211 protein-coding genes, 1 tRNA gene, 2 pseudogenes and 2 riboswitches (1 of these 216 only partly in view) are annotated in these 230686 nt (G+C 67.9%); of the genes and pseudogenes, 110 read left to right on the top strand and 104 right to left on the bottom strand.

Going from position 1 to position 230686, the window contains the following annotated elements:
• The 5 genes from DMB37_RS19350 to DMB37_RS19325 all read left to right on the top strand — a co-directional run.
• Positions 1-1027 carry the final stretch of a polymorphic toxin type 15 domain-containing protein gene (locus DMB37_RS19350; protein ID WP_135233925.1) on the top strand. It extends 1991 nt beyond the left edge of the window, so the window shows 1027 of its 3018 coding nt (coding positions 1992-3018); its start codon lies beyond the left edge, outside the window; its stop codon occupies positions 1025-1027.
• A 3-nt stretch (positions 1028-1030) separates the two neighbouring features.
• Positions 1031-1672, top strand: a complete 642-nt coding sequence (locus DMB37_RS19345) for a GAD-like domain-containing protein (RefSeq protein ID WP_135233924.1) — start codon at positions 1031-1033, stop codon at positions 1670-1672.
• A 796-nt stretch (positions 1673-2468) separates the two neighbouring features.
• Positions 2469-3215, top strand: a complete 747-nt coding sequence (locus tag DMB37_RS19335; RefSeq protein WP_135233923.1) for a hypothetical protein — start codon at positions 2469-2471, stop codon at positions 3213-3215.
• 466 nt (positions 3216-3681) lie between these two features.
• Positions 3682-3915, top strand: a complete 234-nt coding sequence (locus tag DMB37_RS19330) for a hypothetical protein (protein ID WP_135233922.1) — start codon at positions 3682-3684, stop codon at positions 3913-3915.
• Positions 3916-4217: 302 nt separating this feature from the next.
• Positions 4218-5360, top strand: a complete 1143-nt coding sequence (locus tag DMB37_RS19325; RefSeq protein WP_135233921.1) for a diguanylate cyclase — start codon at positions 4218-4220, stop codon at positions 5358-5360.
• Between the two features lie 50 nt (positions 5361-5410).
• Here the strand turns inward: DMB37_RS19325 and DMB37_RS19320 are convergent, their stop codons facing one another.
• Positions 5411-7246, bottom strand: coding sequence for an acyl-CoA dehydrogenase (locus DMB37_RS19320; RefSeq protein WP_135237673.1), 1836 nt, complete (start codon positions 7244-7246; stop codon positions 5411-5413).
• A 225-nt stretch (positions 7247-7471) separates the two neighbouring features.
• On the opposite strand from DMB37_RS19320, the gene DMB37_RS19315 reads away from it, so the two are divergent.
• Complete coding sequence (locus DMB37_RS19315; protein WP_135233920.1) at positions 7472-8068, top strand: alpha/beta family hydrolase; 597 nt, start codon at positions 7472-7474, stop codon at positions 8066-8068.
• A 14-nt stretch (positions 8069-8082) separates the two neighbouring features.
• On the opposite strand, the gene DMB37_RS19310 is transcribed toward DMB37_RS19315, so the two are convergent.
• The 5 genes from DMB37_RS19310 to DMB37_RS19290 all read right to left on the bottom strand — a co-directional run bounded on the left by DMB37_RS19310 (position 8083) and on the right by DMB37_RS19290 (position 12491).
• A complete protein-coding gene (locus DMB37_RS19310) occupies positions 8083-8322 on the bottom strand; it encodes a hypothetical protein (protein ID WP_135233919.1) in 240 nt (79 codons plus the stop codon).
• A 118-nt stretch (positions 8323-8440) separates the two neighbouring features.
• Positions 8441-9139: a bifunctional 2-polyprenyl-6-hydroxyphenol methylase/3-demethylubiquinol 3-O-methyltransferase UbiG gene (locus DMB37_RS19305; protein WP_135233918.1), complete on the bottom strand. Its 699-nt coding sequence runs from the start codon at positions 9137-9139 to the stop codon at positions 8441-8443.
• 10 nt (positions 9140-9149) lie between these two features.
• On the bottom strand, positions 9150-10352 hold the full coding sequence (locus DMB37_RS19300) for an erythromycin esterase family protein (protein WP_135233917.1): 1203 nt from the start codon (positions 10350-10352) through the stop codon (positions 9150-9152).
• Positions 10353-10457: 105 nt separating this feature from the next.
• Positions 10458-11564: a DUF4185 domain-containing protein gene (locus tag DMB37_RS19295; protein WP_135233916.1), complete on the bottom strand. Its 1107-nt coding sequence runs from the start codon at positions 11562-11564 to the stop codon at positions 10458-10460.
• Positions 11565-11741: 177 nt separating this feature from the next.
• Complete coding sequence (locus DMB37_RS19290) at positions 11742-12491, bottom strand: crotonase/enoyl-CoA hydratase family protein (protein WP_370465415.1); 750 nt, start codon at positions 12489-12491, stop codon at positions 11742-11744.
• 174 nt (positions 12492-12665) lie between these two features.
• Between DMB37_RS19290 and DMB37_RS19285 the strand changes: the two genes are divergently transcribed.
• Genes DMB37_RS19285 through DMB37_RS19275 form a run of 3 tightly spaced genes read left to right on the top strand, consistent with a single transcriptional unit; the run spans position 12666 to position 15648 of the window.
• A complete protein-coding gene (locus tag DMB37_RS19285) occupies positions 12666-14195 on the top strand; it encodes an acetyl-CoA acetyltransferase (protein ID WP_135233914.1) in 1530 nt (509 codons plus the stop codon).
• Complete coding sequence (locus tag DMB37_RS19280) at positions 14192-14998, top strand: crotonase/enoyl-CoA hydratase family protein (RefSeq protein ID WP_206055279.1); 807 nt, start codon at positions 14192-14194, stop codon at positions 14996-14998. Before DMB37_RS19285 ends, DMB37_RS19280 begins: the two co-directional genes overlap by 4 nt.
• On the top strand, positions 14983-15648 hold the full coding sequence (locus DMB37_RS19275) for a TetR/AcrR family transcriptional regulator (RefSeq protein ID WP_135233913.1): 666 nt from the start codon (positions 14983-14985) through the stop codon (positions 15646-15648). The genes DMB37_RS19280 and DMB37_RS19275 overlap by 16 nt, the downstream gene beginning before the upstream one ends.
• 7 nt (positions 15649-15655) lie before the next feature.
• On the opposite strand, the gene DMB37_RS19270 is transcribed toward DMB37_RS19275, so the two are convergent.
• On the bottom strand, positions 15656-16441 hold the full coding sequence (locus tag DMB37_RS19270; RefSeq protein ID WP_135233912.1) for an alpha/beta fold hydrolase: 786 nt from the start codon (positions 16439-16441) through the stop codon (positions 15656-15658).
• A 128-nt stretch (positions 16442-16569) separates the two neighbouring features.
• Between DMB37_RS19270 and DMB37_RS19265 the strand changes: the two genes are divergently transcribed.
• The 3 genes from DMB37_RS19265 (at position 16570) to DMB37_RS19255 (ending at position 17538) form a co-directional block, all read left to right on the top strand.
• On the top strand, positions 16570-16794 hold the full coding sequence (locus tag DMB37_RS19265; protein WP_135233911.1) for a hypothetical protein: 225 nt from the start codon (positions 16570-16572) through the stop codon (positions 16792-16794).
• Positions 16781-17077: a hypothetical protein gene (locus DMB37_RS19260; protein ID WP_135233910.1), complete on the top strand. Its 297-nt coding sequence runs from the start codon at positions 16781-16783 to the stop codon at positions 17075-17077. The genes DMB37_RS19265 and DMB37_RS19260 overlap by 14 nt, the downstream gene beginning before the upstream one ends.
• A 125-nt stretch (positions 17078-17202) precedes the next feature.
• Positions 17203-17538 carry a hypothetical protein gene (locus DMB37_RS19255; RefSeq protein WP_135233909.1) on the top strand — a complete coding sequence of 112 codons (336 nt, stop codon included), beginning with the start codon at positions 17203-17205 and terminating at the stop codon, positions 17536-17538.
• A 6-nt stretch (positions 17539-17544) separates the two neighbouring features.
• On the opposite strand, the gene DMB37_RS19250 is transcribed toward DMB37_RS19255, so the two are convergent.
• Entirely contained in the window at positions 17545-17847 is a 303-nt protein-coding gene (locus DMB37_RS19250; protein ID WP_240772456.1) for a DUF1905 domain-containing protein, read from the bottom strand.
• 105 nt (positions 17848-17952) lie between these two features.
• Here DMB37_RS19250 and DMB37_RS19245 point away from each other — a divergent pair, with 105 nt between their 5' ends.
• Both DMB37_RS19245 and DMB37_RS19240 read left to right on the top strand, forming a co-directional pair.
• Positions 17953-19173 carry an acyl-CoA dehydrogenase family protein gene (locus tag DMB37_RS19245; protein ID WP_135233908.1) on the top strand — a complete coding sequence of 407 codons (1221 nt, stop codon included), beginning with the start codon at positions 17953-17955 and terminating at the stop codon, positions 19171-19173.
• Positions 19170-20606 (top strand): LLM class flavin-dependent oxidoreductase, encoded by a 1437-nt coding sequence (locus DMB37_RS19240; protein ID WP_135233907.1) that lies wholly within the window; start codon positions 19170-19172, stop codon positions 20604-20606. Before DMB37_RS19245 ends, DMB37_RS19240 begins: the two co-directional genes overlap by 4 nt.
• A 44-nt stretch (positions 20607-20650) precedes the next feature.
• Here DMB37_RS19240 and DMB37_RS19235 read toward each other — a convergent pair whose 3' ends face one another.
• Positions 20651-21139 (bottom strand): GAF domain-containing protein, encoded by a 489-nt coding sequence (locus tag DMB37_RS19235; protein WP_135233906.1) that lies wholly within the window; start codon positions 21137-21139, stop codon positions 20651-20653.
• Positions 21140-21236: 97 nt separating this feature from the next.
• Between DMB37_RS19235 and DMB37_RS19230 the strand changes: the two genes are divergently transcribed.
• From DMB37_RS19230 to DMB37_RS19205, 6 genes are all read left to right on the top strand, one after another.
• A complete protein-coding gene (locus tag DMB37_RS19230) occupies positions 21237-22622 on the top strand; it encodes a styrene monooxygenase/indole monooxygenase family protein (protein ID WP_135233905.1) in 1386 nt (461 codons plus the stop codon).
• A 118-nt stretch (positions 22623-22740) separates the two neighbouring features.
• The gene (gene sfnG, locus DMB37_RS19225; RefSeq protein ID WP_135233904.1) at positions 22741-23856 is read left to right on the top strand and encodes a dimethylsulfone monooxygenase SfnG; all 1116 of its coding nucleotides are present in this window, start codon (positions 22741-22743) and stop codon (positions 23854-23856) included.
• Positions 23856-25202, top strand: coding sequence for an acyl-CoA dehydrogenase family protein (locus tag DMB37_RS19220; RefSeq protein WP_135233903.1), 1347 nt, complete (start codon positions 23856-23858; stop codon positions 25200-25202). The genes sfnG and DMB37_RS19220 overlap by 1 nt, the downstream gene beginning before the upstream one ends.
• 46 nt (positions 25203-25248) lie before the next feature.
• Entirely contained in the window at positions 25249-25764 is a 516-nt protein-coding gene (locus DMB37_RS19215; RefSeq protein WP_167768886.1) for an NADPH-dependent FMN reductase, read from the top strand.
• Positions 25757-26260 (top strand): flavin reductase family protein, encoded by a 504-nt coding sequence (locus tag DMB37_RS19210; protein ID WP_135233902.1) that lies wholly within the window; start codon positions 25757-25759, stop codon positions 26258-26260. Before DMB37_RS19215 ends, DMB37_RS19210 begins: the two co-directional genes overlap by 8 nt.
• A gap of 216 nt (positions 26261-26476) precedes the next feature.
• On the top strand, positions 26477-27595 hold the full coding sequence (locus DMB37_RS19205; protein ID WP_135233901.1) for a class I SAM-dependent methyltransferase: 1119 nt from the start codon (positions 26477-26479) through the stop codon (positions 27593-27595).
• 17 nt (positions 27596-27612) lie between these two features.
• On the opposite strand, the gene DMB37_RS19200 is transcribed toward DMB37_RS19205, so the two are convergent.
• From DMB37_RS19200 to DMB37_RS19175, 6 genes are all read right to left on the bottom strand, one after another.
• Positions 27613-28803 carry an alpha/beta hydrolase gene (locus DMB37_RS19200; RefSeq protein WP_167768885.1) on the bottom strand — a complete coding sequence of 397 codons (1191 nt, stop codon included), beginning with the start codon at positions 28801-28803 and terminating at the stop codon, positions 27613-27615.
• A 391-nt stretch (positions 28804-29194) separates the two neighbouring features.
• Positions 29195-29265, bottom strand: a tRNA-Gly gene (locus tag DMB37_RS19195).
• Between the two features lie 87 nt (positions 29266-29352).
• On the bottom strand, positions 29353-30000 hold the full coding sequence (locus tag DMB37_RS19190; protein ID WP_167768884.1) for a class I SAM-dependent methyltransferase: 648 nt from the start codon (positions 29998-30000) through the stop codon (positions 29353-29355).
• Between the two features lie 79 nt (positions 30001-30079).
• Positions 30080-31264: a serine hydrolase gene (locus DMB37_RS19185; protein ID WP_206055278.1), complete on the bottom strand. Its 1185-nt coding sequence runs from the start codon at positions 31262-31264 to the stop codon at positions 30080-30082.
• Positions 31265-31381: 117 nt separating this feature from the next.
• Positions 31382-32245: a deoxyribonuclease IV gene (locus DMB37_RS19180; protein ID WP_167768883.1), complete on the bottom strand. Its 864-nt coding sequence runs from the start codon at positions 32243-32245 to the stop codon at positions 31382-31384.
• 102 nt (positions 32246-32347) lie between these two features.
• On the bottom strand, positions 32348-33049 hold the full coding sequence (locus tag DMB37_RS19175; protein ID WP_135233897.1) for a phosphatase PAP2 family protein: 702 nt from the start codon (positions 33047-33049) through the stop codon (positions 32348-32350).
• Positions 33050-33169: 120 nt separating this feature from the next.
• On the opposite strand from DMB37_RS19175, the gene dcd reads away from it, so the two are divergent.
• Positions 33170-33775, top strand: coding sequence for a dCTP deaminase (gene dcd / locus DMB37_RS19170; RefSeq protein WP_107653218.1), 606 nt, complete (start codon positions 33170-33172; stop codon positions 33773-33775).
• Between the two features lie 11 nt (positions 33776-33786).
• On the opposite strand, the gene DMB37_RS19165 is transcribed toward dcd, so the two are convergent.
• The 3 genes from DMB37_RS19165 to DMB37_RS19155 all read right to left on the bottom strand — a co-directional run bounded on the left by DMB37_RS19165 (position 33787) and on the right by DMB37_RS19155 (position 35676).
• The gene (locus tag DMB37_RS19165; protein WP_135233896.1) at positions 33787-34182 is read right to left on the bottom strand and encodes a hypothetical protein; all 396 of its coding nucleotides are present in this window, start codon (positions 34180-34182) and stop codon (positions 33787-33789) included.
• A gap of 79 nt (positions 34183-34261) precedes the next feature.
• Complete coding sequence (locus DMB37_RS19160) at positions 34262-35071, bottom strand: AraC family transcriptional regulator (RefSeq protein WP_135233895.1); 810 nt, start codon at positions 35069-35071, stop codon at positions 34262-34264.
• 155 nt (positions 35072-35226) lie between these two features.
• A complete protein-coding gene (locus DMB37_RS19155; protein WP_135233894.1) occupies positions 35227-35676 on the bottom strand; it encodes a hypothetical protein in 450 nt (149 codons plus the stop codon).
• A 231-nt stretch (positions 35677-35907) separates the two neighbouring features.
• On the opposite strand from DMB37_RS19155, the gene DMB37_RS19150 reads away from it, so the two are divergent.
• The 3 genes from DMB37_RS19150 to DMB37_RS19140 all read left to right on the top strand — a co-directional run bounded on the left by DMB37_RS19150 (position 35908) and on the right by DMB37_RS19140 (position 40353).
• Positions 35908-37248 carry a DNA-binding transcriptional regulator gene (locus DMB37_RS19150; RefSeq protein ID WP_107653215.1) on the top strand — a complete coding sequence of 447 codons (1341 nt, stop codon included), beginning with the start codon at positions 35908-35910 and terminating at the stop codon, positions 37246-37248.
• A gap of 98 nt (positions 37249-37346) precedes the next feature.
• On the top strand, positions 37347-38603 hold the full coding sequence (locus DMB37_RS19145) for a pyridoxal phosphate-dependent aminotransferase (RefSeq protein ID WP_135233893.1): 1257 nt from the start codon (positions 37347-37349) through the stop codon (positions 38601-38603).
• 475 nt (positions 38604-39078) lie between these two features.
• A complete protein-coding gene (locus DMB37_RS19140) occupies positions 39079-40353 on the top strand; it encodes a YibE/F family protein (protein WP_135233892.1) in 1275 nt (424 codons plus the stop codon).
• Between the two features lie 56 nt (positions 40354-40409).
• Here DMB37_RS19140 and DMB37_RS19135 read toward each other — a convergent pair whose 3' ends face one another.
• Together DMB37_RS19135 and DMB37_RS19130 are read right to left on the bottom strand one after the other, a co-directional pair.
• Entirely contained in the window at positions 40410-41714 is a 1305-nt protein-coding gene (locus DMB37_RS19135; protein ID WP_234390614.1) for an Hsp70 family protein, read from the bottom strand.
• A gap of 138 nt (positions 41715-41852) precedes the next feature.
• Positions 41853-43175 carry a UDP-glucose/GDP-mannose dehydrogenase family protein gene (locus tag DMB37_RS19130; protein WP_135233891.1) on the bottom strand — a complete coding sequence of 441 codons (1323 nt, stop codon included), beginning with the start codon at positions 43173-43175 and terminating at the stop codon, positions 41853-41855.
• Between the two features lie 134 nt (positions 43176-43309).
• Between DMB37_RS19130 and DMB37_RS19125 the strand changes: the two genes are divergently transcribed.
• The 5 genes from DMB37_RS19125 (at position 43310) to DMB37_RS19105 (ending at position 47261) form a co-directional block, all read left to right on the top strand.
• Positions 43310-43846, top strand: coding sequence for a YdcF family protein (locus tag DMB37_RS19125; RefSeq protein WP_135233890.1), 537 nt, complete (start codon positions 43310-43312; stop codon positions 43844-43846).
• 145 nt (positions 43847-43991) lie between these two features.
• Positions 43992-45221 carry an acyl-CoA dehydrogenase family protein gene (locus tag DMB37_RS19120; protein WP_135233889.1) on the top strand — a complete coding sequence of 410 codons (1230 nt, stop codon included), beginning with the start codon at positions 43992-43994 and terminating at the stop codon, positions 45219-45221.
• On the top strand, positions 45221-46369 hold the full coding sequence (locus DMB37_RS19115; RefSeq protein ID WP_135233888.1) for an acyl-CoA dehydrogenase family protein: 1149 nt from the start codon (positions 45221-45223) through the stop codon (positions 46367-46369). Before DMB37_RS19120 ends, DMB37_RS19115 begins: the two co-directional genes overlap by 1 nt.
• Positions 46370-46437: 68 nt before the next feature.
• A complete protein-coding gene (locus tag DMB37_RS19110; protein WP_135233887.1) occupies positions 46438-46905 on the top strand; it encodes a hypothetical protein in 468 nt (155 codons plus the stop codon).
• Complete coding sequence (locus DMB37_RS19105) at positions 46902-47261, top strand: hypothetical protein (RefSeq protein ID WP_206055277.1); 360 nt, start codon at positions 46902-46904, stop codon at positions 47259-47261. Before DMB37_RS19110 ends, DMB37_RS19105 begins: the two co-directional genes overlap by 4 nt.
• A gap of 111 nt (positions 47262-47372) precedes the next feature.
• On the opposite strand, the gene DMB37_RS19100 is transcribed toward DMB37_RS19105, so the two are convergent.
• The 3 genes from DMB37_RS19100 to DMB37_RS19090 all read right to left on the bottom strand — a co-directional run bounded on the left by DMB37_RS19100 (position 47373) and on the right by DMB37_RS19090 (position 52693).
• The gene (locus DMB37_RS19100) at positions 47373-48128 is read right to left on the bottom strand and encodes a lytic polysaccharide monooxygenase (RefSeq protein WP_135233886.1); all 756 of its coding nucleotides are present in this window, start codon (positions 48126-48128) and stop codon (positions 47373-47375) included.
• A gap of 256 nt (positions 48129-48384) precedes the next feature.
• The gene (locus DMB37_RS19095) at positions 48385-49293 is read right to left on the bottom strand and encodes a glycosyltransferase family 2 protein (RefSeq protein WP_240772455.1); all 909 of its coding nucleotides are present in this window, start codon (positions 49291-49293) and stop codon (positions 48385-48387) included.
• Positions 49294-49483: 190 nt separating this feature from the next.
• On the bottom strand, positions 49484-52693 hold the full coding sequence (locus tag DMB37_RS19090; RefSeq protein ID WP_135233885.1) for a (Fe-S)-binding protein: 3210 nt from the start codon (positions 52691-52693) through the stop codon (positions 49484-49486).
• Between the two features lie 453 nt (positions 52694-53146).
• Between DMB37_RS19090 and DMB37_RS19085 the strand changes: the two genes are divergently transcribed.
• Positions 53147-53863, top strand: a complete 717-nt coding sequence (locus DMB37_RS19085; RefSeq protein ID WP_107653202.1) for a hypothetical protein — start codon at positions 53147-53149, stop codon at positions 53861-53863.
• Between the two features lie 61 nt (positions 53864-53924).
• Here DMB37_RS19085 and DMB37_RS19080 read toward each other — a convergent pair whose 3' ends face one another.
• The 6 genes from DMB37_RS19080 to DMB37_RS19055 form a co-directional block, all read right to left on the bottom strand.
• On the bottom strand, positions 53925-54812 hold the full coding sequence (locus tag DMB37_RS19080) for an NRDE family protein (protein ID WP_135233884.1): 888 nt from the start codon (positions 54810-54812) through the stop codon (positions 53925-53927).
• 138 nt (positions 54813-54950) lie between these two features.
• Complete coding sequence (locus DMB37_RS19075; RefSeq protein WP_135233883.1) at positions 54951-56276, bottom strand: S1 family peptidase; 1326 nt, start codon at positions 56274-56276, stop codon at positions 54951-54953.
• 110 nt (positions 56277-56386) lie between these two features.
• Positions 56387-57745, bottom strand: a complete 1359-nt coding sequence (locus tag DMB37_RS19070) for a S1 family peptidase (RefSeq protein WP_107653199.1) — start codon at positions 57743-57745, stop codon at positions 56387-56389.
• A 166-nt stretch (positions 57746-57911) separates the two neighbouring features.
• On the bottom strand, positions 57912-59012 hold the full coding sequence (locus DMB37_RS19065) for a hypothetical protein (RefSeq protein WP_167768882.1): 1101 nt from the start codon (positions 59010-59012) through the stop codon (positions 57912-57914).
• A 48-nt stretch (positions 59013-59060) separates the two neighbouring features.
• The gene (locus DMB37_RS19060; protein WP_135233882.1) at positions 59061-61658 is read right to left on the bottom strand and encodes a LuxR C-terminal-related transcriptional regulator; all 2598 of its coding nucleotides are present in this window, start codon (positions 61656-61658) and stop codon (positions 59061-59063) included.
• Positions 61651-63357, bottom strand: coding sequence for an Hsp70 family protein (locus tag DMB37_RS19055; protein WP_135233881.1), 1707 nt, complete (start codon positions 63355-63357; stop codon positions 61651-61653). Before DMB37_RS19055 ends, DMB37_RS19060 begins: the two co-directional genes overlap by 8 nt.
• Positions 63358-63622: 265 nt before the next feature.
• Between DMB37_RS19055 and DMB37_RS41815 the strand changes: the two genes are divergently transcribed.
• From DMB37_RS41815 to DMB37_RS19035, 4 genes are all read left to right on the top strand, one after another.
• A complete protein-coding gene (locus DMB37_RS41815) occupies positions 63623-65653 on the top strand; it encodes an IniB N-terminal domain-containing protein (protein WP_135233880.1) in 2031 nt (676 codons plus the stop codon).
• Positions 65654-65748: 95 nt separating this feature from the next.
• Complete coding sequence (locus tag DMB37_RS19045) at positions 65749-67614, top strand: dynamin family protein (protein WP_135237665.1); 1866 nt, start codon at positions 65749-65751, stop codon at positions 67612-67614.
• A gap of 76 nt (positions 67615-67690) precedes the next feature.
• Entirely contained in the window at positions 67691-69229 is a 1539-nt protein-coding gene (locus DMB37_RS19040) for a dynamin family protein (protein WP_135233879.1), read from the top strand.
• Between the two features lie 340 nt (positions 69230-69569).
• Positions 69570-70214 carry an endonuclease gene (locus tag DMB37_RS19035; protein ID WP_135233878.1) on the top strand — a complete coding sequence of 215 codons (645 nt, stop codon included), beginning with the start codon at positions 69570-69572 and terminating at the stop codon, positions 70212-70214.
• Between the two features lie 9 nt (positions 70215-70223).
• Here the strand turns inward: DMB37_RS19035 and DMB37_RS19030 are convergent, their stop codons facing one another.
• The 4 genes from DMB37_RS19030 to DMB37_RS19015 form a co-directional block, all read right to left on the bottom strand.
• Complete coding sequence (locus DMB37_RS19030; protein ID WP_135233877.1) at positions 70224-70505, bottom strand: helix-turn-helix domain-containing protein; 282 nt, start codon at positions 70503-70505, stop codon at positions 70224-70226.
• On the bottom strand, positions 70505-70843 hold the full coding sequence (locus DMB37_RS19025; protein WP_135233876.1) for a type II toxin-antitoxin system RelE/ParE family toxin: 339 nt from the start codon (positions 70841-70843) through the stop codon (positions 70505-70507). The genes DMB37_RS19030 and DMB37_RS19025 overlap by 1 nt, the downstream gene beginning before the upstream one ends.
• A 79-nt stretch (positions 70844-70922) precedes the next feature.
• A complete protein-coding gene (locus DMB37_RS19020) occupies positions 70923-72083 on the bottom strand; it encodes a zinc-binding dehydrogenase (protein ID WP_135233875.1) in 1161 nt (386 codons plus the stop codon).
• A 90-nt stretch (positions 72084-72173) separates the two neighbouring features.
• Positions 72174-72614: a helix-turn-helix domain-containing protein gene (locus DMB37_RS19015; RefSeq protein WP_135233874.1), complete on the bottom strand. Its 441-nt coding sequence runs from the start codon at positions 72612-72614 to the stop codon at positions 72174-72176.
• Between the two features lie 87 nt (positions 72615-72701).
• Between DMB37_RS19015 and DMB37_RS19010 the strand changes: the two genes are divergently transcribed.
• Entirely contained in the window at positions 72702-74141 is a 1440-nt protein-coding gene (locus DMB37_RS19010; RefSeq protein ID WP_240772454.1) for an MFS transporter, read from the top strand.
• Positions 74142-74190: 49 nt separating this feature from the next.
• Here DMB37_RS19010 and DMB37_RS19005 read toward each other — a convergent pair whose 3' ends face one another.
• On the bottom strand, positions 74191-74490 hold the full coding sequence (locus tag DMB37_RS19005) for a hypothetical protein (RefSeq protein ID WP_135233873.1): 300 nt from the start codon (positions 74488-74490) through the stop codon (positions 74191-74193).
• 108 nt (positions 74491-74598) lie between these two features.
• On the opposite strand from DMB37_RS19005, the gene DMB37_RS19000 reads away from it, so the two are divergent.
• Entirely contained in the window at positions 74599-75084 is a 486-nt protein-coding gene (locus tag DMB37_RS19000) for a MarR family winged helix-turn-helix transcriptional regulator (protein ID WP_135233872.1), read from the top strand.
• A gap of 15 nt (positions 75085-75099) precedes the next feature.
• Here the strand turns inward: DMB37_RS19000 and DMB37_RS18995 are convergent, their stop codons facing one another.
• A complete protein-coding gene (locus DMB37_RS18995; protein ID WP_135233871.1) occupies positions 75100-76701 on the bottom strand; it encodes an FAD-binding oxidoreductase in 1602 nt (533 codons plus the stop codon).
• Positions 76702-77057: 356 nt separating this feature from the next.
• Here DMB37_RS18995 and dnaK point away from each other — a divergent pair, with 356 nt between their 5' ends.
• The 5 genes from dnaK to DMB37_RS18970 all read left to right on the top strand — a co-directional run bounded on the left by dnaK (position 77058) and on the right by DMB37_RS18970 (position 82935).
• The gene (gene dnaK, locus DMB37_RS18990; protein ID WP_135233870.1) at positions 77058-78908 is read left to right on the top strand and encodes a molecular chaperone DnaK; all 1851 of its coding nucleotides are present in this window, start codon (positions 77058-77060) and stop codon (positions 78906-78908) included.
• Complete coding sequence (gene grpE / locus DMB37_RS18985) at positions 78905-79609, top strand: nucleotide exchange factor GrpE (protein ID WP_135233869.1); 705 nt, start codon at positions 78905-78907, stop codon at positions 79607-79609. The genes dnaK and grpE overlap by 4 nt, the downstream gene beginning before the upstream one ends.
• Before the next feature lie 24 nt (positions 79610-79633).
• Positions 79634-80794 carry a molecular chaperone DnaJ gene (gene dnaJ / locus DMB37_RS18980; RefSeq protein WP_135233868.1) on the top strand — a complete coding sequence of 387 codons (1161 nt, stop codon included), beginning with the start codon at positions 79634-79636 and terminating at the stop codon, positions 80792-80794.
• Positions 80794-81198, top strand: coding sequence for a heat shock protein transcriptional repressor HspR (locus DMB37_RS18975; RefSeq protein ID WP_135233867.1), 405 nt, complete (start codon positions 80794-80796; stop codon positions 81196-81198). The genes dnaJ and DMB37_RS18975 overlap by 1 nt, the downstream gene beginning before the upstream one ends.
• Before the next feature lie 567 nt (positions 81199-81765).
• Entirely contained in the window at positions 81766-82935 is a 1170-nt protein-coding gene (locus DMB37_RS18970) for a globin domain-containing protein (RefSeq protein WP_135233866.1), read from the top strand.
• Between the two features lie 107 nt (positions 82936-83042).
• Here the strand turns inward: DMB37_RS18970 and DMB37_RS18965 are convergent, their stop codons facing one another.
• From DMB37_RS18965 to DMB37_RS18955, 3 genes are all read right to left on the bottom strand, one after another.
• Positions 83043-83822, bottom strand: a complete 780-nt coding sequence (locus DMB37_RS18965; protein WP_135233865.1) for an FAD-binding oxidoreductase — start codon at positions 83820-83822, stop codon at positions 83043-83045.
• 14 nt (positions 83823-83836) lie between these two features.
• Positions 83837-84994, bottom strand: coding sequence for an FAD-binding oxidoreductase (locus tag DMB37_RS18960; RefSeq protein WP_135233864.1), 1158 nt, complete (start codon positions 84992-84994; stop codon positions 83837-83839).
• 248 nt (positions 84995-85242) lie between these two features.
• Entirely contained in the window at positions 85243-86178 is a 936-nt protein-coding gene (locus DMB37_RS18955) for an NADP-dependent oxidoreductase (protein WP_135233863.1), read from the bottom strand.
• 301 nt (positions 86179-86479) lie between these two features.
• On the opposite strand from DMB37_RS18955, the gene clpB reads away from it, so the two are divergent.
• The 7 genes and pseudogenes from clpB (at position 86480) to DMB37_RS18920 (ending at position 94212) form a co-directional block, all read left to right on the top strand.
• Positions 86480-89035, top strand: coding sequence for an ATP-dependent chaperone ClpB (gene clpB / locus DMB37_RS18950; protein ID WP_135233862.1), 2556 nt, complete (start codon positions 86480-86482; stop codon positions 89033-89035).
• 187 nt (positions 89036-89222) lie between these two features.
• Positions 89223-90035: a DUF5666 domain-containing protein gene (locus DMB37_RS18945; protein WP_135233861.1), complete on the top strand. Its 813-nt coding sequence runs from the start codon at positions 89223-89225 to the stop codon at positions 90033-90035.
• Between the two features lie 68 nt (positions 90036-90103).
• On the top strand, positions 90104-91291 hold the full coding sequence (locus DMB37_RS18940) for a hypothetical protein (protein ID WP_240772453.1): 1188 nt from the start codon (positions 90104-90106) through the stop codon (positions 91289-91291).
• 144 nt (positions 91292-91435) lie between these two features.
• Positions 91436-91753: pseudogene (locus tag DMB37_RS18935) on the top strand (short-chain dehydrogenase); the annotation flags it as partial.
• Between the two features lie 2 nt (positions 91754-91755).
• Positions 91756-92337 (top strand): orotate phosphoribosyltransferase, encoded by a 582-nt coding sequence (gene pyrE / locus DMB37_RS18930; protein WP_135233860.1) that lies wholly within the window; start codon positions 91756-91758, stop codon positions 92335-92337.
• A gap of 44 nt (positions 92338-92381) precedes the next feature.
• The gene (locus tag DMB37_RS18925; RefSeq protein ID WP_135233859.1) at positions 92382-93446 is read left to right on the top strand and encodes a beta-ketoacyl-ACP synthase 3; all 1065 of its coding nucleotides are present in this window, start codon (positions 92382-92384) and stop codon (positions 93444-93446) included.
• Positions 93447-93519: 73 nt separating this feature from the next.
• Positions 93520-94212 carry a lysoplasmalogenase gene (locus DMB37_RS18920; protein WP_135233858.1) on the top strand — a complete coding sequence of 231 codons (693 nt, stop codon included), beginning with the start codon at positions 93520-93522 and terminating at the stop codon, positions 94210-94212.
• A gap of 48 nt (positions 94213-94260) precedes the next feature.
• Here DMB37_RS18920 and DMB37_RS18915 read toward each other — a convergent pair whose 3' ends face one another.
• The 3 genes from DMB37_RS18915 to DMB37_RS18905 form a co-directional block, all read right to left on the bottom strand.
• A complete protein-coding gene (locus DMB37_RS18915) occupies positions 94261-94707 on the bottom strand; it encodes a hypothetical protein (RefSeq protein ID WP_135233857.1) in 447 nt (148 codons plus the stop codon).
• A gap of 96 nt (positions 94708-94803) precedes the next feature.
• Positions 94804-95457, bottom strand: coding sequence for a response regulator transcription factor (locus DMB37_RS18910; protein ID WP_135233856.1), 654 nt, complete (start codon positions 95455-95457; stop codon positions 94804-94806).
• A complete protein-coding gene (locus DMB37_RS18905) occupies positions 95454-96827 on the bottom strand; it encodes a sensor domain-containing protein (protein WP_135233855.1) in 1374 nt (457 codons plus the stop codon). The genes DMB37_RS18910 and DMB37_RS18905 overlap by 4 nt, the downstream gene beginning before the upstream one ends.
• Before the next feature lie 92 nt (positions 96828-96919).
• On the opposite strand from DMB37_RS18905, the gene DMB37_RS18900 reads away from it, so the two are divergent.
• From DMB37_RS18900 to DMB37_RS18890, 3 genes are all read left to right on the top strand, one after another.
• Positions 96920-97255: a DUF4190 domain-containing protein gene (locus DMB37_RS18900; RefSeq protein WP_135233854.1), complete on the top strand. Its 336-nt coding sequence runs from the start codon at positions 96920-96922 to the stop codon at positions 97253-97255.
• Between the two features lie 56 nt (positions 97256-97311).
• A complete protein-coding gene (locus DMB37_RS18895; protein ID WP_135233853.1) occupies positions 97312-97998 on the top strand; it encodes a TrmH family RNA methyltransferase in 687 nt (228 codons plus the stop codon).
• A gap of 68 nt (positions 97999-98066) precedes the next feature.
• Positions 98067-98642 (top strand): Uma2 family endonuclease, encoded by a 576-nt coding sequence (locus tag DMB37_RS18890; protein WP_206055276.1) that lies wholly within the window; start codon positions 98067-98069, stop codon positions 98640-98642.
• A 78-nt stretch (positions 98643-98720) separates the two neighbouring features.
• Here the strand turns inward: DMB37_RS18890 and DMB37_RS18885 are convergent, their stop codons facing one another.
• A complete protein-coding gene (locus tag DMB37_RS18885; protein WP_135233852.1) occupies positions 98721-99119 on the bottom strand; it encodes a hypothetical protein in 399 nt (132 codons plus the stop codon).
• Between the two features lie 481 nt (positions 99120-99600).
• On the opposite strand from DMB37_RS18885, the gene DMB37_RS18880 reads away from it, so the two are divergent.
• The gene (locus DMB37_RS18880; protein WP_240772550.1) at positions 99601-100689 is read left to right on the top strand and encodes a glycoside hydrolase family 76 protein; all 1089 of its coding nucleotides are present in this window, start codon (positions 99601-99603) and stop codon (positions 100687-100689) included.
• Positions 100690-100692: 3 nt separating this feature from the next.
• Here the strand turns inward: DMB37_RS18880 and DMB37_RS18875 are convergent, their stop codons facing one another.
• The 3 genes from DMB37_RS18875 to DMB37_RS18865 all read right to left on the bottom strand — a co-directional run bounded on the left by DMB37_RS18875 (position 100693) and on the right by DMB37_RS18865 (position 103566).
• The gene (locus tag DMB37_RS18875) at positions 100693-102132 is read right to left on the bottom strand and encodes a lipase maturation factor family protein (protein ID WP_135233850.1); all 1440 of its coding nucleotides are present in this window, start codon (positions 102130-102132) and stop codon (positions 100693-100695) included.
• 74 nt (positions 102133-102206) lie between these two features.
• Complete coding sequence (locus DMB37_RS18870) at positions 102207-102857, bottom strand: DedA family protein (protein WP_206055275.1); 651 nt, start codon at positions 102855-102857, stop codon at positions 102207-102209.
• A 52-nt stretch (positions 102858-102909) separates the two neighbouring features.
• Positions 102910-103566: a DedA family protein gene (locus tag DMB37_RS18865; RefSeq protein ID WP_240772549.1), complete on the bottom strand. Its 657-nt coding sequence runs from the start codon at positions 103564-103566 to the stop codon at positions 102910-102912.
• A gap of 344 nt (positions 103567-103910) precedes the next feature.
• Between DMB37_RS18865 and fbaA the strand changes: the two genes are divergently transcribed.
• On the top strand, positions 103911-104945 hold the full coding sequence (gene fbaA, locus DMB37_RS18860) for a class II fructose-bisphosphate aldolase (protein WP_135233847.1): 1035 nt from the start codon (positions 103911-103913) through the stop codon (positions 104943-104945).
• Between the two features lie 30 nt (positions 104946-104975).
• Complete coding sequence (locus DMB37_RS18855; protein ID WP_135233846.1) at positions 104976-106094, top strand: BTAD domain-containing putative transcriptional regulator; 1119 nt, start codon at positions 104976-104978, stop codon at positions 106092-106094.
• Here the strand turns inward: DMB37_RS18855 and DMB37_RS18850 are convergent, their stop codons facing one another.
• The 3 genes from DMB37_RS18850 to DMB37_RS41375 form a co-directional block, all read right to left on the bottom strand.
• Positions 106095-106391 (bottom strand): excalibur calcium-binding domain-containing protein, encoded by a 297-nt coding sequence (locus DMB37_RS18850; RefSeq protein WP_240772452.1) that lies wholly within the window; start codon positions 106389-106391, stop codon positions 106095-106097.
• Between the two features lie 110 nt (positions 106392-106501).
• Positions 106502-107575: a fused (3R)-hydroxyacyl-ACP dehydratase subunits HadA/HadB gene (locus tag DMB37_RS18845; RefSeq protein WP_135233844.1), complete on the bottom strand. Its 1074-nt coding sequence runs from the start codon at positions 107573-107575 to the stop codon at positions 106502-106504.
• Between the two features lie 222 nt (positions 107576-107797).
• Entirely contained in the window at positions 107798-110188 is a 2391-nt protein-coding gene (locus DMB37_RS41375; RefSeq protein WP_240772451.1) for a hypothetical protein, read from the bottom strand.
• A 196-nt stretch (positions 110189-110384) separates the two neighbouring features.
• Between DMB37_RS41375 and DMB37_RS18835 the strand changes: the two genes are divergently transcribed.
• A complete protein-coding gene (locus DMB37_RS18835) occupies positions 110385-110828 on the top strand; it encodes a DUF3151 domain-containing protein (RefSeq protein WP_135233843.1) in 444 nt (147 codons plus the stop codon).
• 64 nt (positions 110829-110892) lie between these two features.
• Positions 110893-111996: an aromatic acid exporter family protein gene (locus DMB37_RS18830; protein ID WP_186818915.1), complete on the top strand. Its 1104-nt coding sequence runs from the start codon at positions 110893-110895 to the stop codon at positions 111994-111996.
• Between the two features lie 296 nt (positions 111997-112292).
• On the opposite strand, the gene DMB37_RS18825 is transcribed toward DMB37_RS18830, so the two are convergent.
• From DMB37_RS18825 to DMB37_RS18810, 4 genes are all read right to left on the bottom strand, one after another.
• Positions 112293-113159, bottom strand: coding sequence for a glycosyltransferase family 2 protein (locus tag DMB37_RS18825; RefSeq protein ID WP_135233842.1), 867 nt, complete (start codon positions 113157-113159; stop codon positions 112293-112295).
• Between the two features lie 270 nt (positions 113160-113429).
• Positions 113430-114296, bottom strand: coding sequence for a glycosyltransferase family 2 protein (locus DMB37_RS18820; protein WP_135233841.1), 867 nt, complete (start codon positions 114294-114296; stop codon positions 113430-113432).
• Between the two features lie 302 nt (positions 114297-114598).
• Positions 114599-115381, bottom strand: coding sequence for a site-2 protease family protein (locus tag DMB37_RS18815; protein WP_135233840.1), 783 nt, complete (start codon positions 115379-115381; stop codon positions 114599-114601).
• A complete protein-coding gene (locus tag DMB37_RS18810) occupies positions 115378-116037 on the bottom strand; it encodes a hypothetical protein (protein WP_240772450.1) in 660 nt (219 codons plus the stop codon). The genes DMB37_RS18815 and DMB37_RS18810 overlap by 4 nt, the downstream gene beginning before the upstream one ends.
• 327 nt (positions 116038-116364) lie before the next feature.
• Here DMB37_RS18810 and DMB37_RS18805 point away from each other — a divergent pair, with 327 nt between their 5' ends.
• The 3 genes from DMB37_RS18805 (at position 116365) to DMB37_RS18795 (ending at position 121546) form a co-directional block, all read left to right on the top strand.
• On the top strand, positions 116365-117654 hold the full coding sequence (locus DMB37_RS18805; protein ID WP_135233838.1) for an adenylosuccinate synthase: 1290 nt from the start codon (positions 116365-116367) through the stop codon (positions 117652-117654).
• A 90-nt stretch (positions 117655-117744) separates the two neighbouring features.
• Positions 117745-120348: a LuxR family transcriptional regulator gene (locus tag DMB37_RS18800; protein WP_135233837.1), complete on the top strand. Its 2604-nt coding sequence runs from the start codon at positions 117745-117747 to the stop codon at positions 120346-120348.
• A gap of 310 nt (positions 120349-120658) precedes the next feature.
• On the top strand, positions 120659-121546 hold the full coding sequence (locus DMB37_RS18795) for a hypothetical protein (protein WP_240772449.1): 888 nt from the start codon (positions 120659-120661) through the stop codon (positions 121544-121546).
• Positions 121547-121564: 18 nt separating this feature from the next.
• On the opposite strand, the gene DMB37_RS18790 is transcribed toward DMB37_RS18795, so the two are convergent.
• From DMB37_RS18790 to DMB37_RS18780, 3 genes are all read right to left on the bottom strand, one after another.
• Complete coding sequence (locus tag DMB37_RS18790) at positions 121565-122398, bottom strand: alpha/beta fold hydrolase (protein WP_135233835.1); 834 nt, start codon at positions 122396-122398, stop codon at positions 121565-121567.
• 251 nt (positions 122399-122649) lie between these two features.
• Positions 122650-123219: a methylated-DNA--[protein]-cysteine S-methyltransferase gene (locus DMB37_RS18785; RefSeq protein ID WP_135233834.1), complete on the bottom strand. Its 570-nt coding sequence runs from the start codon at positions 123217-123219 to the stop codon at positions 122650-122652.
• Positions 123220-123274: 55 nt separating this feature from the next.
• Positions 123275-123727 (bottom strand): hypothetical protein, encoded by a 453-nt coding sequence (locus DMB37_RS18780; protein WP_135233833.1) that lies wholly within the window; start codon positions 123725-123727, stop codon positions 123275-123277.
• 61 nt (positions 123728-123788) lie between these two features.
• On the opposite strand from DMB37_RS18780, the gene DMB37_RS18775 reads away from it, so the two are divergent.
• Positions 123789-125294: a PLP-dependent aminotransferase family protein gene (locus DMB37_RS18775; RefSeq protein ID WP_135233832.1), complete on the top strand. Its 1506-nt coding sequence runs from the start codon at positions 123789-123791 to the stop codon at positions 125292-125294.
• Between the two features lie 125 nt (positions 125295-125419).
• Here DMB37_RS18775 and DMB37_RS18770 read toward each other — a convergent pair whose 3' ends face one another.
• On the bottom strand, positions 125420-126010 hold the full coding sequence (locus DMB37_RS18770; protein WP_135233831.1) for a TetR/AcrR family transcriptional regulator: 591 nt from the start codon (positions 126008-126010) through the stop codon (positions 125420-125422).
• A gap of 132 nt (positions 126011-126142) precedes the next feature.
• Here DMB37_RS18770 and DMB37_RS18765 point away from each other — a divergent pair, with 132 nt between their 5' ends.
• On the top strand, positions 126143-126967 hold the full coding sequence (locus DMB37_RS18765) for an SDR family oxidoreductase (RefSeq protein WP_135233830.1): 825 nt from the start codon (positions 126143-126145) through the stop codon (positions 126965-126967).
• Positions 126968-127021: 54 nt separating this feature from the next.
• Here DMB37_RS18765 and DMB37_RS18760 read toward each other — a convergent pair whose 3' ends face one another.
• Complete coding sequence (locus tag DMB37_RS18760) at positions 127022-128119, bottom strand: CaiB/BaiF CoA-transferase family protein (RefSeq protein WP_135233829.1); 1098 nt, start codon at positions 128117-128119, stop codon at positions 127022-127024.
• 301 nt (positions 128120-128420) lie between these two features.
• Here DMB37_RS18760 and DMB37_RS18755 point away from each other — a divergent pair, with 301 nt between their 5' ends.
• Complete coding sequence (locus tag DMB37_RS18755) at positions 128421-128903, top strand: DUF456 domain-containing protein (RefSeq protein ID WP_135233828.1); 483 nt, start codon at positions 128421-128423, stop codon at positions 128901-128903.
• A gap of 48 nt (positions 128904-128951) precedes the next feature.
• Here the strand turns inward: DMB37_RS18755 and DMB37_RS18750 are convergent, their stop codons facing one another.
• Positions 128952-129824: an amidohydrolase gene (locus DMB37_RS18750; protein ID WP_135233827.1), complete on the bottom strand. Its 873-nt coding sequence runs from the start codon at positions 129822-129824 to the stop codon at positions 128952-128954.
• 60 nt (positions 129825-129884) lie between these two features.
• The gene (locus DMB37_RS18745) at positions 129885-131276 is read right to left on the bottom strand and encodes an FAD-dependent oxidoreductase (protein WP_135233826.1); all 1392 of its coding nucleotides are present in this window, start codon (positions 131274-131276) and stop codon (positions 129885-129887) included.
• A 348-nt stretch (positions 131277-131624) separates the two neighbouring features.
• Between DMB37_RS18745 and DMB37_RS18740 the strand changes: the two genes are divergently transcribed.
• The 3 genes from DMB37_RS18740 (at position 131625) to DMB37_RS18730 (ending at position 133970) form a co-directional block, all read left to right on the top strand.
• Positions 131625-132071: a hypothetical protein gene (locus DMB37_RS18740; RefSeq protein WP_135233825.1), complete on the top strand. Its 447-nt coding sequence runs from the start codon at positions 131625-131627 to the stop codon at positions 132069-132071.
• Positions 132072-132134: 63 nt separating this feature from the next.
• Positions 132135-132251, top strand: a riboswitch (SAM riboswitch).
• 14 nt (positions 132252-132265) lie between these two features.
• Positions 132266-132682, top strand: coding sequence for a rhodanese-like domain-containing protein (locus DMB37_RS18735; protein WP_135233824.1), 417 nt, complete (start codon positions 132266-132268; stop codon positions 132680-132682).
• 73 nt (positions 132683-132755) lie between these two features.
• Positions 132756-133970: an O-succinylhomoserine sulfhydrylase gene (locus DMB37_RS18730; protein ID WP_135233823.1), complete on the top strand. Its 1215-nt coding sequence runs from the start codon at positions 132756-132758 to the stop codon at positions 133968-133970.
• A gap of 56 nt (positions 133971-134026) precedes the next feature.
• Here the strand turns inward: DMB37_RS18730 and fgd are convergent, their stop codons facing one another.
• On the bottom strand, positions 134027-135037 hold the full coding sequence (fgd, locus tag DMB37_RS18725; RefSeq protein WP_135233822.1) for a glucose-6-phosphate dehydrogenase (coenzyme-F420): 1011 nt from the start codon (positions 135035-135037) through the stop codon (positions 134027-134029).
• Positions 135038-135332: 295 nt separating this feature from the next.
• On the opposite strand from fgd, the gene DMB37_RS18720 reads away from it, so the two are divergent.
• Positions 135333-136091 (top strand): HAD-IIA family hydrolase, encoded by a 759-nt coding sequence (locus DMB37_RS18720; RefSeq protein WP_107661029.1) that lies wholly within the window; start codon positions 135333-135335, stop codon positions 136089-136091.
• A 50-nt stretch (positions 136092-136141) separates the two neighbouring features.
• On the opposite strand, the gene DMB37_RS18715 is transcribed toward DMB37_RS18720, so the two are convergent.
• Both DMB37_RS18715 and DMB37_RS18710 read right to left on the bottom strand, forming a co-directional pair.
• Positions 136142-136594 carry a MarR family winged helix-turn-helix transcriptional regulator gene (locus tag DMB37_RS18715; protein WP_135233821.1) on the bottom strand — a complete coding sequence of 151 codons (453 nt, stop codon included), beginning with the start codon at positions 136592-136594 and terminating at the stop codon, positions 136142-136144.
• A 55-nt stretch (positions 136595-136649) separates the two neighbouring features.
• The gene (locus DMB37_RS18710) at positions 136650-137291 is read right to left on the bottom strand and encodes a type 1 glutamine amidotransferase family protein (RefSeq protein WP_135233820.1); all 642 of its coding nucleotides are present in this window, start codon (positions 137289-137291) and stop codon (positions 136650-136652) included.
• Positions 137292-137359: 68 nt separating this feature from the next.
• Between DMB37_RS18710 and DMB37_RS18705 the strand changes: the two genes are divergently transcribed.
• On the top strand, positions 137360-137812 hold the full coding sequence (locus DMB37_RS18705; protein ID WP_135233819.1) for an RpiB/LacA/LacB family sugar-phosphate isomerase: 453 nt from the start codon (positions 137360-137362) through the stop codon (positions 137810-137812).
• A gap of 50 nt (positions 137813-137862) precedes the next feature.
• Here the strand turns inward: DMB37_RS18705 and DMB37_RS18700 are convergent, their stop codons facing one another.
• On the bottom strand, positions 137863-138369 hold the full coding sequence (locus DMB37_RS18700) for a nitroreductase family deazaflavin-dependent oxidoreductase (protein WP_135233818.1): 507 nt from the start codon (positions 138367-138369) through the stop codon (positions 137863-137865).
• A gap of 184 nt (positions 138370-138553) precedes the next feature.
• Here DMB37_RS18700 and pta point away from each other — a divergent pair, with 184 nt between their 5' ends.
• Positions 138554-140626 carry a phosphate acetyltransferase gene (gene pta, locus DMB37_RS18695; protein ID WP_135233817.1) on the top strand — a complete coding sequence of 691 codons (2073 nt, stop codon included), beginning with the start codon at positions 138554-138556 and terminating at the stop codon, positions 140624-140626.
• A gap of 122 nt (positions 140627-140748) precedes the next feature.
• On the top strand, positions 140749-141957 hold the full coding sequence (locus tag DMB37_RS18690; protein ID WP_135233816.1) for an acetate kinase: 1209 nt from the start codon (positions 140749-140751) through the stop codon (positions 141955-141957).
• Positions 141958-142335: 378 nt separating this feature from the next.
• Here DMB37_RS18690 and DMB37_RS18685 read toward each other — a convergent pair whose 3' ends face one another.
• The 3 genes from DMB37_RS18685 to DMB37_RS18675 are packed head-to-tail and all read right to left on the bottom strand — an operon-like array spanning position 142336 to position 147305.
• A complete protein-coding gene (locus DMB37_RS18685) occupies positions 142336-144933 on the bottom strand; it encodes a serine/threonine-protein kinase PknG (RefSeq protein ID WP_240772448.1) in 2598 nt (865 codons plus the stop codon).
• A 6-nt stretch (positions 144934-144939) separates the two neighbouring features.
• Complete coding sequence (locus tag DMB37_RS18680; protein ID WP_135233815.1) at positions 144940-145920, bottom strand: glutamate ABC transporter substrate-binding protein; 981 nt, start codon at positions 145918-145920, stop codon at positions 144940-144942.
• Entirely contained in the window at positions 145917-147305 is a 1389-nt protein-coding gene (locus DMB37_RS18675) for a hypothetical protein (protein ID WP_135233814.1), read from the bottom strand. Before DMB37_RS18675 ends, DMB37_RS18680 begins: the two co-directional genes overlap by 4 nt.
• A 181-nt stretch (positions 147306-147486) precedes the next feature.
• On the opposite strand from DMB37_RS18675, the gene DMB37_RS18670 reads away from it, so the two are divergent.
• Positions 147487-148185 carry an NUDIX hydrolase gene (locus DMB37_RS18670; RefSeq protein ID WP_135233813.1) on the top strand — a complete coding sequence of 233 codons (699 nt, stop codon included), beginning with the start codon at positions 147487-147489 and terminating at the stop codon, positions 148183-148185.
• Between the two features lie 29 nt (positions 148186-148214).
• Here DMB37_RS18670 and thiE read toward each other — a convergent pair whose 3' ends face one another.
• Positions 148215-148916 (bottom strand): thiamine phosphate synthase, encoded by a 702-nt coding sequence (thiE, locus tag DMB37_RS18665; RefSeq protein ID WP_135233812.1) that lies wholly within the window; start codon positions 148914-148916, stop codon positions 148215-148217.
• Between the two features lie 196 nt (positions 148917-149112).
• On the opposite strand from thiE, the gene thiO reads away from it, so the two are divergent.
• The 6 genes from thiO (at position 149113) to DMB37_RS18635 (ending at position 154383) form a co-directional block, all read left to right on the top strand.
• A complete protein-coding gene (gene thiO, locus DMB37_RS18660) occupies positions 149113-150210 on the top strand; it encodes a glycine oxidase ThiO (RefSeq protein ID WP_135233811.1) in 1098 nt (365 codons plus the stop codon).
• Positions 150207-150425: a sulfur carrier protein ThiS gene (thiS, locus tag DMB37_RS18655; RefSeq protein ID WP_135233810.1), complete on the top strand. Its 219-nt coding sequence runs from the start codon at positions 150207-150209 to the stop codon at positions 150423-150425. The genes thiO and thiS overlap by 4 nt, the downstream gene beginning before the upstream one ends.
• The gene (locus DMB37_RS18650; protein WP_135233809.1) at positions 150418-151191 is read left to right on the top strand and encodes a thiazole synthase; all 774 of its coding nucleotides are present in this window, start codon (positions 150418-150420) and stop codon (positions 151189-151191) included. Before thiS ends, DMB37_RS18650 begins: the two co-directional genes overlap by 8 nt.
• Positions 151192-151338: 147 nt before the next feature.
• On the top strand, positions 151339-152283 hold the full coding sequence (locus DMB37_RS18645) for an ABC transporter ATP-binding protein (RefSeq protein ID WP_135233808.1): 945 nt from the start codon (positions 151339-151341) through the stop codon (positions 152281-152283).
• Positions 152283-153044 carry an ABC transporter permease gene (locus DMB37_RS18640; protein ID WP_135233807.1) on the top strand — a complete coding sequence of 254 codons (762 nt, stop codon included), beginning with the start codon at positions 152283-152285 and terminating at the stop codon, positions 153042-153044. Before DMB37_RS18645 ends, DMB37_RS18640 begins: the two co-directional genes overlap by 1 nt.
• A 415-nt stretch (positions 153045-153459) precedes the next feature.
• Complete coding sequence (locus DMB37_RS18635) at positions 153460-154383, top strand: adenylate/guanylate cyclase domain-containing protein (protein WP_135233806.1); 924 nt, start codon at positions 153460-153462, stop codon at positions 154381-154383.
• A gap of 1 nt (position 154384) precedes the next feature.
• On the opposite strand, the gene DMB37_RS40590 is transcribed toward DMB37_RS18635, so the two are convergent.
• Positions 154385-154546 (bottom strand): hypothetical protein, encoded by a 162-nt coding sequence (locus tag DMB37_RS40590; RefSeq protein WP_167768881.1) that lies wholly within the window; start codon positions 154544-154546, stop codon positions 154385-154387.
• A 267-nt stretch (positions 154547-154813) separates the two neighbouring features.
• Here DMB37_RS40590 and DMB37_RS18630 point away from each other — a divergent pair, with 267 nt between their 5' ends.
• The 9 genes from DMB37_RS18630 to DMB37_RS18590 all read left to right on the top strand — a co-directional run bounded on the left by DMB37_RS18630 (position 154814) and on the right by DMB37_RS18590 (position 165838).
• Entirely contained in the window at positions 154814-156526 is a 1713-nt protein-coding gene (locus DMB37_RS18630) for an acyclic terpene utilization AtuA family protein (protein WP_135233805.1), read from the top strand.
• Complete coding sequence (locus DMB37_RS18625; protein ID WP_135233804.1) at positions 156523-157731, top strand: acyl-CoA dehydrogenase family protein; 1209 nt, start codon at positions 156523-156525, stop codon at positions 157729-157731. The genes DMB37_RS18630 and DMB37_RS18625 overlap by 4 nt, the downstream gene beginning before the upstream one ends.
• Complete coding sequence (locus DMB37_RS18620) at positions 157728-159326, top strand: acyl-CoA carboxylase subunit beta (RefSeq protein ID WP_135233803.1); 1599 nt, start codon at positions 157728-157730, stop codon at positions 159324-159326. Before DMB37_RS18625 ends, DMB37_RS18620 begins: the two co-directional genes overlap by 4 nt.
• A gap of 8 nt (positions 159327-159334) precedes the next feature.
• Positions 159335-161380, top strand: coding sequence for a biotin carboxylase N-terminal domain-containing protein (locus DMB37_RS18615; RefSeq protein ID WP_240772447.1), 2046 nt, complete (start codon positions 159335-159337; stop codon positions 161378-161380).
• 73 nt (positions 161381-161453) lie between these two features.
• Positions 161454-162614: an acyl-CoA dehydrogenase family protein gene (locus DMB37_RS18610; protein ID WP_135233802.1), complete on the top strand. Its 1161-nt coding sequence runs from the start codon at positions 161454-161456 to the stop codon at positions 162612-162614.
• Positions 162615-162628: 14 nt separating this feature from the next.
• Entirely contained in the window at positions 162629-163411 is a 783-nt protein-coding gene (locus tag DMB37_RS18605; protein ID WP_135233801.1) for an enoyl-CoA hydratase family protein, read from the top strand.
• A gap of 4 nt (positions 163412-163415) precedes the next feature.
• Complete coding sequence (locus DMB37_RS18600) at positions 163416-164030, top strand: TetR/AcrR family transcriptional regulator (protein WP_135233800.1); 615 nt, start codon at positions 163416-163418, stop codon at positions 164028-164030.
• A 54-nt stretch (positions 164031-164084) separates the two neighbouring features.
• Positions 164085-164963: a phosphotransferase family protein gene (locus DMB37_RS18595; protein ID WP_135233799.1), complete on the top strand. Its 879-nt coding sequence runs from the start codon at positions 164085-164087 to the stop codon at positions 164961-164963.
• 101 nt (positions 164964-165064) lie between these two features.
• Positions 165065-165838 carry an SDR family oxidoreductase gene (locus DMB37_RS18590; RefSeq protein ID WP_135233798.1) on the top strand — a complete coding sequence of 258 codons (774 nt, stop codon included), beginning with the start codon at positions 165065-165067 and terminating at the stop codon, positions 165836-165838.
• A gap of 97 nt (positions 165839-165935) precedes the next feature.
• Here DMB37_RS18590 and DMB37_RS18585 read toward each other — a convergent pair whose 3' ends face one another.
• Together DMB37_RS18585 and DMB37_RS18580 are read right to left on the bottom strand one after the other, a co-directional pair.
• Positions 165936-167945 (bottom strand): glycosyltransferase family 39 protein, encoded by a 2010-nt coding sequence (locus DMB37_RS18585; protein WP_135233797.1) that lies wholly within the window; start codon positions 167943-167945, stop codon positions 165936-165938.
• On the bottom strand, positions 167942-169231 hold the full coding sequence (locus DMB37_RS18580; RefSeq protein ID WP_240772446.1) for a bifunctional glycosyltransferase family 2/GtrA family protein: 1290 nt from the start codon (positions 169229-169231) through the stop codon (positions 167942-167944). Before DMB37_RS18580 ends, DMB37_RS18585 begins: the two co-directional genes overlap by 4 nt.
• 158 nt (positions 169232-169389) lie before the next feature.
• Between DMB37_RS18580 and DMB37_RS41715 the strand changes: the two genes are divergently transcribed.
• On the top strand, positions 169390-169515 hold the full coding sequence (locus DMB37_RS41715) for a hypothetical protein (protein ID WP_255508388.1): 126 nt from the start codon (positions 169390-169392) through the stop codon (positions 169513-169515).
• Between the two features lie 86 nt (positions 169516-169601).
• Here DMB37_RS41715 and DMB37_RS18575 read toward each other — a convergent pair whose 3' ends face one another.
• Positions 169602-171122, bottom strand: coding sequence for an MFS transporter (locus DMB37_RS18575; RefSeq protein WP_135233796.1), 1521 nt, complete (start codon positions 171120-171122; stop codon positions 169602-169604).
• Positions 171123-171230: 108 nt separating this feature from the next.
• On the opposite strand from DMB37_RS18575, the gene DMB37_RS18570 reads away from it, so the two are divergent.
• Positions 171231-172274, top strand: a complete 1044-nt coding sequence (locus DMB37_RS18570; RefSeq protein ID WP_135233795.1) for an Lrp/AsnC family transcriptional regulator — start codon at positions 171231-171233, stop codon at positions 172272-172274.
• 8 nt (positions 172275-172282) lie between these two features.
• On the opposite strand, the gene DMB37_RS18565 is transcribed toward DMB37_RS18570, so the two are convergent.
• Positions 172283-173131 (bottom strand): SDR family oxidoreductase, encoded by an 849-nt coding sequence (locus DMB37_RS18565; protein WP_135233794.1) that lies wholly within the window; start codon positions 173129-173131, stop codon positions 172283-172285.
• A complete protein-coding gene (locus tag DMB37_RS18560; RefSeq protein ID WP_135233793.1) occupies positions 173128-174720 on the bottom strand; it encodes an NAD(P)/FAD-dependent oxidoreductase in 1593 nt (530 codons plus the stop codon). The genes DMB37_RS18565 and DMB37_RS18560 overlap by 4 nt, the downstream gene beginning before the upstream one ends.
• Before the next feature lie 168 nt (positions 174721-174888).
• Between DMB37_RS18560 and DMB37_RS18555 the strand changes: the two genes are divergently transcribed.
• Entirely contained in the window at positions 174889-175584 is a 696-nt protein-coding gene (locus DMB37_RS18555) for a TetR/AcrR family transcriptional regulator (protein ID WP_240772445.1), read from the top strand.
• Positions 175585-175795: 211 nt separating this feature from the next.
• Here DMB37_RS18555 and thiD read toward each other — a convergent pair whose 3' ends face one another.
• Positions 175796-176641, bottom strand: a complete 846-nt coding sequence (gene thiD, locus DMB37_RS18550) for a bifunctional hydroxymethylpyrimidine kinase/phosphomethylpyrimidine kinase (protein ID WP_135233792.1) — start codon at positions 176639-176641, stop codon at positions 175796-175798.
• Positions 176642-176732: 91 nt separating this feature from the next.
• Here thiD and DMB37_RS18545 point away from each other — a divergent pair, with 91 nt between their 5' ends.
• Positions 176733-177881 carry a GTP-binding protein gene (locus tag DMB37_RS18545; protein ID WP_135233791.1) on the top strand — a complete coding sequence of 383 codons (1149 nt, stop codon included), beginning with the start codon at positions 176733-176735 and terminating at the stop codon, positions 177879-177881.
• 96 nt (positions 177882-177977) lie between these two features.
• Here the strand turns inward: DMB37_RS18545 and DMB37_RS18540 are convergent, their stop codons facing one another.
• From DMB37_RS18540 to DMB37_RS18530, 3 genes are all read right to left on the bottom strand, one after another.
• Complete coding sequence (locus DMB37_RS18540) at positions 177978-178601, bottom strand: NAD(P)-dependent oxidoreductase (RefSeq protein ID WP_135233790.1); 624 nt, start codon at positions 178599-178601, stop codon at positions 177978-177980.
• 187 nt (positions 178602-178788) lie between these two features.
• Positions 178789-179925 (bottom strand): epoxide hydrolase family protein, encoded by a 1137-nt coding sequence (locus tag DMB37_RS18535; protein WP_135233789.1) that lies wholly within the window; start codon positions 179923-179925, stop codon positions 178789-178791.
• Positions 179926-180092: 167 nt separating this feature from the next.
• Positions 180093-181184 carry an epoxide hydrolase family protein gene (locus DMB37_RS18530; RefSeq protein WP_135233788.1) on the bottom strand — a complete coding sequence of 364 codons (1092 nt, stop codon included), beginning with the start codon at positions 181182-181184 and terminating at the stop codon, positions 180093-180095.
• An 84-nt stretch (positions 181185-181268) separates the two neighbouring features.
• On the opposite strand from DMB37_RS18530, the gene DMB37_RS18525 reads away from it, so the two are divergent.
• On the top strand, positions 181269-181916 hold the full coding sequence (locus DMB37_RS18525; protein ID WP_135233787.1) for a TetR/AcrR family transcriptional regulator: 648 nt from the start codon (positions 181269-181271) through the stop codon (positions 181914-181916).
• 46 nt (positions 181917-181962) lie between these two features.
• Here the strand turns inward: DMB37_RS18525 and DMB37_RS18520 are convergent, their stop codons facing one another.
• Positions 181963-183207, bottom strand: coding sequence for a KasA/KasB family beta-ketoacyl-ACP synthase (locus DMB37_RS18520; RefSeq protein WP_135233786.1), 1245 nt, complete (start codon positions 183205-183207; stop codon positions 181963-181965).
• A gap of 39 nt (positions 183208-183246) precedes the next feature.
• Here DMB37_RS18520 and DMB37_RS18515 point away from each other — a divergent pair, with 39 nt between their 5' ends.
• Together DMB37_RS18515 and DMB37_RS18510 are read left to right on the top strand one after the other, a co-directional pair.
• Positions 183247-183804, top strand: a complete 558-nt coding sequence (locus DMB37_RS18515; RefSeq protein WP_135233785.1) for a TetR/AcrR family transcriptional regulator — start codon at positions 183247-183249, stop codon at positions 183802-183804.
• A 73-nt stretch (positions 183805-183877) separates the two neighbouring features.
• A complete protein-coding gene (locus DMB37_RS18510; protein ID WP_206055274.1) occupies positions 183878-185416 on the top strand; it encodes an MFS transporter in 1539 nt (512 codons plus the stop codon).
• A 39-nt stretch (positions 185417-185455) separates the two neighbouring features.
• Here the strand turns inward: DMB37_RS18510 and DMB37_RS18505 are convergent, their stop codons facing one another.
• Together DMB37_RS18505 and DMB37_RS18500 are read right to left on the bottom strand one after the other, a co-directional pair.
• Entirely contained in the window at positions 185456-186274 is an 819-nt protein-coding gene (locus DMB37_RS18505; protein ID WP_240772444.1) for a MerR family transcriptional regulator, read from the bottom strand.
• Between the two features lie 29 nt (positions 186275-186303).
• On the bottom strand, positions 186304-186810 hold the full coding sequence (locus DMB37_RS18500) for a VOC family protein (protein ID WP_135233783.1): 507 nt from the start codon (positions 186808-186810) through the stop codon (positions 186304-186306).
• 199 nt (positions 186811-187009) lie between these two features.
• Between DMB37_RS18500 and DMB37_RS18495 the strand changes: the two genes are divergently transcribed.
• Complete coding sequence (locus tag DMB37_RS18495) at positions 187010-187795, top strand: hypothetical protein (protein ID WP_135233782.1); 786 nt, start codon at positions 187010-187012, stop codon at positions 187793-187795.
• 144 nt (positions 187796-187939) lie between these two features.
• Here DMB37_RS18495 and DMB37_RS18490 read toward each other — a convergent pair whose 3' ends face one another.
• Complete coding sequence (locus DMB37_RS18490; RefSeq protein WP_135233781.1) at positions 187940-189079, bottom strand: lipase family protein; 1140 nt, start codon at positions 189077-189079, stop codon at positions 187940-187942.
• A 439-nt stretch (positions 189080-189518) separates the two neighbouring features.
• Here DMB37_RS18490 and DMB37_RS18485 point away from each other — a divergent pair, with 439 nt between their 5' ends.
• Positions 189519-190409: a hypothetical protein gene (locus DMB37_RS18485; RefSeq protein WP_135233780.1), complete on the top strand. Its 891-nt coding sequence runs from the start codon at positions 189519-189521 to the stop codon at positions 190407-190409.
• Positions 190410-190462: 53 nt separating this feature from the next.
• Here DMB37_RS18485 and thiC read toward each other — a convergent pair whose 3' ends face one another.
• The 3 genes from thiC to DMB37_RS18470 form a co-directional block, all read right to left on the bottom strand.
• Positions 190463-192112 (bottom strand): phosphomethylpyrimidine synthase ThiC, encoded by a 1650-nt coding sequence (gene thiC / locus DMB37_RS18480; protein WP_135233779.1) that lies wholly within the window; start codon positions 192110-192112, stop codon positions 190463-190465.
• A riboswitch (TPP riboswitch) is annotated at positions 192108-192212 on the bottom strand. Its footprint overlaps the gene before it by 5 nt.
• 143 nt (positions 192213-192355) lie before the next feature.
• The gene (locus DMB37_RS18475) at positions 192356-192838 is read right to left on the bottom strand and encodes a VOC family protein (RefSeq protein WP_135233778.1); all 483 of its coding nucleotides are present in this window, start codon (positions 192836-192838) and stop codon (positions 192356-192358) included.
• Between the two features lie 183 nt (positions 192839-193021).
• A complete protein-coding gene (locus tag DMB37_RS18470) occupies positions 193022-194467 on the bottom strand; it encodes a lipase family protein (RefSeq protein ID WP_167768880.1) in 1446 nt (481 codons plus the stop codon).
• Positions 194468-194563: 96 nt separating this feature from the next.
• Here DMB37_RS18470 and DMB37_RS18465 point away from each other — a divergent pair, with 96 nt between their 5' ends.
• Entirely contained in the window at positions 194564-195253 is a 690-nt protein-coding gene (locus DMB37_RS18465; protein WP_135233776.1) for a TetR/AcrR family transcriptional regulator, read from the top strand.
• A 72-nt stretch (positions 195254-195325) separates the two neighbouring features.
• On the opposite strand, the gene fahA is transcribed toward DMB37_RS18465, so the two are convergent.
• The 3 genes from fahA to DMB37_RS18450 form a co-directional block, all read right to left on the bottom strand.
• Entirely contained in the window at positions 195326-196507 is a 1182-nt protein-coding gene (fahA, locus tag DMB37_RS18460; protein ID WP_167768879.1) for a fumarylacetoacetase, read from the bottom strand.
• Positions 196504-197700 (bottom strand): homogentisate 1,2-dioxygenase, encoded by a 1197-nt coding sequence (locus DMB37_RS18455; RefSeq protein WP_135233774.1) that lies wholly within the window; start codon positions 197698-197700, stop codon positions 196504-196506. Before DMB37_RS18455 ends, fahA begins: the two co-directional genes overlap by 4 nt.
• 167 nt (positions 197701-197867) lie before the next feature.
• A complete protein-coding gene (locus DMB37_RS18450) occupies positions 197868-198494 on the bottom strand; it encodes a TetR/AcrR family transcriptional regulator (protein WP_135233773.1) in 627 nt (208 codons plus the stop codon).
• Between the two features lie 182 nt (positions 198495-198676).
• Between DMB37_RS18450 and DMB37_RS18445 the strand changes: the two genes are divergently transcribed.
• Both DMB37_RS18445 and DMB37_RS18440 read left to right on the top strand, forming a co-directional pair.
• Entirely contained in the window at positions 198677-200599 is a 1923-nt protein-coding gene (locus DMB37_RS18445) for an acyl-CoA dehydrogenase family protein (protein WP_135233772.1), read from the top strand.
• A gap of 98 nt (positions 200600-200697) precedes the next feature.
• Complete coding sequence (locus tag DMB37_RS18440; RefSeq protein WP_135233771.1) at positions 200698-201297, top strand: Uma2 family endonuclease; 600 nt, start codon at positions 200698-200700, stop codon at positions 201295-201297.
• 9 nt (positions 201298-201306) lie between these two features.
• Here the strand turns inward: DMB37_RS18440 and DMB37_RS18435 are convergent.
• The 3 genes and pseudogenes from DMB37_RS18435 to DMB37_RS18425 all read right to left on the bottom strand — a co-directional run bounded on the left by DMB37_RS18435 (position 201307) and on the right by DMB37_RS18425 (position 203742).
• Positions 201307-202121: pseudogene (locus DMB37_RS18435) on the bottom strand (exodeoxyribonuclease III).
• A 33-nt stretch (positions 202122-202154) separates the two neighbouring features.
• Positions 202155-203162: a GNAT family N-acetyltransferase gene (locus DMB37_RS18430; protein WP_135233770.1), complete on the bottom strand. Its 1008-nt coding sequence runs from the start codon at positions 203160-203162 to the stop codon at positions 202155-202157.
• The gene (locus tag DMB37_RS18425; protein WP_135233769.1) at positions 203152-203742 is read right to left on the bottom strand and encodes a peptide deformylase; all 591 of its coding nucleotides are present in this window, start codon (positions 203740-203742) and stop codon (positions 203152-203154) included. Before DMB37_RS18425 ends, DMB37_RS18430 begins: the two co-directional genes overlap by 11 nt.
• A gap of 188 nt (positions 203743-203930) precedes the next feature.
• On the opposite strand from DMB37_RS18425, the gene DMB37_RS18420 reads away from it, so the two are divergent.
• The 5 genes from DMB37_RS18420 to DMB37_RS18400 all read left to right on the top strand — a co-directional run bounded on the left by DMB37_RS18420 (position 203931) and on the right by DMB37_RS18400 (position 208313).
• A complete protein-coding gene (locus tag DMB37_RS18420; protein WP_135233768.1) occupies positions 203931-204275 on the top strand; it encodes a DUF3263 domain-containing protein in 345 nt (114 codons plus the stop codon).
• A gap of 19 nt (positions 204276-204294) precedes the next feature.
• Positions 204295-204882 (top strand): LytR C-terminal domain-containing protein, encoded by a 588-nt coding sequence (locus DMB37_RS18415; protein WP_135233767.1) that lies wholly within the window; start codon positions 204295-204297, stop codon positions 204880-204882.
• Positions 204883-205032: 150 nt separating this feature from the next.
• Positions 205033-205719, top strand: coding sequence for a superoxide dismutase family protein (locus DMB37_RS18410; RefSeq protein WP_107659717.1), 687 nt, complete (start codon positions 205033-205035; stop codon positions 205717-205719).
• A gap of 13 nt (positions 205720-205732) precedes the next feature.
• Positions 205733-206878, top strand: coding sequence for a glutamate--cysteine ligase (locus DMB37_RS18405; protein ID WP_107659716.1), 1146 nt, complete (start codon positions 205733-205735; stop codon positions 206876-206878).
• Between the two features lie 145 nt (positions 206879-207023).
• On the top strand, positions 207024-208313 hold the full coding sequence (locus DMB37_RS18400; protein WP_370465414.1) for a DUF5933 domain-containing protein: 1290 nt from the start codon (positions 207024-207026) through the stop codon (positions 208311-208313).
• 27 nt (positions 208314-208340) lie between these two features.
• Here DMB37_RS18400 and mnhG read toward each other — a convergent pair whose 3' ends face one another.
• The 13 genes from mnhG to DMB37_RS40585 form a co-directional block, all read right to left on the bottom strand.
• Positions 208341-208682 carry a monovalent cation/H(+) antiporter subunit G gene (gene mnhG / locus DMB37_RS18395; RefSeq protein WP_135233765.1) on the bottom strand — a complete coding sequence of 114 codons (342 nt, stop codon included), beginning with the start codon at positions 208680-208682 and terminating at the stop codon, positions 208341-208343.
• Between the two features lie 58 nt (positions 208683-208740).
• Positions 208741-209001: a monovalent cation/H+ antiporter complex subunit F gene (locus tag DMB37_RS18390; protein ID WP_135233764.1), complete on the bottom strand. Its 261-nt coding sequence runs from the start codon at positions 208999-209001 to the stop codon at positions 208741-208743.
• Positions 208998-209537 carry a Na+/H+ antiporter subunit E gene (locus DMB37_RS18385; RefSeq protein ID WP_135237655.1) on the bottom strand — a complete coding sequence of 180 codons (540 nt, stop codon included), beginning with the start codon at positions 209535-209537 and terminating at the stop codon, positions 208998-209000. The genes DMB37_RS18390 and DMB37_RS18385 overlap by 4 nt, the downstream gene beginning before the upstream one ends.
• Before the next feature lie 5 nt (positions 209538-209542).
• Complete coding sequence (locus tag DMB37_RS18380) at positions 209543-211123, bottom strand: Na+/H+ antiporter subunit D (protein WP_370465413.1); 1581 nt, start codon at positions 211121-211123, stop codon at positions 209543-209545.
• 29 nt (positions 211124-211152) lie between these two features.
• Positions 211153-211536, bottom strand: coding sequence for a Na(+)/H(+) antiporter subunit C (locus DMB37_RS18375; RefSeq protein WP_135233762.1), 384 nt, complete (start codon positions 211534-211536; stop codon positions 211153-211155).
• Positions 211533-214466, bottom strand: coding sequence for a Na+/H+ antiporter subunit A (locus tag DMB37_RS18370; RefSeq protein WP_135233761.1), 2934 nt, complete (start codon positions 214464-214466; stop codon positions 211533-211535). Before DMB37_RS18370 ends, DMB37_RS18375 begins: the two co-directional genes overlap by 4 nt.
• Before the next feature lie 112 nt (positions 214467-214578).
• Complete coding sequence (locus DMB37_RS18365) at positions 214579-215883, bottom strand: hypothetical protein (RefSeq protein WP_135233760.1); 1305 nt, start codon at positions 215881-215883, stop codon at positions 214579-214581.
• Between the two features lie 112 nt (positions 215884-215995).
• Entirely contained in the window at positions 215996-218296 is a 2301-nt protein-coding gene (locus tag DMB37_RS18360) for an AAA family ATPase (protein WP_135233759.1), read from the bottom strand.
• A gap of 45 nt (positions 218297-218341) precedes the next feature.
• Positions 218342-218770 carry a hypothetical protein gene (locus DMB37_RS18355; RefSeq protein ID WP_135233758.1) on the bottom strand — a complete coding sequence of 143 codons (429 nt, stop codon included), beginning with the start codon at positions 218768-218770 and terminating at the stop codon, positions 218342-218344.
• Positions 218771-218843: 73 nt separating this feature from the next.
• Positions 218844-219197, bottom strand: coding sequence for a UBP-type zinc finger domain-containing protein (locus DMB37_RS18350; RefSeq protein WP_135233757.1), 354 nt, complete (start codon positions 219195-219197; stop codon positions 218844-218846).
• Positions 219194-220702, bottom strand: coding sequence for an ATP-binding protein (locus DMB37_RS18345; RefSeq protein ID WP_135233756.1), 1509 nt, complete (start codon positions 220700-220702; stop codon positions 219194-219196). Before DMB37_RS18345 ends, DMB37_RS18350 begins: the two co-directional genes overlap by 4 nt.
• A 16-nt stretch (positions 220703-220718) precedes the next feature.
• Positions 220719-222386, bottom strand: coding sequence for an FAD-dependent oxidoreductase (locus DMB37_RS18340; RefSeq protein WP_135233755.1), 1668 nt, complete (start codon positions 222384-222386; stop codon positions 220719-220721).
• A gap of 73 nt (positions 222387-222459) precedes the next feature.
• A complete protein-coding gene (locus DMB37_RS40585; RefSeq protein ID WP_167768878.1) occupies positions 222460-222624 on the bottom strand; it encodes a hypothetical protein in 165 nt (54 codons plus the stop codon).
• Positions 222625-222829: 205 nt separating this feature from the next.
• Here DMB37_RS40585 and DMB37_RS18335 point away from each other — a divergent pair, with 205 nt between their 5' ends.
• Both DMB37_RS18335 and DMB37_RS18330 read left to right on the top strand, forming a co-directional pair.
• Positions 222830-223285 (top strand): SRPBCC family protein, encoded by a 456-nt coding sequence (locus DMB37_RS18335; protein ID WP_135233754.1) that lies wholly within the window; start codon positions 222830-222832, stop codon positions 223283-223285.
• A 51-nt stretch (positions 223286-223336) separates the two neighbouring features.
• Positions 223337-224053, top strand: coding sequence for an SIMPL domain-containing protein (locus tag DMB37_RS18330; protein ID WP_370465387.1), 717 nt, complete (start codon positions 223337-223339; stop codon positions 224051-224053).
• 109 nt (positions 224054-224162) lie between these two features.
• Here DMB37_RS18330 and DMB37_RS18325 read toward each other — a convergent pair whose 3' ends face one another.
• Entirely contained in the window at positions 224163-225200 is a 1038-nt protein-coding gene (locus DMB37_RS18325) for a beta-ketoacyl-ACP synthase III (RefSeq protein ID WP_135233752.1), read from the bottom strand.
• Between the two features lie 263 nt (positions 225201-225463).
• Between DMB37_RS18325 and DMB37_RS18320 the strand changes: the two genes are divergently transcribed.
• The 6 genes from DMB37_RS18320 (at position 225464) to DMB37_RS18295 (ending at position 230624) form a co-directional block, all read left to right on the top strand.
• Positions 225464-225736, top strand: coding sequence for a GlsB/YeaQ/YmgE family stress response membrane protein (locus DMB37_RS18320; RefSeq protein WP_135233751.1), 273 nt, complete (start codon positions 225464-225466; stop codon positions 225734-225736).
• Positions 225737-225839: 103 nt separating this feature from the next.
• Positions 225840-226571 carry a phosphatidylserine decarboxylase gene (locus tag DMB37_RS18315; RefSeq protein WP_107659699.1) on the top strand — a complete coding sequence of 244 codons (732 nt, stop codon included), beginning with the start codon at positions 225840-225842 and terminating at the stop codon, positions 226569-226571.
• A complete protein-coding gene (locus DMB37_RS18310) occupies positions 226571-227473 on the top strand; it encodes a phosphatidylcholine/phosphatidylserine synthase (RefSeq protein WP_135237654.1) in 903 nt (300 codons plus the stop codon). The genes DMB37_RS18315 and DMB37_RS18310 overlap by 1 nt, the downstream gene beginning before the upstream one ends.
• A 241-nt stretch (positions 227474-227714) precedes the next feature.
• A complete protein-coding gene (locus tag DMB37_RS18305; RefSeq protein ID WP_240772546.1) occupies positions 227715-228605 on the top strand; it encodes an RNA polymerase sigma-70 factor in 891 nt (296 codons plus the stop codon).
• Positions 228606-228703: 98 nt separating this feature from the next.
• On the top strand, positions 228704-229792 hold the full coding sequence (locus DMB37_RS18300; RefSeq protein WP_135233749.1) for an NAD(P)/FAD-dependent oxidoreductase: 1089 nt from the start codon (positions 228704-228706) through the stop codon (positions 229790-229792).
• Between the two features lie 103 nt (positions 229793-229895).
• Positions 229896-230624, top strand: coding sequence for a Clp protease N-terminal domain-containing protein (locus DMB37_RS18295; RefSeq protein ID WP_135233748.1), 729 nt, complete (start codon positions 229896-229898; stop codon positions 230622-230624).
• The last annotated feature ends 62 nt before the right edge of the window (positions 230625-230686 follow it).

The raw sequence follows: 230686 nt of genomic DNA, 5'->3' as shown, positions 1-230686 counted from the left end.
CCCTTTGCGAAACCTTCCCGATTTCGCGAAGAACAGTTTCGATTCCCTACGCAATCTACCTAGTTTCGCCACCAACGGATTGCGAAGCATGCCGGGGGTGACCGGCGCTGGCGAAGCGCTGCGGAACATCCCGGCCAACTTGGTGACGAGCATCGAGCGATTCCGCACTGTTCCTGAAAGGTTCCAGGTCTGGCGCGATGTGAAGATCGAGGGGCTCATCGAATCGATGGCACGTCTCGAAACGACGGCTCGCGCCAGCGTTCACAATACGCGTTCCGGATTGCATGATTTACTGAACTTTCTTGGTCCCCGCGTCGAACCCCAGTTGGTCGCCGGAGCCCGCGGCTTATCTGAGCTAGATAATCTTCTCGCTGACGCGCTGCGAGCCCGGTTTGCCGCGACCCACGGTCCGGGCGGTGGTTTCCTTCCACGTTTCAGCGGCCCGGTGTCCATGCCGAACAACGCCTTCGGGCCCGTACGGCCGCGGGCAACACAAAAGCATACGGTGGATTTCAACCGAGGTAAGACCGTAAATACTCGGCATAAGGTGGGTGAGACTGTTCGCCAAATTGAAGGGCAGATCGCTGGCGTCAACAAGATGACCGCCAATGAGCTGCTGCACAATATGAAGACGGTTTCGCGAAAAGGAAAGGCCCAAAAGGCGGCAAACAAGGAATATAAGGCAGCAATTCTTGCTGAAGAGGAGTCGAATGCTCTTCGGCTGCTGTACGAAGATCCAGAAGCTCTAGACGGTATGAAGCCGGCACTCTATGCCAAGGAGCGGGCGAAGGAACGTACGAAGAACTTGGCAGCGCTGCATGAACAGGACATCGTTGCCGGCGGGCTCGACGTCATCGGGCTCGATGCCAGCGGGCTGCCCAAGATGGGAGACACTTTTGTGAACTCCTCGCTCGGCAGCCAGTGGGCCCATCGTGGGTTGGCGGATGACCTGAGACGGTACGCTGAGGACTTGGTTCGGTCGGGCCAAGGTGACCATCTGTTGAATGTCGAGTGGATTTTGAGGTAGCGGATGCCTTTTCCTGTCAAGGATATAACTCAGAAGTGGGGTCGTCCGAGTTTTTCGGTTCCCGCTCCCGAGGAACGGTTCGAGAAGTATGCGGGACAGGTTCCGAATTTTCTGCTCGACTTGTGGCGTGAGCTCGGATTCGCTGGTTTCCGGAAGGGATTGATGTGGCTTTGCGATCCTGAGGAGTGGCAGACGACGGTGGACGAGTGGACGGCGGGTATCGATCTGCCGTTCGGTAACGACAAATGGGTGGCAGTAACCAGATCGGCGTTCGGCAGGATGACACTCTGGGGGCAACGGACCGGATTGAGCCTGACCGTCATTCCTTACAGCGGCTGGTTATTGCCTATGGACAAGTCCAGCGACATGTCGGATGACTTCGGGCGCGATGTACAGATTTTCACCTCGTTGAGGGCGGCGAGCGGTGATCTCTTGGATCCGGATGGTGACGACGACAGGCCGCTGTTCAAGCGGGTATTGAAGCGGTTGGGGCCGGTTGGTCCGGACACCATGTATGGATTTGTTCCGGCCCAAGCGCTAGGTGGGCCAATGCTGCCCGACCACGTGCAGATTGTGGACGCGACGGTGCACATGCAACTCCTCAGCCAGATCACACCGCGAACAATCATGGTCAATCCGTACTAGGCCATGTCTCCCAATACGGTTCTGTGGATTGTGTTCGGGAGGTCGTGGGGTCGGGCATCATGTTTGCCATGTCGACGGTCGTTGGTGATCGGTATCGAGTTCTGACGGACAAGCAGTGGCAGTTGCCGGGGTTGTTGTTACCGAAATCCGATAGTCAGGTTGGCCGCAACTTCGCCAACAATCGGTTGGTGATGGGGAGATGGTGTTTCGGTTGCGGTTTAGAGTGCTGTAACGGGATCTTCCGGAGGCATTCGGTCCGTGGCAGACAGTAGTGAAGCGGCATCGCCGATAGCCGGTGACGGAACCTGAATCGGGTGCTGGTCGCGTTGACCGCGCTCGCGGATGCGACCGGGAATCTGGATTGGGTTGTGTCGGTGGATTCGACCATTCGAGTCCATCGACACAACGCCAAGGCATCCCGCGGTGGCCGGGCCCCGGCGGCCCGGACAGTAATTTTATGAGCCAGCCGATCACGCCATCGGCCGGTCGCGGGGCGGACTTGACCACCAAAGCGCATCTGGCTACCGACGGCAACGGTGATCCTCTTCAGCCTGCCGTCGTGGGGGACTATCGCAGTCGGTAGGTGATGAGATCCGCGTCCGCGGCATCCTTGTGGGGTGTCTCGGAATAACGGTCTACCCGCTGATTGGCTCGACCGTTCGAACCGCTGCCGACGTGAGTTGTAGGCGCAGCGCGATGCTGGAGTCGCCGTTTGGTTGTGAATATCGGGCGGTCCGATGGATTCGGGCCGCTTTTTTGTGCCCGCTGTAAGTACATCAATGAAGGAGCGGAATAAATGGCTGTCTATGGTCCTACCGGCGTCGCGGTCGACGCCGCCGGCAACACTTACGTTGCCGGGAATTCATCCGGTCAGGTATACAAGGTGGATCCGGAGGGAAACTCGGTCACGCTGCCCTTTCGGTGGCTGAAGCGCCCGTTCGGCGTGACGGTGGATGCGGCAGGAAATGTATACACTTGCGACTATCAGTATGACCTCAAATACAAGCGGGGCTTCGTGCATCGCCTCAGTGCTCGTGGTGTTCAGACGGTTATCGAGGTTCCTGAGCTCCGAAACCCTACCGACGTTCATGTCGATTCTGTGGGCAACTTGTACGTCGTGGACTTCTACCACGGCAGAATTGTCCGTGTTGCACCGAACGGAACCCAGGAAACTATCCCACCCGCCCCGCTCGGCTATCCGTTCGGCATCGTCGTCGATGATGCGGGCACGATCACTGTCTCGAACGGTGACGAAACGATCGGTATTGTTCGGCGGGACGCCGCTGGCAACCAGACCACGCTGCCGTTTACCAGCCTTGATCGGCCTTCTGGCTTGGACATCGATGCTGCCGGAAACGTCTATGTAGCGCAGGTCGGAGTCCAAAGCGACGTGAGCCCAAGAGTTCTGAAGATGACTCCGGAAGGGGTGCAGTCGGTTCTACCATTCGCGCCGGGGGTGCTGCGTCGTCCGATGGGCATAGCGGTTACCAGTAGCGAGATCCTGGTGGCTGACGAATACGGCATCGAGCGGCTGGCGCTCTGACTCGTCGATCGGTGTGCCCGCCGGTATCCGGCGAATCGGCCCCGATGTTACAGATAAGCTGGTATGTGATGAATCACAACGTAGCCGCCTGTTTGCTGGATGCACAAAATTTCGCCAGTCGATGAATCATCAATTAGTTACGTGAATGCCATCAATTTGCTGATCTGGATACGTGCGCTCTGTGTCACATGATGTCGAGTGGCTAGTGCGCCATGAATGCCCTGCTTCTCGGCGGCTTTCAGCCGTGCCCCGAATCTGAATGCCGGTAATAATATGGGCCGGAACTGGCAATAAGCTAGCTTGCACTTTGCAAGTTGCACACGCTTCCACTTGCAATCCATGGGCTATCACTGACCGAAACCCGCGATGGCCGAAAGGTCGCTGACCTCCGAATTCCCGTGATAGAACTGGCTGCGGTCGATACCAAAGGGCATCGACCTGGATATTCGGTAAAGGAAGCAACTGAATGAAGAAAACGCGTGTATTCGGGATCGTGCTGGCCGCGGCCGCCGGCGTCCTCATCGCTGGGTCGGGCATGGCAACCGCCGACGCGGCGCCGGGTCTGAAGCTGGAGCCGGGCACCGTGGAGCCGGTGGTCGCCCCCGGTGAGCCGGACCCGACGGGTACCGGCTCGAGCAAGGCCATCGGCGAGATCGTCAAGGCGCTGTCCAGCGGCTCGGGCAACAAGCCCGCCCCGTAGTTCATCGAAGAGACATCGCCCCGCACAGTGCTGGGCAGGGACGGCGGGGCGTCCCGAATGTCACGAAGCGGCCCGGAGCGATCCGGGCCGCTTTGCCGTATCCGCGACCGGCTGATCCGCTGAGGTAGCTGAAAGTTGACTAAGGCGGGCCTGCGGTCTGGGCGTGCTGCTCGTCAAGCATGATTCCCCAGGTCAAAGCGCTGTGCGCACTAACACACGTCTCCCCACGGCACGCCAGCAATACACTTGATCAGTTAGCTGGTGAGATTCAACGAGGAAATCTCGCGCTCGACGTATATGCGATGGAACCGATCCCTCTGCGCTTGGTGGTGGCTATGGCCAATGGTCGCGTGTTGCTCGAGGCTTGGTGGCAGGACCCGGCCGATTACAACTGGCTGGCGCGCGCCCTCGACTCCCACGCGGCGGTGCGCTGGACGAAGGTTGTCGTCGGTACGGGTGGGGCGGTGCTGGCGGGCATCGCTGTTCTGGTGCTGTCGTCGGAGACGGGCCCGCCGAGCAGGTTCGGGCAGGCGCTGGACTGGTTCATCGTCGGGTTCGCGCTGTTCTGGGCGTTGCGTTGGTGGCTGCTGCCGTGGCCGACCCGGACCGAATCCCTCACTCTCTTCGCCGCTGCGGATCTGGCGATCACGCTGGCCTGCCTGCAGGAAGCGGATCGCGTGTACGGCGCGCTCGGCGCCGTCCTGCTGGTGGTCACCGGCGGCTATCTGGCGGTGATGCACAACGCCAAGGTGCTGGCGGTGCACGCGGCCTGGACGATCTTGTCGGTGGTGGCGTTGACCGTCCGGATGGTCGCGGTGGGCGGCGATCCGATGGTCGGCTTGGCGATCGTGCTGATCTCGGTGGCGGCGGGCGTCGTGCTGCTGCCCTCGATGCAGTTCTGTTACTGGGTGCTGCGCCAGGACGCGGTGACCGATCCGTTGACGGCGCTGTTGAACCGTCGCGGGCTCGAATTGCGTCTGTCCACGTTGACGGAGTCCGCTCGGCAGGCTCCGGCCTGCGCTATCGCGGTCGATCTCGATCGGTTCAAGGACATCAACGACCGCTTCGGGCACGCCGTGGGCGACGAGGTGCTGCGCCGGACGGCCAAACGGCTGCGCCGCGCGGTGGGGCCGCTGCTTCTGGCACGGACGGGTGGCGAGGAGTTCGTCATCTTCGGGCACCTGGACGCCCTGTCGGCGCGCTCGGTCGCGGAACTGGTGCGGCGAGCAGTTGCCGAGCCGGACGAGATCGACGCGGTGGCAGGCCAGGACCCGGAACCAGTGGAGGTGACCGCGAGCGTCGGGGTCGCGGTTTTCGACGGGGGCGGTGACTCGCCGACGCCCGCCTATCTACTCGCGCGCGCCGACTCCGCGATGTATCAAGCCAAACAGCTGGGCGGCAACCTGGTCGTCGTCGACGATCTGGTCGGTTCGAGCGCAGCCTGACAACGAGAAACGGCCCGGAGCGATCCGGGCCGTTTTCGTCGTTATCGAGATCAGAACGCTGCTTCGTCCAGCTCCATGATGTCGTTGTCCAGGTTCGACAGGATGGTGCGGACCGCGGTCAGCTCCGGCAGCATGTTGCGCGCGAAGAACTGCGCGACCGCGACCTTGCCCTGGTAGAACGACTCGTCGGCGCCGGTGGCACCGTTGTCGAGCGCCTTGATGGCGATCTCGGCCTGACGCAGCAGCTGCCAGCCGATGAGCAGGTCGCCGACGGCGAGCAGGAAGCGCACCGACCCGAGGCCGACCTTGTACAGCTCGGACGGGTTCTCCTGGGCGCCCATCAGGTGCCCGGTGAGCGTGGCGGCCATGGCCTGCACGTCCTCGAGCGCGGTGGCGAGTAGCTTGCGCTCACCCTTCAGGCGGCCGTTGCCCGCCTCCGACTCGATGAACTTCTGCACCTGGCCGGCTACGTGCGCGAGCGCGACGCCACGGTCCCGCGCGATCTTGCGGAAGAAGAAGTCCTGCGCCTGGATCGCGGTGGTGCCCTCGTAGAGCGAGTCGATCTTCGCGTCGCGGATGTACTGCTCGATCGGGTAGTCCTGCAGGAAGCCGGAGCCACCCAAGGTCTGCAGCGATTCGGTCAGGTACTGGTAGGCCCGCTCGGAACCGACACCCTTGACGATCGGCAGCAGCAGGTCGTTGACCCGGTCCGCGAGATCGGCGTCGGCACCGGAAACCTGCTGGGCGACATCGGGATCCTGGTGCGCGGCGGTGTAGAGGTAGATCGCGCGCAGGCCCTCGGCGTAGGCCTTCTGGCTGGCCAGCGAGCGCCGCACGTCGGGGTGATGGGTGATGGTCACGCGGGGCGCGGCCTTGTCGGTCATCTTGGTCAGGTCGGCACCCTGGACGCGCTCCTTGGCGTAGTCGAGAGCGTTGAGGTAACCGGTCGACAGGGTGGCGATGGCCTTGGTGCCCACCATCATCCGGGCGTTCTCGATGACGTCGAACATCTGCGCGATGCCGTTGTGCACCTCGCCGACGAGCCAGCCCTTGGCCGGAATGCCGTTGCCGCCGAAGGTGACCTCACAGGTGGCCGAGACCTTCAGGCCCATCTTGTGCTCGACGCCGGTGACGAAGACGCCGTTGCGGTCGCCGAGTTCACCGGTCTCGTGGTCGAAGTGGAACTTCGGCACGAAGAACAGCGACAGGCCCTTGGTGCCGGGGCCCGCGCCCTCGGGGCGGGCCAGCACCAGGTGGACGGTGTTCTCGAACATGTCGTCGGCGTCGGCGGAGGTGATGAAGCGCTTCACACCTTCGATGTGCCAGCTGCCGTCTTCCTGCTTGATCGCCTTGGTGCGACCCGCGCCGACATCGGAGCCCGCGTCGGGCTCCGTGAGGACCATGGTGGCGCCCCAGTCGCGGTCGATCGCGATCTTGGCCCACTTCTTCTGCTCATCGGTGCCGTTGTTGTGGAAGATGGTGTTGAAGCCGGGACCTGCGGCGTACATGTACGCGGCGGGCTGTGCACCGAGGATCAGCTCGCTGATGGCCCAGTGCACGGTGCGCGGGACGCCGAGTCCGCCGAGCTCCTCGGGGATGCCGAGCTTCTCCCAGCCGCCTTCCTGCAGCGCGCGGAAGGACTTCTTGAACGATTCGGGGATCGCGACGGTGTGCGTCTGCGGGTCGAAGACCGGCGGGTTGCGGTCGGCGTCGGCGAACGACTCCGCGAGCGGGCCCTCGGCCAGGCGACGCACCTCGTTGAGCATCTCCTTGACGGTGTCCGTGTCGAGGTCGCCGTAGGCGCCGCTGTCGAGGATCGAACCGAGTCCAAGGACCTCGAAGAGGTTGAACTCCAGGTCGCGGACGTTGCTCTTGTAGTGACCCATGTCAGTACTCACTCTCCGTTGAGTTGGTGCGGTCGGTTGGTTGACCGTTCCCGCCCGTGTTTCGCTCTACCGGTAGCCGGTGTTCCGCATGCTACTCGCGGGTAACTTACGGTCCATATTACCGACCGGTAATGGGCTGGCAAAGGCTCGAGCGGGAATGTGACGCGAAAAACAGCACCGCGCGGGGCGTCGCGAGTTGACGCGCCGACGCGGTTACCGTGAGGTGTGCGCATCGAGACGAGTGCCGGACCGGCCGAAATCGAGCTCGACCAGCCACGCAAGCCCGCGTTTCTCCTGGTGCTCACGCACGGTTCGGGCGGTGGGGTCGACGCGAAGGACATCCTGACCGTGCGCGACGCGGCAGTGGCGCTGGGTGGCGCGGTAGCCAGGGTTGTGCAGCCTTATCGGCTGGCGGGCCGTCGAGCGCCGGGGTCGGCGGTGAAGCAGGACGAGGCCTGGCTGGAGATCGTAGCGGCGCTGCGGGGTCGGGTGAAGAAGGTTCCGCTGATCCAAGGTGGGCGGAGCAACGGGGCGCGGGTCGCTTGTCGTACGGCGATCGCGGTCGAGGCGCGCGGGGTGATCGCGCTGTCGTTTCCGCTGCATCCGCCGGGGAAGCCGGAGAAGTCGCGGCGCGCGGAGCTGCTCGAAGCGGGTGATATCGAGGTGGTCGTGATCAACGGGGGTAGCGATCCGTTCGGCATTCCGGATGCCGCCGATGTGGCGGAGTTGTGCGTGATTCCCGGTCAGCCGCACTCGTTCCGCACGGGATTCGACGTCATCGCCGACACGGTCACGCCCTGGTTGCAGCGCTGGAGCACCTAGTCGGCCGGGACGGTCTACAGGCAGTACCTGGCTCCATAGGAGATCGACTGCACGAGACAGGCCAGGGACGCGGCGTCGCTCGACCCGGGCGAGACGCCGATCGGAGTCGCTTCCGTGCCGACGGGATCCGCTTGGCTGTTCGTCGCGGGCTCCAGCGGAATTCCGCCCGGGTTCCCGGCCGCGTTCGCCACCCCCGCACCAGCGGTCAGGGTGATCGCCACGGTGGCAACGATTTTCAGCACGGCACGGTTCATCAGGCAACTCCTCGATGGGGGTGAATCATCAAGCACGGTAGCCAAGACCGATGCCGCGGGCACGCCCCAAATGTCGTTGACCGCAGCTTCGGCGGCGTTGCGGGTCGGCACCGCATCGCTACACCGATTGGATCTCGTTCGATCCCACCGCCGGGCGGTTGGCGATGACCAGCGCGTCGATGGCATCGCGCCCCTCGGTGGGGCGCAAGACGCGTTCGGCCAGCCGGACCCGAATACTGTCGTCCGCGATGGCATCGCCCAGGTCGGCGACGATGTCGTCCGGGGTGAACAGGACGGACGGGTCCTGCGGACCGCCGTAACCCTCGGTGATATTGGTGGAGTCATGGCCGAGGACGAGCAGGGTGCCCTCAGGAACAAGCAGGTCAGCAGCCTGACGGACCACCTTGCGCCGCTGCTCGGCGGGTAGGTGCAGAAAGACCATCAGGACCAGCTCGAACGGACCGGTGAGCTCGGCGGCGGCGAAATCGATGACGTCGGCGCACTGCCAGGTGATGCGGCTGCGCACCGAGCGGGACAGTCGGGTGGCGATGGTCCGGCCCTTGTCCACGCCGACCTGCGAATAGTCGACGGCGTGCACCTGCCAGCCGTGCGTGGCCAGCCACAGTGCGTTGCGACCTTCGCCGCAGGCCAGGTCGAGGGCGCGGGGGAGTTCGGGCGGGTCACCGTCGGGATGGTCGGGCTGCAGCGGTGTGCGCCGCTCCAGCCCGAAGACGTGCTCCACCACGGTGTTGTTCGGCGGTGCGCCCCAGACCAATTCAGTGTGCGCGTAGCGCTCGTCCCAATCGGTCGCATCCATGCCCGTGAGTCTATTGATCCCCGATGGGCAGCCAGTGCACCGGCGAGGTTTCCCGGATGTGCACCAGCACGTCGAAGGCGTCGGACAGCGAGTCGAGGCTGAGGTCGGCGGTGGCGTCCTCGGCCGGGTCGTAGATGCCGCTGATGACGCGGGCCTTCGCCGGGCTGCGGAACCAGTCGCGCACCGCGTCCGGTGCGTCGTCGCGGAGGTCGACGTAGTAGGCGGGCAGATCGACCGAGCCGAGCGTCGCGTCCAGCAACTCGGCGCGGGGATCGGGCGCGATAGCCACGCCGAGGTCGCCGTGGTGGAAGCCGAGTGCCACCGACACGTACTCGGGGCCGAACTCGTTGTGCAGATAAGTGCCGACACCCCGGAATTCCGCTGTCCCCATTCGTATCCCGAGATTCGTTGTGTGCGCGATGCCGTCCCAGTAGACGATCTTCGCTCCGCTGCGGCGCTGCCAAGCGATGACCCGCTCGCCCGCGAGCCGCTCATCGCCGGCGAATCCACCCTGCCCGGCGACGCTGTTTTCATGGAAGTCGCGTATCAACCGGGCATGCGTGCGAACGTATTCCGTTGTGCCCGGCAAAGTTTCGAGCAACGCGACCGCCTCCCGTGCGTGCTCGGCGAACGGGCGGCCCGGGTGAATGCCCTGATGGTGCTGGACATGTTCGTCCACCTGATGCGCGGTACGAATCGGCGTGAGGTGAACCTCGATGTCGGCCAGTCGATCCGGCGCCACGCGGCGCACATGATCGAGCACGACGTCGTAGTCGGCAGGCTCCGCATGCGGCGGCTGGACGCCGGATATCCGCACCGGATCATCGGGGTGGTCCTGGTTGAACGCGCGGATCCACTCCAGTGCCGCAATGGTTTCCGTCGTCCGCCACGGCCGCCACGAGCCGGCCAGCACCGATTCGGGATCGCCTGCACCGGTGCGTGCATACCGATCCCACCGCTCGCCGGAGCGCGCGCTGTCCTGAATGGCCAAGCCGCGGAAGCCGTGTCGCTCGACCAGTGCACGGAACACGCGCTCCTGCACCCCGTAGATCTGCCGGGAGAACCGCGTCGACTCACCCAGTCCGACCACCGTCGCCACACCGAGCCGATCGATCAGCGGATCGAGGTCCGGCCCGGTATAGGCGGAATCGGTATCTATTACCGGATGTGCGTTGGCTCTGAGCCATTCACGCACTGGTGCGACGGTTCCCATGGTTCCTCCTGCAGACGACGATCCGACACCGCCGAGCCTCATACGTGAAGTCGTGTTGAGGTCAAGGTGGTGCCGGATCGCGCGGAACCAGGTGCGGGAAACCCGCTACAGCGTTGTGCGCATGAGCAGCACGTTGTACTGACTGTGCACGGTAGTGAGGTAGTACAGATCGCGTCCGGTCTGGTACGGGAAGATCGACGGCGCGTACGCGCTCGGCAACTCCCTGGTGTCGATCAACACCTCGGGCTCACTCCACGGGCCGGCCGGTGCGGGCGCGCGCCGCATCACCACCGAGTTGAACGGGTCGGTGGTGAGCGAGATGTATTGGCCCAGATATGCGTTGTACATCACCGACATTTCGCCGACGCCCCACATGATCGGCGCCGCGGCATTGACGTCGCCGCGTCGCCATCCTTCGCCGTCCCAGTATTCGTACGCACCGAGGTCGGTGATCTCGGCCTCCGGCACCCGGGCCACGAACGCGGCCTGATTGCGGCCGGACGGGGTGCCGTACTCGTAGACGAAGCCACCGTCCTTGAGGAAGGCGTTCATCTGGAAGTTGCTGTTGCCGCCCTCGTCCGGGCGCCGGGTGGCGGGCAGCTCACCCCAGGTTTCGCCGTTGTCGGCGGACGCGGCGAGTCCGGAGAAATTGGTGCTCCATTGCCCGACATCGTCCCAGCTCCGTACGGACATGAGGCTCATGAATTGCACCCCGCCGACCGAGATGCCCGCGGTTGGGATGCGGCTGATCTCCAGGAACGGAATTTTCGGACTGGGGACAAGATCACGCGCCTGTCCGAAGACATCCCGGACGACACTGTCGAAATAGATCCCGCCCGCCGGATTCTGGGTGTGGCTGCGCATCAGAATATTGGACCGCCACGACCACATACTGCCCGCCAGCAGATTCGGAAATCCGAGGCCCGCGGTGTCGCCGAATGCCGTCAGCAACTCACCGTTGCCGTTATCCCACATGATGCCGAGGTCGGTGCCGAGCACGTTGTAAGCCTGGGTGTTGTTCGGGCTGGCCATGCCGGTCATCTGGAACACGGCTTTGGTGCGCCCATGCAGGTGCGGCAGGCCGGTGCTGCCATTGAGTACCGGAATCGGATTGATGGTGTTCGGGTTGGCGGTGGCCGGGGTGGCAGCACTGATAAGCAAGGCTGAAGCACCCGCCAGCGCCGATAGCAAGATGGATGCCGTTCTGGTCAAGGTCTGTGAGCCCTCCGTATCACGCCGAGCGCGATGCGACACACAGACTTCCCGCGATACACAGACCCCTCGCGGTGTGTAACGCACCACAATTCGACTGGCTGGCAAATCCTTGGGAAATGCTAGCAGCGCAGTCGTCGGCATTGTGGCGCGTAGCTCAAAAAGGAGTCCTGAGCACTAGCTTTTCTTGGATTTACTCCCCGCCGTGGCCAGCCGAATGATCAGTGGCAACTGTGTCGCGCGTTCCAGCGCGAACGTGCGGCGTGTCGAAGCCTCCCAGGCTTTGTCGAACAGCCGCTTGGCACCGGCAACGGCGTGCGGCGAGCGGGTCGCGATGCGGTCGGCGAGTTTCTCCGCGGCGGCGACCGGATCCGCGGTGACCTCGGTGACCAGGCCGACGCGCTCGGCGTACGCGGCATCGACCGTGTCCGCGGTCGTGGCGAGCAGCAGCGCCTTGTCGACGCCGATCAGCCGGGACAGGGTGGCCGCACCGGTCATGTCGGGCACCAGACCGTGCTTGACCTCCATCACGGAGAACTCCGAATCGGGGGTGGCGAAGCGGAAGTCGGCGGCCAGCGCGAGCTGCAGTCCACCGCCGTAGCAGCGGCCGTGCACCGCGGCGATCACCGGAACCCGCAACCGCCGCCAAGCCCAGCAGGCCTCTTGAAAGGTGTTGGTGCCGCGCCATGGCAGTGGGACGAAGCTGCGCACGATCGACAGCGGGTCACCGGTGGCCTTGGCGATGTCCAGGCCGCTGCTGAAACTCGGGCCGTTGCCGGACAGGATGACCGCGCGCACGTCGGCACGCCCCGCGATGGTGTGCGCGGTGTCGATCAGGTCCCGGAGCATCTCGATGGTGAGGCCGTTGTGCTTGTCCGGCCGGTCGAGGGTGACGTAGGCGCGGTCGCCGTCGAAGCGCAGCGCGATGTTGGTGCCCATTCCCGGATCTTACCCGTGAGTCAGTTCAACGGTAGGGGGCCATTGCCCGGCCGTCCGGACTCTGCTCTAATCGAACGCAAGTTACCGTCAATGCTGACGGTATCCGCGCCGACCGCCCCTACCGTGGCACGCTCGACGCCCCGCAAGATCATCGGAGGAACAATGCTGCCAGCGGGAATGGATCCCCGGACGCCGGTGCTGGTCGGTGCCGGACAGGTCGTGCACCGGAGCGGCGAACCGGGACTGCCGGGTCCGGTCGAGCTCGCCGCCGAATCGCTGCGCCGCGCGGGCGCCGACAGCGGCACCGGCGATCGGCTGCTCCGATCCGCCGATCTGATCGCGGCGGCGGCCCCGGTCAGCAGGCCGTACGCGGATCTCGGCGCACTGGTCGCCACGGAACTCGGCGCGTCGCCGAAGCGGACGGTGCAGTCCGTGCGGTTCGGCGGCGACGCACCGCAGCGGCTGCTCAACACGGTCGCGCAGGCGATCGCCGACGGGCAGTCCGACATCGCGCTGATCACCGGGGCCGAGGCGGTGGCCGCCTGGAATACCGCCACACGCACGGGTGCCACCCTGGATTGGCCGGAACAGTCCGACGACGTGCAACCGACCGAACTCATCGGCTCGGATCGTGCGCCGAACTCCGATATGGAGACCGCGGCCGGGTTGTGGGGACCGGTGTACTTCTACGCACTGATGGAAACCGCGCTGCGTGGTCGGCTCGGCCTGAGCGAGGACGAGCATCGCGCGCGGATCGGCGGCCTGTGGTCGCGCCTGTCCGAGGTCGCGGCGGGCAATCCCTATGCCTGGCAGCCCACACCGCAGGCGGCCACCGATCTGGTGACGCCGACGCCCGCGAACCGTATGGTGTCTACGCCGTATCCGAAGCTGCTCATCGCGAACCTTTCGGTGAATCAAGGTGCGGGGCTGATCGTGTGCAGTGCGGCCGCCGCGACAGCGGCCGGGGTGCCGCGAGATCGGTGGGTGTTCCCGCACGGCGGCGCCACCGCCACCGACGAATGGTTCGTCTCCGAACGCGCGGACCTGGCTGCCTCACCTGCCATCGCGGCCGCCGGACAGGCTGCCCTGGGTGCCGCGGGCATCGGCATCGATGACGTGGCGCATATCGACCTGTACTCGTGCTTCCCGGTCGCGGTGCAGGTCGCGGCCGAGGCGCTCGGGCTGCCGATCGACGATCCGGCGCGGCCGCTCTCGGTCACCGGCGGCCTCACCTTCGGGGGCGGGCCCGGCAACAATTACGCGACCCATTCGATCGCGACTCTGGTCGGCCTGTTGCGCGAGGACCCGAGTGCGTACGGTCTGGCGACCGCGCTCGGCTGGTACATCACCAAGCACGGTGTCGGCGTGTACTCGGCCGAACCGCCTGCGCGGCTGTTCCGTTCGATCGAGGCGCAGGTGCCTGCCGCCCGGCGCGAGGCCGCACCCGGCTACACCGGGCCCGCCACGGTCGAGTCGTACACCGTCGCCTACCGCAAAGGCCCCGCGCCGGACCACGCCGACGAGCCCGAGGCGGTCGTGGTCAGCGCCCTGACGCCAGCCGGCGCCCGCATACTGATCCGGGCATCCGACGCCGAGACCGTCGCGGCGTTCGACGAAGGCGACCCGCTCGGCGTTGCCGCCGACATCACCGCAGCAGACAAGCTGACGCTCATCGAGAGGACCGTCAAATGACCGCAGCATCGCAGGGCGACTCGACACGGGACGCGGGCGGATCCGACCTGATCCTGGTCGACAGGCGCGACGCCATCACCGTGCTGACCGTCAACCGCCCCGCGGCCCGCAACGCGATCAACCTGGCGACCGCGCAGGCCATCGAGAACGCCGTCGACGAGTTCGAGGCCGACGACGCGGCTCGGGTGCTCGTGCTCACCGGCGCGGGCGGCACCTTCAGCGCGGGGATGGATCTCGTCGCCGCGTCGAAGGGTGAGATGCCGATGACGCAGCGGCGTGGCCCGCTTGGCATCGCCGCGAAACCTCCGGTGAAGCCGATGATCTCGGCCGTCGAGGGCTTCGCGCTGGCAGGCGGTTTCGAGTTGGCGCTCTCCGGTGACCTGATCGTCGCCGCCAGTAACGCGCAGTTCGGCATCCCGGAAGTCAAGCGCGGCTTGGTCGCCGCGGGTGGTGGCGTGCTGCGCCTGACCCAGCGGTTGCCGCGCAGCATGGCGGCCGAACTCGCGCTGACCGGCGGGCGGATCGGCGCCGAACGGCTGTACCAGCTGGGTCTGGTCAATCGGATCGCCGAGCCCGGTGCCGCATTGGCCGTCGCGCTGGAGCTGGCCGCCGAAATCGCTACCGCCGCACCGCTCGCCGTCGCCGCGAGCAAGCGGATCATCGACGAGTCGCCGGACTGGCCGGTGGCCGAGGCGTTCGCCAAGCAGGGTGAGATCGCCCTGCCAGCACTGTTTTCCAAGGACGCTGCCGAGGGCGCGCTCGCCTTCGCGCAGAAGCGCGAACCGCAATGGCAGGGACGCTGACCGCCTCGGGAGAACGCGCCCGGGAGACGCAGGGGCAGCGCCGCGCGCGCATGCGCACGCGGCTCCTGGACGCGGCGGTGGAGAGCCTGATCGAGGTCGGTTACGCGGGTACCACCACGCTGGAGGTGCAGAAGCGGGCCGGCGTGCCGCGCGGCACACTGCAGCATCATTTTCCGACCAAGGCCGATCTGCTCGCCGGTGCCGTCGAGCATCTCGCCGCCCGTCGATTCGACCAGCTGACAAAGGAATTCGAGGACATTCCGGCGACGGCCGATCGATTGGAGACGGCCGTCGAGCTGACCATGCGGATGCTCAGCGGGCCATCGTTCTGGGCCGCGCTGGAAATGTGGGTGGGTGCGCGCACCGATCCCGAGCTGCTCGCCGCCTTCCTGCCCCTGGAGCATCGGCTGTTCGAGTTGATGCACACCAGCATTCGCGATGTCTTCCGCGCGGAGTTCCCCAACGACCCCCGGGTGCCGACGATCACCGAGTTCACCATCGAGATCATGACCGGTCTCGCACTACGTGTGCTGCTGACCGGCGAGGTCGATCGGAACAGAATCATCCAGCACCGCTGGCGGAATGCGGTACGCATCCTGCTCGGGACGGCGCATCCGGACACGCTGACCGAGCCGCGCCGGGAGCGATGAGTAGCGGTTACTTCCTGGCGATGGTGTCGAGCACCGCTCGCGCGCACGCGGCGGGATCGTCGTAGAACGGTGTGTGCCCGCTGCCGTGCAACGTGACGTGCGCGGCCTCCGGCAGCAGCGCGCGGGCGCGGCGGCTCTGGGTGCGGTAGGTCAGCAGAATATCGCGATTGCCCCAGGCGACGGTAACGGGAATCTCTGCCAGACAGCCGGTTTCGAGCAGCTTCGCGTCGGTGAACGAAGCGAGCGCCGGTTCGAAACCCGGCGCGTCGGCGGCTCCGTTCGCGGTATCGACGGCCACTTGCGCGTCGACGGCCCATGGCTTGCCGAAGACCAAACTCAGGAAGGTGGTGCGCCCTGCGGCAGTGCCGAGGATCGCCGGCAGTGCGGGCTTCAGCCGTCCCGCGAGCATGCGTGACTTGCCGAGCGACTGCTGGCACCAGACGCGACCGGCTTTGTCCCAGAACGCGATCGGGGAAAAAGCGGTGACGGAGCTGGCGAGCCCGCGGGCGCCGAGGTTCAGCGTGATCAACCCGCCCATCGAATTGCCGGCAAGGTGCGGCCGCTCGATGCCCTGGGCGGCAAGGAATTCGGCGAGTGCGTCGGTGAGGGTGTCCACGGTGGTGGTGGCGAGCGGTGCCGACCCGCCGAATCCGGGCAGATCGACGGCGATCACGTCGAACGACTCGGCGAGCGTATCGATGATCGGCTCCCACACCTGCCAGCGGCTGCCGATGCCGTGCACCAGAACCAGGGGCTCGCCCAGGCCAGTCCGATGATGGTTCAACATCGTCATGTGTCCGCCTCTCCGGGTATTCAGGCGCCCACAGTAACAGCAGTCACTAGCCATCAGTTGCCGGTCCGCCGCCTGGAACCGGACAATTTCCGCTGGCAGCGGCGGGAAAAGTCGGTACGATAATTGGTATGGCAACGCGTAAGGTCACCCTTTCGCTGGATGAGGCCGCCTGGTCCTTCGCCGAGCAGGCCGCGGCCCGCGCGGGCATGTCACCCTCGGCGTGGATTTCCAAGGCCGCGCGGCGTGAGGCCGTGCGCACCGGGTGCGGTCCGGCACCGGATGTGACGGCTCAGGCCGCCGCGGACGCGGCCGAGATGGCCGCCGCCGAGGAGGCGATGCGTGCGGCGGGGTGAACTGTGGATCTACAACCCGCATGGTTCGCCGCGTCGTCGCACTGTCGTGCTCATCAGCAGTGACGGCATCAACGAGTCGCCGAGGCCGTGGCTGATCGCCGCCGAGGTGGTCCAGGACGATCCCCGGGACATCCTCGCGGTGCCGGTGCAGCAGTACGGCTGGGTGCACGCCGGCAACATCGGCCGCATCTTCCGCGGCTGGCTCGCCGAGCGCGTCGACGAGATGGAAGCGGAGACGCTGGAACGCCTGGATACCGCGCTGCGGGCCGCGATGGATCTCTGAGGGCTTGGACATGGTCCCGCAACGCGTTGTGCACGTAGGGTTCTGACCCGATCGGTAGCATCGTGGCCGACGTCCCCACGGCGTCCATTCCACGACGGTGGCCATTTCGACAGATTGGGATTCAGGTGCGGATCTCCCTGATCGCCGCGGCGCTCATCGCGCTGCCGGTGCTCGCGGCATGCGGCAACGACAAGGCGGCGGCAGCGCCGACGGTGACGCAGGCGGACCTCGCCAAGTCCCTGCAGGCCAAGGGCCTCAAGAGTCAGCAGCTCGCCGACTGCGCCGCGAAACTCTTTGTCGAACAGGGCATCTCGCAGGACGGGCTGCGCGTACTGATCAGCGACGAGTACGACACGAAGGCCGCCGACCAGGAAACCCTGGGCATGAACAAGGAGGACGCCGAGAAGGCCCGCACCGCGCGGACCCGGATCGCCTCCGAGTGCATGTCCGCCCCGCGCTGAATCACCTCAGATCGCGACGACCAATTCGATCCGCGCCCGCGAGCCGGCGCCGAGATCCTCGGCGCTCCGGACCGCCTTCTTCACCGGCAGTATGTAGGTGGCGCGTGACTTGTCCGGGAACAGCGAGGTCGACCAGCGGCTGGCGCCGATGGTGACGTGCACGCGGACCGAGCCGAACCCGCCTGCCCGATGGGCGTAGCGCTCCTCGATCTCGTCGGCGACCTCCGCGGGCAGCGAAATGAAATGCCAGGACCCCTGGCCTGCGTGTTCCCACACCTCTGCCATGAACGAGTATTGCGATCCAGCCACGTCGCGACTGTAGCGAGCCGCACCGACAACTACGGCGGTCCGCCATTTCGGATCGTGGTGCGCGCAACCCGTGAGCCTGCCCCCTTGCTGCGCCATCGTGGGCTGATGACATCCATCGAGGCCGAAGCCGCCACAGATTCCGAACTGGATGCGGTCTTCGGACCGATCTTCGAGCGCATAGCGCAGGGCGCGGTGGCGCGGGAGATCGATCGTCGGCTGCCGTACGAGGAGGTCGGGTGGCTGCGCGAGGCGAAGTTCGGGGCGTTGCGGGTGCCGGTCGAGTTCGGCGGGTACGGCGCCAGCGTGCGGCAGCTGTTCCGGCTGCTGATCGAGCTGGCCGCGGCCGAATCGAACCTGCCGCAGGCGTTGCGCGTGCACTTCTCCTTCGTCGAGGATCATCTGCTCGCCGAGCCGGGACCCGCCCGCGAGCAGTGGCTGCGGACGGCGACGAGCACGCTGGTCGGCAATGCCATCACCGAGCCGGGGGTCGGCGCGGTCGACCGCTACCGCACCAGGCTGACCAGGGACGGCGACCGCTGGCTCCTCGACGGCGTGAAGTACTACAGCACCGGCTCCCTGTACGCGGACTACATCCTGGTCGCGGCGGATCGCGACGGTGAGCGGGTGGGGGTGCTCGTCGACGCGAACGCCGACGGCGTGCGGCAGCACGACGACTGGGATGGCTTCGGGCAGCGGCTCACCGCCAGCGGCACCACGGAGTTCACCGATGTCGTGGTGGCCGACGACCGCATCCTCGGCCCCGGCTACGGCGCTCCCGGCCCGACCTACGCGACCTCCTATCTACAGCTGGTCCAGCTCGCGGTGCTCGCCGGTATCGCGCAGCGCGCCGAGCTGGATGCCAGGGAGTGGGTAGCGGGCCGCACCCGCAGCTACTCGCATTCCGCGGCGGGCATTCCGCGCCAGGATCCCCTGGTGCAGCAGGTGATCGGGCGTCTATCGGCCGCCGCGTTCGCCGCCAAGGCAAGTGTGCTCGCCGTAGCCGACGTCCTCGATGAGGTGCTCGCGAGTGGTGCGCAGGACGAGAAGTCTTTGGTGGCAGCCGAACTCGCCGCCGCGCAGGCCCAGCTCGCGGTGATCGATCTGGTACTGCCCGCCACCACGTTGCTCTTCGAAGTCGGCGGTGCCTCGGTGGTCTCGGAACGGCAGCGGCTGGACCGGCACTGGCGCAACGCGCGCACCATCTCGGTGCACAATCCGGCGATCCAAAAGGCAAGGGCAATAGGCGATTACCTGCTGAACGGCTCCGACCTGCCGTTCGCCTGGAGCGCGGGCGAACACAAGCCCGCGACGGGAGCGGCGCAGTGACCCGCCGAATTCGCTTCAACGCCTTCGACATGAACTGCGTCGCCCACCAATCACCCGGCCTGTGGCGGCATCCGGACGATCAGTCGCACCGATACAAGGAACTGAGTTACTGGACCGACCTGGCGAAGCTGCTGGAGCAGGGCAGGTTCGACGGCATCTTCATCGCCGATGTGCTCGGCACCTACGACGTGTACGGCGGCAACGACATCGCGGCGTTGCGGCAGGGCGCGCAGATCCCGGTCGCCGACCCACTGCTGCTGGTCTCCGCCATGGCCGCGGTCACCGAGCACCTCGGGTTCGGCATCACCACCGGCACCGGTTTCGAGCATCCGTTCCCCTTCGCCCGCCGACTGTCGACCCTCGACCACCTGACCAACGGACGCATCGGCTGGAACGTGGTCACCGGCTACTTGCCCTCGGCGGCGCGGAATTTCGGTGCTGCCGACCAGCTCGACCACGACGAGCGCTACAACCAGGCCGACGAATACCTGGAGGTGCTCTACAAGCTGTGGGAAGGATCGTGGGAGGACGACGCGGTGGTCCGCGACGCCGCGCAGGGCGTCTACGTCGATCCGGCGAAGGTGCACCACATCGGCCATCAGGGCAAGCACTTCACCGTGCCGGGCATCCACCTCTCGGAGCCGTCACCGCAGCGCACGCCGGTGATCTACCAGGCGGGTGCCTCGACACGCGGTGTGCGGTTCGCCGCGGAGAACGCCGAGGCCATCTTCATTGCCGCTCCGTCGAAACGACTGCTCGCACAGACTGTTTCCCGAATCCGCGCGGCGCTGCGGGAGGCGGGCCGCGATCCGTACTCGGCCCGAATCTACGCGCTGGCGACGATCATCACCGACGCCACCGACGAGGCGGCACAGCGCAAGCACGAGGAATACCTGTCCTACGCCAGCATCGAGGGTGGCCTCGTCTTCATGTCCGGCTGGATGGGCATCGACCTGTCCGGTTATGACCTGGACGATCCCATCGGCCAGGTGCAGAGCAACGCCATTCAGTCCGCCGTCGCCGCCTTCCAGGAGTTCGACGACGACGGTCGCGAGTGGACGGTGCGCGATATCGGACGGTGGGCGGGCATCGGCGGCATGGGGCCGGTGTTCGTCGGTTCCGGTGCCACGGTCGCCGACCGCCTCCAGGAATGGGTCGAGGATACCGATCTCGACGGCTTCAATCTGGCCTACGCCATCACACCGGGGTCCTTCGAAGACGTTGTCCGCCATGTTGTTCCGGTGCTGACCGAACGCGGTGCGTACACCACCGAGTACGTCCCGGGCACCCTGCGCAACGCATTGTTCGAAGCGGGCGACCGGCTCCCGGACGAGCACCGCGGGGCCCGCTATCGGGTCGGCGCACCGGGCTCCACCGTGCTATCCGACGAGGTGGCGCGCCCAGGGGCGACGGTCGCGACACCGAGTCAGTAGATGTTCGTCCCGGCGAACACAGCGGTGTTCGCCGGGGTGGACAGCTACGACGCGAGGGAATCGAGAAACGCCTGCGCAATGGATTCCAGTCCGTGCTGGTCGATTTCATCGAACCGCTGCGGCTTCGGGCTGTCGAGGTCGAACACCCCGATGAGTTCGCCGTTGTGCACCAATGGAATAACCACTTCCGACCGCGTCTCGGCATCGCAGGCGATATGCCCCGGGAACGCGTGCACATCCGGCACGAGTTGCGTTTCCCTGGACTGTGCCGCGGTACCGCAGACACCTTTCCCGATAGGGATGCGCACGCACGCGGGCTTGCCCTGGAACGGTCCGACGACGAGTTCATTTCCGTCGTAGAAATAGAACCCGACCCAATTCAGCTGCGGCAGTGCGTGGAATACCAGCGACGCGAGATTGGCGGCGTTGGCGACACGGTCGTGCTCGCCCGCCACCAGCGCTTCGGCCTGCGCGGCGAGCTGGCGGTACTGCTCGGTGCGGTCTCCGGTCAGGTCGGCAACGGTGAACGACATGGCCCGAATGGTACGCCAGGCAAAACTCCTGTCTGCTCATTGATTCTCGCTGATCGCAACACTCACGAGGGGCGCGGCACACCCGGATGATCCGAACATGACAACGCAGAATTCCGTTCCCCGTTCCACCCGTTCGGCCGCGGTAATCGGCGCCGGCCAAACCGGCGCCACTGCGGCACTGGGCTTGCTCGACGCCGGATTCGACGTCACCCTTTACAGCGACCGCGATCAGCGCAGTTTGCGCGACGACGTCCCTGCCACGGGCACCGCGCTCGAATTCGGGGTGACCCAGCAGGCCGAAGCCGCGCTCGGGCTGGACACCTACACCGGCCGGGCGCCGCGGCACACCGGGCTCAGCGTCCGCCTCGCCGGGCCTGGCGGCGCCGAACTGATCCAATTCGACGGCAATTTCGGCGGTTACGTCGGTATTGCGGTCGACACCCGATTGAAGGCCGACGAGCGACTGACCGCATTCCAGGAACGCGGTGGCCGTTTCGTCGTGGAGCAGGTGACCCCGGAAACTCTCGACACGATCGCCGCGGCCAATGCCCTCACCCTGGTCGCCACCGGCCGCGGCGGTCTGTCCGACCTCTTCCCGATCGATCAGACCCGAACCCCCTACGATTCCCCGCAGCGCTCGCTGTTGACCGTCACCGTGACCGGAATCGGCTACGGCAAGGACGTTTTCGCCCACCGCAGCCCGGCGGGCGGCGCGCACAGCGGCTTCTCCATCCTGGCCGAGCAGGGCGAAGCCTGGTGGGGCCCTTACCTGCACAAGGACGCGGGCCCGAGCTGGGCGTTCCTCGGCTGGGCCAGGCCGGGCAGCGAATGGGAAACCCGTTTCGCCGCAGCGGATTCCGCGGAAACCGCGCACCGGATCGTGCAGGATATCTACCGGGACTTCATCGATTGGGATCTGCCCGAGGTGCTGGCCACCCAGGTGATCGCCGAGGACCCGCATTCCTGGCTGAAAGGCGCGGTGCGGCCGGTGGTCCGGGCCGGCGTCGGGCACACCGCGGGTGGCCACGTGGTGGCCTCGCTCGGTGACACCTCGGCCGCGTACGACCCGGTCGCGGGCCAGGGTGCGCAGAGCGGGCTCATTCAGGCGCAGCGGCTGGTCGCGGCCGCCGCGGTGCACGACGGCCCGTTCGACGAAGCCTGGATCGCCGAGCAGTACGCGACGTTCCTCGCCGTGCGCGGCGACGCCGCCAACAAGGTCACCCGGCTGTTCCTGAGTGATCCGGAGCTCGCCGAGATCGGCAGCCAGCTGTTCGCGGCGGCCGCCGTCCACCCGAAGTTCGCCACCGCGCTAGTCGGTCTGCTGCACCACCCGCAGCCGTTCCTCGAGGTCGACTCGCTCGACGCGGCCAACGCCTTCATCACCCGCGTCACCGGCGAAGACGCGACGGCCCTGCTCGGGCGCTTCGCACCGGCAGGCAAGTTCGCCAGGTCCACCTTCGCCGACGCCCTCACCAACGCCTGAGACCCCACGCACCCAGCACCGCGATCCGATCGCACAGATTCAAACCCTCGTGCCGGTCGGGTCGCGATGCTGGAGTGGGTGGAGCTCGACGGCAACCCCCCGACCCCATGGAGCAGCTATGACCACGGAGCAGATCGCCGAACAGATCAAATTCGCCTACTGGGTGCCCAATGTCAGCGGGGGACTGGTCACCAGCGACATCGAACAGCGCACCGGCTGGGACTTCGAATACAACAAGAAGCTGGCCCAGACCGCCGAGAACAACGGTTTCGACTATGCGCTGTCGCAGGTGCGCTACACCGCCTCTTACGGCGCGGAGTTCCAGCACGAGTCGACCTCGTTCAGCCTGGCGCTGCTCGGCGCGACCGAGCGGCTGAAGGTCATCGCGGCCATCCACCCCGGCCTCTGGCATCCGGCGGTGCTCGCGAAGTTCGGCGCCACCGCCGACCACCTCTCCAACGGCCGCTTCGCCATCAACGTCGTATCCGGTTGGTTCGCCGGTGAGTTCACCGCGCTCGGCGAGCCATGGCTCGAGCACGACGAACGGTACCGGCGCAGCGCCGAATTCCTCGAGGTGATCCGCAAGATCTGGACCGAGGACAACGTGAACTACGGCGGCGACTTCTACCGGATCCGCGACTTCACACTGAAGCCGAAACCGCTCAACACCCCCGAGCGGCCGAATCCCGAACTGTTCCAGGGCGGTAACTCGACCGCGGCTCGCCGCAACGGTGGCCGCTACGCCGACTGGTACTTCTCCAACGGCAAGGACTTCGACGGCGTCACCGAGCAGCTCGACGACCTGCGTGGCATCGCGCGGGCCAACAACCGGGAAGTGAAGTTCGGCCTCAACGGCTTCATCATCGCCCGCGACACCGAGAAGGAAGCGCAGGACACGCTGCGCGAGATCATCGAGAAGGCGAACAAGCCTGCGGTGCAAGGCTTCCGGGACGCGGTGCAGCAGGCGGGCGCGTCCACCAAGGACGGCAAGGGCATGTGGGCCGACTCTTCCTTCGAGGACCTCGTGCAGTACAACGACGGCTTCCGTACGAAGCTGATCGGCACGCCGGAGCAGGTGGCCGAGCGGATCGTCGCCTACCGCGAGCTCGGTGTCGACCTGATCCTGGGTGGCTTCCTGCACTTCCAGGAGGAGGTCGAGTACTTCGGCGCGAAAGTCCTTCCGCTGGTTCGCGAACTGGAGGCCGCGCGGCGTCCGGTCGCGGCGGTGGGCTGATGACGGTCTCCGATGGGCGGCGCTCCCGGACTGCTTCATGGCCGCCCGCGGCCGCGGACACCGGGGGCGTCGCTCTCGCGGCCGATCGCATAACGTCGGCCGCGCAGGCCTTTTCGGTCGCCGAACACCTCGCGGCGGACTTCGCGTCCGGGGCCGCCGCGCGCGACCGGGGCCGGATACTGCCGCATCCGGAGGTGCAGCGGCTCGCGGGCAGCGGGCTGCTCGCCGTCACCGTGCCCGCCGAGTACGGCGGCGCGGACCTGCCGCCGAGCGCCGTCGCGGAGGTGGTGCGGATTCTCGCGACCGCCGATCCGAACATCGCGCAGATCCCGCACAGTCACTTCGTCTACGTGAATCTGGTGCGGCTGGCCGGTTCCGCGGCACAGCGGCAGCGCTACTTCGCGCAGGTGCTCGACGGTGCACGGATCGCCAACGCGCAGTCCGAGCGCAGCGGCGCCACCATTGCCGACATCAGCACCACGCTGCGGCCTGCGGGCAGCGGATTCCGGGTCGACGGTCGTAAGTTCTATTGCACGGGTTCACTTTTCGCGAATGTGCTCGCCGTGCTCACCAAACTCGACGATCCCGAGGGGCGCAGCGGCCTGGCGCCGGGGGAGTACATCGCCTACCTGCCTGCCGATACGCCGGGCGTGCGAATCATCGACGACTGGAACGGTATCGGCCAGCGCACCACCGGCAGCGGAACGGTCTCGTTCGAGGAGGTGCTGGTCGAGCGGGACCAGCTCATCCGCCGCTCCGCCGCCGTGCAGGCGCCGACCGGATACGGTGCGTTCGCGCAACTACTGCACGCCGCCATCGATGCGGGAATCGCTCGTGGAGCGCTGACGGCCGCAACGGAATTCGTGCGCACCACGAGTCGCCCATGGTTCGAGGCCGGTGTCGCCCACGCCGTCGACGATCCGCTGCTGATCCAGCGTTTCGGTGAGCTTTCGGTCGTGGTGACCGCCGCCGAGGCGACCCTGGCCGCCGCGGGCAAGGCTGTTGACGCGGCCACCGGGCAGAGCCGTGCATTACCACCCGATGGGGGGATTGACGGCGGCGGATCGAGTGGCACAGTGGTAGGTATCGAGCAACAGGAGGGCGCCGCTCGCGCCTCGCTGGCGGTTGCCGCAGCGAAGGTGCTGGCCGATCGGGCGGCCAACGAGGTGTCGAGCGCGCTGTTCGAAGTGGGGGGAACCCGAAGTGCCGCTACCGATCTCAATCTGCACCACTTCTGGCGCAACGCGCGCACGCACACCCTGCACGATCCGATCCGCTGGAAGTACCAGCACCTCGGTCGTGCACTGCTGCACGGTACCGCGCCACCGTTGCACGGCGTGATCTGACCGGCCCGCCGGTCGAACCAGCACGTGATCGAAAAGGATACGAAAAGTGACAGTGACGGTCGTAGTCGGCAATCCGAAGCCAGCCTCGCGCACTCTGACGGCGGCCACACTGGTCGCGAAGGGGCTGCGTCCCGACTCGGAGCCCGCGGTGGTCGACCTGGTCGATTTCGGCGCCGCCCTGCTCGGCTGGGGTGATCCGGGCGTCGCGGCGGCGGTGCGTACGGTCGCCGATTCGGAGCTGGTCGTCTTCGCGAGCCCGACGTTCAAAGCCACCTACACCGGCCTGTTGAAACTGTTCCTGGAGCAGTTCGACGGCGGCACCGGGCTGGCGGGTGTCCTGGCCGTTCCGGTGATGCTCGGAGCCGGTCCCGCCCACGCGCTGGCGCCGGATCTGCTGCTCAAGCCCGTTCTCGTCGAACTCGGCGCCACCGCCGCGCTGCCCGGGCTGTACCTGTCGGATCGGACCTTCCTCGAGGACGGCGTGATCGATGCTTACAGCGAGCGCTGGCGGCCGGTCGCCCGGGCGCTGGCCGTCACCGCGGAGGTGCCCGATCATGCATGAGCTCTTCGAATTCCCCGCCGACGGTGGCGGACTGCGCCGCGCCTTCGCCAACTTCCCCAGCGGTGTGGTCGCGGTGTGCGCCGAAATCGACGGCACCCCACACGGTCTCGCGGTGAGCACGTTCGTTCCGGTCTCGCTCGACCCGCCGCTGGTGTCGTTCTGTGTGCAGAATTCCTCGTCGACCTGGCCGAAACTGGCGGCTGCCGGTCATCTCGGGTTGAGCCTGCTCGGCACCGATCAGCAGGACGCGGCCCGTTCGCTCGGCGCCCGCAACGGCGACCGATTCCGCGGTACCGAACTGCATCGCGGCACCGGGGAGGCGATCTTCATCGACGGCGCGTCCGCGTGGATCGAGGGCGTGCCGGAGGCTCAGGTGCCCGCGGGTGACCACGCCGTCGTCATCCTGCGGATCCACCGCATCGCCACCCGCACCGACGTCGACCCGCTCGTCTTCCACGGCAGCAGATTCCGTCGGTTGCGCGCCGAGGCCAGCTAGTGCACCGCCGGTGCGTCGATCAGCCCTGGTCACGCCGGTGCCGGGTGCGTATGGGAAAATGAGATGCATCTATTCGGAAGGGTCGATCATGGCCGTGGGCATGGTTCTCGGTGACGTTTCCTCGCGCACTTCGACGCGGTAGGAACGACCGAGCTCGACAACTCCTCGTCGCGGTGCACTCCGTGCCCGTGCATGTTCGACAACGAGGAGCCGCCGATGTCCACGATGACCTGGACCGAAGCCGATACCGAGCGATCCGCCCCCTGGCATTCCGAAAGCGCGACACCGGCCCCGGCCCGGATCGTGGTGGCCGACGATCGGATGACCGCCGAGACCGCGTACCGCCTGGCCTGTGAAGGCACGGCGCTGCTGTGGCGCGGCGACTACCACAATGCCCGGCAGCTGCTCCAGGCGATGGGCCGCCGGGTCGACCGAAAAGCGCCTGGGCCAGGCGATAATCCGGCCGAGTCGTTCCGGTTGCAGCGCAGGGCGCGCAACCATCGCGCGCGGGTGCTCGGCAAGCTGATCGTCCAACTCGAACAAGACCACACGCTCGCGCTGCGCCGCGCGCCCGACGTGCGCAAGGCCTGTGCCGATGTGTACGGGCGGTCGGCGGGGCCGATGCTCATCGCGCTCACCGAGCTGCTCGGCGTGCTCGGTGCGGCCCAATGGCGGGAGAAGGGTGTGCGGATCCCCGCGCTGGACGCCACCATCTACCCGCATTACGGCGTTTTCTCGCCCATCCGCGGCGAATACCTCGAGCTGGTCGCGCAGGCCCCGTTCGCAGGCGACGTGCGTACCGCGTTCGATCTCGGTACCGGGACCGGAGTGCTGGCCGCCCTGTTGGCCCACCGCGGTGTCAGCCATGTCGTGGCGACCGATGACAGCCCGCGGGCGCTGGCCTGTGCCCGCGACAACATCGACCGGCTGGGCCTTGCCCGCTCGGTCTCTATAGTCGGTCCCACGCTTTTTCCGGACGGTCGCGCCGACCTCATCGTCTGCAATCCGCCTTGGCTACCGGCCCGGCCGACCTCCGCCATCGAGCACGGGGTGTACGACCAGGACAGTGCGATGCTTCGCGGTTTCCTGACCGGTCTGGCCGCGCATCTCGAGCCGGGCGGTGAAGGGTGGCTCATTCTGTCCGATCTGGCCGAGCATCTCGGGTTGCGCACCCGGGACGACCTGCTGACCCTGATCGAGGGTGCCGGTCTGCACGTCATCGATAAGACCGACACCACTCCGCAGCACCCGCGCGCCAAGGACACCACCGACCCGTTGTATGCCGCCCGCGCCGCGGAAGTCACTTCGCTCTGGCGTTTGGCCGTCACGCCGTAGTGGTGCCCGGCGCTCGATCAGGCTGCGGGACAGCGGGTTTGCGGGATGGTCAACTCGATGAGGTATCGGTCGGCGGCGCTGGTGGTGCAGGGGGACCGGTCGTAAACGCTGTGGCCCCAGCCTTCGTAGGTCAGCAGGGTGGAGTTCGGCGTGTTCTTCGCGACGCCCAGTGCCCATTCGTGCGGCGTCGACGGGTCGTGCAGTGAGTTCATGATGAGAATCGGTGGGCCGTCGATGATCTGCGGGAGGTGCGCCGGGTTCGCCGGTGCGATGGGCCAGCCGGAGCACAAAGCGCCTGCGCCCCAGGCGAAGTGGGCGCGCAGCGGAGCGGCGTTCGCCGTCTGCTCCCGCCACAGCTGGTTCCACTGGTCCTGGTCGGCGGTCTCGAAACGCCAGTCGGAGCAGAGGATCACCTGCGCCATCGGAACAGCCTGGCCTTGCGGCTGTGGGGTAGTAGGTGGCAGCGGACTCGCCGCGGGCTGGTCGGCCAACGCTCGCAGATCTGTTGCCAGCTTGGACCATTCGGGCCGATAGAGCCGTTGAATGACCTGTGCGTTCAGGTCGAACGGGCCTAGCTGCTTGTTCGCGTCGGCCAGGTCGCGCAGCTCGCCGCGGGCCGACTTGGCGTATACCTCGCCGAAGAGCTGATCGACGTCCGCACCATGCAGGACACATTGCACCTCCCTGGCGCACCACGCCGCGAACTCGCCGTAGGCATCCTTGGCTGCTCGTGCCTCACTGTTCATGAACGCACGCCCAGTCAAACTGTGGTCGTCCACGCTGTCCATCAGTAAGGCGCGCAAGCGTTTCGGAAACAACTCCGCGTACGACTGCGCAGGCATCGTCCCGTAAGACCTGCTGTAGATACTGATCTGGTCCGCACCGACCGCCACCCGCAGCGCCTCCACATCCCGCGCGACACTCGCCGCATCGAGATGATCCATCAACGCCCCGGTGTACTGCCGGCAACTCGCCGCGAGATCCCTTGCGTACGAATGCACGTCATCGATCCGCCCACCCAGATCGGGCACAAAATTCGGCCGATAACCCGCCAGCCCCGCGTCACACCGCACCGGATGACTCCGCTTCACCCCGCGCGGATCAAGGCTCACAATATCGAACCGTTCCCGCAACTCCGCCGAAAACTTTCCCCCCTTCAGGATTTCATCCACCCCCGACGTCCCCGGCCCGCCGGGCAACGAAACCAACGTCCCCACCTTCTGTGCAGGTTCGTCGGCCCGATCCCGCACCACCGCAACCTCGATTTTCTCCCCCTCCGGCTTCCCCCAATCGACCGGCACAGTGACTGTGCCACAGTCGAACTCGCCGTTCTCCGAACACGGCTCCCAACTCAACGCAGACGCAGGCTCGGCATCCGACGTACAAGCAGTCACCGCCCCCGAACAAACCCCCACGGCCAGCCCCAAAGCCAATACAGTGCGACGAATCAACATGCCCAGATCGTCGACCCCCCGATCCCCACCCCACATCCCCCCAACGAGCCACCCCCAACTACCCCTCCGGTACTGAGCCCGAACCCCCACAGACAAAGAAAATGCCCCGCACCAGAACATCTGGCCAGGGCATTCACCGTTGCAGAGCCGATGACGGGAATCGAACCCGCGCTGTCTGCTTGGGAAGCAGAAGTTCTACCATTGAACTACATCGGCGAACCTGAAAAGGTACTCCCGAGACTTTAGCAGAACCCTCGACAACCCGGGAAAAGTCCTGGCAGGAGCCTCTGACCTGGGGCTATGCTACGGATTGGGTCGCCGGGCCACGTAGACGTGAAAGGCGCGGTCGGACTCGCCTACTCGCCGATGGTCACTCGTCGTGAAGCCTGCCCCCTCGATGATCGCCTCCACCTCGGCGCGTGATCGCTTGATCAGGCCGTCCCGCCACGGCATGCCTTCGATATAGGACGAGTCGGCGGCGCCGACGACCAGCCTGCCGCCAGGCCGTAGTACCCGGGCGACCTCGGCGAACGATTCCGCTAGCTCCTGGTCCTTGATGTAGTAGATGGTATTGACGGTGACGACGCCATCGAAGGTCGCGGCCTCGATCGGCAGGTCGCGCATCGGGGCTTCGATCAGACGGAGTCGGTCGTTCGCGAGGTAGTCCTCGAATCGCTTGTGTGCCTTGGCGATCATGGTGGTCGAGATGTCGATGCCGTAGACCCGTCCGTGCGGCCCGACCTGGCCGAGCAGGGCTTGCAGTCCGTAGCCACCGCCGAAACCGATATCGGCGACCTGGTCGCCGGGTTGTGCCTCGAGCGCGGCGATCGAACCTGCCATAACCGCTTTGTTGAAGACGTTGAGCCCGTTGGTGATCAAGCGTCCGAGCGGGCCTGAGGGGTGTCCGAGCTGGCGAGCGAAGGGGCCCATGAGCGGAAGCGAGAGGCGCACGCTCGCCAGCATTCCATACGACAGGTCGGCGGATGGAGCCCAGATGGCATGCAGGGCCGGATGACTCAGCGTTGCCGCCCTACGCGATCGCCTCCTGCAGCGCGGCGATCCAGGGGAGCCAGCGAGGGTCGGGGCCTGCGACATCGTCCCAGATCATGTGGGTGCAGGTGTAGGCGAGGGCGATGCCGGATTCGGAGTGGGCGAAGGCGATTCGGCCGCCGGTGCCGTTGTGGCCGAAGGAGCCGGGACCGAGCATGGCGTGGGCGGGCCCGGGGATTTCGTAGCCGTTGGCGAATCGGTGGGTTACCGGCAGGACATCCAAGGGCGCCGGGCCACGCAGGCCGTCGGTTTGCGGTTGCCGTGCTCGGTCGACGGTCGCGGAGGTCAGCAGGCGGACGCCATCGATCTCGCCGATGGTCGCCGCGTACATCCGCGCCAGTGAGCGGGCGTTGCCGATCGCGTTGCCTGCGGGTACCTCGGCCGCGTGCCCCGCGCGGGTGTTGAGCAGCGCGACTCCGTCCTCCCTGGTCGCGACGGCGGCGAGCAGTGTCCGGATCAATCGTGCGTCGACGTCGATCCCCATCCCGCTCAATACCGCGGCGACCTGCGCGGCGTTCGGCTGTTCCTTGCGGGAGAACTGGGGAACGACCCGGTGCTCCTCGCTCTCGGGCAGCCCGATCCACAGGCTCAAGCCGAGCGGTCCGGCGATCTCCGCGGCGAGGAAATCGCCGACGCTCTTGCCGGTGACCCGCCGGATCAGCTCACCGGCCAGGTAACCCCAGGTGATGGAGTGGTAGTAGAACGCGGTCCCAGGCTGCCAGAGCGGCGTCATCGCCGCCAAGGCCGAGGTGCACAGCGACCAATCCGTCAACTCCTCGGCCCCGATTCCGGACTCCGGGTCGAACCCGGCCAGGCCTGCGCGGTGCGCCAGCAGTTCGGCGACGGTGATGCCGGCCTTCCCGCCGGTCGCGAACTCCGGCCAGTACTCGCCGACGGGCGCCGACAACTCGAGCTGTCCCCGTTCGACGAGCATGTGCACGCAGGTTGCGGTCACCCCCTTCGACACCGACATGAGTACCGACAGCGAATCCTGGTCCCACACCATTCCGGAGATCGGGTCCTGCCCGGCCCAGAGATCGACGACAACGCGGCCGTTCCGATAGACGCAGAGCTGCGCCGCACCCTCGTCCTCGGCCTGTGCGTGCGCGAACGCGTCGCGAACCACCTCGAACCCGCGCTCGACCGATCCGTCCACCAGCACCACGACGCCTCCTCGACCCGCTCCGGCGGGGGCGCCACACATCGGCGAAACCCCCTCGCCGCCAAGACCTTATTCGACCGGCCGAGGCGGTGCACCCGACTGCATGGGTCGCACGTCCGGCTAACCGTCGTCGGGAATGGGCGAATCAGCTTGCCGGACTTCGTCTCGCAGCCGTTTCAGCAGCGCGACGTCTGCTCCGTTGGTCGCGGTCTCGACCAGTATGGGGATGTCACGGAGTTGGGGGATGGTGAACAGGGCGCGAAAGACATCTTCGCCGAGTGTGCCTTTGCCGAGGGTTTCGTGGCGGTCGCGGTGTGAGCCTGCCGGGTCGCGGCTGTCGTTGGCGTGGACCAAGTCCAGTCGGTGCGGGCCGATCGCGTCCGTCAGCTTGGCGACTACGGCGTGCAGTCCGGTGGCGGTGGTGACGTCTTCGCCTGCCGCGTGCAGGTGGCAGGTGTCGATGCACAGACCGATCCGCTCGTCGTCGAGGGCGGCGAAGTACTCTACCGTGCTGTCGACGGTCGAGGCCAGCGCCGCGCCGCCGCCGCAGGTGGGTTCGATGAGTAGTCGCACGCCGGGTGGTGCGGTGTCGAGCAGCGGGGCGAAGAGTGGGGTCAGTCGACCCAGTGCGTGCTCGCGCAGGTCCTGGCGCACCGACGAGCCCGCGTGGACGATGACCGCCGCCGCCCCGACCAGGCCGGCGCGCCGCATGATGGTGCTCAGCGCCTGCGCGGAGTTCTCCAGCACGACCGGGTCCGGCGAGCCGAAATTCAGCAGATACGGCGCGTGCACGAACACCGGCATGTCCGCGCAGGCGACGCGGAACGCCGCCGCGTCGTGCGGGTCGGTGGTCGGCTGCTTCCAACCCCGCGGATTGCCCGCGAAGAATTGGATCGCCTCGGCCCCGATCTCTCGCGCCTCGCGCAGCCCTTTCTTGATCAGCCCGCCGCCCACGAGAACATGCGCACCAATGGGTGAAGACAAGCCCTCGATCAACTCCCTCTCTGGACGGCGCTACGCAACCACGATAGCCAGCGATCCGATGATCATCAGGTGCCCGACGGCTGGGCGCGCACCGGTACCTCGTCAGCCGGTGCGGCTTTCGGAGAGTGGCGGTGCGGCTGCGAGGTTCTGGCGCCGTTCGAGATGCTGGTACCCGGCGTAGCAGAGCGTGACCAAGAGCGCACCGAGCACCCAGCCGCCGAGCACATCGGTCGGCCAGTGCACGCCGAGGTAGATGCGGGAAAGCCCGACCGCCGCAACGAAGACGACGGCGGCGACACCCGCGACCCACCGCATCGCGGGTCGGCGTACCTGCGGGATCAGCAGGATCGAGAGGATCCCGATCACCGCCATCGATCCGAGACTGTGCCCGGAGGGATACGCCAGGTTCGTCTTGACGATGACGTGGTTGACCGTTGGTGGGCGTTCCCGGCCGATGAGGTGCTTACCACCATCGACCAGCACCCATGACCCGAGACCGGTGCAGACGACCAGCCCGGCCTGCCGCCACTGTCCGCGCCGGCCGTAGCCGAGGACGGCGAGCACCACCAGGATGGTCATCGCGACGGTGCCGCCGAGATAGCTGACGGTGATCGCGAGCGGTGTGAGCGTGCCGTTGCGGTGGGCGACGGCCCAGTCCGAGATCGGCGAGTCGATCGCGGTGAGGCCGTTTTTCGCGAGGACGTTGCTGGTCAGTCCGACGGCGAAGACGGCGAGAACCGCGGCGAGCACGGCGAGCGTCGGGACCATGTTCCAGCTCCGGCCCGGTGTGGAATTGGTGGTCACTGCTCCACGATCTCATCTCGAAGCTGTGCGGCGGCTGAGGAACCGCGTCGGCACGGACTGACACCGCACTGCCACTGTGCGCCTGAAGCGCGTGGACCAGCAGGCGCTACGCTGCTCGGCGTGCTGCTTTCCGATCGCGACATCCGTGCGGAGATCGCCGCTGGGCGTCTCGGCGTCGAGCCGCTCCTGGCGAGCCTGATCCAGCCGTCGAGTATCGACGTGCGGTTGGACGGCATGTTCCGGGTGTTCGACAACTCCCGCTACACCCATATCGACCCCGCGCAACGCCAGGACGAGCTGACCAGCCTGGTCGAGCCCGCTCCGGGCGAGCCGTTCGTGCTGCACCCGGGCGAGTTCGTGCTTGGCTCCACGCTCGAGGTATGCACGCTGCCGGACGATCTGGCGGGCCGGCTGGAGGGCAAGTCGAGTCTCGGCAGGCTCGGTCTGCTGACCCATTCGACCGCGGGTTTCATCGACCCCGGTTTCAGCGGCCACATCACCCTCGAACTGTCGAACGTGGCGAACCTGCCGATCACCCTGTGGCCCGGCATGAAGATCGGCCAGCTGTGCCTGCTGCGGCTGACCAGTCCGGCCGAGCATCCCTACGGCAGTGCCACCGCGGGCTCGAAGTATCAAGGCCAGCGCGGGCCGACACCGTCGAAGTCCTACCTGAACTTCCCGCTGCCCGCCGCCGTGGTGGACGCCGCGGAATCGCGGCAGAGCTAGCCCGCCGACACTCAGTCGGCCACCTCCGCGACCGACCGATCCTGCGCGCGGCTCCGCCGAAAGTACCGTCGCGTCGAACCGGGCACCCACAGCAGCGTGAGCACCACCACCGACAGCGCCCACCCGCCGATCAACGCCAGGTGCGCGCCGGTGCTCGGAAACATCACCCACACCACGAACCGCCCGAGGAACTGGCCGGCGAGCAGCACCGTGATGGTGATCCGCGCCCAGTTCTTGCCGCGCAGAATCGGCACAAGTAGCGCGGCGTAGATCGGTCCGTGGGTGAGATGGAAAACGGTGCCGACGTTCCAGCTGAACGGCGAGAACAAGAGGACGAGGACATGGTTGATCGCATGAATGCCGATGCCGAAGACGGCCATCCGCACGGTGATCGGTGAAGCGGACATCGCTGTAGGTCCTTCGCGGTCGAGGTCCGTGCACGCTATGTCGCGCCGGCTCCCGCAGTATTGGACGAATGGGTCACGCTCAGCTGAGCAGGCGTCCCGGCGGTGCGCCGGCGAAGCGCTGGAAATCCCGGATCAGATGCGATTGGTCGTAGTAGCCGAAATCGCCCGCGAGCACGCTCATATCGCGCGATGGTTCGTTCGTCAGCGCGGTGAGCGCGGCCGAGAAGCGCAGCAGTGAGCCGTAGTCTTTCGGTGGCAGCCCGACTTGCTCGGCGAAGCGGCGCCGGAAATGCCTTGCGCTCCAGCCGGTTTCGGCGGCCAGCTCGGCTACCGGCAGCCTGCCCGCAGAACGCCGCAATTGCCGGACCGCATGTGTGATCGCCTGATCCGCACTGTCGTCGGCCTCGCGCGACCGCGCGCGAAGGTAGTCGGCCACCAACGCGAAGCGATCCGGCCAGGTAGCTGTTTCGGCAAGTCGCTCGGCCAGGCGCTGCACCGACCGCCCCTGCAACTCGGCGAGTTCGACCGCGCCATTGCGTAATTCGTCCATCGGCACGCCGAGTAACCGGTGCGCCGTCAGCGGATCGAGTTGCACCTGCACGCTGCGCATCCGTCCGGCGTGCCCGGCCGTCCCCGCCCGATCGTGCAAACCGATGACCAATGCGGTCGGGTCGAGACTGCGCCCCTCGAAGGTCCCCTCCAGCGCGAACACGATCTTGACCGTGCCGCCCGGAATCTTCCTGCGCCGCACCGGGTTCGGCTCCAGCACATCGAAACCGAAGCAGCGGAGCACATCCAGGCCGGCGAAGGCTGCGGCCGACGCGGGAACGATCTGGTGCGCACGCACCTGATACGTCCCGCGCAGGTCGCTCAGCCGATCACCACCCATCCCTCAACACTAAAGCGACTTCCTCGCCATGGCTCGCTTCAGCGCAGGGGATGACGATGGCACCGGCCCGAGTCCGCCCCGTCGACTGCCGGGAATGGGGCGGATTCGGTCCGGTAAAGCGCCGGGCGGCAACGGGAACCGATCGCGGCGCGTGATCAGTCCCCGCCGCCCGCCCCCACCGCCAGCGCCGTCGTGATAATGACGGATAGCGGTGGCAGCGTGTCGCCACGCCTCGGCGGGGATACCCAGAAGCACCCTTCCCGGGTCCACCGTCCGAGGCCGGTCGGCAACATCACGGCGCTGCCGATGGCGGGAATGCCGATGTCGAGGCGGTTGAGCACCTCTAACACCTGCGTTCCCGGCCGGCTGTCCGGTTCGGCCAGAAAGCTCCACCGGATCTGCCTGGCCAGCATGGGCCCCCTGGCCCCTTGCTGATCCAGTGCGGCCCGTACCTTTTCGGCACGGGCGGTAGGCAAGTGGACAACGCAAACGCGGCCGGTGATCGGCAGCATGACGAAGCCGCCACGCTCGGTCACCGGTAGCCCGAACTCGTGCCGATAGAACGCAACCCAATCGTCAACAGTCCTGAGTTTCTCCACATTCACGGCGAACTCCTTGCCTCCCTGCTCAAGGGTCCCGGTCGCGCCCCGGTTTCGGTATTGCCCGCACGCCCGCCTTCTGCTGCCTTTCCGCTGCCTCTGATACCAGCTCTGTTTCGTATGTAGCCGTGCTCACAAACCCCTCGTACCCTGGGAAAGAGTTCTTTCGGAAGGGATGACATCGTGGTCCGGCAATGGTCAGGTAAAGAGGCCCGTGCCCTTCGCGATGCCAAGCGCATGAGCATCAGGCAGTTCGCGGCACACCTCGGGGTGCACGAACGCCTGGTGTCGAAGTGGGAGGCCGGCGGCGTCCGCGTCCATCCACGTCCGATCAATCAAGCCGCTCTCGATACCTCCCTGGCCAGGTCGGACGACGTTGTGCGGGCACGGTTTGCGGCCATGATCGATCCATCGATGGCCGACCGCCCGACCCCGCCTGGAATCGATGCGTCCGCCGATACCTCGGCGCGCGTCCACTATTCGAGCGACGCGGAACTTTTGGCTCTCATAGACGCCGGTGCGATGAGAGGTGATGCGTTAGCAGCGATTTCGGAGAGGGATCTGATCATGGCGGCTGCCCATGAGGCCAGCGAGCACGCTGGCCACGCGGAGAGCACAAACTTGGGCGTTACCACCTTGGAGCAACTCGATGCCGACGTGACGCGCATCGCGAACGACTATGTGCACGTGCCCCCGGTGCCGATGATGGTCGAGATGCTGCGGGTCCGGCGGCGGGTGTACCGGCTGCTGGAGGGGCATCAACGGCCCGTCGACACCAGTCATCTGTACATGCTGGCGGGCACCCTGTCCGGGTTGCTCGCCAACGCCAGTACCGATCTCGGCTACTACGACTCGGCGGGTGAACAGATCAGAGCGGCCTGGGCCTACTCCGAACTGTGTGGCCACAACGGGTTGCGGGCCTGGACCCGTGGCATGCACGCGCTGATCGAGTACTGGTCGGAGCGGCCGCGACGGGGCGTGCTGCTGGCGCAGAGCGGGCAGGAGTTCGCCGAGTCGGCGACGGCGAAGGTGCGGCTGCTCAATATCGAGGCCCGGATCTGGTCTCGGCTCGGCAGTCCGGCGGAGGCTGATCGGTGCATCCGCGCCGCCGACGATGCCCGCGAGGTGTCCGAAACCGACACGCTGCACGACGAGGTGGGTGGGGTATTCGGGTTCAACGACGCCAAGGCGCAGTACTACGCGGGCGCCACCTACATCCATCTCGGGGAGGCCGAACTCGCCTTGGCCGCCACCCAGCGGGCCATCGATCTGTACGCCAGCGGCCCGTCGGAGCAACGGTCCTACGGTGCCGAATCGCTGGCCCGGGTCGACTGCGCCGCCGCGCATCTGATCAACGGCAGCCTCGACGGCGCCACCGAGGCGCTGCGTCCGGTGCTCGGTCTGGCCGAGGACAAGCGCCTCGCGCAGTTGGAGGAGCGGCTGACCGGCGTGCGCAGGCGGATCGCGGGCCCGGATTTCCGGGACGCGGTCGAGGCGCGGTTCCTGGACGAGCGAATCGAAGAATTCTGCGGCACGACGGCCGCGAAGGGGATACCTCCTGGCAACTCCCCTTCCTGAGGTACTGATCACATCCCCGCTCGCCGCTCATCACTGCCCAGTGAAATACGGGCAATTGACGGCGAGCGGCGGTTTATCCATTTGCCGCGGATGGCACCATGGGACGGGTGAGCCCAAGTCATCTACCGCATCGCCCGCCGCGCGTGCTGGAGCAGTCCACGAAGCTACAGAACGTCGTCTACGAGATTCGTGGACCGGTACACGCGCAGGCAGCACGGCTGGAGGCCGAGGGTCATCGCATCCTCAAGCTCAATATCGGCAACCCCGCGCCGTTCGGCTTCGAAGCCCCCGATGTGATCATGCGCGACATCATCGCGGCGCTGCCGTATGCCCAGGGCTACTCCGAATCCAAGGGCATCCTGTCGGCCAGGCGCGCGATCGTCACCCGGTACGAGCTGGTGCCCGGATTCCCGGAGCTGGACGTGGACAGCGTCTACCTGGGCAACGGGGTCTCCGAGCTGATCACCATCACCATGCAGGCGCTGCTGGACAACGGTGACGAGGTGCTGATCCCGGCGCCGGACTATCCGCTGTGGACCGCGATGACCAGCCTGGCCGGTGGCACGCCGGTGCATTACCTGTGCGACGAGTCCAGCGGCTGGCAGCCCGACATCGCCGATATCGAATCGAAGATCACCGACAAGACCAAGGCTCTGCTGGTGATCAATCCGAATAATCCGACCGGCGCCGTATATTCTGCGGAAATTCTTCAGCAACTCGTCGATATTGCGCGTAAGCATCAGTTGCTGCTGCTCGCCGACGAGATCTACGACAAGATCCTCTACGACGACGCCAAGCATATTTCGCTGGCCTCGGTGGCGCCCGATCTGCTGTGCCTGACCTTCAACGGCCTGTCCAAGGCGTACCGGGTCGCGGGCTACCGCGCCGGGTGGCTGGCCATCACCGGTCCGAAGGACCACGCGTCGGGTCTGCTGGAGGGCATCGACCTGCTCGCCTCGTCCAGGCTGTGCCCGAATGTGCCTGCGCAGCATGCGATTCAGGTCGCGCTCGGCGGACATCAGAGCATCGAGGATCTGATCCTGCCCGGCGGACGACTGCTGGAGCAGCGTGACGTCGCGTGGGAGCGGCTGAACATGATTCCCGGTGTGTCGTGCGTGAAGCCGAAGGGCGCGCTGTACGCGTTCCCCCGGCTGGACCCGAATGTGCATGAGATCCATGACGATTCGAAGCTGATCCTGGATCTGCTGCTGCAGGAGAAGATCCTGATGGTGCAGGGGACCGGCTTCAACTGGCCCAACCATGATCACCTGCGGATCGTGACGCTGCCGTGGGCCAGGGATCTCGCGGTAGCCATCGAGCGCTTCGGCAACTTCTTGTCGAGCTATCGCCAATAGAGTTGCGACCCGGCGGGGCCACCGCGCCGCCCCGCTTCTAGCGGATAAACCGACCGAATGTATGGATATACGCGAAGTTTGGAGACTAGCTAGCGCATTAGAAGTACTTTTGTGTACAGTAGGACTTGGCACTTTCGAGTGCCCGACCGGGTTGCCTACCCCCTGGGTTAACCCGGTCTCGGGTTCGGCCGCCTACCCCCCTGGGCCGCCGGCCTGTGGGCGGCGGAGACATCCCCCTGCTCTCCGCCGCCCCCTCCGAACCCCTTTCCCCGGCCGCCGCGCCACGGTGTCGCCGCGCCACAGCGCCACAAATGTCGCAGCGCCGACTCCCGCCGTTTCCGTTCGCCGCGGCGCTTTTGAAAATGAAATCCTTTAAGCTCGGCTGCGGGCAGCCGACTCGGGGCGCACAGCCGTTCCTGCCCGCTGGGGAACGCCCCCAGTGCAACGACGGACAGGGTAGGAGCCCCGCGCGGTCATGAGCGACCATCATCATCACCACGACCACTCCGGTCCGATCGCGATCGGTGACACTGCCGCGCGCGTCGTCGTCGGCCTGCTCACCGTCATCGGTGCCCTCGTGCTGCTCGGCACGGTCCTGCTGTGGCCGGACAAACAGCACATCGATATCCCGCTGCCCATGCAGAACGCGGGCGGCGGTGCGGTGCAGACCGAGGCGGGCACGGTGGTCATGCAGGACGTCGGTCCGTGCGGCAGCACGTCGATCGGCAAGGTGTTCGTGGACAAGCCGGAGCCGCCGCGCAACAACGCCTACACCTGCCAGCGCAGCCTGATCACCATCGAGTCCGGGCCGCACCAGGGCAACAAGACGCTGTTCGAAATCCCGCCCGGCCCAGGACAACCCGATCTGCGCGCCGGGGACGAGATCCGGCTGGTGCGGCAGACCGATCCCAGCGGCACCCCGATGTATTCGTTCGAGGACTACGCGCGCGGTTTTCCGTTGACGCTGATCTTCGTGGTCTTCGTCGTGGTGATCGTGGTGGTGGCGCGCTGGCGTGGCCTACGCGCCCTGCTCGGGCTGGTGTTCGCCTTCGCCGTGCTGGTGATGTTCATGTTGCCCGCGCTGCTGGACGGCAAGCCCGCGATTCCGGTCGCGCTGGTGGCGGGCTCCCTGATCCTCTATGCCGTGTTGTATCTCGCGCACGGGGTGAATCTGCGCACCAGTTCGGCGTTGCTCGGCACGCTGACCTCGATGGTCGTCGCGGCGGTGCTGTCCTGGGTCGCCATCAAGATCACGCATTTGACGGGCCTGTCCGAGGAGCAGAACACCAACGTCGCCACTTACCTCGAGCACGTGAGCATCACCGGGCTGCTGCTGGCCGGGTTCATCATCGGCTCGCTCGGCGTGCTCAACGACGTCACCATCACGCAGGCTTCGGCCGCGTTCGAGCTGGCCGCGATCGACGAGTCCGCCTCTCGGCGTGAGGTTTTCACGGCGGCCATGCGGGTCGGGCGGGACCACATCGCCAGTACCGTCTACACCCTGGTGCTCGCCTACGCCGGTGGCGCGCTGCCGCTGCTGCTGTTGTTCAGTGTCGCGGGCCGGTCCATTCGCGACGTGCTGACCGGTGACGCGGTCGCCATCGAGATCGCTCGGTCATCCGTCGGCGGTATCGCGCTGGCCTTGTCCGTCCCGCTGACCACCGGGATCGCCGTCATGCTCGCCCGCCCGTTCGGTACGCGGGGAAAGCCGGCGGCACCGCCGCGTCGAGCTCGGCACGCGCGCAACTGATTCCGCACGCGTCGGCCGGTGTCGCACCGCCGCGCGTTCGAACCGTCCCGGACTGACTAGCGCGGGGGCGGTGGCGGGAAGGGGAAGACCTCGGGTGGGATCGTGGGGACCACGATCGGCGGAAGGCCGGGCACCACAATGGTGTTCGGGCCCGGCGCGGGCGGCGGCGGGGCCTCTGTGGTCGGGCGGCGCGGCGGTGGTGCGGCGATCGACTCCGCGGCGGTCTCCGTCGGTGTGGCCGGTGCGACCGCGATCTGCGGGTCGTGCGTGGTGGTGCGCGGCGCGCTGGTCGTCGGCGTCGACGGCGAGCCCTCGCTGTGTGAATCGCGTTGCAGTACTTGCGGACCGTAGCCGAGCCCGAGCCCGATCGCGGCGACCACCGCGAGCGCGCTGACGGTGAGCACGGCGCCGCTGATCTCGCGCTTGCGGCGTTTCGGCGGCGCCGATAACCAGGCGGGGGACAACTCCGCATCCATGGCTGCGGCACTGACCACCGGCTCCGGCACGACCGGTCGGGCCAGCAGTGCCGCGCCGCGGGCGATCACCGTCTCCGGGCTCTCCGGCACGATCACCGGAACGCCCATCCATCGTTCGAGGACCCTGGCTACCAGCGGAATCCGCGCGCAACCGCCGATCGCGAGCACGCCGTGTACCGGCCGATCGGAGCGGGTGATCACGTCGCGGGCCATCCGGGCCGACGACTCGATCGCCAGCATGATCAGCGATTCGAAGTTCTCCTGCGCCAGCAGCACCAGGCCCTGTTCGCTGGGCAGCGCGACGGCCGTGTTGGAGGACAGTTGCTCCTTGGCTTCGCGACACAGCCCGTCCAGGACGGCCAGGCCCGCCGCGTCCGGCGGGTGCGCGATCCGGCCGGAGGCGATCTGCTGTTCGCGGATCAGCGAGTCGAGGTAGTCGCCGCTGATATCGCTGGTGCGTTCGCTGTAGCGGACCTCACGCGACTGGGTGTCGACCACGCTCACGGTGAGTCCGGAGCTGCCGAGGTCGTAGACGACCAGCGAGGAGATACCGCGAATATCACCGGTGGACTGCGCGAATTCGAGCGCGGCGACGACCTCGGGGACGAGTTCGTAGTTGGTCAGCTGCTGGCGTGCCATGGCGGCGCGGAGCGCGCGGGCGTGCTGCTCGCTGCGGTAGGCGATGGCGGTGGCGATGATGTCCGGGGTGGTCTCCAGCGTGACGCCGACGGCCTCGGCGGCCAGCTCCTCCACGGTCTGCCCGGCAACCGGAATGGTCTGCAGATCGAACGAGTGCGCCTCGACGTGGCCGTGGGGGTTCCCGGTGTGTGGCCGCGCCATACGGACAGCGCCGGCCCCCACCGAAACTCCCAGTACCGAACTCATCAGCTGCCCATCTCGTTCACACTTCACGACATGCGAGCCCGCGCGAAGGCCCGCTCCCCGGACCATACCGTCGAAGAGCGACCGTGCCTACGGCAGGACTAATCGTCCGGCAGTAGTCCCCGCCTTCGCGACGCAACTCTACGGCGTACCGAGTCCCGCGTACACCCATCCGGCCGCCCGCCAGTTGGCACGATTGAGACAATTCCTCCCGTCGATGATGGATTTTGTCCGAACTACCCTATTCAAATCCTCCGGGCGCAGCGCCGTGAACTCGTCCCATTCGGTGAGCACCAACACAACGTCGGCTCGCTCACAGGCCTCCGCCACCGAGGTCGCGTAGTTCAGGGTCGGGAACACCCGGCGCGAATTCTCCAGCGCCTTAGGGTCATACACCGTCACCACCGCGCCGTGCAGCTGGATCATGCCGGCCACATTCAGCGCGGGCGAATCGCGAACATCGTCGGATTCCGGTTTGAACGCCGCGCCGAGCACCGCGACATTCGCGCCGAGCAGCGAACCGCCGCAGGCGCGGGCGGCCATGTCCACCACCTTGGTGCGGCGGCGCATGTTGATGTTGTCCACCTCACGCAGGAATGCCACCGCGTGGTCGGCGCCGAGTTCACCGGAGCGAGCCATGAAGGCCCGAATATCCTTCGGCAGACAACCGCCGCCGAAACCCAGTCCGGCATTGAGGAATCGGCGTCCGATGCGGGCGTCGTAACCGAGCGCGTCGGCCAGCATCGTCACGTCGGCGCCGGTCGCCTCGCACACTTCCGAAACCGCGTTGATAAACGAAATCTTGGTTGCCAGAAAGGCATTCGCCGAGACTTTCACCAATTCGGCGGTGGCCAAATCGGTCAGCAGAAACGGCACCTCGTCGGCGATCAGTTCCGCGTAGATCTCGCGCACCATGTCCTCGACCCAGCCCGCGCCCGGCCGCTCCCGATCCACCCCGAGCACAAGACGATCCGGGCGCAGCGTGTCCTTCACCGCGAAGCCCTCGCGCAGGAACTCCGGGTTCCAGGCCACCTCGACGTCGGTCGAGGTCAGCCCGCGCGCCCTGGCGCCGAGCGCCGCGGCCGTGCCGACCGGCACGGTCGACTTGCCGATGATCACCGACGGGCGCTCGAGCATCGGCGCCAAGGTATCGACCACGGCGTGCACGTACTTGAGGTCGGCGGCGTACTCACCCTTCTTCTGCGGCGTCCCCACCCCGAGGAAATGCACGTCGGCGTGCGCGGCCGCCTCGGCGTAGGAGGTGGTGAAGCGCAGCCTGCCGGTGTCGAGGTTGCGCCGCAGCACGTCCTCGAGACCGGGTTCGTAGAACGGCACCACGCCATCGGACAGCTTCGCGACCTTGCCCGGGTCGACATCCACCCCGATGACGTCATGCCCGAGCTCGGCCATGCACGCTGCGTGCGTGGCCCCGAGGTACCCGGTTCCGAAGACTGTGCATCGCATGATCGATTGATAAGCCCCGCCGGTGGCCGCGCCACGTCACCGAGGCAAGGGTCACGGCAACGGGAGGTGTACATGTGGCGACAGATCCCGTACCGGCGGCCCTGACCTGCGAATATATGGCTAGCATTGATCGGATGCGACGCCGCCGATGGGTCAGGGCCTGCCTGGTCCTCGTCGTCGTGCTCGCCGTAGCCGGGGTTGCCCTCTGGCCCGTGTACGTCCGTCCCCGTACCGATTTACCGGCCCCGGCCGACGCCGTTCTGGTCCTCGGGGGAGCGCACGACGGACGCGAACAACTGGGCCTTCGACTGGCCGCCGAGGGATTCGCCCCGCGAGTCCTGATCTCCGACCCCTACGAGAACAGCGTCATGATCAACCGGATCTGCCGCGGTAACTACGGCTTCGAGGTGATCTGTTTCGATCCCTCCCCGAGGACCACCAGGGGCGAAGGACGCGAGCTGGCGCGCCTGGCCCGGGCGGGCGGTTGGCAGCGCGTCATCGTCGTCACCTTCACCCCGCACATTTCCCGCGCCCGCTACATCCTCGGAAAGTGCTGGGCCGGTGAACTTCTCTTCGTCGACCCCGAACCCCGGCTGTCGGTGCTGCGCTGGGCCTACGACTACCTCTATCAGTCCGTCGGCTACGTCAAGGCCGCGGTCGAGGATTGCTGACGGCAACGCCTGACGTCAATGCCACTCGGCAAGTGCTGGCACCTGACATCAGTTTTGCTACAGTGCGGGAGACACGACTTTGTTCTGTCTCGCTTCGCACCGCCTGCCGGACGCGACGCAAGGCGCACACCCTCCGGGAGGGCAGATGGATTACGACTGGTCAGCGGCGGATTTGGCATTTCGGGACGAGGTGCGCGAGTTTCTGGCGGCGAAGCTGACGCCGGAGTTGCGGCGGGCGGGGCGGCTGGCGACCAGCGTGTATCCGGACCACGAGGCGAGCATGGCGTGGCAGCGGATTCTGCATGAGCGAGGGTGGGCGGCGCCCGCGTGGCCGGTGCAGTACGGCGGGTGCGATTGGAGTTTGACGCAGCACTACATCTTCACCCGGGAGTCGACGCTGGCGGGAGCGCCCGCGTTGTCGCCGATGGGGATCAAGATGGTGGCGCACGCGATCATCGCGTATGGGACGCCGGAGCAGAAGGCGTTCTATCTGCCGCGGATCCTGACCGGCGAAGTCTTTTTCTGCCAGGGCTATTCGGAGCCGGAGGCAGGGTCCGATCTGGCGTCGCTGACGATGGCGGCCGTCGAGGACGGCGACGACCTCGTGTGCACCGGTAGCAAGATCTGGACCACCCATGCGACCGAGGCGAATTGGATCTTCTGCCTCGTGCGAACCTCGCGCACGGGCAAGAAGCAGCAGGGCATCACCTTCCTGCTGATCGATATGCGCACGCCGGGCATCGAGATCCGGCCACTGGTGATGACCTCCGGCGAACAGGTACAGAACCAGGTCTTCTTCGACAATGTCCGGGTGCCGAAGAGCAACGTGCTCGGCCAGATCGACGAGGGGTGGACGGTCGCGAAATACCTGCTCGTGCACGAGCGTGGTGGGGCGATGGCGCCGTACCTGCAGGCGATGGCGCAGGAGATCGCCGTCGACGCGGCGGAACAAACCGGCCCGGACGGTAACTCGCTGATCGATGATCCGGCGTTCGCGGCGAAACTCGCCGAGGCGCGGATTCGCACCGAGGTGCTCGAAATCCTGGAGTACCGCACGATTTCGGCGATGTCGCGTGGCGAGAATCCGGGACCGGCCTCCTCGATGCTGAAGATTCTGGCCACCGAGCTGAGCCAGAAATTGACCGAGCTGGCCTTGACCGCCGCCGGTCCGCGCGGCCGGGTATACCAGCCGCACGCCACCGCACCCGGCGGGCCGATCGCCGAGTTCACCCCGCCCGCCGACGATTACCGCAGTGGCGAGGAGTGGCAGGCCGTCGCGCCGCTGCGCTACTTCAACGACCGGGCAGGCTCGATCTACGCGGGCAGCAACGAAATTCAGCGAAACATCCTCGCCAAAGCAGCATTGGGGCTCTGATGGACTTCACCCTTACCCACGAGCAGGAACTGCTCCGCACCGCGATCGCCGGATTCCTCGGCGCCCGCTACGACCTGGCGAAGAGCCGCCACGCAGCCAAGATGGGCGCGGGCTGGCAGCCCGCCGTATGGCGCGGTTTCGCCGACGAGCTCGGCATTCTGGGCGCGACCCTGCCCGAGCGGGTCGACGGGATGGGCGGCGGCCCGGTCGAATTGATGGTGATCGCCGAGGAACTCGGCCGGGCACTGGTCGTCGAGCCGTTCGTGGACACGGTCGTGATCGGGGCCGGGCTGTTGAACCGGTCCGGCGGCGAGCGGGCCGACGCGTTGTTGCGGCAGATCGTGTCCGGCGATGTGCGCACCGCTTTCGCTGCGCTGGAACCGACTTCGGGCCACACCCTGCACGATGTCTCGACGACCGCACGGCGCGACGGTGATTCGTGGGTGCTCGACGGCACCAAGACGGTGGTGACCAGCGCGCCGTTGGCGACCCACTTGCTGATCACCGCACGCACCGCGGGCAATCGCCGCGACCAACACGGTATCTCGTTGTTCCACACCGCATTCGACGCGGACAACCCACCGGTAGGCATCGAGGTGCACTCGTATCGGACCATCGACGACCGCGTCGCGGCCGACCTGATCTTCACCGACTTCCGCCTGCCCGCCGACGCATTGCTCGGCGTCGAGGGGACAGCCTGGGTCGCCATCGAACCGACCGTGGACGAGGCCATCGCCGCCACCGCCGCCGAGGCCGTCGGTTGCCTGCGCAAAGTACTCGCCGACACCCTCGAATACGTCAAGCAGCGCAAGCAATTCGGCCAGCCCATCGGCGGCTTCCAAGTGCTGCAACACCGCATGGTCGACATGTACATGGAACTCGAACAAGCCATCGCCGCCGTCTACCTGGCGATCTACTCCCTCGACGCCGACACCCCCACCCGCGCCCGCGCCGTCTCCGCCGCCAAGGTCACCATCGCCCGCGCCGCCCGCTTCATCGGCCAGAACGCCGTCCAATTACACGGCGCCATGGGCATGACCGAAGAACTCGCCATCGGCCACTACTTCAAACGCCTCACCGCCATCGAACACGAATTCGGCCCCAGCGACCACCACCTGGCCAAATACGCAGCCCTCACCCGCCCGTAGTTGATGCGCTGACCTGCGGCAAAAGTATTGGTCCTCGACATCAGAACTAGTTCTGACATACTAGGGAGATGAGTGCGACAGCTACCTGGTCGGAGTTCCTGCGCGACCCGAACCGGGTCATCGAGACGATGGAGGAGAACGGGGATGTAATCCTCGTTCGTCGCTCCGCGCCGCCTGTCCGGCTGTCCGATGCGGCGGAGTCGGCGGCGACGGAGGAGACGCTCGGTGCCCTGACCCAGCTGCTGGCGCTCGCACTCGATGACGAAATCCTCGAACGGTTGGTCGGGCGGTTGACGATCACCTTCCCCTGGATCGAGCTACTGCCCGAGTCGGAACGCCCCGAGTTCGTAGCCGACTTCCTCAACCACGCGCGGGGTGGGCTCGCTGTCGGGCAGCTCGCCGGGCTGACCGCCACCTTGGCCGCGTGGCGGGATACCGCTGCGGCACACGCCGATCCGAGGGTCCGGGTGGACGGCACGGACCTCAGCTATCTCGAAACCCCGGTGGTGGTGCGTGACCCGAGGGGTGATGAGTGAGCAAGCGGCAAGAGGTGCCGCGACCGCTCAAACGAACCGAATACCAGATCGCCTTCATCACCAGCGAGGCGCAGAAAGGCTGGATCGACTGTCTCGCCGCGGCGCGTAACGCGATGGCCGATGCCTGGGACACGCTCACGCGTGCTCCGGACGTGCAGTCGCCGAGGCTCTATTCGCTCAAGGGTCAATTGCGCTATGGCAGCTACCAAGGTCAGGCCTATGAGCGGTACCAGTACAAGATCACCGACAGCGGTCGGCTCTGGTACTTCATAGAGCATGCGCCCAAGGGCAGTAAATATGCCGGCCGGGTACTGCTGGAGCGATGCCTCGCAGGGCATCCGAAGGAAACCGAGTAGCCGCCGACGCGCGACTACCGCCTGCCCGGTGCGCGGCACCGCACGGGTCAACCGCAATTACACGCAGCTGTCCCGGGCCTCGGCGTCGAGGTCCGGGACAGCTGCGTCAGCTCAGAGCTTTTGCCATAGGGCGGGGGTGTTCGGGGGTTCCCAGCCGGGGCTCGCGGTGTGTGCTTGGCGGCACAGGTAGCGGGCGCCGTCGTAGGCGACTTCATTGCCGGCTGCGTAGCTGGTGCCCACGGCCCACTGGCGGCCGGTGGGCGGGGTGGTGGTCGGCGGCACCGTCGTGGTCGGCGGTGTCGTCGTGGTGGTGGTCGGCGGCACCGTGGTGGTGGTCGGGTTCGAGCCACCGCCGATGTTCAGATCGACGCAGGCGTAGAAGGCGTTCGCGGTATCGGCGATGTTCCAGATGGCCAGCATCTTCTGGCGTCCGGAGATGCCGCCGAAATTCACGTTGTGCGTGACGGTTTGGCCCGGCTGCTGATTGTTGCCGGGGAAGACACCGACCCGGGTGCCGCCGATGTAGTACTCCCAGTTGGACGTGCTGTGCCGCGCGGTGTTCGTCCAGGTGAACGACGCCGACGAACCGACGGAATGCACCTTCCACGGCTTGCTGTCGTCGTTGAGTTCGGCGAACTGGGCGTTGTTGCCGTGGCAGTTGCGCAGGCCTTTCGGTCCTTCGACGCTCTGCGGTTCGTACTTGATCGGACCGCAGGACACGCTGCCTGCCGCGCACTGGGCCTGCCTGCTGGCCGGCGATGAAATGTAGCCGTGCGCGCTGGCTGTTCCGGCCGGGAACAGAACCGCCAACAGGGGTGCGATTGCTACCGCGGCCCCGAACATGGTGAGTCTTCTTTGATTCTTCATGGCGCTCCTCATAGCCTGAGCAGTAGGGGCCGGCGTACTGTTCAGTGATCAAATGTGACGTAAACGGGGACATTTCGAGCTCTAATGTGCAAGAAACGATAAGTCGCCCGTGCGCCCGGAGCAAGGAACAAGGCGCGCTGTAGCAGCGAGTATGTTGACGTATCGTGGGTTTGAGCGCCGGGATCGATAGCGCCATAAGGGAACTGGTGAACCTGCACAATTCGGCCAGGTTGTCCCCAGTGCTTCCCCAGTCGCGCTACACGTAGAAAGTGCGATGCCGCACGCTGGCGCGGATCCGCCCCACCAGCACACCGGCGTGCAATACCCATAGCCCGGTGGGAATCCGCGTGCGGGTCAACGGAATCAGCGGATTGTGCCGCAGCACGATCAGCAGTGCCAACCAGGTCATCGAGAGTGGCAATCGCCGGCAGCCGAGCGGGCGATGTTTGACGTAGACCTCGGTCGAGGTGCGCCCATAGCCGACCGCCTGGCGCCAGGTGGCGCGCAGCGTCGTGCGCAGCCGGTAGGCGACCATCGCCTCGGGCGCGTGCCCGAGGGTGAGTCCGGCCTGCTGGATGCGCCAGGAGATATCGACGTCGTCGCCACCGCCGAGCATGGTCTCGTCGTAGCCGCCGAGCTTGTCGAAAGTCTTGCGCCACATGCCGATATTGTTTCCATGGGCGAACGGCAGATACTGCGTGGTGAACCGCTGCTCCGGTTCGGGCGTCGGCCGCCAGGCCGCCACTTCGGAGCTGTTGAGCGTCTCGGTCTCGATCGGGCCGCCGACCGCGTCGTAGTCCGCGGCGGCGCGGACCAGCGCACTGAGCCAGCCGGCATGCACGCGATCGTCTTGATCGGTGTAGGCGATGAAATCACCCGCCGCCGCGGCGGTCCCCGCGTTGCGGGCGTACGGACCGCCCGGTCGCGCGGAACTGTCTATGTGGCGCAAGCGAAGCCGGTCGGTCAGCGGATGCCGGTCGAGGTATGCGCGCAGGCCGTCGGTCGAGCCGTTGTCACTGATGATCACCTCGAACGGGCCCGAATAGTCTTGCTCGGCAAGCCCTTCGAGCTGTTCGCCCAGATCGGGTAGCCCGTTGAACACCGGGATCACCACCGATACCAGCATCGGTCTGTCGGATTCGGCACCGTTCTCAGACGTCGACACACGCCCCCCTTATTTATCTGTCCATGGGAGAACTCCCGATCCCCCAAGATCACCTTCGAGAGGAGCGTAATAGTAGGACGTATTTTTGCAAAGTGGTCGCTTGGTCAAGTTATTACGGCGTCGGACACAGACCGACCCGGGTCCGACGTGCGGACCCGGGTCGATCGGAAGGACTATTCAGTTAGGGCGGTCAGTTCTTACGGCCGGGAGCCTTCGCGCCGGACTTGAAACCGAGGCCACCCGGCTTGGCCGCCGGAGGAGCGGCCGCAGGGGAACCGTTGCCGTTGGCAGGCTGCTCCGTCTCCGAAGCCGTTTCCGCCGAAGCCGTTTCCGCCGCAGTGGATTCCGCGGCGGGCTCGGTGGCGGGCGCCGGGGCCGACTCCGCCGGAGCCGCAGGTGCGGCCGCCGGAGCACCCGGTGCCTTGGCGCCGGGCCGCTTGAAGCCGGACTTCATGGCCAGACCCTTGGCGGGCACCGTCGGCTTGGTTTCGGTGGGCTGCGAAACCGGTTCGGCAGCAGCACTTTCCGGAGCGGCACTGGTCTCAGCGGTCGCGGGTTCCGCCGAAGCGGGTGCTGCCGGAGCAGGTGCCTTCGCTCCGGGTGCCTTCGCCCCCGGTGCTTTGGCCCCCGGTGCCTTGGCGGCACCCTTCATCCCCAGTCCCTTGACGGGCTTGGGAGCGGGCGCCTCGGCCGTGGACTCCGCTGCGGAAGACTCTGCCGCAGGCGCGGATTCGGCGGCCGGAGTCGGTGTGGCCTTGGCCCCGGGCGCCTTGGCAGCGCCCTTCATGCCGAGCCCGCCCGGCTTCTTGCCCGGACCCTTCATGGCCAGGCCCTTGACCGGTGCGGCCGGTGCCTCCGGCGTCGACTCCGCTTCGGCAGCCGGGGATTCCGCCTTGGCTCCAGGTGCCTTGGCGGCCCCCTTCATACCGAGTCCACCGCCCGGTGCTTTGGCCGGACCCTTCATGGCGAGTCCGCCTCCACCGGGCGCCTTGGCCGGACCCTTCATTCCGAGCCCACCGCCGGGTGCTTTGGCCGGACCCTTCATCGCAAGTCCGCCACCGGCCGGTGCCGCCTTCGCGGCCGCCGGTGTCTCGACCTCGGGCTCCGGCTCGGGCTCGGCGACCTCTTCGACCACAGGAGCTTTCGGCTGCTGCACGACGGTGAGGTTCTCGGTGAGCTTTGCCGCGTCGACCCGGTCGATGGCGTCCAGCATCAGCTGCGCGACATCGACGACCTCGACTCCTTCACCCGCGCCTTTCTCCTGCGCGGCGGTGACGCCGTCGTTGAGCATGACGCGGCAGAACGGGCAGCCGGTCGCGATCTTGCCGGGCGTGCTGCCCGGGTTCGCAGCGAGAGTGTTCAAGCCCTCGTCGACCCGGTCCACGTTGATCCGCTTACCGAGCTGCTCTTCCATCCACATGCGCGCACCACCGGCGCCACAGCACATGGAACGTTCGCCGTGGCGCGGCATCTCGACCAGCGTGGAGCCCGAGGCTTCCATCAGTTCGCGCGGTGCGTTGTAGACCTTGTTGTGCCTGCCCAGGTAGCAGGGGTCGTGGTAGGTGACGTTCTGCGACACCGAGGCGACCGGGATCAGCTGCTTCTGGCGCACCAGGCGGTTCAGCAGCTGCGTGTGGTGCACCACCTCGTAGGAGCCACCCACCTGCGGGTACTCGTTGTTGAGCGCGTTGAAGCAGTGCGCACAGGTGACGACGATCTTCTTTTTCTTGTCCTCGACACCCTCGAACACCGAGTTCAGCGTCTCGATGTTCTGCGCGGCGAGCTGCTGGAACAGGAACTCGTTGCCCGCGCGCCTGGCCGAGTCACCGGTGCAGGTCTCCTCGGCGCCGAGCACCATGAACTTCACGCCCGCGGTGGCGAGCAGCTCGGCGACCGCCTTGGTGGTCTTCTTCGCGCGGTCCTCGTAGGCACCGGCGCAACCCACCCAGAACAGGTAGTCGTAGCCGTCGAAGCTGTCGGCGTCCTGCCCGAAAACCGGGATCTGGAAGTCGACCTCGTTGATCCAGTTGAGCCGATCCTTGGCGTTCTGACCCCACGGGTTGCCCTTGTTCTCCAGGTTCTTGAACAGACCGGCGAGCTCGGACGGGAACTCCGACTCGATGAGCACCTGGTAGCGGCGCATGTCGATGATGTGGTCGACGTGCTCGATGTCGACCGGGCACTGCTCGACGCAGGCGCCACAGGTGGTGCACGACCACAGCACCTCGGGGTCGATGATGCCGTTGGCCTCGAGGTCGCCGACCAGCGGACGCTCGGCCTCGGCCTTCGCGGCGTCGGAGATCTTCGCCAGCGCAGCCTCGTTCGGCTTGCCGTCGGCGTCGACCAGGCCGACCTCGTCACCGCCCATGTCCTTGCGGCCGCCGGCCAGCAGGTAGGGCGCCTTCGCGTTGCCGTGGTCGCGCAGCGACATGATCAGCAGCTTGGGCGAGAGCGGCTTGCCGGTGTTCCAGGCGGGGCACTGCGACTGGCACCGACCGCACTCGGTGCAGGTGGTGAAGTCGAGCCAGCCCTTCCAGGAGAAGTCCTCGATCCGGCCGGCGCCGAAGGTGTCGTTGTCCGGGTCGGCGGTCTCCATGTCGACCGGCTGACCCTTCGACATCATCGGCTTGGCCGCGCCGAGCGCGACGCTGCCGTCGTCTTCACGCTTGAAGTAGATGTTGAAGAAGGCCGAGAACCGGTGCCACGCCACACCCCAGGTGATGTTGCGGCCGACGAGGTAGAGGAAGGCCATGCCGGACATCAGCTTCACGAAGGCGAACAGCGCCACCATGGTGGTGTTCGCGGGCAGCAGCTTGGCCACCTGCATGGTGAAGAAGTCGGTCGCGGGATTCGCGTGACCGTAGGCGGCGATCTTGCCCGCCTTCACGAAGATCATGCCGAGGCCCTCGATCAGCACGATCAGCTCGATCACGTACGCGGGACCGAACTTCGAGCCGCTGAAGCGGGACAGCCGCTCGGGCAGTCGCGGGTGGTTCAGCTGGCGGATGACGATCAGCGTGCCGATGCCGAGCACCGTGCCGATGCCGAGGATCTCGTCCCATAGGTGATAGATCGCCCAGTTGCCGATGATCGGCCAGTGGAAGGCGGGGTCGAAGGTCTGACCGTAGGCCTCGAACCACAGGATGGCCCCACCCATGAAGCCGATCATCACCAGCCAGTGCGCCCAGCCGACGGTGCGGAACTTGGCCATCCTGGTGTGCGCGAGGAACTCGATGACCATCTGCTTGAAGCGCGGGAAGAACGGTCGCCAGCGATCCGGTGCGGGCTGTCCGATCATGATGGCGCGGACGATGTCCCGGACGCCGCCGATGAACGACGCCCAACACAAGAGGCTGAGCGTCGCCCCAATCGTGCCCAGCGTCACTGTCAGGGCATTCATGTCGCGACCTTTCTCTAGAGGCAACACGAGCGCGGGCGGTTCGGCACCGCCCGATTGGCTCGTATCCTAACCGGCAGTAAGTTACCCACCGGTAACATATGCTACTTGTCGTACGATCTGCACCTGAGCTATGCCCCCTCTTGCTGGGGCTTGACTCACTATTTACCTGTGATGAACGTCACACAAGGTTTGCCGATCCAAGGGCGAGTTCAGGTGATCAACACCGTAAACGTCGAGGCCCCCGGCCTACTCGGTAAGGACAGGCTTAGTCCTCAAGTCGCGTAATGCATCTCGCTTCTCGGTCGTGCTTGGATTACGCTCACGACGTTCTGTCTGCTGTGCCTGTCTTCACACTGCTCGGGGAGGATCCGGGGCGACCGCCCGGATTTGATGAAGAGCTCTCGCGTGATTGGGATCGGCTGGTAGGCGACCTGATGATGGATTGGAAACTGAATGAACCTCCGCAGAACCACCGCGGGTGCCGCGTTGGTCATCGGCGCGATGACCATCGGACTCGGAACCGCGCATGCCGAGCCTGTCGCCGCTCCGGCTGACCCCGGCATCAACTACTCCGTCAAGTTGGTGGACAAGACGGTTGTCGCGTCGCTCAAGGGGGGAACCTTCTCGTTGACCGAGGAGGACGGCGCGACCCCGGAAAGTCCGAAGACCCAGATCGCCAACATCAAGAACGAGACGGGCGCCACCGTGATCTCGTTCCCGCTCGAGTTCAACGTCGGCGGCGAGAACGTGCCGGTCAAGGCGGTCGCCAAGAAGGACGACACCGTCCTCGAGATCACCCCGGAAAAGCCTGCTGATCTGGTCGTCGGCGACAAGCCGCTCGGCGTGCAGACGGTCGCCAAGGACATCGCGTCCCCGATCGAGAACCAGCGGGCGCAGAACGAATTCGCCAGCAAGTTCGGCATCGCCACCGCCATCGGCGGCTTCGTCGGTACCGCCATCGGCGCGGTCGTCGGCTTCTTCGTCGGCCTGCCGCTCTTCGGTGTCGGCGGCCTGCTCGGCATCCCGGTCGGCGCGGGCATCGGTGGCATCCTCGGCACCATCGCCGTCGGTGGCCCGGCGCTGCTCGCCGCGGGCATCGAGCTGCTCAACACCATCCAGGCGCCGGAAGGCACCACCCAGTGGGCGGACAAGCCGCTTCCGCCGAAGTAGCATCCACTGCTCCACAAACGGGCTCGTTTCTCCTCGGAGAAGCGGGCCCGTTTGGGCGTTTTCAGGCGGGCAGATCCAGCGTGCCGTCGAACGACACCGCGCCCCGGCGCCTGCCGAACCGCCCGAAAGATCGCTCCGCCATGACGAACGAGCCGTCCTCACGCACCAGCAGCACGGTGCTCGCCCGGGTGCCGTGCACGCCGTCGGCGATGAACCTGGATGACAGCCGCCGCTCCAGCAGATGCGGCACCCCCGTGTTCGGCAACTCCTCGTCCGCGGCCTTGGCACGATCGGCCAGCACCGCGAAATAGCGGTCCACGGCACCGGGGTCGGACTCCACCACCGCCCGCAGCTCGGTCACGCCGCACCGTACTTTGGGCCAGATGGGCTGTGGGGCGGTTAAATCGGGGTTACCGGGACTCAGACCTGCCGAGCTCACGAACGTACCGTTGGAGAGGCCGTGGAAGCCGGGGAGCAGCTCGCGCGGCGGTGCAGCGCTGCGATTGGAATGCCACCACAGCGATTCCATGTCGGACACCACCAGGTTGTAACCGTTGTAGTCGTCCGGCGCGCCTGCGACGTCGAGCACGTACTTCTCCGGGCCCGGGAAGTCGCCACTGGGATGGCGTTCCGAGACTCCTCGCAGAAAATCCATCAGCAGCGCGCCGCGGGACCGGGCATCGCCACGCTCGCCCTTCGGGTCACGCACATTCGTCACCGTGGCGAATCGGTTGCGGCCCTTGCCCTCTCGGGTCAACCCGAGCCAGGTGCCCGGCGGGTCGTCCGCGGCCTTGTTCTTCGCGCCCTGATCGCGCCCGGCGAGCAGGCCGGGTACCTCCGGCCACCACCGCATGGACTCGGTCGGCCGGGAGTAGAACTCGTCGCGGTTGGCCGCGACGATCAATCGATACTCCGGATGAGCCCGCCACCCGATCAACACCAGACACATGCTGTCCAGAATGCCGCACCGGTGCCGGGCGCAGCACCGCATCGGCGGCGGAAAGGGCCGCGTAAGGCCAGTGGAAATGTGCCCAGGACAGCGAAAAGGCCGACAGCGCAACGCTGTCGGCCTTGACGATGGTGCGGACTAGTTGGTGCGAAGCCGCAGCCCCGGGTTGTCCGAGAGCACCACGCTGACCGGCTGCGCGAACAGCTGCGGCGTGTTGCCGGTGAGCGCACCGATCAGGTTGGGGATCTCGCAGATCGGGTAGTCGGCCACCGACGAGGCACTGGAGATGCCGAGGGCCAGCCTGCCGGTGACGATCGGGCCACCGCTGTCGCCGGGCAGCGCGCAGATGTTGGCCGAGAAGGCCTGGGTGAGCTCGCGCTCGCCGACCTGCACGGTCTGGTCGACCGCGTTCACCACGCCGCAGCTGAAGCCGGTCCGCGAACCGGACTTGCAGACCGGGGCGCCGACGACGGGGGTGGCCACGCCGTCGATGCGGATCGACGCGGCGCCGGGCACCCGGACCTCGTTGTTGCCGAAGCGATCTCGCGACTGGTCGGCGATCCGGACGATCGAGTAGTCCTGCGAGCCGAGCACCGACTTCTCGAAGCGGCCGAGCTCGTTGCCGAGCCGGTTGCCGTTCAGCTCGTGCACCCGGGCGGCGTTGTCGTTGCCCGCCGACGGGATGTCCGGATTGCAGTGGCCCGCCGTGACATTCACGATGTTGCCGCTGCGGTCGGTGCCGTTGAAGCCGAGCGAGCAGCGCAGCGAGAGCCGTCCGGCGACCGAGGCGTAGCCGTCGCCGCCTGCCAGCGCGCCGTTCGCCGCGCCGGCGATCTCGCTGGCCTCCAGCGTCGCCTGCTCACCGGCCACCGGCGGGGCCATCACGATGACCCTGGCCGGGTCGATGAAGTTCGGCATCGGCAGGCCCGGCTTGTCGACGCGCACCGCGATGCTGTTGTTGACCGTATCGATCACCACGCCACGCACGAGGGCCGACACCGCCTCGGGCTGTCCGTCGAGCCAGCGCTGGAACGCGGTCTTCTCACCGCGCAGCGCGGACTCGCTCTTGGCCACGTTGCGGACCTCGAAACCCGCTGACTGCGCGGCCGTTCGGGCCTCGTCGGCACCGGGACCCTGGGCCAGCGCGACGACCGCCTTGCCGTTGTCGTCGAGCCACGAACCGGCGAAGACCGCCGGGTACTGCCGCTGGGCGGTGGTGGCGAACGCGGCGACCTGCTGGGCCACGTCGGCGCGGTGCAGGTACTCCTCCGGGGAGATCTTCAGATCGCGGGCGACCGCGGCAACCAGTTCGGCGGGCAGACCAGGGGCCGGATCGGGTTGCGCTGTCGCTACTGCCGCCGTCGGCCCGAACAGCAGTATCGCCGCCGAAGCGGCGATAACTGATTTTCGGACCCGGGTCTGTCGCGCAGCTGATCGGAGATGACCTATACGTGGCAGGAGCATGCCCAGACTATATGGGCTCCAGCTCGGTATGCCTACTTATAACGACGCTCTGGTTCGTTTGGTAGTCACTTTTTTTCGGCATACCGATCGTCACCGCGTCCGGGCGTGCGTCACCCGGCGCTCGGCCGGGTCCGCACCGTGATGCCGCTGCCGAGTCCGCCGCCCGAGGAAGCGTCGATATCGGCCAGGATCGGCCGGATCGGGATGCCGAGGCTCGCCGTGCCGCCGTACTGCGCCAGCGCGATATTGGCCTCGTTGCAGTCCGGCGCCTCGGCCGCGTTGGATCCACTGGTGATACCGAGTGCGAGGGTGCCGGAGACGATCGCACCGCCGCTGTCGCCGCCGAGCGTGCAGGCGGAGCTGGCGAAGCCGCGCACGATCTTGCTCTCGCCCTCGGAGGTGTACAGCTGGGTCTCCACCCGATCGGCCACCACGAAGCCACACGTGAAGGTGGACGACTGCCCGGACTTGCACACCGGCGCGCCGGTGATCGGGTCGGCGGTACCGGTGATGGCGATGGTGGTGCCGTTGGCGCCGCGCACCGTCGGCTGATCCATGCCCGCCCGGATCGCGCGGTCGTTCAGCTTGATCACCGAGTAGTCCAGCGCGCTCTGCCCGCCCAGTTTGGCCTGGACGAAGCTGCCCAGCTCCGGGCTGTTCGGGATGTCCTTGACGTTGGGGTAGTAGACGGTGGCCTCTTGGGAGTCCTTGCCGATGTTCGGATCGCAATGGCCCGCACTGATATTCAGTGCGTTGCCGGCCGCGTCGGTGCTGTTGAAGCCGAACGAGCAGACGTCGACGCCCTTGAGCGAGGCGTCGTGCAGCGAGATCGGCGCGCTGATGTAGGTGTCGCCACCCATCGGCCGCCGCTCGACCGCGCCACCGCTGCCGGGGGAGAGGATGACCTTGATGTTGGCGATCAGGGTCGGCAGGTTCAGCAGGTGGCCCGCCGGGGTGTTGGCGACGTTGAGCACCAGCTGGCTGTTGAGGAAGTCGATGGCCACGGAGTTGATCGCGGTGGAGATCTCGCGGGGCAGGCTGGTGATCCACTGATTCAGTTGCACCAGTGAGCCTTCCAGGCCGTCCGCGGACACCGGGGCGAGCCGGGTCTGGTATCCGTCGGCCGCGGCGATCTTGGCGGCGTCGAGCGAGGTCACCGCGACGACGGGCTTGCCGTCGGTGCCGATCCAGGCGCCCGCGTAGGAGTCGGGGCGTTCCGAGCGGAAATCGCGGGCGTAGTCGCGCAACTGCTGGGCGCGGGCCGCACGGTCCAGGTATTCCGTCGGTGTCATCTTCAGATCGCGCGCGATCGCCTGCACGAGTTCCTGCGGCAGCGCGTCGGCAGTCAGCTGCGCGGGTGTCTCCGGGGCCGCCGCGGCGGTGGTCGTGCAGAGCAAGGGTGCGAGGAAAACGGTCGAAGCGAGGGCGACAGCCTTGACCGTGGCGCGGCGCGCCACCAACTTGCGCATGAAATCCCTTCGTCGGCACGCACGTGCCAGCTCAATCCGCGGCAACGGCCCTGGAATCCGTTGGCTCACAGTCGTCCTCCAGCAACAGACCGGGCGCCTGTAATTCATCCGACAACACCGGTCAGCGCATCACTTTAGGGCACAAACCGGGGAAGGGCTCTCTTAATCACCGACTGCCCGGTATCTCCAGGCCGGGGATCGACGGAATCTGCGGTAAGGGCTGGAAAGGCGGCGTGGTGGTGGTCGGTCGCGGGCGGACCGTCGAGCTCGGTGTCGTGGTCGGCGGCTCGGTGGTCGGCGGCGGCGGAGTGGTCGTTTCCGGCGGGGGCGGCGGGGTGGTGATGATGACCGGCGGCTCGGTGGTCGTCGGCGTCACCGGCACGGTCGGGAAGTTGATCGGCGGTGCGGGCGGCGGCGTCGGGCTCACCGACACCTGATCGGACTTGGCGTCGCGCATCGGCGGCACCGGCGTCTCGCTGTCCTCCCGGAACAGCACCGCCATCGCGAAGCCGCCGAGCACGAGGCCGATCAGCGCCGCGGCACCGATCAGCAGCGGGAGTTGCTTGCGGTCCGTCGCAGGCTCGGCCTGCGGAGCGGGCGCGCTCGGCGCCGCGGCTTGCTCGGTGGCCACGGGTTCGGCCATCGGGATGGCCGCCGAGTACGCCTGGGGTGTCGGCTCGGAGGCGGGCACGGCCGGGATGACGACGGTGTCCACCGTCGAATTCTCGGCGTGCGTCGGGTCCGGCGGGGTGCTGCCCGCCGGGGTGGAGAGCACCGCGGCCAGCGCGGCGCGGGCGGCGTCGTAGGCGAACGTGCTGCCCGTGCTGTCGGTCTCGGCGCCGGGCAGATCTGCTTCGCTGACCAGCAGCACCGACCGTAGGCCCAGGTAGTCCAGGGCATCGCGCAGCGCCTGCACGTATTCGCGCGGCCAGTCACCGGGGTGGGTCGCGTAGAACTCGGCCGGACCGTTGAGGTGGTCGGCGGTCAAGTTGATCAGGCAGAACAGCGCGGTGGCGACCAGGTCCTCGGCGCGATAAGCCTCGCCGTCGTCGACGGAGATCCCCGCCGGGTCGCCCACGGCCAGCGCGAAGCCGGTGATCGCGTGCGCGTTCTCGTCCGGTGGCGGTCCGCCGAGCGTGGCGTCGCCGTCGTCGGACATGTACAGCAACGACTCGCGGACGATGAACAACGGTTCTTCGTCGCCGTCGGTGACGATCGCCGCCGTGCAGTTGTCCTCGGCGACGCGCAGGCCCACCCCTGTGGCCATCTCAATACCTCGCTTCGGCGTCCCGGCTGACGAATCCGTACTCGCTGGTCACACCAGCAGGGAGCCATGTCCCATGGCACGGAGCATCGACAATAGCTCCGATCGGGACCGGGCACCGATCCGGCGCCGAATACGGGCGACATGATGTTCCACCGTCTTGGCGGAAATGTACAGGCGGGCGCCGATCTCGCGGTAGGTCAGCCCGAGCAGAACCAGCTCGGCGACTTCCCGTTCGCGTTCACTGAGGATCGCCGTCGGCTCGCCGACGGCCGGGTCGGGGGCGGGCTTGCTGCCCTGCGGCGGCGTCGGGCTCGCCGGTCGGATCGGGTCCTGCGGCCTGGCGTCGGCGCGGACCGTGCGGGCCAGCTTGAGCAGCGCGGTCGCGGTCGGCGCGTCGGCGGCGGCGAGGGCGGCCTCGCTGGCCAGCCGGGCGGCGTCCCAGGTCATGCCGATCTCGCTCAGGCCGGCGACGGCCGCCTCGACCGGCTTGGCCGAGACCTGACCGCGCAGCACCAGCACCCAGGTGCGGCCCGCGTCGGCGAGGATCGCGGCGTGCCGATCGCCCGCTTCGGCCGCGGCCTTGAGCGGCCGGGCATGCGGGAGCAGCTCCTGCGGGCTCTCGTGCAGGATCGCGGCCTGCACGCCGTACCAGTGGAAGGCGTTGGCCCAGGCGGGCGGTTCGTGCAACCGGCGGAGCAGGGCCAGCGCGGAGTCGACCAGGGGCGCGATGCGACCTTCGTCACGCAATCGGATACCGGCCAGCCACAGCTCGCCGATCGGGAGCAGCGCGAGCAGGTCGGCCTCCACGTCGTCGAACATCAGGTAGGCCGCCTGCCATGCCTTGGCCAGCGCGGCATGATCGCCGGTACGCCGGGCCAGGCCGACCGTGACACCGTGCGCGAGCAGCCGGTCACGCACGTCGAGCGAGTCGTGATCGAGCGCGGCGACCGTGGCGGCCGCGGCGCGTTCGTCACCGCTCAGCATTGCTACCCAGGCCGCGAGCACCTCGAGCTGGTGGCAGCGCAGTCCGCTGGCCGTCGCGCGGCGCAGCGCGTCGCCTGCCCGGCGTGGCTCGCCGGTGCCGAGGCAGAGCAGGGTTGCGATGGAAACCGCTGTGCAGGGCAGGAATCGGTCGACGCCAGAGTCCGCGTGTGCGGCCTGAACCAGCGCGGAGACCGCCGCGCCCGTGCCGTTGGCGGACAGCCTCGGCACAGCGGGGCTTTCGTCGGTGCCGCCGTGGCCGTTCAGCGAGCCGGCCAGTGCGGTGGCGATCAGCCTGGCGTGCGCGTTGGCCTCGGTCGGCGGCCACTGCGTGGCGGAGCCGGACATCTCCACGGCACCGGATCGGTCGCCCGCGAGCGAGAGGACGGTCGCCCCGATGGCCCAATCCGCGCCGACGCGCTGCGCGCCCAGCCACGAATACAGTTGTGCCGCACGGGCGACCAGGCCACGCCGGGTCAACGCCGCGGCACAGATCCGCACCGCGTCGGCGAGGTCCGCGCCGGAGACCCCGGAGCGGGCCAGCACCGGCTCGGCCAGGCGCATGGCCGTCTCGCCGTCGCCGTTGCGCCCTGCCGCCTCGGCCCAGCGCAGCGCGATGAGATCGGGGTCGGCGCCGGTCGCGGCCGCCGCCGCGTAGTAGCGCACCGCCTCGCGGCCCGCCTTCTCCGCTGCGGCGGAAAGGAATTCGGCCAGCCGCGGGTCGCGGACGCCGGACTCGGCGAGCAGCAGCGCGGTGTGGTCACGCAGCAGGCCCGCGTCGAGTCGCGCGCCGAGCAGCTTGCGCTGGACCGCGACGAACCGGCGGTCGCCGAGCAGCGTGCGCAGCGGGGCGACGGCGGGGGTGAGCAGCAGGTCGGCGTCGGTGACCAGGGCGCTGGCCCTGGCTCGGTCGATGAGCTGCTGTGCGGCAACGGGTTCCACGCCGAGCACCTCGGTGAGTTCGCTGGCGTCCAGGCCTGCGCCGGTGGTCGCGACGACGAGGGTCTCCAGCAGGTCCGGTGCGAGGTTGTCCAGCAGCGACCGCGCCCACGCGGCGACGGCGGCGTCGACCGCGCCGATGCCCGCGTCGAGCCGGGCCGAGCAGGCGGCGGTCAGCGCGGCGACCACGCCGCCGCGGATGCCGTCGGTCTGCCGGTGGATGTGCTGGGACACCTGGCGCGGCACCATCATGCCGAGTTCCCTGGCGAACGGGGCGATGTCGGCCACGCCGAGGGCGCGCAGATCCACCACCCGGCCGCGGCGGGCGACGGTGTCGGCCAGCGCGCGCAGGCGCAGGTCGTGCGGGCGGGGCTGGGTCGCGATCACGACCGTGCGCTGCCCGGATTCCACAGTGCCGCGCAGGTATTCGAGATCCGCCTGGCTCAACGTGTGGGCATTGTCGACGATCAGCGCTGGCCGAAGTCCCGTCGACGGAGCAGATCCGTTGGGGGAGGTGACGATCGGCTCGGCGCCGTGCGCTGCCAGCACGTCCTGGAGGGGAATACCGCGGGCCCGGAGTCGATTGCGGACCTCGTTGAGCAGCGTGGATTTTCCGGTTTGCGAGCGGCCGCGGATGAGGTAGACGACCGGTTCGTGGTCGGCGGACTCCAGTTCCCGGAGGATCTCGCGCGCGGACGGCAAGGTGTCGAACGCGATGTCAGCCACCGTTTCCTCCGAGGATCTCGCCGGGTGCGCGCAACACGGTGCCGACGGTGTTACCGACGGAGTCGATGGGGTCCTTCAGCACGCCGGTCGGCAGGCTCGGGGCCTGCGGCGGGGGCAGCGGTGCGGGCTGGTTACCGGGCGCGGGTTGCGGCTGCGGGGCTGGTTGCGGGGCCGGTTGCGGCGCACCGGGTGTCGCGGGCGGCGCGGCGGGCTGATCGGCGGCGGGCTGACTGTGCACCACGGCCACCGTTGTCGCGGTCGGGGAACCGGGTTGTCCCGCCTCGGTTTTCGGGCGGCCCGCGGTGGACGCGGCCGAGTCCGTCGCGGCGACCGGTGCGTTGGGGTCGGCCGGGTCGGTGGCTTGCCCGCCGGTGGTCGCGGCGATCTCCGCCCCGCGCGCCGGGGAGGAGTGCTCGGTCGAGGCCGGGTTCGGGCCGGACTGGATGCCCGTGCCGATCGCGGCGGTGCCGGTGGCCAGCAGGCCGATGACGACTGCGGCACCGGCGACGATCGTGGCGCGCTGCTTGCCGCGCAACCGTGGCCTGCGCGGTTTCTCGGCCGTCGGCAGGGGTGAAATCGCTACCGCGGGCAGCTCTTTGGTGGTCGGCGCGGGTACCGGGGTCGGTGCGCGGTCGACGGTGACCGACGCCAGCTCGGCGGCCAGCGCGGCGGCACCGCGGGCGCTGGTGTGTGCGGGGTGGGCAGCGGCGACCACCGGAAGGCCGAATTCGGTCGAGATCAGTTCGGCGACCAAGGGAATCGCGCCGCCGCCTCCGGTGAGCAGGACGCGGCTGATGTCGCCGACGTCGAGCCCTGCGCGGTGCACCGCGTCGCGGATCAGGTCGATCGAGCTCAGCAGTGGCCCGCGGAGCAGATCCTCCAGTTCGCCGCGCACCAAACGCACGTTGCTGGTGTGTGCGTCCGCCGGATTCAACCGGGCCCGTACCACGGTCGCGGTATTAATCGAGAGGTCTTCTTTCGCCGTTCTGCAGCGCTCACGCAATGCCACCAATTCCCGTTCCACAACCGGGTCGAACGGGTCGAAATCATTTGCCGCCACAGCGTTTGCCAGAACGTAGCGCATGGTGAGTAGATCGAATTCGGCGCCGGCGATGTCGGTGGTCCGCAGTGGTGTGCCGAGCAGGCTCGCGTGATCGCCGGTGCGCACCACCGACACGGTCAGGCCGGTGGCGCCGAGGTCGTAGACGACGACCGCGCCGTCGCCGAGCGGGCCCTGCGTCGCCTCGAGCCAGCGGACCGCGGCGGTGGGTTCGGGCACCAGGGTCACCTCGCGCAGCCCCGCCCGATCCAGGGCCGCGCGCTGGATGTCGACCGTGTGCCGCGACCACCACGCCGGGTAGCAGGCCACGGTGACGCCGGATTCGCTTGCGTCGGTACTGATCTCGTCGATCAGGCAGGTGATGGCGGCCGCGACGAGGTCGGCGGCGCAATGCTCGGTGCCGTCCTCGGCGAGCATGTCCACCGGGTCGCCGACCCTGGCCAGGAAGCCCTCGAGCAGCACGTCGCTGGAGTGCCGTCCGGTGGCTCGCGCGGCGGCGCCGAAGGTGGGCGGCGCGTCGGCCACCAGCCGCAGCACGCTGGGGTGCGTGCGTACGCCGTCGCCGTCCTCGCCCGCTGCCGCCGCGGCGACCGAATTCGACGCCCCGACAGTGATGCCGAGCGCCAGACGCTGTGTCATGCGTGAACCCCGTTCGAAAACTCTGTGGTCCGGTGTCGTGCGAGCACCCCGATGCACCTGTTGTTTCGGTTGCTGGTTGTCCGCCGTTACCGGTTTCGGGGAAGTTCCGGGGAAATTCCCCTAATGCCGTGGCAGCCCCTAAGGGCGGGCTCGGGTGAGTTGTGGGGGTCGGCCCCGTTATGCGTAACGCGTGGCGCCCCTAGCGTGAAATGCATTCCAACGATGCGGATCGCGGAGGTCCGCCGGCTCTCAGGAGATGTTTCTGATGACACCCAACGCGATTCTCGAGTTCATCCTCAACCTGCTGCGTGACCACGAGGCGGCGGTCGGTTACTGCGCCAATCCGACGCAGGCGCTGGTGGCGGCGGGTTTGCCTGCGGTCACCCCGGAGGACATCGCCGCCGTCGCCCCGATGGTCGCGGAGTCGGCGCTGGTCGCGGGCGGCTCCCAGCTGTCGGCAATCGTGGCCGCGGGTGCGCAGACCGGTGCTGCCGCCGTGCTCGGCGCGGCGGGCACCGTCGGTGCCGCCGCGGCGGCCGATGCCGGGCTGAACATCGGCGCCGACCTCGGTCTCGACCTGGGTGGCCAGGTCGGTGCGGGTATCGATCTCAACGCGGGACTGAACACCGCGATCGACACCGGGCTGCAGGTCGGCGCTGATCTCGGCGCCGGTCTTTCGGCAGGGCTGGGGACCGTTGCCGACATCGGCGCTGATCTGTCCGCCGCGGTCGGCGGTGCGCTCGGTGTGGCCGGGCAGGCGGTGACCGGCATCGGTGCCGATGTACAGGGTGCGGTCGATGCCGGACTGCAGGTGGGGACGGGGCTCGAAACGAGTTTGTCCGCCGGGCTCGGCGGTGCGCTCGGTGCGGTGGGGCAAGCCACGGCCGGACTTGCTACCGGGCTCGACGCCGCGCTCGGCGCGGGCGGCCAGGTGGGGGCCGACCTGTCCAGCGGGTTGCAGGGTGCGGTGCAGACAGGTGTGACGACCGGTCTCGACGCGACTGCTGGTCTCGGTGCCGGAGTGAATGCCGGTGTGCAGGGCGCGGTGGACGCCGGAACCCAGTTGGCCGGCGGCTTGTCGACATCACTTGGTGGAGCGGTGAATTCGGCCGTTGGTGTGGAGAGCGAACTGGCCACCGGGCTCGGTGCGGCGGTAGGCGTGGGCACCGAAATCGGTGGCGACCTGTCCACCGCGGTGGGTGGAGCGGTGGACGCGGGGGCGCAGATCGGTTCGGGCCTTGAGACGGGGCTGTCCGGCAATGTCGGTGCGGTGCTCAGTGCTGGCGCGCAGGTGGGTGCCGATCTCGGTGCCGGGCTGGGGACGAGTGTGGATAGTTCGATCAACGCCGGTGCGCAGCTGGGTTCGGGGCTGGAGACCGGGTTGTCCACAGGTCTCGATGGTGTACTCGATACCAGTGCCCAGATCGGTGGTGCGGTTGATGCGGGTTCGCAGTTGGTGACCGGTTTGGAGACCGGGTTGAACGCCGGGCTCGGCGCTGCGGCAGATGCCGGTGTCGGACTGGGAGCCGGACTTTCGGCCGGGCTCGACGGTGCGGCCGGTGCCGGTGCACAGCTGGGGACAGGTTTGGAAACGGGGCTCGGCGGCGTCATCGACGCAGGTGGGCAGCTGGAGACCGGACTCGGTGCGGATTTGTCCACAGGTATCGGCGGCGCGGTGGATGCCGGTGCCGGTCTCGGTGGTTCGTTGGGCGGTAATGCCCAAGGGGCGGTGGATGCCGGTGCGGGGCTGGGTGGTTCGCTGGCCGGTACCGCGCAGGGCGCTGTTGACGCTGGCGCTAACCTCGGTGGTTCGCTGGGCGGGACTACTCAGGGAGCTGTGGATACCGCTGTGGGGCTGGGTGGTTCGCTCGGCGGTACTGCACAAGGCGCTGTCGATGCCGGTGCGGGCTTGGGCGGTTCGCTGGGCGGCACCACGCAGGGAGCTGTGGATACCGCTGCGGGTCTCGAAGGTTCGCTCGGCGGTACTGCGCAGGGAGCTGTGGATACCGGTGCGACGCTCGGCGGAACGGCACACGGCGCCGTGGATACGACTGCGGGCCTTGGTGGCTCGGTCGGTAGCACCACGCAGGGCGCGGTCGATACCGGTGCCGGACTGAGTGGCGGCGTCGGGGCGAGCGCGAACCCCTGGTCGGCACTTGATGTTTCGAGTGCGTTCGGGTCGGGGCTGGACGGTTCCGCTGGCCTGCACGGCGACACCGGACTGTTCGGCGAGACGGATGCGGATCTGACCGGCAGTGCCGGTGCGGATCTCACCGGCGACGCGATGCTGCACTGACGCCGCCGCACCGATCACGCCTGCGGCGGCGCACGGACAAGCCCTGCGCCGCCGCACCGACAATGCTCGAGCCACTGGAAGAGGTCGATACCGCGATGGGGACGCCCGCACCGAACGCCACACCACCGGCGGTACCGCTGCTGTCGGTACTCGGCGAAACCATCGCGGCGGCCCGCGCCGCAGGGCGCACCGACCTGGTCGGCCGGCTCGAGGTCGCCGCCGATCGGGTCCGCGACCCGCGGCGGCGCATTGTCATTGCGGGACAACTGGATCAGGGTAAGAGCCGCTTCGTCAACGCGCTGCTCAATCTGGAGATCTGCCCCGTGGGCGACGACGTGACCACCACGGTCACCACGCTGCTCGCGCACGGCCCAGAGCCGAAGGCCGAGCTGGTGCTCACCGGGCCCGGCGGCGACTCCGGCGGCCCGGAGACCCGAGTGCTCGTGCCGTTCACCGAGATCGGCACGATCTCCGCCCGCTCACCGCTGGCTCAGGGGCGGCGGATCCTCCGGTTGGAAATCCAGGTGCCCAACCCACTGCTGGCCGATGGCATCGTGCTGGTCGATACGCCAGGGGTCGGCGGACACGGAAGTTCTTATGCCGCAACCGTGCTCGGTATGGTGCCTGCCGCGGACGCGGTGCTGGTGCTCTCCGACGCTTCCACCGAACTCACCGAGCCGGAACTCGCGTTCCTGCGTCAGGTCCGCGAGCTGTGCCCCACCGTCGCGCTGCTGCTGACCAAGACCGACCTGTACCCGCACTGGCGCCAGGTGCACGAGGCCGACCAGCGCCACCTCGCGACGGCCGGTCTCGACGTGCCGATGATCGCGGTGTCCTCGCTGCTGCGCAGCCACGCGCTGCGCCTGCAGGATCAACAGCTGGGCCTCGAGTCGGGCTTCGGCGTGCTCTACCAATTCCTGCGCGACCAGGTGGTTGCCCGCGACCAGCTCGCCACCCGCGCCGCGGTGGCCCGCGATATCCGTTCCGCCGCCGAACATCTGGCGCTCGCACTGGGCAGTGAGCTGGTCGCGGTCCGCGATCCGGCGCGCGGCGCGGCGGCGGTCCGCGAACTGCAGGCCGCGCGGACCTCGGCCGAGCACCTGCACCGCCGCACCGCCGCCTGGCAGCAGACGCTGGCCGACGGCATCACCGACCTCGCCGGCGATGTCGACCACGATCTGCGAGATCGGTTGCGCGGCATCGCCAGAACCACCGAGGAATGGATCGACGACCACGACCCCGGCCGGCATTGGGAGCGGATCGCCGAATACCTCACCGGCACCATCGATACGGCGATCGGCGACAATCTGCTCTGGACCCATTCACGCGCCTTACAACTCGCCCAGCGGGTCGCCGAGCATTTCAGCGATGCGGGCACCACCGATCTCCCGGATGTCCGGTCCGACACCGCCGTCGCAGGCAGTCATGTCGGCGCGGGCACCCTCGCCGACCTGGAGCCGGACATCGGTTTCGGCAGCAAACTGCTCGTCGGCATGCGCGGCTCCTACGGCGGCGTGCTGATGGTCGGTCTGGCCAGTACTTTCGCCGGACTCGCGCTGCTCAATCCGATCTCCCTCGGCGCCGGACTCGTGGTGGGCGGCAAGGCCTTCCGTGACGACAAGCAGGCCAGGCTGGCCCGGCGGCGCACCGAGGCGAAGGCGGCCGTCCGCCGGTTCGTCGACGACGTGGCCTTTCAGACGGGCAAGGAATCCAAGGACCGGTTGCACCGCATCCATCGCGCGCTGCGCGACCACTATGCCGGTGTGGCCGAGCGGAGCCTGCGGTCGATCGACGATTCGCTGCGGGCCGCGCAGGAGGCCGCGACGATGGCCAACGCGCGCAGGGCCGAGCGCGCGGCGGTGCTCGAACGGCAACTGCACGTGGTAGCTGAGCTGGGCAGATACGCCGAAGCCATGCAGGCCGCGCTGCCGAGCGCATCCGTCGGTACGGTTGCCCCGTGAACGAGCGTCACCGAGTGAACCGACGACCCAGCGCACCTTCGCGAACGGCGCAGCCGAGCGCAGGCGAGGCGGCGTCGTGAGACGTGCGGGCGGCGCCGCGCCAGGGATTGTTGCCGAGGCTCATCGACTGATCGGCGCGGCGCGTGCCGCGCTCGCGAGCGAACCGCGCCCGCGGGCCATGCTCGCCGAGTGCGCCGGTCGTTTGGATCAACCGTTGCGCGTCGCACTCGCCGGCTCGTTGAAGGCAGGCAAGTCCACGCTGCTGAATTCCCTTGTCGGGCAAGACATCGCGCCGACCGACGCGACCGAGTGCACCAGGGTGGTCACCTGGTACCGCTACGGTTCCACCCCGAGCGTGACCGCGCACGCCGGCGACGGCGCCCGCGCGAACGTGGTGGTGCGCCGCGGCGGCGGTACGCACGGGCTGACCTTCGACCTGGACCGGTTGACCTGGAACGCGCCCGCGCCGCGCGAGGTCGATCACCTCGAGGTCGAATGGCCCGCGGCGGCGCTGGCCGACACGACCATCATCGATACGCCGGGCACCTCCTCGCTGTCCCGGGAGGTGTCGCAGCGCACGGCCCGGCTGCTCACGCCGGAGGGCGAGCAGAGTATCGCGGTTCCGGGGGCCGACGCGGTGGTGTACCTGCTGCGCAGGTTAGACGCGGCCGACGTCCGGTTCCTCGAGCGGGTGGGCGCGGGAACTACTGCGGGGCCGGGTCTTTCCGGATTGCCCGGCCCGCTCGGTGTCGTCGGTGTCGTGTCCAGGGCCGACGAGATCGGCGCAGGCCGGATCGACGCGCTGCACTCGGCGCGCGACGTCGCGACCCGCTTCGCCGGGGAACTGGAGCGAACCGGCCTGTGCCAGGCCGTGATTCCGGTCGCCGGCTTGCTCGCGTTCGCCGCGGCCACGCTGCGGCAACAGGAGTATGCGGCGTTCGAGGCGCTGGCCGGTGTTCCGGTCGACGAGCTGAGTGCGGCACTGCTGTCCGCGGATCGCTTCGCACGCCCCGATGTCGTGTTGCCGGTGGCACCGGAACTCAGAGCCCAGCTCGCGGAGCGGTTCGGCCTGTTCGGCATTCGGATGGCGGTCACCCTGATTCGGCTCGGCGTGCGCGACTCCGCCACGCTGGCAGCGGAATTGACCATGCGCAGCGGCGTGGACGAGCTGCGCTCGGTGCTCGATGTGCAATTCGGCCAGCGCGCCGATCAACTCAAGGCGCACTCCGCCCTCACCGCGCTCGCGCGCGTGCTGACCGCATACCCGGGCAGCGCGGCCGACCCGCTACTGCCGCGCGTGCGCACCCTGCTCGCCGATGTGCACGGCTTCGCCGAGCTCCGCCTGCTCGGTCGCCTCCGAACCGACGAATTGACCTTGCCGCCAGCTGATCTCGCCGAACTGCACCGCCTCATCGGTGGTTCCGGCGTCGCGCCGCACCTGCGCCTCGGGCTACCGATCGACGCCGCGCCCTCGGTGCAGCGGGACCAAGCCGTTGCCGCCGTGCGCAAATGGCGAGCCCGAGCCCGGCACCCGCTCGCCGACCAGTTCACCAGCACCGCTTGCCTTACTGCCGCCCGCAGTGCGGAAGGCACGCTCAGTCTGTTGCCTGGTTAGACCGGGTCACCGGTAATCCTGGGCAACGCCTTCACCAGGTCCGCACCGGTCGGCGCATGCTGAGGGTCGATCGGATACTGGGCCGTGAATCATTCGGCGCCGACTGCGATCTGTGAGCGGCATCTTCGACACCGTCGCGCAGGCGGTCACCACCTGACCAGGGAGCGGCCCTCGGCAAGGCGAGCAGCGGTCTCGCCCTGCCGGCCGGGCTGGCCCCCGAGGCGTCGGCACTCCGAACCCCGGATAACGCACTTTCCTCGTAACCCGGACGACCGACATCGAATCGGTGTGAAGCCGGTGCCGTCGGGTAGGCGACCGATATCCGAACAAGGAGGTCGCGATGAGCCAACAGAAGGTAGTGCACGCGCTGCTCGACCGAGCCGGAACCGGATACGCCGCAGAAGCGGGCATCCACCTCGCCGACAAACCCGCGCCGCTGTTCCAGCTACTCATGCTCGCAGAGCTGTTGAGCACCAGGATCTCCGCCGACATCGCCGTGGCCGCCACCCGCGAACTGGTCGCCACCGGCTATCGCACCCCGCAGCGCGTCGCCGACGCGGAATGGCAGGAACTCGTCGACGCCTTAGGCCGGGCCCACTACCGCCGCTACGACGAGAGCACCGCCACCCGCCTCGGCGCCAACGCCGCCCAGGTCCTCGACCGCTACGACGGCGACCTGCGCAATCTCGCCGACGAAGCCGACCACGACCCCAAGCGCGCCGCCCAACTCCTGCAAGAGTTCCAAGGCATCGGCCCCACCGGCAGCGACATCTTCCTCCGTGAGATCCAAGACATCTGGCCCTGGGCCGCCCCCCATTTCGACGAACGCGCCCTACGCGGCGCCGACCGCGTCAACCTCCCATCCACCCCCGCCAAACTGGCCGCCCTGGCCCCCAAAGACCACACCGCCGCCCTCGCCGCCGCCCTCGTCCGAATAACCCTGGACGACAAACTCGCCGAAGAAGTCCTCGACGCCGCCCACTGATCCGACGGATCAAGCAGCCGGGCTGACCGACATTTCGACGTGCATCCCTGCCGCGGCGATCATGTTGACGAGGGCGTCGAGACTGAACAGATGCACTTTGCCGCGCATTAGGTCGGAGACCCGGGGCTGTGTCACCCCCAGTCGTTCTGCCGCCGACACCTGCGTCCAACCCTGAGCCGTGATCCGTTCCGTCAGTTCGATCATCAGCCGTGACCGCAGTCGCATGTTCTCTGCCTCTTGTGGGGTGTCCTCGATCGCATCCCACACGCTGTCGAACGTTTCGTCCGCCATCAGCGCTCTCCTTCCTTGATCTCAGCCACGACCTGCGCTAACCGCTTCGCTGCGAGGTTCAGATCCGCCGCCGAAGTCTTCTGTGACTTCTTTTGGAAGCAATGTAGGACGTAGACGTAGTCAGCGAGCTTCGCGGCGTAGATGACCCGGAACGCGCCCGTGTGGTCACGTACCCGTATTTCACGGACGCCGAGACCCACGCCGGGCATGGCCTTCCAATCCGCAGGCTCGAGACCGTGTTGAGCCCGATCTAGTTGATAGCCGCACTCGCGGCGCACGACGAGCGGGAACTCACGTAGGTCGTCCAGTGCGGTCGCGACGAACTTGATCGGTTTCACGAGCCAGAACTATATAAAATTATGTATAAAAGAGTACCTCAATTAGTGGATCCGCGTACCTATTAGGGCCGCGCGGGGATCAGGGGGTGGTGGCCGGGCTGGTGGGGTCGATGAGGATCTTGGCGTGGTGGTCGGGGGTGGCGAGGGTGGTGAAGGCGGTATCGATGCCGTTGAGGCCTACTGTGCCGGTGATCAAGGGGGCGGGGTCGACCTTGCCTTCGGCGAGGAGGTGGAGGGTGTCGCGGAATTCGCCGGGGTCGTAGCCGAAGGCGAAGCGGAGGTCGATCTCCTTGTTGATGGCCATGGCGGGGCGGATGCGGTCGGGTTCCATGCAGACGCCGACAACGACCACGCGCGACAGTGGGGGTGCGGCGGTGAGGATCTGGTCGAGAATGCCTGGGATGCCGACGCATTCGAAGATGACGGGACCGGACGGGCCCGCGTTCAACGTGTGTGCGAGTCGGAAGGCATACCACCAGGGCAGGTTCGGGACGCGGCGTAGAAGGTCCATGGTGTCGAAACCGAGGTTGAGAATGTCGGTGACGCCGTTGATTCGGCCGCGGGTGGGTGCGGCGGTCCATGGGGAGTCGGTGGCCGGGTCGACGACGATGTCCGCGCCGCAGGCGGTCGCGAGTTCGCGGCGGCGCGGGGAGAAGTCGCTGGCCACGACCGTGCGCACGCCCGCAGCCTTCAGCATGCTGATCACCGCGAGCCCGATCGGCCCGCAGCCGATGACAAAGGCGTGCTGTCCCTTGCCTACTCGACCGCGACGCACGGCGTGCCAGGCCACCGCCATGGGCTCGGTGAGCGCGGCGTGTTCGGCGGACAGCCCGTTGGGCACCGGCAGGGTCATCGACTCTTGGACGATCACCTGCTCGGCGTACGCGCCGGGTGCCGCGGCGGACAGGCCGGTCAGCTGCGGCTTCTCGCCGTGCCGCACGATCGGCAACGCCACCACGGGAGTGCCTGTCCGCCAACGCTTCCGGCACCCCGGACCGTAATCCACCACCGCGCCGCTGAATTCGTGCCCGAGCACCACGCTCTGACCCGACCGCATGAACGAGTCGTACCCGGTGACCGCGCTCAACTCGGCCACCTCGTCTGCGTGGTTGCGGACGTGTAGATCGGAACCGCAGATGCCGCAGCGCGATACGTTGATCAGCAACTGCCCGCGCCCGGGTACCGGCGTCGGTAAGTCGGTGACCTCGAATTTCGAGTGGGTGAGGACGGCAGCCCGCATGGTGAACTCCTCGAATCGGCGTCGCTGACCACGCTACTGCGCCATCGACGACCCCCGCCGCTTTCCAGTGATCGAGTAGCCCGTCGTGAATCAGATGGGCGTCAGTGTGTCCTGGGCGGCGCGGCGATCGTAGGCGTTGCGCGCGGCGGCGATCTCGTTCTGATGCCCTTCGGTCCAGGTGACCAAGGCCTTGATGGTGGTGTGCAGGCTGGCGCCGAGCGGGGTCAGCGCGTAGTCGACCCGCGGCGGCACGGTCGGATACACGGTGCGTTCGACCAGTCCGTCGCGTTCGAGATGGCGCAGCGTACGGGTGAGCATCCGCTGACTGACGCCGTCGATCTTGCGCTTCAGTTCGGTGAACCGCAGGCTGCGCTGATCCAGCAGCGCGATCACCAACAGCGACCACTTGTCGGCGACGCGATCGAGGATCTGCCGCACCTCGCAGTCGACTCGGGTGTCCCACTGCAGAACGTCGAAGTCGGCGGCGGTATCCCCGCAGTGCCCCGGTGACTTCAAAGTGCCGTCTTCCATAGGCGTCGATTCTGCCCGAGACTTCTCCTCGGTATCAAGAGGTAACTGACCCCATTTCGGGGAACCTAGTCTAAGTGGGGAGTCGTGATGGTGAAATCCAGAGCCACCGAGGTCTTTACGGAGATGTCCGGCCGCGCCTGGGGCGTGCTCGCGGTGTTGTGCGGCGCGATATTCATGGAGGGCATCGATGTCGCGATGCTGAACGTGGCGCTGCCCTCGATCCGGGCCGAACTCGGCCTGTCCACCGGCATGCTCAGCGGTGTGGTGTCAGCGTACGTGCTCGGCTACGGCGGGTTCGTGCTGCTCGGTGGCCGCGCCGCCGACCTGCTCGGCCGCAGGCGGATGTTCCTGTTCTGGCTGACGGTGTTCCTGCTGTTCTCCGGACTCGGCGGATTCGCCACCACCGGGTGGATGCTGTTGACCGCCCGCTTCGTCACCGGGGTGGCCGCGGCGTTCCTCGCCCCGGCCGGTCTGTCGCTGATCACCACCAACTTTGCCGAGGGCTCGGTGCGGAACAAGGCGCTGATGTTCTACGCGGGTGTCGGCGCTGGCGGGTTCTCGCTCGGCATGGTGGTCGGTGGATTGTTGACCGCGTTCGGTTGGCGCTGGGTGTTCTTCGTGCCGGTGCTCGTTTCGGCCGTGATCTTGGTGGCTGCGATCGGACTGGTCCGGGATTCCGGTGTGCCGCAGCGGGTTCGGGGCGGCTTCGATCTCCTGGGTGCGTTGAGTGTGACCGGTGCGATGCTGCTGCTCGTCTACGGTGTCGTCCGGCTGGAGCATCCCGGCGACAACCCGGGGCTGACGGTGGCGACCTTCGCGGCCGGTCTGGCGGCACTCGGACTGTTCGTCCTGAACGAACGCCGCACCGCCACACCGCTGGTCCGGCTCGGTATCCTGCGGTCGGCCGCCCTGGTGCGCACCAATCTGGTCGCGGTGCTGTTCATCGGCTCGTTCATCGGATTCCAATTCCTGGCGACGCTGTACTTCCAGGAAGTGCGCGGCTGGAGCACGGTGCAGACCGGCCTGGCGATGGCGGTACTCGGCCTGGACGCGATCCTCGCTCCGCTGCTCACGCCCTGGTTCGTGCGCAGGTTCGGCAATGTTCGGGTGATCTTCGGTGGCACGGTTGTCGCGGTGCTCGCCTACGTTCTGTTCCTGCCGACGGACCTGGACCGCGCCTATATCGCCATGCTTCCGACGATGCTGCTGCTCGCCGTGGCCTTCGCCCTGGTCTACGGACCGCTGACCATCGCGGGCACCGATGACATCGCGGCGGAGGAGCACGGCCTGGCGGGTGGATTGCTCTACACGGCAATCCAATTCGGTGCGGCGCTGGGCATCTCGGTGGTGACCGCGGTGAACGTCGCGGCGGTCGCCTCGGGCAAGGTCGGCATGGATGGACTGCGCACCGCGCTGATCGTTCCGGTCGTCGCCGCGGTCCTGGCCGGCGTGATCGCCGCGACCGGCTTGCGCCGCAGCGCGATCGCCGACCCGGGCGAGATGCCCGAGCAACTCGTGCACGCCTGACGACGGTCCGCTGGGCTGGAGTGCGAAACACTCCAGCCCACAGGCAGTCTCACTGCCGGTCGCGCAGCACGGGGAACACGTCCTCCCGGAGGTAGGTTTCCAGATCGCGACCGTTGCGCACGGCTTCGATCACCGCGACGCCGTGCTTTTCCGCTTTTTCTTTCAGCACTGCACTCGAGTCGCGTTCCAGGCCGCCGCCGATCAGCAGCAGGCCGACCGGGCCTGCCTCGAGTGCCGCCAGTGCGTCCTCGTCGGTGGTCACACCGTGTGCGGTGAACCCTTGTGCGCGAATGAGTTCGAGGCCGGACGCCACCACGCTCGGGCCCCGGCCGATAACCAGAATATCCATTGCTCTCATCCTCCTAGTGTGTGTCGGGCTGGTATTCAAACTATGCACCTCTAGTGATTATCAATCAATAGAACAATCCGGTTATGTGCGTATAGGTATGCTGACAGGGTGACCGATACGAGGTTTCCGCCGCTGTCCGATCAACCGGCCTTCCTGCTCGGCCAGCTCGGCGCCTACACCGGCGCCCGATTCAGCGAGCTGCTCACCCCGATCGGCATCGGCCCGCGGCACTTCGGCATGCTGCGACTACTGCGCGAACACGACGGGCAAACCCAGCAGCGGCTCGGCGAGACACTGGGGATCCACCGCAATGTGATGGTCGGCCTCGTCGACGAGCTGGAGCAGCGCAAGCTCGTCGAACGACGCAGGCACCCGACCGACCGCCGCGCCCACGCCGTCTATCTGCTGCCCGCCGCGCACGACGTGCTGGCCCGCGCACAGCAGGTGGTGGCCCGCCTCGACGCCGAACTGTTCGCCGAACTCGCCGCCGAGGAGCGAACGACGCTGCTGCGGCTGTTGCAACGAACGGCCGCGAGCAACGGGCTACGCCCGGGGATTCACCCCGGCCTCACCGGCGAACGAATGCCGCGTTGACCGTGGCGCGGTAATTCACAGGAGCACACCGGGATTCAGGATGCCCGCCGGGTCGAGCGCGGACTTGGCCGCGCGCAGCGCCAGCGCGAACGGCTCCGGTCGCTGCCGGTCGTACCAGGGCCGGTGATCCCGGCCCACCGCGTGGTGATGGGTGATCGTCCCGCCTGCGGCCGAGAGCGCCTCGGAGACTGCGGCTTTGATGTCGTCCCACTGCGCGACCGTGCTGCCCCAGCGCCCTGCGGCGTAAATACCGAAATACGGCGCGGGACCGTCCGGGTAGACGTGGGTGAATCGGCAGGTGACCACGCCGGTGGCGCCGACCGCCCGGATCGCGTCGTTCGCGGCGGTGGTCACGGCGGCCTTCAACTCCGCGAATCTGTCCCAGGTGCAGGCGGTTTCGAACGTCTCGGTGATCATCGACTGGGCCGCGAGCGCATCGCGCTGGTAGGGCATGCGCAGGAAAGAGGAGCGCCAGGTGTCGGCGGTGCCGCCGGTGTGGGCGCCCGTATCCGAATCCACATAGCGCACGGGCTCCGGCATCGTGCCACCGTGGTCGACGGCGATCTCGACGACCCGCTCCATCCACGGCCGCGTCGGGTGATCCGCCGATTCGAAGCCCAGTACCAGCACGCCGCCTGCGGTCGCCGCACCGGCGTTGAGGAAGGCCTCGGCGGGATCGAGCAGCCGGCAGTTGGTCGGATACAGCCCGGACTGCGCGATGGCGCGCGTGGCGGCCACCGCGCGGTCGTAATCGTCGAAATGCACCGAAGCCGTTGCCCGCCACCGTGGCCGGTCCTGTAGCCGCAGCCAGGCCTCGGTGATCACGCCGAGGGTGCCCTCGGAGCCGAGGAACATCCGGTCCGGCGCGGGCCCGGCGCCGGAGCCGGGCAACCGGCGCGACTCGCTGATCCCCGCGGGCGTCACCACCCGCATCGACTCGACCAGGTCATCGATGTGGGTGTACAGCGTCGCGAAGTGCCCGCCGGCCCGGGTGGCCAGCCAGCCGCCGAGGGTGGAGAACTCGAACGACTGCGGAAAATGCCGCAGGGTCAGCTTCGCCTCGCGCAGTTGGTCTTCCAGCGCGGGCCCGAACACGCCCGCCTGAATCCGCGCCGCGCGACTGATCGGATCGATCTCCAGGACGCGGTCGAGCGCGCCCAGGTCGAGGCTCACCGCACCGGCGAAGGTGCCGTCGAGGCGCGGCTCCACCCCGCCGACCACAGAAGTGCCACCGCCGAAGGGGATTACGGCGATATTCGCCCGGCTCGCCCAGTCGAGCACGTCGACGATGTCGGTTTCGGTGCGCGGCCTTATGACGAGGTCGGGCGGAGTTCGTACCTCGCCCAGGAGATTTCGGACCACATCGCGGAACGCCTGCCCGTGTGCGTGCGCCGCGCGATCGGCGGGGTCGACGGACACGAGCTCGGCCAGCGCCTCCGGTGCCGCGATCCGCGGTGCGGGCAGCGCCAGCGCCTCGACCGGCGGCGGCTCGTGCGCCGTCAGATCGGCGCCGGGCAGGATGGCCGCGACGCGCTCGGTCAGCGCCGCCCGCTCCGCGCCGACCACCGCGTCCTCGACGTTGCCCCAACCCCACCATGACCGCGTCTTCGTCGACACCGTGACTCCTTCCGCGGGGCTCGCAGCCGCCGCGCGTGTTATTGCACCACGGGGTGGTCGCGGCCGGGTCGGGCGAGGACAATCGCGAGCGGACGAAATCGATGTCGTCGTTCGGGAATGATCCGCGTCTGCTGTCCGTTGAGCTATTCGACAACATTGAGTGTGTCGGACTCAAGTTTGAGTTGACTCCCGATCATCATTGGGGGCAGGATTGAGCCGACCACGCTCAGCGTTGCTGGGACCGTGCTCCGCCAGGTGCTTGGGGCGAGGTCTCGCGGTCTAGGCAAGTCCAGGCCGCAGGGCGCAACCCGCCCAGGCACCGACACATGTAAGTACGTCAAATAGGAGGAACCACAATGGCTCGTGCGGTCGGAATCGACCTCGGGACCACGAACTCGGTCGTCGCCGTACTCGAAGGCGGAGAACCGGTCGTCGTGGCCAACTCGGAAGGATCGCGCACCACCCCGTCGATCGTCGCGTTCGCGAAGAACGGCGAGGTTCTGGTCGGCCAGCCGGCCAAGAACCAGGCCGTCACCAACGTCGACCGCACCATTCGCTCGGTCAAGCGCCACATCGGCACCGACTGGACCGTCGAGATCGATGGCAAGAAGTACACCCCGCAGGAAATCAGCGCGCGCACCCTGATGAAGCTGAAGCGCGACGCGGAGGCCTACCTGGGTGAGGAGATCACCGACGCGGTCATCACCGTGCCCGCGTACTTCGAGGACGCCCAGCGGCAGGCCACCAAGGAAGCGGGCCAGATCGCCGGCCTGAACGTGCTGCGCATCGTCAACGAGCCCACCGCGGCGGCGCTGGCGTACGGCCTGGACAAGGGCGACAAGGAACAGACCATCCTGGTCTTCGACCTCGGTGGCGGCACCTTCGACGTCTCGCTGCTGGAGATCGGCGAGGGCGTCGTCGAGGTCCGCGCCACCTCCGGTGACAACCACCTCGGTGGTGACGACTGGGACGAGCGCGTGGTGACCTGGCTGGTCGACAAGTTCAAGGCCAGCGCGGGCATCGACCTCACGAAGGACAAGATGGCGCTGCAGCGGCTGCGTGAGGCCGCCGAGAAGGCGAAGATCGAGCTGAGCTCCTCGCAGAGCACCTCGATCAACCTGCCCTACATCACCGTGGACGCGGACAAGAACCCGCTGTTCCTCGACGAGCAGCTGACCCGCGCCGAGTTCCAGAAGATCACCTCGGACCTGCTCGACCGCACCCGCGCGCCGTTCCAGTCCGTGATCAAGGACGCGGGCATCAACGTCGCCGATATCGACCACGTTGTGCTCGTCGGTGGCTCCACCCGCATGCCCGCGGTGTCCGAACTGGTCAAGGAACTGACCGGCGGCCGTGAGCCGAACAAGGGCGTGAACCCGGACGAGGTCGTCGCCGTCGGCGCCGCGCTGCAGGCCGGTGTGCTCAAGGGCGAGGTCAAGGACGTCCTGCTGCTCGATGTGACCCCGCTGTCGCTGGGCATCGAGACCAAGGGTGGCGTGATGACCAAGCTCATCGAGCGCAACACCACCATCCCGACCAAGCGCTCGGAGACCTTCACCACGGCCGACGACAACCAGCCGTCGGTGCAGATCCAGGTGTTCCAGGGTGAGCGTGAGATCGCCTCGCACAACAAGCTGCTCGGCTCCTTCGAGCTGACCGGCATCCCGCCGGCCCCGCGCGGCGTGCCGCAGATCGAGGTCACCTTCGACATCGACGCCAACGGCATCGTGCACGTGACCGCGAAGGACAAGGGCACCGGCAAGGAGAACACGATCAAGATCCAGGACGGCTCCGGCCTGTCCAAGGAAGAGATCGACCGGATGGTCAAGGACGCCGAGGCGCACGCCGCCGAGGACAAGGCCCGCCGCGAGGAGGCCGAGACCCGCAACCAGGCCGAGTCGCTGGTGCACCAGACCGAGAAGTTCATCAAGGACAACGAGGACAAGGTCCCGGCCGACATCAAGACCAAGGTCGAGGCGGCCATCGCCGAGGCGAACGACGCGCTCAAGGGCACCGACATCGCCGCGGTCAAGGCGGCGGTCGAGAAGCTGGCGACCGAGTCGCAGGCGCTGGGCCAGGCGATCTACGAATCGTCGGCCAACGACGCTGCGGCTTCCAGCAACGGGTCGTCGGCGTCGAACAACGCCGAGGACGAGGTCGTGGACGCCGAGGTTGTGGACGAGCCGGTTGACACGGAGAAGAAGTGACCGACGGCAACAATTCGGAGCGACGCGACTCCGAGCAAGAGCCGATCACCTTCGTGGACAATCGCAAGATCGACCCGGAGGAGCGGAACCTGAGCGGCGACCAGTCGCAGCCGGGTGAGGTTCGGGAACCGTCGGCGGCCGAGGCTGCCGACGGCCCGGGCACCGGCAACGGCGCGGAGTCCGTCATCGATACGGAAAAGGGTGCCGAGCTGTTGGCCGATGCCATCACCAAGGAGCTCGCCGAGCGCACCGCCGATCTGCAGCGGCTGACCGCGGAGTACGCCAACTACCGGCGCCGCGTCGAACGCGACCGCAAGACCGCGATCGACACCGCCAAGGCCGCCGTGGTCACCGAATTGCTCGGTGTGCTCGACGATCTCGATCGGGCGCGGGCACACGGCGACCTGGACGCCGGACCGCTCAAGTCGGTGGCCGACAAGCTGGCCACCGCGCTGCACAAGCAGGGCCTCGAGGAATTCGGTTCGGAGGGTGAGCCTTTCGACCCGACCCTGCACGAGGCCGTGCAGCACGAGGGCTCCGGGCACGACCCGGTGATCGGCATCGTCATGCGCAAGGGCTATCGGTTCGGCGAGCGGGTGCTTCGGCACGCGCTGGTCGGGGTAACCGATGGCGAGGCCGACAACGGCGCGGCCGAAACGACAGAGGCATCGGATGCTGATGCCGGCGCGAACAAACAATAAAGACGCGAGAGGAGGAGATATCCGGTGAGTCAACGGGAGTGGATCGAAAAGGACTTCTATAAAGAGCTGGGTGTCTCCTCCACGGCCTCGCAGGACGAGATCAAGAAGGCGTACCGCAAGCTCGCGCGTGACCTGCATCCGGACGCCAATCCCGGTGATACCAAAGCCGAGGAGCGGTTCAAGACCGTCAGCGAAGCGCATGCGGTGCTGTCGGATCCGACCAAGCGCAAGGAGTACGACGAGACCCGCAAGCTGTTCGCGGGTGGCGGCTATCCACGCGGCGGCGGGTTCACTCCCGGTGCGGGCGGCGGCTTTTCGCAGGACTTCAACATCGGCGACATCTTCGGCGGCGCGAACGCCGGCGACGGTGGCCTCGGTGACCTGCTCGGCGGCCTGTTCAACCGGGGCGGCACGCGCACGACCAGTCGCCCGCGTCGCGGGGCCGATGTGGAGACCGAGACGACCCTCGGCTTCCGCGAGGCCGCGCAGGGCGTCACCGTTCCGCTGCGGATGACCAGTCCGTCGCCGTGCACCACGTGTCACGGCAGCGGCGCCAAGCCGGGTACCAGCCCGCGGGTCTGCCCGCACTGCAATGGAACCGGCATCGTCAGCCGCAACCAAGGTGCATTCGGCTTCAGCGAGCCGTGCGATGACTGCCGGGGCACCGGCTCGATCATCGACGACCCGTGCGTCGACTGCCACGGCAGCGGCATCCAGAACCGCACGCGCACCATCACGGTGCGGATTCCCCCGGGAGTCAGTGACGGACAACGGATTCGGCTGGCCGGACAGGGCGAGGCGGGCCTGCGTGGCGCGCCCTCGGGCGACCTGTTCGTCAGCGTGCACGTCAGCCAGGACAAGGTCTTCGGCCGCAACGGCGACGACCTGACCCTGGTGCTGCCGGTCAGCTACAGCGAATTGGTGTTGGGCACCACGGTTTCGGTGCCCACGCTGGAGGGGCGCGTCGGCGTCAAGGTGCCACCGGGCACCGCGGACGGCCGCATCCTCCGGGTGCGCGGTCGTGGCGTGCCCAAGCGCGGCGGCGGCGCCGGTGACCTGCTGGTCACCGTCAAGGTCGCGGTGCCGCAAAAGCTGGACGACAACGCCGCGGAGGCGCTGCGGCGCTACGCCGAGGCGGAGAAGGCCAGCGGTTTCGACCCACGGGCAGGATGGGCAGGTGCTTGATGTCCCATGATCCGAAGCAGGCGTCCGGCGGGTCGCGTGCCGAGTTCTTCATGATCTCGGTGGCGGCCCAGCTGGCGGGCATGCACGCGCAGACCTTGCGTACCTATGACCGTCTGGGACTGGTAACGCCACAACGCACTTCGGGCGGCGGGCGACGCTACTCGGCCAGGGACGTCGAGCTGCTGCGCGAGGTGCAGCGGCTGTCTCAGGACGAGGGCGTCAACCTGGCGGGCATCAAACGCATCATCGAACTCACCAACCAGGTCGAGGAATTGCAGCAGCGCGTCGCCGAGCTGTCGGCCGAGCTGGATCGGTTGCGAGCGGGCTATCGGCCCGATCTTTCGCCGCCGCAACGCAGTACCGCACTGGTGGTGTGGCAACCGCGTAACCGCCGTAATGTTTGAGCGATCGAACGCAGCGCAACAATACTGAATACGGCTGGCTAACAATCGGGCCGCTGATCTCGGAGCATCCATCGTGCTTCGAGGTCAGCGGCCCGAAGCGGTTCCGCGCGCGGTTTCTGAAGGATAGCCAAAGATAAGCCGAGATGCGGCGCGTAGCCGTGTGCTGAGCGCCCCCGCGAAAGTCCGCTTTACTTGTCATCTTTCACCGCGCGCCCCGAGGGCGTGCCGCGTGCCGCGCGTCCGGTCGAGTCGGTCGGGCACCCAGCGAAGTTGCCGTGCAGTCGCTCTGGGATGGCCGCCTGGGTGAAACTTGCAGATCGAGTCGTGCATATTCAGTGTATCCATGACCGAATTCATCCGTTTTTACGGTCTTTCAGTCCGTTTCGTGAGTGTTTTGCCCGGCGTGTCCTCGTTTCAGCGGAATTACACGCTTGTTGTTTAAACGGAGGATTCCACTCCTGGCAAACCTCGCCTACACTCCTTGGCAACGGCTGCTGACGAGTGTCCCGCAGCACCTCACTCGCCGGCACAGTTTGTGTTCGAGTGCGAAATGGGGTTGTGACACAAATGGATTCGCGGACTGTCGCTTTGATCAGAACTACGTTCAAGGCGGTTGCTGCGGAGGAAGGGGGGCCGGAGAAATTAGCGAGATCGTTCTACGCGATCCTATTCACCGACTACCCCCAAGTCCGCGATTTCTTTCCAGCAGCCATGGACGCCCAGCGAGATCGCCTTGTCAAGGCCATCGGCTATGCGTTGGACCGGCTCGAAGAGCCGAACAAGCTCCTGCCCTTCCTCGCCCAGCTCGGGCGTGACCATCGCAAATACGGTGTGCAGGCAGCGCATTACACGGCCGTCGCGGTCTCGCTGAAGACCGCGATGAAGGTGTACGCGGGCACCGAGATGTGGACCGACGAGGTCGACCGGGCCTGGGACGAAGGCCTGAAGATCATCGCCGACACCATGATCGGCGCGGCGGACAAGGAAACCACGCCACCGGTCTGGACCGGCACCGTGGTGGAGCGCCGCGAGGTGCTGCGCAACCTGACCGTGCTGCGATTACAGCTGGACCAGCCGATGTCCTACGCCGCGGGGCAATACCTGAGCGTGCAGGTCCCGTCGCGGCCGCGGATGTGGCGCTACATGTCGCCCGCGGTGCCCGCGAATGCCAACGGGGAGATCGAGTTCCACATCCGTGCCGTGCTCGGCGGCTGGGTCAGCCCCTCGATCGTCGGCCAGGCCGCCGTCGGTGACCAGTGGCTGCTCGGCTCGCCACTCGGCGGCCTCGGCATCCCACGCAACACCAAGCGCAAGATGCTGATGGTGGGCTGCGGTACCGGCATCGCGCCGCTGCGGGCCCAGCTGATGGCGATGGCGCAGCGGCGGACCAACCCGAAGGTTCACCTGTTCGTCGGCGGCCACCATCCGTGCGACCTCTACGATCTGGACACGCTGAACAGCCTGGCCGTCGCCAACCGCTGGCTCACCGTGACGCCGGTCACCGAGCACGACGAAAACCCTTGGTGGTACACCGATTCCGGCGAACTCGCGCCGGCGCACGCGGGCCTGGAGCCGCGACTGACCGGCCAGATCGGCAAGGTGGTCGCGAGCTTCGGCGCCTGGGCCGACCGGGACGTGCAGATCGTCGGCTCGCCATCGATGGTGCAGACCACCAAGTTCCGCATGATGGCCGCGGGGACGCTCGCCAAGAACATCCGCCACGACCCGCTGTTCTGACCGGCCGTCCGGGATTTCGACCCCTCCCGTTGTCCCGGACACAGTCGGAATCCGGTCGCGCCCAGTACCGCGGCCGGATTCCGGCTACGCCGCCGGCCGAAAAAGGTTCAGAGCCCTTCGAATTGGATTCGCTCCGGCGGAGTTCCGGTGGCGAGCAGCCGATCGACCGTGGCATTGACCATGGCGGGGGAGCCGCACACCAGCACCTGATGGTGGTCGAACGCGCCGTGTGAACCGACCACCTCGGCGAGGGTGCCGAAGAGCATCTCGTCCGGCGGGAAGCCGATGTCGACGCGGCTGCGCTCGTACCATTCGTCTTCCCAGCTGGGATCGTCCGGGCTCTCCACCACGGGAATGACCGTGAGCCAAGGCAATTCACCGGCCAGCAGGTACAGCATGTCCGACGCGTACAGGTCGCGCGGGGTGTGGCCGCCGAAGAAGAGGTAGGTGCGCGGCGGTTCCGGCTCGCGGGCCAGGTCCAGGATCAGCGCCCGCAGCGGCGCGAGTCCGGTGCCGCCCGCGATCATCACCACCTCCTCGCCCGCCGGGTCGGCGGCGAAGCTGCCGAGCGGAGCGCGGATCTGCCATTCGTCGCCGGGCCTCGTGTCGGCCACGATGGAGCCGCTGCACCAGCCGCCGGGCACCGTGCGCACATGGAACTCGAGCTTGCCGTCCAGCGACGGCGGCAGCGCGGGCGAGAGCCTGCGCCGCATGCTCGGCTGCTGCGGCACCGTGACCTCGACGGACTGGCCCGCGAGGAACGGGACGAACTCGCCGATCAGGCGAATCACCGCGAGATCGTGCCGGATTCGATGGTGTCCGACGACCGTCGCGGTCCACTCGGCCGGCAGGGGTGCGCCATTACCGAGCGCACTGGGGTCCCCCATGGGGGCCTCCTTCATCACACAGGGTCGGAGCTGATGATGTGCTCCGGAGTACCGACCGCGATCAACGCACGCCGGGTGTCCGCGATCATCTTCGCCGACCCGGCGATCTGGATCTGCCGGTCCGCCCACGCGCCGAAGCTCGCGACCACCGCGCCCAGGTTACCGATCAGCCGCCGGTGCATGCCGTACGGCTCTTCCTGTGGCGGATGGGGATACCACCACGGATTGGTCTTCTGTTCGCAGACCGGGACGATGGTGAGCCACGGATTGCTCTGCGAGAGCTGCCACATGTTCTCCACGTCGTAGAGATCGCAGGGGTAGCGGCCGCCGATGAAAAAGTGCACCCGCGGATTGATGCCGCGCTGACCCATCTCGATCAGCTGGGCGCGCAGCGGCGCGATCCCGGTGCCCGCGCCGATCAGCAGCACGTCGCGGCCGCTGTCGCGGTCGACGTGCAACCCGCCGAGCGGTCCGGCGATCTGCCAGCGGTCGCCCACCCTGGTCTCGTTCACGATGGCCGGGCTCACCCAGCCGCCGCGGATCTTGCGGACGTGGAACTCGATCTCGCCGTACGGATTCGCCGGGATCGCCGGGGAGAAGTAGCGCCACATCTTCGGCCGCTGCGGCACCGTGAGCGGCACGTACTGTCCGGCCTGGTAGGGGATCGGGCTCTCCGACTGCAACCGCACGATGGCCAGATCCTCCAGCACCCTGCGGTGCCCGACCACGGTGGCCTCCCAGTACGGCTGGGACTTGTCGGAGTTGGCGCCGATGGCCATGGACGCGGAGATCAGGATGGTGATGTCGCGCCAGCCCTCTTCCAAGCCGCGGTGCCAGGCCGCGCCGTTGTAGGCGCGGAACGCGGACAGCAAGGCGCGGCCCGCGGCGTCGTAGTGCGCCGCGTCGACCCCGTACTTGCGATGGTCGCGCGCCAGTTGTTCGAGGAACTTCTGCGCCCGCTCCCAATCCTCGAGATGGTCGAGCACGTACTGGATCGCCGTGGCGATCCGCTTGGCCTGCATATCCATCGCAGGGGGGAAGAGTTCCCGCAGTTGGGGGTTCTCGGCGAACAAGTGACCGTAGAACGCACTGACCAACCGTTCGGGTCCATTCGGTGCCTCGACTACCGAACGGAAGTTGGCGCGGACCAGCGCAGCCGAACGCGCATCCACGACGCGGAGCTTCCTTTCCCTCAGTTCTGCCCTGGGGACATATCCGTAACCGGCGGTCCTCCGCTGATCAGTATCCCCGAAAATGCCGTGGTCGTGTTGGTTAGTACCTGAAGACCGGGCCAAACGGTAATCGGTGGGCAAACGTGCGGTGTTGCGGGCCTGCGCTCGAGGTCACACCCGCGCCTCGCCGGCGCTCGGCTCGGGTGGGACCGCGCCCTCGATTCGCAGTGGGCAACTGTTGGGGCTGTTCAGATGGCGAGCACGGTTTTACCGCGTGCGCCGACGGCCCCGATAACGCTCGCGCCGTCGGCCAGTGGAACGGTCGCGTCGATCGGGACCACCACGTCACCCTCGGCTACCCGCTCCAGCAGCCGCGCCAATTCCCTTGCGCCGCCCTTGGATTCGATATTGCCGCCGCGGATGCCCCGGCTGCGCAAGGCGTCCTCGTCGGCGGCGGAGATGGTGGAGTAGACGGTGCCGCCGTCGCGGACCAGCCCGGCCAGCTCGGCCAGCGCCTCCGGCGGGCTCACCAGGTCGTAGAGGACGTCGATGCCATCGGGGTGGGCGGCGGCGACCTGCTCGCGCACCGAGCCCGCGGAGTAGTCGACGGTCTCGGCCGCGCCGAGCCGGGTCATCTGGTCGGCGACGTCGCCGCGGGCGGTGGCGATGACATTCGCGCCCGCCATGTTCGCCAGCTGGACGAGGAACGAGCCGACGCCGCCGGTGGCGCCGACGATCAGGACGGTCTGGCCCGGCTCGATCTCGGTGCCGTCCACCATGTCCTGCGCGGTGAGGCCTGCGGTGGGTAGCGCCGCGGCCGCGACGGTCGGCACGGCCTCCGGGACGCGCACCAGAATGCCGCCCTCCGGGATGACCGCGAACTCGGCGAACGAGCCGTGGCCTGCGGGCGGGTTGAGGAACTTGCCGACCACCCGGTCGCCGACGGCGAACCCGGTGACGCCGGGGCCGACCGCCGCGACGGTGCCCGCGCCGTCCACCCCGAGGATCATCGGAAAGTCGTGCGGCAGCTTGCCGTCCAGTATTCCGTCGGCCATCTTCGCGTCGAACGGGTTGACGCCCGCCGCCTCGAGCTGCACGCGGACCGCGCCTGCTCCGGCCTCGGGGACCGGCATGTCGGTCAACTCGGGTGTGGCTCCGAACTTCCGTACGACAATCGCGCGCATCCATTCGCTCCTTGATCGGGCTGACGAGTGCGGCCTCGCACCTTCGTGCTTGCTAGCGCTCCCTGATGCATCAACTAACGGCAGGGGTCATCGTATGCATCCATACCCCATGGACGCTGTGATTCATCGCATTGGCAGGGTGTCGCGGCGTACCGTTCACAAGCGGTGAAAATAACTAAACTTGAGCGGAACAGACTCAACCTTTCCCACGTTGGATGTAAAGGACGGCACGCAGCCGCGCGTGGAGTTCGTGCGGATCAGGCTCCGGCGCCGTGACAATCGACCAGTAGGAAGGTGACTTGTGGACTCGTTCAATCCCACCACCAAGACCCAGGCGGCCCTGACCGCCGCACTGCAGGCGGCCTCGGCCGCGGGCAACCCGGAGATCCGTCCGGCCCACTTGCTGGTGGCGTTGCTGGACCAGACCGACGGTATCGCCGCCCCGCTGCTCAAGGCCGTCGGCGTCGACCCGGCGACGGTACGGCGCGAGGCGCAGGACATCGTGGACCGGTTGCCGAGTGCGACCGGCGCGACGACCACCCCGCAGCTCGGCCGCGAGGCCCTGGCCGCGATCACCGCGGCCCAGCGCCTGGCCACCGAGCTCGGCGACGAATACGTCTCCACCGAGCACGTCATGGTCGGCTTGGCCGCGGGCGACTCGGATGTGACGATGCTGCTGAAGAAGTACGGCGCGAGCGCCGACGCACTGCGCGAGGCGTTCACCGCCGTGCGCGGCAGCGCCAGGGTGACCAGCCCGGACCCCGAGGGCAGCTACCAGGCCCTGGAGAAGTACTCCACCAACCTGACCGAGGCCGCCCGCTCGGGCAAGCTCGATCCGGTGATCGGGCGCGACACCGAAATCCGGCGGGTGGTCCAGGTGCTGAGCCGCCGCACCAAGAACAACCCGGTGCTGATCGGCGAGCCCGGCGTCGGCAAGACCGCCATCGTCGAGGGGCTCGCCCAGCGCATCGTGGCCGGTGACGTGCCGGAGTCGTTGCGCGGCAAGTCCGTGGTCTCGCTGGACCTCGGCGCGATGGTCGCGGGCGCGAAGTACCGCGGCGAGTTCGAGGAGCGGCTCAAGGCCGTGCTCGAAGACATCAAGAACAGTGCGGGACAGATCATCACGTTCATCGATGAGCTGCACACCATCGTCGGCGCGGGCGCCACCGGCGAATCCGCGATGGACGCGGGCAACATGATCAAGCCGATGCTGGCCCGCGGTGAGCTGCGCCTGGTCGGCGCGACCACGCTGGAGGAGTACCGCAAGCACATCGAGAAGGACGCCGCCCTGGAGCGGCGCTTCCAGCAGGTGCTCGTCGGCGAGCCGTCGGTGGCCGACACCATCGGCATCCTGCGCGGCATCAAGGAGCGCTACGAGGTGCACCACGGTGTGCGCATCACCGACTCCGCGCTGGTGGCCGCCGCCACGCTCAGCGACCGCTACATCACCTCCCGGTTCCTGCCGGACAAGGCGATCGACCTGGTCGACGAGTCGGCGTCGCGGCTGCGGATGGAGATCGACTCGCGCCCGGTGGAGATCGACGAGGTCGAGCGCGCGGTGCGGCGACTCGAGATCGAAGAGGTCGCGCTGAGCAAGGAGACCGACGAGGCCTCCAAGCAACGGCTGGAGAAGCTGCGCCAGGAACTCGCGGACGATCGCGAGAAGCTGAACCAGCTGATGACCCGCTGGCAGAACGAGAAGAGCGCCATCGATCAGGTCCGCGTCCTCAAGGAGGAGTTGGAGTCGCTGCGCGGGGAGTCCGAACGGGCCGAGCGCGACGGCGATCTCGGCAAGGCCGCCGAGTTGCGCTACGGCAAGATCCCGGCGCTGGAGAAGCAGCTCGTCGAGGCCGAAAAGGTCTCCGGCGCGGCGGCCGACGGCGAGGTGATGCTCAAGGAGGAGGTCGGCCCGGACGACATCGCCGAGGTGGTGTCGGCGTGGACCGGTATCCAGGTGGGCAGGCTGCTCGAGGGCGAGAGCCAGAAGCTGCTGCGGATGGAGCAGGAACTCGGCAAGCGGGTGGTCGGCCAGACCGAGGCGGTGCAGGCGGTGTCCGACGCGGTGCGCCGGGCGCGCGCCGGTGTCGCCGATCCGAACCGGCCGACCGGCTCGTTCCTGTTCGTCGGCCCGACCGGTGTCGGTAAGACGGAGCTGGCAAAGGCGTTGGCGGACTTCCTGTTCGACGACGAACGCGCCATGGTCCGGATCGACATGAGCGAGTACAGCGAGAAGCATTCGGTCGCGCGGCTGGTCGGTGCCCCGCCCGGCTACGTCGGCTACGACCAGGGTGGTCAGCTGACCGAGGCGGTGCGGCGCAGGCCGTACACGGTGGTGCTGTTCGACGAGATCGAGAAGGCGCACCCGGATGTGTTCGACATCCTGCTCGCGGTGCTCGACGAGGGACGGCTCACCGACGGTCAGGGCCGCACGGTGGACTTCCGCAACACCATCCTGATCCTGACCTCCAACCTCGGTGCGGGCGGCGAGCGCGACTTCGTGATGAACGCGGTGCGTTCGGCGTTCAAGCCGGAGTTCCTCAACCGCCTCGACGACGTGGTGATGTTCCACGCGTTGGACGAGGAGCAGCTCGAGCACATCGTCGACATCCAGCTCGACCAGCTGCAGAAGCGGCTCGCGCAGCGCAGGCTGACGCTGGACGTGAGCGACTCGGCCCGGTTCTGGCTGGCCGTGCGGGGTTACGACCCGGTCTACGGCGCACGCCCGCTGCGCAGGCTGGTCCAGCAGTCGATCGGTGACACGCTGGCCAAGGGCCTGCTGGCGGGTGAGATCACCGACGGTGATGCGGTGAAGGTGACCGTCACGCCGGACGGCGACGGGCTGATCGTCGGCAAGTAAGAGCCGATTCCGCCGCGGTGTGCCGGCGCTCGATGCCTCGGTATCGGCGCGCCGGCTCGCCGCGCGGAATCGCTGACCGGGTTCACGGGCGCGGCGTCGGCCGTCACCAGCGGGGCCGGCGGACGAAGTCCGAATTCAGTCCGCGCAAGCCCCCGGCGCCGGCCGGGTAACGCCTAACCTGGAGTCCATGACCAACCCGAACGATCCGTGGGGACAGCGGCCGGAGGATGCGCCGACCGAGCACCTGGCGGGCAAGTCCGGGTTCGAGCAGCCGCAGCACACCACGGATTATTCCGAGGCGTACGGGTCCGGCGCGCCCTCGGCGTATCCGGCGACCGAGCAGTTCGAGCCGTGGTCAGCGCCCCCGCCGAACGCCACCCGTGCGTTCCCGCCGCACGACAACCAGTGGGGCGCGTACGAAAACACCTATGGCGACCAGTGGTCGGGGGCGGCGCCCCCGCCGGGCGGTCCCGTCCCGCCCGGATACGGCATGCAGCCCTCGGATCAGCTGCCGCCCGAGCCGCCGCGGCGCAACACCGGGCTGTGGATAGCGCTCGGCCTCGGGGTGATCGCGCTGGTCGCCGTGGTGGGTGTGGTCGCGGGAGTAGTGCTGGCCGGCAAGGATTCCGGGTCCGACACTGCCGCGAGTACCTCGGCCTTCCCGACCGCGAACCGGCCGACGCCGGGGACGCCGCGCTCCGGTCAGCCCGCGCCGAGCGGGATTCCGAGCGTGCCCGGCCTGGGCAACATCGACGATCTCGGCGCGACCATGGGCACCATCACCGCCAACGACGGCGGCACACTCACGGTGAGCACCTTGCTCGGCAGCACGGTCAGCGTGCGCACCGACGCCAACACCCAGGTCATCTCGATGTCGGGCACCAAGGTCTCCGATCTGCCCACCGGTGACATCGTGCTGATTCAGGGTGAGAAGGCCGCGGATGGTTCGATTCACGCCAAGGTGATCATCAGTACCGCGCTGCCCGGCGGCGTCAGATGAACGACCCGACGAACCAACGCCGGGTGGCGACGGGCATTCGCCCGCTGAGCTCGTTAGGCTAGACGGTGATGACGGCAATGTGGTTCGGCTTGGCGGCGATCGCACTCGTGGGTGCGATCGTGCTGCTGTATTTCGATCGGATCCAGCGACAGCGGACCGGTCACGCGCGGCAGGTCTGGGCGAAATCCCAGGGCTACACGTATGTGTCGGTGGAGCCCGCGCTGCCGTCGACCTGGCGTCGCGGCGCGCTGGCCAAGCTCGGCTACCTCTCCGCGGTCGATGTGGTCTCCGGTATCCGCAAGGGCGAGAAGTTCGTGCTCTTCGATCTGGAGGACTCCGCGACGCTGATCGCGGTGCGCCGCCAGATCGGCTCGGACATCGACGTCGACATGCGGCTCAAGACCGCGTCGCCGCCCAAGGACGCCGATCTCGAACTGCTCGGCGCCATCGGCGACCGGGTGGTGTTCGCGACCAACCCCGAAATCGCCAGGCACGCCGTCGATCAGCGGATGGTGGCGTTCATCGAGACGCTGCCCGACACCGTGCAGATGCTCTGGAGCGAGGGCAACTGGACGCTGGGCATGCTGTCCGTCGGCACCTCCGCGCGCGAGTGGGAGACCTCGATCGACGCGGTGCTCCGGCTGTCCGGGCTGTTGCATGTACTGCCGCCGGTGAGCGAGCCGCGCTTCGACAGCGGCGGGCACGATCCGGGCCGGCCCCGCCCGCGCGGCCGCCAGCGTCCCGAGGAAACAGACGACGACGAGCGCGACGCACCCGTCGGCGGCGCCAGGGTGCAGCCGACGCGGCTGAACAAGGACGAGGACGCGGAGCCCTTCGCCGAGCAGGCATACGACGAGGACTTCGACGACCGCGCGCCGCTCGCGGCACCGGACGAACCGGAACCGCCGCGCCGTCCGTCGCTGGCCGTGGTGCCGGACGCGCGGGCCAGGGTGCGCGAGGACCGCAGGACCGCCGACGAGTGGGCCCCCGAACGCCGCGACGAATGGTCGCCGGAGCCGCGGGACAAGTGGTCGCCGGAACCGCGCGAGGAATGGTCGCCGGACGAGCGCGACAAGCGGGTGCCCGAGCAGCGCGACAAGCGGTCGCAGGCACCGCGGGACGAACTGCCCGCCGACGACTGGGCCGAGGAGCCCGTTCGCCGCCCGGCGGTGCGCGACGACGACGCCGCGGCCGAGCCGCCCGGCGGTCCGTTCCACCCCGGCTTCCGTCCGTACCAGGGACCTGTGCCGCAGTGATCGGTGCCGCTCGCACCTGCGCGGTGCGTCGATCGCACGTGCGCAGGTGACCGAAAACCCTGTGGTCGCGCGCCTGCCCGGCGCGACCCGCCCCGTGGCATTGATCACCGGACCCACCTCCGGCATCGGTCACGGCTGCGCGATGCCTACGTCGTATCCTTCACGGAAGGGTTGGCAGCTGGCCTGGCCGGAACAGGTGTCCGGGTCCAGGCCCTGTGCCCGGGATTCGTGCGCACCGAATTCCATGAGCGAGCCGGTAACGATGCGTCGTCGCTGCCGAAAGCCTTGTGGCTGAGTGTCGACCAGGTGGTTGCCGGTTCCCTGCGTGATCTGGAGAAAGGCCGGGTGCTCAGTGTGCCCGGCGTGCAGTACAAAACGCTTACCACCGTCGCCGGGATGATCCCGCGAACCCTGGCGGCCCGACTGAATCGCGGCCTGTTCACCACACGCGGAAGGACTTAGGAATGATCGACGAGGCAACCACGAACGAGTCGGCGCTGGGCACCGCGGCCGGTTCCGATCGAGATAGATTGGCCCAGCTCGTGCGCGAGCTCGCCGTCGTGCACGGCAGGGTCACCCTCTCCTCGGGCAAGGAGGCCGACTACTACGTCGACCTGCGCCGCGCGACCCTGCACCACAGCGCGGGACCGCTGATCGGCAAGCTGCTGCGCGAGCTGGTCGCGGACTGGGATTTCGACGCCGTCGGCGGGCTGACCATGGGCGCCGATCCGGTCGCGATGGCCGTCATGCACGCGCCCGGCCGCCCGATCGACGCCTTCGTGGTGCGCAAGGCCGCCAAGACGCACGGCATGCAGCGCCAGATCGAGGGGCCCGACATCGTCGGCAAGCGGGTGCTGGTCGTAGAGGACACCACGACCACCGGAAACTCGCCGCTCACCGCCGTGCGCGCGCTGCGTGACGCGGGTGCGAACGTGGTGGGCGTGGCCACCGTGGTGGACCGGGAGACCGGCGCCGATCAGGTGATCGCCGCCGAGGGGCTGGAGTACCGCTCCATCCTCGGACTCAAGGATTTGGCCCTGGGTTAACCTGGGCAGCGGTCTAGTTCTTCGAAGGCGAAGGGTCGTCTCCAGTGGTGAGCATTGCAACAAACAAGAATCGCGACAACGTTGCGATGCTCGGTATCGGCGCCTATCGGCCCCAGCGCATCGTCAGCAACGACGAGGTGTGCAAGGTACTCGACTCCACGCCCGAGTGGATCTACGAGCGCACCGGCATCCGCAACCGGCGCTGGATCAGCGGCGACGAGACGCTGCAGTCGATCGCGGCCGCGGCCGGTGAGCGGGCGATCGTCAACAGCGGCATCGACCGGTCCAAGATCGGCACGCTGATCCTGGCCACCTCGAGCTGGCTCATGCTCACCCCGCACGGCGCCCCTTCCGTCGCGCACGACCTCGGCATCAACGGCATCCCGGCGTTCGATCTCACGTCGGGGTGCGGCGGTTTCGGCTACGGCCTCGGCGTGGCCGCCGACCTGATCCGGGCGGGTTCGGCGGAGTACGTGCTGCTGATCGGCGCCGAGACGATGACCGTCGGACTCGATCCGACCGACCGGGGCACCGCGATGATCTTCGGTGACGGCGCGGGTGCGGTCGTGATTGGGCCGAGCGAGGAGAACGGCATCTCGCCGACGGTGTGGGGCAGCGACGGCGAGAACGCGGGTGCGATCGCCCAGGACGTCAACTTCCTCGACTACATGGAGAAGGCGCAGGCGATGCAGGGCACCGACCCGGCGGTCGAGCCCATCGGCCGGATGTCGCTGCGAATGGAGGGCCCGCGCGTCTTCCGCTGGGCTGCGGTCACGCTGCCGCGCGCGCTGTCCACCGCGCTGGAACGGTCCGGGGTGGCGAAGGAAGACATCGAGGTTTTCGTCCCGCACCAGGCCAACTCCCGGATCAACGAGCTGATGAAGAAGAACCTCGGCCTGGCCGACGACATCCCGATGGCCAACGACATCGAGCAGACCGGCAACACCTCCGCCGCGTCCATTCCGCTGGCGATGGAAGAGATGCTGGTAAGCGGCAAGGCCAAGGGTGGTCAGCTGGCGCTGCTGCTCGGTTTCGGCGCCGGGCTGAGCTATGCCGGTCAGGTCGTCACGCTGCCACCGAAGCCGACCGAGCCGAGCTTCAGTGTCTGATCGGCGGCGTTCGCGGGTCCCTCCGTGGTCACGCAAGCTACCGCCTCCGGGCCCGTCGCTCGCGCCGCGCACCATGCGGGTGTTCCGGGCGGGGTTTCTCGCCGCGGCCGCGGTCACCGTCTATGCCGCCGTCACCGGCCGCGAGCAGGTGCAGTGGATCGCGAAACCGCTGATGATGCCGCTACTGGCGGCCGACGTGGTCACCGAGGGAGCCGATATGGAGCGCACCGATCGCGCGGTGCTGCTCGGGTCGCTCGGCGCCGCCACGCTCGGTGACATCCTGCTCATCGACCCGGACAACGATCGCCGTCTGATCGCGGGGGCGTCGTCGTTCGCGGTGATGCAGACCGGGTATTCGGCGCTGTGGTTGCGCAAGGGTGCGCGCCCGCATGCCGAGGTGGCGCTGCCGCGACTGGGTGCTTGGCTGGGGGCGGTGGCGCTGCTGCGCGCGAAGGCGCCGGGGGTGGCCGCACCGCTGACCGCTTACGGTGCGACGCTGGGCGCCGCGGGCGTGCTCGCCTCGGATCCTGCGCTCGCGCCGACCGCGAGAACCGTTGCGGGGGTGAACATCCCGAATTCCGACCCGCGTAGTCGGCTGGGGTTCGGTGCGCTGTTGTTCACTGTTTCCGACGGTTTGATCGTGCTGCGCCGGCTGTTCGCGCGCACCGAGCGCAGCCGCGGTCTCGCCGAGGCCGTCATCTTGACGACCTATGCCGCCGCCCAATTCCTGCTCGCGGATCCCAGGGCACACGTGCGTCGGCCGTAGCCAACCTGCCCGTCGCATGCTGTGCGGCGGCTTGATTCGAAGCTGTTGTCACAGAACAACAATGATCCGATCGCGGTTCGCGGGGTCGACGCGGATCGAGAAGGTCTCGCCCACCGCGAGGCGTGGCTTGTCCGCTGGTGTAACGTCGAAAACTATTGTCCCGCGATAGCTTTCGGACCCAGGAACGGTCAACTCCAAGTCCAGCTCGGTCAGCTCGCTCTGATGATCGGTCCGCTGCAACGGATGCACTCCGTGCACCGTCGCCCACCCCTCGAGCCCATCGCGCCACAATCGCCGATCGGCCTTGGACGGCCGCGACGCCAGCATCATCCCGATCCCCACGCATGATCCGAACAACCCGACCAGCGCCATGATCTGGTACGGAATCGTCCCCGGCGGCGTGCGCTGCACCACCCACCCCAGCCACACGCCGAGCACAACCAGGTACCCGGCGGTCACCGCGAGCACCGTGCGCAGAATTCGCCCGTGATCCATCCCAGCCTCCACCCCGACTGTCAGACCTTCAGGATAGGCCCGTAACGCCACTGACGTGCGCAGATCAGGGGGCAGCCGCTCGGCTGAAACGCCGAGTCAGCCCTTGAGACGCAGGACCGCGAGGACGCGGCGGTGGTGGGTGTCCGACGGCGGCAGGTCCAGTTTGGTGAAGATGTTGCCGATGTGTTTTTCCACCGCGCGTTCGGTGACGGTGAGCGAGGTGGCGATGGCGTTGTTGGACAGGCCCTGCGCCATCAGCTCGAGCACTTCGCGTTCGCGCGGGGTGAGGCGGGCCAGGGAATCCTGCTGGCGGGATGCGCCCATCAATTGACTCACCACCTCCGGGTCCAGGGCGGTGCCGCCGGTGGCGACACGATGGAGTGCGTCGACGAAGTCGCGGACGTCGGCTACCCGGTCTTTGAGCAGGTAGCCGACACCGCTCGCGCCACCGGCGAGAAGTTCGGTGGCGTAACGGGTTTCGACCCACTGGGAGAAGACGAGGACGCCGGTCATCGGATATTTGCGGCGCAGTTCGATGGCGGCGAGCAGGCCCTCGTCGGTGAAGCTCGGCGGCATGCGCACGTCCACCACGGCGACATCGGGATTGTGCGTACCGACCACATCGCTCAACGTCGTCGCATCACCCACCATGGCGACCACCTCGTGGCCGCGCTCGGTGAGCAGGCCGGCGAGCCCGTCGCGCAGGATCGCGCTGTCCTCGGCAATCACGACGCGCAGCGACTCGGTCATCGTGATCCGTCCTTCGGTAGCAAGATGGTTACCACGGTGGGGCCGCCGGTCGGGCTCTGCACGGTGAGCGTGCCGTCCACGGTGCGCGCCCGCGCCGCCAGGCCCGAAAGTCCGCTGCCCACGGCGAGTGCGCCCTCGGTCGGTTGCAGGACACCTCCGATTCCGTTGTCCCGCACCGTGACCGCGATGGTCCGGGCGTCCGTGGGCACCACCGAGATCCAGGCCCGGGTGGCGTCGGCGTGTTTGACCACATTGGTGAGCAGCTCGGCGACCGAGAAGTAGGCGATCGCCTCGATCGCCGGACTCGGGCGTTCGGGCAGGTGCACCCGCAGCTCCACCGGGACCGAGCTGCGCGCCGCCAGCGTTTCCAGCGCCGGGCCGAGGCCGAGTTCCAGTGCGGGCGGGTGGATTCCGCGCACCAGCTCGCGCAGTTCGGTCAGCGCTTCTTTGGAGCTGGCGTGCGCGTCCGCGATCAGGTCGCGCGGATCTCCGCCCGAGGACAGCCGATCCTCCGCGCGACCCAGCGCCATCGCGATGGTCACCAGTCGCGCCTGGGTGCCGTCGTGCAGGTCCCGTTCCAGCCTGCGCAGCGTGGCGGTGGAGTCGTCGACCGCCGCCTGCCTGCCCTGCTGGAGTTCGGCGATGCGCCGATCGGCCGCGGTCGCGCTCAGCAACGCGATGGTCAGCAACCCGTGCAGCCAGCACACCGCGCGCACCAGCCACGGCGCCAGGAAGCAGCCGAGCAGGCCGACCGCGGCGAAGCCGAGCACCCGCGGCCAGGTTTCGATGTAGTAGTCGCCGAACTGGAACATCGAATGATGTTCCACGCCTTGGGCATCGAGGTTGATCGGATCGAGCAGTGCCCACGGGATCGGCGAGAGCGCGATGACCACCAACATAGCGACCGTGGTGAGCACGAAGAAGCCGACCACAACACCGAGCACCGCCTGCGCCAGCAGGAACAGCGCGACTCGCCAGCTGGTCCGATCGGTGAACGCGCCCTTGACGAAGCCGATCAATCCCGGCTCGGGCCGAAACGGCGGGGGTGGCGTCACCCGCACCCCGAGTAGATCCTTGGCCAGCGCCCGATAGATCCGCCCCCAAATCCGGCCGCCGAGCAGGAGCACCGCCAAGATCGGCACGCCGATGATGGTGAGCGAGATCATCAGCCCGCCACCCCAGCCGAGGTACATGTAGGTGACGGCCAGGCAGCCGAGCACGAACACCGTGAAGACGTAGACGAGTTCTTTCCAGGTGCGGGCCTGGAACGGGGCGCGGAGCATGGCACGGGCCACCGGCTCGGCAGACCGGCCGGTTTTGCCGGGCGTCGGGTCGAGCACGAGCGTGGGTTCGGCGTGGATCTCGGTCATGGCTTCCATGGTTGTCGGGGCGAGGGCGGTCTTCGATGGAGCTGGCCGCCGAATGTGTGGTGTAGCCAGCTACACCAACTACCATCCTGCTGATGAGCTACCCGCCGCAGCCGCCACCGTACGGTTACCAAGCCTACGGGGGCTACGGCCCGCCGCAGGAACACCCGCAGGCCACCATGATTCTCATCCTCGGCATTCTCAGCCTGGTGTTCTGCCAGATCCTCGGCCCGGTCGCCTGGGTGATGGGCAAGAAGGCGCTCAACGAGATCGACGCCTCGGGCGGTACGCTCGGCGGTCGCTCGAACGTCATGGTCGGCTACGTCTGCGGGATCATCGCCTCGGTGCTGATCATTCTCGGCATCCTTTTCGTCGCGCTGTTCGTCGTCCTCGGGCTGGTCGGGGTCTGGAGCACCGGCAGCACCTACTGACACCGCTGCTCCGGCCGCGTGCCGGTCGAGCGGCGGCCGGAATTAGCATCGTCGGAGTGAATCACCCAGTGCCCGACGCGGCCGAGCAGGACTCACCCGGTCCGACCGAGTGGGGCGAGCACCCGCACGGCGTCGGGCCGTGGGCCGCCGAGCACGCCGAGCCGCCGCCGCAGGATCCGCACTTCGACCCCGAGCTGCTCGCGGCAGGCGACCGCCGCAACGTGGTCGACGCCTACCGCTATTGGACGCGCGAAGCGATCGTCGCCGACATCGACCGGCGCAGGCACCCCTTCCACGTGGCCATCGAGAACTTCGGCCACGACGCCAATATCGGCACCGTGGTCCGCACCGCCAATGCCTTCGCCGCCGCGGCCGTGCACATCGTCGGCCGCAAGCGCTGGAACCGCCGCGGCGCCATGGTGACCGACCGCTACCAGCACATCGAGCACCACGCGACCGTCGCCGAGCTGCTCGACTTCGCCGCGCGCGAACAACTGACCGTGGTCGCGGTGGACAACGTGCCCGGCTCGGTCCCCCTCGAGACAGCCGAACTACCCCGCAACTGCCTCCTGCTGTTCGGCCAGGAGGGCCCCGGCGTCACCGAACATGCGAAAACCGCAGCGGCCCTCACCGTTTCGATCGCCCAATTCGGCTCCACCCGCAGCATCAACGCCGGCGTGGCCGCGGGCATCGCCATGCACGCCTGGGTCCGCCAACACGCCGACCTCGCCGACGCCTGGTAGTCCGGCGCCCCATCCGCTCGCGCGTGCCACACTGTCAGCGGGCGATACCTGCGTGGGAGGAGGAAGCGATGACTGTCGAAATGCACTGGCCTGATCATCTGCTGACCCTGGAGGACTGGATCGCGCTGCCGGAGGACAACAGCCGTAGCTATGAGCTTGTCGAGGGGGTTCTGGTCGTGTCACCGAGGCCGGTGTCGATGCATCAGCGTGCGATCTGGCGCCTCGCTGCTCAATTGGAGCCGCAACTCCCGCCCACCCACGGCGTACTGACCGAGGCCGAAGTCCTGATCGATGCCGGGCCGCCGCCCACCATCCGCGTTCCCGATGTGCTGGCCGTGCCCGCGGCGGGGATCGATGCGAACATTCCGCGCTGGGATGCCGCGGATGTGCTGCTGGCCGTCGAAATCCTCTCCATCGGTTCCAAGCGGACCGACCGGGTCACCAAGTTCGCCGAGTACGCCGAGGCCGGTATCCAGTACTACTGGCTCATCGACCTCGACGAGCCGACCAGCCTGACCGCCCACCACCTGATCGACGGCGACTACGAGCTGGTCGCCGAGCGTTCCGGCCGGGCGACGCTCGACGTCGCCGAAACGTCGGTCGAACTCGACCTGACCACATTGACCAGCCCCCGGGTCGGCTGAGCCGTCACGATGGCCGCAGACACGTCGGCCTCGAGAACAACTGCACATCAGCCGATCTCGCCGACGCCTGGTGGGAGGTCACTCTGCGAGCTGTCCGATTCGCTGGCGGGCCACGCCGAGCAGGGTAGCTACATCGACATCGGGAACGTTCTCACGCCGTAGCTCTTTCACCAGTGCGACCTGTTCGGCTTTGAGCTCGTTCGACAAGCGGTCGACCTCGGCACGGAGTACGGCAATGCGCTCGGTCCGTGGCTGCACGTCGTGGGCGTCGCCGAAGTCGTCAACGATCAATGTCGTTTCGACCTGCGAGAGCGGAACGTCGAGTTTGGCGGCGATAATGGTCCGCGCCTCGTAGCCGACGTCGGTGAGATGGCGAGCCTGCCCGCACGGATCATCTCCATAAACGTCGGGAATGGTGATTTCCCACCAGCGGCCGACGCGGTTCGCGTGGACTTCGTAGGCAATGGGCTTGCTCACTGTTCTTCCTCCTCCGGGCAATCGCAGGACGCAACAGCCTTGTTGATGGTGCGCACAACTCCCGGCGAGATGGATTTGTGTCCGTCCGGGACGCTCACATCGTGTTTGCCCGTGCGGCACCCGTAGATGGTGTGGCTACCTGCACCATCGCGCAACCGGGACCAGCCCTCGGCCTTGAGGCCCTTGAGGACTTTCTTGGTTGGCTACTCTGCGATCATTACAAAAGCTAGCATGCTAGCCGGAAATCTGGCAAGCATGCTAGCAACTGAAATGTGCGCTGCGAGGAAGGTCCTGAGAACAACTGCACATCACTTGAGTAACAAATCGGGCGCGGAAATCCGGGCGGTGCTGGCACCATTGACGCATGACCACGCGGAGGGCACAGGATCCGGGGCGCGCGACGCCGCGGTCACTGGGTGAGCTCTCACCGGGAGGTGGCGAGGCTGTGGTGACACCGGCGTTGTGGTCCGAGCGGGCGGACATGGCGGAATCGGCGATCGTGTCCCGGCATCTGCGCGCGTTGTGGGCGCTGCCGGGGACACAGCTGGGGGTGGTCGGGTGGCCGGCGACCAAGCGGGAGCGCGCGTTCGGGTCGTGGCATTACTGGTGGCAGGCGCATCTGATCGACTGTGCGGTGGACGCGGCCAACCGGGTACCGACGCCGGTGCGCCGCAAGCGGATTGCCGCCATCGCGCGCTCGCACCGTATTCGCAATATCACCGGCTGGACCAACAGGTACTACGACGACATGGCCTGGCTGGCCATCGCGCTGGAACGCGCGGAGCGGACCGCGGGGGTCACCGAGGCGCGCAGCGGGCTGATCGCGTTGGAGAAGCCGCTGTACGACGGGTGGAATCCAGCGGTAGGCGGCGGCCTGCCGTGGCGCATCGGCGCCGACTACTACAACACCCCGGCCAACGGCCCGGCCGCCATCGCGCTGCTGCGGCTCGGCAGGCACGGGCGCGCGCAGGAGATGGCCGACTGGCTGGACGCGACGCTGCGCGACCCGGAGACCGGCCTGATGCTCGACGGCATTCATCTGCCGTCCGGCGAGATCGAGCGCCCGGTGTTCACCTACTGCCAGGGCGTGGTGCTCGGGCTGGAAACCGAGTTGGCGGTGCAGACCGGGGCTCCGCGCCATGGTGAGCGGGTGCACCGACTGCTCGCCGCCGTCGAAGAGCATCTGACCACCCGCGGCGTCATCAGTGGTGGTGGTGGCGGCGACGGCGGCCTGTTCAACGGCATCCTGGCCCGCTACCTGGCTGTGGTCGCGCTGATGCTGCCCGGCGACGACCAGGCACAGCAGGCGGATCGACGGTGTGCGGCCGCGATCGTGCGCGCCTCCGCCGAGGCCGCCTGGGCCAACCGGCTGGAGGTCGAGGGCGAGCCGCTGTTCGGGCACGACTGGGGCAAGCCGGCGACGCTGCCCGGCGGCATCGCCGGGGCGGGCAGATTCACGCCCGGTGGCTCGGTGACCTCGTCCCGAGTACCCGAACGCGACCTATCGGTGCAGCTGTCCGGCTGGATGCTGATGGAGGCCGCCCACCAGGTCAGCGCCGCCGGGCTGTAATTCCTACGCCGACTTCGTTTTCGCCGAGGTCACCGGCGGCAGGTACTCGCCGATCAGCGTCCGGTGCCACCACGCCCGATCGCGCAGCAACTCCTGCCGAGTCGTGAACCGGTATTCGTAGAGCCGCGCCCGCACGTACTTCGGCGGCGCGTCCGGAAACGGATTGTGGCGCAACAGACGTAGCGTCGCCCGGTCGTTCGTCAGCAGTCGCTCGGCGAACGGCAACAACCATGGCCGCGCATAGAACGGCGAAAGCGCCGCGAACCACATCAGCCAGTCCAACCGCAGATGGTAGGGCGCAAACTGGCGGGGCCGCCGCCGCACATCACCCGGCTTGGCTTTGAATTCGTACTCCTGCCACCGGGTCTGCTCGGTGACGTCCGAGTCGGAGGTTCCCTCGAACACCACCTCCGGCCGCGTCCGGCCGATGGTGCCGAAGGCGCCGTAGGCGCCCACGAGGTGATAGGCGTTGAAGGACATATTCATTCGCTGGTCGCTGGAGAGCATGTTGCGCACCGGCCAGTAACTCAGCACCGCGGTCAGCACCGTGCACGCGATCACCAACCCGGCGAACCACATCGGTGCCGACGGCAACGTCGGTGCTTCGGGCACGGGAAGTATTCGCGCCACCCAGGACCCGTCGATCACGGTGAGCGCCAACAGAATTGTCACCCAGTTCAACCACGCGAAGTTGCCGGAGATCACCAACCACAGCTGAGTGACCACCACGATCCCCGCGGCCACACTCGCCACCGGTTGCGGCGCGAAAAGCCCGAAGGGCACGACCAATTGGGCGAAGTGGTTGGCCGCCACCTCGACTCGGTGCAGCGGCTTGGGCAGATGATGGAAGAACCAGCTCAGCGGCCCGGGCATCGGTTGGGTCTCGTGGTGGTAATACAGGCAGGTCAGATCGCGCCAGCAGGTGTCACCGCGCAGTTTGATCAAACCAGCGCCGAACTCCACCCGGAACAGCAGCCAGCGCGCCAGCCACAACACCAGCACCGGCGGCGCCGTCTCGTCGTTGCCGAGGAAGATCGCGAGAAACCCGGCCTCGAGCAGCAGCGATTCCCACCCGAACCCGTACCATCGCTGCCCGACATTGACGATCGACAGATACCCGGCCCACAGCGCCGCCCACATCCCCATCGCCGCCCACAGCGGCACCAGATCGGCCACACCGACCACCAGGGCGGCCGACAGCCCGACCCCGGCCCATGCGACCGCGGCGAAGAACCGATCGGAATAGTGCAGTTGAAAAAGACTCGGCGCCAACCGGAACGGCGTCCGCGCCACGAAGCGCGGCACCGGCAGCATCCCCCGCTCGCCGATCAGCGCCCGGAACTGCAAGGCCGCGCCGAGGAAGGCGATCAGGTAGATGACCGCCAGCCCGCGCTGGAAGATCAGCCTGCTCAGCCAGTACTCCGGTGCCGTGAACCAGTCCATGCCCGCAGCTCCTCGGACGGCGGGATTTTGCCCGTGTCAGGCGTACCCGGTCCGGCCGCGCGGAAACCCGGCGGTCAGTTCTCGGCGTCGACAGCCATGCTCGGCGTGGTCTCCAGGTCGAACTCCTCCGGCGGCTTGGCCATCTCCTGCCGGTAGTGCCGGATCCCCAGTCCGGTGCCCAGGACCAGGCCGAGCACCAGCGTGCCGATCACGATGGGCATCAGCCACGGCACCCGATCGAGGAAGCTGCCCGCGTAGTACCCGATCAACAGCAGCACCGGGGCCCAGATGATCGCGCCGATCGTGCTCGCGATGGTGAACTTGCGATGGTCCATCCCCGCCGCGCCCGCGACCGTCGGGCACAGCGTGCGCACCCACGGAATCCAGCGGGCGATCAGCACCGCGACGAACCCGTGTCGCTGCAACAACTCGGTGACCCGTTGCAGGTTGCGGGTATTGATGTAGCGGCCGTTCTTGCGGGCCACCAGGCGATGCCCGGTGCGCGCGCCGATGACGTAACCGACCTGGTTGCCCGCGATGGCCGCGACCATGGTCCCCAACGACAGTGCCCACACCTGTGCTTCGCCGGAGGCGTGTGAGGCCATCACCACACCCGCGGTGATCAGCATGGAGTCGCCGGGCAGGAACAGCCCGAGGATGACCGCGCATTCGAGGAAGACAAAGGTGAGTACCACTGTCCAGACGAGCGCGGGCCCCGCTGACATCAGCGGATCGAATGTGCCCACTGCTAGGGGCGAGGACGCCGCGAACACGCGCTCAGCGGGTCGGCTCGTTCGTCGAGACGGTCAGCTCGGCCTCAGGCCGAACCGCCGGCTCCGCGCGACGATTGAGCAGCTTCTTCGCCACCGCGATGATGCCGGGCAGGATCGAGACGAACACGATGAGCAGGAAGATCGCCTCGACGTGATCCCGGATGAAGGCGACATTGCCCAGGAAGTAGCCCAGCACGGTGATGCCGCCGCCCCACAGGATCGCGCCGACGATGTCGAAGGCGACGAATTTGCGGTAATCCATTTTGGACACACCGGCGAGCACCGGCATGAACGTGCGCACGATCGGCACGAACCTGGCCAGGATGATGGTCTTGGGCCCGTGCTTCTCGAAGAACTCGTGCGTCTCGGTGACGTAGTGCTTCTTGAAGAAGCGGGTGTCCTCCTTGTGGAACAACGCGGGCCCGATGGCCCGGCCGATCCAATACCCGCTCTGGTCGCCTGCGAACGCGATGAACGTGACGGCGGGGACGAGCACCCAGATCGACACCGGCGGATTCGGCTGCGCCGCGAGCAAGCCGCCGGTGAACAGCAGTGAATCACCGGGCAGGATCGGGAAGAGCAGACCGGTCTCGATGAAGACGATCGCCAGAATGGCCGGGAGCACCGCGTTCTTGAGCCACGTCTCCGTGAGCAGGTGCATCGGGTCGAGCAACTCCGTGAGTGCGAGGTTGCTTGTCACCGATTCTGTCGCTGCCAGCAGAATCACGCGGTGGTCTCCTGTTCTGGATACGGCTGGCCTGATCACTTGCCATCGCATCGGAGGCGGCCAGCGCAATTACCGGGCCCACAGTACCGGGTTCGGCTGAGAAACCCCGCCCTGTGCGCGAAACTACCTGCTGGTCACCTGAAGGTTCCGTGCTGACTACCGCCTGGTCACTCGTGCAGGCACTACACGCCCTCCCTGGATACCAGGCGAAACACTGCTGTCCTAGGGTGGTGGCTGACAAAATAGGTCTTTGCCGCAACAATCACGGAGGTCTTACTGTGCCCATCGCGACTCCGGAGGTCTACGCCGAGATGCTCGGTCGGGCCAAAGCGAACTCCTTTGCCTTTCCCGCCATCAACTGCACGTCGTCGGAGACGATCAACGCGGCCATCAAGGGCTTTGCCGAGGCAGGCAGCGACGGCATCATCCAGTTCTCCACCGGCGGTGCCGAATTCGGCTCCGGCCAGGGCGTGAAGGACATGGTGACCGGTGCGGTCGCGCTGGCCGAATTCGCGCACGTGGTCGCCGCGAAGTACGACATCACCATCGCGCTGCACACCGACCACTGCCCCAAGGACAAGCTGGACGGCTTCGTCCGGCCGCTGATCGCCATTTCCCAGGAGCGGGTGAACAACGGTCAGTACCCGCTGTTCCAGTCGCACATGTGGGACGGCTCCGCGATCCCGATCGACGAGAACCTCGAGATCGCCAAGGAACTGCTGAAGTCCTGCGCGCAGGCCAACATCATCCTCGAGGTCGAGATCGGTGTCGTCGGCGGTGAAGAGGACGGCGTCGAGGCCGAGATCAACGACAAGCTCTACACCTCGCCCGAGGACTTCCAGAAGACCATCGACGCGCTGGGCGCGGGCGAGAACGGCAAGTACCTGCTCGCCGCGACCTTCGGCAACGTGCACGGTGTGTACAAGCCGGGCAACGTGAAGCTCAAGCCCGAGGTGCTGGCCGAGGGCCAGCGGGTGGCCGCGGCCAAGCTTGGCCTCGGTCAGGACGCGCAGCCGTTCGACTTCGTCTTCCACGGTGGTTCGGGCTCGCTGAAGTCCGAGATCGAGGATTCGCTGCGCTTCGGTGTGGTGAAGATGAACGTCGACACCGACACCCAGTACGCGTTCACCCGCCCGATCGTCACGCACATGTTCACCAACTACGACGGTGTGCTCAAGATCGACGGTGAGGTCGGCAACAAGAAGGTCTACGACCCGCGCAGCTACCTCAAGAAGGCGGAAACCTCGATGGCGGCACGTGTCACCGAGGCATGCAATGATCTGAAGTCCGCGGGAAGGTCGATCAGCGCCTGACCCATCAACCCACCGGGGGCTCGACAGCTCATGTGTCTGGATGTGCGCGTGCTCGGGCCCGTCCGGTTGCTAGTCGGCGGTGAGCCGGTGGCGGTCGGCGGGCCCAAGCCGCGGGCTTTGCTGGCCGCACTCACCGTGAATCGGCGGCGCGCCGTGTCGTCGGCCGCGCTGGCCGACATGGTGTGGAACGAGGATCCGCCCGACTCCTACGCCGCCAGCCTGCAGGTGTTCGTCTCGAATATCCGCAAGGCGCTGCGTAATTCGGGTGTGGATCCGGCGCTGGTGTTGCGCACCGAATCCTCCGGCTACCGCCTCGAAGTCGCCGAGACCGCCTGCGATCTCGGACGTTTCGAGGCGAGCCGGGAGGCGGGTAGCCGCGCGGTCGCGCTCGGCGATCATGCCGGCGCCGCCCAGCTCTACGGTGCCGCACTGCGGGAGTGGAGCGGCCGGGCGCTGGCCGATCTGGCCGGCCTACAGTTCGCCGACGGTTTCGCCACCGCGATGGACGAGGAGCGGCTCGCCGTCGCCTCCGCCCGGATCGATGCCGAAATCGCCTGCGGGCGTGCGTCATCGGTGATCGGTGAGCTGGTCGCGATGACCGGCGAGCACCCGCTGCGCGAGCCGCTGTGGGGTCAGTTGATCACCGCGCTCTACCTGTCCGGGCGGCAGGCCGACGCGCTCGACGCGTGTCGGCGGGTGCGGACCGTGCTCGCCGACGAGCTCGGCATCGATCCCGGCCCGGCCCTGATCGAGCTGGAACACCGGGTGCTGCGCCAGGAACCGCTCGGCACCGTCGAGCTGCGGCAGGTCGAGCGGATGGCCGCGGCGATGACCGAGACCGTCACCGAGGCGCCGAGCACGGTGCGCAGCGGGCAGCTGCGACTACCCGACGGCCGGGTGGTCTCGATCGCCCAGGGCGGCCTGCGGATCGGCCGGATGACCGACAACGACCTGGTGCTCGACGACCCGAAGGCCAGCAGGTATCACGCGCACATCATGCCGAGCCGGGCCGGACTGCTGATCAAGGATCTGCACTCGGCCAACGGCGTTTTCGTCAACGACGACCCGATCGAGAACGGTGCCCTGCTCGCCGACGGCGACCAGATCCGCATCGGCGCAACGATGTTGACCTTCCAGGCCGTGCAGTAGTCACTCGTTGCAGGCGAAGCCGTCGCCGTCCCGGTCGAGCATGGGGTTGTACTGCGGCAGTCCTCGATAGATCGGCCCCGCGTGGTCGGCGCGCGCCTGTTCACAGGTGGTGTACACCCGTCGCTTCTTCTCGGATTCGCCGTCGCGCTGCGGGATCTCGTGTGAATCGGGGCGTGCGACAAAGGCGGCGGTGGGGGTCTCGGCGATGGCGGTCGGCGGTGCCAGGGTGAGGGCGCCGACCACGAGGCACGCGGCACCGATCGCGGGGGTAACGCGGCGGAGTGCTGTAGTTTTCACGACCTCCATCCTGCGCCGAAATCGCGAAGCCGTGGGGTGTGGATTTCAGGCGCCGAAAATTATCCGGACCGCCCAGTCCGACCTGCGGCTGAGCCGCTGCCGAAGCCGCGCTACGTCAGCCGGACCTCAGCGATGGCCCGCCCGAACAGCTTTCGCCCCGCCGAGGTGCCGCCGAGCACGATGGTCGCCGTGCGGGTGTGCGGATCGAGCGCCTTGATCCGGCCGGCGAAGTCCACCGTGCTCGCCGAGTTCGGCGCCACCGGAACGAAACCGGAGAACCGCACGCTGAACTTCGCGATGGCGGTCGGGTCGCCGAGCCAGGAGGTCAGGTAGCCACCGGCCAGGCCCATGGTCAACATGCCGTGCGCGACCACCGTGGGCAGGCCGACCAGCTGGGCGGCGTGATCGCTGAAGTGGATCGGGTTGGCGTCGCCCGAGACTCCGGCGTAGTTGGCCAGGTCACCGCGGGCCAGCCGGAAGGAACCGGCGGGCAGTTGATCGCCGACGGACAGCTGGTCGAAGTCGGGCAGCGTGTGCACCGGCGCGAGCTCGCCCTCGGCGGGCGGCGCAGGTAGTTCGCCGAGACCCAGCGGGATCAGCGCCGAACTGTCGTCCGAACCGCTGTCCGCCGTAGGGAATTCGACCACCTGGCCGTGCATCATGATGTTGTCGACCACGTCGGTGAGGCCGGGATCCACCTCGGCGCCGCGGCGCGCCACGATCGTGGTTGAGCCGATGAGGGCCAGCTCGCCGTGCTGGTTGACCAGCGCGGAGCGGACGACGACGAAATCGTTGTCGCCGAACTGGCGGATCGACTCGATCAGGATCTCGCTGGTCAGTTGGTCGCCGGCCAGGATGGGCCGATACGCCTGGAAGACCTGATCGGTCTGCAGGATCTGCGAGAGGTCGTATTCGGTGAGCACCGATTCGAGCAGCGAGCGGGTGCCGGACGACCCGATGACCGAGGCGAAGGTCGGCGGTGCGATCACACCGTCGTGGCCGAGCTTGCGCGCGTCGGCCTCCTGCTGATGCGCGCCGTGGTGATTCTGCACCGCTCGCGCGAATTCGCGGATCTTTTCTCGGCCGACCTCATAGTGGTCCCGAACGCGGAACCGCTGGCCGGCCAGCGTCGCCGTTTGCTGTACGTCATCGGTTTCGAGCGCCGTCGTCTGTTCCCTGCCCATGATGCGGCCACGCTACTAATGAACAGGACCGTTGACCAGCTGAGTGTGAGCAGCGCTACCGTCGATCGATACGGAATTGCTATCGAATTTGCCTGTTCTTCATTTACCGGCTCGCGAAGGGTTTGTGGGACAGCTCAATGGTGATGTTCATCGGCTATTAAACGTGTTCGGCTGCCCACTGAGTGGGCAGCCGAACAACATTTATGTCGATTTCGTCGCGGGCTATTGCGGGGCGCCGGACGGCGGGTCGCAGACCTTCCAGCCTGCGTCGGTGCGCTGCAGGTCGAACGTGCGCGCAGAGCGCTTGGACGGATCGGCCTCGGTATAAACCGTCGCCTGCGCGATCGCCGTGTCGTCGGTGATCCGGATGGCATCCACGCTGTCCACCACCGGAATAGTGCGGCGTTCCATCGACAGCTGATGCACGCCGGCGAATTGATCCGCCGGAATGCCCTGATAGAAATCGTGTAGCGGACCACAGGTGGTCTCGCGCAACGTGGTCAGGTCACCGGTCTTCAGCGCGTCGGTGTAATCGGAAATCGCGGCCCGCACCTGGGTATCCGGCGAATTGTCCGTCGAGTTCACGACCACCGCCACGATCACCCCGACCAGCACGACCACCAGTGCGGCGGCACCCGCCACCGCGAGTAGCCACCGCTTGGGACGGCCCGAGGTGGTCTGATCGGCCGCGGCCGGGGCCTGTGCCGGAGGTGCGATCCGCTGCGGCTGGGCGATCTGCCGCGGTTGCGGTGGCCGCAGCGTGCCGATCTGTTGCGCGGGCAGCGTCGGCTGGACATCCGCAGGCGACGGCGCCGACGCGTGCTGACGTGGCAGGCCGGGATGCGCCGGTGCGGGCCGCGTCTGCTCGACCGGACCGGACCCGCTCGGCGGCGGTGCCGAGGGTGCTTGCGGGACAGGCTGCTTCGGTCCCGGAGCGGAGCGCGGGGTGGTCGGTGGCTTGGTGATCGGCACCCGGCCCGTGCCCGGTGTGATCCGGTCGGTCCCGGCCGGCTTCGGTGCGTCGGCGGGCCGCTGGATCGGCAACGCAACGGTCTGCGCGTCGTCCGGTTTGATCACCGGCATCGCCATCGTCACGTCTTCGGACCCCGGCGGCGGTTGTTGGCCGGCCTCCGGTGCCGCCGTATTCATCTTGACGGTGTCCGCTTCGGGAGCGGCATCTGCTGCCGGAGGTGCCGGCCGCTGCACCCGCATCACCGTGGTCGGCGCATCCCCGTCGGGGATCTCGGGTTCCGATGCTTGCGCGGCCTCGGGCTGCTCGGCCGCGGCGGGCTTGTCGGGTGCGCTGTCCTGGGCCGCACCGGCTTTCTCCCCGCCGAACCAGGGGCGAGACTTCGACGGAGCGGAGCTGTCCGGCGTGACCGCCGCTGTATCTGCGGAAGTCGCTGTCCCCGTGGCGGTTTCGCTTTGGGTTGCATCGGTTGCCGCCGTTGCGCCGGTTTGTGTGGCGGGCGTGCCGGGTTGCGTTGCCGGGCTGCCGGTTTGTGTGGCGGGCGTGCCGGGTTGTGCGGGCGTGCCGGGTTGCGCTGCCGGGCCGCCGGGTTGCGCGGCAAGTGTGCCGGATTTTGCCGCGGTTGCGCCGGGTTGCGTCGCGGTCGCGCCGGGTTTTGCGGTGGGCGCATCAGGTTGTGTCGCCTTGTCACCGGGCTGTGCGGCGGTCGCGCCAGGTTGTGCTGCGGGGGTGCCGGATTGGGCGGTCGCGCCGGGTTGTGTCGCCGGCGTGCCGGATCGGTCGGCATCGGGTGTGGCACGTGTGCCGTCGGACGCGGAGCTGGTCTGTTGCGCGGCTTCGGGTTTCGCGCTCGATCGCGCCGTCGATGCTGATTGCGGGGGCGTGCCGGTCGGGGAGCCGGCCGCGGTCTGACCGCCCCGTTTGATTACTTCGGTTTCGGCGGCGGGCGCTGCCTTCGGCGCGGCACCACTCTGGGCGATATCGGCGACCACGTCGCCGGAAGCGGGTTTTTCCTCTTGCACCGCTGCGGTTTTCGAGCCCTGCTCGGCAGGTGGTTCGGCCGGAGGTGTCGCGGAGCCGGGCTTGTCGTTGCGCGCGATCGCTTCGGTCTTCGCCTCGGCGTTGGCGGTGCTACCCGCGGCCGATGCTGCTTTACCCGGAGCGGGACTGTTCGACGGGGCCGCGCCGGCCGACTTCGCGGGCTGAGCCGGGGTGTTGATCTTCGGGATGGCCCCGGGCTCGGTCGCGGCGGACTTCTGCCTCGCCGCTGCGGCATTGCCGGACTTCGCACCGGAGTTCGAGCTGCCTGACGTGCCGGAACCCGCATTCTGGGCGGCATCCGCGGGTGTCGACGTGCCGCTGGGTGTCACGGCGGGTTTGCCGGAGTTCTCGGCATCGGGCGAGCCCGGTGCGGCCGACGCTGCGGCGGGGGAGTCGGCCGAAGTCTCCGCGGCGTCCTTACTATCGGCACCACTCTTCGCACCCGCGGCGGGAATGGGACGCGTGGGTGCGGCGGGCGAGGGTTCCGCCGGGCGGCCGGCGATCGGGTGGCGGACCGTGGTGTCTGCCGGGCGTGCGTCGGCTGCGGCCGGGGTTGCCGGGTCGGCGCTCGCCGGGTTCTTGTCGTCGTTCGGGTCGGACACGCACTACCCCTCGGTCAGGCGGAACAGTTGAACTCGACGGCCAGCTTAACGGGCAGGGCCCGAGGTAGTCCGTCTTAAGACCGCGCATGGCCGCGGCGAATGCCGAGGTACGCCGAAGGGGTGCGGTTCGATCGAGTTCGGGTTGCCGACGGAGCGCATGCGCAGGGAATCGGGGCATCGGTGCACAATGAAGCCCATGACCTCGTTCGGTGATCTGCTCGGCCCCCAGCCGGTACTCCTGCCCGAAATCTCCGACGCGGAAGAAGCGTTGCTCGACAAGGCCGATCCGTTCCGCGTCGCCGCCGATCATCCGGCGGCCTCGATCGCCTGGGCCTACCTGGCCGAGGCCGCGCTGACCAGCGGCGAAGCCCAGGACGAGCCGATCAACCATGACATCCTCGCGGCGTACGCGTTCGCCCGTACCGGCTACCACCGCGGTCTCGATCTGCTGCGCCGCAACGGCTGGAAGGGCTTCGGTCCGGTGCCGTGGAGCCACGAGCCCAACCGAGGGTTCCTGCGCAGCGTTGGTGCGCTGGCTCGGGCGGCGAAGGTGATCGGGGAGACAGAAGAGTACGCGCGCTGCCTGGATCTGTTGGAAGACTGTGACCCGCGTGCCGCGTCCGAGCTCGGCCTCGACTGAGTCGTAGTTGATCGACCTCAGTATCAATCCCAGCTCTCGCGTCGGCGTCGCCAAGGCGAGCAGCATGGATCGGCTGCGCGCGTCGTGGGCGCGTCTGCGCCTGTCCGCGTTGCCGATTCTCCAGTGTGCCCTCGGCGCGGCACTGGCCTGGTTCATCGCGCGTGACCTCGTCGGGCACGCGCAGCCGTTCTTCGCGCCCACCGCGGCCGTGGTGTCGATCGGCATCTCCTTCGGCGCCCGGCTGCGGCGTTCGGTGGAACTGGTGGTCGGCGTCGCGGTCGGCATCGGCATCGGCGACCTGTTCATCACCAACGCGGGGACCGGCGTGTGGCAGATCGCGCTGGTGGTCGCCGTCGCCATGGCCGCGGCGGTGTTCCTCGACGGCGGCTCGATCATCACCATGCAGGCGGCCGGTTCGGCCGTGCTGGTCGCTACGCTGCTGCCGCCCTCGGCGGGTGGCGGCTTCTCCCGGATGATCGACGCGCTGGTCGGCGGTCTGGTGGGTGTCGTTGTGGTGGCGTCGATTCCACTGCACCCGGTGCGGCGCGCCCGCGAGCAGGCGGCGGAAATCCTTGCGGTGATGAGCAAGTCGCTCACCGAGGGCGCCGACGGTCTGCTCGAACAGGATCCGGACAAGGTGCGTTCCGCGCTCGCGGCGGTCCGTGCGACGCAACCGCAGCTGGACACCTTGCGGGCCACGTTGGAGGGCGGCAAGGAGATCAGCCGAATCTCGCCGCTGTACTGGAACTCTCGTGCTCGCCTCGAACGCATCAAGGCCACCGCCGACCCGCTGGACAACGCGGTGCGCAACACCAGGGTGCTGCTGCGCCGTTCGCTCACCCTGGTCCAGGACGACGAGATCCTCGACCCCCGCCTGATCGACGAGGTCGAACGGCTCGGCCAGGCAATTGATGTGGTGCGCCGGATGATGCTGGCCGATCCCGGCGAGCAGCCCGACCAGGCCGAGGCGGCCAGAGTGCTGCGCACCGTCGCCAAGGAGGCGCGGCCGGAACTCGTTGAGGGTGCCGGGCTTTCGGCCCACGTGGTGTTCGCCCAGGTGCGCTCGATCGTGGTGGACCTGATGCAGGTGTGCGGCATGAAGCGCATCTCCGCGATCGCGCTGCTGCCGCCGACGGTGCCCAAGCCGTTCGTGACCCCCGAGGAGTGACCCGACTACTCAGCGGGTTCTGGACTCTCGTGCCAGATGCGGGTGCTCACCCGTCGCTGTGCGTGGCGCCCTCGCTGATCTTTGGGTAGTCCGCTACTCGTGTTCCGGCGGCCCCGGCCCCATAACTTGAACAAGTGACCGCGATCGAACGAGGGGTGTCGCGGTCGACCACTTCGCACACGAGCGAACTGCCCCACCGGCCACATGGTGTGGTGGCCGTGCGGGTTGGGGCAGCACGCCCGTTGCGAGGAGCAGAGTCGCCTGGCCCGACGTCCGGCCGGGCGGCTCTGTGTTCGTCAGTTGCCGCTGTCTTCCTTGCTGAGCGGGAACATCCTGGCCTGGCCAGGCCGCAGCGAGAAGCGTCGCCGGTCGAAATCCCACAGCCGGTAGATCGGCCACTGCACGGTGTGCGCCAGCCAGGCGCCGACGATGACGGCGCGGTGGAACGGCAGCACCTGGTAGCCCTGGTTGGTGATGGTGCGCAGGCCGCTCAGCTGGAACTGCCACCAGCGGCGGGGACTGGTGCGCCTGCGCCGGGCCGACGTCTCGACCCGCATGTGCTTCAGCTGATCGATCGGCAGGCCGCGCTTGCTCAGGCACAGCGCCAGGTCGAGGTCGTCGATCACGTCCGGCCGCACGACGGTGTCCTCGCGCACGTCCAGCCAGGCGGTGCGGCGGATCGCCATGTTCGGGCCGTGCATGTTGCCGACCCGGCCGCCCAGCTTGCCGCGCCGATCCTGCAGGTAATAGCCGAATTTCAGCAAGAAGCCGACCGGCGAGTCGTAGTAGGTGGTGATGCCGGTGAGCGCGGCGACGTCGGGGTGGTCGGTCAGGTGTTGCCGGATGACCGCGCCCCAATCGGGCGCGACCAGGCAGTCGGCGTCGGTCCGGCCGATGAAATCCCCACGCGCCTTGTCGAATCCGGTGTTGCGGGCCCGCGCCACCCCGCGCTGGGGTTCCTCGACGAGCTCGACTTTCGGGTGCTCGAGCGCGTAGGCGCTGACGAGTTCGCGGGTGCCGTCGTCGCTGCCGTTGTCGACCACGACGACCTCGTCGATCGCGTCCTGCGTGACGAGGCGGTCGAGGGTTTGCGTGATGCACGCCGCCTCGTTGAGGACCGGGATGACGATCGATAAGGTCGTCGCCGAATCGGGGCTGCTCATTGGTGGTACTGCTCCAGTTCTTGGTCGGGTGAAGCTTCCTACAGAACGGTCTGTTATCTGCCCGGGACAGCCGTTCTCGTCAAGGTGGTAATTGCTGAAAACACAGGGGGACTCGATCGGCAACGGTGCCGCGAGTTCGCCGAACGGTCGGTGCGACCAGGACCGGGAAGCCTGCTGATTACCGGCTGGGCCGACCGGCGATGATCACCGGTTTACCCTAGTTGCGTTGGCGCACAGACAGAATCCCCAAGCCTTGGGGGCACCAACTCCTCAGGTGGCGCCTGCCATTTCGCCGACCGCGGAGACCCGGGCCGGCGCCGGACGCAGCGTGAAGCGGCGCCGGTCGAAGTCCCAGAATCGGTAGATCGGCCACTGCACGGTGTGTGTCAACCAGGCGCCGACGATGACGGCCCGATGAAACGGCCGCACCTGATAGCCCTGCTCGGTGATGGTGCGCAACCCCGTCAATTGGAAGCGCCACCAGTCGCGCGGCCCGGTCCTGCGGCGGCGTGCCGAGGTTTCGGCCCGCATATTCGTCAGCTGGTCGATGCGCAGCCCGCGTTTGGTCAGGCACAACGCCAGATCCAAGTCCTCGGCGACGTCCGGCCTCGTCGTGGTCTCGGCCCGCACCGTGCGCCACGCGGACCGGCGGATGGCCATGTTCGGGCCGTGCATGTTGCCCACCGGTCCGCCCAGCTTGCCGCGCCGATCCTGCAGGTACAGGCCGAATTTCAAGAAGAAGCCGATGGGCGAGTCGTGATAGGTGGTGATGCCGGTGACCGCGGCGGTGCCCGGGTGCTCGGTCAGGTTGTGCCGGATGACCTCGCCCCAGTCCGGCGCGACCAGGGTGTCCGCGTCGGTGCGGGCGAGGAAATCGCCTCGGGCCCGGTCGAATCCGGCGTTGCGGGCGGCGGGGATGCCGCGGGTCGGTTCCTCGATGAGGGCGACCTCCGGATGGTCGACCGCATAGTCGCGCACGATCTGGCGGGTGTCGTCCTGGCTACCGTTGTCGACGACGATGATCTCGTCGATCGCGTCCTGGGCGACCAGTCGGTCCAGCGTGCGCTCGATGCATTTCGCTTCGTTCAGTGCGGGTATGACGACGGACAAAACCGTCGCTGTCGATGTGTTCGTCATAGTGGTCCTGCTCCCACATTTCGCTCATGGGCAGCCGAAAACCCCGACGCTGCGGCCGGTTTTCACTGCTGCGGGCGCGCGTCAGCGCGCGGTGGCGGCTCGGCCGGACCCGGTCATCGACGGTGACGCCGGTCCGAAGACGGCAGTCCGGCCACTATCGCGTGGTGTGCCAAGTGATTGCACGACGATCGTGGTTACTACCGATCTCGTACGTGTGAATACCCCATTCCCCCCATAGTGATCATCGAGTTCGGACCCTACTCGCTCGAATCGATCCCCGCAGCCCGTTCCGCCCCCGGCGGCTAGGTCCAGAAGCGCGTCAGATAACTGCCGAAGCGCGACCAATTCGACGGCACCCCAGACACTTCGAACAACGCGTACACCGCGTCGAAGAAGACCTGATTGATGGCGGGCGTGAACAGCAACGCGAACAAGATCAGCATGCCGAACGGTTTGAACTGATCGAGCGAGCGCCTCGTCTGGTAGCTGAGCGAGGGCTCGAGTATTCCGTAGCCGTCGAGTCCCGGCAGCGGGATCAGGTTCAGCAGGGCCGCGGTGATCTGCAAGAACGCCAGGAAGCTCAGGCCGAACCAGAAGGCGGGATGCGCTGCGGCACTGCCGAACAGCTGCACGATCACCAACAGCAGCACCGCGCAGAGTGCGTTCACCGCGGGGCCCGCGCCACTGATGATCCGCTGCGTGCGCGGCGAGAAGTTGTGCGTGTGTACGTACACCGCGCCGCCAGGTAAACCGATGCCGCCCAATGCGATGAATACGATCGGCAGCACGATCGACAGCAGCGGATGGCTGTACTTCAACGGATTCAGCGTGAGATACCCACGCAATTCGACCTCGTGGTCACCCGCGCGCCAAGCCATGTACGCGTGCGCGAATTCGTGCAGGCACAGCGTGATGATCCAGCCGAACACCACGAGCACGAACACGCCGACTTTGGCCCGGGTGGAGTCCACCTCGGCATCCCAGGCCAGTGCGCCGCCGACGATGGTGATGACGACGACGAGCAGAAAGATCGGGCTCGGCCGCACCGCGCGCGAACGCCGGTCGGCGGCGAAGGGTGCGCTCATCGGACCAGCAACCAGGGCTCGTGATGCCGATAGAAACTCGACCGGGGCACCGTGCGGTCGCTGCGGACACCGTCGCGCGTCACCACCGCGCCCGGCGTGCCGAGCTGGGCGGCGCGCCCCTCGATCCAGCGGCGCTTGCGCATGCCCCGCTGCGTGGTGGCCCGCACACCGGGCTGGTGCAGCATCGGTGACACCAGCATCGCGGTGACCTTGCCGGAGAACAGTTGCGTGTCGTCCACGTAGGCCTCACCCTCGAGTTTCGCCGCGTCGACGCCGGTGATCTTGGCCCGCCCGACGAGCACCTGCCCGGTGTCGTCCCGGATCAGCGGCACCTCGGTGGCCCGGCCGTCGATGGCCCGCTTGGCGGCGGCATTGCCGGTCCCGGTCTGATAGGCGCGGGAGCCGTAGGTCTTGTCGACCGGCACATAGCCGATCTCCACGTGCAGCCGTTCGGTGCGCATCAGGTGGGTCAGCACCGTGGCGAGCGCGGCGTCGTCACCGAGCACGATGAGGCGCGGCAGACTGTCGGCCGCGAGCACGGGCAGCAGCTCGTCGATCTCGGTGGTGTCGGGGATGGCGGCCGTCGAACTGCTCGGCAGCGCCGCGAGGGCGATAGGTACCGGTGCGCCGTCGCAACGGAGAACGTGGGTACTCAAACTGCCGTACACCCTCCTCGGTTCGAGCCGACACGCCGTCGGACCCTTCGCCACTTCCGCCGACCCCAGCCCGGTTCCGACGGCTGCAACCATAGCCCCGCCGGGCTCCGGCCACATGGTTGTCGCGCCCGCGGCGTGAGCTCGACGCCGCCAATCACACTACGACGAGATCCGGTCCGACGCCGCTGACGACGCGTCTACTAGACTGTGCTCCCGGCCACCGCCTCGATACGGCAGGTAGCTGCAACACTGGTGTTTACCCGCCCCGCCGGCTCGACCGGCTGCCAGCTCCCGGGTGTTGCACGTCGAACCGTAGGAGACAAGACAATGCCGGCAATCGTCCTGATCGGCGCCCAGTGGGGCGACGAGGGTAAGGGCAAAGCGACCGATCTACTCGGTGGCCGGGTGCAATGGGTGGTCCGATACCAGGGTGGCAACAACGCGGGCCACACCGTGGTGCTGCCCAGCGGTGACAATTTCGCGCTGCACCTCATCCCGTCCGGCATTCTCACCCCGGGCGTGACGAACGTCATCGGCAACGGTGTCGTGGTCGATCCCGGTGTGCTGCTCGACGAACTGGCCGGACTGGAGGAGCGCGGTGTCGACACCTCGGGCCTGCTGCTCTCCGCGGACGCGCACCTGATCATGCCGTACCACGTGGCCATCGATAAGGTCACCGAACGCTTCCTCGGCAACAACAAGATCGGCACCACCGGTCGCGGCATCGGCCCCTGCTACCAGGACAAGGTCGCCAGGGTCGGCGTGCGAGTGGCCGACGTGCTCGACGAGAAGATCCTCACCCAGAAGGTCGAGGCGGCGCTGGAGTTCAAGAACCAGGTGCTGGTCAAGATCTACAACCGTCGCGCGCTGGATCCGCAGCAGGTGGTGGACGAGGTGCTGGCGCAGGCCGAGGGCTTCAAGCACCGCATCGCCGACACCAGGCTGAAGCTGAACGTGGCCCTGGAGAACGGCGAGACCGTGCTGCTCGAGGGTTCGCAGGGCACGCTGCTCGACGTGGACCACGGCACCTACCCGTACGTGACGTCGTCCAACCCGACCTCGGGTGGCGCGGCGGTCGGCGCGGGCGTCGGGCCCAACAAGATCACCGCGGTGCTCGGCATCCTCAAGTGCTACACCACCCGCGTCGGCTCCGGCCCCTTCCCGACCGAGCTGTTCGACGAGTTCGGCGCGTACCTGGCCAAGACCGGCGGCGAGGTCGGCGTCACCACCGGCCGGGCCCGGCGCTGCGGCTGGTTCGACGCGGTGATCGCGCGCTACGCCACCCGGGTCAACGGCATCACCGACTACTTCCTCACCAAGCTGGACGTGCTGTCCAGCCTGGAGACCGTGCCGATCTGCGTTGCCTACGACGTAGACGGCGAGCGGGTCGAGCAGATGCCGACCACGCAGACCGGGTTCCATCACGCGAAGCCGATCTACGAGGAGATGCCCGGCTGGTGGGAGGACATCTCCCAGGCCCGCACCTTCGAGGAGCTGCCCGCCAACGCCCAGGCGTACGTGCTGCGGCTGGAGGAACTGTCCGGCGCCCGCATCTCCTGCATCGGCGTCGGACCGGGTCGCGATCAGACCATCGTCCGGCACGACGTGCTCGGCTGAGACCGGAAAGTTATAGTCCGGCTGAATGATTGCCGCTGTTCATCGTTCGATCTCTACGATCATGGTCTGTCGCGAACTACAGTAAGAGTCATGGCTCGGAACTGGCCGATGATCGAGCGTGTGACCGAGTTCGAGGCGATCCGCGCGGCCCTCACCGGCACGGAACATGTCGGCGCGGTCCTCACCGGCGATGCCGGTGTCGGCAAGACAACACTGGCCAGACAGGCAACGGCCGCCGTCGGCGGCAATATCCGCTGGGTCGCGGGCACCGAGTCGGCGCGCAGCATCCCGCTCGGGGTCTTCGCGCATATGGTCGGCGTTTATACGGCGCACGACCCGGTGACGTTCATGTCCGCGGCGCGTGAGGCGCTGCTCGCGGACGGGCACACCATCATCGGTGTCGACGACGCGCATCTGCTCGATCAGTTGTCGGCGACGCTGCTCTTGCAACTGGCCATCGACAAGGCGGCGCACATCGTGGCCACCGTGCGCAGCGGGGTGCAGGTGCCCGACGCGGTGACCTCGCTGTGGAAAGACGGTCACCTGCTGCGCATCGACCTGAACCCGTTCACCCAGCGGCAAAGCGTCGACCTGGTCGAGTCGATGCTCGGCGGGCAGCTCGAGGGCTTCACCGCCAACCTGATGTGGGAGTCCTCCGGCGGAAACGCGCTGTTCCTAAGGCATTTGGTGGAGGGCGCGCTGGAGGCGGGCTCGCTGCGCCAGGTGAACGGTGTGTGGCAGCTGCGCGGGCGCGCCGCGGTCACCTCGGAACTGGCCGCGCTGCTGGAGGACCGGGTCGAGCAGCTGCCCGAGGACGTGCTGCACGTGCTGGAACTGCTCACCTTCTGCGAGCCGATCGACCTCGACGTGCTGTCCGAACTGGCCGGCGAGGAGGCGGTGGAGTCCGCCGAAACCCGTGGCGTGATCCGGGTTGTCGAGAATTCGCACCAGCTGACCGTGCGCTACAACCATCCGCTGTTCGGCGAGGTGATCCGGCGCAGGCTCGGCATCGCCTCGGCCCGCAGGCTGCGCGGCAGGCTGTACTCCTCGCTCAAGGAACGGCCGATCAACTCCGCCGCCGACCGCATCCGGCTCGCCGAATTGGCTTTGGACAGTGACAAATCCGCCGATCTGGAGCTGTTCGAAGCGGCCGCCGCCGATGCCATCGGGCTGGCGAATCTACCGCTGGGTGAGCGCTTCGCCAGGGCGGCGGTGGAACGGCGCGGCGGTGTCGAGGCCGCCGACCTGCTCGCGCGCGCCCTGCTGTGGCAGGGCCATCGCATCGAGGCCGAGCGCATGCTGGCCACCTTCGATCCGGACCAGCTCACCGAGGTGCAGCTGGCAAGCTGGGGTAGCACGCGGGTGGCGAATCTGTTGTGGGCCATGGGGGACGCCGACCGCGCCGACGAGGTGCTGAGGCTGGTTCGGAGCAAAGTTACGCACCCGAAGATCGCGGCCATGATCGACGGGCTCGCGTCCGCATGCGCGGTCAACGAGAATCGGATCGACGCCTCGATCACCGAGGCGGAGAAGGCGATGTCGGTGAAAGGCGCATCGCCGTGGGCGATCTGGTGGGCGTCCTTCGGCGGCGGGCTCGCGCTGACCCTGATGGGCCGGGGCGAGGCCGCCCTGCAATACGCGGCCCGTGGCCACGAGGTGGAGCGGGACATCGACGGGCTGAACCGTTTCATGTCGACGCACGCCGAGGTGCTCGCGCTGATTCTGACCGGCAATCTCGAACGTGCCAGGCTTTGTGCGGCAGCGTATTTCGGCTACTCGGCGCCCGGGCAGTATTTGGCTTGGGGCATGTCGAAGATCCTGCAGGGCACCGTCGACGTGGCGCAGGGGCACTTCCCGGACGGCATCGAGAATCTGGAGCAGGCACTGGCCGCCCTCGCCACCGAGGGCGCGGCGGCCTGGATGTTCCCCGCGAGAATCCGTCTCGCCGAGGCTTATTCGGCATTGGGTCGGTCCGCCGAGGCGATCGAGGTGATCGGCGAGGCGACCGCGCGCGGCGGCAGGCACAGCGCCGTCTACGAACCGCAGCTCGAAATCGCCCGCGCCTGGCACGCCGCCGCGGAAGGCACCGTCACGCCGGCCATCCGCCTCGCGATGAGCGCGGCCGACGCGGCCGCCCGCTCGAACCAACACGCGATCGAGGCGATGGCGCTGCACGCCGCGGCCCGCTTCGGCGACCACTCCGCGGCCGGGCGGCTCGCCGACCTCGCCGCGAAGGTGGACGGCAGGCTGGTGCAGGTGCAGGCCAAGCACGCGGTCGCCCTCGCCGCCCACGACGGACCCGGATTGGACGCCGCCGCAGCCGAATTCGAGCGGATCGGCGTGCTGCTCTCCGCCGCCGACGCGGCCGCCCAGGCGGCTTCGGCGCACGAGCGTGCGGGCGATCGCCGCCGCCTGCTGGAGTCCGCCGCCGCGGCAAACCGGCTGGCCGCGGCCTGCGGTGGTGCCAGCACACCTGCGCTGCGGCAGGCCGCCCAGCCGCTGCCGCTCACCGCCCGCGAACGCGAGATCGCCAATCTTGTTGCGGCAGGGCTGTCCAACCGGCAGATCGCCGACCGTCTCACCGTGTCGGTCCGCACCGTGGAGGGTCATCTCTACCGCGCCTGCATCAAGATGGATGTCACCGATCGCGAGTCGCTCGGCGCGCTGATGCGTGGCGAATCCTCCGCCAGCTGAACCGAGTACGCGGTGCGTGAGTGGCACACCATGGACTGCTTGTGCGTTGCCTCGGGCCGGTGTCACAGTCGAAAGCGGCATGAGTGAAAGCGGTTCAAGGCTATCTACCGCAAATCGGACATTTCGCGGAGTGTTGCCTGGTCACCCACGATAATCCGGGCCGGTGCCCGACTTGACAGCATCCGCTCAGCTACGGATAGGGTGCGAGCGCGCAGTACGCGGGGACGTGCTGGCTGACCCAACCTGATGGTGGTGCTTCGACGTGGCTCGTCGGTATCGAGAATTGAACACTCCGGCGACCAGGCGTAGCTTGCGTCCGATCGTCGGCGCCCTGCCGCTGGCCATCGCGGTCGCCTGCGCGGGTGCGGCGGTCGCCGATCCCGGCCCGTCCACGCAGCCGGGGGTGACCACCCCGAGCACCCCGGTCGTACCCGAGCGTTCGCCCAGCCAGCCCGGCGTCACCACCCCGAATCAGCAGGGTGCCGTCGGCCCGAAGCCCGACCCCGCCGAGGGGCAGAGCCTCAAAAACGCCCGTCCGGTCCCCGCGCCGGAACCGGCACCGCCGATCCAGCCGCAGCAGCTGCACGCCCCGGAGCCAGTGGAGCCCGTCGCACCCATCGCGCCGCCGCCGCGCACCCTGCGTATCGGTGATCTCACCAGCCCGGTCCCGGACGAGGTCCCCAACGATCTCCTCGACGGCGTCAACGGCACCGCCGCAGGCGTCGAGGCCGCCATCGCCACCGGCGGCCGCTCCATCGGCATCAACCCGTCCCGCTCCGACAAGATCGCCGCCGCGACCGCGGCCGGTGCGGTCGGCGGCGCACTGGGCGGTGCCGCGCTCGCGGGCATCCCGGCCGCCGTCGTCGGCGGTGTCGGTGGCGCGGCCATCGGCGCGGGTGTCGGTGCGGGCATCGGCTTCGCGGTCGGCGTCGCGGGCACGGCCGCCGGTGGTGCGATCGCGGCCGCCGCCGCGGGTATCCCGACCGGCGGCGTCGGCGCACTGCCCGCAATCGGCGCAGCCTTCGTCGCGGCGTGGCCGATCGCCGCGGCAAGTACCGGGGCCGGTGCCGCGATCGGCGCGGGTGTCGGCGCGGTTGCCGGTGCCGCAGCCCTGGGCATCCCGGCCGCGGTGGCCGGTGGTGTGGCCGGCGGGATCTTGGGCGGCAGCGCGGGCGCTGGTTTCGGCGCTACTGCCTGACGATCGCGTCGACCCTCGTCAGTTGGCGTTCTCCGCTGCGCCGGTGAGGAATTCGCCTGCCGGCGGGGCGAGCAGGCTGATCTTCGGGATGTGCCGGAGCTTGGCGACTTCCTGAAACTCGGCGTCGGGGAGGACGGCGGCGATCGCCCTGGCGGCCCTGCGGAGCAGGAGATCGCTCTTGCCGCCCGCGATCACCAGGGTTTGCGCCTTGACGGCGGCCCAGTCCGCGGCGCGCAGTGGTTCGCCGCGCATGAACTCGCCCATCACGGCCCAGTCGTGCGGGGTCGAGTGCGCGGTGGCGAGCAGGTGCTTCCAGAACGGCGCGAAACGCAGGACGGTGACGAGCGTGCGCGGAATGCCCATCGCCTTGGTCATGTAGAAGCGGACCGTTTCGGCGCGACGTCCGGCGGCGACCAGCTGATGCAGTGTCGTCTCCAGGTCGGCGGCGGGCACGAACCCCGTGTCGTCCACGATGAACGGCGGCTCGAAGGCGACCACCTTGGTGATCCCGAGAATGCGCCCGGAACCGGCGGCCCGCAGCGCGAGCCCGGCGCCGGAGGACCAGCCGAACAGCATTGCGGACCCGCCCGCCACCTCGACCAGGGCCGCGAGGTCGTCGATCTCGCGCTCGACGTCGTAGCCGCCGGACGTGGCGGTGCTGTCACCCCGCCCGCGCCGGTCGTAATTGAGCACGGTGAGGCCGTATTGCTCGTTGAGTGCCGCCGCCAGCTCGACCATGGTGGGCAGCTTGCGGTAACCGAAGGCCCCGCCGATGAGGATCACCGTTCCGGCATGGCCGTCATGGCGGTCGTACGCGATCACGGTCCCGTCGGCGGAGGTCACGGTCTCCACAACAGTCTCACTTTCGAGAGGAGGTCGGCCAACGGTGTGTTGGGGGCGTACCTGTTCAGACGGTGCCGAGGGTGTGGATTCATCGACGGCAGCGGCGACCGACCCAACCCGCGAAGTCTGTGATGCTGCTCACTATGCCGTCAAGGTGTCTGGCAGGCCCGTGAACGTTATTTACGGAAAGCGCTGCGGAGTAGCTGGTACCGGGCATCGGGCACCGAGCATCGCCACCGATGCGCACGAGAGCCACCCGCTCAGAACAGGGTTGGTTCCCCGAAGCCCGGCGTGCGCTCGATTTCCAGCAGGTGCTGCTTGGTGGTGACGCCACCGGGTGCGGAGAAACCGGTGAGCGCGTTGTCCGCGGCGAGCACCCGGTGGCACGGGATGATGAGGGGAATCGGATTGCGGCCCAAGGCTTGTCCGACGGCTTGCGCGGCACCGGGTGCACCGATGCGATCGGCCACCTGGCCGTAGGTGAGGGTGTGCCCGGGATCGATGGCGCGGGTCACCTCGTACACCGAGCGATGGAATTCCGGAATTCCGCTGGTGTCCAAGGGGATCCAGCGCAGGTCGTCGAGTTCGCCGGCCAGGTGAGCACGGATGCCCGCGATGGCCTCGGCGATCACACCGGTGGGCGTCTCTTCGCGGACCTCGTTGTCCGGCAGGTCGGCGCGGCGGCGCGTGATGCGCGCACGAGTCGCGGCGGGGCTGGCCTCGGGGAGCTGGAACCGGATCACGGTCGTGGCGCTCCATGCGATCGCGCAGATGCCGATCGCGGTGTCGAAGAGTGTTGCCTCGGCGGACAGGCAACGGGGGTCGGTCATGCTGTCAGTGTGCACGGTGGGGCTGACAAAGTTCGAGATATCAGTCCAGTTTTGCTCAACTGGCCTTGCTGTCGAGGGTGTCCTGCTCCGACACGAGCCTGCGCACGCCGCGCTCTGGTTTCCGTGTCTCGCCGGAACTGGGCGCGACGGTCCGCCGAGACCGCCAGGCGTACTGGTCGATAGGGGTTTTCTTCGACAGCCCGGCCGCAGGCTCGCGGACAACCGGCGCCGACGACGCCGAACGTTGCGCCGGAACGGCTTTCACCGTGGTATCGGCGGTTTCCCGGACGGCAGGCGGCACCTCGTCCGGCATGTCACTGCGCCCGTAGATGGCGGCCAGATCCGCGTAACGCCGGTGGGCGTCGTAATACGAAGGGGTCCAGTCGGACATCGGGGTGGCCGGGTGGAATCGTTCCAGCCGGAACGCCCGCTCGGCACCCTTCGGTAAATAGCGATAGACCGCGTAGCCGAAGGCGGCGACGACGAGAAAAGCGGCGAATGTGGTCATGATGCCAGCCTGCGCCCGACTGGCCTTGCTTTAAATATCCACTCCCTCGATACTGGACCTTATGGCGACGAGAGTGATCGGCGCGGGCACCTTGGCTCGCGACCTTGGCCGGTGGCGGAATGTGGACGAGGACGGCGAGACCGAGTCGTCGCGCCGGTCCGCGCGTCCGGCGTATCTCGCACTCGCCGAAGGCATTCGGCTGCTGATCCACGACGGGCGCGCCCCGCTCGGCGTCGCGCTGCCGAGCGAACGCGATCTCGCGGCCACCCTCGGGGTCAGCCGCACCACGATCACCTCCACCTACTCGCTGCTGCGCGAGAACGGCTACCTGATCAGCCGCCAGGGTTCGCGCAGCACCGTCGCCCTGCCGCGGGACGTGCAGCACGACGGCAGCAAGCCCGCGCGCAGCATCCTGGCGATGATGGCGGCCTCCGAGCTGCCGACCATCGACATGACCTACGCAGCCATGGCCGCGCCCCTGGAGATGCAGGAGGCGTATTCGGTTGCGCTGGAGGGTCTTCCGGCCTATCTCGGCACGCACGGTATGGATCCGGTCGGCGTGCTCGCGCTGCGCGAGGCGATCGCCCGCCGCTTCACGCAGCGTGGCTTGCCCACCGAGCCGGACCAGATCCTGGTCACCCTCGGCGCTCAGCACGGTTTGCGGCTGCTGCTGAATGTGCTCACCGCGCCCGCGGCTCGGGTGCTCATCGACCACCCCACCTACCCGAACGCGATCGAGGCGATCCGCGACGTCGGCGCCAGGCCGGTGCCGGTGCCGCTGCGCCCCGAGCATCCGGACAAGGGCTGGGACCTCGACGGAATTCGCAGTGCCGCAAGGCAAACCGCCGCCACCCTGGCCTACCTGGTGCCCGACTTCAACAACCCGACCGGCCTGCTGCTCGACGCGGAGGGCCGCGCCGAACTGGCCGCCATCGCCAGGGAAACCCGGATGACCGTGGTGATCGACGAGTCGATGGGCGATCTGCACCTCGCCGACGGGGTCCAGCAGCCGCCGGTCGCGGCCTTCGCCAAGGGCAACGAGATCGTCACCATCGGCTCGGCGTCCAAGTCGTTCTGGGGCGGCCTGCGGGTCGGCTGGATCCGTACGAACCAGCCGCTGATCACCAAGCTGCTCGGTATCCGCTCCACCGTCGACCTCGGCACTCCGGTGATGGACCAGCTGGCCACCGTCCATCTGCTGGCCAACGCGGACACCATCCTGGACCGCCGCCGCGATCAACTGCGTGCGCAACGTGCGGCACTGCTGGACGCGGTGGCCGAAGAGCTGCCGGACTGGCGCCTCCTGCACGGTGCCGGCGGCATGTCGGTGTGGGCTCAGCTACCGGCGCCGGTGTCCACCGCACTGGCCGCCACCGCGCCCAACCACGGCGTATTGCTTGCTGCCGGACCGCGATTCGGTGTGCAGGGCGCGTTCGAGCGCTTCATTCGCCTGCCCTTCACCCATCAGGAGCCCGAACTTCGCTTGGGAGTCAAGGCGATTGCCGCCGCCTACGACGCGCTGACTCCGCGCGCTGCCGATCCGCTCCAGCCGTTGACTTGCTACTGACGAGGCTGACTCCGTACGCCGCCTTCTCGCGATCCTCGCGGCTGCCGATTTCGTTGCGCTGCAACAGTTGACGGGGTGTCGCCGTCCGGTCGTCGGCGTGGGTCGAGCGTGCTCGTCGTCCAGGCTTACTGGCGTCGCCCGGTACCCACGCCGCTGAGCAGCGTGTCGATGACACGACCAGCGAGGGCATCCGGGTCGGCGTTGCCGTCCAGTTCGGCGTTGCCGTGCACGGTCTCGTTGATCAGCGTGAGGTAGACCCGCCGCACCCAGGTCGGGTCGGCGTCGGCGGCGATGAAGCCGTCCGCGCGGGCTCTGGCAAGCACCGCATCGCATTTGGCGAAGACATCGGCCTGCAGTTCGGCGACCTCGGGGTCGGTGCTGTCCACCCGGTCGAGTGCGTAGGACGCCCCGTACTTGATCTCGATGACATTGGCGGTGGCCTGATGCAGCGCGACCAGTGGCGGCGCGGTCAGTGGCCGTGCGGCATCGACCGCGGCTGCGATGCGCCGCCATGCGGCCACCGCCATGCTGCGCACCAGGTCCTCGCGGTTGGCGAAGCGCCGGTGCACGGTGGTGCGGGCGACACCCGCGGCCTCCGCGATCTGCTCGAGCGTCGCGTTGGGGTGCTCGCTCAGCACGCGCTCCGCGGCGTCCAGGATGGCGCGGACGGTGCGTTCGGCATCGGCGCGCAGTGGGCGCGCGGAAGTGGGCGACATGGGTGCTCCGTTCGCTGGGATCTCCCGAGATACTACACGTGAGCTGCGTCTTGTCTTTAAGTGGCGACATTGATGTTGCATTTAATAGATATAAGGCTACTCTGGTGTTGCATCACATCGAAGGAGCTCGAAATGACCAGCACTGGAAAAACCGCCCTCATCACCGGCGCCTCGTCCGGCATCGGGGCCGAGTTCGCTGCGGCCTTGGCCGCCCGCGGCGACGACCTAGTCCTGCTCGCCCGCACGCTGCCGCGCCTGGAAGCCTTTGCCGCACAACTACGTCAGCGCCACGGTGGCCGAGTCGAGGTCATCGCACAGGACCTCGCCGAGCCCGACGCCGCCGCGCGGGTGGTGGATGAACTTGCCGCACGGGGACTCTCGGTCGACCTCTTGATCAACAACGCGGGCTACGGCAGCGCGGGCCGCTTCGAGGACCTCGGCGTCGACAGCGAGCACGATCAGCTGATGGTCAATGTCGTTGCGCTGGCCGGGCTTACCCGCCGCCTCATCCCCGGCATGCTCGACCGCGGCAGCGGTGAAATCGTCAATGTCGCTTCGACCGCGGCTTTTCAGCCGTCGCCCTACTTCGCGACCTACTCCTCCGGCAAGGCCTTCGTGCTGAACTTCAGCCTGTCGTTGTGGAGTGAATATCGTGGTCGCGGCATCAAGGTCCTCGCCGTGTGCCCCGGTCCGACGGAGACGCCGTTCTTCGACACCGTCGGTACCCGCGATGCGGCCCTCGGTCGAATGGGCAGCGCCGCGGCGGTGGTCGAGTCCACGCTGCGTGCGCTCGAACGCAACAAGGGCTACGTCGTGCCAGGCGCATCGAACTTCGCCGCCGCGCACCTGATGCCCCGTCGCCCGCGCACCCTGGTGGCGCGCATCGCCAAGCTCGTCACCCGCGGGCTGGCCGACGGCGGCCGCCCGATCAACCCCGCGCCTGCTTCGGCCGCCTGAGCGCGTGAAAAAGGCCCCGGGGTTGTGCCCCGGGGCCTCGATCGACGCGAGAAGTCAGTTCGCCCAAACGGATTCGATCGGCGTCGCCTCGCTGGGCGGCGGGGTGGGAATGCCGTTGGGGGTGCGGGAGAACCGCGGCGCGGGGGCGTGCTGGGTGATGTTGTCGACCTCGATCAGCGAACCCCTGGCCGCGATGTGCTCGTTGCGGGTGGCTTCCTCGAAGGTGAGGACGGGGGAGACGCAGGCGTCGGTGCCGACGAAGATCTCCGCCCACTCGTCGCGGGTCTTGGTCAGGAAGCGTTCCGTGAACAGCTTTTTCAGCGTTTCCTGGCCCGCCGGATCGAGCTGGTACGGCAGGCCCTCGGGGTTGATGTCGAGGCCGGCCAGCAGCTGGGCGTAGAACTGTGGCTCGATCGAGCCGACCGCCATGTACTTGCCGTCGGCGGTTTCGTAGGTGTCGTAGAACGACATTCCGGTATCGAGCAGGTTCACCCCGCGCTCGTCGGACCACGCGCCGTACCCGCGCATACCCCAGATCATGTGCGAAAGAGCAAGTGCGCCATCGACCATCGCGGCGTCGACGACCTGCCCCTTGCCGGAGCTCTGCCGTTCGACGAGCGCGGCGAGCAGGCCGAACACCAGGAACATCGAGCCGCCGCCGAAGTCGCCGACCATGTTCAGCGGCGGCACCGGGCGCTCACCCTTGCGGCCGATGGCGTGCAGCACACCGGTGATGGAGATGTAGTTGATGTCGTGCCCGGCGCGATCGGCCAGCGGGCCTTCTTGGCCCCAGCCGGTCATCCGCCCGTAGACCAGTCGCGGATTGCGCGCGAGCGCCTCATCCGGGCCGAGGCCCATCCGCTCGGTCACCCCGGGCCGGAAGCCCTCGATGAGCACGTCCGCCTTCTCGATCAGCCCGAGCACCTTCTCGACGTCGGCCGGATCCTTCAGATTGGCCTCGACGATGGTGCGCCCGCGCTGCTGCGGCCGGTCGAATCCGCCGGGTATCTGGCCGGCCCGCTGGATCCGCACCACGTCGGCGCCCAGATCGGCCAGCAGCAACGCGGCATGCGGCCCCGGCCCGATCCCGGCCAGCTCGATGACCCTGATGCCCGCGAGCGGGCCCTTGACGGCGGTGGATGGAGTGCTCACGCCCTACCTCGGTTCGTCGTTGATCCAGCGCACGGCGTCCCGGCGCTCCTCCGGAAGGGGCCCGGAGGGTGTATTGACAGTATGACAATAACGCTGCGCCTGCGCCGGACGCCCTCCCGTCCGGCCCCGCACGGTCGAGGCGCGGTCCGGGAATGCCGGTCCACTTACGATGTCCACGCGGCGTCCGCCGTGCACCGGCTCACCCGGTACGACACAATCCCAGCAGCGCACTATTCGCGGGAGCGTCCGGCGAGCCTGCGCGGTGAGGTGGAGTCATGCGGGAGCCCAGCGAGGCACGATCATGAGTGCTGCGGGTGAGGTCATCGTCGGCCTGGTCGTTCTCGTCGGTCTGTTGGGCATCATCATCCCGATCCTGCCCGGCGTCATTCTGATCTTCGGCGCGATCGCGGTGTGGGCCTTCGTGACCGGCGGCGCGACGGCCTGGACTGTCTTCGCCGTCAGCGCGGCTCTGCTCGTCCTGTCCGGCGTCATCAAGTACACCTGGCCGGGCCGGAAGATGAAGGACGCGGGCGTGGCCAACCGCTCCCTGGTGCTCGGCGCGGTCCTCGGCATCATCGGCTTCTTCGTGATCCCGGTGGTCGGCTTGTTCGTCGGCTTCGTGCTCGGCGTCTACCTCTCCGAGCTGCACCGCCTGCGCGTCGGGCAGCAAGCCTGGCAGGCAACGGTGCACGCGCTCAAGGGCGTCGGCCTGTCCATGCTCATCGAACTCCTGGGTGCCCTGCTCGCCACCGGCATCTGGGTGGTCGGCGCGATCGCCACCTAGTTCACCCCGAGCAGGTCTTCCTGCATCGAGTCGTGTTGTCTACCAGCGCTACTCGATGATGGGCAACGGAATGGTGTCCACCGCTTCGGGTTTGGGGAGACTGTCGCGGCGGATCGGCAACGTGGGTTGTTCGGCGGTGTACAGCGGCAGCGTGGGCGCCGGGTCGGCGGGCAGAGCGCGGACCCGGGCGGGCAGCCGATAGAAGGCGCGGGCGTTGTCCTCCAGGACGGCGAACATGTCGGTGCCGACCACATCGCAGATGAGGTCGACGTCGGAGTCGCGGAAGGGGCGTCCCGCGCGGGTACCCGGCAGGTCGGTGCCGAACATCAGCGCCTCGGGATTGACCGCGTGGATGCGGCGCAGCGTGTCGGCGACGTTCATCGAGACACGGCCGAAACCGGTCGCCTTGACCCTGGCGCCGCGATCGACCAGATCGAGCAGGAACGGCAGGCCCTCCTCGGACATGCCGAGATGGTCGATGGCGAAGACCGGCAGCTTGGAGATGACCGGCTGCAACGAGGCGAGCATCTGACCGTCGATGTAGACCTCGACGTGCCAGCCGACCAGCTCGTGCGCGCGTAGCGCCTGCAAGGTCATGCCGGTGATGTCGGCGGCGGCGCGTTTGAGGTTGAACCGCAGCCCGCGCACGCCGATGCGGTCCAGCTCGAGGATCTCGTCGTCGGTGGCGTCCAGATCGAGGCGGGTGACGCCGACCCAGCCCTCGCCCAGCTCGGCGAGGGCTGCCTTCAGATACGTCTGATCGGTGCCCTGGAACGACCCGCTGACCACGGCACCGCCGCCGACGTCGAAGCGCGACATGCGCTTTCGATAGTCGGCGATGGTGAAGTGGCCGGGCAGGTAGCCCTCGTTCTCGAACCGCGGGAACCGCGGATCGAAGATGTGGAAATGGGCATCGAACACCTGTACAGAATGCCTCAGGACGCGTCGTTCCGCTGTTACGGACCCAACAAGCGCGTCGGGTCAGACCTTGTGCGGCTCGCTGGCGCGCAGCATGTCTTCCCGCTCGACCACCTTGACGCGCTCGCGACCCTCGGGCTCGCCGAGCGAGCGCTCGTGCGCGTCCAGGCGGTACCAGCCCTGCCAGGTGGTGAACGGAATGCCCTTGCCCTCCAGGAACTCGGTGACCGCGTCCAGCTCCGGCCGCTCGGCCGGGGTGAAGTTCGCGCTGTCGTCGAGCAGGCAGGCCACGGTCTCGTTGGCGTCGCCCTTGGTGTGGCCGATGAGGCCGACCGGGCCGCGCTTGATCCAGCCGGTGACGTAGGTGGCCGGGACGTAGCGGTCGGCGCCGTCGGCGTTCTCGTCGGCGATCACCCGGCCCGCCTCGTTGGGCACGGTGCCCGCCTGGTCGTCGAACGGCAGGTTGGTCAGGTTCTGCGACAGGTAACCGACGGCCCGGTAGACCGCCTGCACGTCCCATTCCTTGAACACGCCGGTGCCCTTGACGTTGCCGGTGCCGTCGAGCTGGGTGCGCTCGGTGCGCAGGCCGACGACCTTGCCCTCCTCGTCGCCGAGGATCTCGGCCGGCGACTCGAAGAAGTGCAGGAACAGCTTGTGCGGCCGGTTGCCGACGTCGCGAATGGCCCACTGCTCGAGCGTGTTCGCGATCATGTCGACCTGCTTGGAGTGCCTGCGCGCGGCCTCGGAGCCCTCGTCGTAGTCGATGTCCTCGGGGTCGACGATGACCTCGATGGTCGGCGAATGATCCAGTTCGCGCAGTTCCAGCGGGGTGAACTTGGCCTGCGCCGGGCCACGGCGGCCGAACACGTGCACCTCGAGCGCCTTGTTGGCCTTGAGGCCCGCGTAGACGTTCGGCGGGATCTCGGTCGGCAGCAGCTCGTCGCCGGTCTTGGCCAGCACCCGGGCCACGTCGAGCGCGACATTGCCGACGCCGAGCACGGCGACCTTCTCCGCGTCCAGCGGCCAGGTGCGCGGCACGTCCGGGTGCCCGTCGTACCAGGACACGAAGTCCGCCGCACCGTAGGAGCCGTCCAGCCCGATGCCGGGGATGCCGAGCGCGCGGTCGGCGTTGGCGCCGGTGGAGAAGATGACCGCGTCGTAGAACGTGCGCAGGTCGTCGAGGGTGATGTCGGTGCCGTAGTCGATGTTGCCGAGCAGGCGCACCTGCGGCTTGTCGAGGACCTTGTGCAGGGCGGTGATGATGCCCTTGATGCGCGGGTGGTCCGGCGCGACGCCGTAGCGGATGAGCCCGAACGGCGCGGGCATGCGCTCGAACAGGTCGATGCTGACCTCGGCATCGGACTTCATCAGGGCGTCGGCGGCGTAGATCCCCGCGGGTCCGGCGCCAACGATGGCGATGCGGAGCGGGCGAGTCGCTGCACTCTGTTCGGTCATCTTTTACGCGCACCCTTTTGGTTGAGAAACAAATACGGCGTCTTCCTTAGCCTAGGCTAAGTTACGCGCTGGCTGGTTGCACCTGACGATGCGGACACCGGAGTTGTCGGCTCGTGGCCATTCCGGTCGCGGCTATGACAGCAGGCCGCAGTCTCGCGATTCTATCGGTGGTGGCGAAGGCGGCCGCCGCCGGTGCGTGAACTGAACGGATGCCGCGCGATCCGTTCTGTCCGGCTTACCCGATCTCGCGGCGCTGATTCCCCTGCAATGCGGCGGGCTTCGCAAGGCCTGGCTGCGCGCGGTGGGGGTGAGCGCCGGATAGGCCCGCCGACCAGGGATCATGCTCGTATGAGCAAAGAGCAGCAGCCTGCGGAGGACGAAGTCATCAAGGTCGATCAGACCGACAAGCGTTCCGTCGCACCGTTCATCGCGGCCGCCGTCATCGCGGTGCTCGTGCTCGCCGGGATCGTGATCGGCGGGGTGCTGTCGCCCGCTGAGAAAAATGTCACAGAATCCGACCGGATCGCCGCCGCGGTGCGCGGCTTCGTCGAGGGCTCCAACAGCACCGATCTGGTGCCCCCACCAGGCACGGGCTGCCCGGGCTTCGACCCGAAACGCTCCCCGCTGGCCGGGCGCTCCGGCGGCGGAAAGACCGTGGAAATCACGAAACTCGTCGATCCGAAGGTGGACGGCGATCGCGCGATGGCGACGGTCACCACCAAGGTCGACGGCGACGAGGCCACCTCGACCTGGAATCTGACCCGATCCGGCGACAAATGGCTGGTCTGTAATTGAGCATTCTCATACCGTGAGCAGCCGTTTGACAGGGTGACCCCTGTCGAGGCAATCTCAGCAGAAGGTCATGAGAACCAGTGTCAAGCCCCGGCAATACTGGTCGGCAACCCTCCTCCGCGGTGGGGTGCTCCGGGTGACGACCTGGCCGCGCGTCAAACCCGAGCGCGGCAAGTGCGGATTCTAGGAGGGTCCAGATGAGTTATGCCGGTGACATCACTCCCCAGCAGGCCTGGGAACTGTTGCGAGACAACCCCGAAGCCGTCCTGGTCGACGTGCGCACCGAGGCCGAATGGAAGTTCGTCGGCGTGCCCGACACCAGTTCGATCGAGCGCCCGACGGTACTGATCGAGTGGGTCGACTCGACCGGGACGCGCAACGGCGAGTTCACCGAGCAGCTGGTCAAGGCGCTGGACGGGCACGACCGGGCGGCGCCGGTGATCTTCCTCTGTCGCTCCGGGCAGCGCTCCATCGGCGCGGCCATCGCCGCGACGCAGGCCGGTTTCGGCACCTCCTACAACGTGCTCGAGGGTTTCGAAGGCCCGGTCGACGCGAACGGACATCGGGGCGGCAGCGGCTGGCGCGCCCTCGGCTTGCCGTGGCGGCAGTCATGAGTAGCTGCTGTTCGCTCGACGCGTGGTCGCGCAGCGGTGTCGTCAGGGGGCAGTGGGTCGTAGGGAGGCAGTCGTGATCACAGGTGGTGCTTTCCACAAGCCGCTTCCCGAAGGGGTCGGTCCCGCGACGCTCGGTGTGCGCGGGGGTTTGCGGCGCTCCGGTTTCGAGGAAACCTCCGAGGCGCTGTACCTGACCTCCGGTTTCGTCTACGAGAGCGCGGAGGCCGCCGAGGCCGCGTTCACCGGTGACGTCGAGCATTTCGTCTACTCCCGCTACGGCAATCCGACGGTCGCCATGTTCGAGGAGCGGATGCGGCTGCTCGACGGCGCCGAAGCGTGTTTCGCGACCGCGAGCGGAATGTCGGCGGTATTCACCGCTTTGGGCGCGCTGCTCGGCGCCGGTGATCGGCTGGTGGCCGCACGCAGCCTGTTCGGGTCCTGCTTCGTGGTGTGCAACGAGATCCTGCCGCGCTGGGGCGTGGAGACCGTCTTCGTCGACGGCGAGGATCTGGACCAGTGGGAGCAGGCGCTGTCGGTGCCCACCCAGGCGGTGTTCTTCGAGACACCGGCCAACCCGATGCAGACCCTGGTAGACGTGCGCCGGGTCACCGAGCTCGCGCACGCCGCGGGCGCGAAGGTGGTGCTGGACAACGTCTTCGCCACCCCGCTGCTGCAGCGCGGTTTCGAACTGGGTGCCGATGTCGTCGTCTACTCGGGCACCAAGCACATCGACGGTCAAGGCCGGGTGCTCGGCGGCGCCATCCTCGGCGCCAAGGACTACATCGAGGGTCCGGTGAAAACGCTGATGCGCCATACCGGTCCGGCGCTGAGCCCGTTCAACGCGTGGACGCTGCTCAAGGGTTTGGAGACGATGCCGCTGCGCGTGCGCCACTCGACCGAGTCGGCCCTGCGCATCGCCCGCTTCCTGGAGACCAACAAGGCCGTCAGCTGGGTGAAATACCCCTTCCTGGAGTCACATCCGCAGCACGACCTGGCCACCGGCCAGATGAGTGCGGGCGGCACCGTGGTCACCTTCGAGCTGAACGCGCCCGCCCACGAGGCCAAGAAGCGCGCCTTCGAAGTGCTCAACCGCCTGCGCATTGTGGACATCTCCAACAACCTCGGCGATGCCAAATCCCTGATCACCCACCCCGCCACCACAACCCACCGCGCCATGGGCCCCGAAGGCCGGGCCACCATCGGCCTCTCCGACGGCGTGGTCCGCATCTCCGTCGGCCTGGAGGACGTCGAAGACCTCCTCGCCGACCTCGACCACGCCCTCGGCTAGCAACGAACGACGAAGGCTCCACCCGCCGCTGCGACGGGTGGAGCCTTCGCTGTCGATCAGGCCAGGGCGCGCAGGCGAGGGGCCAGGTCGCGCTGGAAGAGGTCGAGGAAGCGGCGCTGGTCGTGGCCGGGGGCGTGGAACACCAGGTGGTTCAGGCCGGCGTCGAGGTAGGGCTTGATGAGGTCGACGGCCTGGTCGGGGTCGCTGGCGACGATCCAGCGCTTGGCGATCTGCTCGATCGGGAGGGCGTCGGCGGCGGCCTCCATCTCGATCGGGTCGGTGATGCTGTGCTTCTGCTCCGGCGTCAGGCTCAGCGGGGCCCAGAAGCGGGTGTTCTCCAGTGCCAGTTCGGGATCGGTGTCGTAGGAGATCTTGATCTCGATCATCCGGTCGATGTCCTCGACGGTGCGGCCCGCCTTGGCGGCGCCCTCGGCGACCGCGGGCATCAGCTTCTCGGTGTAGAGCTCCATGCCCTTGCCGGAGGTGCAGATGAAACCGTCACCCGCGCGGCCCGCATAACGCGCGACCAGCGGTCCGCCCGCCGCCACGTAGATCGGGATGCCGCCCTTGGGCACGTCGTAGATCGACGCGCCGACGGTGTTGTAGTACTCGCCCGCGAAGTCCACGCGGTCGCCCGTCCACAGCGCGCGCATGAGCTCGACCGCCTCGCGCAGCCGTGCGAAACGCTCCTTGAACTCCGGCCAGTCACCCTTGTACCCGGTGGCGATCTCGTTGAGCGCCTCGCCGGTGCCGACACCGAGCATGATCCGGTCGGGATACAGACAACCCATGGTGGCGAAGGCCTGTGCGATCACGGCCGGGTTGTACCGGAAGGTGGGGGTGAGCACCGAGGTGCCGAGCTGGATCCGCTCGGTGCGCTCGCCGACCGCGGCCATCCAGGCCAGCGAGAACGGCGCGTGCCCGCCCTTGTGCCGCCACGGCTGGAAATGGTCGCTCACCGTGGCACTGTCGAGGCCGTGTTCCTCGGCCAGCACCGCGATCTCCACTAGTTCCCGCGGCCCGAACTGTTCGGCCGAGGCCTTGTATCCGAGCTTGAGCTCACCCATGTGCGCCACTCCTGTCGCTTCGCTGCACACCTGCGGTGCGGGCATTCCCGCACCCTTGTCGACCGCCGACACGCTGCGGTCATGTCTCGCTGCAACCGCAACGAGGTTACGGACCTTCCCGCCTTCGGCGATCGTATGCGCCCGGTCCGACGCGCGCACATAGCCGTTTCCGGCCCGTGGTCGGCGCCCGCCAGTGTGCGAAGGGTCGCATCGACACGGACCTCCCCCCGGAACCTCTCTGATAGCGGACAATTGTCTGGTGACTGACGAACCGATCCTGTCCTATCTGACCGACATGGACGGTGTGCTGGTGCACGAGGACCAACTGGTGCCCGGCGCCGACGAGTTCCTCGCCGAGCTGCGCGCCAACGAGACCCCGTTCCTGGTGCTGACCAACAACTCGATCCGCACCCCGCGCGACCTGCAGGCCAGGCTGCGCCACACCGGCCTCGACATCCCCGAGACGGCGATCTGGACCTCCGCGCTGGCCACCGCCACCTTCCTGGACGAGCAGCGACCCAACGGCACCGCCTACGTGGTCGGCGAGTCCGGTCTCACCACCGCGTTGCACGAAATCGGCTACGTGCTCACCGACAGCAACCCCGACTACGTGGTGCTCGGCGAGACCCGCAACTACTCCTTCGAGGCGATCACCACCGCGATCCGGCTGATCGAGCGCGGCGCGAGTTTCATCGCCACCAACCCCGACCCGACCGGCCCGTCGCGCGACGGCTCGCTGCCCGCGACCGGTTCGGTGGCCGCGCTGATCACCCGCGCCACCGGCCGCGACCCGTACTACATCGGCAAGCCCAACCCGCTGATGATGCGCTCGGCGCTGCGCCGGATCGGCGCGCACTCGCAGTCCACGGTGATGATCGGCGACCGGATGGACACCGACGTCATCTCCGGGTTGGAGGCGGGCATGCGCACCATCCTGGTCACCACCGGTATCTCCACGCGGGCCTCGGTCGAGGCGTATCCGTATCGGCCGACCATGGTGCTCGACTCCGTGGCCGATCTGGTCGGGCGGACGAAGGAGCCGTTCGCGGACTGATCGTGGGCGCGGGCGCCGGCGGGCTGTGCTCTGTCATGCGGCAGGGCATGTCAAACCTGCTCTTCGACGATCGCGTCCAAGGCGGTGGACAGCATGGTGAGCATCTCCACGGTCGCCGCGAGCTGTTCGAGGCCGAGCTCGTCCACCAACCGCTTGGCCACCACCGCATGCTGTGGATTGATCCGGCGCACTGCTTCGAGGCCCGCGTCGGTGACCGCGACCAGCTTCGCGCGGCGGTGCGCCGGGTTCGGCCGGTATTCGGCAAGACCCTTGTCCACCAACAGGTCCGCGATGCGCTGCACGCTCTGCCGGGTGATACCCATCTCCCGGGCGATGCCCGCCACCGGCAGCGGTTCGGCCAGCACCGCCCCGAGCACCTGCCACCAGGCCGCGGTGAGACCCGCCGGGCGCGCCAGTTCCTCGGCGATCGCGAGGAACTGACCATTCAGTCGAAATGACGTGATGGCGGCCGTGGCGAACAGTTCCTGTTCATTCCTGGTCACTTCCACCTCCTGGCGATCCGGCCGTCCGGCCGGATCGCCGCGTGATTCTGCCCCATCAGACGTGCGCGCCCGACCGCTGCTCCTCGTATTCGGCGAGCACCGCCCAGCCCGCCGGATCGGAGTGCCCGTACAAGCGGTACCACCCGTCGAGCACGTGCGGCTCGTACACGCCGAGCTTGCCGAGCGCCGCCTGGGCGAACTCGAACGGTGCGGTGCCGCCCGCGGTGATCAGCTCGCCATCGGTCACTGCGGCCTCGTCCGAGTAATTGTCGGCCCCCGCGTAGCCGCTGTAGAGCAGGAATTCCCGAACATTGCTCGTGTGCTTGCGCGTATCGAGCAGACCTTCCCTGGCCAGCCCGAGCGTCGCACCGCAGATCGCCGCGACCGGAACGCCCGCGTCGAGGAACTCGCGGGCCTTGCGAGCGAACGGCATGAGTTCCTCGCCGTCCCAGGTGTCGGCGCCGGCCAGGATCAGCATCGAACTCTCGGCGGGCGTGAGATCGGCCAGTGCCATGTCCGGCACGATGCGCAGCCCGCCGAGCGTGGTGATCGGATCGGTGGTCAGCCCAACCGTTTTGGTCTGCCAGGTGCCCGGTTCCCGCTGCCAGGTGGTCCGGTTGATGTGCGCAGTGGTCGCGCCGATCTCCCAGTCGGAGAAGGTGTCGTAAACGGCTACGTGAACTGTCTTCGTGGTCATGACAGTATCCTGTCATATTTGACAGCATGCTGTCAATAGGTCGAATAGTCCGACATTAAGCTGGAGACATGCGGATCTCGGTTGCTGCGGACGAACGCGTCGGAGTGGCGCGGGAACTGGTCGAGGAGCTCATCCGGCGCGGACACGAAACGCTGCCGCACGGCGCACTCGCGGAGACCGAACGAGACGACTGGGCCTGGGCCAGCGAGGCCGCGGCCCGCGATGTCGCCCAGGGCCGGGCCGACCAGGCGATCGTCTGCTGCTGGACCGGCACGGGCGCCTCGATCGCCGCCAACAAGGTCACCGGCGTCCGCGCCGCCCTCTGCGCCGACGCCGAGACAGCAAAAGGCGCCCGCCAATGGAACGACGCGAATGTCCTTGCCCTGAGCCTGCGTTCGACCTCCACCGCGGAACTCCAGGAAATCCTCGACGCCTGGTTCACCGCCACCCCCAGCCCCGACCCCGCCGACCAAGCCAACATCACCCACCTGTCCGCGATCGAACAGGGCAACCCGCACTGACCTGGTCGCGGCCCGCCACGGCGGCGTCGCGACTTGGCTGTGAGCTGGGGTTATGCGCGGCGGAGGGCGAAGATGCGGAGGTCGCGGGTGGTGCGGTCGCGGTAGGCGGCGTAGGCGCCGGTGAGGTCGACGAAGCGGGCGAAGATCGCATCCTTGGCTTCGGGTTCGACGAGGGTGGCTACGACGGGGATGCGCTGGCCTGCGATGGCCACGGTGGCGGTGGGGGTGGCCAGTAGGTTTGCGGTCCAGGCGGGGTGGTGTTCCTGGCCGAAGTTGCTGCCGATGACGTACAGCACGTCGCCGTCGTGCACGTAGAGCAGGGGCTGGGTGCGCGGCTGGCCGGACTTGCGGCCGATGGTGGTCAGCAGGATCACCGGGGCGCCGATCGGGCCGAGCACGGTGTACTTGGCGTCGGTGCGCTCGAGCAGGGCACGGTCCAGCGGAGTGATCTTGCGAACGACCCAGGAACCGGGCTTGGTCGCGGCGAACTTGTTTGCTAGTCGGGACAGTACGTTGGTGCGCGAACCCCACTGCCGGTCCGGAAATTGCTCAGCCATGCGCGGACTATATCGGCCGATCCGGGGTGTCCGGGACCGAGCGAGCGCCGTCAGCAGGCCGCGGACCGCCCGCCGCCGGTAGCGCCGCGCAGGTGGCATCCCCGCCGCGCCCGATTCCGAACGGCTCGTGACGACTGTCTCGCAGGCGAGCCCGATTAGCGGTTGGTTCACTAAGCTTTCGGACATGGCCGATCATGCTCCTTCCACCGTGTATATCGCCTCGCCCGAGGGGGACACCGGGAAGTCGACGGTGGCGCTCGGCGTGCTCCAGATGCTGTGCGCGACCACCGCGCGGGTCGGCGTCTTCCGGCCGATCACCCGGTCGACCACCGAGCCCGACTACATCCTCGAGCTGCTGCTCGAGCACAGCACCGCCGACATCGACTACGCCCAGGCCACCGGCGTCACCTACGAGCAGGTGCACGCCGACCCGGACGCCGCGATCAGCGAGATCGTGATGCGGTTCCACGAGGTCGCGAAGGTGTGCGACGCGGTGGTGGTGGTCGGCAGCGATTACACCGATGTCGCCAGCCCCAGCGAGCTGCGCTTCAACGCCAGGATCGCGGTGAATCTCGGTGCCGCGGTGCTGCTGGTGGTGCGCGGCGCCGATCGCACGCCCGTCGAGGTGAAGCAGCTGGCCGAGCTGTGCCAGAGCGAGCTGGCTCTGGAACACGCGCAGTTGGTCGCGATCATCGCCAACCGCTGCGACCCCGCCCAGATCGATGATGTCGCCGCCGCGTTGCGCTCCTCCGCCGTGCCGACCTGGACGCTGCCCGAGGTGCCGCTGCTCATCTCGCCGACCATGGCCGAGCTGTGTAGCGCCATCGACGGCGAAATGTACAGCGGCGACCAGGAATTGCTGCAGCGCGAGGCGCTGAAGATCATGGTCGGTGGCATGACCGCCGAACACATTCTGGAGCGACTGGTGGACGGCGTGGTGGTGATCGCGCCCGGCGACCGCTCCGACGTGCTGCTCAGCGTGGTGAACGCGCATGAGGCAGAAGGCTTTCCGTCGCTGTCGGGCATCATCATGAACGGCGGCATGCTGCCCCATCCCGCGGTGGCCCGGCTGATGACCGGCCTGAAACCCAAGCTGCCGATCCTCACCACCGAGCTCGGCACCTACGACACCGCCAGCGCCGCGTACCGCACCCGGGGCCGCATGTCGGCGGGCAGCCCGCGCAAGGTAGACACCGCGCTCGCGTTGATGGAGGAACATGTCGACGCCGTGGAGTTGTTGCGGCGCATCGAAGTTCCGCGCACCAGCGTCGTGACGCCGCAGATGTTCGAGTACCAGCTCATCGAACGCGCCAGGGCCGACCGTAAACGGATCGTGCTGCCGGAGGGTGACGACGACCGCATCCTGCGCGCGGCCGGGCGGGTGCTGCAACGCAAGATCGCCGATCTGGTGATCCTCGGCGACGAGCAGCTGGTCCGGGCCCGCGCCGCCGAACTCGGCGTCGACATCTCCGCCGCGGAGGTGCTCGATCCCCGAACCTCCGGCTACCTCGATGATTTCGCGAAGGAGTACACCGAGCTGCGCAAGCACAAGGGCATGACCGTCGAGCGGGCTCGCGAAACCATGGCCGACATCTCGTATTTCGGCACCATGATGGTCTACAAGGGCATCGCCGACGGCATGGTCTCCGGCGCCGCGCACACTACGGCGCACACCATCCGGCCATCGTTCGAGATCATCAAGACGGTGCCCGGGGTGTCCACCGTGTCCAGCGTGTTCCTCATGTGTCTCGCCGACCGGGTGCTCGCCTACGGTGACTGCGCGGTGGTGCCCGACCCGACCTCGGAGCAGCTGGCCGACATCGCGATCTCCTCGGCGGGTACGGCGGCCCGGTTCGGTATCGAACCGCGCATCGCCATGCTGTCCTACTCGACCGGCGAATCCGGCAGCGGCGCCGACGTGGACAAGGTGCGGGTGGCCACCAAGCTGGTCCGCGACCGGACGCCCGAGCTGCCGGTGGAGGGCCCGATCCAGTACGACGCGGCGATCGAGCCGACCGTGGCCACCACCAAGCTGCCCGACTCCGAGGTGGCGGGCCGGGCGACGGTGTTCGTGTTTCCCGATCTCAATACCGGCAACAACACCTACAAGGCGGTGCAGCGCAGCGCAGGGGCGATCGCCATCGGGCCGGTGCTGCAAGGTCTGCGCAAGCCGGTCAACGACCTGTCCCGCGGTGCGCTGGTCGCCGACATCGTCAATACCGTGGCGATCACGGCGATCCAAGCGCAGGGGGACTGAGTGTCTTTCAAGACACAGGTGGTTCGCGATACGGAACAGGCGATCCGCACGGAAGGTTGCTGGGGAGTGTGGGACCACGGCCGAATCCAGGACAGGGTGTCCCGCCGAACACAGGAGGTGTGATGAGCGAAAGTGCCGACGACCTGGTGCTGGTGATCAATTCCGGCTCGTCGTCCATCAAATACCAACTCCTGGATCCGGAATCGGGCGCGGTGACGGCCGCAGGCATGGTCGACCGAATCGGCGAGGACAACGCCGGGATCGAGCATCACGCCGACGGCGAAACCACCGAGCGGCGCAGCGCCGTCGCCGATCACACGGCTGGGCTGCGGTTGATCTTCGACACGTTTGCCGCGACCGGACACGACCTGACCCGCTCCGGGATCCGCGCGGTAGGGCACCGGGTGGTGCACGGCGGCGAGGTGTTCTACCAGCCGACGCTGATCGACGACGACGTGGTCGCGGCGATCTCCGATCTGTCTTCGCTTGCCCCGCTGCACAATCCGGCAAATGTCGCGGGCATCGAGAGTGCCAGGGAACTGCTGCCCGATGTGCCGCAGGTGGCGGTGTTCGATACCGCGTTCTTCCACGGCCTGCCCGACGCCGCGAAGACCTACGCCATCGACGCCAAAGTCGCTGCCGCGCACGGTATCCGGAAGTACGGCTTCCACGGCACCTCGCACGAGTACGTGTCCGGGCAGGTCGCCGAACTGCTCGGCCGCGACCCGGCGCAGCTGAACCAGATCGTTTTCCACCTGGGTAACGGCGCATCGGCCTCGGCGATCCGCGGCGGGCACCCGACCGATACCACCATGGGCCTGACCCCGCTGGAGGGCTTGGTGATGGGTACCAGGTCCGGTGACCTCGACCCGGGCATCATCGCGCACCTGGTCCGCTCGGCCCACTTCGACATCGACCAGGTCGACAAGCTGTTGAACCGGGATTCCGGCATCAAGGGCCTGTCCGGCGTCAACGACTTCCGCGAACTGCAGCGCCTCATCGACAACGGTGACACCGCGGCGAAACTCGCCTACGACGTCTACATCCACCGCCTGCGCCGCTACCTCGGCGCCTACCTGATCGACCTGGGCGGCGTCGACGCGATCACCTTCACCGCGGGCGTCGGCGAGAACAGCCCACAGGTCCGCGCCGACGCCCTGGCCGGCCTGTCCCGCTTCGGCATCGAGGTGGACCCCACGGCGAACACCGCGAAAGACCGCACCGCCCGGCGCATTTCACCGCCGGACGCGCAGGTCGCCGTGCTGGTCGTACCCACGAACGAAGAACTGGCCATCGCCCGCGCCGCGCACCGGGTCGCCGAAAGCGCCTGACACCCACCCCGCCACCGAAACGATCTGTTCCCATCCGCAGCCAACAGATTTCGCAAGCACATGGATAACTCGCCGGGCACGGGCCAACCCGACCGCCTGATTACCGCCGCTCGCCGACGTCACTCCCGCGGCACCTGACTCTGGCCTGAATACACGGAGGCGGGTGAGCGCCCGGTCGGGAGGGAAGGCCGACCGGGCCGGATCTCCCGCCCGATGTCAGCGCCGGTCCGAAGGGCAGTCCGCAGCGGCGTGGCCGGGAGCGGCGAGGGCATCGCTGTCCCGGTGACATGCGGTGGTGTGGCGCGGGCGTCGATGTGCCGCGCGCACCTGATCCGGGACAGATCCTGCCGAACCCATCATGAGGATTTCGTGAGCTTCTCAGACCCAGGTCTTGGCCCGGATCGAGTTGGCGAGATCGACCAGCGCGTAGCGGTGGTTACGCCCCGGGGCGCTGCGCGCGAGCGCACGCAACCCCGCCTCGGTGCCTTCCCGCAGGCACCGTTCGGTGAACGGCGCGCCGAACAGCGTGGCATCGGGCCGTTTCGGGGTGTTGCCCGCTTGCAACCAGGCCAGGGCGGCACCGAGGACGAGCACCCGCATCTGGACCGCGCGCCCCTCGCCGGCGGGCAGGCTCTGCACCCGGGAGGCGGAGATGTGCAAGGTCGATTCGTCGAGTTCGGCCACCGGGGCGGCGGTGAGCAACAGCAGCACCGCGGTCATCCGGGCGGTGGTGAAATGCCGTGAGGCGGCCGGTACTTCGTCGAGCGCGTGCACCGCGTCCACCACGCGATCGACCGCCGCGAGCTGCCTGGCCAGTCCGAAGGCGGCACTCACCACCGCGCGGTCGGTGCGCCAGACGGTGTCGTAGAACTTCTCCGCGTACGCCCGCCACTGGTCCGGATCCGGTGAATCCCAATGTTGCAGAATCAGTTCCGCGGTCGCGGCCAGCGCCAACTTGGGCCCGATCTCGCCGGGCAGCACGCACAGCACCCGGTCGAAGCTGGCGAAGGCCTGCTCGTACTCCACGTCGAGCAGCTGGGCCAGCCCGCGATACCAGCTGACGCGCCAATCGTTTTCGGGGAGCCGGGACAGCAGATGCAACACCGAGGCCGACTCGCCGAGATCCAGCCGCACCCGCGCCTCGGCCAGCCGGAGCTCCAGATCCAAGGTCTCCGGGGCATTGTCCGGGTCGGTCTCGGCCCGTTCCTTGGCGGCCCGGATGGCCTCCAGCGACTGCGCGGGCTCGGCATGCACGGTGGAGGCCAGCAGCGGCGCCGACGGGTCTCCCGAGTCGAGCAGCGGAACCGGCAGTGCCGCAACCACATCGCGGGCTTCGAGCAGCTTGCTGCGCGCACGGCCGTCGGCGTACGCGTCGGTCTGCCTGATCAGTTCCTCGGTGCCGAAGCTGGTCCGCGGCGGGCTGAACACCGTCGACAACTGCGGGTGCTCGGTGCCGGTCTCCATCGCGAGGATTTCCCGCAGCACGCCCGACATCTGCGCAGACATGGCCCGGGCGGACGGGAATCGGCGCTCCGGGTCCGGGTCGGTCGCGCACAGCAACAGGCGGTGGAAGAACTCGTAGCGTGCCAGCACCGGATGGTCCGCGGGATCGGGGATGCCGTCGAGATAGCGGCCCTGCTCCATCGGCATCTCGAGGGTGAGCACGGCCAGGGTGCGCCCGACGGTGTAGATGTCCGACGCGACCGTCGGCCCGGTCTTCGCGATCTCGGGTGCCTGAAATCCCCTGGTGCCGTAGAGGTTTCCATACGACTCGATGGTGGCGACGGCGCCCAGATCGATCAGCTTCACCTGGTCCTCGGTGACCATGATGTTGTCAGGCTTGAGATCGTTGTAGGTCAGCCCGATCGAATGCAGGTACTCCAGCGCGGGCAGGATTTCCAGCAGGTAGGCGATGGCCTCGGCGACCGGCATCCGGTGCGGGCGGTCGTAGGAGTTGAGGATCTCGCGCAGCGACCGGCCGCCGACGTACTCCATGACGATGTAGCCGATCGGCGCACCGTCCTGGTCGGTGTGCTCGACGAAGTTGTGGATCTTGACGATGCTGGCGTGCGCCACCTCGGCCAGGAATTGGCGCTCGGCGACGGCCACGGCCTGGGCTTCGGCGTCACCGGTGTGCAGCAGGCCCTTGAGCACCACCCAGCGATCGCTGACGTTGCGGTCGATCGCCAGATAGATCCAGCCGAGCCCGCCGTGCGCGATGCAGCCCTGCACCTCGTACTGCCCGGACACGATGTCGCCTTCGTGCAGCGACGGCCGGAAATCGTAAGGGGCGCCGCAGGTATCGCAGGTGCCGGTGGTCAGCGCGGGCCGGATGGCGGTGGCCCGGCCGACCGGGTTGCCGCACCGCCAGCAGAACCGTTTGCCTTCCGACACAACGGGATCGGTCAAGACGGCGGCACGCGGGTCGGCCGGCTCGACCGTCGGGATCGGCACCAGCCCGCCGCCGAGCTTGCGCACCGTCGGCCGGGACCGCGCGGTGCGCACGCTGCGTCCCGAGGTCCGCATCGTCGCCGCGGAATCCGGCTCGGAGTCGGTACGCCATGCGCCGATGACGGTTTCGGCGGACGCCGCCGCGCTGGGTGTCGGGCGTGAGCCCCGCGCGAGTTCGGTGTGCACCGGCTCGTCCACGTCCCGCGCACCTCGGGCCATCTCGGTACGTGCGGGCTCTTGCGCCTCCCGCGAACCCGCCGTCAGCTCGGTGTGGGCCGGCTCGTCCGCCCTGCGCGATAGTTCGGTGTGCGCGGGTTCGTCCGCTTCCCGTAAACCTCGCGACAGCTCGGTGTGCGCAGGCTCGTCCGCTTGCCGTGCACTTCGCGACAATTCGGTGTGCGCAGGCACCTCCCGCGATCCCCGCGATAGTTCGGTGTGCGCAGGCTCTTCCGCACCCTCGCTGGAAACCATGGGGGTGGAGACGGATTCGTCCGACTCGGAGGTGGCGTCGTCAGCTGTGTTCATCGGCCGTCAGTCCACATAATTCGGTGCGGGCGGCCCCGGCGACGGGCCGAGCACGGTCAACCATTGCGCGTAGCTGCGGTCCCAGGTGCCGTCGTTGCGGATGCGGTCGAGCGTGCCGTTCACGAAGCGCACCAGATCGTCGTCGCCCTTGGGGATCCCGATGCCGTAGGGCTCGACACTGATGGTGTCGCCGACCACGGCCGTGTAGGGATCCTGCGCGGCCAGGCCGGCCAGGATGGAGTCGTCGGTACTCACCGCGTCGACCTGCCGCTGCTGCAGCACGACGAGGCAGTCGGCCCAGGTGGGCACCGAGAGCACGGTGGCGGCGGGCTGATAGTGGCGGATGCGGTCCAGCGAGGTGGTGCCGCGCACGATGCACACCCGCTTGCCCGCGAGATCGGCGATGCCGTTGATCCCGGAGCTCTTCATCGCGAGCACCCGCTGTTTGGACCGCAGGTACACGGTGGAGAAGGTGACCTTCTGCCGCCGCTCACAGGTGATCGTCATGGTCTTCGCGACGAGGTCCACATCGTGTTTCTGCAGCGCCTGTTCCCGGTCGGCCGAGCCGAGGGTGCGATATTCGATCAGGTCCGGGCTGCCGAGCAGGTCACGCGCGATCTCCCTGGCGATATCGGCGTCGAAGCCGACGATGGCGCCGGAGGTCGGATCGCGGAAGCTGAACAGGTTGCTGCCCGCGTCCAGCCCGACTATCAGCCTGCCGCGGGCCCGGATCGCATCGATCGTCGGCCCGCGCGCCGCGGTGCCCTCGCCGGTCGGGCGCAGGCTCGCCGTCGGGTCGCCGCACTGCTGGTCCTTCGGCGTCGCGATCGGCGAATCGGTCAGCACTGGAACGGCTTTGGCGGGCAACGGTGGTTCGGTGTACTTGGCGGTGCTGGTCGGCAGCGGCGGCGGCGCGTCGCTGGTACAGCCGCCGACCAGCGCGACGGCGGCGAGTGCGACGGCGAGGAGGCCGTGCCCGCGCCTCATCGGTACTCCCGCAGCCGCGGCCAGAGTCCGAGGCCGACGCAGCCCGCCGCGATGATGCCGAGCACCAGCGCGCCGGGGCCGAGGAAGTCGAGTACTCGGGCGGCCTGGGAGATGTTGTCGCGCAATGTATCCCGCGTCTCGTCGATGCCTTGCTCCAGTGCCTTGTCCAGTGCGTCCACCTGGGCCGCGACATCGGCGGCGCCCGGTCCGGTCGCCACCGTGGCCGCGCCGTTGTAGTCGCCGCGGGCCAGGGTGTCGTTCATCCGCTGATGCGCCACCCGCCAACGACCCAGTGCCGGAATGGCATTGCGCACTTCGTCGGCGGCGGGCGCGGAACTCGGGTAGCCGCCGAGTAGATCGGCGAGGCGGGCGATGTTCGCGTCATAGGTCCGGTCGTAGTCGCCGGTCGCGTCCCGGTTCACCAGCTTCAGCGTCTCCGCCGAACGCGCCTGCTGGGCGAGGATGCGGCTCTCGGTGAGCCGCGAGGCGGGCACCGCGCCGTCGTCGCGCCCGTTGATCATCGAGGTGGCCGACACCGCACCCGCGACCACGGTCCACGCCAGCAGCACCAGCACCGCCGCCGAGGCGAGCAGCAGCCCGGGGTTGAGCACCCGGCGCCAGCGTTTGGCCAGGTCGAACTGTGCCCACACCAGCGCGGCCAGCGCGAGCAGCACCAGCACGATGGCGGTCCACGGCGGCCGGACGTGGTTGCGTTGCGCCTCGGTGACCGCCGCCGAGCGCCGGTTGTGCAGTTCCTCGGCCATCGGCAGCACCGCCGTCTGCATCTGGTTGGAGGCCTCGCTCAGGTACGCGGCGCCCACCGGGTAGCCGCTGCGGTTGTTCGCGCGCGCGGTCTCCACGATGCCGGTGTACACCGGCAGGCTGGTGGCGATGCCGGTGCGCAGCTGGGCATCGGTGTTGTCGGGCACGCCCGGCGCGGTGCCCGCGGCGCGGCCTGCCTCCGCGACCAATTCCGCGGCGGACTCGCCGACCGCCTGGCTGTAGCGGTCCCGCACCGCCTGCGGCTCCAGCCCGCCCGCGATGAACGCGGTGCTGGCCGCGGCGTCCGCGATGGACAGCGAGGTGTAGAGCCGATGCGCGGAGTACGCATCCGGCTCGGTGTCGTCGAGCAGCACGTCCAGCGTCTGCTGCCGATCGCTCACCGTCGCGCCGGTCACCCAGCCCGCGGCCAGGCACACGCCGATGAGCACCAGCCCGATCGCGATCAGCCGCCCCGGCGAGGAACTGGCGAACAGGCGCATCCGGGCCGGGTCGAACTGCTCGCGCATGAACGCGGCGCGCAGTGCCCCCGGACTATCCCGCGCGGCGAGCTCGGCGGTGGGCGACGGCCGGAGTACCGCCGTCGCCTGCTCGATCCGAGCCATGTCCACCTCCCCAGTCTGGGCCGCATTCGCGGATTTCTCGACGGACCGACCGGATATCCGGTCACCCCGTGTCTGTCGTTGCGGAGTTTATTGTGGTCGTAGCGGTGCCGTGGCGTGTGAAATACCCCTGCTTGGCTGTGGGACGCCGGTGCCGCGACGGCGGAACGAGGATGGGTACCAGATGCGTGGTGACGGTGACGGGTGGTCGCGCGACCCCATTGGCATGCGGCGTTGGGGCCGATTCGGGGCTGCCGGACTGCTGCTGCGCGCCCCGCTCGCCGGCGGCGGATCGGCGGTGCTGATGCAGCACCGCGCGGCGTGGAGCCATCAGGGCGGCACCTGGGCGCTGCCCGGCGGCGCGAGGGACAGTCACGAGACCCCGGTGCACGCGGCGGTGCGCGAGGCGTGGGAGGAGGCGGGCATCGACCCCGCCGACGTCCGGGTGCGCGGCGAGCGGGTGACCGCGTCCGCGCCGAGCGGCTGGACCTACACCACGGTGATTGCCGACGCCGTCACAACGCTGCCGACCAGCCGGAACAAGGAGAGCTCCGAACTGGCCTGGATTCCCGAGGCCGAGGTCGACGCCCGGCTGTTGCATCCCGGCTTCGCCGTCTCGTGGCCGGCGTTGCGCGCCGCGCCCGCCCGGGTCTGCCTCGACGAGCTCGCGCAAGACGAAGCCGTCGCCGCGGCACTGCCACGCACGGTCGATCTGGCCGATCGCGGCTTCTTCTGGCTGCATTCCGACCCCCACGGTCCCGGCGGTTACGCGAGGATCGTCGACCCGGTGGACACCGCACCACCACCCGTCGATCCGGTACCGAACGGCACCCCCGTTGCCGAGGCCGTGCTCTCGCTCACCCTCGGTCAAGTCCTCTCCTGAGACCAGTACCCGCGCGGTCCGAACGCGAATCAGGAGGCGTTGGCGAGCAGCGCCGTCTTGAGTTGCCGGGCAGCGGCTTCCGGGTCCCGCGCCTCGGTGATCGCGCGCACCACGACGATGCGGTCCGCACCCGCCGCGAGCACGTCGGGCAGGTTGTTCGCGTCGATCCCGCCGATCGCGAACCACGGCCTGGTCGGGTGTGCGTCGGAGGTGGAGCGCACCAGCTCGATGCCCGCCGCCTGCCTGCCCGGCTTGGTCGGGGTCGCGTAGACCGGCCCGGTGCAGAAGTAATCGATGTGTTCGTCGATCGCGGCCAGCCCGGCCTGCGCGCGGTTGTGCGTGGAGCGCCCGATCACCACGTCCTGGCCGAGGATGCGGCGCGCGTACCAGGGCGGCAGGTCGCCTTGTCCGAGGTGCAGCACGTCGGCGCCCGCGGCGAGCGCGATATCGGCGCGGTCGTTCACCGCGACCAGCGCGCCGTGCCTGCGCGCGGCGGCCTTCAGCTCGGCGAGGGCGCCGAGTTCGGCACGCGCCTCCAGCGGGCCGAACTTCGCTTCGCCGGGCGAGCCCTTGTCCCTGAGCTGGATGATGTCGACCCCGCCTGCGAAGGCCGCTTCGGCGAACTTGGCCAGATCGCCCTTGTCCCGTCTGGCGTCGGTACAGAGATAGAGGCGAGCGGTTGCCAAGCGCTCCCGGGGCGATGCGGGTCGAGCGGGGTGGGAGGGTTGCACGCCCTCGACCGTAGCCGCGCTACCGTGGGGATGCGAACGGCGGCACGAGCGCCGGGCCGACGAGGCGGTCGCGGCGGTCCCTGCGAAGGGACCCGCGCCCGCCACACATCGACCACAGCGGCGGGCCCGTAGCAGGGTCGACCAGGACGGGACCCGAGCACGCCGCCCCTCGGAGACCAAAGGCAGGTGGAAACGGATGCGGACGCTGGCCGTCGTGGGTGGCGGCGTCATCGGGCTCGGTGTGGCCTGGCGGGCCGCCGAGGCGGGCTGGTCGGTCACCCTGTTCGATCCCGCCGTCGGATCCGGCGCGTCGTGGGTGGCGGGCGGCATGCTCGCCCCGCTGTCCGAGGGCTGGCCGGGGGAGGACCGGGTGCTCGCGTTCGGCGCCGCCTCGCTGGCCCGCTGGCCGGAGTTCGCGGCCCGCGTCGAAGCCGCCACCGGCGTGGCGGTGCTGGTGGCCGACGCGACACTGACCGTCGCGCTGGACGCGGCCGACGCGGCGGACCTGCGCACGGTCGCCGAGTGGGTCGGTGGCCGCGGGCACGAACTCCAGGTGCTGGACCGCGCGGGCGTGCGTGCGCTGGAACCGAATCTCGCACGCACGGTGCGGGCCGGGCTGCACGCGTCCGCCGAGCCCGCCGTCGACAACCGCCGCCTGCTCGCCGCGCTCCGCCAGGCCGCTGAGACCGCCGGCGTGCAGGTCCGCGCCGAATCCGTCACGGCGCTCGACGAACTCACCCACGATCAGATCGTGCTCGCCGCGGGCGCGAGCTCCGCGCGGCTGTGGCCCGAACTGCCGGTCCGTCCGATCAAGGGCGAGATCCTGCGCCTGCGCCATCGCCCCGGCGTCGCCCCCGCACCGCTTCGCGTCGTCCGGGCGAGGGTGCACGGCCGGTCGGTGTATCTCGTTCCCCGCCCCGACGGAATCGTGGTCGGCGCAACGCAATACGAGGCAGGTTTCGACACCGCGGTGACCGTCGCCGGTGTCCGTGACCTGATCGCCGACGCCGAGGCCGTCTTCCCGGGCATCGGCGAATACGAGCTGGCCGAGGCGAGCGCGGGTTCGCGCCCGGGCACCCCGGACAACCTGCCCTTGCTCGGTAGACTGACCGACCGGGTGATCGCGGCCACCGGCCACGGCCGCAACGGCATGCTGACCATGCCGCTCACCGTGGACGCGGTACTCGCCCAGCTCGCCGATACCCCGTTGCCCGAGGCGGAACCCGCCGACCCGCAACGTTTTTCGACGGCTCACCAGCCGTCCCCTTTGTCATCCGCAGGAGGAGTTCGATGACTTCGACATCCGTACCCATCGGCGTCACCGTGAACGGCACAGATCACGAGTTCGCCGAAACCCTCACCGTCCGTGAGCTGCTCACCCGACTGGAGCTGCCGTCGCAGGGCATCGCGCTCGCGGTGGACGGCGCGGTGTTCCCCAAATCCCGCTGGGGCGAGCCGGTCGGTCGCGGCTGGCAGATCGAGGTACTGACGGCGGTCCAGGGTGGCTGACGTCGAGAGCGCTTACGCCCCACTGCGCATCGCGGACCGCGAGTTCGGTTCGCGCCTGATCATGGGCACCGGCGGCGCGGACAACCTCGCCGTGCTCGAGGAGGCGCTCATCGCCTCCGGCACCGAGCTCACCACCGTCGCCATGCGCCGGGTGGATGCCGCGGGCGGCACCGGCGTGCTGGATCTGTTGAAGCGCTTGCACATCGCGCCGCTGCCCAACACCGCGGGCTGTCGCACCGCGGCCGAGGCGGTGCTCACCGCGCAGCTGGCGCGCGAGGCGCTCGACACCAACTGGGTCAAGCTGGAGGTGGTCGCCGACGAGCGCACCCTGCTGCCCGACCCGATCGAGTTGGTCACCGCCGCCGAACAACTCGTCGACGACGGTTTCGTGGTGCTGCCCTACACCACCGACGACCCGATCCTCGCGCGCAGGCTCGAGGACGCAGGCTGCGTCGCGGTGATGCCGCTTGGCTCGCCGATCGGCACCGGCCTCGGCATCGGCAACCCGCACAACATCGAGATGATCGTCGCGGAGGCGAAGGTCCCGGTCATCCTGGACGCGGGCATCGGCACCGCCAGCGACGCCGCGCTGGCGATGGAGCTCGGCTGCTCGGCCGTGCTGCTGGCCACCGCGGTCACCAGGGCACGTCAACCGGAGTTGATGGCCGAGGCGATGGCGGCCGCGGTACGTGCGGGGTATCTGGCGCGCCAGGCGGGTCGCATTCCCAAGCGGTTCTGGGCGCAGGCGTCCTCCCCCTCGCTCTGACCAGGTCGTCTACCGGATCTTCCCTGTTCAGGTGACGGGTCAGGGTGCCATGACCGGGGTAGTCAGGGTGCAGTCATCCTCGAGGATGATCGAACTCGACACTTTGTAGTGACGCGCGTCGCGGCATTTTCCGGAATGCTGGTCGTCATGATCGAGCTGAGAGGGCTGACCAAGCACTACGGGCAGACCGTCGCGGTTCAGGATCTTTCCTTCACCGTTCGACCCGGACAGGTGACGGGGTTCCTGGGCCCGAACGGAGCCGGTAAGTCGACGACGATGCGGATGATCCTGGGGCTGGACAAGCCGACCGCAGGTACCGCACACATCTTGGGCAAGCCATACCGCGAACTGGACCATCCGCTCCGCACCGTCGGCGCGCTGCTCGACGCCAAGTGGGTGCATCCGAATCGCTCGGCACGCGCGCACCTGGAGTGGATGGCCGCGTCCAACGACATCGCCAAGTCCCGGGTGGAGGAGGTGCTGCGGCTGGTCGGCCTGTCCGAGGTGGCGGGCAAGACCGCGGGCGGCTTCTCCCTGGGCATGTCCCAGCGGCTCGGCCTGGCGGGTGCCCTGCTCGGTGACCCGCAGGTGCTGCTGTTCGACGAGCCGGTCAACGGCCTCGACCCCGAAGGCATCCTCTGGATCCGCCGGTTCATGCAGCGACTGGCCGCCGAGGGACGGACCGTCCTGGTCTCCAGCCACCTGCTCTCGGAGATGGCGCAGACCGCCGAACACCTCGTGGTGATCGGCCGCGGCCAGCTCATCTCCGACACCACCACGCAGGAATTCATCGAGCGCGCCTCCGAGCAGTCGGTGCGCGTGCGCAGCCCGCAGCTCGACCAGTTGCGCAGCGTGCTCACCTCGAACGGCATGACGGTCCGCGAAGACGGCACCGGCCAGGACGGGCCCGCGCTCGTCGTGGCGGGCGTGCCCAGCGACGCGGTCGGCAAGCTGGCCGGCGCGAACGACATCACGCTGTTCGAGCTTGCGCCGCAACGCGCTTCGCTGGAAGAGGCGTTCATGCGGATGACCGGCGGCGCCGTGCAGTACCACGGCGAAGGCTTCGATCAGGCGATGGGAGGTGCGCTCTGATGGGCGTGCTGGCAGCAGAACGAATCAAGCTCACCTCGACCAGGTCGCCCTGGTGGTGCTCCGGCATCGTCGTGGTGCTCGCCATCGGGCTCGCCGCGCTGTTCGCGCTGGTCACCAAGTCCGCGGGCGACAACCCCGCGGAGGGGACCCCGGTGCTCGACGTGAGCACCGCGACGGCCGGTGTCGTCGGCTTCGGCGTGATGGTGCTGATGATCATGGCGGCGTTGACCGTGACCAGCGAGTACCGGTTCGGCGTCATCCGCACGACGTTCCAGGCGGTGCCCAATCGCATCAAGGTGCTGTTGACCAAGACCGCCCTCGTCGGCGCCTTCAGCGCCGTGCTCACCACCATCCTCGCCTTCGTCGCCATCGGCGTGGCCAAGGCCATCGGCGGGTCCGCGCCCGCGGCGAACCTGACCTTGGACGGGCAGTGGCGAGCCGTCTACGGCATCCCGATCTACGCCTTCCTGATGATCGCGGTCGCCATCGGGGTGGGCGTGCTGGTCCGGCAGTCCGCGGCGGCGATCTCGCTGATCGTGCTGTGGTCGTTGCTGATCGAGCCGCTGCTCGGCGCCTTCGGCAGCTTCGGCCGCAATGTCACCCCCTTCCTGCCCTTCCAGAACGCGAGCCACTTCCTCAGCGTCTCCGAGTCCGGCGCCAACTGGCACTGGGGCCCGTGGGGCAGCCTGCTCTACTTCATCGGCTTCACCGCGATCGTCTACGGCGCGGCGCTGGTCATGATCAACCAGCGCGACGCCTGACGACACAAGCCACCCGAGTTGCTTCCCTCGCCACTCGGGTCTGGGGCGCCGACCTTGTCGGGAGGTACGCGCGCCCCGTCACCGCCCCGCCACTGCCCGGCGGACGGTGTGACATCGGCCCGGTGCGATTCCTTCGCACCGGGCCGATGGCGTCTCTGGATGTGCCGCTGGGAGCGCTTGCGAGCACGCAGGTGCGAGGCCGCATTATTACTGGTCAACGGCCCATGTGAACATCGCAAAAACTGTGAAACACGTCGCTTCAACCATGCCGAAACCGCGAGTAGAGTTCGGGTCAGCAACCAGCTCGTTATCCATCGGCGGCCCCAATGTCGTGCCCGCTCAGTCCGTCGGGAGGTAGCAGGTGGCCATGATCAGCGATCCGCCGACGACAGGTCGGCTGAGATACCCTCTGGGCGTGAGCGAAACACCTTCCGGCGGTGCTGCGCCCGGGTCGGAGCCGGAGGACGAGAACGGCCGTCCGCCCGAGGTCGTCATCCCGCTGGTGCCCGCGGACGGGGACGGTGCGATCCGCCGCCCCGGCGCCGGGCTGCGTAAAGGTCAGCTTTCGGCGCTGATGAACGTGGCGAACAATCGGTCGGACTTCATCGGTGTGCTCCGTAAGGCGCGGGAGCAGCTGCCAGGTGATCCCTCGTTCGGCGATCCGCTGTCGGTGACCGGCCCCGGTGGTGCCCGCGCCGTCGCTCGCGCCGCGGACAAACTGGTCGGTGACACTCCGAGTGCCGCTCGGGAAATCGGCTTCGGCGCATTGCAGGTCTGGCAGGCGATGCTGGAACGCGTCGGCCGCGGCAAAGGTAACGCGGAAGTAACTGTCATGTTCACCGACCTGGTGGCCTTCTCCAGTTGGTCGCTCTCCGCGGGCGACGAGGCGACGCTGGAGCTGCTGCGCCGGGTCGCCAAGGCCATCGAGCCGCCGATCGCCGAGCGCGGCGGTCAGGTGGTCAAGCGGATGGGCGACGGCGTGATGGCGGTGTTCCCCTCGGCCGAACGGGCGGTGCGCGCAGCGATCAATGCCAAGCGCAACCTGGCCGACGTCAAGGTGCGCGATTATCGCCCGCAGATGCGGATCGGACTGCACACCGGCTCACCGCGGGAGATCGGCGGCGACTGGCTCGGCGTTGACGTCACCATCGCGGCCAGGGTGATGGAGGCGGGCGGCAACGGCAACACCATGCTGTCCGAGGCGACGCTGCAGTCGCTGAAGCCGGAGACCTTGGCCGAACTGGGTCACACGGTGAAGCCGTACCGGCGCAGCTTCTTTGCCGCGCCGCTGAGCGGGGTCCCCGAGGACCTGCGCATCTTCAAGCTGTCCGGGAACTGAGTCAGCCGCCGACCCACCAGGCGATGCCGCCCGCGATCGCCAGCACGGCGAGCACCGCCAGCGCGATCGCCAGCTTGCGCGCCGTTTTCCAGGTGGAGTAGACGCCGCCGAGCAGAAATCCGGCAAGCGCGAACAGGATCAACACAGTGACGTCGGAGGGCACTGTGTCTATTTTGCCGCGTCTGCGGCACTGCGTGTGCGCGGCCCCTCGGTCTCGGGCCGCGAACGGCGTGCATAGAACTGGCGCGTGCGGGGTCGCCGTCAGTGGTTTGATCGACGCGGTCGGACGTGATCTGAACCACTGATCATTAACAAGCACGCGCGCTTGCTTTTTTCTAGCGCGGGTGTGATGCTGGTCTCCGGAACGCGGACTTCATGGGTGCGGCACGCGGTTGTGCCCTGTCCGCCGTTACAGGAGGCATTCCCACTGATGAGTGTGCTGGCCGCCGACCCGGACGTGCTCCGGATCGGCAACTGTTCCGGTTTCTACGGTGACCGCCTGAGCGCCATGCGCGAGATGCTCGAGGGCGGGCAGCTCGACGTGCTCACCGGCGACTATCTCGCCGAGCTCACCATGCTGATCCTCGGCCGCGACCGGATGAAGGATCCGAGCCTCGGCTACGCCAAGACCTTCGTGAAGCAGATCGAGGACTGCCTCGGCCTCGCGCTGGAACGCAACGTGCAGATCGTCGCGAACGCGGGCGGCCTCAACCCGGCCGGTTTGGCGCAGCGCCTCCGCAAGGTGGCCGCCGACCTCGGGCTGGACGCGAAGATCGCGCACGTCGAAGGCGACGACCTGCTCGCGCGCGCCAGCGAGCTCGGGCTAGGCGCACCGCTGACCGCGAATGCCTACCTCGGCGCCTGGGGCATCGTCGAGTGCCTGAACGCGGGCGCCGACATCGTGGTCACCGGCCGGGTCACCGACGCGTCGGTGGTCGTCGGACCCGCGGCGGCCCACTTCGGTTGGGGCCGAACCGATTACGACGCACTCGCGGGCGCGGTGGTGGCCGGGCACGTCATCGAATGCAGCACCCAGGCCACCGGCGGCAACTACGCGTTCTTCACCGAGCTCGCCGATCTGGGCAGGCCGGGCTTCCCGATCGCCGAAATCCGCAGGGACGGCAGCAGTGTCATCACCAAGCACGACGGCACCGGCGGCGCGGTCACCGTCGACACCGTCGAAGCGCAGCTCATGTACGAGATCCAGGGACCGAGGTACGCCGGGCCCGACGTGACCGCGCGACTGGACTCCATTCGCCTCGACGACGACGGCCGCGACCGGGTGCTGATCAGCGGTGTCGCCGGCGAGGCCCCGCCGGCGCAGCTGAAGGTGTCGCTGAACACGCTCGGCGGATTCCGCAACGAGATGGAGTTCATCCTCACCGGCCTCGACATCGAGGCGAAAGCCGCACTGGCGCAACGGCAATTGGAGTCCTGGTTGCCCACCCGGCCCGCCGAACTCGACTGGACGCTGGCGCGGCTGGACCGCCAGGACGCCGAGACCGAGGAACAGGCCAGCGCGCTGCTGCGCTGCGTGGTGCGCGATCCGGATCCGAACAAGGTCGGGCGCGCGTTCTCCAGTGTGGCCGTCGAACTGGCGCTGGCCAGCTACCCGGGCTGCAGCTTTACCACGTTGCCCGGCAATGGTTCTCCCTACGGCGTGTACACGCCGGGGTTCGTCGCCGCCACCGAGGTGCCGCACGTCGCGGTGCTGCCGGACGGCTCGCGCGTCGATATCGCACCCGCCTCCGACACGCTGACGCTGGCCGACGTTGCCGAGCCAGACCTGCCGGAACCATTGGCAGCCAGCGAAACTCGCCGTGCCCCGCTGGGCACGATCGCGCTGGCCCGCAGCGGCGACAAGGGCGGCAACGCCAATATCGGTGTCTGGGTTCGCACCGACGAGCAGTGGCGCTGGCTGGCGCACACGCTCACCGTCGAACGCGTCAAAGAGCTGCTGCCCGAAACGGCCCCGCTGACGGTCACCAGGCATATGCTGCCCAACCTGCGGGCGGTGAACTTCATCATCGAAGGCCTACTCGGTCAGGGCGTCGCCTATCAGGCTCGATTCGACCCCCAGGCCAAGGGACTCGGCGAATGGTTGCGGTCCCGTCATCTCGACATCCCATTGGAGCTGTTATGAATTCAGTATCGCGGAGCGATTCGGCCGGGGGCGGCGGTCGGGCGACGGGTGGGCATGTCAGTCCGTGGAATACCCCCGAGCGGCGTGAATTGCGCGCCACAGTAAGGGGTTTCGCCGAGCGTGAAGTCCTGCCGTACCTGGACGAGTGGGAGCGCGACGGGGAGATCCCGCGCGAACTACACAAGAAGGCCGGTGCGCTCGGCCTGCTCGGCATCCAATTCCCCGAGTCCGTGGGCGGTTCCGGCGGTGACGGCATCGACGCGATGATCGTCTGCGAGGAAATGCACCAGGCCGGCGCCTCCGGTGGCTTGTTCGCCTCGCTGTTCACCTGTGGCATCGCGGTTCCGCACATGATCGCCTCGGGCAACGCCGCGCAGATCGAGCGCTGGGTGCGCCCGACGCTGGCGGGGGAGAAGATCGGCTCGCTCGCCATCACCGAACCCGGCGGCGGCTCCGACGTCGGGCATCTCACCACCGTCGCACGCCGCGACGGCGACCACTACATCGTCAATGGCGCCAAGACCTTCATCACCTCGGCCTGCCGCGCCGACTACGTGGTCACCGCGGTGCGCACGGGCGGCCCGGGCTCCGGCGGGATTTCGCTGCTGGTGGTGGAGAAGGGCACGCCGGGCTTCACGGTCAGCCGCAAGCTGGACAAGATGGGCTGGCGCGCCTCCGACACCGCCGAATTGTCCTATGTGGACGTGCGGGTGCCCGCGGAAAACCTGGTCGGCCCGGAGAACTCCGGCTTCTTCCAGATCGCGGGCGCGTTCGTCAGCGAGCGCGTCGGCCTTGCGGTGCAGGCGTATTCGAGTGCGCAGCGCTGTCTCGACCTGACCCTGGAGTGGGTGCGCAGCCGGGAAACCTTCGGCCGCCCGCTGATCAGCAGGCAGGCCGTGCAGAACACGGTCACCGAGATGGCCCGCCGCATCGACGTGGCCCGTGTGTACACCCGAGATGTGGCGCAGCGCAGCGCGAACGGCGAGACCGACCTGATCGCCGAGGTGTGCTTCGCCAAGAACACCGCCGTCGAGGCGGGCGAGTGGGTGGCCAACCAGGCCGTGCAGCTGTTCGGCGGTCTGGGCTACATGCGCGAATCCGAGGTGGAACGCCAGTACCGCGACATGCGCATCCTCGGCATCGGCGGTGGCACCACCGAGATCCTCACCGGCCTCGCCGCCAAACGATTGGGGTACCAGTCATGACGACACTGCGCAGCACGCTGGACACCGCCTCGCCGGAGTACGCCGCGGCGGCGGAAGCCATGGCGGCCAAGCTCACCGAGGTCGAGGGCGAGTTCGCCAAGGCGATCGCCGGTGGCGGCCCGGACAAGCTGGCCAGGCATCGCAAGCGCGGCAAACTCACCGCGCGGGAACGCGTCGAACTGCTCATCGATGAGGACTCGCCGTTCCTCGAGTTGTGCCCGCTGGCGGGCTGGGGCAGCGAATTCCACGTCGGCGCAAGCACTATCGCGGGCATCGGCATCGTCGAGGGCGTCGAATGCATGATCGTCGCGCCCGACCCGACCGTGCGCGGTGGCACCTCGAACCCGTGGACGCTGCGAAAGACGCTGCGCATCAACGACATCGTCCGGGAGAACCGGCTGCCGGTGATCTCCCTGGTCGAGTCCGGCGGCGCGGATCTGCCGACGCAGAAGGAAGTCTTCGTCCCCGGCGGCCGGATGTTCCGCGACCTCACCCAGGCCTCGGCCGCGGGTATCCCGACCATCGCTCTGGTCTTCGGCAACTCGACTGCCGGCGGCGCCTACATCCCCGGCATGTCCGATCACGTGGTGATGATCAAGGAGCGCTCCAAGGTCTTCCTCGGTGGCCCGCCGCTGGTCAAGATGGCCACCGGCGAGGAGTCCGACGACGAATCACTCGGCGGCGCCGACATGCACGCCCGTGTTTCCGGCCTGGCCGACTACTACGCGGTCGACGAGCAGGACGCGATCCGGATCGGCCGCTCCATTGTCCGGCGGCTCAACTGGCGCAAGCAGGGCCCCGCGCCGCGCGCCGAGGTGATCGAGCCGCTCTACGACCCCGAGGACCTGCTCGGCATCGTGCCCACCGACCTGAAGATCCCGTTCGACCCGCGCGAGGTGATCGCGCGCATCGTCGACGGCTCCGACTTCGACGAGTTCAAGCCGCTGTACGGCGGCAGCCTGGTCACCGGATGGGCTGAGCTGCACGGGTATCCGATCGGCATCCTGGCCAACGCGCGCGGCGTGCTCTTCTCCGAGGAGTCGCAGAAGGCGACCCAGTTCATCCAGCTGGCCAACAAGACCGACACCCCATTGCTGTTCCTGCACAACACCACCGGCTACATGGTCGGCAAGGAGTACGAGCAGCGCGGCATCATCAAGCACGGCGCGATGATGATCAACGCGGTGTCCAACTCGAAGGTGCCGCATATTTCGGTGCTGATGGGCGCCTCCTACGGTGCCGGGCACTACGGCATGTGCGGGCGCGCCTTCGACCCGCGCTTCGTCTACGCCTGGCCCAGCGCGAAATCCGCCGTGATGGGCGGTGCGCAGCTGGCGGGTGTCATCTCGATCGTCGGCCGGGCCGCCGCCGAGGCCAAGGGCATGCCGTTCAACGAGGAGGCCGACGCCGGGATGCGCGCCATGATCGAGGCGCAGATCGAGGCCGAGTCGCTGGCCATGTTCATGTCCGGGCGCCTGTTCGACGACGGCGTCATCGATCCGCGCGATACCCGAACGGTATTGGGAATGTCCTTGTCGGCCATTCACAATGCCCCGATCAAGGGCGCCGATGGCTTCGGCGTCTTCCGAATGTGAGGGGGACCATGACAACATCGCGCAGCGATTCCATGGTGGGCGGCGGCCGGCTGATCACCACTGTTCTGGTTGCCAATCGTGGCGAGATCGCCCGCCGGGTGTTTGCCACCTGCCGTCGGATGGGTCTGGGCACCGTAGCGGTCTACTCCGACGCCGATGCCGCGGCTCCCCATGTGACCGAAGCCGATGCGGCAGTGCTGCTTCCGGGCAATACGCCCGCGCAGACCTACCTGCGCGGCGAGCTGATCATCGAGGCGGCGCTGGCCGCCGGCGCGGACGCGATCCACCCCGGTTACGGATTCCTCTCCGAGAACGCCGATTTCGCCAAGGCGGTGCTCGCCGCCGGGCTGGTGTGGATCGGGCCGCCGGTCGAGGCCATCGAGCAGATGGGCTCGAAGGTCGCCTCGAAGAAGATGATGGACGCCGCCGGCGTTCCCGTACTGGCCGAGCTCGACCCGGCCGAGGTCACCGAGGCGCACCTGCCGGTCCTGATCAAGGCGTCGGCCGGTGGTGGTGGGCGCGGCATGCGTGTGGTGCGCGGCCTCGGCGACCTCGAGGCGCAGATCGAGGCGGCGCGGCGCGAGGCGGCGTCCGCCTTCGGCGATCCGACGGTGTTCTGCGAGCGGTACCTGGAGACCGGCCGCCACATCGAGGTGCAGGTGATGGCCGATACGCACGGCACCATCTGGGCGGTCGGCGAGCGCGAATGCTCCATCCAGCGCAGGCATCAGAAGGTGATCGAGGAGGCGCCGTCGCCGCTCGTCGAGCGGGTCGACGGGATGCGTGAGCGGTTGTTCGAAGCGGCTCGGTTGGCCGCGGGTGCCATCGGCTACACCGGTGCGGGCACCGTGGAGTTCCTGGCCGACGAGCGTGGCGATTTCTTCTTCCTGGAGATGAATACCCGCCTCCAGGTGGAACATCCGGTCACCGAATGCACCACCGGCCTGGATCTGGTTCGCCTGCAACTAGAGGTGGCGTCCGGGGCCACACTCGCCGCCGAACCGCCGGCGATGTACGGGCATTCGATCGAGGTCCGGCTCTACGCCGAGGACCCGGCGCATGATTGGCAGCCGCAGAGCGGCACCGTGCACCACATCGACATTCCTTCAGTGGCAACCGAATTCGGGCTGCTGGACCGGCCGGGCGTGCGCTTGGACAGCGGCGTGGTGGACGGTTCGGTGGTCGGCGTGCACTACGACCCGATGCTGGCCAAGGTCATCTCCTATGCCGAAACCCGCAGCGAGGCAGCGCGATTGCTGGCCAACGCCTTGCATCGGGCGAAGATTCACGGTTTGGTGACCAACCGCGACCTGCTGGTGTGGGTGCTGCGGCACCCCGCTTTCCTCGCGGGTGATACCGACACCGCGTTCTTCGGCACGCACGGACTCGACACCCTGTCGGCACCTTTGGTGTCGGAGTCCGACGAGGCGTTGTCCATCGTGGCCGCCGCGCTGACCGATGCCGCGGCCAATCGCCGCACCGCCCGGGTCGGCGGCGGACTGCCCAGTGGCTGGCGGAACCTGCCGTCCCAGTCCACGCACAAGCTGTTCGAGAGCCGCACCAGCGGGACACACGACATCGGCTACCGCTACACCCGCGGAGTCGTCTCGGTGGACGGTTTCGACGGGCTCGAGCTCGTCGAAGCGACACCGGATCGCGTCGTTCTCGCCGTTCCGACCGAGAAAGGCGCGGTGCGAAGGCAATTCGCCGTCGCCCGCTACGGCGACCTGGTGTGCGTCGACTCCCCGCTCGGGCCGGTCAGCGTGCGCCGACTGCCGCGCTTCAGCGACCCAGCCGACCAGGTGGCCACCGGCTCACTGCTGGCGCCCATGCCGGGCAGCGTGATCCGGCTCGGCGCCGAGGTCGGCAGCCACGTCGAACAGGGCCAGCCCATTCTGTGGTTGGAGGCGATGAAGATGGAGCACACCATCGCCGCGCCCGCCGCCGGTGTGCTCAGTGCCGTCAATGTCACCGTCGGCCAGCAGGTCGAAGTCGGTGCCGTACTCGCCGTCGTCGACCCTGCCGAGGGCACGGAATCCCAGGAGAGCAAATGAGAGAGCGCAGCGAACGAATCATGTGCCAGCGTGCGAAGCACATGCCGGAACCGAGCGTCAGCGAGGTGCAGGCATGAGCTTCATCGAGACCGAAGAACAGACGGCGCTGCGGGCGGCGGTCGCCGCGCTTGCCGCGAAGTACAACTACCGCGACTACGTGCTGCCGAAGGCGCGCGCCAACGAGCCGCTGACCGAACTATGGGACGAGGCAGGCAAACTCGGCTTCCTCGGCGTGAACCTCCCTGAGGAGTACGGCGGCGGCGGGGCAGGCCTGTACGAGCTGGCGCTGGTCATGGAGGAACTCTCCGCCCAGGGCGCGGGCCTGCTGCTCATGGTCGTCTCCCCGGCCATCTGCGGCACCATCATCACCAAGTACGGCACCGACGAGCAGAAGCAGCAGTGGCTGCCCAAGCTCGGTGACGGCTCGGCCAAGATGGTCTTCGGCATCACCGAGCCGGACGCGGGCTCGAACTCGCACCAGATCACCACCACCGCGCGCCGCGACGGGGACGACTGGATTCTCAACGGGCGCAAGATCTTCATCTCCGGCGTGGACCAGGCCGAGGCCGTGCTCATCGTGTCGCGCACCGAGGATCACAAGACCGGCAAGCTCAAGCCCGCCTTGTTCATCGTGCCGACCGACGCCGAGGGCTTCCACAAGACGCCGCAGGAAATGGACATCATCGAGCCGGACCACCAGTTCACGCTGTTCCTCGACGATGTCCGCCTGCCCGGCAGCGCGCTGGTCGGCAGGGAGGACGCCGCACTGATGCAGCTGTTCGCCGGCCTGAACCCGGAGCGGGTGATGGGCGCCGCGATGGCCATCGGCCTCGGCCGCTACGCCATCGATCGCGCCGTCGAGTACGCCAAGGAACGCACCGTGTGGAAGACGCCGATCGGTGCGCACCAAGGCATTTCGCATCCGCTGGCCCAGGTGAAGATCGAGCTGGAGCTGGCGAAGCTGATGATGCGCAAGGCGGCGACGCTCTACGACACCGGCGACGAGATGGGTGCCGCCGAGGCCGCCAATATGGCGAAATACGCTGCGGCCGAGGCGAGTATCAAGGCACTCGACCAGGCGATCCAGACCCACGGTGGCGCCGGCCTCACCAAGGAGTACGGCTTGGCCGCCATGCTGGCCGCCGCGCGGATCGGCCGGATCGCCCCGGTCAGCCGCGAAATGGTGCTGAACTTCGTCGCCCAGTACTCGCTGGGCCTGCCGAAGTCCTACTGAGAGGCCTTCCCCCCATGACCGAGACCGTGACCGGTCCGTTCGTCCGCTATGACGTCGCGGACGGCTTCGCGACGCTGACGCTCGATTCGCCGCACAACCGGAACGCGTTGTCGTCCAAGCTCGTCGCCGAACTCCTGCAGGGGCTCGACGACGCGGCCGCCGACGACGCGGTCCGTGGCATCGTGCTCGCGCACACCGGCAACACCTTCTGCGCGGGCGCCGACCTCACCGAGGCGAGCAATGCCGACCCCGCGGTGGCGGCCGACGACCGCACCCGCACCATGATCGGTGTGCTGCGCCGCCTGCTCGCCACCCCGAAGCCGGTGATCGCCCAGATCGACGGCAACGTGCGCGCAGGCGGCATGGGCATCGTCGCGGCCTGCGATATCGCGGTGGCCGGCCCGACCAGCAGTTTCGCCCTCACCGAGGTGCGAATCGGGCTGGCCCCGTTCATGATCTCGCTGACCCTGCTGCCCCGGCTCACCTCGCGTGCGGCCGGTAGGTACTTCCTGACCGGCGAGAAGTTCGGCGCCGACACCGCCGAACAGATCGGGCTGATCACCGTCGGGGCCGCCGACCCGGTGGCCGAGGTGGCGCGGCTGCGCGCGGAGCTGCGCAAGGGCTCGCCGCAGGGGCTGGCCGAGAGCAAGCGACTGGTGAACGCGGCCGTGCTGGCCGAGTTCGACGCCTCGGCCGAGGAGCTGGCCAAGCGCTCGGCGAGCTTCTTCGGCACCGCCGAGGTGCACGAGGGCATGGCGGCCTTCCTGCAGCGCCGTCCGCCGAGCTGGGCACAATAGCCCCATGGCGACACCCCACGAACCCAAGCAGGACCGCAGCCGAGCCACCCGGCAGCGCCTGTTGGAGGCGACCATCGACTGCCTGGCCGAAACCGGCTGGGCGGCAGCGACGGTCGCGGTCGTCGCCGAGCGGGCCGGGGTGTCCAGGGGCGCGGCGCAGCATCACTTCCCGACCAGGGAAGACCTGATCACCGCCGCGCTGGAGTACATGTTCGACAGCCGGACCCAGCAGGCCAAGGACGAGGCGATCGCGGTCGCCGCCTTGGCCGACGGGGTCGGCCGCACCGAGGCCGTGGTGGCGGGCCTGGTCGAGTCCTACACCAGCCCGCTGTTCAAAGCGGCGCTGCAGGTCTGGACACACGCGGCCGCCGATCCGGCGCTGCGTGAGCGAATTGTCCCGTTGGAAGCCAAATTCGGCCGGGTCTCGCACCGGCGCGCGGTGGAGGCGCTTGGTGTCGACGACGCCGATCCGGTCACCCACCACCTCGTTCAGGCCACCCTCGACCTGGCCCGCGGTCTCGGCCTGGCCGACGTGCTCACCGACGACTCCGCGCGTCGCAAGCAGATCGTCCAGCAGTGGGCGGCCACCCTGCACACGGCGTTGAACGCGCCGCGCTGAATGTGCTGAGCCGATCGGCGCGCAACAGTCCGTGCGTGCCTTAGGGTCTGCCGTATGGACAGTGCGGAGTACGGCGGGCTCGAGCAGACCCTCGGCCAGCCGATTGCCGGTAGCGCGCCCGCCGAATGGGGGTTCCAGAACCGCACCGACCTGCTCACCCTCGCCGACGGCGACCGGATGGTGCTGCAGCGCTACCGCAACCCCGACGACGCCGAACGCCGCCTGCGGGTGATGCACACCCTGCTGGAGCCCGCCGCCAAACGCGGCATCACCATTCCGCGCATCCGCCGCTTCGACCTCGACGCCGACCCGGCCTGGATCGTCTTCGACGCCCTGCCCGGTGTCCCGGTCCCGGCCAGCGGCGAACTCGACCTCGACGGCCCGCGGTTCGCCGCTCTCGCCCGCGAGATGGGCACCCTGCTCGCGGCGTTCCGCCGCCTGCCCACCGCGGGCCTGCAACTCGACGACCTCTGGGCGAGCCCCACCCGCCTCGTCGAGAGTGCGACCGGTTGGGCCGCCGCCCTGGAACTCGGCCCGGCGCACCGCGCCAGCTTCGACCGGACCCTGAAGTCCCTGCCCACGCTCTTCGCCGACCGCCCCACCGTCCTCGCGCACGGCGATTTCACCCCCGTCAACATCCTCACCGACGGCGAAACCATCACCGGCCTGCTCGATTTCGAGTCCGTCCGCCTCGCCGACCCGCTCTTCGACCCAGCCTGGTGGGCCTGGTCGGTCAGCCTCGCGGGCTCCCTCCCCGCCGCCTGGCCCGACTTCCTGGAGCGCGCGGGCTTCGACCCCACCGACCCCGACCTCCCCCTGCGCATCGAAGCCCTGCAAATCCTGCGCACGCTCGAACTCCTCGCCGAGAAACCCGATCTCACCCCCGTCGTCCGGGACGTAGTGCACGAGCGCCTCCTGACAATGCTCAGCTGAACGCCTGCTACCTGGGCTTTTGCGAGATGTCACACTCGCTGACGCTGCGTCGTCCTCTCTGTGAACGCGGAACAACGCAGTGACACAGAGGAGCAGGAATCATGACGACGACCAAGAAGATCGCGGTGGCCGGGGCGACCGGACGGCTGGGCAAGCACGTGGTGGATGTGCTGACCGAGCGGGGGTACGAGGTCGTCGCGTTCTCGCGGAAGAACGGCGTTGACCTCGAGACCGGCGCGGGCCTGGTGGAGGCGCTCGACGGCGTGCAGGTCGTCATCGACGCCGCCAGCACGCCCTCCGCCGACAAAGACATCGCCACCGAATTCTTCACCGCGGCCGCCCGCAACCTGCACGAGGCTGGCCAACAGGCCGGCGTCGAGCGCCTGGTCGCCGTCTCGATCATCGGCATCGACAACGCGACCGCGGGCTACAACGCCGCCAAGCTGGTCCACGAGCAGAAGTTGCTGGAAGGCCCGCTGCCCGTGCATATCCTGCGCGCCGCCCAGTTCCACGAACTGGTCGAGGTGATGACCCAGTGGGGCACCCAGGGCGACACAGCCCATATTGCCGCCATGCGCACCCAGTTGGTGGCCGCCCGCACCGTCGCCGAAGCGCTCGTCGACCTCGCCGTCGACCCGGCCGCCACCGCGACTCCGTTCCCCGAAATCGCGGGCCCGCAACCCGAAACCATGGCAGGCGCCGCCACCCTCTTCGCCGCCCGCCGCGGCGGCCCCGCCCACATCATCGAAGCAGGCGACCCGCAGAATCCGGACCGCGAAGCCTTCGAAGACGGCACGCTGCTCCCCAGCCCGCACGCCGTTCTCGCCGGCCCCACCTACGCCGAATGGCTCGAAGCCACCTATCCGGCCGCGTAGTAGCCTGGCGCACCACGGTCCGTAGCGGCAGCGAACTCGCTGCCGCTACGGCACTTTCCGGGCCGTGATCCGCGGTACCGGTGCGGATCACGGCGATTCAGCGGGTGGTGAGGTCGTAGAGCGTGATTCCGTCTACTTCGGTGGCGGTGAAGTTTTCCTGAACCCATTGGGCGATCTGGGAACTGGAGCCGGAGGGAGCAGGGCCGAATACTTCGTTGTGTCCACCGCGGTTGCTGCCGATGAAGTAGTGGATCTTTCCTTGGGCTACATACTCTTTGAATTGGTCGAGGGTGGGGGAGGGGTCGCTGCCGTTGAAGCCGCCGATGGGCATTACCGGGAGTTCGGTGGCGAGTTGGTAGCCCGCGGCGCTGTTCGAGCCGATGGCCGCGGCGGCCCAGGTGTAGGTGGTGCCGTTGTGTTCGAGCAGGGACACCACTTTTTCGCTCGGTTTGCCAGCACCGAGCAGGCCACCCGCGGTGATTTCCCGGCCGGGACCACCGGTCGGCATCGCGCCCTGGCCCGGCCTGTTTCCGGGGTGTCCGCCGGGTGCGCGGCCGTTCGGTGCGCCGCCGGGCGGAGGTGCGCCGGGACCGTCCATCCCCTCGGCCCACGGTGGCCTGCCGAACATGCCGAACCCGCCCACATTCGGACCCGCCGACGGGATGGAACCCTCGTGCGGCGTGGCGATCGTGTCGATGGCGTATGCGGTCGGCCCGGCCAGTCCGGTGAAGGCGATGGTCAGCGCGGCGGTGACGGCGAGCTTGCGCCGGGCGGGCACGAGCGCGGCGATTGTCGCGAGTACACCGACAACGAGCACGGCCCACCGCAACCACGGCACCCAATGCACACTGCGGGACAACAGCATCCACGCGGTCGCGGTGGTGAGCCCGACGGCGAGCGCGAGCATCGCCCGCACCCACAGCCGGTGCCGCTCACGCCACAGCAGCACCGTTCCCGCGCCGACGAGCGCGCCGACGGCCGGAGCCAGCGCCACCGTGTAGTACTGGTGGAAGATCCCCGCCATGAAGCTGAAGGTCAAGCCGGTCACCAACAGCCAACCGCCCCAGAGGATCAGCGCTGCCCGCTGCGGGTCGGTACGGTTGGCCTTGCCGCGCAACAGAATTCCGGCGACCAAGGCCACCAGCGCGGCCGGGATCAGCCAGGCGATCTGACCACCCTGCGCCGCTTCGAACATGCGGGTGATGCCGGTGCTGCCCCACAGGCCGTTGCCGCCGGGCGGCAGCTCGCCACCGGGTCCGACACTGCCGCTCTCGTTTCCACTGAGCCGGCCGAGCCCGTTGTAACCGAGCGTGAGCTCGAGAATCGAATTGTTCTGCGACCCACCGATCCACGGCCGCGACGAGGCAGGCCACAGTTCCACGGCGAGCAACCACCACCCGGCCGCGACCACCATGGCGACACCTGCGGCCACTAGCTGCACGATGCGTTTGCCCAGCTTGGGCGGCCCCGCGAACAGATAGGTCAGGGCCAGCGGCGGAACAACCAGCAGCACCTGCAGCTGCTTGGTGAGAAAGCCGAACCCGACGAACACCCCGGTCAGCACCAGCCAACGCCAGCGCCCGTCCTCGACCGCCCGGGTGATCGCCCACGCCGCGGCCACCATCAGGAAGACCAGCAGTGCATCCGGATTGTTGAACCGAAACATCAGCACCGCAACGGGAGTCACCGCGAGCACCAGTCCGGCGAGCAACCCGGCGGCGGGCCCGAACGGCCTGCGCACCGTCGCCCACAGCAGTGCCACGCTCGCGACACCGAGCAGCACCTCCGGCACCAGAATGCTCCAGCTGTTCAACCCGAACGCCCGCACCGAGAGCTCCATCAGCCACAGCGCGGCGGGCGGCTTGTCCACGGTGATCGAGTTCGCCGCATCCGACGACCCGAAGAAGAACGCCTTCCACGACACCGAACCGGCTTGCACCGCAGCGGAATAGAACGAATTCGACCAACCGTTCACGCTCAGATTCCACAGGTACGCGATAGTCGTGCCGATCAGCAGGACCGCCAATGCCGGGTATTCCCAACGGGGCCTCCGTTCGAGCGCGGGCTGTGCCGGAGCCGCGGTGGGCGGCGCCAGTGTCGCGGTCATCGAACACCTTCCTCGTCGTCTGCGCCGGAACCAGCGTCGGAGTCGGTCGCTGCGAGCGCCTTGCGCGCCGGGTTCGGCGTATTCCGGAACACCCACCGCAATCCGACGAATCGCAGAATCGTGGCCACCAGATTGGCGAGCACCAGCACGAACAGTTCCAGATGCACCGGCGCGTCCGGCGCCCAATGATGCAGGGTGAACAGTGATCCGCTGGTCAGCGCCAACCCGATACCGAAGATCACCAACCCTTGGAACTGATGCGACACCGCACCCGTCGCCCCGCGCACCCCGAAGGTGAACGCCCGATTGGCCGCGGTATTGGCGACCGCGGTGATCAGCAGCGCCAGGAAGTTGGCCACCTGCGCATCGGTGAACGATTGCAGCACCACGTAGAGCAGCAGATAGGCCAGCGTGCTCAGCACGCCGACGATCGCGAAACGAACCAGCTGGCCGACCATCCCGAGCGGTACCCCCGGCACCAGCGGTTCGCGCCCCACCGCACGGCGCAGTTCCTCCAGCGGCAGCGCCCCGGTGGCCAGCGCCCGCGTCAACCGCCCGATACCGAGCAGATCCTTGCGGGCGGTGTCGACGATGTCGACGCGGCTGTCCGGATCGTCGATCCAGTCCACCGGCACCTCGTGGATGCGCAACCCGGCCCGCTCGGCGAGCACGAGCAGCTCGGTGTCGAAGAACCACTCCCCGTCGCGCACCAGCGGCAGCAACTGCCGCGCCACCTCGCTGCGCATCGCCTTGAACCCGCACTGTGCGTCCGAAAAGTGCGCTTGCAGTGAGGCTTTCAGCAAGAGGTTGTAGCAGCGCGAGATGATCTCGCGCTTGGGCCCGCGCACCACCCGCGAGGACGAGCTGAGCCGGGTCCCGATCGCCAGGTCCGAATGACCGGTGATCAGCGGCGCCACCAGGGGCAGCAGCGCGTTCAGATCGGTGGACAGGTCCACATCCATGTAGGCGACTACCTGCGCATCGGAGTGTTCCCAGGCCGCACGCAGCGCCCGTCCACGCCCCTTGGCATCCAGATGCAGCACCCGCACGCCGTCGAGCTCCTCGGCGAGCAGCTCGGCGACCTGCAGGGTGGCGTCGGTGCTGGCATTGTCGGCGACCGTGATCCGCGCCGGGAAGGGGAACCCTTCGCGCAGATACGCATGCAGCCTGCGCACACAGATGCCGAGGTCGGTCTCTTCGTTGTAGACGGGTATCACCACGTCCAGCACGGGCGCACCCGGTCTCTCGGCTAATTCCGCCGCCGCGACGGTCACAGTCTCGGTCATAGGGACTACCTTCGGCCGCCACGTTGTCACGGAGCTGGGCCCCAGCTGTGAGGTTCCTGGGGGCGTGGCGACCAGCGCGGATCGGTCCCGGCGTCGGCGGGCGTAGCGTACGGTCGGGGGACCGGGACCGTTCAGGTCCTCCGAGCAAAGGACCACGTTTGTCCGACAAGTCTCCGCGCAGCTCGATGTCGAAGAAATCCGGGAAGTCGCTGAAAGAGAAGCGAGCGGACAAGAAGACCAAGTCCGCGCCCGAGCAGAGCATCATCGATCCGAAGAAGCGCTGACCGCCGCTGAGCGAGGCGCTCGGTCCTCGCTCAGCGACAGTTCCCTAACCGGCCCGTGCGAACAGGCCGCCCGGAATTCGCGCCGATCAGGCGGGCAGCCGTGCCGCCTCTTCGGCCACCTCCGACACTGGACCGCTGCGTCGCCGCATCAGCAACAGCACGAGTGCGCCGCCGATCAAGCCGACGACCCCGCTGACCGCTAGCGTGCCCTGAACGCCCGCCGCCGCAGCGGCTCGCACGGTCGCCGCCAGCGCGGACTGCGCCTCGCCAGGCGCCTGCTGCACCAGCACCGCGGCTTGACCGCCGCCCACAGCCCGCGCCGAGGCCTGCGCGTCCGGCACCGCCCGCTCGGCGAGCACATCCGCCGCTCGTGCCGTGAAAACACTGCCCAGGGTGGCGATCCCGAGGGTGAAGCTCAGCTGCTGCGCGGTATTGACCGCGCCCGTCGCCATTCCGGCCCGCTGCCACGGAACCGCCGCCATCGCCGCCGAACTCAACGTCGCGGTGGCCAGGCCGACCCCGAGCCCGATGACCAGAAAGCCGGGAACCAGTGCCGCCCAACCTGCTTCGCCGTGCACCAGCAGCGCGCCCGTCACCCCGCCGAGGCCGGTGGCGAAGAGACCGCCCGCGATGATCCGGCCGCGGTGCTCTCCGTGCAGATATCGGCCGAAGCCGCCGGATACCAGAAAAGCCATGACGGACAACGGAAGTCCCACCGCGCCGGCCTGGATCGCACTCAGTCCGAGCACCGACTGCAGCCAGATCTGGGTGTACATCAGCGCGCTGAAGGCGGCGAAGAACAGCGCACCGGCGGCGCCGAGCACGCCGACGAACGAACGGTCACGCAGCAGCGCCAGGTCGAGCATCGGGTGGGCCGAAGCCCGTTCGACGAGCAGGAACACCACCAGCGACACCGCCGCGACCAGCAGCAACCACCAGGTGAGCGGATCGGACCAGCCGTGCTCGTTGGCCCGGATCAGCGCGTAGGTAGCGGCCGCCGCGCTGACGGTGAACGCCACCATGCCCGTGCCGTCGATCCGGCCGCGCTGCGCCCGCTCCCCGTCGGCGAGTACCCACAGGCACAGCGCCACGGCCACCGCGCTGACCGGCAGGTTGACGAAGAAGATCCAGCGCCAGGAGGCGAGATCGGTGAGGACGCCGCCGATGATCGGCCCGACGGCGCTGGACGCGCCCGCGACAGCGCCCCAGACCCCGTACGCGGTGCCTCGGTCCCGTTCGGTGTACGAGTTGTTCAGCAGGGCGAAGGTGGTGCACGCCATGGTCGTCGCGCCGATCCCCTGCACCACCCTGGCGAGGATGAGCACGGTCGGGTTCGGCGCGAGGCCGCAGACCAGCGAGGACACCGCGAACAGCAGCAATCCCGCCAGGTAGGTGCGGCGATGCCCGGCCGAGTCGGCGATCGAGCCCGCGCCGAGCATGAGCGCCGCCATGGCGAGGGCGTAGCCGTCGACGACCCATTGCAGTGCGCTGAACGACGCGTCCAAATCGTTCCGCATGTCGGGTAGTGCGACGTTCACGATGGTGACGTCGACCAACAGCATGAAGGTGCCCAGACACACCGTCAGCAGCGGCAGCCATTTGCGCAAAGCCGTTGTCCTCTCTCGAAAATCGGGGAGCGTGGAGACGGCGTCGAGTATCCGGAGAATCGGGTCGAACGGACGCCACGATGCCGACTCGGCGTACATTTCCTCCCTATGAGCGCCGCTGGAATAGGCAAAAACTCCATCTTGGACGGCGTCGATACGCAGATCGTGCAGGCGCTACAGCTCGATCCCCGGGTCTCGTTCAACCGGGTCGCCGCCGAACTGGGCGTCGCCGAGCAGACCGTCGCCCGCCGCTACCGGCGGCTACGCCGCGACGGCGTGGTCCGGGTGATCGGCGCGGTCGACTCCCGTGCGCTCGGCGAGAACGACTGGATCATCCGGGTGCACTGCCGTCCGGACGGCGCGCGTCAGGTCGGTGAGGCGTTGGCGCGCCGCGACGACGCCGCGTGGGTCGCCATCGCGGCGGCCGGCGCCGAGGTCAACTTCTCGCTGCACCCGCGCACCCAGCAGGATCGCGACGACCTGCTGGTGCAGCGACTACAGCGCACGGCGCCGGTACACGACATCGCCGCGGCGATGATTCTGCACCGCTTCGTCGGGCCGGGCGCGGTCGACTGGCGCGGCAGGCAGGCCAAGCGCGTCGAGGGCGAGCACAGCACGGCCGCAACGGATTACACCGAGGCCGACCTACAGCTCCGGGACCAGGACGACGCACTGCTCGAGCTGCTGGCCCGCGACGGGCGCGCAAGCTACTCCGTCCTGGCGCGTGCCACCGGCATGAGCATCGGCCGGGTGGCCCGCCGCATCGCCGCCCTGCAGGCCGCAGGCATTCTCTATTTCGATCTCGACATCGCCCCTGCCGCACTGGGTTCCAGCCTGTCGGCGTTCCTCTGGCTGCGGGTCGCCCCGGCGCGGCTGGCTGCGATCGGCCGCGCCATCGCCGAGCACGACGAAACCGCCTACGCCGCAGCGGTTACCGGACCGTTCAACATCTTCGCCGTGCTGACCGCGGACACCACCGACGATGTGTACCACTATGTGACCACCAAGATGGCCACCCTCGACGGCGTGCACAGCTTCGAACTCACCCCGGTGCACGAACGACTCAAGCAGGCGGGCTCGCGCACCAGCGCGGGCCTGCTGATTCCGCCACCGCCGGTGCCGCCCCGCTCCGGCACGGCGCGGCGTCGCTAGTCGCCGTCCTACAGGGCGATACCGAACCGCGCCGCCGTCCGCCTGCCCGCCCGGTACAGCGGGACGCCGAGGTCTGCGTAGGCCGGGCCGAGCAGGCGGGGGATCAGGTCGATGGCGCGGGCGTCGGCCCCGATCAGCACCCGGGCCTTGTTCTTCGCGACGCCGTGCAGAATGGTTTTCGCGGCGGCGTCCGGGCTGGTCAGGGTGAGCGCGTCGAAGCCACGGCGGATCGTCTCGACGTCCACGTCGTCGGGGATGCCGCGGGCGCTCACCGCGATATTCGTCTTCACGCCGCCAGGATGCACGCAGGTGACACCGACCGGATGCCCGGCGATCCGCATCTCCTGCCGCAGTGCCTCGGTGAACCCACGGACCGCGAATTTAGCTGCGTTGTAAGCGCTTTGGGTCGGCACGCCGACCAGCCCGAACACCGAGGACACATTGACGATATGCCCGTCGCCGGACCTGATGAGGTCGGGCAGGAAGGCTTTGGTGCCGTGTGCGACACCCCAGAAGTTGATGTTCATCAGCCAGTCGAAGTCGTCCCACGTCATGTCCTCGACATCGGCGCCGAGGGCCACGCCCGCGTTGTTGATGACCAGGTTCACCCGCCCGAATTCGCCGCGCACGGCCGCGGCATGCGCATACACCGCGGCCCGGTGCGCGACGTCGAGCTCGTACGGAACCGCTGTCGCACCGAGCTTTTCGCAACGTCCCGCGGTATCGGCCACCGATTCGGTGTTGATGTCCGACAGCGCCAGCCGAGCCCCGCGCCGGGCGAGTTCCACTGCCAGCGCCCGGCCGATGCCGGAGCCCGCGCCGGTGATCACGGCGACCTTGTCTGTGAAGTTCTTCATTGAACGTCCTCGGGGTTGCGGGGCGGGCGGGTCGACCGACCATTGCGGTGGGGCGTTGGAAAAGTCTGGATCGGAATGTCTTCCAGGACGACCGTGCGCCGCGTCGGGGAACTCGGTGCGGGACCGATGAACTCGTACTCCGCCGGGTCGAGCCGCCTGGTCTGCAGCCAGTACTGCCAGGTGAACCCGGACCACAGCGTCCGATTGTTCCCGTGCTCGTCCAGGTACCAGCTCTGGCAGCCGCCGGTATTCCACACCGAGCGGGAAAGCCCCTGTTGCAGCCGGGCATTGAATCGGTCCTGCGCCGACCGCCGCGGCACCAACGCGACCGCGCCCTGCTCGCGTACCCGCCGAATCGCCTGCAGCACATAGTGGATCTGTGCCTCGATCATGAAGATCATCGAGTTGTGGCCGAGGCCGGTGTTCGGCCCGACCAGGAAGAAGGCGTTCGGCATGTCGGCGACCGTGATCCCGCGATGCGCCTGCACGCCCTCCCGGTCCCAGCGCTCGGTCAGATCCACCCCGCGCAGGCCGACCATCGGCAGATTCTTGTACGAATTGAGCACGTGAAAGCCGGTGCCGTAGATGATCACATCGACCTGACGCTCGACACCGTCGGTGGTGACGATGCCGTCTTCGGTGAAATGGTCGATGCCTGCGGTGACCAGCTCGGTCTTGGGATCGGCGAGCGCCGGATAGTAGGTATCCGAGCCGAGCAGCCGTTTGCAGCCCGCCCGATAGTCCGGCGTCACCTGGGCCCGCAGCACCGGATCGGCGATCTGGCGCTCGATGTGGCGCCTGCCGAGCCGCTCGAGCACCTTCAGCAGCGCGGGCCGCCAGTTCATCGCGTACCCGCCGACCTCGGCGCCCCAATAGATTCCATTGCGCAGCGCCAAGCGCAGGCCGGGCACCCGGCCGAGCGCACGCCGGAAACGTTCGGAGAACTCCACGTCCGCGCGCGGCATCACCCACGGCGCGGTGCGCTGGAAGACGGTCAACGCCGCTACCTCGCCGACGATCTCCGGCACGAATTGCACTGCGCTGGCGCCCGTTCCGATCACCGCGACCCGCTTGCCCGCCAGCTCGACCTCGTGCTCCCACTGCGCCGAGTGAAATGTGGCACCGGTGAAGTCGGCGCTGCCGCGAAAATCCGGAATGCTCGGAATATGCAGCGCGCCGACCGCGGACACGAGGAACTGCGCGACATATTCCTGACCGTCCGCGCTGAACGCGTGCCAGCGTCGCTCGTCTTCGTCCCAATACCCGTGGGCCATGTGCTGCCGGAAGCGGATGCGCGGCCGCAGCCGGTATTTGTCGGCGACGTCCTTCAGATAGTCGAAGATCTCCTGCTGCCCGGAGAACAGCCGCCGCCAAGTCGTGCGTGGCTCAAAGGAATACGAGTACAAATGGGTCGGCACATCGCAGGCACAGCCGGGATAGGTGTTGTCGCGCCAGGTGCCGCCGATCTCCGCGGCCTGCTCTACGATGAGGTAATCGTCGATACCCGCCTTGTCGAGGGCGATGCCCATGCCGAGGCCGGAAAAACCGCTGCCGACAATGAGGACTCGGGTGTGGATCGCGGACGTCATCGTCCCCACCGGCTCTCTGCGTTCGGAACCTGATACCACCGGTTCTGGGTAGTTTCCCGAGTGTGTCCCACGCCTCAGCCGATGTCAACGGCGCGACCCGGTCATCGGTACCGCTGGTAGCAGGTAGCATCCGGAATTGTGATGCGCAGCGGGCGAAAAATAGACGAGGTGCCACGCAAGCGCGTCGACGCACGCACGGAGCGCTGGCGGGAGCACCGGCTGAAGGTGCGCGAGGAGTTCGTCGACGCGGCGTTCCGCGCGCTGGACAAGTTCGGCCCTGAAGTCAGCATGGGCGATATCGCCAAGGAGGCGGGCGCGGCAAAACCCAAGCTGTACCGGCACTTCGAGGACAAGACCGACCTGTACAACGCCATCGTCGACCGGGTCCGCGACATGCTGTGGGAGCAGCTGATGTCGAGCGTGGATCTGACCAACGACTCGGCGCGCGAGCTGGTGCGTCGCGGCGCCGCGGAGTACGCGCTGGTGGTGTCGCAGCACCCCAACGTCTTCCGGTTCATGCTGCACAGTCATTTCGCGCAGCAGTCCGATGACTCCGAACGCGCGCTGCAATCGGCGCGGCAGTCCGCGAAACGGGCCGCTGATCTGTTCGCCGAATTGGTCGCCGACACCTCGGTCGAGGTGGACAGTGTCGAACTCGTCATCTACTCGATTTTCGGTGCGGTCGGGTCGGCCACCGACTGGTGGCTCGGCGCGAACCGGTTGAAGACGCAGCCGATGCCGATCGAGAAGTTCGTTGCCTACCTTGCCGAGACCATCGCCGCGCTCACCGAGGCCAATGCTCGGCTCAACGGCATCGTCATCGACACTGATCTGCCACTGCACCTTGCCTTTTCCGGCGAATAGCGCCTTGCCTCGCCGGCCGCGGCATCGCCGGGCCTGCGCTGGAACCTTGGTCGCATCCACCCGAACGACGCTGTTCTGGTTCGACCGCTTCGTCGAGGCCGACCGCGTTTGCGACATCTCTATTGTCTCAGCACCCACCGACAAGAAACCGCCCCCTTAAGGGGCTGCTGGTGCGGTGAATCACCCCCAATTTCCGGGGGTCGCGCCGATGTCAGTCGTGGTGCAACCGCCACAGCGGTGACACCGGACCGTGCCCCGCGCCGAGGTCGTACGACGCGGCGAGGCACCGGTAGGTCCACTCCTTGGCGAACTCCACCGCCTCGGGCACCGGATACCCGTTGGCCAGCGCGCACGCGATCGCCGCGGCCAGGGTGTCCCCGCCGCCGTGATCGTTGCCGGTGCCGATCCGCGGCGCGGTGAACTCCAGGAACTGTGCACCGTCGAAGAGCAGGTCGGTGCTGTACTCCGAGGCGCGCAGGTGCCCGCCCTTCACGATCGCCCACTGCGCACCGAGTTTGTGCAGTGCCTCGGCGGCCGAGCGGGCGGAGGCGTCGTCGGTGACCTCGATGCCGGTGATCAGCCTGACCTCGTCGAGGTTCGGCGTCACCACCGTCGCCAGCGGGATCAGCGTGTGCCGGACGGCGTCCAGCGCCTCCTCGTGCAGCAGTGGGTCGCCGTGCATGGAGGCGGCGACCGGATCGACCACCAGCGGGATCCGGCCGTCCCGGCCGATGCCCACCTCCCGGCAGACCGCCGCGACGGCCTCGATGATGGCTGTCGAGGCCAGCATGCCGGTCTTGGCCGCGCCGACCCCGATATCGGTGGCCACGGTGCGGACCTGGCCCGCCACGATGTGCGGCGGGACCTCGTGGAAGTCGCTGACCCCCACCGAGTTCTGCACCGTCACCGCCGCGACCGCCACGCAGGCGTGCACCCCGCACAGGGCCATGGTGCGCGAATCGGCCTGAATTCCGGCGCCGCCACCGGAGTCGGTTCCGGCAATGGTGAGCACCCGGACGGGAGTCTGCCCGTCGGGGGTCAATGGCAACAGCTTCACCAGACAAACCCTACGACCGTCGGCCCGAGTTGCCACGCGCAACCGGCGACCCGGTCTGCTGACAGCAAATGAAAACCATTATCATTAAGGTATGACCACCTCACCGCCCGTCGACCTGCTCCCCGTCACCGTGCTGTCCGGCTTCCTCGGCGCGGGCAAGACGACGCTGCTCAATCACATCCTCGCCAACCGGGAGGGCCGCCGGGTGGCGGTCATTGTCAACGACATGAGCGAGGTCAACATCGACGCCGCGCTGGTGGCCGGCCAGGGGCACCTCGATCGCACCGAGGAGAAGCTCGTCGAGCTGACCAACGGCTGCATCTGCTGCACGCTGCGCGAGGACCTCATCGAGGCGGTGGGCAGGCTCGCGCGGGAGGGGCGGTTCGACCAGTTGGTGATCGAGTCGACCGGCATCTCCGAGCCGATGCCGGTGGCCGCCACCTTCGACTGGGAGTTCGAGGACGGGTTCAAGCTCGGCGATATCGCGCGGCTGGACACCATGGTGACGGTGGTCGACGCGTCCACCTTCCTCGCCGAGGTGGCCCGCGGGCAGGCGCTGGCCGAGCGGAATCTACAGGCGGGCGAGGGCGATGCCCGCACCATCGCCGACTTGCTGGTGGATCAGGTGGAGTTCGCCGATGTGCTGCTGGTGAACAAGACCGATCTGGTCGGCGCCGCGGCTGCGGGCGCGGTGGAAGCGACTGTGCGCAAACTCAATCCGCGCGCCCACGTGTTGCGCACGACCAACGGTGTGGTCGAGTTGAGCGAGGTGCTCGGCACCGGCCGGTACAACCCGGTCGTCGCGGCGGAGGCCGAGGGCTGGGACGAGGAGCTGGCGGGCGGGCACACGCCGGAGACCGAGGAGTACGGCATCCGCAGCCTCACCTACACCGCCGACCGGCCGTTCCATCCACTGCGGCTGTCCGAGGCGCTCGGTGAACTGCGTGGGCTGTTGCGCAGCAAGGGTTTCTGCTGGATCGCCAGCCGCGCCACCCTGGCGGCCATCTGGTCCCAGGCCGGGCCGAATCTCGTCTTCGAGCCCGCCGCGTGGTGGTCGGCGCTGGAAGTGCCTGCCGGACAGGAGATTGTCTTCATCGGTATCAAGCTCGATCGGGACAAGGTGCGTGCCCTGCTCGACAATGCACTGCTCACCGATGTGGAGTTCGCCGCGGGTCCGGCCGAGTGGGCAGGCTACCCGGATCCGTTCCCGGCCTGGGGTGAACTGCACGAGCACGCGTAGGCCGAGAGTCGTTGGCTCGGTGCGCCTTCGGGCAGTGGCGACCCACGCACCGGGTTCGGAGCGTGGGTCGCGGCGCGCCGTGGCATGGCCTGCCGTTCAGTTAGAGATGCCCGGTGCCTGACGCAGATAGGTGGTATCGGTCAGCTGCTCGAGCATGAAGTCGGCGATGTCGGCGCGGGAGATCTTCAGCGCGAGCCCGCGCTCGTCCGCGGGGAAGCCGCGCCGGAAGCCGCGGGTGCGCGGCCCGTCGGTGAAGGCGCTGGGCCGCACGATCGTCCAGTCCAGGTCGCTGGCGCGCACATAGGCCTCCTGCTGCACGTGGTCGGCGTAGGCCTGGCGCAGCAGCATCCCGAACATCAGGTACTTCCACACGAAGTTCAGGTTGGCCCGGCTCTCGCCCACGCCCAGGGTGGTCTGCACGATCACTCGCTTCACCCCGGTCCGGTTCATCGCCGCGAGCACCGCGCGGGTGCCCTCCGCCCGGATCACGCCCTTGCGGCCCGCGCCGAGCGAGACGAGCACCGCATCCTGACCGACGACCGCGCGCTCCACCGAATGCGTTTCCAGCACATCACCTTCCACGATGTGCAGCCGCTCGTGCCGCTGTTCGATACCCGCCGCGCTACGGGTGAAGGCGGTCACCTCGTGACCCTCCTCGATGGCTTGCGCGACGACCAGGCGACCGACCGTGCTGGTGGCTCCGAAGACAGCGATTTTCATGGTGTTTCTCTCCTTGGTGAAAGCCGTTGAGCTGTTGGTGAATCAAGTACAACAGCGCGGAGTGAGACGAACCATGGCCGTGAGTCTCGATCGCATAAGAGACAGTCTCGGGTGGTTGGTGCACGCTAGAGCGGTTGACGCATGCGGCGACCCGCACTCCGGAGGGGTGCGGGCCGTGCGGCGGCACTCAGCCGATCTTGGCGAAGAACTGCCGGATATCGCCGACGAGGAGCTCCGGCGCCTCGTGCGCGGCGAAGTGGCCCGCGGCATCGTTCGGACCGCCGATCACCGAACCGGAGTCGTAGGAGTTCCAACTGACGATGTTGCTGTGGTCGCGCTCGGCGAAGCGGCGGATCGACTGGAAATCGCCTTTGAACATGGCAACCGCGGTCGGGGTCGTGGTCGGCCCGGTGGGGCGGTCGGTGCTGTGGGCTTCCTCGTAGTAGAACCGGACCGACGACGCCGCGGTGCCGGTGAGCCAGTAGAGGGCGACGTTGCCGATGACGAACTCGGCGTCCAGGCTCTCGCCGAAAAGTTGTGCGTTCCAACCCAACAGCCCGATCGGCGAGTCGGAGAGCGCGTAGGCCAGTGTCTGAGGCTGCTGGCTGCACAGGATATTGAAGGCCATCTTGTTGTCCTGGAACCACTTCAGGTGCTCCAGACCCGCCAGGTCCTCCGGCGAGAGATCGACGAACTCGGCCGGATCGCCGGACGGGAACGAGAACAGCTGCGTCACATGGACGCCCACCACCCGGTCCGGTACCAGGCGGCCGATCTCCGGTGAGACCATCGAGCCGCCGTCATTGCCGATCGCGCCGAAACGCTGGTAGCCCAGTCGATCCATCAGCTCGATCCAGGCCTTTGCCACGCGCCGCATGGTCCAGCCGGTGCTGTGGGTGGGGCCGGAGAAACCCATGCCAGGCAACGCCGGAATCACCACGTGGAAGGCGGGGTCGTCGGCGGATTCCGGCGTGGTGAGCGACTCGATGATGTCGAGGAACTCGAGCACGGAGCCGGGCCAGCCGTGGGTGAGGACGACCGGCAGCGCGTCCTCGCGGGCGGACCGGATGTGCAGGAAGTAGATATTCTCGCCATCGATTTCGGTGGTGAACTGTGGGTAGGAATTCAGCTTCGCCTCCAGCGCCCGCCAGTCGAAGCTCTCCAGCCAGTACTGCGCGAGGCTGCGCACCCGATCGCCGGGCACGCCGTAGGAGTCGCCGACGCCGGGCAGTTCGCTCGGCCAGATGGCGCGGCGCAGCCGGTCTGCCAGATCGTCGAGCTCGGCCTGCGGGACGTTGATCTGGAAGGGCTTGATGGTGCTCATGGCGTTCTCCTTGTGAAACGGAATGTTTCGTTCTGTTTCAAACTCTAACAGAACGGATCATTCCGTTTCAATACTTGGCGAAAACTTTCTTGTTTTGCCCAGCTCGACGGGGTTCTGGGGACGCAAAACAGCCCACACCCGGCGGGTGTGGGCTGTGGATGCGACGCTCAGCGGTACTGCGCGAAGAACTCGGTGATCTCGGTGGACATCAGCTCGGGCGCGACGTGGTGCAGGTAGTGCGTGTACACGTCGTGGGTCCGCCACGCGACGATGTTGCTGTGGTCGCGCTCGGCGAAGCGGCGGATGCCGTGGAAGTCGCCGTTGGAGCCCGACAGTGCCAGCGGGACCGACGTCGGTCCGGTCGGCTGGTCGGCCTTGGCCTTCTCGAAGTAGTGCCGGATCGCGGAACCCGCTGTGCCGGTGAGCCAGTGGATCGCGATGTTGGTCAGCACGAAGTCGTCGTCGAGGTCGGGTCCGAGCAGTTGACTGTTCCAGCCGACGAGCCCGGCCGGCGAATCCATCAGTGCGTGCGCCAAAGTCTGCGGTTGCTGCGACTGCAGGATGTTGAACCCCATCTTGTTCTTGACGAACCAATCCAGGGTGGCCAGGGACTGCGCCTCGTCCTCGGTGAGGTCGGCCATTTCGGCCGGATCGCCCGTCGGGAACGAGTAGACCTGGGAAACCTGGACGGCGACAACGTGTTCGGGATCGACCCGGCCGAGCTCGGGGGAGATCTGCGCGCCGCCGTCGTTGCCGACCGCGCCGTACTTGTCGTACCCGAGCCGCCGCATCAACTCGGCCCAGGCCTGCGCGATCCTGGTGTCGTTCCAGCCGGCTTCCGTTGTCGGACCGGAGAATCCGTACCCCGGCACCGAGGGGATCACCAGGTCGTGCCCGGCCGCGGTCAACGGCTCGATGACATTGAGGAATTCCACGAACGTCCCCGGCCAGCCGTGGGTCAGGATCAGCGGCAGCGCCTCGGCACTGTCCTGCGATGACCGCACGTGCAGGAAGTGGATGTTCTGGCCGTCGATCTCGGTGGTGAACTGCGGGTACGCGTTCAGCGTCTCCTCGACCTTGCGCCAATCGAACCCGTCGCGCCAGTAGTTCACCAGGTGGCGGACCCGGTCGACGCTCACCCCGTAGGCGTCGCCCGAGCCGGGGATCTGGTCGGCCCAGCGGGTGCGGGCCAGCCGGGCCTGCAGTTCGTCCAGCTCGGCCTGGTCGATGGCGATGCGGAAGGGGGTGATGGTGGTCATCTGAACTCCTTTTGAAACGGAATGCTTCGTTCTGTTTGAACAGTAACAGAACGGATCATTCCGTTCAAGTGCTATCCTGAAATCATGCCGAAGTCATCAGATGCTCCAGCTCAGAAGGCCCTACCCGGCCGCAAGGCGCAGGCGGCTCGCAACGACGGGCTCATCCTGGACGCCGCGCGGTCGGTGTTTCTGGCCGACGCCAATGCCCCGATCGCCGCCGTCGCCGAGCGGGCGGGGGTGGGGATCAGCGCGCTGTATCGGCGCTACCCGAGCAAAGAAGTCCTGTTGCGCACGCTCTGTCACGAGGGCCTGCGCCGCTACAACGTGGAGGCCGATGCGGCGCTGGCCGATACGGACGGCTGGCGGGCGTTGGTCGAATTCCTGGAGCGGGTCGTCGACGCCGACGTGCACTCGCTGACGGTGCACCTGGCCGGCACCTTCACCCCGGACGAGTCGTTTCTGCCCGACGTGATGCACTCCGCCGAGGCGAACAACGAGATCGTGCGGCGCGCGCAGGCCACCGGGAAGCTGCGGCCCGGCGTCACCGCCGAGGATCTCGGACTCATCCTGGAATCGTGTGCCGCCATCGCCATGCCCGATCCGGAACGCACCGCGCAGCTGCGCCGCCGGGTGCTCGCCATGCTGGTGGCGGGCCTGTCCGTGGACGGTGATCTGCCCGGCCCCCCGCCCAAGGCCGGCGAGTTCGCGTGGCGGTGGGAGCGGCGTCCCTGACCGCGACCGCGATTCTCGGGCGCTGAGGAGTTCGAGTACCGCGGACTCAGACCCGGCCGAACGCCAACGCCACGTTGTGCCCGCCGAAGCCGAACGAGTTGTTCAGTGCGTAGTCGATGCGCTGTTTGCGTGCTGCCCCGCTGACGATATCCAGGTCGATCGCCGGATCACGGTTGTCGAGATTCAGTGTGGGCGGGACGATTTGGTCGCGCAGTGTCAGCATGGTGACGAGGGATTCGAGCGCGCCCACCGCGCCGATCGAATGTCCCAGTGCGGATTTGGGGGCGTAGACCGACGCGTCCGGCGCTACGGCGGCGATCGAGTTGGCCTCCGACGCGTCGCCGATCGAGGTGGCGGTCGCATGGGCATTGATGTGCTGAATATCCGGAACCTGTAGTCCCGCAGTCTGTATCGCCTTGCGCATGGCCTGGGCCGCACCGATGCCCGCCGGTTCCGAGGCGACGATGTGATAGGCGTCGGAGGTGATGCCCGCGCCGAGCACCCGGCCGTGCATCTCGGCGCCACGAGCCCGTGCGTGCCGCTCGGATTCGAGCACCAGTAGCGCGCCCGCCTCGCCGAAGACGAAGCCGTCCCGGTCCCGATCGAACGGGCGCGACGCCCGCTCGGGCTCGTCATTGCGGGTGCTCATCGCCCGCATCATCGCGAAACTCGCGATGGGCACCGCGTCGATGTGGCCCTCCACGCCGCCGGTCACCACCACATCGGCTTCGCCGGTACTGATCAGTCGCCAGGCCTGCGCGATCGCCTCGGAGCCGGACGAGCACGCCGACACCGGCGTGAAAATGCCTGCCTTGGCGCCGATTTCGAGTCCGACGGTGGCCGCAGGCCCGTTCGGCATCACCATCGGCACCGACATCGGCGACACCTTCCGGTAGCCGCCTGCTCGCATCGCGTCGACCGCGTTGATCAGCGCGTCGCCACCGCCGAGCCCGGTGCCGATGGCGACGGCGAGCCGTTCGCCGTCCACCTGCGGGGCGCCGGCCCGCTGCCAGACCGCGCGGCCGAGCACCAGCGCCAGCTGTTCGATATAGGACAGCCGGCGCTGTTCGATCCGCGTCAGTTGTTCGCCCGGATGCGACTTCAGCTGCCCGCCGATGCGCACCGGCAGGTCGTACTCGGCGACGAAGTCCGCGGCGAGCACGCCGATGCCGCTGCGCCCGAGCAGCAGCTCCGACCAGGTCGTATCCATGTCCTCGGCCAGCGAGGTGGTGGCCGCGTAGCCGGTGACGACCACGGACTCCCGAGTTTCTGAAGCGATTGTTACAGTCACGATGACATGGATACCTGTACCAGTCGCTACAGTCAACCCATGGCCCGCCCCCTCGACCACGCCAAACGCGCCGAGCTCCTCGACGCCGTCGTGCGCTACATCGCCGACCACGGCCTCGTCGACCTGTCGCTGCGCCCGCTCGCCGCCGCCCTCGGCACCAGCTCGCGGATGCTGATCTACTACTTCACCACCAAGGAGGAGCTGCTGGTCCAGGCGCTGGCCACTCAGCGCCCTGACCTCACGGCGCTCTTCGCGCAGGTCGCCGACGCCGCCGAGCTGCGCACCCAACTGTGGGAGTTCTGGCAGGCCAACACCTCCGGCGACGGCCGCACCAGCGTCCGGGTGATGCTGCAGGTCCTCGGTGCCGCGTGTGCGGCGCACAGCCCGTATGCCGAGTACGCCGAGACCGCCATCGCGACCTTCATCGAGGCGCTCGCCGCGGGCCTGCGCGGCCTGCCCTCCGTCGATGACCCGGAACTCGTAGCGACACTGCTTGTTTCGGGCTTGCGCGGCATCCTCCAAGATCGCGTGATCACCGGCGACGTGGACCGCACCGACCGGGCCGCCCGCCTGCTGATCGACCAGTCGCTCCGATAGGACCGGCGGCCCGGTTACTTGGTGTTTGCTGAAACGCGGTGGATGCTGGATCGGGGGTGAGCGAGGAGGCAGGATGGCGGCGCGCGTGCCGGAGACGAATGCCGCGGGTTCGACGGTGGGCGGCACCCGCTGGGTGATGCTGGCCGTGCTGTGCGCCAGCCTGCTGCTGGTGGCGATGGATGCCACCATTCTGAATGTCGCGCTGCCCTCGCTGATCGCCGATCTGCAGGTGGGACGGCTCGAGCAGCTGTGGATCATCGATGTCTACGGACTGGTGCTCGGCGGCCTGCTGATCACCACAGGCGCGGTCGGTGACCGGGTCGGTCGAAAGCTGCTCTTCCTGGCGGGCTTCGTGCTCTTCGGTGTGGCCTCGGTGGTGGCGGCGACGTCGCAGAGCTCGTGGCAATTGATAGCCGGACGGGTGCTCCTGGCCATCGGCGGCGCAATGGTGATGCCGTCGACGCTGTCGCTGATCCGGAACATCTTCACCGATACGCGCGAACGCACCCTCGCCATCGGCATCTGGGCCGCGGTGGCCGGTGCGGGCGCGACCATCGGCCCGCTCATCGGCGGCGTGGTGGTCGAGCAGTTCGGCTGGGCGTCGGCGTTCTGGTTGAACGTGCCGGTGGTCGTGCTCACGGTGCTGGTCGGCGCCTGGCTGCTGCCGGAATACCGTGCGCCACAGGCGGGCTCGCTGGACTGGCTGGCCGCCGTGTTGTCCATCGCGGGCATTGTCGGATTGGCCTGGGGGATTAAGCATGTCGCCAAGGGCACGCCAGACCCGGTGGACTGGGTGATCCTGGTGCTCGGTGTGCTGCTGCTCGCCTGGTTCGCGCGCCGCCAGCTCCGCGCCGCAGATCCGCTGCTCGACGTGCGGCTGTTCCGCAACGGCGCCTTCTCGGCCGCCGCCCTCGCCACGCTGCTGGCCATGCTCGCGATCGGCGCCGCGCTGTTCCTCATCTCGTTGTGGTTGCAGTACGTGCACGGCTACTCCCCGTCCGAGGCGGGGCTGCGCACCTTGCCCTCGGCCTTGACGCTGCTGGTCGCGTCGCTGGCGACGCCGTGGTTGATGCAGCACATCGGCGTTCGAGCCGTGCTCGCCATCGGACTCGGCGCGCTGGCACTCGGCTTCCTCGGACTCGCGCTGAGTCCCGAGCCGACCACGTATCCCGTTGTCGCACTGGTGCTCGCGTCCTTCGGCCTCGGTGACGGTCTGGCGATCACCGCGGCCGCCGCCGTCCTGGTCTCGGCGGTGCCGCCCGAACGCGCCGGGCAGGCCGGTGCGGTCTCCGAAACCAACTACGAACTGGGCATCGGGCTCGGCGTCGCCTTGCTCGGCAGCATCCACGGGCGCGTCTTCACCGACAACATGGCCGACCTGCCGTTGCGTGGCGAAAACCTCGCCACGGCAAGGGAATCCATCGGCGGTGCGGTAGAGGTGGCGAGCCGGCTGGACAACGCGACCCGCGAACAGGTCCTCGCCGAAGCCCGACACGCGTTCGACGCGGCGCTCACCACCACCGCGTACGTCTCCGCCGCCATCGTCGCCGTTGTCGCGGTCATCGCGGTTCGGTTGGTGCCCAAAGGCTTCCGGGTAACCGGCTCGCACTAGCTCGTCGAGTTACCCCCGCCGGATGCGTACCTGCGCGGGTCAGCTCCAGGTCGCCGTTTCGGGGTCGATGCCGTTGGCGCGGGCGTTGGCGTCGATGATGTCGCGCAGCCAGGCGGTCAAGCCGGGCTCGATCGCGTCGTAGAACGCGGTGAAGCCGGGGTCGGCGATGTGCCTGCGGCCCAGGCAGACCTGCATCGAGTGGGTGCAGTCGAAGTAGACGCCGATCGAGGCTCGGTGCCGCTCGGCCAGCGCGTTGGCCACATCGCTGCCCGGCGCCGTCCCGGCGCGACACGCGGCGGCCAGGTCCGCGTTGAGCGCCTCGACACTCTCGGCGATCTGCTGCCACTGCTCGGCGGTCCGATCCGCGGCACGTTCGGCGAACTGCGCCCACTGGGCCGTGTCACCCCACTGCTCGTGCGCCTCGCCTGCCCAAGCGGGCTGCCAGTGCTGACCGAAGATCGCCACCTGTTCCTCAGCTGGCAGCAGGATGCCGGACTCCCTCGCTTCGATCAGGCGATCCAGGGCGTCGCCCATCTGTTGTAGCCGGGCGACGCGCTCGCGAACCTGGTCGCGCTGCCTGCGCAGTGCCGCCGCCGCATCGGTTGCCGGTGCGTCCAGCAACGCCCCGACCTCGTTCAGCGGTACCCCGAGCTCACGGTAGACCAGCACCCGATGGATGCGGGTGATGTCCGCCGCGGTGTAGAGCCGGTAGCCCGCGTAGCTGCGCTCGGAGGGGCAGACGAGCCCGATCGCATCCCAGTGGTGCAGCGTCCGGACGGTGACGCCTACCAGCGCGGCGACGGCGCCGACCGTGCGGCCGGCGCCGATCGCCGACTCGGCGAAGCGACGATTCGTCACACCGTCCAGTGTGTCAGCCCCGACGCCGGTCACTGTTCGGGCGCCGGGATGCCCATGTCCCGCAGGTACTCGGCGGCCGCGCCGTTCGGCTCGTAGGGCCGGGCCGCCGTCATGATCACCCGGATGTTCTCCGGCGTGCGGACCTCCAGCTCCACCGAGTTCCACGGCATCTCTCGCGGCCCCGTCGTACAGCCCGGCCGCAGCTGCTCACACGCGGTCGCGATCTGCTCGAGTTGGCTCAGCACGCACGCGAAACTCACGCTGAGCGCCGACGCATCGGCAGGACGTTCACCCGGTACCAGCAAAACATCCTGAAACGCCCAGCGGCGCAGGTGGGTAACCTGCCCCGGCGCCGTGAACAGATCGAAGAACCCGAGACCGCGAACCCAGAAATCCACCGACCCGGCGAGATCCGCCGTCGGCGCCGTGACGAACATCGGCATCGCGTAGATGCCGCGGTAGAGCTCCGCAGGTTCGGCGTCGAGTGCGGGGTCGGGAACGGGGCTGATATCGAATGCGGAAAACGTGTCGGTCATGAAGGCATCGTCGAGCCTCACGCAACGTCAGGGTCAAGCGAACAGTCGTGCCGGCCTGGCCTTCTCCAGCGATCATCCCATCCAGAAGCTATGTGCCTCCGAATCTCTGGTGGCTCCCACAAAGACCGATCGCGTCACCATTCAGGTAGCTCACCTCGCCTTGTCTCTGTAGACAAGTGCCCGAACCCGAGGACTTTCGATGAAGTGCAAAAGCATGGCCCGGCCGGTCTTCGTCGCACTGGCCGCAGTGGCGAGTTTGGGGATGGTTCAGTCGTGGCCGAGCGGCACGGTGGGCCACGATCCCGGCCGGGCGCAGGTCGTATTGGTCGCGGAACCCGGCGATATGGACCCCGGAGATATGGAGTCCGACGATATGGCTGACCAGCAGCCGTATGCGGGCATCACCGACGAACAGATGAGCGATGCCGAGCTGTGCACCGCGGCCCAGGAGGAGGCGGCGGGTGACATCGAGGACGAGGTCGAGGTCTGCGCGGCGAAGCGGACCGACAGCGCGACAGCGCGATTCGACAGCGCACCGCAGGACGACTATGCGGAGTACGAGTCCATCACTCCTTACCAACTGAAGGGTGACGTCGGGGTTGCGCCGCAGACTCGCAAGAACCCTTTCAACATGTCCTATCTTGCGGCTTCCATGAAATCGCTGTTGGCGGTGTGCGCCTACACGACCGGGAAGGGCGGCGGTTCCTGCGGTGACGCGTCGGACGACATCTGCTTCGATCGCGACGGCGCCGAATCCGATACCGCCAAGGGGCTGGACGACTACCTCGCGAAGAAGCGCGGCATGCTCTGCGGAGAAGGCTCGGATAGCGACCTGCCCGAGATCGACCGCGAGGTGAAGCAGGCCGCGCTGCTGGCCTACCGCCAAGCCAAGACGGCAGCTGTGAATGTCGAAAGCCGGATCGAATCCGACAAGGCCGAAGCTTGGGCGGTGCAGAAATGGCGTGCAGCCGGATGGCTGGATTGAACGCGAGGATGATCGCCACCCGTGTGCGGTGATTGGATCCGCCCGCCGATCTGCGCACCGCCGAGCCGATCCAGGTGGTGGGCAGGTCAATCAGACACTCCCGCACCGAACGCTATGACGGCGTCGGTCCAGGAGTGCAGGGCTCTATCGGCGGAGGTGGGTCTCGGCGAAGGCGAGGCCGTCCTCGGTGGCTGTGGCGAGGATGCTCATGTGGTCTTGGTCCGGGTAGTGGCGGTAGGTGAGGGGGTTGGCGTGGGCGGTGAGTTCGGCGGCGAGTAGGTCGGTGGTGACCGGGAACACGGCGGTGTCGGCCAAGCCTTGGGCGACGAATACCGGGCGCTGGTAGCCGGTCAGCGGGATCTCGAAGGTGGTGGCGGCGACGGTGGGGAAATCGCCGACTGCCAAGGGTTTGGTGAGCATCTGCCCGAAACCGATAGTGCCGACCCGCTCGGCCATCGGGTCCAGGCACAGGCGTGCGGTGTCGGCGAGGACCTGCTTGCCGATGGGGGTGAGGTAGCTGTCCAGATCGAAGTCCGGGCGAGCCACGGTCAGCGCGCGGAGGCCGTAGGCGGCGTAGGCGGTGACCTCGCCGGGGGTCAATGATGCGGGAGTAGCGGGATTGCCGAAGGCGAGCAGTTGTTCGGTGAAATGATTGGCCGGGGCGTAGGCGATCGTTGCGCGCAAATCCAGGTCGGGTGCGTAGTCGGCGGCCACTGCTGCGGTGACCAACGTGTTCTTCCCGCCCTGGGAGTGGCCGACCGCTACCCACTGGTTCGACAAGCTCGGTACGGCGGCACGGGCCGCACGCACCATGTCGATCTCGTTGTAGGCCTCGGATTCGGCGAGGTAGGCCTCGGCCGCCGGGTCGCCGTAGAAGGCGTAGTCGGTGGCCGCGATCGCGTACCCGGCGGCGAGCCAGCGGGACAAGAACTGCGAGGTCTCCGGATCGTCCTTGGCGGCCGAGGGTGCGCACCCGGGGGAGATGCCGACTGTGCCGTGATGCCAGCCCATGACCGGCCAGCCGCCCTGCGGCGCGGTTCCCGGCGGAACGAGCAGCATCCCGGTGACCCGCACCGGCTGATTCTGCGGACCCGTCGACCAGTAGGTGATCCGCTGCCGCTGGGCCGCGCCCTCCGGGCCAACGGCTGCGGGCAGATCACCGACCTCGATCACCGAGCCGGGCGCGGACGACCCGGGTGCCGGTTGCGCCGCCACCATCGGCGCCGACGCCACAACCGAAGCGGCCACGGCAACCCCTGCGAGCAGATGACGTGCGTTCATCATCAACCTTTCCCTTCGGAGACGACCTTCGAACAAGGCGGCAGAACAGGCAAAGACCTCGACTATGGCAGCGGATGCGCACACCCTCGCGATGTGCGCGAAATGTTAGCAGATAGGTATTACTCTGGGTTACACGTGTTGACGGGGGCTGCCCGTCATTCCCGCCTGACAACATCGGCGAAGGGGCCTTATCGGTGTGCGCGACGCCGTGGCGCCGGATCCGCAACTGCACCGTCGCCTCGGCCGGCGCGAGCTCGAGTTGCTCGTTCTCGATCGCAATCGCCGCTGCTCCGGCGAGTCTCGTCTTCCCTTCCTGACTGTCCGGTCTCGGACCTTGAACCTGGAGACCCTGGCAAGAATCTTGACGCAGGAGATCACCCCAGGCTCGAACGTATGTTCGATATACTGGAGGTAGGTGGGAATCGGCCGAGAGCGAGGGGTCATGCAAGAGTCGTCCTCGGGTCTGCTGAAATTGCTGGTCAGTGAGGTTGCGTTGCGGCACGGGTTCGGGTGCGAGGAGTCGGACGGGGAGTTCGTGCTCAGTGGTGCGGCGGGGGTTCGGATCGTGCTGCCGAGTACTCGGCTGGCGCGGCGGGGTGCTCGTGCGCCGCGCCAGCTGTGGGCGGCGCTGGTCGGTGATCGGCTGGAGATGCAGATCGTGGATCTGACCGCGGGGCAGCTCGAGATGGCGCGGCTGGAGTCGGTGCGGCCGCTGCTGCGGACTCGGCTCTGCTCGGCGCGCACCAAGGGGTTGATCAATGATGTGCGGCGGTTGGTCGCGCCCGGCCTGCTGCAGCGGGTGCTGGTCGACTTCGGCGAGATCATGACCCCGGTGACCTATACGGCTGCACTGCGTTGGGGCGCAAAGGAATCCGACCTGTTCGAGATCGCCGAACGCAACACCCGCGCGGAGGGTGGGCTCGACCTGATGGCGGCCGAGATCGACGGCATGGACGACATCGATATTCAAATGCTCTACGGTGCTTCGGATTTCGTCACGGCGCACGTGCGCTGGCTCGACGACTACCCGGTCGTGGGGCCCTGGGGCGCATTGCTCGTCATCCCAGGGCACACCCACCTGCTCGTGCACCCGATCACCGGCCCCACCGTCTTCGCCGGAACGAGCCTGCTCGCCCAGCTGCTCGTCGCGGGCGAAGCCGAGTCGAGGCCGGTCAGCCGCTCGATCTATTGGTGGCGCAACCGAATCACCGTCGACATCGCCGCGACCATTCGCGGCAGCGGCGACCGGATGGAGGTCGTCCCCGCCGATCACCTCGAGTCGCTGCTGGCGATCATGCGACGGGACGGAAACGACCGGTTCCCGCACACCTGAAGCGGTGTGCGGGAACCGGATGCGTTGCCGGACAGGCGAACCCGTCTACGAACCTACGAAACGACGGGCAGGTAGACCGCGTTACCGTTGTCGACGAACTCCGCGGACTTCGCCGCCATCCCGGCCTCGATCGCCTCGACATCGGTGAGCTGGTTACGCGCGGCGTACTCACGGACATCGGCGGAGATGCGCATCGAGCAGAATTTCGGACCGCACATGGAGCAGAAGTGCGCGGTCTTGGCGGGCTCGGCGGGCATGGTCTCGTCGTGGTATTCCCTGGCCGTGTCCGGATCCAGCGACAGCGCGAACTGATCGCGCCAGCGGAATTCGAAACGCGCCTTGGACAATTCGTCGTCGCGCTGCTGCGCGTGCGGGTGCCCCTTGGCCAGGTCGGCGGCGTGTGCGGCGATCTTGTAGGTGATCACGCCGACCTTGACGTCGTCGCGGTTGGGCAGCCCGAGGTGTTCCTTCGGGGTCACGTAGCAGAGCATCGCCGTGCCCGCCTGCGCGATGATCGCGGCGCCGATCGCCGAGGTGATGTGGTCGTAAGCGGGGGCGATGTCGGTGGCGAGCGGGCCGAGGGTATAGAACGGCGCCTCCTCGCACAGCTCCTCCTCCAGCCGCACGTTCTCCACGATCTTGTGCATCGGTACGTGCCCGGGGCCCTCGATCATCACCTGCACGCCATGGGATTTCGCGATCTTCGTCAGCTCGCCCAGCGTCCGCAGCTCGGCGAACTGCGCCTCGTCGTTGGCGTCGGCGATGGAGCCGGGGCGCAGGCCGTCACCGAGGGAGAAGGTCACGTCGTACTTCGCCAGGATGTCGCACAGCTCGGCGAAGTTGGTGTACAGGAACGATTCCTGGTGATGCGCCAAACACCATGCGGCCATGATGGATCCGCCGCGCGAGACGATGCCGGTGACCCGCTTGGCGGTCAGCGGCACGTAACGCAGCAGCACGCCCGCGTGCACGGTCATGTAGTCCACGCCCTGCTCGCACTGCTCGATCACGGTGTCGCGGTAGATCTCCCAGGTGAGCTTGGTCGGGTCGCCGTTCACCTTCTCCAGCGCCTGGTAGATCGGCACGGTGCCGACCGGCACGGGGGAGTTGCGCAGGATCCACTCGCGCGTCTCGTGGATGTTCTTGCCGGTGGACAGGTCCATGATGGTGTCGGCGCCCCAGCGGGTGGCCCACACCATCTTCTCGACCTCCTCGGCGATCGAGGACGAGACGGCTGAGTTGCCGATGTTCGCATTGATCTTCACCAGGAACTTCTTGCCGATGATGGTCGGCTCCAGCTCCGGGTGCTTGTGGTTGGCCGGAATCACCGCGCGACCGAGGGCGACCTCGTCGCGTACCAACTCGGGCGTCACACCCTCGCGGGCGGCGATGAACCGCATCTCGGGGGTGATGATGCCCTGCCTGGCCCAGGCGAGCTGGGTCGGCGGTCCATCGACCTCGGGCTTGGCCCAGGTATCGCGAAGTTTCGGCAGACCCGACTCCAGGTCGATCTCCGCCGAGTCGTCGGTGTACGGACCCGAGGTGTCGTAGACGTCGAAGTGCTCACCGTTGGTCAGGTTCACCCGGCGCACCGGGACGCGGAGCCCGTCGACCTCGTGATAGTGCTTGACGCTGCCTTCGATGGGGCCGGTGGTGACAGTGTCGACGGTCTCGGAGCCGTCTTTGGACGCAACAGATGCCATGATTTTTCTCCCTACGCCGGCATTACCCGGTCAGGTTCATACGGTCGACGGCCCTAGCCGTCCTCTCAGCCCGCTGGTGCGAGCCCCCGTTGGCGTGTGAAATTTTCCAGCCCGACAGTAGCTCATCCGCCTCTCCGTGTCTTCAGGCCAGACTGAGGTGCCGCGATAGTCCCGTTGGCGGCCGGCGGTGGGTAGCCTCGCCGGTCAGCCCGTGCCCGGCGAGTTACCCATGTACTCGCGAGATCAGTCCGTCTTGCCGTTGTAGGCGTCGCGCATCTGCTGCAGGACGATCTTCCGCATCCCGAGCATGGCCTGCATGGCGCGGTTCACCGCTTCCCGATCGTCGCCGGTGACCAGCTCGGTGGCCTCGGCGGGCCAGATCTGCCACGGCACCCCGTATTTGTCGTTGAGCCAGCCGCATTCGATCTCCTTGCCGCCGTCGGCGAGCAGTGCCTCCCAGAGCCGGTCGACCTCGTCCTGGCTTTCGCAGTTGACCAGCAGCGACATGGCATGGGTGTAGTTGTAGTCGCCGCCACCGTTGATGGCGGTGAACTGCTGTCCGTTGAGCTCGAAGTCGACGGTGATCGCCAGATCCGTCGGGCGGTTGGTCGCCTCGGTGTGGTACTGGACGTGGGTGATCTTCGAGTCGGCGAACAGCGAACAGTAGAACTCGGCGGCTTCTTCTGCCTGGGTGTCGTACCAGAGGTTGGTGACGATCTTTTGCATGACGGTCCTCCCGGCCGGAGTTGATAGATATCTGTGCAGACGGGATGGGCGACCGGAATTAATCGCGTTCACGTACACCATGTACTCCCGAAATCAGTGACCACTGATTTCGGGAGTACATGGTGTAACTCGCCGGGTACCGGCCGACTCAACTGACCACACGACCGCCGGTCGCCAACGTCACTATCGTGGCACCTCAGTCTGGCCTGAAGATGCGGAGGGGCGGGGGAGCTCGCGGGGACCGATCGGAAAGCCGAGCGCGCCGAAGGTGGCGTTCAGGTTGATCTCGATCTGCGTCAGCAGCGCGTTGAAGTCGGCCAGCATGGACACGACATTCTCGGTTCGGCAGCCGAATTGGTCGGGCGCGTTCGGCGCGAGCCGCGCCTTCAGCCAGTTGAGTGTGTCGGCCATGCCGAGCGACGGCAGGCTCAGATGCTCGCTGAGATGATCGCGCTTGTACAGCACCGATGCGCCACCGGCACACCACTGCTGGGACAGCCGGTCATTGGTCCACACCGGCACCGCCTCGTCGAACACGCCCTGGTACAGGAAGATCGGTGCGGTAGGAATATTGCGGCCGAGCACCGTCGAGTCGAAGACCTCCTTGATCTCGGGCACCGCGAGGAAGTCCGGGATCGGAATGGTCAGCAACCGGCCGTAGTCGACGAACATCTGGGTGAGCGCGTTGCGCGGCAGGCACTGCCGTTCGGTCTGGTCCATCAGCGCCCGGCCCTCCGGCTTCAGATACCGGTCGGAGGCTTCGCGGAACTTCGGATAGGCCTTGCGCAGTGAGGAAATGCCGATGCCGATCAACGAGGAGAACATCGATCCGTTCACATGCAGCAGCGACACCACATCCGAGGTCGGCGCCCCGAGCGCGATGCCTTTCACGTTCAGTTCGGGTGCGTAAGTCGGCTGCATTTCGGCTGCCCAGCCCGAACCCATACCGCCGCCCGAGTACCCCCACAGCGCGACGGGCGTGTTGGCCCCGTCCAGCCCGAGCGGTTCGAAACGCTCGGCGGCGCGGATGCCGTCGAGGGTCATGTAGCCCGGCTCCTTGGGCACGGTGAGGTGGCCGTTGACGCCCTCGTAGTCCGGGATGGAGACCGCCCAGCCTTGGCTGATCAACGCGGCCAGTCCGAGCAGTTCGCTCTGTGAATGGATGCCTTCGAGTCCGGCCAGGCCCGCACCCTGCTGCAACACGAACGACGGCGAGCAGTCCAGATTGGCGCTGTCGTAGTAGAACTGCAGGGAAACCAGCGGCCGGGAACGATTCGGATCGGCCAGCGCGGGGAGCACCACCGTGGTCACGGCGGCGGTGGGTTGCTCGTTCAGATCCGTAGTGCGATAAAGCAATTGCCAGGCCCGTACATTCACCGGAAGCACGGTCAGCGCCGCGAGACGTACCTCGCGGGATCGGAGAATGGCGCCAGGCTCCTTGGCTTCGAAGCCTTCGGGCGGTTGGTAGAACGAATCTTCGTGCGGGAGTGGGATTGCGGTGGCCTGCGTGGGAGTGACGGCGCCGGCGAGCAGTACGGCGGCCATGGCGAACGCCATGGTCACCAGCGTGGCAACCGCGCGCCCCGACCGGCGGGTGCGACCGGTCGGATCCCCTGTGATCACTGACACGTGTGCGTCCTTCCTCATCATGTGACAGCGATTACAACATGAGAGCCTGTTATCAACAAGAACTCTTTCTAAACCTTGCCGAGCTATGGTCGAGGGATGACCCGCAGCAAATCCGCCGCGCGGCCTGCCGAGGGGCCGGCTCGTCGCCGGATCCGTGGACTCGACGCCGAACAGCGCAGCGCACAGCGGCGCAATCAACTGCTCGACGCGGCCACCGAACTGTTTGCCGAGCAGAGCTATTCGGGAACATCGATCGAGCAGATCTGCCAGCGCGCGTATGTCGGAACCAAGGGGTTCTACGACCATTTCGACAGCAAGGAAGCGTGCTACATCGCACTGCTAGAGAAACTCACCGCGCAGATCCAGCAACGGGTGATCGCCGGCGCCGCCGCGGCCGCCGACTTGGCCTGGCCCGAGCGCGCCGTGCCGGTGATCGAGGCGTTCGTGCACGCCATCGCCGACGATTCGCGCTTGGCCAAGGTGACTTTCGGTGAAGCGGGCGGCATCTCGCCCGCGGTGGAGCGGATGCGGCGCAGCAACCGGCGTTGGTCGGCGGCCTTCCTGGACCGGGTGTGGAGCGGCGAACCGGCGAGCGACGCCGGCGTGCAGCGGGCGCGGCTGGCCTTGGCGCTGGCCACCATCGGCGGCATGTTCGAACTCGTCGCGGACTGGCTGCACCATCACGACGACGGTGGCGCCCCGGACGGCGCGGAAACCCTCACCGAGGACCTGGTCCGGTTCGTGACCGTGGTCAATGCCGGACGCGGAGCTGTTGCGGGACAATAGTTTACGACAAACGACGCGGGTCGAGCCGAATGATTCGGCCCGCCCCGCGCCGTTGTTGCCCGGCTCCTCGGGTCAGTCGCGAAGACGCGCGGGTTGAATTCGCCCCCGGACCTCGCCGAGGCCGATGCGCCCGGCGCCGGGACCCGGTGCGGACGCGGTGATGACCACCTCGTCACCGTCCTCCAGGAACGTGCGCTTCTGGCCGCCTACCAGCACGGGTTCGCTACCGCCCCAAGAGAGTTCGATGAAGGAACCGCGCTGGTCGGGCTCCGGGCCGGAGATGGTGCCGGAGGCGTACAGGTCGCCGGTGCGGGTGGCGGCGCCGTTCGCGGTGAGGTGGGCCAGCATCTGCGCGGGCGACCAGTACATCCGGGAGAACGGCGGATGCGCGACCACCTCCCCGTTCCAAGACACCGTCAGGTCTATGTCGAGACCCCACGGCTCCTTTTCCCGCAGGTAGGGCAGGGGCTCCGGGGATTGCTCCGGTGTCGGCACCCGTGCGGATTCCAGCGCGGCCAGCGGCGTGACCCAGGGCGCGATCGAGGTCGCGAAGGACTTGCCGAGGAACGGGCCGAGCGGCTGGTACTCCCACGCCTGGATATCGCGGGCGGACCAGTCGTTGACCAGCGCGACGCCGAACACCCGCTCGGCGAACTCGCCGGTCTCGATCGGATCGCCGAGTTCGGAACCGACACCGACCAGGAAGCCTAGCTCGGCCTCGATGTCCAGCCGCCGGGACGGACCGAAATCCGGTGTGCCCGAATCGGTCCGGCGCTGGCCGGACGGCCGGATCACCTCGGTGCCGGACACCACCACGGTGCCTGCCCGCCCGTGGTAGCCGACCGGCAGATGCCGCCAATTCGGCAGCAGGGGTTCGCTGTCCGGCCGGAACAGGCGGCCGAGGTTCGTCGCGTGGTCGATGCTGGCGTAGAAGTCGACGTAGTCGCCGATCGCCACCGGCAGTCCGAGCTGCACCTCGGACAGCGCATGCACTGCCGCGCTGTCGATTTCGTTGCCTACCAGTTCGCGGATGCGTTCACGCACCTGCCGCCAATGGTCCGGACCGCGTGCCATGAGGGCGGCCAGGCTCGGTTCGGCGAACTCCGGATCACCCAGTGCCGCAGCGAGATCGATGATCGAATCGCCCAATCGTGTTCCGACACGGTAGTTCTGGCCCTCCGGAGCGAAAACTCCGTAGGGCAGGTTGTCCGTACCGAACAGGGAATCGTCGGGTACTTCGACGCGAGTCTTCACGCGGGCCCCCGTCCGGACCAGGTCCACGCGTACGCCGGGTCTTCGCAGGCGAGAGCGCCTTCGCCGAGTTCCAGCGGCCGGAAGGTGTCGACCATGACCGCGAGTTCATCGAAGTAGTCGAGCCCGATGCTGCGCTCGTAGGCGCCGGGCTGCGGGCCGTGCGCGTAGCCGCCGGGATGCACCGACACCGAACCCTGCGCGATGCCGGATCCCTTGCGCGCCTCGTAATTTCCGCCGCAGTAGAACATGATCTCGTCGGAGTCGACATTGGAGTGGTAGTACGGCACCGGGATGGACAGCGGGTGATAGTCCACCTTGCGCGGCACGAAATTGCAGACCACGAAGTTGGTCCCCTCGAAGACTTGATGGGCCGGCGGCGGCTGGTGGATGCGGCCGGTGATCGGCTCGAAATCGCTGATGTTGAAGGTGATCGGATACAGGCAGCCGTCCCAGCCGACCACGTCGAACGGGTGGGTGGCGTACACCAGCCGGGTGCCGACGACCTTGCCGCCGGGGCGGTGCTTGACCAGCACCTCCACGTCGGCGCCGGTCGCGGTCAGGATCTCCGCCGGGCCGTGCAGATCGCGCTCGCAGTAGGGCGCGTGCTCGAGCAGCTGGCCGAACTTCGACAGGTACCGCTTTGGCGGGGTGATGTGGCTGGACGCCTCGATCACGTACGCGCGCAGGGGTTCCGGGCCGGTCGGCAGCCAGCGGTGGGTGGTCGCGCGCGGGATGAGCACCTGGTCGCCCTGGCGCGCGGGCAGCGGGCCGAAGACCGTTTCGACCACCGCGGCACCGGATTCCACATAGACCAGCTCGTCGCCGATCGCGTTGCGGTACAGCGGTGAGCTGCCCTTCGCCACGACATAGGAGATGCGCACATCGGAGTTGCCGAGCAGCAGCCGCCGTCCGGTCACCGCGTCGGTCCTGGCCGGCGTGTCATCGGGGAACAACTCGGGCAACCGCAGATGTCGGTGCCGCAGTGGATGATTCGGAGTGGTGGACTGATCGGGCAGCTCCCACACCGTCGAGTCGACGATCGCGGGCGGCAGCCCACGGTGGTACAGCAGTGAGGAATCCCCGGAGAAACCCTCCTCGCCCATCAGCTCTTCGTAGTAGAGCTGCCCCTGCTCGTCCCGGTGTTGCGTATGCCGTTTCGGCGGCACCGCTCCTACTTGTCGATAGAACGCCATGACCGCACCTCCTGCCTGGCTTGTGGCCTGGTTCAACTGGTCCCCATCGTAGTGATGGGCACGCGGGTGCAGTGGCGGAATCCGCCCCCGTCAGCGCGGATTCTGCCGGAACATCGGGAGATCGGGAGGCATTTCGCCTAGCTGTTCAGAAAGTTGCTGACAATTTGTCAGGCGTGGCGCAGAGCGCGGAAGACCGCTGCGCCGACGAAGGCGCCGAGGTCCTTGGCCGTCCAGCCGCCCTCGCCGGCCAGCAGCGTGCGCACCGCGCCTTCGCCGGCCGACACCCACAGCTCCACCAGCACCGGCAGCTTGCGTTCGGCGTCTTCGGTGCCCCAGGCGCGCAGGGTCGGGCGCAGCAGGGTGCTGCAGCGCTCGATGGCGAGGGCGCGGCCGCGGCCGAACGAATCCGCAACGGCCGGATCGGGATTGCCGTAGAGCAGGCGCCAGGCGTCGGGCCGGGCGGCGGCCTTCTCCAGCAGTGCGCGGAAGCCCTCGATGAACACGGTTTCGCCCGCGTCCACGTCGCGGCGGCGCATGACGCCGAGCAGGTCGTCGACCAGGTAGCTCTCTTCGCGCTGGATCAGCGCCTCGATCAGTTCGACGCGGTCGGCGAAGCAGGCGTAGACCACCGGCCGGGTCACGTTCATCCGCTCGGCGATGGCGGCCATGGTGACCGCCGCGATGCCGTGCTCCACAGCGATGGCCAGCGCGGTGTCGAGCACCTGCGGGCGGCGGCGTTCCGGGCCGAGGTGCGGCGCTCGCTGCCGCGGTCGCACGGCCGAATCGCTACCCATGAGCACAACATAGCAGCGCATGTTGCGGAGTTCTCGCTGGTCCTGCGCCTGTAGATCAATTTCCTACGCTGGTGAATGTTAATGCTACAGTCGTGCATGAAGTCGGCTGGGTAGTGCCGACTGTCTTTGTCGAGCGACCTGCACGCGGGTGCGAGCGCTATGCCACAGCCGAGGAGTCAGCGATGACCGAAACCCTGTTCAACCCGAAGACCTGCGAATTCGCGGAGTTCGACGCCGAGACCCGCCGGTTGCTGCGCGCGACCGTCGATTGGTTCGAGACCCGCGGCAAAGCGGTGCTCAAGCAGGAGGATCGGGATCGGGTCTGGTACGCCGAGTTCCTCGATTTCGTGAAGCGCGAGGCGGTCTTCGCGACTTTCCTCACACCGGCGGCCGAGGCGGACGGTGATCCGAACAAGCGCTGGGACACCGCGCGGATCGCGATGATGAGCAAGATCCTCGGGTTCTATTCCATGCAGTACTGGTACGTCTGGCAGGTCAGCATTCTCGGCCTCGGCCCCATCTGGCAGAGCGACAACGCGGCGGCCAAGCGGCGCGCCGCCGCCCTGCTGGCCTCCGGCGAGATCTTCGCCTTCGGTCTGTCCGAGAAGGAGCACGGCGCCGACGTCTACTCCACCGACATGATGGTCGCGCCGCAGCCCGGCGGCGGCTACCTGGCCACCGGCGCCAAGCATTACATCGGCAACGGCAACCAGGCCGCGCTGGTCTCGGTGTTCGGCCGGCGCTCCGACAAGCCGATCATCGACAGCTCGAAGGCGCTGGAAAGCAAACCGACACAGCAGGATTACGAGGGCTACCTGTTCTTCCTCGCGGACAGCCAGCACGAGAACTACCACCTGCGCGGCAATGTCGTGGACAGCCAGATGTATGTGGCGGCCTTCGATCTGGAGAACTATCCCGTTGCCGAGGAAGACATCCTGCACCGCGGCGAGGCGGCCTTCCATGCGGCGATGAACACCGTCAACGTCGGCAAGTTCAATCTCGGCTTCGGTGCCGTCGGCGCCTGCGAACACGCCTACTACGAGGCCGTGACGCACGCCGAGAATCGAATCCTGTTCGGGCACAAGGTGACCGAGTTCCCGCAGGTACAGTCGCTACTGACCGACTCGTACGCGCGGCTGATGGCGATGAAGCTCTACAGCGAGCGGGCCATCGATTACCTGCGGTCGGCCTCCCCGGAAGACCGGCGCTACCTGTTGTTCAATGCGATTGAGAAGATGACCGTCACCCGGCAGGGGCAGCGGATCATCGAGGACCTCGCCGACGTGATCGCCGCGCGCGGTTTCGAGAAGGACATGTACTTTCCGATCGCGATGCTCGGGCTGTTCGGACTGCCCCGGCTCGAAGGCACCGTGCACGTGAACATGGCGCTGTCGCTGAAGTTCATGGCCAACTACATGTTCCACCCCGCCGACGCCGGCCTGGCCGCACTGCGCTTGCTGCCTGGCGCTGGCGCGGCACCGAAGAGCGCGGTCCGCGCCGTCTCGGGCGCGCTGAGCTGGTCGAGCCGCAAGCTCGCCCCCCGCGCAGGCGCCGCGATCCCGAAGCTGCGCACCGAACTGGCCGGCGCCGCCTACGCTCCGGTACCGACCCGCCGCGACCCCGCCGACGACGAATTCCTCTTCCGCCAGGGACCGAGCAGCGGCCTCGGCCGCATCCGCTTCAGCGACTGGCGCCAGGTCTTCGAAAAGTTCACCCACATACCGAATGTCGCCGTCTTCCTGGACCAGGCCTTAGCCTTCCAAACCCTCCTCGCCGCCGCGTCCCCCACCGCCACCCAGCAACGCGACGTCGACTTCCTCTTCGCACTCGGCGAACTCTTCACCGCCCTGCCCTACGCCCAACTGGTCCTCGAACAGGCAGAAATCGACGGCACCGACCCAGCCGTGCTGGACCAGATCTTCGACAATTTCGTCCGCGAATTCGCCGAGAACGCCCTCACCCTGCACACCAAGCCCGCCGCAACCAAGGCCCAGCAAACCCGAGCCCTCGACCTCATCCGCCGCCCGATCGCCGACCGCCGTCGCTTCGACCAAGTATTGGCCCAGGCCAGATCCCTCGCGGGAACCTACGAAATGAACCCGTAAACGTAGGCTGTTACTCATGGTCCAGTACCTGGGCGTTGCTGCGACGTGCATCCGGAGAGACCTATGTTGTTGTCGGTCACTGTCGGTACTGTTGTGCTATGACCGCTGTCGAGGAGTCTCCTATGGCTACTGAGTCTCTGATGACCACCGAGGAGTTCGAAGAACTCGCTCGGATAGCTGGTCGTGTGTCAGAGGGTTTGCGATTGGAGTTCATCGACGGAAAATTGGGGGCGAAGGCAGTGCCGGACGGGGATCATGGCTGCATAATCGAGTGGTTGATTCGTGCCTTTTTGCTGCTGCGTCCGGAACTATGGCTGTTTCAGGAGCAGGGACTGAAGGTTGAGGGCTATCGATCTGGTCGTGCCAGGCCCGATGGCGCTCTTGCTCCGAGTGGTGTCTTCGCAGGGCAACCCGAATGGGCTGATCCCGATCCGGTGCTGCTTGTCGTCGAGGTGACTTCGCACGACCAAGACACCGATCGTCGGGATCGGGAGGAGAAACCTCGCGCCTACGCGCAGACTGGTATTCCGGTTTACTTACTGGTCGACCGTGATTCGTGTGAATTCGTTGTCTACAGCACGCCTGTCGATGGGAAATATCAGCGATCTCTGACACAACCGTTCGGTACCGTGCTTACCCTTCCGGACCCTATCGGCGGCACCATAGACACTGAGCCGATCAAGGATTGGGTGCGTTGAGTTGCCCGCCTAGACGGTGAATTCGGCGATTACCGGGGCGTGGTCGCTGGCGCCCTTGCCTTTTCGTTCCTCGCGGTCGACGAAGGCGTCTTTGGTGGTGGTGGCGAGGGTGGGGGAGGCGAGGATGAAGTCGATGCGCATGCCCTCTTTGCGGGGAAGCGGAGTTGGGTGTAGTCCCAGTAGGTGTAGACGCCGGGGCCGGGGGCGTAGGGGCGCATGACGTCGGCGAAGCCGGTGTCGAGGAAGGCTTGGAAGGCGTCGCGTTCGGGCTGGGAGGTGTGGGTTTTGTCGATGAAGAGTTCGGGGGCCCAGACGTCGTCGTCGGTGGGGGCGATGTTCCAGTCACCGACGAGGGCGATCTTGGCCTGCGGGTCTTCGGCGAGCCAGCGGGCGCCGCTTTCCCGTAGCGCGGCAAGCCATTCCAGCTTGTAGGCGTAGTGCGGGTCGGCGAGGGCGCGGCCGTTGGGCACGTACAGGCTCCACACCCGGACACCGCCGCAGGTGGCGCCGAGCGCGCGCGACTCGACGACGGGCGCGCTGATCAGCGATTCACCGGCCTCCTTGTCGAAGCCGGGCTGGTTCGGGAAGGCGAGCTCGACGTCGGTCAGCCCGACCCGGGAGACGATCGCGACCCCGTTCCACTGATTGATGCCGAGGTGTGCGACCTCGTACCCGAGTTCGTCGAACCGCTCGAACGGGAACTGGTCGTCGCGGCACTTGGTCTCTTGGAGGGCCAGCACATCGATGTCCTGGCGGTCCAGGAACTCCGCAACCCGATCGAGCCGGGAGCGGATCGAGTTGACGTTCCAGGTGGCGAGACGCACAGCTGCCTTCCTTGATGCGGGTCTTATTCCGTTCTACCGCAGGGCGGCAGTTCGGGCGAGCGCGGCAGGGGCCGCATAGCGATACATGTGGTGTTCGACGAAACCGAGCTCGCGATACAGCGCGATGGCCGCACTGTTGCCTTGCTCGACCTGAAGGTACGCGTGGGTCGCGCCGCGCCCGTGACCCCACCGGATCAACTCGGCGCACACCAGCGAACCGAGCCCTTTCCTGCGGTGCTCCGCGCCCACCGCGACGCAGGTGAGCCCGATCCAGCGGCGCCCGTCCGGCGCGGTGGTGAGTGCGCCGCGCCCGATCGCGATCGGCCTCGGCACGCCGAGCGAGGCGAACCCGAGCTCGCCGGCGCGCACCGCGGTCAGCACCTCGACATTCGGTTCCGGCGTCGAAAGTCGCTGCGGCGTCACCACTTCGCCGCCGAAACGGTTCAATTCCAGCCAGGCGTCGTCCGGTGCGCCGGCGATCCGCACCATCGAGGGCCCCTGCGGGAGCACGAAGTTCTCGATGTCGATGGCCATCACGACGGTCTCGCTCCAGCTGTCCCAGCCCGGCGGGATGGGCGCGAGCCGGTCGGGCAGTGCGAGCAGCAGCGGCAGGCCGTGTGCGGTGTACCACTCGCCGACCCGATGGATGGCGTCCGGCGTCAGCGCCGCGGGCCCGTCGGAACTACCCAGTGGCAGAGCGGAATTGGCGCGACCGGAGAACCCGTGCCCGGCCCGCACGAACCACCCGTCGATCCAGGTGTGCTCGACACCGGGCCAGGCGTCCGCGGCCGCGGCCTCCAGCGACCTGATCTCCTTGGTCCGAATCGGCCTCGGCCCCACCGCTTTCAGCGCGACCACCCGGTCCGGGGTCACCGAAACGGTCCGCCCGTCGGCGTCGCGCACGGTCGGCGGATCCAGCGAGACCAGCTCGCCGATCACATCGGTGAGTGGTTGTGGATAACCCGCGGGCAACCGGTAGCGCAGGACGACTCGACGGCCGAGCGGGATCTGCGGAAAGGTGCCGTCCGCGTCAGTCGTCATGGCCGAACGGATCCGCGACGGTCCCGGGGATCCAGCTGAGTCCCGGTGTGCCCCAACCGTTGCGCTTGATCGCCTTCTTCGCCGCGCGGGCATTGCGCCCGATCAGCACGTCGACGTAGAGGAAACCGTCCAGGTGGCCGACCTCGTGCTGGAGCATGCGGGCGAAGAAACCTTTGCCCTCGATCTCCACCGGCGCACCGTGCTCGTCGGTGCCGGTGACCTTCGCCCACTCGGCCCGCCCGGTCGGGTACTGCTCGCCGGGCACCGAGAGGCAGCCCTCTTCGTCGTCGTCGGGGTCCGGCATGGTCTCCGGGATCGCCGAGGTCTCCAGCACCGGGTTGATCACCGCGCCGCGGCGCCTGCTTGCGGTGCCGTCGGGGGCGACGTCGGGGCAGTCGTAGACGAACAGGCGCAGCGGCACGCCGACCTGGTTGGCGGCCAGGCCGACACCGTGCGCGGCGTCGAGGGTTTCGTACATGTCCGCGATGAGCTCGTCCAGTTCCTCCGGTGACTGGGTGACCTGCTCGGTCGGGTTGTGCAGAACCGGGTCGCCGACGATCACGATCGGGAGGATAGCCATGGACACAATTATTGCCGCGCCGCTGGGCCGCCGGCCGTGCGGGGGCGGCAACCTTCCCGCGACACGCTTACCGGCAGGTAGCGAACACGCCGCGCCGTAGCCCTGGCTATCCCACGGTCTCGTGGTTGAATGATCCGCGACGTACAAGCACCATTTTTCGTCTGGTGGTAACTCGGCGAGGGAGCAAGATGGACGGCGCAGCGGCACGGAATCTTTCCGCGATCCAGGGCGACCCTTCCGCGAGCGACGATGTCACGGCAGCGGAATCGACGGGCGACGGCGACAGTCTCAGCCGTCGCGAACACGACATCCTGGCCTTCGAGCGCCAGTGGTGGAAGTACGCGGGGGCCAAGGAAGAAGCCATCCGGGAGCTGTTCGGCATGTCGCCCACCCGGTATTACCAGGTGCTCAATGCCGTTGTGGATCGGCAGGAGGCGCTCGCCGCCGACCCGATGCTGGTCAAGCGGCTGCGCCGGTTGCGAGCGAGCAGGCAAAAAGCCAGGGCCGCGCGACGGCTCGGATTCCAGGTATGACCGGGCTAGGCTCGAGTAGGTGAGCTACCCGAATCCCACCTCCGGTGGGCCGCCATTGCGAGCGTTGGCGATGGTGTTGATCGCACTGGCCATTGTGTTCGGCGGACTGGGTGCGATGTCGCTGTCGAAGTCCGATGCGGACAACGCGGGATCCGATCAGTCGGCGACTACCGTCCCGCAGGCCCCGGCCCCCACCGCGGTCGTCAAGCCGACCACCGCCGCGCCGACCTCGGCCGACGCACCCACCTCGTCCAGCACGGTGCCGCCGTCGTCCACGACCGCGCCGCCGACCACCACCCCGGCGCCGACCACCCCCACCGGTGCCGCGGCCAAGTCCGTTCCGGTGCGCGTGCTCAACAACAGCATGATCGCCGGGCTGGCAGGTAAGACCGCCAATCAGCTCACCGCCGAAGGCTGGAATGTCGTCGAGACGGGCAACTACCCCGGCGTCAATATCCCGAAAACGACCGTGTACTACGGCAATTCGGCGGGCGACAAAGAGGCCGGGTTGGCCATAGCGCAAGAGTTGGGTATCACCGCAGAACCGAAGTCGAGTGGTTTGGGCGAGTCCTCGCCCGGTGTAACCGTCATCGTGACGGGTAACTGACAACTGGCGACCGGTCGCCGCAACTGGGTGACCTGCCGCTGAACGGGCCTGTCACTGCGCAACACGGCGGGCGTGGCATCATCTTGTCCGGTAACGAACGTGTCCACCCAGCTTTACTCGTAAACTCGGTACTCGTAAAGGAGTTCCCCGATGGCCCCGTCCACAACTCGACGCCCGTCCTGGCGGACTGTGACCCCGGTGCTCGCGGTCGCGGTACTCGGCCTCGCAGGCTGCACCAACAGCCAGGAGTCGAGTGACGTCAAGGGAACGACCCCGCCGGTGTGGAGCGGTGCGGCCGCCCCGCCGTCGAGTGAGTTCGGCAAGGAAACCGGTACCGCCGACTCGAACGCGGGTGTGAAGGTCGACCTTAAGGACGCCTCGGGCTCCTCGGTCGGCACGGCGAACTTCGTCAAGGACGGCAACCACCTGCAGGTCACCGTCGAGGCGCACGGCCTGCGCCCCGGGTTCCACGGCCTGCACGTGCACTCGATCGGCAAGTGCGAGCCCAACTCGGTCGCACCGACCGGCGGCCCGTCCGGCGACTTCCTGTCCGCCGGTGGCCATCTGCAGGTCGGCAGCGCGAACACGCACCCGGCCAGCGGCGACCTCAGCTCGCTGCAGGTGCGCTCGGACGGTTCGGCCAAGCTGGTCACCACCACCGACTCGGTGACCCTGGACGAGCTGAAGAACAAGGCGCTGATGATCCACGCCGACGCCGACAACTTCGGCAACATCCCGAACCGATACCTCCGTGCCGACGGCGTTGCCGGCCCGGATGACACGACGCTAGCAACGGGCGACGCGGGTGGCCGCGTCGCCTGCGGTGTGATCCAGTAGCGCAGGAGCCGACATGGCCGGGGCAGGTAGAGAACACGTTTCCTTCCCGGGTTCGCCCCGGCCCACCATCGGTATCGAGTGGGAGATCGCCCTCGTCGACAAGGTGAGTCGCGATCTGTCGAATACCGCTGCGGCGGTGTTCGATTCGCTCGGCGACCTGAAAGCGCACGACGGCACCCCGCAGGTGACCAAGGAGCTGTTGCGCAACACCGTGGAGCTCGTCACGGGGGTGCACGACACCGTCGGCGAGGCGGTGGACGATCTGCGCGGCACCATGGACGCGGTCCGGCGCGCGGCCGACCCGCTCGGCGTCGACCTGTTCTGCGCGGGCACCCATCCGTTCGCGCAGTGGTCGGCCCAGCAGCTGACCCGCTCGGAGCACTACGACGAGCTGATCGAGCGCACCCAGTGGTGGGGCCGGCAGATGATGATCTGGGGCGTGCACGTGCACGTCGGGGTCTCGCACCGGGACAAGGTCTTTCCGATCCTGAACGCGCTGCTGATGCAGTACCCGCATCTGCTCGCGCTGTCCGCGTCCTCGCCGATGTGGGCGGGTGCCGACACCGGCTACGCCAGCAACCGCACGCTGATGTTCCAGCAACTACCCACCGCGGGCCTGCCGTTCCAGTTCGAAAACTGGCACCAGTTCGAGCATTTCGTGCACGACCAGTTCAAAACCGGTGTGTTCGAACAGCTCGGCGGCATGCACTGGGACATCCGGCCCGCGCCGAAGTGGGGCACGATCGAGGTGCGCGTGTGCGACGGGACGTCCACCCGCGCCGAGCTGGCGGCGCTGGCCGCGCTGATCCACTGCCTGATCGTCGATCTGGACCGCAGGATCGATGAGGGCGAGACGTTGCCGTCGTTGCCGCCGTGGCACGTCCAGGAGAACAAGTGGCGGGCCGCCCGCTACGGGCTGGACGCGATCGTCATCGTGGACGACAAGAGCAACGAGCGGCTGGTCACCGACGACGTGACCGACCTGCTGAACCGGTTGGAGCCGACGGCAAAACGGCTCGGCTGCTCGGACGAACTGGCCTTCGTCGCGGAGATCCCGGAGCGAGGTGCGTCATACCAGCGGCAGCGCAAAGTCGCCGCGGCGGCGCAGGGTGACCTGGTCGCGGTGGTAGACGCGCTGGTCAAGGAGCTCGAGCAGTAATACCGCCCGGCGATCGGTCGCCCACTGTTCAGTCGGGCAGTGGGATGGCGTTCACCCCCCGTTTACTATGGTCGACGTGCTTGTCGAAGACCCGGGACCCAGAGTAGGAAGCGCCGCTCCTCGGTTGCGTGTGCCGCCGACCCGGGTGTGGGTCGCGGCAGGCGTTGCCGCGGTGCCGGTGCTGTTGATCGCGCTGCAAATCGTGGCGGTACGCGAAGGGTTCCAGGGTCCGCTCGGGAGTCTGTGGCAGGACTACGTCGGTACGCCCAAGTCGATGTCGGTGCCGTGGGCGGGCTTGATCCTTGCGCTGGTCGGCATTTCGACGCGGCACCGGATCATCGCGCTCAGCGCGGCCGTCGCCATCGACGCGGTGTGGGCCGCCATCCGGCTGCTGAGCGGTGCGTCCTTCGCGATCGGCAACGGACCGGTCATCGTGCTCACCGGGCTGGCGATATTCGCGTGGCTGCGCTGGGACGGGACCCAGCGACGCAGCGCACTGCATGCCGCCGCGCTCGGCGCGCTGCTCATCCTCGCCACCAAGGTCGGCGACGTGTGGTTGCACGTCACGATCATGAGCAGGCCGTCGGTGCTCGACGAATACGTGCTGCTCGCCGACCACGCACTCGGCGATCCGTCCTGGGTGATGGGCCGGGTGCTCGACGTGCTCGGGCCGGTCGTCTACGGGGTACTGCACTGGGTGTACATCGAGCTGCCGGTCGCGGCGATCGCGGTCGCGGTGTGGCAGCTGCGCCGGGTGGTGTCCAGTGGTCGCTGGCCGAGCCACTATCTGGTGCGCACGTTTCTGGTGCTCGGGCTGGTCGGCCCGGTCGTCTACGTGATCTTCCCGGTGGTCGGGCCGATGTTCGCGTTCGGCGCGGACGGGAACGGGCTGCAACTGGGCAACTACTGGCCGGGTGTGGTGCCGCCGCTGGACCGCAATCCGATGCCGATGCCGTTCGACTCGGTGACGCCGCGTAACTGCATGCCGTCCATGCACACGGCCTGGGCGCTGTCGGTCTTCCTGCACACCCGCCGCGACACCGACGGCGGCCCCGCGCCGAGCCTGGTGCGCTGGGGTGGCGCGTTCTGGTTGCTGGCCACGGTGATCGCCACCCTTGGCTTCGGCTACCACTACGGCGTCGACCTGGTCGCGGGCGCGGTGCTGTGCCTGACCGTCGAGTCGGCGCTGCGCGATCCGGAACGCGGCTGGGGCTGGTTCCGCATCCGGCTCGTCGCGGGCGGCGCCGTGGTGCTCGCCGTGCTGCTGCTGTCCTACCGCTACCTGTCGGTGCCGATGGCCGAGTACCCGGTGCTGGCGGGCACGGTCGTGCTGGCGCTGCTCGCGGGCATGGCCGCCGCCTTCCACGCGACCTGGTTCGCCGGGCAGCGGCAGACCGCGGCCTCTCAACGCGAAGTCGAGACCGCCGCGCGTTGAGCGGAATTCAGCCCGACCAGGCCGTATTCAGTCGACCGAGTCGATGGTGTCGCCGAGTTCGTTGACGGTGAGCAGGCCGTCGCGGTGGCGCTGTTCCCGGTAAGCGGTGCGGCTGATGAGGTGGGCCACCACCGGGGCGGTGATCAGCGTGAACAGCCCGACCAGCACCAGGGCCCAGACATTGCCGTGGCCGACCAGTTCGATCGCCGCGCCCTCCAGCACCAGGATCAGGCCGACCACCTGAGGTTTGGTGGCGGCGTGCATGCGGGTCAGGGTGTCGGGGAAGCGCACGATCGCGATCGACGCGGTCAACGCCAGGGTGGCGCCGAACAGGATCAGCGCGGCGGAGATCCACTGCCACCCGGTCATCGGTGGCCACCGTCCTGAGCTATCCGTTGTCTCAACATCATTGGTCTCCGTCGAGGTGTCACTGTTCGTCCTTCACCCGGAAGCGGGTGACGGCGGCCGAGCCGAGGAAACCGACCAGGGCCAGCGCGATGATCGCCGGGATGATGGTGGTGTCCTGGCTGTAGGCCGCCCAGACGGCCAGTCCGGACGCGGCGATCGCCATCAGCGAGTCGATGCCGACGATCCGGTCCAGGGTGCTCGGTCCGGCCAGAATGCGATAGCTGGTGATCACGGCGGCGGCGGTCAGCAGCACGCCGGCGATGATGGCGACGATCGTCACAGTTCCGCCTCCGGCACCTTGCTGGAACGCCATTCGGAGTGGCGCTCGAACGAGTCGATGAGCAGTTTCTCCAGGCGCCGGGTGGTCCGATAGAACTTGTCCACCGCCGCATCGCTGCTCACGTCAAGCACGTGCACGTAGACCACGCAGCGGCGCCGGTCGATCTCCAGCACCATGGTGCCCGGGATCAGGTTCAGCAGGTCTGTGCACAGCACGAGCACCAGGTCGGACTTGGTGCTCAGGTAGACGCGCAGCACCCCGGAGACCGGCGGCGGCGCGGGCCGGATCGCGAACCACGCCACCTGCAGGCTGGACTCGATCGCGTAATACGTTGCCACCACGACCAATTCGACCAGTGACAACGGATGCAACCGCCCGTTGACCGGCACCCTCGGCAGCGGCAGCGCCACCATGATCAGCGCGCCCACCGCGAGCCCGGCCAGCAGGTTGGCGATGCTGAGATCGCCCCACAGCGCGATCCAGACGACGGTGAGCCAGCTCAGCACGCTGATCCGCACGACGGTCTCGCGGCTCACTCCGCTCATCGGCTCGCCCCCGATCCGTCCACCCCGTTGCCGAGCACCGCGGTGATGTACACGCCGGGATCGCGCAGATCCGCCGCTGCCCGGTCGGCGATGCCGAGGATCGGGCCTGCGAGCACCGTCAGGCTCAGTCCGATCACCACCAGCGCCGCCGTCGATCCGACCATCAACAGCGGCATCCGGCCCGGGCGCGGGCGATCGTCGTAGTGCACGTCGGTCGAATCCTCGATCAGCGACGGCGTTTTCGCGGCGGTGAGGTGGCCCTCCGGCGCCTCCACCCGCGGTCGCCAGAACGCCTTGCTCCACACCCGCGCGACGGCGTACAGCGTGAGCAGACTGGTGAGCACCGATCCCGCGACCAGCGTCCAGGCCAGCACGCTGCCATCCTGCACGCCCGCCTGCAACAGCGTGGCCTTGCCGATGAACCCCGAGAACGGCGGTATGCCACCGAGATTCAGCGCGGGAACCAAGAACAGCACGGCCAGCAGCGGACTCGCCGAGGCCAGGCCGCCCAGCCTGCGCAGCGAGGTCGACCCCGCCTGCCGCTCGATCAGGCCGACCACCAGGAACAGTGCCGTCTGCACCAGAATGTGGTGCGCCACATAGAAAACCGCGCCGGCCAGTCCGGCGGTGCTGGCCAGCCCGACGCCGAAGATCATGTACCCGATGTGACTGACCAGGGTGAACGACAGCAGTCGCCGGATGTCGCTCTGCGCGATCGCGCCGAAGATGCCGACCAGCATGGTGAGCAATCCGCACACCAGCAGGATCGAATCGAACTCGCCACCGGGAAACAGCAGCGAGTGCGTCCGGATGATCGCGTACACACCGACTTTGGTGAGCAGACCGGCGAACACCGCGGTCACCGGCGCGGGCGCGGTGGGGTAGGAGTCGGGCAGCCAGTTCGACAGCGGGAACACCGCGGCCTTGATGCCGAACGCCACCAGCAGCACGGCGTAGATGGCGGTACGGGTGCCCTCGGGCACCGCGCCGATCCGCTGCGCCAGTTGCGCCAGGTTCAACGTGCCGGTGGCCGCGTAGGTCATGCCGATGCCGGTCAGGAAGATCAGCGACGCCAGCATCGAGACCATCACATAGGACACACCCGCGCGAATGCGTTCCTCGGTGCCGCCGACGGTGAGCAGCACGAACGACGCGGCGAGCAGGATCTCGAAGCCGACGAACAGGTTGAACAGGTCACCGGCCAGGAACGCGGCCGAAACACCGCCGGTCAGCACCAGATAGGTGGGCCGGTAGATCGAGGTGGGCTGCCGCTCGTCGCCGTCGCGGATGTTCTGTCCCGAACCGTAGATCGCGACGGCGAGCAGCACGATGGACGAGACGAGCAGCATCGCCGCGGACAGTCGGTCCACCACCAGGGTGATGCCGATCGGGGTCTCCCAGCCGCCGACCTGCAGTGCGGTGGTGCCGTCGCGGTCGGCCAGATACAACAGCAGCCCGCAGATGACGACCACCGCGCTCAGCGCACCGAGCATGATCGTGCGCTGGGTCCGTGGCCTGCGCCCGAAGACCAGGGTGCCCGCCGCCGCGAGCAGCGGCACCAGCACGGGGAGCGGCATGAGGGTCGGCAGCAGTCCGGGGGAGAGGCTCAATCTTCCGGGTCCTCTCGCTCGCGCCTGCGGGCGACGTCGATGTCTTCCTGGTCGTTCTCGACATCGTCGGTGGTGGTGATGGTGAAGGAGCGGTAGGCGAGCGCGAGCACGAAAGCCGCCAGGCCCATGGTGATCACGATGGCGGTGAGCACCATGGCTTGGGCGAGCGGGTCGGCGGTGTCGCGGTGGGTGGTGTCGGTCTGGCCCTGGATCGGTGCCCGGCCGTCCGGGCCGCCGAGGGTGATGATCAACAGGTTCACCGCGTTGCCGAACAGGATCATGCCGAGCAGCATCTTCGAGACCGCGCGCTCGAGGATCAGATACACCCCGCAGGCGACCAGGATGCCGATCACGATCAACAGCGTCAGATTGGCCGTCACCGCGCCGAACCTCCTGACACGGAGGTGGTTTCGTTCGAGGCGAGCTCGCTGTCCAGGCGGGCGCCGAGGCTGCGCAGCACGTCGAGCACCAGGCCGACGACGATCAGGTACACGCCGAGATCGAAGAACAGCGCCGTCACCAGCTTGATGTGGCCGAGCACCGGCAGTGTCACCTCGAAGATCGCCGAGGACAGCGGCGGTGCGCCGAAAAACAGGGAGGTGACGGCGGTTCCGGCGGCCAGGGTCAGTCCCGCGCCGAGCAGGTGGCCCGCGTCGACGGGCAGCGCCTCACCCAATTCGTACCGGCCGCCCGCGAGGTAGCGCAGCGTCAGCGCGAGCCCGGCGGTGAGCCCGCCCGCGAAACCGCCGCCCGGGGCGTTGTGGCCGGAGAAGAAGAAGTACACCGACAGCACCATGATGGTCGGGAACACCAGCCGGGTGGTGATCTGCATGACCATCGACCGGTCCGCGCGATCGACCAGTCGTCCGGCGGGCAGCCAGCTCACCAGATCCGGGTCGTAGTGCGGGGAGTCGGCCGCGCGCGGCGCGCTGCCGAAGCGGCGGCTGCGGAACACCAGCGAGGCGACGCCGGTCGCGGCGACCACGAGCACCGAGATCTCGCCGAGGGTGTCCCAGGCGCGAATGTCGACGAGCAGCACGTTGACGGCGTTCTTGCCGCCGCCGAATTGGTATGCGGCGTCGGGGATTCGGTGCCAGATCGGTTCGGCCGTGCGGGCGGCGACGGCGAAGGCGCCGAGCACCGTGACGGTCGCGCCGACCAGTGCGGCCAGCACCGCCCTGCGCGCCTTGAACGGGGTGGCCCGGCCCGCCTCGATCTCCGCCGGGAACGCCCGCAGCACCAGCACGAAGATCACCAGGGTCAGTGTCTCGACCAGGAATTGGGTCAGCGCCAGATCGGGTGCGCCGTGCAGCGCGAAGATCACGCCGCAGCCGTAGCCGGTGACCCCGACCACCAGCACACTGGCCAGCCGGTTACGCAGCACCGTCGCGCCGAGCGCCATCGCGACCATGATGCCGCCGAGCACCGCCTGCAACGGCGAATCCCACAGGCGCAGTTCGACTCCGGTACGGGTGCCGAGGGCGAGCAGCACCGACGGCAGGATGATCAGCGTGCCGAGGATGGTCGCCTGACTCAGCGGCAGCGACCCGCGCTGCACCGCGCCGGTCATCCGCAGCGACAGCTGGTCCATCCCGCGCAGGGCCGCGTCGTAGGCCCGGTCGGCATTGCCGAGCCGCGGCCGGGTGGGATCGCGGAGCCGATCGCGCAGCTGGAACAGGGCTATGCCGCCCGCGATCACCAGGACGGTGAGCGCCAGCGGGACGGTGAAGCCGTGCCACAGCGAGAGATAGGACAGTAGTTCCTCGGAAAACGTTCCCGCGTAGGGGCTGAGCAGCCGATCGGTCCACGGCGCTCCGAGTCCGGCGACCAGGCTCGCCACCGCGAGGATCGCGGGCGCGGCCAGGAACAGCGCCCCCGGCGCGTGCCAGCCGCCGTCTTCGCGCACGTGCCCGTCGGTGTCACCGGAGTCCGCAGTCGGCCCGGCACTTTCGGGGGCGTAGTCGGCGACGCGGCGCACCCGGTGCGCCCCGTGCGCGGTCGGCCGCGCGACATGGGGCTTGTCCGCGAAGGCGCCCCAGACGAAGCGAATGCTGTAGCCGACGGTCAACATCGACCCGAGCACCACGCCGGCCGCCAGCGCCACCCGCGCGGGCGCGGCGAGGGTGTCCGCGTCGAGGATCGCGCCGAGCGCGCTCTCCTTACCGACGAATCCGACCAGCGGCGGAATTCCCGCCATGCTCAACGACGCGAGGATCGCTATGCCGCAGAGCACCGGAGCGCGCCGGCCGAGCCCGGACAACCTGCGCAGATCCCGGGTGCCCGCCCCGTGATCGATGATCCCGACCACCATGAACAGGCACGCCTTGAACAACGCGTGCGCGACGATCATCGCGACCCCGGCCAGCGCCGCGTCCGGCGTGCCGAGGCCGACCAGCACGATCAGGAAGCCCAGCTGGCTCACCGTGCCGAAGGCCAGCACCAGCTTCAGATCCACCACCTCGAGCGACCGCAACCCGGCGAGCAGCATCGACACCACGCCGAGGGTGAGCACCAGCGGATGCCAGACGGGGTTCTCCGCGAACACCGGCGCCAGCCGCGCCACCAGGTACACACCGGCTTTCACCATGGCCGCGGCGTGCAGATAGGCGCTGACCGGCGTCGGCGCCGCCATCGCACCGGGCAGCCAGAAGTGCAGCGGCACCACGGCGGACTTGCTCAATGCGCCGATCAAGATCAGCACCACCGCCACGTTCACCGCGAGTCCGTTCGGCGGCTGCGCCCGCGCCAGCAGATCGGAGAGCAGGTAGCTGTCGTTCGCCTCGCCGAGGATGATCAGGCCGACCAGCATCGCCAGCCCGCCCGCGGCGGTCACCAGCAGCGCCTGGATGGCGGCGCGCCTGCTGTTCGCCTGCTCGGCATTGTGGCCGACGAGCAGGAACGACAGCACCGTGGTCAGTTCCCAGAAGACGAACAGCAACAGCATGTTGTCACTGGTCACCAGTCCGAACATGGCCCCGGCGAAGCCGACCATCTCGGCCGCGAACACCCCGAGGCGCGGCTCGTCGTCCTCGAAGTATCTGGCGCAGTAACAGAGAATCAGCGCACCGATGCCGAGCACCAGCGCCGACATGATCGCGGCGAGCGAGTCGAACCGCAGCTCGATGTTCATCTCGATGCTCGGCGCCCACTCCAGCCGAACCCGCTGTGTGCTACCCCAATTCGCGATCACCCAGATCAGGCCGCCGAACGGGACCAGCGCGAGCACGTAGAAAGCGTTGCGCCCCAGTGCCCTTACCCACAGCGGCGCCACGAGCGCGGCTGCGGCGAGGGCGAGCAGGATTGCGAGCAAACTACACTCCGTCGGGTAGGGGCGGCGGGGTGGTGCGGGACAATCCTACGTGGAGCCTGGGGATTTCCGCGTACTCGCCGGGTATGGCGTCGGCTATACGGCGACGGTGGGGCTATATATCCGCTAACGCCGCGTCCGCGGCGGGGTCGGTCGATCGCGGGCGGCCGCGCGGCCGGAAGCGGTGTAGCACGGCGAGGCCGACCGCGCTGCCGAGCACGATGGCCAGGGCGGCCCGCCCGGGTGTCGAGTCGTGTGCCGCGCCGTCGGGCAGCTGCCAGCTCTTGTTGTCGTCGGGCAGCACGGAGATGACCGTCGGCAGGTACAGGGCGGCAATCGCCAGCACCCCGCTCGGTGCATGCCGTGGCCGGGCGGTGGCGCAGCAGTAGCCCGCGGTGAGCGCGAGCACCACGCTGCCCGCCGAGAACAGAATCCAGTGCGATTCCGGCGGCACGATTATGGCGAAGACGGCGAGCCCGGCGAGCAGGGTGACGGCCAACGGCGCCGAGGGCATGCGGGCGCCCGCGAGCATGCCGACCGCCGCCAGTGCGAGCAGGATCCAGACACTCCAGCCGGGCCGGTGGGCGTAGCCGAAGGCATCGGCGGTCGCGGTGAGACCGACCGCGAGATAGACGCCGTACCCGTCGCGGCCGGGCAGCAGCATGGCCGCCGCGGTCGCGGCGCACACGGTGGCGGCGGCGGTGAACCCGATATCGACCGCGTGGTTGATGGCGGGCGCGGTGATGTACTGCCGTTGCAGCCATTCGGTAGCCGCGAGGATCACCAGGGCCAGCACCATCGCCGCGAGGATCGGCGCCACCGGTAGTTCGATCGACAGCCGCAGCGGCTCGGGCTCGCCGACTCTGGGCCGATTGCGCAGGGCACTGACGATCAACAGCGCCAGCACGAGCACGATCAGCCAGCTGGGCGGCGACTCCAGCACGTCGAACGGATCGTCATCGATATCGAGGAAATCCGCGAGGTCGCTGAACACGAAGAACCCGACACCGCCGAGCGCGAAAGCCGCGGCGAGCACCGGCTTGCGCAGTGCCACGACACCGAGCCCGCCGAGCACGATTCCGGCGCACACCGCGTCGATGTAGTTCTGGGTGGTCAGCATGTCGGCCGAGGCGGCATTGTGCCCGGCAATGTGATTGATCAGCTGCGCGACGGTGCCGACCAGGGCGACCACCCATGCGGTCGCCGGGCGGGCGGTGACGCCGACGACCACCGTGACGGCGACGGCGACGATCACCCCGATGGCCGCGCCGCGCGGCACACTGTTCCAGAGGTTCGCCAGCTGATAGGGCGTGCTATCGCGGATCGAAGCGAAGGTGGCCGGCAGGAACAGCGTCACACCCGCGACCGCGGCGCCGAAGAACACCGTGACCGCGTCGAACGCATTGCCCATCCGCCGCACAGGCCGAACATACCTGCGCGCGGCCGGCGAATCTGTGATTGCCAGCACTTCGCCGATGCATGTCGAAATGGGCGAAATGCCGGGAACGTGCGATAACGGCGAGATTGCCGACTTACAGGTACCGACCCTCGCTGCCCGTCGGCTGGCCGCGCGTCTCCGCGTAGCGGCGCAACGATTCCACCTGGAGCGCGTCGAGCGAGGGCCGGACGACCGTACGCGCCGCCGCCACATCCGCCGCGGTGACGTCCGCGGCGTCCAGGTCACGGCGCATCGCCGTCAGCGCGGCCTCGCGCAGCAGCGCGACGCAGTCCGCCGCGGAGTAGCCGTCGAGCTTGCGGGCCAGGACGGCGAGATCGACATCCGCGGCCAGCGGCACCGAACGTCCGGCGGTCCGCAGGATCTCCAGCCGCGCCGCGCTGTCCGGCGGTGGCACGAACACCAGTCGCTCCAGCCGCCCGGGCCGCAGCAGCGCCGGGTCGATCAGCTCCGGCCGGTTGGTCGCGCCGAGCACCACCACATCGCGCAGCGGTTCCACCCCGTCGAGTTCGGTGAGCAAGGCGGCGACCACCCGGTCGCCCACGCCGGAATCACCGCTCTGGCCGCGCCGCGGCGCCAGCGCGTCGACCTCGTCGAGGAAGATCAGCGACGGCGCGGAATCGCGTGCGCGCTGGAACAATTCGCGCACCGCGCGCTCGGAGGAGCCGACCCACTTGTCCATCAGCTCGGCGCCCTTCACCGTGTGCACGCTGAGCTGGCCGGTGCTCGCCAGCGCGCGCACCAGGAAGGTCTTGCCGCACCCCGGCGGACCGTAGAGCAGCACCCCTCGCGGTGGATCGATGCCGAGGCGGGCGAACGAATCCGGATGGCGCAGCGGCCACAACACCGTCTCGGTCAGCGCCTGCTTGGTCTCCACCATGTCGCCGACCTCGTCCAGGCCGAGGCTGCCGATGGCGGGCTCGTCCATGCCCGAACGCGACAGTGGCCGAATGACTTTCAGCGCGCCGAGGAGATCCTCCTGGGTCAGTTGCGGATCGGTGTGCTCCTTGCTGGCCCGCGAGGCAGCGCGCAGGGCCGCCTCGCGGCACACGGCGGCCAGGTCGGAGACCACGAATCCAGGTGTGCGAGCGGCGATTTCGTCGAGTTTCAACGCCGTGGTCGGCACCCGGCGCAGCAACTGTTCCAGCAGCGACTTGCGTACCGCGGCGGTGGGTAATGCGAGCGCCAATTCCCGGTCGCAGAGGTCGGGCGCGCGCAGCCGAGGGTCGATCCCGGCCGGGTGCGCCGTGGTGGCCAAGAGGGCGACGGACGGCTCGGCGACCGCGCCACGCAACTGATCCAGGATGAGGGTGGCGACCGGTTCGGCCTGCGCGGGCAGCAGCGCGTCGATATCGGTGATCAGCAGGATGCCGCCCTGTCCGGAACAGACGTCGGCCACCGCCTCGGCCACCTCGCGCAGCCGGGTGCCGCTCTCCGCGGCCCCGATGGTCGGGCCGTCCAGTTCGACGATGCGGCGCGGTGCGGTGACCGCGCGGGCCAGCGTGGCCTTGCCGACCCCGGCCGGGCCGGTGATCAGGACGCCGAGATGTGGTGTGGCGCCGAGGGTTTTGAGCAGCTCGGGTTCGTCGAGGGCGAGGCTGAGCCACTCCGCGAGCTTCGTCGCCTGGCTGTGCGCACCCGCCAGGTCCTTGACGGTGATCAGCGGATCGGTGTGCCGGGTGGCCGCGCTCCGGCCGTTCGACGCACCGTGCGCGACCGCCGCGCCGTCGAAGGCCGCCGCCTCGGTCGCGCCGCGCGAGGCCTCGCCGGGCGGGATCGGCGTACCGGCCAGCGCCCGGTCGGCCGCGTCCCTGGCCGCCACCACGCCCGCACCCCAGACGACGGCGGTGTTCGGCTGCACGCTGACCGGTCCGCGCGGATCGGTGGCGGTGACGGTGAGCAGTTCGGTGGTCCACGCGATGCCGAAGGTGCGCGAGAGGGCCTGCGAGGCGGCGGCGGAGCTGATCTCCGGGCTCAGATCGCGCGGCAGCAGCGAGACCGTGTCGCCGACCGTCACCACCTTGCCGAGCAGCGCCTGGCGCAGCGTCGCCGCCGGGATGGTGCGGGTGGCGTGCACCGAGCCGCTCACCGAGATCTGCTTGGCGCCGTACACGGTGACCGGCGCGACCACCACCGTCGCGTCCTCGCGCAAGCCCGCATTGGACAGCGTCACGTCGTCGAGCAGCGCCACCCCGGCCGGCGTACCGGACGGCGCGACGCCGACGACCGCGGCGGTGCGGCGCGCGCCGACCAGCGCGATGCCGTCCCACTCACGCAACCCGAGCGCGGTGAGCGCCTCCGGATGCAGCCGCACCACGCCGCGGCGTGCGTCGGCAGCGGAGGGATTCAATCGAGCGGTGAGCGCCAGTTCTGCCACTGTGCCATTCTGCCGCGCCGCGCCACGGTGGGGGACCGGCCGGTGCTACTTGTTCTTGGGGACGATCCCGGCCGCCACCGCGACCGGCGTCTCGGCCACGCTGCCGGACAGGCAGACCAGCTTCGCCGTGCCGAGCGCGACGTTCGGGCTGCCCGCGAACGTGCTGTCCGGGTGCTCGGCGACGATCTTCTCGATCAGCGCCTTCTGCGCGTCGTTGTCCAGTTTCTTGAACTCGGCGCAGCTGGTCTGCGACGGCTCGGTGGACGCGGGGGTGCCCGGCTGCTCGGCGGTCGGCGCGCTGCCGGGGGTGCTCGGCGCGGCGGCCGGGGACGATGACCGCGCGGCCGAGGTCGTACTCGTGGCCGAGCCCTTGCGCAGACCGTTCGCATCGCTGGAATCGTCCGCGGACTGGCCGCAACCTGCCAGCAGAGCCACCGTCCCGATGGCCAGGACGATGGCGGAAGTTCGCTTCATACCGTGCTTTCCCCGGTGGATCGTGTGCCGGAACGTCCGGCGCGTTCGGTGCAGCGTACCGGTTCGGCGCGGCTCAGTGGATGTGTGCTTGCCAGTCCGCGGGGACCCGCTCGCGCGGGCCTGGCACACCCTGATCGGCGGGGTGGCTGTGTGGCGGGGTGAGCTCCGGTCCGTCGCCGTACATCTCTTCGGTCCGGAAGTTCCAGTACCAGTCCTCGCCCGGCTCGAAGCTCTGCACGAACGGGTGGCCGGTGTCTTTCGCGTGCTGGCTGGCGTGCTGGTCCGGCGAGCTGTCACAGCAGCCGACGTGCCCGCACTGGGCGCAGCGGCGCAGATGCACCCACCAACCCTGCGACGCTTCGCATTCCACACAGCCGGTACCGGTGGGCGGCACCGCCGTATCGATGCCCTCGAACTCCTGCGTCATCGTTGACCTCCTACGGTGGATTCGGGTTCGGCATTCTCTTGCGCCGGCTCGTCCGGCGTGCGGTGCAGCGGCAGCCAGACGGTGAATCGGGTGTTGCCCGGTTCGGAGTCGACCTGGATGTCGCCCTCGTGCTTGTTCACCACGATCCGGAACGAGATGTCCAGGCCGAGGCCGGTGCCCTCGCCCATCGGCTTGGTGGTGAAGAACGGCTCGAAGATCCGGCTGCGCACCTCCTCCGGAATGCCAGGGCCGGAGTCGCCGATTTCGATGACGGCACAGTCGTTTTCGTGCCTGGTGCGGATGGTCAGCGTGCCCTGGCCGTTCATCGCGTATACCGCGTTGTCGATCAGGTTGGTCCACACCTGGTTCAATTCCGCTGCGTAGCACGGCACTTCGGGCAGTGCGCGGTCGTAATCCTTGACCACCTCGACCCCGTCGCCGATCTTGCGGCTGAGCATCACCAGGGTGCTGTCGAGCAGGTCGTGGATGTCCACCACCTGGAACGGCGCCCGGTCCATCTGGGAGTACTGCTTGGCCGCGTTGACCAGCGACGAGATGCGCGTCGTCGAGTCGGCGATCTCGTTCATCAGCAGCTCGGTCTCGATGGTGTAGTTCAGCCAGCGGATCGCGCCCTGGAGCACCTGCTCGGTGCAGCCCTCCAGGGTTGCCGAGACCCGTTCGAGCCAGTCGACGTCGAAACCGGCCTGCACGAAGTTCGGCGCGAGGTTCCAGCCGTCGCTGATGCCGTGTTCCTCCAGCCACTCCCCGAGCACGTCCTCGCGGTCGGCGGCCTCCATCGGCGTCAGCTCCGGCGCCTTGGCCACCTGGGCCGCCGCCTCCTCCTGTAGCCGCACCAGCGCGCCGAGTGACGCGGTATCGAACTTGCCGTCGGCCATCATGGCCAGTTTGTGCCGCATGCCCGCAACCCGTTCACGCAGGCCGGATGTCGCGCGCGCCGCCGCCGCGGCGGGATTGTTCAGCTCGTGCGTGAGCCCCGCGGACAGCGAGCCGAGGGCGAGCAGCCGCTCGCGCTGGCCGACGCGCGCGTTGGCATTCCGGTTGCCGAAGAAGGCGCCCTCCAGCAGGTGCACCGCCATCGGGAACCACTCGTGCATCATGTCGGCGAAGGTCGCGGCGTCCAGCACGAAGAACCGCGACGGGCGCGTCACCTTCATCGTGCCGTTGTAGGTCTGGTCGACCTTGTCGCCGATGTAGGCCATCCAGGCGCCCGAGTAGGCGCCGCGGTGCTGGGTGCGGACCAGCTCGATCTCGGTGCCGCCGGACAGCTTGGTCAGCACGATCTCGCCGTCCATCAGCACGTAGAAGCAGGTGGCCTGCTCGCCCTCGTGGAAAACCACGCCGGGCTCGATGGTTTCGACCCGCCCGTCCCGGCACAGCCGGTCCAGCTGGGCGTCGTCGAGCTTCTCGAACAGGAACAGGGTGCGCAATTCCGCTGGGTCGCAGACCGATCGGCTGCTGCGCCCTGCCGTCTCATTCGAATTCACTTGCCAGCCTCCTGTTTTACGCGAGGTACCGGTGCACGAGCATGACGGCCATGGCACCCTCACCGACCGCCGAGGCGACGCGCTTGGCCGAGTCGGCGTGCACGTCACCCGCCACGAACACGCCGGGCACGTTCGTCTCCAGATGATGCGGCGGGCGCGGCAATTCCCAGCCGGCCGGTCGCGCGCCGTCGACGAGCAGATCGGGGCCGGCCAGTACGTAGCCCGCCTCGTCGCGCTTGACCACGCCGTCGAGCCAGTCGGTCTGCGGTGCGGCGCCGATGAACAGGAACAGCCGCTCCGCCTCGGCCTTCTCCTCGACGCCGGTCACGTTGTTGCGCAACACGATCTGCTGCAGGTGGTCGTCGCCGTCGGCGGCGGTGACCTCGGTGTTGGTGTGCACCTGGATGTTCGGAATCTGGGCGATCTGCTGGACCAGGTAGTGCGACATCGAGTTGTCCAGCGAGCCGGACCGGACGACCAGGTGGACCGTTTTCGCGTTGCGCGACAGGAACACCGCCGCCTGCCCCGCGGAGTTCGCGCCGCCGACGATGTAGACATCGCGGTCGGCGCACTCGGAAGCCTCGGTCATCGCGGAGCCGTAATACACACCGCGCCCGGTGAAGTCGTCCACACCGCGGGCCGGATGGCGGCGGTAGTCGACGCCGGTCGCGATGATCACCGTGTGCGCGCACAGCCTGCCGCCGTCGGCGAACCGCACCGTGCGCGCGGAACCGTTCACCTCGAGCCCGACCACCTCGCGGGTGGTGATCACCTCCGCGCCGAACTTGGCGGCCTGCCGCCGCGCCCGATCGGCCAGCTGGCCGCCGGACACGCCATCCGGAAAACCGAGGTAGTTCTCGATGCGCGAGCTCTGCCCGGCCTGACCGCCGGTCGCGGTGCGCTCCACCAGCACCGTGCGCAGGCCCTCGGAGGCCCCGTACACCGCGGCGCCGAGACCCGCGGGCCCGCCGCCGACCACGATCAGGTCGTAGAAGTCGCCGGTCGCGTTGACGGTGAGCCCGACGTTCTCCGCGAGCAGGCTGTCCGACGGCTGCACCAGCGCCTCGCCCGCCGCGGTGATCACCACCGGACAGCGCTCGGGATCGGCGCCCGCCGCCTCCAGCAGCCGCGCGCCCTCCGGCTCGTCGGCCAGGTACCAGCGGTAGGGCAGTTGATTGCGGGCCAGGAACTCGCGCACCTCCGAGGAGCGCGGCGACCAGCGGTTGCCGACCACCTTGGTCTCGGTGATCGGCCGGTGCTCGCTGCTGCGCCAGGCGTCGAGCAGGCCGTCCAGCACCGGGTACAGCTTCTCCTCCGGCGGGTCCCACGGCTTGAGCAGGTAGTGGTCCAGGTCGATCACGTTGATCGCGTCGATCGCGGCGCTGGTGTCGGCGTAGGCGGTCAGCAGTACCCGGCGCGCGTAGGGATGCAGGTCCATCGCCTGCTCGAGGAATTCGATGCCGTCCATGCCCGGCATCCGGTAGTCGGCGATCAAGACGGCGACCGGCTGGCCGCGCAGTTTCATCTCACGCAGCGCGTCCAGCGCCTGGGCGCCCGATTCCGCGCGCAGAATCCGGTAGTCGGCGCCGTAGCGCCGCCGCAGGTCGCGCACGACCGCTCGGGAAACCCCAGGATCGTCGTCGACGCTCAAGATGGCCGGTTTCGTGGCAGCGGGTGAAGTCACCTAACGAGTATGAACCTCGGTACAAACCGTGTCGTCGGCTTTCACTGCCGGCGGACAACCGGGCCGGTCCGCGTCACAATTTGTGGTGGCGAATCAGGTCGAGTTCGGTGGGGGTGAGCAGTCGCTCGAGCGTCTCGGCGGACGAGTCGCGGGCGGGTGGGCCGCCGTCGGGCTCGATGGCGGGTAGCAGCGGAACATTGTTCGCATGCCGGCGATGTAAGAGGGAGCGCAGGTTCACGGCCGATCACCTCACGTTTGGCGGGAAAGCTGGAGGCAGTGTCTTTGCTTCTTCTATCCGGCATTGTGCGCTGGCCATTACCAAGATCAGCGGACAACATGCTGAATGTGACCCAACTGTCTTCCCGATTAAAATGTGTATTACCCATCAAGCGCGCTCGACCGGACTCCCGCTCGGTTCGTTCGCACGGATCCCGGAGGCAGCGTTGCCGAAGAACCTCGAAGTCGCCATAGATATCGCCGCGCCGCCGGACCGGGTGTGGGCGGTAGTCTCGGATCTGAAGCGGATGCCGGAGTTCAGCCCGCAGTGCGTGCGGATGCTGCCGCTCGGGAAGCCCAAGGCGGGCACCTGGGTGCTCAACCTCAACACCGACGGCAAGAAATATTGGCCGACCACCGCGCGCATCGTGCGGTACGAGGCGAACCAGGCGTTCGCCTTCAAGATCAACGAGAACCGCGCGATCTGGAGCTACACGCTGGAGCCGACCGAGTCGGGCACCCGGCTGGTCGAGCGCCGCGACTTTCCCAACGGCACCACCTGGTTCTCCAGCAAGTCGATCAACACCGCGTTCGGCGGCGAGGTGCCGTTCGAGGAGGAACTGGTCCGCGGCATGAACGAGACGCTCGACAAGATCAAGAAGGCCGCTGAGGCGCACGGCTAGTCGGCGTGTTCGCGCTCGGCGCGGTGGCTTCGGTGCGTAAGTTGGGCGAGTATGCGACGAATGACGCGCTGGTCCGCGGCCGGTGCCGCGATGGCAGTCGGCACCGTGCTGATGACGGGCTGCGGCACCGATGACGCGGGACCCGAACGGCACGTCACCGTCGTCGGCAGCGGCCAGGTGCGTGGCGCACCGGACATCCTGAACGCCGACCTCGGCGTCGAGGTGACCGCCGAGAACGTCTCCGCCGCCATCGCCCGCGCCAACGACAAAGCCAAGGCGATGACCGACGCCGTCGTCGGCGCGGGCGCCACCCGGGAAGACGTGCGTACCACCGACGTCTCGATCCAGCCCCAATACTCGGGCGGACCGAACGGCGGCGACACCGTCATCGGCTACCGCGCCACCAACTCGGTCCGCGTCGTGGTGCGGGATCTGACCAAGGCCTCCGGCGTGCTGGACAGCGCGATCAAGGCGGGTGGCAACGAAACCAGGCTGCGCTCGGTGTCTTTCGCCATCGACGACAACTCGCAGCTGCTCGCCGACGCCCGAGCCCGGGCGTTCGCCGACGCGAAGGCCCGCGCCGAGCAGTACGCGGTGCTCGCCGGGGTGCAGTTGACCGAGGTCGACACGATTACCGAGGCGAGCAGCCACGACGACGACAGTGCGGGCAAGCTGTCGGCGCAAGACGCGGCACCGCAGTCGGTTCCGCTGGAACCGGGCACCCAAACGGTGACCTTCACCGTGAAGGTCACCTGGGGGCTGCGTTGATGTGCGCCGGGGCGCGTGGTTGATGTGCGCCGGGGCGCGTGCTGAATTCGTGCCGCGGCGCGGTGTCGATGCGCGCCTGGCACGAATCCGAACGTGCAGGTTCTGCTGATTACACCGTGATCGCAAACTTGGGCAGCGTCACTACCTGTGCGGCGTAGGAAAGTCCCGCGCCGAACGCGATGAGCAGCGCGGTATCGCCGGGCTTGGACTCGCCCTTGCGCAGCATCGCCTCCATGGCCAGCGGGATGGACGCGGCCGAGGTGTTGCCGGTCTCCTCGATGTCGTTGGCCAGTGCGCAATCCTCCGGCAGCTTCAGCACCCGCGCCATGATCTCGATGATCCGGCCGTTGGCCTGGTGCGGGATCATCGCGTTCAGGTCGTCGGTGGACAGCCCGGCCCGGTCGATGGCGTCGCGGCAGACCTTCTCCAGCGAGTGTGCGGCCCAGCGGAATACGGCCGTGCCCTCCATCGCCAGGTAGGGACGCACCGCGTCGGTGCCCTTCTCCTCGATCTCGCGGAAGAACTCGACCCAGTCCTTGTCCTGGCGGATCGCGTGGTGCTGGGTGCCGTCGGAGCCCCACACCGTCGGGCCGATGCCCGGCTCGTCGGCAGGGCCGACGATCACCGCGCCCGCGCCGTCGGCGAACAGGAATGCGGTGGAGCGGTCGGTCGGGTTGATGGTGTCGGTCAGCTTCTCCACGCCGATCACCAGAACGTGGCCTGCCGTGCCGCCGCGGACCAGGTCCGAGGCCAGCGCGAGCGCGTGGCAGAAGCCCGCGCAGCCCGCGGAGACGTCGAAGGCGGCCGAGCCGTTCATACCGAGTTCGGTCGCGATCCGCGGTGCGGCGGCCGGGGTGAGCAGCAGGTGGGTCGAGGTCGCGACGATCACGCAGTCGACCTGGTCGACCGCGATCCCGGACGACTCGAGTGCGCCCTTGGCTGCGGCGACGCTCATGCTCTGGACGGTCTCGGATTCTCCGGCGAAGCGCCGGGTCTTGATCCCGGACCTGGTCTGGATCCACTCGTCGCTCGAGTTGATCGGCCCCGCCACCTCGTCGTTGGTGACGACTCGGACCGGGCGGTATACGCCGAGCCCGAGGATCGCCGTGTGCTCTGCCCCGGTGGTCTGGGCGATTCGAGCAGCCATGTGCGTCTCCTATGTACCTGCGGCACCGCCGCCGGGTTGTCCCCGAAGCATCGAAAATGGATCCCTCATCAACCGCCACCTACGGAGCCGTAGACATGAGGCCCCCTCATATTAGCTGGAGATCCGGCGTTTCGCCGTGCGTATTCTCACAAACCCCGGGTATACCGCGATTAGCATGCTGATTGCTCCTGTCGGCATGCCCCAACTATGTGTGAACCGTTCCAGGTACGCATGGACGGTAGAACGCGGATTGCGAGGACACCATGCTCGGTCTCGGGATTATCGGGTGGATCATCATCGGCGGTCTTGCCGGGTGGATTGCCAGCAAGATCATGAAGACCGATGCCCAGCAGGGCATCCTGTTGAACATTGTCGTAGGCATCGTCGGTGGCCTACTCGGTGGTTTCCTACTGAAGTTGTTCGGTGTCGATGTCGAAGGCGCCGGCCTCTGGTTCAGCTTCTTCACCTGCCTCGGTGGCGCAGTGGTGCTGCTGTTCCTGGTCGGTCTGGTGACGGGACGCCGAGTCCGCAGCTGACGGCACCGGTGCCACAGGCTCCTTTCCCGTAAGGTGTGAACGCTTGCGCCGGTCCTATCGTGGAGGGCGTAATCCGACTGCATCTAGCACGAAAGAGGAGCCTGTGGCCCGCCGTCCCACGCCGCCCGGCACGCCTGAACGCACCGGAGTCGGCCACGTCGCCGATTTGGTTCGCAATGCGATCCCCCCGCTGCACCCCGCCGGGCTTCCGTTCGTCGCCGCACCCCTCGCGGTCGCTGTCCTCGGCGGCAAGCGAAAGTGGGTGCGCCGGACGGGTCTGTTCGCCGCGGCCGCGTGCGCGACGTTCTTCCGCCATCCGAATCGGGTGCCGCCGAACCGGCCCGGCGCCGTCGTCGCGCCCGCCGACGGCGAGATCGCCCTCGTCGACACCGCCGCTCCGCCTGCGGAATTGGGCCTCGGCGACCAGCCCGTGCCCCGGGTGAGCATCTTCCTTTCCGTGCTCGACGTGCACGTGCAGCGCACTCCGGTGTCCGGTGTGGTGCGCACGGTGCTGCATCAGCCGGGACAGTTCCGTTCGGCGGATCTGCCCGAGGCCAGCGCGGTGAACGAGCGCAACACCATGGTGCTCGACACCCCGTCCGGGCATCAGGTGGTCGTGGTACAGATCGCCGGCCTGCTCGCCCGCCGCATCGTGTGTGACGCCCAGGTCGGCGACGTGCTGACGATCGGTGACACCTACGGGCTGATCCGTTTCGGCTCCCGGGTGGACACCTACTTCCCGGCGGGCACGCAGCTGCTGGTCGAGCCGGGGCAGCGCACCATCGGCGGCGAGACCGTCCTCGCGGTGCTCGGGTCGACGCCCGCCGCTTCATGATGGAGGCGGCTGCTCCGATTCAGCGACGGCGGCGCCGCCCCATCCGGCTGTTGCCGAGCGTGGTGACCATTCTGGCGCTGTGCTCCGGGTTGTCCGCGGTGAAGTTCGGGCTGGACAACCGGCTCGACATCGCGCTGGCGATGATCGGCGCCGCGGCCGTGCTGGACACGTTGGACGGTCGGCTGGCCCGAATGCTGGACGCCACCACCGCGATCGGCGCGGAGCTGGATTCGCTGTCCGACGCCATCTCCTTCGGTGTTGCCCCCGCGCTGGTGCTCTATGTGTCGCTGCTGCACAGCGAGACCGCGGGCTGGATCGTCGCGCTGCTGTTCGCGGTGAGCATCGTGCTGCGGCTGGCCCGGTTCAACACCCTGCTGGACGACGACACCCGCCCGGAGTGGTCGCGCGAGTACTTCGTCGGCGTGCCTGCCCCGGCGGGCGCGCTCATCGCCATGGTGCCGGTCGCGCTGTTCGAGGTGTTCGGTGACGGCTGGTGGGTCGGCTTCTACGCGGTCTCGGCGTGGACCGTCTGCGCAGCGGCGTTGTGCGTCAGCACCATTCCGACGCTGGCCATGAAGTCGGTGTCGGTGGCGCCGCAGGCCGCCGCCGGGCTGCTCGTGCTCGTCGCGCTGGCCGCAGCATTGCTGGTCACCTACCCGATCGTGCTGCTGCTGATCCTGGTCGCGCTGTACCTGTGCCACATTCCGTTCGCCTGGCACTCGCAGCGCTGGGTCGCCGCCCGCCCGGAAACCTGGACGCACAAGCCCGCCGAGCGGCGCGCGCAACGCCGGGCCCAGCGCAGGCCGGTGATCCGCCGCCCGGCGATCCGCGGCTCCACTGCTCGCCTGCGGTTACGCAGGCCGGGCGGCAAGCAGCGCGAAGGCAACGACCTGCCCCGCTGAGCCTGCTGGGTTTTCTTAAGGTCTTGGAAAGCCCGCCCAGGAATGCTCTTGCAGTATGGGCACGCTGGCGATAGGTGGCTTCGGTTTCAGTGGCTGGGGTGTCGGCGGTTTCGGCGCCGCCAGGTTCGGCCTGAAGCGGCTGCTCGGTATCGCGGATTCGGCGGTGGCCGAACACATGCGGCTGTCCACGCGGGCGAGCGGTACGGTCATACCCGGCGGGCGGGCGCGAAAGAGGGTAGCGATGGAGCCGGACGGGTTGGGCGTGTTCATGACGCATCGCCCCCGCCTGTTCGCACTCGCCTACCGGATGCTCGGGTCCGCCGGTGAGGCCGAAGACGCCGTGCAGGAGACCTACCTGCGCTGGGACGCCGCCGATCGCAGCCGAATCCGTTCCGCCGAGGCCTGGCTGACCACCGTGCTGGTGAATCAATGCCGGGCCTGGCTGATTTCGGCGCGGGCCCGCCGGGAGACCTATGTCGGGCCATGGCTGCCCGAGCCGGTGGCTACCGAGCGCGGCGAGCTCGGTCCGCTGGAGACCGTCGAAGAGCGCGAGCTGGTTTCCTTCGCGCTGCTCACCGCGCTGGAGCGATTGTCCCCGGTCGAGCGGGCGGTGTTCGTGCTGCGCGAGGCGTTCGGCTACGCCCATCGCGAGATCGCCGACATGCTCACCATCACCGAGGGCAACTCGCAGCAGATCTACCGGCGGGCCGGCCTGCGGGCCCGCGCGGGCCGGGCCCGCTTCGATGTGCCGTCCGAGTACGCGGGCGAGGTGATCAAGCGGTTCCTGAAGGCGGCGCGCAACGGCGACATCGAGTCGCTGGAGCAGCTGCTCACCGCCGATGTGGTGTCGATCGCGGACGGCGGCGAGCAGATCAACGCGGCCCGCAGGCCGATCGTCGGTGCGAACAAGGTCGCGAGGTACCTGGTCGGGTTGTTGCGGTGGGAGGTGCCCGGCATGGAGCTGCTCGTCGAGGAGGTCAACGGCGCGCCCGCCGCGGTGGCCCGGGTGAACGGTGCGCCGATGCTCGTTGTCGGAATCGAGCTGGTCGACGGAGCGGTGGCGACGCTGCGGCTGGTCGTCAACCCCGACAAGCTGGCCTATTTCGCGAAATCCACGGGTGCTGCGCAGTAATTCGCCGATAGCGTGACGTGCTTCACGTCCGAAAGTTGTCAGCAATGGCGGGGCTGTCCGATCTGAAGGGTGTCGGCCGAACGAACAGGAGCCACCTCATGACCGGACAGCATCGGATCGTCGTCCTCGGCGCCGGATACGCGGGACTGGCGGCAGCGGGCCGCCTCGCGAGCAAGGCGCGCGGGGCGCGGATCACCGTCGTCGACGCGCGCACCGACTTCGTCGAACGGGTACGGCTGCACCAGCAGGCCGCCGGGCAACAGATTTCGACCTGGAGTCTGCGGGAACTGTTGGACAGCAAGAAGATCCACTTCGTGCGCGCTCGTGCGACGGAGATCGATACCGCGAGTAAGCGGGTATTGCTGGATACCGCAACGGTTCTCGATTACGACACCCTCGTCTACGCGCTGGGCAGTACTGCGGACCGGACCAGTGTTCCCGGCCTGGCCGAGCATGCCTACTCGGTGTCGACGCCGGAGGACGCGGCCCGTTTCGAAGCTCCCTCCGGCACTGTTCTAGTCGTGGGTGCCGGTGCCACGGGTATCGAGCTGGCTGCGGAACTCGCTGAGTCGCATCCTGATTCGCGCGTGTGCCTGCTCAGCCCGGAGGAGCCGGGCGCATGGTTGTCGCCGCGGGCACGGAAGCATATTCGCCGCGTGCTCGAGCGGCTCGGCGTCGAGATCCGCTCCGATGCCAAGGTGCTCGAGGTAACCGCGGCCGGGGTGCGGCTGGCGGACGGCGCGCTGATCGAGGCCGCCGCGACCGTGTGGACCGCGGGTTTCGCCGTGCCGGATCTGGCGCGGCGATCGGGCCTTTCGGTCGACGGAACGGGGCGGGTGCTGGTAGACGCTGCGCTGCGGTCGATCTCGCACCCGGCCGTCTACGCGGCGGGCGACAGCGCCGTGATCGCCGGACCCGGCGGGCGCGACCTGCGGATGGCCTGTGCGACCGCGTTGCCCACGGGCAAGTACGCGGCCGATGCGATTGTCGCTCGGCTTCGCGGCGCGCAACCAGGGAAGCTGCGGTTCCGGTACGTCGTCCAGTGTCTGAGCCTCGGCCGTCGGGACGGGCTCATCCAGGTGCTGCACGCGGACGACTCGCCTGCGCGAACCGTGCTGACCGGGCGGCCGGCGGCGTGGGTGAAAGAGCAGGTCGTTCGCGGTGCGGGATGGGCGGCCCGTCCCTGAATCGCCAACGATTCCGGCGGCAACGGCACGGGCGTCCGGTAGCGGATGAGGCTTCGTCAACTTTGGGTTGACGCCGACGAATCGTCAACCTATCGTTGACGGCATGACGCAGCCATACCGCCTCGACGACCTGATCGACGGCATCAAGAAAGCCCGCCCCGACAATGTGCTCGACCAACTGTCCGACGCCGTGGTCACCGGCAATCACCTCGGCGAACTGGCCGATCATCTGATCGGCCACTTCGTCGACCAGGCCCGCCGCGCCGGCGCCTCGTGGACCGACATCGGCGCCAGCATGGGGGTAACCAAGCAAGCCGCGCAGAAGCGCTTCGTACCAAAAGGGCCCGGCGGCCTTGGACAAGACGCCCTGATGGATCCGAGCGCGGGCTTCGCCAGGTTCACCGAGCGGGCCCGCGCGGTCATCATTGCCGCGCAGGAAGCCGCACGCACCGCGGGTAACTCGGAGATCGGCACCGCGCACCTGGTACTCGGGCTGCTGTCCGAACCCGACGGCATCGGCGCGAAAGAGATTCTCACCAGCGGTCTTTCGCTGGAGGCCGTGGGCGAAGCGGTGACCGCCGCGCTGCCCGGCGGAACAGGTGACGTGCCGCCGCTCATCCCGTTCGACGCGGAGGCGAAGAAGGCGCTCGAGCTGACCTTCCGCGAGGCACTTCGGCTGGGTCACAACTACGTCGGCACCGAACACATCCTGCTCGCGCTGCTCGAGCAGGAGAACGGGGACGGCCTGCTCACCGGGCTCGGCATGGACAAGACGAAGACCGAGGCCCACATTGTCGAACTCCTCGCCCCGTACATGCCCAAAAAGTCATGAGGCGACGGTGGGCGTCGACCGGGGCCGGTCTCGACCGCCTGACGTCCATCCGGCTACGAATC

The sequence above is a fragment of the Nocardia sp. CS682 genome, from assembly GCF_004634405.1.
Classification (GTDB): Bacteria; Actinomycetota; Actinomycetes; order Mycobacteriales; family Mycobacteriaceae; genus Nocardia; species Nocardia ninae.
This window is presented reverse-complemented; position numbering and strand designations above follow the sequence as displayed.

Bases quoted from the DNA above. Each gene is read 5' to 3' on its own strand.
- DMB37_RS19345 (WP_135233924.1), top strand. From the start codon at position 1,031: ATGCCTTTTCCTGTCAAGGATATAACTCAGAAGTGGGGTCGTCCGAGT.
- DMB37_RS19335 (WP_135233923.1), top strand. From the start codon at position 2,469: ATGGCTGTCTATGGTCCTACCGGCGTCGCGGTCGACGCCGCCGGCAAC.
- DMB37_RS19330 (WP_135233922.1), top strand. From the start codon at position 3,682: ATGAAGAAAACGCGTGTATTCGGGATCGTGCTGGCCGCGGCCGCCGGC.
- DMB37_RS19325 (WP_135233921.1), top strand. From the start codon at position 4,218: ATGGAACCGATCCCTCTGCGCTTGGTGGTGGCTATGGCCAATGGTCGC.
- DMB37_RS19320 (WP_135237673.1), bottom strand. From the start codon at position 7,246: ATGGGTCACTACAAGAGCAACGTCCGCGACCTGGAGTTCAACCTCTTC.
- DMB37_RS19310 (WP_135233919.1), bottom strand. From the start codon at position 8,322: ATGAACCGTGCCGTGCTGAAAATCGTTGCCACCGTGGCGATCACCCTG.
- DMB37_RS19305 (WP_135233918.1), bottom strand. From the start codon at position 9,139: ATGGATGCGACCGATTGGGACGAGCGCTACGCGCACACTGAATTGGTC.
- DMB37_RS19300 (WP_135233917.1), bottom strand. From the start codon at position 10,352: ATGGGAACCGTCGCACCAGTGCGTGAATGGCTCAGAGCCAACGCACAT.
- DMB37_RS19285 (WP_135233914.1), top strand. From the start codon at position 12,666: ATGCTGCCAGCGGGAATGGATCCCCGGACGCCGGTGCTGGTCGGTGCC.
- DMB37_RS19280 (WP_206055279.1), top strand. From the start codon at position 14,192: ATGACCGCAGCATCGCAGGGCGACTCGACACGGGACGCGGGCGGATCC.
- DMB37_RS19275 (WP_135233913.1), top strand. From the start codon at position 14,983: ATGGCAGGGACGCTGACCGCCTCGGGAGAACGCGCCCGGGAGACGCAG.
- DMB37_RS19270 (WP_135233912.1), bottom strand. From the start codon at position 16,441: ATGACGATGTTGAACCATCATCGGACTGGCCTGGGCGAGCCCCTGGTT.
- DMB37_RS19265 (WP_135233911.1), top strand. From the start codon at position 16,570: ATGGCAACGCGTAAGGTCACCCTTTCGCTGGATGAGGCCGCCTGGTCC.
- DMB37_RS19245 (WP_135233908.1), top strand. From the start codon at position 17,953: ATGACATCCATCGAGGCCGAAGCCGCCACAGATTCCGAACTGGATGCG.
- DMB37_RS19235 (WP_135233906.1), bottom strand. From the start codon at position 21,139: ATGTCGTTCACCGTTGCCGACCTGACCGGAGACCGCACCGAGCAGTAC.
- DMB37_RS19230 (WP_135233905.1), top strand. From the start codon at position 21,237: ATGACAACGCAGAATTCCGTTCCCCGTTCCACCCGTTCGGCCGCGGTA.
- sfnG (WP_135233904.1), top strand. From the start codon at position 22,741: ATGACCACGGAGCAGATCGCCGAACAGATCAAATTCGCCTACTGGGTG.
- DMB37_RS19220 (WP_135233903.1), top strand. From the start codon at position 23,856: ATGACGGTCTCCGATGGGCGGCGCTCCCGGACTGCTTCATGGCCGCCC.
- DMB37_RS19210 (WP_135233902.1), top strand. From the start codon at position 25,757: ATGCATGAGCTCTTCGAATTCCCCGCCGACGGTGGCGGACTGCGCCGC.
- DMB37_RS19205 (WP_135233901.1), top strand. From the start codon at position 26,477: ATGTCCACGATGACCTGGACCGAAGCCGATACCGAGCGATCCGCCCCC.
- DMB37_RS19165 (WP_135233896.1), bottom strand. From the start codon at position 34,182: ATGTCCGCTTCACCGATCACCGTGCGGATGGCCGTCTTCGGCATCGGC.
- DMB37_RS19160 (WP_135233895.1), bottom strand. From the start codon at position 35,071: ATGGGTGGTGATCGGCTGAGCGACCTGCGCGGGACGTATCAGGTGCGT.
- DMB37_RS19150 (WP_107653215.1), top strand. From the start codon at position 35,908: ATGAGCATCAGGCAGTTCGCGGCACACCTCGGGGTGCACGAACGCCTG.
- DMB37_RS19145 (WP_135233893.1), top strand. From the start codon at position 37,347: ATGGGACGGGTGAGCCCAAGTCATCTACCGCATCGCCCGCCGCGCGTG.
- DMB37_RS19140 (WP_135233892.1), top strand. From the start codon at position 39,079: ATGAGCGACCATCATCATCACCACGACCACTCCGGTCCGATCGCGATC.
- DMB37_RS19135 (WP_234390614.1), bottom strand. From the start codon at position 41,714: ATGAGTTCGGTACTGGGAGTTTCGGTGGGGGCCGGCGCTGTCCGTATG.
- DMB37_RS19130 (WP_135233891.1), bottom strand. From the start codon at position 43,175: ATGCGATGCACAGTCTTCGGAACCGGGTACCTCGGGGCCACGCACGCA.
- DMB37_RS19125 (WP_135233890.1), top strand. From the start codon at position 43,310: ATGCGACGCCGCCGATGGGTCAGGGCCTGCCTGGTCCTCGTCGTCGTG.
- DMB37_RS19120 (WP_135233889.1), top strand. From the start codon at position 43,992: ATGGATTACGACTGGTCAGCGGCGGATTTGGCATTTCGGGACGAGGTG.
- DMB37_RS19115 (WP_135233888.1), top strand. From the start codon at position 45,221: ATGGACTTCACCCTTACCCACGAGCAGGAACTGCTCCGCACCGCGATC.
- DMB37_RS19110 (WP_135233887.1), top strand. From the start codon at position 46,438: ATGAGTGCGACAGCTACCTGGTCGGAGTTCCTGCGCGACCCGAACCGG.
- DMB37_RS19100 (WP_135233886.1), bottom strand. From the start codon at position 48,128: ATGAAGAATCAAAGAAGACTCACCATGTTCGGGGCCGCGGTAGCAATC.
- DMB37_RS19090 (WP_135233885.1), bottom strand. From the start codon at position 52,693: ATGAATGCCCTGACAGTGACGCTGGGCACGATTGGGGCGACGCTCAGC.
- DMB37_RS19085 (WP_107653202.1), top strand. From the start codon at position 53,147: ATGAACCTCCGCAGAACCACCGCGGGTGCCGCGTTGGTCATCGGCGCG.
- DMB37_RS19080 (WP_135233884.1), bottom strand. From the start codon at position 54,812: ATGTGTCTGGTGTTGATCGGGTGGCGGGCTCATCCGGAGTATCGATTG.
- DMB37_RS19075 (WP_135233883.1), bottom strand. From the start codon at position 56,276: ATGCTCCTGCCACGTATAGGTCATCTCCGATCAGCTGCGCGACAGACC.
- DMB37_RS19070 (WP_107653199.1), bottom strand. From the start codon at position 57,745: ATGCGCAAGTTGGTGGCGCGCCGCGCCACGGTCAAGGCTGTCGCCCTC.
- DMB37_RS19065 (WP_167768882.1), bottom strand. From the start codon at position 59,012: ATGGCCACAGGGGTGGGCCTGCGCGTCGCCGAGGACAACTGCACGGCG.
- DMB37_RS19055 (WP_135233881.1), bottom strand. From the start codon at position 63,357: ATGACACAGCGTCTGGCGCTCGGCATCACTGTCGGGGCGTCGAATTCG.
- DMB37_RS41815 (WP_135233880.1), top strand. From the start codon at position 63,623: ATGACACCCAACGCGATTCTCGAGTTCATCCTCAACCTGCTGCGTGAC.
- DMB37_RS19045 (WP_135237665.1), top strand. From the start codon at position 65,749: ATGGGGACGCCCGCACCGAACGCCACACCACCGGCGGTACCGCTGCTG.
- DMB37_RS19035 (WP_135233878.1), top strand. From the start codon at position 69,570: ATGAGCCAACAGAAGGTAGTGCACGCGCTGCTCGACCGAGCCGGAACC.
- DMB37_RS19030 (WP_135233877.1), bottom strand. From the start codon at position 70,505: ATGGCGGACGAAACGTTCGACAGCGTGTGGGATGCGATCGAGGACACC.
- DMB37_RS19020 (WP_135233875.1), bottom strand. From the start codon at position 72,083: ATGCGGGCTGCCGTCCTCACCCACTCGAAATTCGAGGTCACCGACTTA.
- DMB37_RS19015 (WP_135233874.1), bottom strand. From the start codon at position 72,614: ATGGAAGACGGCACTTTGAAGTCACCGGGGCACTGCGGGGATACCGCC.
- DMB37_RS19010 (WP_240772454.1), top strand. From the start codon at position 72,702: ATGGTGAAATCCAGAGCCACCGAGGTCTTTACGGAGATGTCCGGCCGC.
- DMB37_RS19005 (WP_135233873.1), bottom strand. From the start codon at position 74,490: ATGGATATTCTGGTTATCGGCCGGGGCCCGAGCGTGGTGGCGTCCGGC.
- dnaK (WP_135233870.1), top strand. From the start codon at position 77,058: ATGGCTCGTGCGGTCGGAATCGACCTCGGGACCACGAACTCGGTCGTC.
- DMB37_RS18975 (WP_135233867.1), top strand. From the start codon at position 80,794: ATGTCCCATGATCCGAAGCAGGCGTCCGGCGGGTCGCGTGCCGAGTTC.
- DMB37_RS18970 (WP_135233866.1), top strand. From the start codon at position 81,766: ATGGATTCGCGGACTGTCGCTTTGATCAGAACTACGTTCAAGGCGGTT.
- DMB37_RS18965 (WP_135233865.1), bottom strand. From the start codon at position 83,822: ATGGGGGACCCCAGTGCGCTCGGTAATGGCGCACCCCTGCCGGCCGAG.
- DMB37_RS18955 (WP_135233863.1), bottom strand. From the start codon at position 86,178: ATGCGCGCGATTGTCGTACGGAAGTTCGGAGCCACACCCGAGTTGACC.
- DMB37_RS18945 (WP_135233861.1), top strand. From the start codon at position 89,223: ATGACCAACCCGAACGATCCGTGGGGACAGCGGCCGGAGGATGCGCCG.
- DMB37_RS18940 (WP_240772453.1), top strand. From the start codon at position 90,104: ATGACGGCAATGTGGTTCGGCTTGGCGGCGATCGCACTCGTGGGTGCG.
- pyrE (WP_135233860.1), top strand. From the start codon at position 91,756: ATGATCGACGAGGCAACCACGAACGAGTCGGCGCTGGGCACCGCGGCC.
- DMB37_RS18920 (WP_135233858.1), top strand. From the start codon at position 93,520: ATGCGGGTGTTCCGGGCGGGGTTTCTCGCCGCGGCCGCGGTCACCGTC.
- DMB37_RS18915 (WP_135233857.1), bottom strand. From the start codon at position 94,707: ATGGATCACGGGCGAATTCTGCGCACGGTGCTCGCGGTGACCGCCGGG.
- DMB37_RS18910 (WP_135233856.1), bottom strand. From the start codon at position 95,457: ATGACCGAGTCGCTGCGCGTCGTGATTGCCGAGGACAGCGCGATCCTG.
- DMB37_RS18905 (WP_135233855.1), bottom strand. From the start codon at position 96,827: ATGACCGAGATCCACGCCGAACCCACGCTCGTGCTCGACCCGACGCCC.
- DMB37_RS18900 (WP_135233854.1), top strand. From the start codon at position 96,920: ATGAGCTACCCGCCGCAGCCGCCACCGTACGGTTACCAAGCCTACGGG.
- DMB37_RS18890 (WP_206055276.1), top strand. From the start codon at position 98,067: ATGACTGTCGAAATGCACTGGCCTGATCATCTGCTGACCCTGGAGGAC.
- DMB37_RS18880 (WP_240772550.1), top strand. From the start codon at position 99,601: ATGGCGGAATCGGCGATCGTGTCCCGGCATCTGCGCGCGTTGTGGGCG.
- DMB37_RS18875 (WP_135233850.1), bottom strand. From the start codon at position 102,132: ATGGACTGGTTCACGGCACCGGAGTACTGGCTGAGCAGGCTGATCTTC.
- DMB37_RS18870 (WP_206055275.1), bottom strand. From the start codon at position 102,857: ATGTCAGCGGGGCCCGCGCTCGTCTGGACAGTGGTACTCACCTTTGTC.
- DMB37_RS18865 (WP_240772549.1), bottom strand. From the start codon at position 103,566: ATGCACCTGCTCACGGAGACGTGGCTCAAGAACGCGGTGCTCCCGGCC.
- DMB37_RS18855 (WP_135233846.1), top strand. From the start codon at position 104,976: ATGTGTCTGGATGTGCGCGTGCTCGGGCCCGTCCGGTTGCTAGTCGGC.
- DMB37_RS18845 (WP_135233844.1), bottom strand. From the start codon at position 107,575: ATGGGCAGGGAACAGACGACGGCGCTCGAAACCGATGACGTACAGCAA.
- DMB37_RS18835 (WP_135233843.1), top strand. From the start codon at position 110,385: ATGACCTCGTTCGGTGATCTGCTCGGCCCCCAGCCGGTACTCCTGCCC.
- DMB37_RS18830 (WP_186818915.1), top strand. From the start codon at position 110,893: ATGGATCGGCTGCGCGCGTCGTGGGCGCGTCTGCGCCTGTCCGCGTTG.
- DMB37_RS18825 (WP_135233842.1), bottom strand. From the start codon at position 113,159: ATGAGCAGCCCCGATTCGGCGACGACCTTATCGATCGTCATCCCGGTC.
- DMB37_RS18820 (WP_135233841.1), bottom strand. From the start codon at position 114,296: ATGACGAACACATCGACAGCGACGGTTTTGTCCGTCGTCATACCCGCA.
- DMB37_RS18815 (WP_135233840.1), bottom strand. From the start codon at position 115,381: ATGAGCGCACCCTTCGCCGCCGACCGGCGTTCGCGCGCGGTGCGGCCG.
- DMB37_RS18805 (WP_135233838.1), top strand. From the start codon at position 116,365: ATGCCGGCAATCGTCCTGATCGGCGCCCAGTGGGGCGACGAGGGTAAG.
- DMB37_RS18800 (WP_135233837.1), top strand. From the start codon at position 117,745: ATGGCTCGGAACTGGCCGATGATCGAGCGTGTGACCGAGTTCGAGGCG.
- DMB37_RS18785 (WP_135233834.1), bottom strand. From the start codon at position 123,219: ATGACCGACCCCCGTTGCCTGTCCGCCGAGGCAACACTCTTCGACACC.
- DMB37_RS18780 (WP_135233833.1), bottom strand. From the start codon at position 123,727: ATGACCACATTCGCCGCTTTTCTCGTCGTCGCCGCCTTCGGCTACGCG.
- DMB37_RS18775 (WP_135233832.1), top strand. From the start codon at position 123,789: ATGGCGACGAGAGTGATCGGCGCGGGCACCTTGGCTCGCGACCTTGGC.
- DMB37_RS18770 (WP_135233831.1), bottom strand. From the start codon at position 126,010: ATGTCGCCCACTTCCGCGCGCCCACTGCGCGCCGATGCCGAACGCACC.
- DMB37_RS18765 (WP_135233830.1), top strand. From the start codon at position 126,143: ATGACCAGCACTGGAAAAACCGCCCTCATCACCGGCGCCTCGTCCGGC.
- DMB37_RS18755 (WP_135233828.1), top strand. From the start codon at position 128,421: ATGAGTGCTGCGGGTGAGGTCATCGTCGGCCTGGTCGTTCTCGTCGGT.
- DMB37_RS18745 (WP_135233826.1), bottom strand. From the start codon at position 131,276: ATGACCGAACAGAGTGCAGCGACTCGCCCGCTCCGCATCGCCATCGTT.
- DMB37_RS18740 (WP_135233825.1), top strand. From the start codon at position 131,625: ATGAGCAAAGAGCAGCAGCCTGCGGAGGACGAAGTCATCAAGGTCGAT.
- DMB37_RS18735 (WP_135233824.1), top strand. From the start codon at position 132,266: ATGAGTTATGCCGGTGACATCACTCCCCAGCAGGCCTGGGAACTGTTG.
- fgd (WP_135233822.1), bottom strand. From the start codon at position 135,037: ATGGGTGAGCTCAAGCTCGGATACAAGGCCTCGGCCGAACAGTTCGGG.
- DMB37_RS18720 (WP_107661029.1), top strand. From the start codon at position 135,333: ATGGACGGTGTGCTGGTGCACGAGGACCAACTGGTGCCCGGCGCCGAC.
- DMB37_RS18710 (WP_135233820.1), bottom strand. From the start codon at position 137,291: ATGACCACGAAGACAGTTCACGTAGCCGTTTACGACACCTTCTCCGAC.
- DMB37_RS18705 (WP_135233819.1), top strand. From the start codon at position 137,360: ATGCGGATCTCGGTTGCTGCGGACGAACGCGTCGGAGTGGCGCGGGAA.
- DMB37_RS18700 (WP_135233818.1), bottom strand. From the start codon at position 138,369: ATGGCTGAGCAATTTCCGGACCGGCAGTGGGGTTCGCGCACCAACGTA.
- pta (WP_135233817.1), top strand. From the start codon at position 138,554: ATGGCCGATCATGCTCCTTCCACCGTGTATATCGCCTCGCCCGAGGGG.
- DMB37_RS18690 (WP_135233816.1), top strand. From the start codon at position 140,749: ATGAGCGAAAGTGCCGACGACCTGGTGCTGGTGATCAATTCCGGCTCG.
- DMB37_RS18685 (WP_240772448.1), bottom strand. From the start codon at position 144,933: ATGAACACAGCTGACGACGCCACCTCCGAGTCGGACGAATCCGTCTCC.
- DMB37_RS18680 (WP_135233815.1), bottom strand. From the start codon at position 145,920: ATGAGGCGCGGGCACGGCCTCCTCGCCGTCGCACTCGCCGCCGTCGCG.
- DMB37_RS18675 (WP_135233814.1), bottom strand. From the start codon at position 147,305: ATGGCTCGGATCGAGCAGGCGACGGCGGTACTCCGGCCGTCGCCCACC.
- DMB37_RS18670 (WP_135233813.1), top strand. From the start codon at position 147,487: ATGCGTGGTGACGGTGACGGGTGGTCGCGCGACCCCATTGGCATGCGG.
- thiO (WP_135233811.1), top strand. From the start codon at position 149,113: ATGCGGACGCTGGCCGTCGTGGGTGGCGGCGTCATCGGGCTCGGTGTG.
- thiS (WP_135233810.1), top strand. From the start codon at position 150,207: ATGACTTCGACATCCGTACCCATCGGCGTCACCGTGAACGGCACAGAT.
- DMB37_RS18645 (WP_135233808.1), top strand. From the start codon at position 151,339: ATGATCGAGCTGAGAGGGCTGACCAAGCACTACGGGCAGACCGTCGCG.
- DMB37_RS18640 (WP_135233807.1), top strand. From the start codon at position 152,283: ATGGGCGTGCTGGCAGCAGAACGAATCAAGCTCACCTCGACCAGGTCG.
- DMB37_RS18630 (WP_135233805.1), top strand. From the start codon at position 154,814: ATGAGTGTGCTGGCCGCCGACCCGGACGTGCTCCGGATCGGCAACTGT.
- DMB37_RS18625 (WP_135233804.1), top strand. From the start codon at position 156,523: ATGAATTCAGTATCGCGGAGCGATTCGGCCGGGGGCGGCGGTCGGGCG.
- DMB37_RS18620 (WP_135233803.1), top strand. From the start codon at position 157,728: ATGACGACACTGCGCAGCACGCTGGACACCGCCTCGCCGGAGTACGCC.
- DMB37_RS18615 (WP_240772447.1), top strand. From the start codon at position 159,335: ATGACAACATCGCGCAGCGATTCCATGGTGGGCGGCGGCCGGCTGATC.
- DMB37_RS18610 (WP_135233802.1), top strand. From the start codon at position 161,454: ATGAGCTTCATCGAGACCGAAGAACAGACGGCGCTGCGGGCGGCGGTC.
- DMB37_RS18605 (WP_135233801.1), top strand. From the start codon at position 162,629: ATGACCGAGACCGTGACCGGTCCGTTCGTCCGCTATGACGTCGCGGAC.
- DMB37_RS18600 (WP_135233800.1), top strand. From the start codon at position 163,416: ATGGCGACACCCCACGAACCCAAGCAGGACCGCAGCCGAGCCACCCGG.
- DMB37_RS18595 (WP_135233799.1), top strand. From the start codon at position 164,085: ATGGACAGTGCGGAGTACGGCGGGCTCGAGCAGACCCTCGGCCAGCCG.
- DMB37_RS18590 (WP_135233798.1), top strand. From the start codon at position 165,065: ATGACGACGACCAAGAAGATCGCGGTGGCCGGGGCGACCGGACGGCTG.
- DMB37_RS18585 (WP_135233797.1), bottom strand. From the start codon at position 167,945: ATGACCGCGACACTGGCGCCGCCCACCGCGGCTCCGGCACAGCCCGCG.
- DMB37_RS18580 (WP_240772446.1), bottom strand. From the start codon at position 169,231: ATGACCGAGACTGTGACCGTCGCGGCGGCGGAATTAGCCGAGAGACCG.
- DMB37_RS18570 (WP_135233795.1), top strand. From the start codon at position 171,231: ATGAGCGCCGCTGGAATAGGCAAAAACTCCATCTTGGACGGCGTCGAT.
- DMB37_RS18565 (WP_135233794.1), bottom strand. From the start codon at position 173,131: ATGAAGAACTTCACAGACAAGGTCGCCGTGATCACCGGCGCGGGCTCC.
- DMB37_RS18560 (WP_135233793.1), bottom strand. From the start codon at position 174,720: ATGACGTCCGCGATCCACACCCGAGTCCTCATTGTCGGCAGCGGTTTT.
- DMB37_RS18545 (WP_135233791.1), top strand. From the start codon at position 176,733: ATGACCACCTCACCGCCCGTCGACCTGCTCCCCGTCACCGTGCTGTCC.
- DMB37_RS18540 (WP_135233790.1), bottom strand. From the start codon at position 178,601: ATGAAAATCGCTGTCTTCGGAGCCACCAGCACGGTCGGTCGCCTGGTC.
- DMB37_RS18535 (WP_135233789.1), bottom strand. From the start codon at position 179,925: ATGAGCACCATCAAGCCCTTCCAGATCAACGTCCCGCAGGCCGAGCTC.
- DMB37_RS18530 (WP_135233788.1), bottom strand. From the start codon at position 181,184: ATGACCACCATCACCCCCTTCCGCATCGCCATCGACCAGGCCGAGCTG.
- DMB37_RS18525 (WP_135233787.1), top strand. From the start codon at position 181,269: ATGCCGAAGTCATCAGATGCTCCAGCTCAGAAGGCCCTACCCGGCCGC.
- DMB37_RS18515 (WP_135233785.1), top strand. From the start codon at position 183,247: ATGGCCCGCCCCCTCGACCACGCCAAACGCGCCGAGCTCCTCGACGCC.
- DMB37_RS18510 (WP_206055274.1), top strand. From the start codon at position 183,878: ATGGCGGCGCGCGTGCCGGAGACGAATGCCGCGGGTTCGACGGTGGGC.
- DMB37_RS18500 (WP_135233783.1), bottom strand. From the start codon at position 186,810: ATGACCGACACGTTTTCCGCATTCGATATCAGCCCCGTTCCCGACCCC.
- DMB37_RS18495 (WP_135233782.1), top strand. From the start codon at position 187,010: ATGAAGTGCAAAAGCATGGCCCGGCCGGTCTTCGTCGCACTGGCCGCA.
- DMB37_RS18490 (WP_135233781.1), bottom strand. From the start codon at position 189,079: ATGATGAACGCACGTCATCTGCTCGCAGGGGTTGCCGTGGCCGCTTCG.
- DMB37_RS18485 (WP_135233780.1), top strand. From the start codon at position 189,519: ATGCAAGAGTCGTCCTCGGGTCTGCTGAAATTGCTGGTCAGTGAGGTT.
- thiC (WP_135233779.1), bottom strand. From the start codon at position 192,112: ATGGCATCTGTTGCGTCCAAAGACGGCTCCGAGACCGTCGACACTGTC.
- DMB37_RS18475 (WP_135233778.1), bottom strand. From the start codon at position 192,838: ATGCAAAAGATCGTCACCAACCTCTGGTACGACACCCAGGCAGAAGAA.
- DMB37_RS18465 (WP_135233776.1), top strand. From the start codon at position 194,564: ATGACCCGCAGCAAATCCGCCGCGCGGCCTGCCGAGGGGCCGGCTCGT.
- DMB37_RS18455 (WP_135233774.1), bottom strand. From the start codon at position 197,700: ATGGCGTTCTATCGACAAGTAGGAGCGGTGCCGCCGAAACGGCATACG.
- DMB37_RS18450 (WP_135233773.1), bottom strand. From the start codon at position 198,494: ATGGGTAGCGATTCGGCCGTGCGACCGCGGCAGCGAGCGCCGCACCTC.
- DMB37_RS18445 (WP_135233772.1), top strand. From the start codon at position 198,677: ATGACCGAAACCCTGTTCAACCCGAAGACCTGCGAATTCGCGGAGTTC.
- DMB37_RS18440 (WP_135233771.1), top strand. From the start codon at position 200,698: ATGACCGCTGTCGAGGAGTCTCCTATGGCTACTGAGTCTCTGATGACC.
- DMB37_RS18430 (WP_135233770.1), bottom strand. From the start codon at position 203,162: ATGACGACTGACGCGGACGGCACCTTTCCGCAGATCCCGCTCGGCCGT.
- DMB37_RS18425 (WP_135233769.1), bottom strand. From the start codon at position 203,742: ATGGCTATCCTCCCGATCGTGATCGTCGGCGACCCGGTTCTGCACAAC.
- DMB37_RS18420 (WP_135233768.1), top strand. From the start codon at position 203,931: ATGGACGGCGCAGCGGCACGGAATCTTTCCGCGATCCAGGGCGACCCT.
- DMB37_RS18410 (WP_107659717.1), top strand. From the start codon at position 205,033: ATGGCCCCGTCCACAACTCGACGCCCGTCCTGGCGGACTGTGACCCCG.
- DMB37_RS18405 (WP_107659716.1), top strand. From the start codon at position 205,733: ATGGCCGGGGCAGGTAGAGAACACGTTTCCTTCCCGGGTTCGCCCCGG.
- mnhG (WP_135233765.1), bottom strand. From the start codon at position 208,682: ATGACCGGGTGGCAGTGGATCTCCGCCGCGCTGATCCTGTTCGGCGCC.
- DMB37_RS18380 (WP_370465413.1), bottom strand. From the start codon at position 211,123: ATGCCGCTCCCCGTGCTGGTGCCGCTGCTCGCGGCGGCGGGCACCCTG.
- DMB37_RS18355 (WP_135233758.1), bottom strand. From the start codon at position 218,770: ATGAAGCGAACTTCCGCCATCGTCCTGGCCATCGGGACGGTGGCTCTG.
- DMB37_RS18350 (WP_135233757.1), bottom strand. From the start codon at position 219,197: ATGACGCAGGAGTTCGAGGGCATCGATACGGCGGTGCCGCCCACCGGT.
- DMB37_RS18330 (WP_370465387.1), top strand. From the start codon at position 223,337: ATGCGACGAATGACGCGCTGGTCCGCGGCCGGTGCCGCGATGGCAGTC.
- DMB37_RS18325 (WP_135233752.1), bottom strand. From the start codon at position 225,200: ATGGCTGCTCGAATCGCCCAGACCACCGGGGCAGAGCACACGGCGATC.
- DMB37_RS18320 (WP_135233751.1), top strand. From the start codon at position 225,464: ATGCTCGGTCTCGGGATTATCGGGTGGATCATCATCGGCGGTCTTGCC.
- DMB37_RS18310 (WP_135237654.1), top strand. From the start codon at position 226,571: ATGGAGGCGGCTGCTCCGATTCAGCGACGGCGGCGCCGCCCCATCCGG.
- DMB37_RS18305 (WP_240772546.1), top strand. From the start codon at position 227,715: ATGGAGCCGGACGGGTTGGGCGTGTTCATGACGCATCGCCCCCGCCTG.
- DMB37_RS18300 (WP_135233749.1), top strand. From the start codon at position 228,704: ATGACCGGACAGCATCGGATCGTCGTCCTCGGCGCCGGATACGCGGGA.
- DMB37_RS18295 (WP_135233748.1), top strand. From the start codon at position 229,896: ATGACGCAGCCATACCGCCTCGACGACCTGATCGACGGCATCAAGAAA.